The sequence below is a fragment of the Cognatishimia activa genome, from assembly GCF_017798205.1.
Classification (GTDB): domain Bacteria; phylum Pseudomonadota; class Alphaproteobacteria; order Rhodobacterales; family Rhodobacteraceae; genus Cognatishimia; species Cognatishimia activa_A.
The window spans coordinates 1,976,616-2,203,388 of sequence record NZ_CP060010.1; the positions used below are offsets into that span (position 1 = coordinate 1,976,616).

Sequence of the window (226,773 nt, forward strand, 5' to 3'; positions counted from 1 at the left end):
GGTACCATCGCATTCTCGGATGTGGACAATGGCGACACCCATACGGTCGCTGCCACGGATGCGACGATCACGGGGGATGCTTCAGCGCTGGCGGGAATCGATGTCTTTGACTTCATCGCATTTGATGCTGTCGATCAGGCCGGAGACACAGTGGACTGGACCATCAATGTTCCAAGCGCTGCGCAGTCTGCCGTTGCGGCCGCATTGGCTGACGGAGAAACCCTGACCATTGACTATACGGTTGGGGTCTCTGACGAAGAGGAAGACCTTGCTCAGACAACTGTATCCATAACTTTGGATGGGGACGGGTTCCTAATTTAAACCTGCTCGGTTTGGGTAGGAGCGTATTAAGAACGGCGGCTTCGAAGCCTATTCGCCGCCGCCGTTTGCTAAATCAAAATCAGCTGAATGATAGATCAGATTGTCGCCAAGGATGTGGACCAAATCCGCGACGGGTCACGTTAAACCAGAGCTTTTCTCGAAGGGTTCAAACCTTGCACCATCCATGCCCTGCAAACCTGCGTCAGTCGTCAGGGATTGGGAATAGATGGCTGAGCGGGGAACAAGAGTGGCCAACTCTAGCGTAAACATGCGGCTCGATAAGCTTCAAAACCTATCAGAAAAATCTATTAAATTTTCCGCGAGATCCGTCGTTGGCTCTGCACAGATGCTGTGCACTGGCACTCGTGCTTCGAGCTTGCGTTAAAGCGGGATGCATTTCACTTTGTAAAGGACAGTTGCTGAATTCGACCAAGAGGCATCGCGTGGGAAACCGAACCGAAGACAAATCCACTCAAGAGGATCAAACCGATGCCAAGGCGCGGCGTGCGAGTGGAGAGTTTGTGCGTGGGGTGAGTGGATTTCGCCACGCCATCGGTGATCCCGAGTTTCCGCCTGAACCCGGGCGATATCACCTCTTTGTGGCGCTCAATTGTCCGTGGTGTCATCGGGTTACGTTGGCACGAGGTGTGTTGGGTCTTGCTGAAGCGATCACAATGGACGTCGCCTTCCCAAACCGAACCACCGAAGACGATCCGGTGGGGCCAAACCTTTGGGAGTTTTCACCCGGCCGGAAAGCGACTTTGACAGGCAGTGAGTTGGCTGAGTGCACGTTTGATACAGGAACAGGTCAAACCTATCGACTGGCGAAGCAAATTTATCAGGCGGAGGGGTCTGACGAGCAATCTGTGCCCATTCTCTATGACAAAGTCACGCATAGGATCGTGAACAATGAGAGTGCAGAGATTATTCGAATGCTGGATGAACACGCGCTGGCGCTGGGCAGTACGCACTCGTTTGACCAGCTCCCAAACTTGCGTCCAGAGGGATTGATCGACGAAATCGATACGTTGAACGAGCAGATCTATGTCACGATCAACAACGGCGCCTATAAGGCAGGTTTTTCCTCGGATCAGTCGGTATATACGCAGGCGTATGTTTCGTATTTTGAAACGCTCTCAAAGCTTGATGAGATATTGTCAGATGGTCGAAGTTTTCTCACCGGCGAGGCCTTCACCGAAGCGGACTTGCGTTTGTTCCCAACGCTCTATCGGCATGACCCGGTTTACTACCTGCGCATGAAACTGAACGGAGCGCGGATACTGGATTACCCAAATTTGTGGCGTTGGCTATGCCGTGTTTTTGCTCTTCCAGGTGTCGCCGACAGCGGGTCCTTGTTGCACTGCCGTCAGGGCTATTTCGGACGCTCTTGGAACGGGGTCGTGCCTTTGGGACCGTTTCACCCAATGCCCTATCCCGAAGCCTATGAACATCCAGAATTGGCGGCCATATAGCGGGATTTACACCTCAATTGCGCAATTTTGCGGTTAACGTTCTTTAACTAAATAGTAGTTAAATGCGGTATATCACCACCGGTTGAGTGTTGTATGATGTAGCGTAGAGTTAACCAGTGTCATGTTTGGACAATCAGAGGTGACAAGCGCAAAACGCTGAAGCGGGCGCGCAAAAGGGATCGGGCAGGATCTCGCCAGTGACGGCGGCCTCTTAACGGGTAAGCAGGGCAAAAGCCCCATGCGCATGAGGGTCCGATGGCGAACTATATCGTAACCGAGGCAAACTGGAACGATCCGAATTTTTGGCAGACAATAACCTCGTCGGGATCAGGAGACACGCTTGATTTCAGCGCGCTGGCTGACAGCTATTCTGTCAATATTTATGCGAGCCATGGCTACATCTCGATATCCGATGGCACCTCATCCTATTTCGTCGGCGAGGATAGCACAGGCGCAGGAGTGAATGTGCGCCTCGACCCCGCAGTGGAATTGTCGGGTTTTGGCAGCATCACGGCCCATGGCGGATCGAGCTCTGCCTTCGGAGACTCCGCCAACGAAAATTTCATTCTCGGGGATGGCAACGATACATCAGCTGGTGGTGACGGCGCGGACACTATTGACGGTGGCGGCGGCGACGACCGGATCGAGGGGCAAGGCGGCGATGACAGTATCATAGGCGGCCTCGGCAATGACTCTCTATTTGGTCAAGCCGGAGCCGATACGATCGATGCGGGCGAGGGCAACGACTATGTCGAATCTGGCTCGGACAATGACTCTGTCATCGCAGGTGCGGGGGCAGACACCATTTGGGCGTCATCGGGCGACGACACGATCCAGGGTGGCGAGGGCGCTGACAGTATCTATGGCGAAGGCGGCTCTGACTCTGTGGATGGCGGCGGCGGCGACGATAGGATCGCGACCCATGAAGGCATGGACACGATCGACGGCGGCCTCGGGGATGATTGGATCGATGCGGGCAGCGACGCGGATCGCGTTTACGGCGGCCTAGGCAACGATACGATTTCCGCGGGTGGAGGGGACGATTTTGTCGAAGGTAACGAAGGGGCTGACAGCATTTCCGCAGGCAGCGGTCACGACACGGTTTATGGCGGCGCGGACAACGATACCATCGATGGATCCAGCGGCAATGATCTGATCTTTGGCGAGGGTGGCCATGACTCGCTCTTGGGCGGCGACGGAAACGACGAGCTTTACGGAAACGACGGCAACGACGTGCTGGACGGCGGCATCGGCAGCGATACGCTGCGTGGTGGCGCGGGTGACGACACGGTGTTGGGTGGTGAAGGCGACGACTTCCTCGCGGGCAACAGCGGTTCGGATTATCTGGACGGTGGGGCCGGAGCGGATACGATCTGGGGCGGCGGCACGGCTGACACGATCCTTGGCGGCGACGGCGCAGATCAGATCTATGCGCAAGACGGCGCGGACAGCATCGTTTCGGGTGCTGACAATGATCGCGTCGAGGCTGGTGCAGGCAACGATACAGTCGCGGCAGGCACGGGTGATGACACAGTTTTTGGCGGCTCGGGCGAGGACTCGATCACCGGGGGTGACGGTGCGGACCGCATATTCGCCGGGGATGACAACGACACCGTTGATGCCGGCGATGGAGACGACGCTGTTTATGCCGAAGCCGGAGACGACGTTGTCTTCGGCGATGCCGGTGCAGACACAATCTTTGGTCAGGACGGGGCAGACACGGTTTACGGAGGCCTCGGGGATGATCGCATCCTTGGTGGCACCGGAGCGGATTCCCTAAGTGGCGGCGATGGCGCGGACACCGTCTTTGGCGAAGATGGTGACGATATTGTGTCTGGCGGTCTTGGTAACGATCTTGTGGATGGCAACGGCGGCAATGACACCGTTTTGGGTGGCGAGGGTGACGACACTCTGTATGGGGCCTTCGGCGATGACCTGCTTGAGGGCGGCACAGGTGCCGATTGGATGGAGGGCAGCGAGGGCTTTGACACCCTGATTGGCGGCGATGGCAATGATACGCTGGAGGGGCGTCAGGACGACGACTTGCTTCAGGGTGGCGCAGGCGATGACAGTTTTGTTCTGACCGACACCAACTATGATGGCATTGGGACCATCGATATAGGGGATGACACAATCGTCGGGGGAACCGGCATTGATGTGATCGATGCCTCTGCCGTCCAAAACAATGGTGTCGATGTGACGTTTAACAGCGACGGTGCGGGCACTCTGACAGATGGCATCGATACAGTCGAGTTCTCTGAAATCGAAGGGCTGAACCTAACTGACAATGCGGACACCATCGATGCCTCCGCTGCCTCGAGCGGGCTGGCACTCGACGCCGGGGATGGGGACGACAGCATCACGGGCGGAACTGGCAGCGACACCATCACGACGGGTGCAGGATCGGATGTGATCGATATGAACCCCGCCGCCGGGGCCGATGTCATTACCGACTTTACGCTAGACGACGGCACCGGCGCGCCATTCGACGTTTTTGATGTTCAGGATCTCGAAGACGCGGACGGCAACCCGATCAGCACCAAGGGCGTATCCGTCTCGGACGACGGAAACGGCAACGCGCTTTTGACTTTCCCAGATGGTTCCTCGGTTGTCTTGCAGGGTGTCACGCCAGAGCAAATGGACAAAAGCGGCCTGATGGCCGCAGGCATTCCCTGCTTTGTGGCGGGGACTATGATCGAGACGAGTGAAGGACCGAAGGCCGTCGAATTGCTGCGCATCGGCGATCTGGTGCGCACAATGGACAACGGTTTTCAGCCTGTGCGCTGGGTGGGCTTAAGGCATATTCTGACCGAGGAACTAGAATACGCGCCAGAGCTAAAGCCGATCTTGATCCCCGCAGGCGCTTTGGGCAACGAGGCCGATCTTCGCGTGTCGCCACAGCATGGGGTGAAAGTCTCGGATCACCTGGTCAGAGCCAAGCATCTTGTCGAAGAGGCTGGGCCAGAGTTTGCTTTTGTCGAGGATGATGTAGATTCTGTGACCTACGCGCATTTCCTCTGTGAGCGGCACGAAATCGTCTTTGCCGAAGGTATTGCGACGGAAACCATGTATCCGGGCGCAGGCGCGATTGCGGCGATCGGGGCAGAGGCGGTCTCGGAAATCGTGGCGGTTTTCCCAGAACTGGAGCCATATTTTTCGGGCGCATCCAATCTCGGCGAAGTTTTTGGCGAGCGTGTTCGACCTTTGGCAAAGCGCAGCACTCTGCGTGGCAAAACCGCCGATGAATCTCTGCGTCAGTGTCTGGGTTTGACGGCCTGATAGAAAGAGCGTTTAGCCGCTTATCGCACGTGCGGCCTGTTTCAGCGATGTGACGGAGCGGGACACGAGCGAGTCATTGAAACGGCTCAACATGCCAAAGACGCTGACGGTCATTGCCAGCTTGCCATCGTGACCAAAGACAGGAACGGCAACTGCCCCTAGGTCGGGTTCATTGTCACCTTGGTTTTGCGCGAACCCTTGGGATTTGATCTTGGCCAGCTCGTCGTCGAGGTCGTTTGATGTGCCTTTCAGCCAATGGGCGCGATCCGCTTTGGACATATGCGTCAGCCACAAGCGCCCGTGCGCGGTCACATCTATTGGCAGGACTGTCCCGATATCTGTTTTGACCGAAATAGGTTGATCAGAGACTGCAACGGCGATGCAGGTTGGCCCTCGGCGGCCCAATCGGCAGACCATGACGGATTCGCGAATCTCGCGCGCGACCTCGTTGATAATGGGCTGCACTTTGGTCGAGATCGGGTTGACCGATTCTGCCAGCCGACCCAGTTCTTCGATGGTTCCACCAAGTGCGAAATAGCCGCGACGATAGCTGACCAGGACGCCAATCGACTCCAGCGTCAGCAAAAACCGATGCGCCGTCGCGACATTTGTTCCAAGTTCAGAGGCCACTGAATTTGCAGTGATTTCGGGCCGGTCTTTGGAAAACAGTCCCAGGATGGAAAAGGCCTTCAGGACCGATCCGTTTAATGGCGTGCTCATCTCTGTGACCCTCTCTCTTTGGCTTCATACAACGGGCTTCAAAGTTTGTCCCGACAATCATCGCTTGACGAAAACATAAAAACTCAATTAATGATATATCAATCTCACAAAATGAGATTAGTAGGAAAAATGACCAAAGTTCTTAATGTGGATCACCTGATTGACGGTGAGTCGGTTGCGTCTGAGTCGGGATCGACTTTCGAGCGCAAGTCTCCGGTGACCGGAGAGGTCGTGACCATCGCGGCTGCGGGGAAAGCCGGGGATGTCGATCGCGCGGTCATGGCCGCGGATGCCGCGTTTGAGACTTGGTCGGTGACTGGCCCCAATACGCGCCGGTCGATTTTGAACGCTTGCGCGGATGCTCTGGAAGCGCGCTCCGCTGATATTGCGGCCCTTGGCGCTGCAGAGACAGGCGGCACCGCGGGCTGGATCGGGTTTAACGTCATGCTGGCCTCCCGCATTATGCGCGAAGCCGCAGCGATGACGACCCAGATCAAGGGCGAGATTATTCCTTCCGATAAACCGGGCTGCCTCTCAATGGCGATCCGTGAACCGATTGGTGTGCTTGTGGGCATGGCCCCTTGGAATGCGCCGGTTATTCTGGGTGTGCGTTGTTTCGCTATGGCGATTGCCTGCGGCAATACAGTCGTGATGAAAGCGTCAGAGAAATGCCCGGGCCTGCATCGTTTGATCGGTGATGCAATGGTGGAAGGTGGGCTGCCGAAGGGCGTGCTCAATATCATCTCTCACGCAGCAGAGGACGGCCCAGAGATCGTGAACGCTCTGATCGATCATCCGCTGACACGTCGCATCAACTTTACCGGTTCGACCCGCGTTGGTCAGATCATTGCAGAACGGGCGGCGAAACATCTGAAGCCTTGCCTGCTGGAACTGGGTGGCAAAGCGCCGCTGATTGTTCTGGACGATGCCGACATTGGCGGCGCTGTGAACGCGGCCAACTTCGGGGCGTTCATGAACCAGGGGCAGATCTGCATGTCGACCGAGAAAGTCGTTCTGGTACCTGAAATCGCCGAGGAATTTGTTGCCGCTTTCAAGGCGAAAGCGGAGAGCATGGTTGTTGGCGCGCCGACTGAACAAGTTCACATTGCCTCGGTCGTTGATATCGATACCATTCATCATGTGAAGTCATTGATTGAAGATGCAGTTTCCAAAGGCGCAACCGTTGTCACCGGTGGCGTGCCAGAGAGCGGCTCGATCATGGCGCCAACCATCGTAGACGGAGTGACACCCGAGATGGATATCTACGCGGCAGAGAGCTTTGGTCCTGTGACCACTGTGATCCGGGCGAAAAACACCGAGGACGCTGTGCGGATTGCCAATGACACAGAATACGGTCTGACCGCCGCTGTGCATGGCCGCAACACCCGTCGTGCCTTTGATATTGCGCGTCAGCTGAAAACCGGGATTGCGCATGTGAACGGCCCGACGGTCGCGGATGAAGCGCAGATACCATTCGGTGGCGTGAAGGCGTCTGGCTATGGCCGTTTCGGGGGCACCGCCGGAATCGATGCCTTCACCGAGTTGCGCTGGATCACCATCGAAGACGCTGACCAACACTACCCAATTTGAGGTCCATTATGGCGAAGGACATGACAAAAGAGACAGTCACCGCGGGTGGCGCGATCTTCGGCAAGATGAAGGCCTTGGGGATTGAGTATGTCTTTACCAACTCCGGCACCGACTTCCCGCCGATCATCGAGGGTCTGATCGAAGCCAACCAGAAAGGCATCGATCTGCCGACCCCGATCACTGTCCCGCATGAGATGGTGGCCGTCGGTATGGCGCATGGCTACTACCAGATCTCTGGCAAGATCCAGGCCGTGATGCTGCACACCAATGTGGGTCTGTCCAATGGTGCAACCGGCGTGATCAACGCCAATTGCGATCACATCCCGATGCTGTTGATGTCTGGCCGGACGCCCGTGATGGAGAAAGACCGCTTTGGCGCGCGCACCGTGCCAATCGGCTGGGGTCAGGAAATGTATGACCAGACCGCCCTCGTGCGGGAAGTCGCGAAGTGGGAATATGAACTGAAGTTCCCAGAGCAGATCTCTGACCTCTTTGACCGCGGCTGGGCGATCTCGAATTCGACGCCCAAAGGCCCAATCTACATGAGCCTCCCGCGTGAGGTGCTGTGTGAGCAGACGCCGCCGGAAGGGCTGGATCAGCCATCCATCATGGCCCCTGTGATCGCAGCACCGGATCGCGCGTCCTTGGCGCGAGCGGCTGAGTTGCTGGCAGGCGCAAAAAATCCGCTGATCATCAGTCAGCGCGGCGCTGGCACCCAAGAAGGGTTTGACGCCCTCAGCGACTTTGTCACCGACTGGGCGCTGCCGTTGAACCACTATTGGGCGAACCAGATCTCTATTCCACTGGATCACCCGATGCAGACCGGCTGGGCGCCTGAAGCGCTTTTGGCTGAGGCAGATGTGGTGCTGGTGATCAACAGCCTCGCACCTTGGTTCCCTGACAAAGTCACCCTGCGCGATGATGTCAAAGTGATCCAAATGGGACCGGATCCTTTGTTCACACGTACGCCTGTGCGCAACTTCAAGGCGGACGTTACCGTCGTAGGTGAAACCGCCGATACGATCTTTGCATTGGCCGAGGCTATGAAAGACCTGCCGCGCGACGAAGCTGCCTTGGATGCGCGCCGCGAAAAGATCACCGCGATCAGCAAAGCGCGTCAGGACAGAGTCTTAGAAGAGGCACGCAACGGCGAGCGGGGCCCGATGACCAAAGAATGGGTCAGTCTGTGTCTGGGTCAGGCCATCCGCGCCTCTGGCAAAAAGGCGAGTGTGTATCACGAGCTCGGCTGCCCGCTGGAGCCTCTGAACCTGAACCAACACCAAGGCTATTTCCAGGAGCCGCATTCCGGGGGGCTGGGCTGGGGTGTACCGGCCGCAATTGGTGCGCAGCTGGCGGATCGGGACCGTCTGGTTTTTGCCACCGTAGGTGACGGCAGCTACATGTTCGCCAATCCGACAGTGTGCCACCAAGTGCTCGAAGCGCTTGAGCTGCCCTTGATTATTCTGGTGCTGAACAATGAAGAATGGGGTGCCGTGCGTCACTCTGTTCAGGGGCTCTATAAAGGCGGGCTCGCTGCGAAATCCAACGAGGTTCCGCTGACGTCGCTGAAGCCAAGCCCAGACTTTACCCAAACCGCAAGCGCCAGCCGCGCTTACACCGAAACAGTCACCACCGGCTCTGAGTTGCCGGCGGCTCTGGACAGGGCCATCAAAGTCGCCACCGAGGAAAAGCGACAGGTCCTGTTCAACATCGCAATCGAACCCACTGCGGTTCACTAGCTTAGACTTTGAGTGGAGGAGTTAATCCAATGTCTATTTTCACGAAAACCCTCGCAGGTGCAGCAGCCCTTGCGACCTTTGCAGTCACTGCTCAAGCCGATGAGCTGAAGCTGGCGCATTTCTCGTCGCCAAAATACCATCTGCACAATGAAATGTTCCTGCCTCTTGCGGACAAAATTGCTGCGGCAACAAACGGCGAGACCACTATCCGCGTCTATCCTGGCGGTGAATTGGGTGCAGGCCCGGTCAAGCAATACGACCGCGTGATCGACGGCGTTGCGGACATTGTATATGGCCTCCCAGGCTACACGGCGTCTCAGTTCAAACAGTCTCTGATGGTTGAACTTCCAGGTATGGTCGTGGGCTACGACACGCCGCCCCAAGCGATCTGGGACAATATCGACATGCTCGACAAAGAATTCCGTCGCACAAAGTTGCTGGGTCTTTGGAACGCGCAAGAAGCCGTTCTTTTGACTGCAGAAAAGCCAATCCGGGCCCTGTCTGATCTGGAAGGCCTGAAAATTCGGGTTCCGTCTAAAAATACGGGTCGTGTGATCGAGGCTTGGGGCGCGACACCAGTGTCTATGCCGATCACTCAGGTTTATACCTCTATGGAAACCGGTGTTATCGACGGCGTTCTTGTAGACCCTTCCGTTCTGCACAGCTTCAAGCTGGGTGAAGTGACCAAATATGTCACCAAGGGCATGAATGCGACCAACTCTCTGTTCATGCTGGTTATGAACCGTGACAGCTGGAACGATCTGGATGCGGAAACGCAGGCGAAACTGGATGGTATGACAGGCGCTGAAATGTCCGAAGGTGGCCGCGTGACCATGGACAACGCGGCAACCAAAGCCTTGACCGATTGGGCTGCCGAAGGTGGTGAAGTGATCGAACTGTCCGCCGAAGCCGCTGCCGAATTCAACGCAGCCTCTGACGTTCTGGCAGGTGAAGTTACTGCTGAACTCGAAGGTGACGGCGTGAATGCGGTCGCTTGGTCCGCAGCTCTGAAGAAGTAAGAGATATGTCGGCTTCCGAACAACTCGGCGCTCAAGGGGGAACCCTTGAGCGTGTTTTCCGCTTCGCGGCCCTGCTTGGCGGTATCGTGCTCTTTGCGATCATGATCCTTGTCTCGGTGGCCGTCTTCTTTCGCTATGTTCTCAACCAGCCGATCCTGGGTAACCAAGAGCTGGTCGAGATCGGAATGGCCGTCGTTGTGATGCTGGCGATGCCCTACACCTCGCTCAAGGGCCAACACATTCGCGTGGACATCTTTGACGATATGCTCGGCGATGTGGGCCGTTTCTTTTGTGATCTCGTGTCGCGCAGTATTGGCGTTTTTGTTCTGTATCTGTTGGTGCAAAAAGCCTGGGACAAAGCTTTGGACGCCTATGAGTACGAAGACGTCACCAATATGATCGAGATCCCGGTCTGGATTGCCTATGGCGCGATCACGGCAGGCATGGGCCTTTTTGCCTGTGTCTTGGTCCTTAAGATCATTTCCCAAATTCGCCATGGAGTGCGTGGATATGAGTGAGACTTTAATCGGCGTCCTCGGCATCGCAGCGCTATTTGTCGGGCTGCTGATCCGCCTTCCGGTCGGCATGGCACTTTTGGCCATCGGAATGGGAGGGATTTGGGTCATGGACGGCTCGCGTGCCGCGATCGCGACCATGTCGTCAGAGACCTATTCTTCGGTCACTTCTTATGGCCTGTCGGTCATTCCATTGTTTGTTTTGATGGGCAATGTGGCTGGGGCTGCGGGCTATTCGCAGCGCCTTTATGAGGCCGCACACGCTTGGGTCGGACGCTTCCGCGGCGGGCTCGCGTCCTCGACCGTCATGGGCTGTGCAGCCTTTGCGGCGGTCAGCGGGTCGTCCGTTGCGACGGCTGTGACCATCGGCAAGGTGGCTCTGCCAGAAATGAAGCGGTTCAATTATTCTGACGGTCTGGCAACTGGCTCTGTGGCCGCGGGTGGTACGTTGGGGATCCTGATCCCGCCGTCTACGGGCTTTGTGCTTTATGCAATCCTGACGGAAGAAAGCATCGGCAAGCTGTTCATTGCGGGCATTGTCCCGGGTCTACTGTTGTCGGCGCTTTTTGTTCTGGTGATCATCGGCATCACGCTCTTTAAGCCAGAGGAAGGCCCCGCTGGTCCGATCACCTCCATGGCGGAAAAACTTGGTGCCTCGGTGAGCGCGCTGCCTTTGATCTCGGTGATCCTGGTGTCCATTGGCGGTATCTATCTTGGTGTCTTTACACCAGTAGAAGCTGCAGGCGTGGGGGCCTTCATGGTGACTGTGCTGGCCTTGGTCACGGGCAAGCTGAAATTCGGGCACTTCCCCGACATTCTGATCGAGACCGTGACGATGACGGCGATGCTCTATCTGATCATCATCGGGGCGCATGTCTTTGGCCCGTTCTTGGCGCTGACCCATATTCCTGAAACGCTGGCCAATGGGCTTGAGTCTTTGGGTCTGGGCAAATACGGCACGCTGCTGCTGATCCTGATCGCCTATATCATTCTGGGCATGTTCTTTGATGGCCTGGCGATGCTGGTTGTGACGCTTCCGGTGGTCTTCCCGATCATCACTGGTCTGGGTTTTGACCCGATCTGGTTTGGCGTTATCGCGGTGATCGTGATCGAGATGGGTCTCATCACACCGCCTGTTGGCATCAACGTCTTTGTGGTGAAAGGCGTCGCCGCAGACGTTCCGATGTCGACAATCTTCCGCGGGGTTTTCCCGTTCTGGTTGGCAATGGCTGCTTGCTTGCTGCTGTTGGTGCTCTTCCCTCAGATTGCTCTCTTCCTTCCCGAGCAAATGAAATAGACCCAACGGCATTGTGTCGTCGCCAACGTTAAAGGGCCGCTCTGCAAAGAGCGGCCCTTTTTGCGTCTGGATTTATGAACTCGAGACTGGCCTAAGAGGTTCGTCGTTCAGGAAGTTCAGAAGGTTCGCCATTCCTGGCGACAGGGTGATGACATCCGCGACGGTTGTTGGATCCAACGTCTGAAAAAACGCTTCTTGCGCGTTTTGGAGCGCCACGGACAGCCCACAAGACGGAGACAAGCGGCACGTGCCCCCATCCGCACCAAGACATTCCACCATGGGCTTGTCTTCTTCGAGCTTGCGCAACAGGGCCCCAAGGCTGATCTGGGAGGGCTCTTTGGACAGGCGCAAACCGCCGCCACGCCCGCGCAAGGATTCGGCATAGCCCTCGGACACCAACCAGCCGGTGACCTTAGCCATGTGATTGTATTTGGCGTCATGGATCTCGGCGATCTGACGTGTGGACATCAATCGATCCGGGGACGCGGCGAGGTGAACGATCACCCGAAGCGCGTAATCTGAGAACTTTGAAAGCTGCATGTGCCAAACCTAGGTCAAATTAACCCGCATTCCAAGTGCAAATTTAAATTGACATTAAAAATACCAATTATATGAAGTAGTCCTGCTCACACTTATGAAAGAGGGGGCCATGCAAGCCACTATTTTACTAATCACGCTGCTGGTGATGATGGGGACTTTAGCCATTATTTTGCGTGCTGTTCTCGCCGTCGATGGGCCAGCGCCATCGCCAAATGTTAACTCAACTCGCGTCAAATTCCTTTGGGGTATGGTCATTGTGGGGGTGGTTATTTCCATCTCTTCCTTACGTGAATGGCCACATACTGCGCCGGGCACAGACGCGATGGTCGTCAATATCACTTCGGGCCAATGGTGGTGGGACACCGACACCACTGAAATCCCACTGGGCCAACAGGTCGAGTTCCGCGTCACATCCGAGGACGTGAACCACGGCCTTGGCATCTACAACGACGAAATGCGCCTATTGGTGCAGGTTCAAGCGATGCCGAACTACACCAACTCGATTGTCTATACGTTCGATGAGCCGGGCACCTATCAGATCCTTTGCATGGAGTTCTGCGGTATCGCGCACCACGACATGACCTATGAATTCGAAGTACTGGAGGCCAGCTCATGAGCGATGCAGTGATGGAATCTGTAGCACATCCGGAAAGCGAAGGGATCATCAAGCTGACCATGCTTTTGGGCGGTGTTGTGTTCCTTTTGATGATGATTTTTGGCCTGATCATGCGCGCGGCGCAGGGCGATCTGATCTATCTGGATCCGACGATCTTTTACCAACTCCTGACGGCCCATGGGGCTGGTATGGTCGGATCGGCGGCCCTCTCGGGCGCTGCGATCCTGTGGTATTTCACATCCCGCCACGTGCCCCTGCGCACTGGCATCTATATCGCCTTTCTGGGCCTGTTCCTTTTGGGCGTTGTACTGATCCTCGGGTCGATCTTTATCGGCGGATATGGCGGCGCCTGGACCTTCCTTTACCCGCTGCCCGCCCTATCTGGCGGCGCATGGGAAGCAGGTGCGGCCGTGGCCTTTATCCTAGGCTATCTCTTTATCGGCGTGGGATTCCTGCTTTACTACCTTGAGCTCGGCATCCAGATCATCACCCGCTACGGCGGCCTTTTGCGCGGCCTTGGCTGGACCTACCTCTTTGGCGGCTCGGATGAGGACGTGCCTCCTCCGACCGTCATCGCGGCATCGTCTGTTCTGGTGTTCAACACTATCGGGATCGTCTTTGGCGCGGCGGTGATTGCGGCGAGCATCATCAACCTCTTGTTCCCGGGCTTTGAGGTCGATCCGCTGATTGCAAAGAACGCAATCTATTTCTTTGGTCACGTCTTTATTAACGCCACCATCTATATGGCTGTCACAGCGGTTTACGAGCTGCTGCCCGACTACACAGGCCGCAAATGGAAGACCACACGCCTGTTCGTTGGCGCATGGTTCGCGGTCGTTGTCTTTGTGCAGGCGGTTTATTTCCACCACACGCTGCAAGACGTGAATATGCCGGCCTGGACGATGGCTGTGGGTCAGATCATCTCTTATTCCTCCGGTGTGCCATTGATGGGCGTCACGGTCTTCTCGCTGGCGGTCTATATCAAAGGATCCGGCCTGAAATGGGACCTGCCGATCGCGCTCTTGGTGCTGGGCACCGTGGGCTGGGGCATCGGTGTTATTCCAGCGATCATCGACGGCATGGTGGCGGTCAATAAGATCCTCCACAACACCATGTGGGTGCCGGGCCACTTCCACACCTATCTGTTGCTGGGTGAGGTCGCGATGGCTTTTGGCTTTGCCGCTTGGCTGGTCAAAGACAAGACCAAAGAGGCGATGTCTGGTCTCGATAAGCTGTTGCTGCGCGCCTACATCGGCGGCGGCGCGGGCTTTGTGCTGATGTTCCTGTGGTCTGGTGCCGCCTCGATCCCACGTCGCTGGGCCGTCCACTATGAGGACTGGCAGTTGCAAAGCCAGCTCGCGAGCCTCTTTGCGCTGGTCGTGGTTCTGGCAACCCTCGGGCTGGTGATCAGCTATGCCCGCGGCCTGTTGCGGCGCAACTGATGCGGAGCGTCCTATATATTCTCGGTGCAGCCCTTCTGGGCTGCGCCTCGCTCTGGCAAGCGACCGATGGGTTGCGCGCTTTCACGGCCGAAGGCGCGCGGCGTGTGTCTGTTGCGCGAGACCCTCGCCCTGTGCCTGCGGTGCCCGTGCAAACCATGCAAGGCGACTGGGTCACCATCGCTGAAAACAGTCCGGCCCTTGTCGAATTTATCTACACCACCTGTCCGACACTCTGTCAGATCTCGGGCGGAGACTTTGCCGAACTGCGCGACCAACTGGTCGGCGCGGGTTTGGATATCCCGATGTATTCCCTGAGCTTCGATCCTGAAAATGACGATCTTGAGGCTCTGTTAAACTACGCAGATCTGCATTCCGCGACCGGAGACCCCTGGACCGCAGCGCGTCCGCGCGAAGAGGACCTGAAGGGGTTGCTGCGGACCTTTGATGTCACCGTTATCCCTGACAATTGGGGTGGCTATGAGCACAATGTTGCGGTTCTTTATATCAACGCCGACGGCAAGTTTGCGGGCGCCTTTGACACCCGCGCCTTTGACCAAATCCAAGCCGCAGTCGAAAGCGGCGCGTCATGATGCGCTGGGGGCTATCTGGGGCCGCCTTTGCCTTAGCCTGCGGCGCGCAGCTTTGGGTCGCGGCGGATCCAGTCATTCACATGCTGGTACAAATCCCTTTGCTTGCAATCTGCGGCTGGCTCTTGCCACTGGCACGATGGGAGCTGCCAAAAGAGACCGTCGGAGCCGTGCTGATCCTTGCGTTGGTTGTTGGCGCGATTTGGATGTTGCCCCGCTCGCTCGATGCAGCCCTGATCACATGGCAAGGCCACATCGCGAAATTCGCGACCATCCCGCTTTTGTTTGGGCTGCCCCTCGCACTGGTCTGGCGGCATCTTGGGCCGATCCTTAAGGGCTTCCTAAAGTGCCAATCGGTGTCGATGCTTCTGTTTTTGGGGTTCCTCTATACCCACGCGCCGGTGCGCCTCTGTAATTCCTATCTTGTCGACGATCAGGTTCGCCTCGGACATGGCTTCGCGCTTGCTGCGCTCGCCCTTGTGATCCTTTGGCTCATCCCAGTCTTCGCAAGCCCGTCACACCGCGAAACGAAAGGTAAGTTTCATGAGTTTTCTCACATCCGTCACTAATTTCGCCAATACGGCCGTCGCAAAGCGAGACCATCTGGCGAGCGACCCCTTGGGCTTTTTTGTCCTCGCCATGATGGCCGGAGCCTATGTGGGCCTGGGCATCCTGTTGATCTTTTCAGTCGGGCAGGGCGTTGATCCTGGAATCCGGCCTGTCGTCATGGGCGCAAGTTTTGGCATCGCGCTGATCCTCGTGATCTTTGCAGGATCCGAGCTTTATACCGGCCACACGATGTATATGACGATGGGGCTGATGACGGGCCGCACCGGCGTGTCTGACCTCTTGCGCTGCTGGCTGACATCTTGGGGCGGTAACCTCGTTGGGGCTGCGTTCCTTGCGATCCTCTTTGTTTATGGCGGCGGAGGCATCGTGCTGGGCGCTGAAGACAGCCTGTTGCACAAGGTGGCGGCCAAAAAGATGAATGGCGACGGGATGCATCTGTTCCTGAACGGCATCCTCTGCAACTGGCTGGTGTGCCTTGCCATCTGGACGGGATCTCGCGTGCAAAACGAGATGGCGCGGATCGCGATCATCTGGTTCTGCCTCTATGCCTTCATCGCGGCGGGCTTTGAGCATTCGGTGGCGAATATGACCGTCTTTTCTGTCTCGCTCTTGTCAGAGCATTCCGACAAAATCTCGCTCATGGGGGCTTTGCGCAATCTGGCCTATGTGTCGGCAGGCAATGCCGTGGCAGGTGCTGGGATCATGGGGCTAGGCTATTGGGTCGCCGCAGGACGACCCAAAGGCGAAGCCGCTTAAGTCAAATTGCTTGCGCCCGTTCATCGCGAGGCGCAAGCAACCGAGACCCTGCCGCGAGAAGCAGGAAGAACTTCGCAATCTCTGCGACAACAAAGATCAGGTGCAGGTGGCTTTCATCTGGGGTGCCGCCGGAAACCATCAGATCTGACCTCGCCTGCAGGGCAGGCTGCCAGATCCCTTGCTGAACCGCCAAAAGCACAAGCGCCACGAACAGGGTCCAGCACGGCCGCTGTCGCGCAAAAATAAGGGTCAAAACCAAGCCCGCTGCAATTGCGATCTCGGCAATCCCCAACCAGGCGAACTGCGCGCGTCCGACCTGCAACAGCTCGACAGTTGTGAGGCTTTGCACCTGAAACTTGGCAGGGGCCGCGATGATATTGCCACCCAGAGAAACCCCAGCCCACAAAAGCGTCAGGGTGGGTGCGAGGGTCGAGGAACGGAGCATTCTAAAGCCTTTCTTTTGTGTGAAATCCTCCTATGCGATAAAATAAGTATTGTAAATACTAATTATGAAGCGTAAAGCGGAAGGGTAACAGCAAAGGAGTGATTCATGCTTCGTTTTCCACTTATCGCCGCCGCTGCTCTGGCGGTTGGAACCATGGCGCAGGCAGAGGGCGACGCGGCCCTTGGTGAGAAGGTGTTTAAGAAATGCGCGGCCTGCCACAGCGCTGATCCAGAAAAGCGCAAGCCCGGTCCGCATTTGCAAGCGATCTCTGGTCGTGCGGCGGGGGTGGTTGAAGGATTCCGCTATTCGTCAGCCATGGCCGACTCGGGTCTCGTTTGGGACGACGAGACGCTTCGCGCGTTTCTTGCAAACCCAAAGGGCGTGGTCAAACGCACCAAAATGTCCTTCCCGGGTCTGAAGAAAGATGAGGACTTGGACAACATCGTCGCCTATCTGAAGGGGCTCTAAATTGGGCATTCAAAAATTCCCCATCACCGAAGAACAAATCGACACTTTGGTCGCGGAATTTTATGCGCGCGTGCGCAGGGATCCGGACATTGGGCCGGTCTTCCTGCGCGCCATCGGCACAGACGGTGAAATCTGGCGCCATCACGAGGCGAAAATTGCGTCTTTTTGGCGCAATGCAATGGGGATAGATCGCAGCTTCTCGGGTAATCCCATGCTTAAGCATCTGGCCAACAACGATATTTTGCCAGAGCAGTTTCCGATCTGGCTTGGCATCTTTGAACAGACCGCGCACGACGTTTTACCTGAGTCAACAGCTCTAAGCATTGTCGCCCTTGCAAACCGCATTGGCGCAAGCCTGCAATTCGGCCTGATGCAATTCAGAAAACCTCAGGACGGCCCGCCTTCTTTAACTCCGGCGGTGTAACCCAGGGTCTTATTCAAAAATACAATGGTGGTGTCATGGAACTGACCGAACATCTTAGAAAACCGGCACGTCACATAGACGAGCCGTCTGGCATCGTCGTGTTGCGCTGGCTTGAGGCTGGCTGGGCCGATTTTCGAGCGCATTTTGCGCGCTCGATACTGACTGGGTTGATGCTTGCCGCGATCGGCTGGGGCGTCGCTTTGGGGCTTGGTGCGATCGGGCAGGGGTGGATGATCCTGCCGGTGATTGCGGGGGCGATGATGCTTGGGCCGATGGCAACCGTGGGCCTTTTCCGTGTCAGTCGCCGCCGCGCGGGGCTTGGGGGCGGAGGCATCGCGGCGCCAGGTCAGATCTTTCTAGTCAGCGTCGTGATGATGGTGCTGGCCTTGGCCTGGATCCGGTCAGCCACTTTGCTCTTTGCCGTCTTCTTCGGCCTGCGTCCCTTTGCTGGCTTTGCTGAGACCCTCATGACCATGTTCACAACGCCCGCAGGCATCGGCCTGTTCCTCGTCGGATCTGCCGTCGGGGGCCTATTCGCAGCGCTGGGCTTCGCCGTCGCCGCCTTTTCCTTTCCGATGCTGGTACACCGCGACATCGACGGTTTCTCGGCAATGGCGCTCAGCTTTAACGCCTCGACCCAAAATTTCCGCCTCTCCGTGATGTGGGGCGCGACGGTGACCGTCTTGATCGGCATCAGCCTCGCCACCGGCCTCATCGCTTTGATCCCGATCTTCCCGCTCTTGGGCTATGCCACCTGGCACGCCTATGCAGACCTCTTTGAAAGCTGATCTCATGACTGACTTCCCTCAGACCCTGACCAAATATTCTGAATCCCCTGAGTTCACTCAAGACACGATCCCCGAGGCCCTGCGCCGTGATCACAACACCAAAACAGGCGTTTGGGGCAAGATCGTCGTGGCCGAAGGAGAGCTTCTGTACATGCGTGAGGACCTGCCTGCGCTGGTCGTCACCGCGACCAAGCCTGCCACGATTTACCCGGCAGAGCCGCATTCCGTGGCACCACGCGGCAACGTGCGATTCAAAGTTGAATTCTATCGCGACGACGCGGACGGGAGCCTGCTATGACACGGATCGTCGAACAATATTTCCTGCTGGCTGCAACCTTCATCATCCTGGCGCTGGGCGTCTCGATCTTGGGGTTTGGCCGTGAGGGTGCCTATATTTTCCACGGCTGGCTGATTGCTCTGGCCGCGGGCTGGGCGCTGATGTGGCAGTTGAACAAAGTCACGGATCCCGAGCCAGAGATCCCCTTGGAATACAAAGATGACGTCATCAAATGGGGCGTTCTGGCCTGTTTCGCATGGGGCGTGATTGGCTTCACGGTCGGCGATATCCTTGCTTGGCAACTGGCCATTCCAAGCCTGAATGGCGATATGTCCTGGTCCAACTTTGGCCGCATCCGCCCGATCCACACCACCGCGGTGATCTTTGGCTTTGGCGGCAACGCGCTGATTGCGACGTCCTTCTATGTGGTGCAACGTACCTCACGCGCGCGGCTCGCCAGTGAGACCCTGCCGTGGCTGGTCTTTGGTGGCTATAACCTCTTTGTTCTACTGGCGGTGACCGGTTATCCCTTTGGCATCAACCAATCCAAAGAATACGCCGAACCCGAATGGTATGCGGACCTCGTGCTGCTCTTTGCCTGGGTGGCTTACCTCTACCTCTACATGAAGACTCTGGCCCGCCGTGCAGAGCCGCATATCTATGTGGCGAACTGGTATTACCTCGGCTTCATCGTGGTGATTGCGATGCTGCATGTGGTCAATAACCTCGCCGTGCCAGTGTCTATCGATGTGCCGAAATCCTATCCGCTTTTTGCGGGCGTTCAGGACGCCATGACCCAATGGTGGTATGGTCACAACGCGGTTGGTTTCCTTCTGACTGCAGGCTTCTTGGGCATGATGTATTACTTCTTGCCCAAGGCCGCGGGGCGTCCGATCTATAGTTATCGCATGTCCATTCTGGGCTTCTGGGGGATCACCTTCCTTTACCTTTGGGCGGGCTCTCACCACCTGCATTACACGGCCCTGCCTGATTGGGTGCAGTATCTGGGCATGACCATGTCGATCATCCTTCTGGTGCCAAGCTGGGGGTCTGTGTTCAACGGTCTGCTGACGCTGAATGGGGCCTGGGACAAGGTGCGCACCGACCCGGCGATCCGCTTCATGATGGTGGCCATGCTGTTTTACGGGCTTGCGACCTTTGAGGGCTCTTTCCTCGCGATCCGCCCTGTGAACACACTCAGCCACTATACAGACTGGACCGTCGGCCACGTGCATGCGGGCGCGCTGGGCTGGGTGGCTTTCATCACCTTCGGCGCCATGTACAAGATGGTGCCCTGGATCTGGAAACGCGACGGCGTCTACTCCCTGCGCCTAGAGGCCTGGCACTTCTGGCTCGCTCTGGGCGGCACGCTGATCTACGTCGCGGCGATGTGGAACAGCGGCATCACGCAATCGCTGATGTGGCAAACCTATGAGCCATTCGGCGCCTTCACCTATGCCTTTATCGACACTGTCGAGGCGATGATCCCTTACTATTGGATGCGCGCAATTGGCGGCTTCCTCTATCTCTTTGGTGCGCTCATCGGCTCTTACAATATCTACATGACCGTGCGCGGTGCCCATCTGCCTGACGAAGGCGCGGACGCCAAACCACTGGCCGTTGCAGCGGAGTAACTTTGATGGAACACGCAAAACTGGAACGCAACGGGATCGCCTTTGCCCTCGCCATTCTTGGGGTGGCTTCGCTGGGTGGTCTCTTTGAAATCGCGCCTTTGTTCACAATCGAGAACACGGTCGAAGAGGTCGAGGGCATGCGTCCCTATACGCCGCTGGAATTGGCGGGACGCGACATCTATGTGCGCGAGGGTTGCTATGCCTGCCACAGCCAGATGATCCGGACCCTGCGCTCGGATGTGGACCGCTATGGGCATTTCAGTCTGGCGGCGGAATCCATGTATGACCACCCGCATCAATGGGGATCTAAACGCACAGGGCCGGATCTTGCGCGGGTCGGGGATAAATACTCCGACACCTGGCATGTGGCCCATTTGGAAGCGCCGCGCGAGGTGGTCGAAGGCTCTGTGATGCCGGGCTATCCGTTCCTGTCCGAGACCCGTCTTAACACTAAATATCTCTCTGGCAGCCTAGCCGCCTTGGCCGCAGCAGGCGTGCCTTACACCGACGAGCAAATCGAATGGGCCGCGCGGGATGCGGAACGTCAGGCCGATCCAGAGGCGGAATATGAGTTCGAGCTTTACGACCTCTATGGCGAAAACCTCGCCGTCCGCGATTTTGACGGCAACCCTGATGAAGTCACAGAGATGGACGCCATCGTCGCCTACCTCCAGATGCTCGGCACCTTGGTGGATTTTGACAGCATTGACCAAGAGGAGATCGCGCGATGAGCCCTGAAATCCACGACACGGTGCTTGTCTTTTCCAAGACCTGGGGCGCTGTTTACCTCTTTGTTGTGTTCATTCTGGCGGCCCTTTGGACCTATTGGCCGTCCCGACGCAAAATGTACGACCACGCGGCGCAAAGGCCCCTTGGCGACGAGGATATCCGCCAATGAAACCTGAATTTGATGAAGTCAGCGGTCAGGAAACAACTGGCCATGAATGGAACGGTATCAAAGAGCTGAACACGCCGATGCCTTGGGCCTTTCGGATCTGGCTCTGGGCCTCGATCGCGGTGGCGGCCCTATTGTGGGTGCTCTACCCGTCGTTCCCGTCGACCAGCGACTACCTGAAAGGCACAATCGGCTACTCCTCGCGCGAGGCCGTTAACGCGGCCGTTGCCGAAGGCGAGGCCAAGCGTGCCGAGGCCTATGCCGTGTTTACCGAAACAGATCTCGACACTTTGGCCGAAGACGAGACGCTTCAGGCCAAGTTCGAGGATGATATCGCCGTGCTTTACCGCGACAACTGCGCGGTCTGCCATGGGCGCGACCTTGAAGGTCAGGCGAACTTCCCGAGCCTGGTGGATGACCACTGGCTCTGGTCCGGCTGGCCGGAAGAGATCGAATATACGCTGCAGGTGGGTATCAACTCGAGCCACGAAGACACGCGTTTCGCTGAGATGCCGGCCTTTGGTCGGGACGAGATGTTGCCAGACGAAGAGATCAGCGACATCGTCGAATATGTGCTTAGCATCTCGGGCCAAGAGCATGACGCCGAGGCTGCGCTGCGTGGGGACGAGCTGTTTCTGGACAACTGCTCGGGCTGTCACGCCGAAGGTGGGGTTGGCGGCTTTGAAACCGGCGCGCCGAGCCTTGTGGATGATCAATGGATCTATGGCGGCAGCCGCGAACAGATCGCCGAGACACTGGAAAACGGCCGTGCGGGCGTCATGCCGGCCTGGTCCGGTCGCCTCAGCGAAACCGAGATCCGTCAGCTGACGCTGTACCTTATCTGGCAAGGGCGAGAGCATGGCGACAGCTGAGCGAGAACGCAAAAGCTCACGGTTCTACTGGATCCTGATCGCGGGGCTGCTTGTTGGCTACATCGCGATCAAATCCCATCATATTGCGCTGGCGATTGAGGTCTATCGGGGCCAACCCCTGACCGAAGACACATCGGGGGCTGCCAAATGAGCACCGCAAACGAAACCTTTGCCTTGCCCGACGTGCGCTGCGCGGGCTGTGTGTTGAAAATCGAACGCAGTCTCGCCGATCTGCCCGGTGTCGAACTGGCGCGGGGCAACGCGACCCAGAAACGCATGCGGGTGGTTTGGGACGAGGCAGCGCAGTCGCTGGACTCGGTGCGAGCGGCCATTCTGGGTCTGGGCTATCAGGCCGAACAGATCGCAGTTGAGGCCTCGGTTGATAGGGGGCCAGCCCTCTTGCCGCGTCTTGGCGTGGCGGCGGTGGGCATGATGAATATCATGGCTTTCTCTATGTCCGTCTGGTTTGGTGCCGCGACAGACATGGGGCCAAGCACGATGCAATATATGCATTGGCTTTCCGCTGCGATTGCTGTGCCTGTGGCGCTTTATTCCGGCTCGATATTCCACGGACCCGCGCTGCGTGCGTTGCGCCATGGGCATATGACCATGGACACGCCGATCTCGCTTGCGATCCTGGTGACTTTGGCGGCTTCTTTGGTCGAAACCCTCCGCGACGCGGAACATGTCTATTTCGACGCTGTCATCGCGCTGATCTTTTTCCTGCTGATCGGCCGTGTTCTTGAGCGGCTGATGCACGAAAAATCCGGCGACGCCGCCGCGAACCTGCGTGGCTTGATGGACGTGCGTGCGACACGGTTAGAACATGAGGGGACACAGACCACGCTGGCCGCCTCTCAGCTCATCGTCGGCGACACCGTGCTCGTGAAAACCGGAGAGCGCTTGCCCGCCGACGGCACGCTTTTGTCGGACCTCGTGCATGTGGATGAAAGCGTTCTGACTGGGGAGACCAAGCCTAAAGCGGCCGCGAAGGGCGCGGGGCTGGCCGCCGGAGCGATTGTTCTGGACGGCCCCGTTGAGGTGCGCGTGACCCATGTGGGCGAGGCTTCCGAGATCGGCCAACTGGCGCAAATGGCCGAGGAGGTCACCGCCCATAAAGGCCGGTCGCAACGCATGTCTGATCAATTCGCGCGCGGCTATATCCCACTGGTTTTGGGCGGCGGATCCTTGGGCTTTCTCATGTGGTTCTTTGTCTTTGGCGCGAGCTTTGGGGATTCTCTCATGATCGCTGTGGCGGTCTTGATCGTGACTTGCCCCTGTGCGGCAGGACTTGCAACGCCCGCAGTCACATCGCGCGCCATGAACCTTGCGCTGAAGGCGGGGATCGTTGTGAAATCTGGGGCCGCTTTAGAGCAGCTCGGCGACATCGATCAGGTCTTTATCGACAAGACCGGCACCGCTTCCTTACCGCAACTGGCCCCTGCGGCCTCGCTCAGCGCTGAGGTGCTCGGAGCGGCCCGCGCGCTTGCTGCTGCCAGCGCCCATCCGCTGGCGCGCGCGCTTGATGATGGCTCTGTGGCTGCGGTGACTGAGGCCAAGGAAGTCGCAGGTCAGGGCATCGAAGGGCCTGACGGTGCGCGGCTGGGGAGTGCAGCTTTCGTGGGGACGCCAAATGACACCAGCGCTTCGCTTTTCTATCGCGCACACGATGGCGCGGTTACGCCAATTACCTTCGAAGAACATGCGCGCCTGGGTCTTTCCGAGTTTCTGAGCAGTGAGAACGATGTTGCCCGCCCGGTAACTCTCTTATCCGGTGACAGCGCAACGGCAGTTGAACGTTTTGCCAAAAGTGCGGGCATCGCAGTTTGGCTCGGGCGTCAAACCCCGGCCGACAAACTTAACATCCTCAAGGCGGCGCAGGCCGAGGGCAACTGCGTCATGATGATCGGCGATGGGATCAATGACACGGTCGCGCTCAGCGCCGCCGATGTCTCGGTTAGCTTCGGCGAAGCGACCCAGATCGCGCAGACCTCTGCGGATGTCGTCCTAACCCAACCCGACCTGCGCCGCGTCTCTCAGGCGATGACCCTGTCACGCCGCGCGCGCCGTCTGATCCACCAGAATCTGACGTTTTCGACCGTCTATAATGTTTTGACCGTGCCACTTGCTCTAGCTGGTCTTTTGTCCCCGGCCTTGGCAGCCCTGCTGATGTCGGCCTCATCCATCGTCGTCATGGCGAATGGATATCGATTGCGAGGTGTAAAATGAATGCAATTATTTTCCTGATCCCGATCTCTCTGATGCTTGCGGGTGTTGCGCTGATCGCCTTTCTCTGGACCCTCCGTACGCGTCAGTACGGAGACCCCGAGGGCGACAGCCACCGCATCCTCTTGGCCGAGGACGCGCCTCTGACCATCAAACCCGCGCCGCGGTAGGGAACGCCGTAATCTTGTGATGGAGCCGCCGCTTTCCGATTGGGGTAGCAGCGGTTTTCTATTTTGGGTTGTGGACAGCGAGTCCAGCCTTGGATAGATATGAGGAAAGACCTTTAAATAACGATTTGTTTGTTAAGGAATATTACCGCGTGTTTGATCAGACGCAGACCGCCCGTGATCGGGCTCCGAAGATCACTGTTGTCACAACGATGAAGGACGAAGGTCCTTATATTCTAGACTGGATCGCGCGTTACCGCAGTCTTGGCGTCACGGATTTTGTGGTCTTCACCAATGATTGCTCTGACCCGACCGATCATATTCTGCGCTGTTTGAACCGGCTTGGCTGCGTGCACCATCGCTTTAACCGCGTGATGCGGCGGGGGCCGCACAAGAGTGCTCTGATGTGGGCGCAGTATGAACCCGCCGTGCGTGAGGCCGATTGGGTGATGGTCATCGATGTGGATGAATATCTACAGATCAACGTCGGGGATGGAACACTGCCGAGCTTGATCAATATGTACCCAGAGGTCGACGCGATTTCCTTTGTCTGGCGCGTCTTTGGCAATGGGGGCGTTAAAGAGATCTCGGACACCCCTGTACCGCTGCAGTTCACGAAGGCCATCGCGCGGGAAGGCGCGGCGACTGAGAACCGATTTTTCAAAACCCTTCACCGTAACTCGCCAAAATTCGCGCGTTTGGGCGTGCATCGCCCGTTTCTGGCCGATGGTCCAAAGGGGATCAATTGGATTCTGCCCGATGGCACGTCGTTGACAGAAGAAGAGATCGAAAAGGCGCTCTTTGCAGTTGGGCACTATGGCTACACGGGCGCGCAACTGAATCACTATGCGCTGCGGTCATTGGATGGTTTCTTGGTTAAGAAGCTGCGGGGAAGGGCCAACCATCACACGAAGACCATCGAAGACGGCTATTGGCGGCGCTTTGACCATAGCGTCGAGGACGACTCTTCTTTGGCCGAAAATTTTGATGCTGCCATGCAGATTCGTGAGCGGTTCCTACGGATCGAGGATCTCCGCAAGTGGCACGAAGAGGCGCTTGACTGGCATCGGAAGCGAGCGCGGCAGGCGCGCAAGGATCCGGATATCCTCGCGATGCTTGAAAAGCTGCAACAAGAACAGACCGCATAGAAAAACCCCGCCGGAACTGGCGGGGTTTTGCAGTGTTGTAAGGAGTTATTAGACGGTGCCGCCGAGGCTGCCTTCGAGCGCGACCATTTCTTGACCGCCGGCCATCATGTCCTGCAGCTCTTCCGGCGTGACCTCTCCGCGCTTCGCAGTCCCCAGCGTCTTGCCGCGGTTCAGCACCGTAAAGCGATCCCCAACGGCTAGCGCGTGGCGCACGTTGTGGGTGATAAAGACCACGCCGATGCCCTGCTTGCGCACCTTGTCGATGGTCGCCAGAACATTGGCCGTTTGACGCACGCCAAGGGCCGAGGTCGGCTCGTCCAGGATCAGGATCTTCGCGCCGAAATGCACCGCGCGGGCAATCGCGACGGTCTGGCGTTCACCGCCCGACAGAGTGCCGACCGCCTGATCCGGACCGCGCAGGTTGATGCCCATCTTGCGCATCTCTTCCATGGTCACGCGGTTGGCGTACTCATGATCAAAGAACTTCATAGGTCCGACCTTTTTGATCGGCTCATTGCCCATGAAAAAGTTCCGGCTGACTGACATCAGAGGGATCATCGCCAGATGCTGGTGCACCGTCGCGATACCTGCTGAAATCGCATCCCGTGGATCGTTGAAATGCATCGGCGCACCCTCAAAGGTGATCTCGCCTTTGGTGGGCTGATGCACGCCGGACATGGTCTTGATGAAGGTCGATTTGCCTGCGCCGTTGTCGCCCAAAAGACAGTGGCACTCGCCAGGGAAAACATTCACAGAGACGCCCGCAAGCGCGATGACCGAGCCGAAGTGCTTCTCGATATTGGTCATCTCGATGATAGGTTTCACGTCAGACATATCAGCGCTCCCCCGTGATAATGCGGCGGATGTAGGTGTTCAGGATCACCGCGCCCAAAAGGATCACGCCGAGGAACACTCGGAACAGAGAGCTTTCGACGCCTGCAAAGAACAGACCCTGCTGCACGACGCCAAAAATCAAAGCTCCAAGGGCCGCGCCGATCACCGAGCCATAGCCGCCGGTCAAAAGCGCGCCGCCGATGACCACGGCGATGATGGCTTCAAATTCCTTGAGCAAACCACGGTCCGCACCAGCCGAACCGAACTCCATCACCTGGCAGGTCGCAAAGACTGTCGCGCAGAAGGCAGAGAACATGAACATCGAGATCTTTACACGGTTCACAGGAACCCCCGAGTTCCGTGCCGCCTCAGCGTCGCCACCAGATGCAAAGATCCAGTTGCCGAATTGGGTGCGGGTCAGCAGGATATGGCCGACGATGACGAGGCCGATGGCCCAAACGATCAACATTGGGATGCCGTCTACAACCGGCTGCCCCGCACGTGTGCCACGCTCAAAGGTGGCAATGATGCCCATATCGCCAAACCACTGGAACAGCCCCGTCAGGATCTTGCCCCCAAAGACCGCGCCCAGCCAGTCGCCTTCGGCTGCGTCTTTGATACCGCCGATGATGGTTTTGCGCTCGATGACTTGCGGCAAAAAGATGGTGAAGCCACGCAGGATAAAGAGGAAGGCCAATGTCACGATAAAGCTCGGCAGACCTGTGCGCACAACGATAAAGCCGTTCAGCCAGCCGATCGCCATCGCCATAATGAAAGTCACGATGATGGCCATCCAGATTGGCCAAGCGAGGGTCACGCCAAAGATCGCGATCATCATGCCGGAGAAACCGATCATGGACCCTACCGAAAGGTCGAACTCTCCGGCGATCATCAAGAGGCAAGCGCCCACGGCGATGATCATGAATTGAGCGGAAACGACGCTCCAGTTCATGACCCCTTGGGCGTTGAACATGCCGCTGTCGCCGGCGAAGATAAAGAAGAGGACAAAGACGATGATGGTGCCACAGATGCCGCCCAATTCGGGTCGGATCAGGGCCTGGCGCATGCGAGATTGCTGTTTGATGCGCTCATCAACGCCCGAGGTATTTGCGTCGGACATGGAAGGCTCCACGAGTTACTGATGTAGGGGATTGTACAAAAAATAAGGGCGGCAGAAACCGCCGCCCTTTGAGTCGCAAGTTTTAGCGGAATTCACCGGCATACTTTTCAACCAGGGTCAGGCCGTCCGCTGTGACGAAGCCAGGACCAGAGTTGATGTTGTTGCCTGGCAGAACGCCGTAGCGGTGGTAGTTTGTCAGAACAACAACCGGCAGATACGCCTGCAGGAATGGCTGTTGGTCGATACCCCAGTTGATGACGCCCGCTTTCAGGCCTTTGACGATCTCTTCGCCAAGGTCAAAGGTGCCGAAATAGATGTCACCCGCCATGCCGTTTTCGTCCAGAGCCAGCAGAGTTGGGTCTGCAGAGGTTGGGCCGAGGGTCAGAACAGCGTCAGTGTCTGGGTTTGCGTTCAGGTAGGCCAGAACGCGGTTTTTGATTTCTGCAGGGTCTTGACCGGAGTCAATCATCTGGCTGCCCAGTTCTACGCCCAGACCATCTGCAAAACCTTGGCAACGCTCGGTCGAGGACGGCGAGCTGATGTAGTGGTTCACACAGAGGAAGCTGCCCACACCGTCGCCTTTGGCGCGGATCCCGGCTGCGAGGCCTGCGTCATATTCTGGCTGACCGACATACATCAGGGCACCAACTTCGCGGGCCTGCTCTGGTGTGCCAGAGTTCATGATGATCACGTCGATGCCGCTGTCCACTGCCGCTTTGATCGGGCCGGACAGAACGTCATAGTCAGACAGAGTTGTGATAATGCCGTTCGGGCCACTTGCTGCTGCCTGCTCGATGATGCGCGCCATATCCGCAAGGTCACCGGTAGGTGGGTTGCGATATTCGACTTCGACGCCCATTTGGTCGCCTGCCAGCGCGATGCCGTTCTTGATTGTGTTCCACCAGCTGTCGCTGTCAGGGGCGTGGCTGACCAGAATATATTTCTCGCCATCTGCCGCCGCAGAAGTTGCGGCCATCAGCGGTGCAGCAACAACTGCCGCAGCCAAGACCAGTTTCTTGGTGAATGATGTCATGTGATCCTCCCAGATTTCACACTCGTAAACTTTACGAACAATTTTCACATTGCTCCGACTCAACTTAACCACATTCGCTTCGTTTTTGCAACCGGTTGCAAAAAGCTAATTTTGGTATTTACTGCTGCAGCCAATGTAAAAAAGGTTTAGAAGGTCCTGAAAGAAGTCCAAGGAAGTCGAAAATGCCCGTCACATTGAAAGAGGTTGCAGAGCGCGCGGGGGTGTCGCGGTCTGCGGTGTCTCGGACCTTTACCGATGGGGCTTCGGTGTCGGAAAAAATGCGGAGCAAGGTCGAAAAGGCTGCGCGCGAGCTTGGCTACAGCCCGAATGCTTTGGCCTCTTCATTGACCACCGGACGGACGAAACTGATTGGTCTTGTGTCCAACAACTTCCACAACCCTATCTTTCTGGAGGTCTTTGATCTCTTTACCCGCGGCTTGCAGGACCGTGGCTTACGGCCTTTGCTTGTGAACCTGACCGAAGAACGCGATCCCGAGAACTCGGTGCGCATGTTGCGGCAATATTCTGTGGACGGCGTGGTTGTTGCCTCGTCGACTTTGCCACCAGAGTTTGCCCTGGCGTTCCGCGATGCGGGCGTGCCGGTGGTGCATTCCTTTGGGCGCGCATCCTCGTCGCCCAAAGTGCATGTGGTTGGCATCGATAACGTTGAAACCGGTCGCATGGCGGCGCGGGCTTTGATGGCACGAGGGTATAAACATGTTGCCTTCTTGGGTGGTCCACGGGATGCGACCTCGACCCAAGACCGTCACAAAGGATTTGTCGAAGAAATGGCTCTGCACCCTGATGTGCGGCTGACGGAAAGCTTCGCCAAGGCCTATTCCCACGAGGCCGGGCGCAGAGAAATGCTGCGTTTATTGGACGACCAGCCTGCAGAAGGGTATTTTTGCGGCGATGACGTTCTGTCGATTGGCGTTCTTTCTGCGATTAAAGACAAAGGTCTGTCCTGTCCTGACGACATCGGCATCATTGGCCTCAACGATATGGAAATGTCGCGCTGGGAGAACATTGATCTGACCACGATCCACCAGCCGATCAAACAGATCGTGAATTCCTCGATTGAGCTGATGGTCGCCATGCTGGATGAACCGGACCGCTATCCCGAGGCCCGGATCTTTCCGTGTTCGGTGGTGGAACGGGGAACCCTTCCTGAGCTCCCCGCTTAAGATTTACCGGAAAATAGACGGCCGCGCGTCAAGCCACGCGCCACCTGCTTTGGCGGACTCGACTGCGGTGTGAACCGCGGCCATGGACCGGACACCATCGGCTGCGCCGGGCAACCCGTCGCGTGTCTCGCCTTTGATCGCGTCGGCCAGATCGCAATAGATATTGGCAACCGCCAGAGGGAAGCCCTCGGGATGCGCAATCGCCACGCGGCTCAGGCGCTGGGCGTCTTCATAAAGGCCGCCTTCGCCTTTCTCGATGATCTGCGTGCGACCGCCAACGGGGGTATAGATCAGTTGGTTTGGCTGTTCCGACGCCCATCTCAGACCTCCAGTTTCCCCAAAGACCTGAATGTCGAACCCATGCTGACGTCCAATCGCCACGGAAGACGTCCATAGCCGCCCCACCGTGCCGCCCTGCATGCGGAAGTTCACCATCGCGTCGTCTTCCAGCTCTCGACTTGGGATGGTCGAGGCGAAATCAGCGGAAAGCGTTTCCACCTCGTCATCGCTGATAAAGCTCGCCATATGCAGAGCGTGGATGCCGCAATCTGCGAACTGGCCGGATACACCCGCCATTGCCGGATCATAACGCCAGCGGACGCGGGGGTTGTCTGCGTCGGTGGCGTCGCCGTGGTGGCCGTGGCTAAAGTTTGTAACCACAAGGCGCACCTTGCCGATCTCGCCGGCACGCACCATCGCGCGGGCCTGGCGCACCATGGGGTAGGCCGAGTAGCAGTAATTGACTGCGCAGATTTTCCCCGATTTTTCAGCGACTTTGACGATTTCCTCGCCTTCTTCGACGGTCATGGTCATCGGCTTTTCGCAGAGCACGTTAAAGCCTGCTTCAAGGAAAGACTTGGTGATTTCAAAATGCGTCGCGTTCGGCGTCGCCACTGTCACCAGATCAATCCTGTCGTCGCGGGTTTTCTCGCCCGCGAGCATTTCCGTCCAATCGCCATAGGCGCGATCCGCAGAGATCCCAAGACGCTGAGCATACTCACGCCCCACGTCAGGACGATGATCCAATGCGCCTGCTGTGAATTCAAAATGCCCGTCCGCAAGCGCGCCGAGGCGGTGTGCTGGCCCGATCTGGCTGCCTTCGCCGCCGCCGATCATACCCCATTTCAGCTTTGTCATTTCTCGGGCCTTTCTCAGTTAAACCCAATGGATTCAAGATACACGCGGTTCGCGCGCGCGTCATCAATCGGCGAGACATCCAGCGTTGGGTCGCAATCCTGCTCGACGGTGCACCAGCCTTCAAAGCCTGCGTCCAATAGGATCCGGCGGACGGCTGGGAAATCCACATCTCCGTCACCGAGGTTGCAGAAAATGCCCTGACCGCAGGCGTCATAAAAGCCCGTGCGATTGGCGATCACATCGGCTTTGACCTTGGGATCAATATCCTTGAAATGCATATACGAGATGCGGTCCACATAGCGCTTCATAAACGCAACCGGATCAAAGCCCGCGTAAGAATGGTGGCCCGTGTCAAAGCAGATCTTCAGGATCTTTTCGTCGACCTCATTCAGCAGACGTTCCAGTTCCGGTTCAAAATCCATGAACCCCGCCGCATGGGCGTGGATGCCGACGGACAGGCCGTATTCCTCGGCTCCAATCCGCGCGGTTTCGGCAATGCGGTCGCGATAAGCAGCCCATTCGGCCTTGTCCATCTGCTCGGCTTCACTGGCGCGGCCCGCGGTGGGCGCGCGACGCTCGGAAATCGAGTCAATCAGCACCAAATGCTGTGCGCCATGGGCTTTCAAAGCCTTCGCCGTGCGGTGGGTCGCGTCCAGTACATCGTCCCACATGGCCGGGTCATGATAGGCGCGGAACACAACGCCGCCGATCAATTCCAGATCGTGCTCGGCCAAGGCGTCGGCCAGGATCGCAGGGTCCTCGGGCATATAGCCGACAGGGCCAAGCTCGATGCCTTTATACCCCGCATCGGCGCAGTCTTTCAGCACCGACCGCCATGCAGGATTGCGCGGATCATCTGCAAACTCGACGCCCCAGGAGCAGGGGGCATTGCCAATTCTGATTGTCATTGGTCGTGGTCTCCGAAACTTAGAAGTCGTTGATATTTTGCCATGTTTCCGTGTCTGCCGAGGCCAAAGTCGCGGCAATTACACGGTTCACGTCATGTCCGTCTTTAAAGGTGGGCCAGATGGCCTCGCCTGTCTCGATGGCACGCAGGAAATCGCGCGCTTCGATGATGATCTGGTCCTGATAGCCGGTGCCATGGCCCGGGCCTTGGCAGAAGGGCAGGTAGTCCGGATGCGTGGGCCCCGTTAGGATCTTGCGGAATCCGCGCTGGGGTTCGTGGTCCGTCATTTTGTAAAGCCACAGCGCGTTTTGATCTTCCTGATCAAAGCGGATCGCGCCGGCGGTGCCTGTGATTTCATAGGCGTAGCCCATCTTGCGCCCCGTCGCGATGCGGCTGAAATACATGGCCCCCATCGCGCCGTTCTCAAAGCGGCACATCAGTTGGGCGTGATCGTCGTTGTCGACCTCTCCGCCAGGCCGTTCCTTGTGAACGGTTTCATAAGTTCCCATCACACGGGCTATCGGACCCATCAAGGCCAGTGCCGCATTCACCATATGGGGCGCGAGATCCCCTAGTGTGCCATTCGCCATGCCAGAGGTGCGCCAGCTCGCGGGCGTGCGCGGGTCGGCATAGAAGTCTTCGGTATGTTCACCACGGAACCAGGTGATGTCTCCGATTTCGCCATCCGCGATCAGCTGGCGCGCATATTGGCTGGCAGGTGTGCGGATATAGTTAAAGCCAACCATATTTGGCACGCCCGAGGCCTCTGCGGCAGCAACCATGGCTGCGCTGTCTTCCATCGAAGCACCCAAAGGTTTTTCACACAGAACAGGTTTTCCCAAAGCAAAAGCTGCCTCAGCAATGCGCCGGTGCGTTTCCTGAGGAGAGGCGATCACAATGGCCTCGACACGTGGATCCTCGACCAGCGTGCGCCAGTCGTCTGTGGCGCGGGCAAAGCCATAGGCCACGCGATAGCGCTCTGCAGAATCAGGCGAGGACGCGCAAACCATCTCGAGGCGCGGACGAAGCTTGGTGTTGAACACAGCCCCGACCGAGGCCATCGCCACCGCATGCGCCTTGCCCATATAGCCACCACCAATGATGCCAATGCCGATTTCCAAGTCTGTTCTCCTCCCCGTTTGAAATTCAATTTGCAACCGGTTGCAAAATTAGTATCCTGAGAATCAACGACTCGCAAGCTGCATTCGACATCGCGTCGAATTTTCCCAGGGAGGGGACAGGCAGACATGACTAAGACGAACGATACTGTTCGGTTGACGACCGCTCAGGCGATCATCCGGTGGTTATCCAATCAATACATCGAGATAGATGGTGAAGAGCTGCGCCTGTGTGGAGGTGGCTTTGGGATCTTTGGCCACGGCAATGTGACCTGTCTGGGCGAGGCCCTGAACGGCGTGAAGGAAGAGCTGCCGCTCTATCGCGGGCAAAACGAACAGAGTATGGGATTCGCGGCAGCAGGCTATGCAAAGACATGGCTGCGGCAGCGTTTCATGTTCTGTACAGCCTCTGCGGGCCCGGGCACTGCGAACCTTTTGACGTCGGCTGCTTTGGCACATGCAAACCGTCTGCCAATGCTTTTGCTCTGTGGCGATACCTTCCTGACGCGTCTGCCGGATCCGGTATTGCAGCAGCTTGAAAACTATTATGACCCGACCTTTGGCGTAAACGATGCGTTCAAACCGGTGACGCGCTTCTGGGACCGCATCACCCATCCGGCGCAGGTCATTCAGTCCCTCCCAGCAGCCATCGCGACCATGCTGGATCCGGCCGATTGCGGTCCTGCATTCCTTGGTTTGCCGCAGGACGTGCAGGGGTGGACCTATGACTACCCGACTGTGTTCTTTGAAAAGAAAGTGCACCGCATTCGCCGCCAGGCGCCTGATGCACTCGAGGTCGCCGACGCCGTTGCGTGTTTGTCGAAAGCCAAGCGCCCGATGATCATCGCAGGCGGTGGGGTGCAATATTCGCGCGCCGTTTCAGAGCTGACAGCTTTTGCCGAGAAACATCAGATCCCCGTCGTAGAAACCATTGCCGGTCGCGCCAACCTATTGGCGACACATCCCCTGAATATTGGCCCGATTGGTGTGACAGGCTCTGACTCCGCTAATGCGATTGCGGAAAAAGCGGATGTGGTCTTGGCCGTCGGAACGCGGTTGCAAGATTTTACCACGGGGTCTTGGACCGCCTTTGCCAAAGATGCGCAATTCGTGTCTTTGAACGCGGCCCGTCATGATGCCGCGAAACATATGTCTTTAACCGTCGTCGGGGATGCGAAACTGGGTTTGACCGCACTCAGCGAGGCTTTGGACTATACAGCGCCTTCTGATTGGGTCGCCTTGGCGCAGGATGAACGCAAATCTTGGGACGCCTATGTGGCCGACAACGTGTCTTTCGGCAATCGACCCAACTCCTACGCCCAAGCCATTGGCGTCGTGAACGACCTCGTTGATCCACGCGACCGCGTCGTCGCTGCTGCCGGAGGCCTGCCCGCCGAAGTCACCGCCAACTGGCGCACGCTTGATGTCTGCACAGTGGATGTTGAATTCGGCTTTTCCTGCATGGGGTATGAGATCGCCGGCGCCTGGGGTGCTCGGATTGCTCAGGCACAGCGTGAACCCGAAAGGGACACTATCACCTTCTGTGGCGACGGATCCTATATGTTGATGAACTCGGACATTTATTCGTCTGTCCTGTCGAACAAAAAGATGATCGTTCTTGTGCTAGACAACGGCGGTTTCGCCGTCATCAACAAATTGCAAAACAACACCGGCAACGAGAGCTTTAACAACCTCTTGGCCGACTGCCCGACGATCTCTGAGCCCTTCGCGGTGGACTTCACCGCCCACGCCGCGTCCATGGGTGCGACGTCCGAACGGGTCGCAAACCCCGCAGAATTGGCCGAAGCGTTCAAGCGCGCGCAAGCGAGCGATAAGACCTATGTGATTGTCATGGATGTGGACCCTTACGAGGGTTGGACCACCGAAGGCCACACATGGTGGGAAGTCGGCACGCCTCATATCACCGAGGACGAGAACGTGCGCGCAGCCCATCTGGATTGGGAATCCAGTCGCGAAAAACAACGGCGGGGCGTGTGATGGTTCTGGACGGGATCGCAAAACGCAACTTTCTGGTGGTTGGCCGGGTCGGTATGGACCTCTGGCCCGATCCTCCAGGCACGCGCACCAAAGACGCCACCGATCTGAAGGTCGGCATGGGCGGAAGCTCTGCCAATATCGCGGCGGGGTTGGTCAAATTCGGCTGCAAGGCCGCTTTGGTCACCTGCGTGTCCGATGACGCGGTGGGCTGGTACTGCGAAGGGCAGTTGGATCACTATGGGATCGACCGCAGCCATGTGAAACGGATCAAAGGCGAGGAGCGGACCTCGCTCGCGGTCTATGAAACGCGGATCGAAGAGCATCAGAGCGTGATCTACCGCAACAACGCCGCTGATTTTCGCATGTCCATCGAGGATGTCGAAGCCGTCGACTATTCCCAATATGGCGCGCTGATCACAGCCGGTACGGTTTTTGCGGCTGAACCCTCGCGGTCCGCCGCGTTCCGCGCTTTTGAACTGGCGAAAGAGGCCGGTCTGCCGATCATTTTCGACGTGGATTACCGCCCTTATTCATGGCCGTCCCCAGAGGTCGCCGAAGAGGTTCTGTCTCGCGCAGGAAATCTATCTGATGTCATCGTCGCCAACGACGAAGAGTTCGGTTTCATGGCCGGTGGCATTGAAAAAGGCCTCGCTAAGGCTCGGTCTCTGGCTGAAAGCTCGGCAACCATCGTGGTCTATAAAAAGGGCCCCGACGGCGCAGTGACATTTGCCGAGGGCCAAGAGCTCGCGACTGGCATATTCCCCGTCGACGCCGTCAAACCGACCGGTGCGGGCGACAGTTTTATGGCGGGCTTCCTCGCCTCTCTTTCCGAAGGCCGTCCCATGAAAGACGCCGTGCTGCGCGGCTCTGCCTGTGCGTCCATCGTTGTATCGCAGCCAGGCTGCGCGCCTGCGATGCCCAATGGCGACCAGCTCGACGCCTTCCTCAAATCCCATCCCGGCCCCACGACGTGCTGAAAGGACGAACCCATGCATATCGCCCCATATGATAATGAAAACAAACCGATCGTGGATGTCGAAGACGGCTTTGTCCCGCTGAATTATTTCAACATCGTCAAACTCAAGAAGGGCGAGACGTTCGAATACGCCACGCCCGGCTACGAGACCTGTGTTGTGCCCGGCACCGGCACGGTCGACGTGGATGTCGATGGCGCAAAATACCCCGCGCTGGGCAACCGTACGGTCGATGTCTGGGACGGCGAACCCGAGGGCGTTTATGTCCCTGTCGGCGCAAAGGTGCGGATCACCTGCGTGACGGATGAGACCGAGACCTTCATTGCAGGTGCGAAATACGACAAGGTTCTAGAACCGTTTGATGTCCGCGCCGCGGATCTCGATGTGGTGCAATATGGTTCTGACGACACCAAAACACACCGCAAGATCAAACATATTCTTGGGGCCAACCATCACGATAAGGTCGGCCGCCTCTTGGTGAGCGAACTTTACACCGTGGGTGAGGGCGGCTGGTCTGGGTTTCCTCCTCATAAACACGATACAGACCGGCTGCCTGACGAAACCCGTCATGACGAAACTTACAACTATCGGTTCAAGCCAAACTACGGCACGGGTGTTCAGATCATCCAGCAAGAGGGCGACGCCATGGGTGACGCGCATCACATCGTGGATGGCTCCACGATCTGCCTGCGTTCGGGCTATCATCCCTGCGTGGCAATGCCGGGCTATCAGATGTATTATTTCACCATTCTGGGTGGCCTCAGCCAGCGCAGTCTGAAGCAATACTTCCAGCCTCAGCACGCGGAACAGCTGCACACGATCCCAGGCATCATGGATATGGTGGCCAAGTTCAAATGACGCTCGCAACATTATCGGAAGTGCTTCAGCCCGCGCTGAAGCAGGGATACGCTGTGGCCGGTCTTGTGACGCTCGGCTGGGAAGAAATGCGCGCCTATGTGGCGGCGGCAGAGGCCGAAGAGGTCTCTGTGATCTTGCAGGCAGGGCCCAGTTGTCGGGCGCATACGCCTTTGCCGGTGCTGGGCAAAATGTTCCGGCATCTGGCCGAGAATGCCTCGGTGCCGGTGGTGGCCCATTTGGATCACGGCTACACGTTTGAGGAATGCTCAGAGGCCTTGGACAGCGGGTTTACCTCGCTGATGTTTGACGGCTCTCGCAAGCCTTTGGCGCAGAATATCGACGAGACCGCGCGGATTGCCGAAATGGCCCATGCGGCGGGGATCTCCTGTGAGGGTGAGATAGGGTTTGTAGGCTATTCCGGCGGCGAAAATTCCGCCGGGACGGATCCAGAGGAGGCCGCAAAGTTTGCGCGGGAGTCGGGCGTTGACGCGATGGCGATCTCTGTTGGCAATGTGCATCTGCAACAGGACAAAGAGGGCGGCTTGGACGAGCCTCGTATCCGCGCGATTGAAGCCGTGACCGAGGTGCCATTGGTTATCCATGGCGGCTCTGGCGTGCCGGTTGCGCAACGCACCGCTTTGGCGCGCGGCTCGAAAATCTGTAAGTTCAATATCGGAACAGAGCTGCGGATGGCGTTTGGCCACGCGCTTCGGGACTCGGTCAACAAGGATGAAAACAGGTTTGACCGCGTCCAGATCCTGCAGGAAACCCATGATCCTGTGTATGACGCCACACGTCGCGTTCTGCGCGCATTCAAAGGGGCATAATGATGCTGAATATTGGTCTTTTGGGATGTGGTCGCATCGGTCAGGTCCATACGAAATCCGTGGCCCATATTGAGGGCGTGCGGGTCTCGGCTGTTGCGGATACTTTCGCCGCGCCCGCCGAGGCTTTGGCCGCGCAAACGGGGGCTCAGGTGCTTGAGTCTATGGCCCTGATCGAAAGCGTGGATGTTGATGCGGTTGTGATCGGCACCCCCACAGATACGCACTACGATCTGATCCACGCTGCCGCGGCAAACGGCAAAGCGATCTTTTGCGAAAAGCCGGTCGATATGTCCGCGGATCGCATTCGCGAATGTATGACCGCAGTCGATAAGGCGGGCGTGCCTTTCCTAACAGCGTTCAACCGCCGCTTTGACCCGAATTTCGCCAACGTCCAATCTCGCATCGCGAACGGTGAAATCGGAGATGTTGAGATCGTCACGATCCTGTCCCGCGACCCGTCTCCGCCCCCTGTGAGCTATATCAAAAGCTCGGGCGGCTTGTTTCGCGACATGATGATCCACGATCTGGATATGGCGCGCTTCCTGTTGGGCGAAGAGCCCGTGTCGGTCTATGCGGTTGGCGCGTCTCTGGTGGATCCAGAAATCGGCGAAGCAGGGGACGTGGACACTGCAGCCGTGACCCTTACCACGGCCAGCGGCAAGATCTGCCAAATCAGCAATTCCCGTCGTGCAAGCTATGGCTATGACCAACGCATCGAGGTGCATGGATCGGCAGGCATGTTGCGCGCCGAGAATATGCTGGAAAACACCGTCCAGGTCGCCACCTCTGACGGGTTCCGTGCGGCCCCTGCGCAGCATTTCTTTTTGGAACGCTACGCCGAGGCCTATCGCCGCGAAATGGCGCATTTTGTGGATGCGGTCACGCAAGGAACGCCGATTAGCCCGACCATCGAGGATGGCTTGCGCGCGCAGGTCTTGGCGGATGCGGCTGCAGAGTCTCTGCACACCAGACAGCCGGTCGCACTGTCCTAAGTTCGGCACAGGAAAACACCTACAAGGGCGTAGTTCCCCCTACGCCCTTTTGCATGTGAAAATTCCTCTTGGCACGAATCCTTTTCACGCCTAAACGGCGCCATCCGGTGGACAGCCGGGGCTCTTATGTTAGCCTATGCCTTTTGGGGGATCAGTGATTGAACACGCCGAAGACCGCGCCACATAGCGTTTATGGGATCGATAAATGGGGCAAAGACCTCATCGTCGTGATTGACAAAGGTGAAGTCGGCCTCAAGAACCCCCTCAATCCCACAGCGCCTGCCGTCAGCCTGCCTGACATCCTTTCCGACCTCGAAGATCGCGGCATCCAGTCGCCCATGGTTCTGCGGGTGTCGTCCTATTTGGAAAGCGAAATCAAACACATAAACGAGTGTTTCGCGGAGGCGATCACACGGGTCGGTTACAATGGTGTCTATCGCGGCGTCTTTCCGATCAAAGTGAACCAACAAGCGCAGGTCGTCGACCGGATCGTTCAATTTGGTAAACCTTATAACTATGGCCTTGAGGCAGGCTCCAAGCCAGAGCTCGTGATCGCCTTGGCCCATCGCCTCGCTTTGGACGCGCTGATTGTTTGCAACGGTGTCAAAGACCCGCAGTTCATCAGCCTCGCCATCCTGTCGCGCAAGATCGGCTTTAACACCGTGATCGTGCTAGAAAGCCCCAAAGAGGTCGATACCGTTATCGAAGTCTACAAAGAGCTGGGCGTCGAGCCGCTCTTGGGTGTTCGGGTCAAGCTGACCAACCAGATCACCGGCAAATGGGAAGAAAGCTCGGGCGACCGCTCGACCTTTGGCATGAACACGGACCAATTGGTTTCGGTCATCGACAAGCTGCGTGATGCGGGGCTTTTGCACTGCCTCAAGCTGCAGCACAGCCATCTGGGCAGCCAGGTGCCAGACGTGAACGACGTGCGCCGCGCGGTCAGTGAGGCGTGCCGCTACTATACCGAACTTACCCGCGAAGGCGTGCCTCTGACCCACCTCGATCTGGGCGGTGGTCTGGGTGTGGACTACACGGGCGAGAAATCTGCCACCGAGAACTCGATCAACTACACGATGCGCGAATATTGCACCAATGTGGTTGAGACGGTGAAATACGCGATGGACGCAGCCGAGATCGACCATCCGACGCTGGTGACCGAAAGCGGGCGTGCCGTCGTCGCGACCTCGTCGATGCTGTTGTTTAATGTGCTTGAGGCGACGCTCTATGACGCGCCAACCGCACCAAAACCCGAGCCGGATGATCACCACCTGATCAATGACCTGCTTGCGATCAGCGAATATGTGACGGCAGATCGCCTGCAGGAATGCTGGAACGACGCGAGCTTTTATCGCAACGAAATGCGCGCGCTTTTCCATCGCGGCTATGTGTCTTTGCGCGAAATGGCGCGGGCTGAGCGGATCTATCTTCACATCATGGCGCGTATCAAACACCACGCGGCCTTTGACGATATCTCGGTGCCCGAAGACCAGATGATCCGCCTGAGCGACATCTATCACTGCAACTTCTCGCTGTTCCAATCGCTGCCGGATGTCTGGGCGATTGACCAGTTGCACCCGATGCTGCCGCTGCAGATGCTCGATCAAAAACCAGATCGTTATGCAGTGCTCTCTGACATCACTTGCGACAGCGACGGCAAGATCGACAAGTTCATCCTAGAAGACGGCGTCGCCCGCGCACTGCCGGTTCATACGCTGCCCGAAGACAAACCCTACTATATGGGCGTCTTCTTCGTCGGCGCGTATCAGGAAACTTTGGGCGATCTACACAACCTCTTTGGCGACACCAATGTGGTCACGATTGAGCTGCGCGAGGACGGCGGCTTTGACCTCTTGCATGAACAAGAAGGCGACACGATTTCCGAAGTCATGTCCTATGTGGAGTTTGACCCTCAGGACTGCGTCGCCGAGTTCCGCAAAATGGTGGACGAAGCGATCTCTTCGGGCGCGCTGAAATCCAAAGAACGCAAAATCCTGATGAGCGCTTACCGCGACAGCATCAACGGCTATACTTATTACGAATGACCTCAAACGCAGGAGTAGGGATCATGGGCAAAACACTGGTTGTCGGGGCAGGGGGCGTTTCCCACGCTGCCGTGCATAAAATGGCGATGAACAGCGATATCTTTACCGAGATCACGCTGGCGAGCCGGACGAAATCCAAATGCGATGCGATTGCGGCCTCGGTCAAGGAACGCACAGGCGTCACGATCAAAACCGCAGCGCTGGACGCGATGGATGTCGCGGCAACAGTTGCCTTGATCAAAGAAACCGGTGCTGAGATCCTCGTAAACCTCGCGCTGCCCTACCAAGACCTCGTCCTGATGGATGCCTGTCTAGAAGCAGGTTGCCACTATCTGGACACGGCGAACTACGAACCCGAAGACGTCGCCAAGTTCGAATACCACTGGCAATGGGCCTATCAGGATAAATTCAAAGAGGCGGGTCTGACCGCGATCCTCGGCTCTGGCTTTGATCCGGGCGTGACGTCTGTATTTGCCACTTGGCTCAAGAAACACAAGCTCGACACCATCCGCCAGATCGACATTCTGGACGCCAATGGCGGCGACAACGGCCAGGCTTTTGCCACCAACTTCAACCCGGAAATCAACCTGCGCGAAGTGCTCGCCGAAGTGCGCCATTGGGAAGGTGGCGATTGGCAAACCAGCGAGGCTATGTCCACAAAGGTCGAGTTCGACTTCCCGGGCATTGGTAACAAAAACATGTACTTGATGTATCATGAGGAACTGGAGTCTCTTTCCACCCACTTCCCCGAAATCGAACGCGCGCGGTTCTGGATGACCTTCGGCGATGCCTACATCATGCACGCCAAAGTGCTGCAAAACGTCGGCATGACCCGCATCGACCCGGTGGTACACGACGGTCATGAAATCATCCCAATCCAGTTCCTGAAAACGCTCTTGCCCGATCCCGGCGATCTGGGCGCGCTGACCAAAGGCAAAGCCTGCATTGGCGATATCGCGACAGGTCAAGCCAAAGACGGTTCGGGCGAGAAGACCTTCTACATCTACAACATTTGTGATCACGAAGAATGCTACGCCGAAGTCGGCTCGCAAGCAGTCAGCTACACCACCGGCGTGCCCGCCATGATTGGCGCGGCGCAGCTCCTGAAAGGCAACTGGAAAGAACCGGGCGTCTGGAACATGGAGCAGCTCGATCCCGATGACTTCATGGACATGCTTAACAACCACGGCCTGCCATGGCAGGTCCACGAACTCGACGGCCCGGTCGACTTCTAAAAACCTCCAAGCCTCCAGCCTCCATTTTCTCTTGCTAGAAATATCCCGGGGGTCTGGGGGCTGGCCCCCAGCGAAGCCAGAAACGAGGCCCAGATGCCCGAGATGATGACCACCCAAGCCGGAGATCCCGGCGCGTTTCGCGACTTTGACCTAAACCGCGTGCCGAGCCCCTGTTTCGTGGTGGACGATGCGGCGATTGAGACCAATCTCAAGGTCCTGCGCCACGTAGCAGACGCCTCTGGCGCAAAGGTGCTCGCTGCGCTCAAAGCCTTTTCAATGTTCGCGACCGCGCCCTTGGTCAGCAAATATCTCGACGGCACCTGTGCCTCAGGCATCTACGAGGCTCGGCTGGGTCGCGAAGAATACGGCGGCGAGGTCGCGACATTCTGTGCAGGCTACAAAGACAGCGATATCGACGAGATCATAGCGCTGTCGGACCATGTGATCTTCAACTCTCCTGCCCAAAAAGACCGCTTTCTCGCGAAGTGCCAAGCTGCTGGCGTTCAGGTTGGCCTGCGCATCAATCCTGAATACTCGGTCGGAGAGGTCGCCAAATACGACCCAGCCGCCCCTTGCTCACGCCTAGGCACGCCCATCAGCCAATTGACGCCGGAGGTCCTCGAGGGCGTCGACGGGCTGCATATGCATGTGCTCTGCGAACAGGGCGTCGATCCTCTGCTACATGTCTGGTCGGCTGTGGAATTCAAGCTGGTCCCGTATTTCAAACAATTGAAATGGATCAATTTCGGCGGCGGCCATCACATCACCCGCGCGGACTACAATCGTGACGTCTTGATCCACTTGCTTAAGGACATCCGCCAGAAATACGACGTCGACGTGATGATCGAACCCGGAGAGGCCGTGGCCTTGGATGCAGGCATCTTGGTGGGCGAGATTCTTGATACATTCGCCAACGGCATGGACATCGCGATCACAGATATTTCGGCCACCTGCCACATGCCCGACGTGATCGAAGCCCCTTATCGCCCTGCCATGTTAGGAGAGGTCGACGACGGAAATACCTATCGGCTAGGCGGGCCCTCTTGCCTCGCAGGGGATGTGATCGGAGACTACACATGGCCGGCTCCGGTAAAGATTGGCCAACGGTTCGCGTTTCTGGATCAGGCCCATTATTCCATGGTGAAAACCAATACATTCAACGGCGTGCCTCTGCCTGCGATTGCACTGTGGAACAGCACCACCGATGATCTTCACATGATACGCGAGTTTTCCTATTCTGACTTCAAGGACCGTCTCTCATGAGCGTATTTCTCGACAGCGAACTGACACCTGATGAGCGCAACGAAGACGCACGGTTCCATGTCATTCCAGTCCCGCTTGAACGGACGGTTTCCTACGGATCTGGCACCGCCAAAGGCCCCGCAGCCATCATCGAGGCGTCAAACGAGCTCGAGCGCACAACCAACGGCCACGAACCCTGCGCCGCGGGCATTTTCACGCAGGCACCGCTGGACTGTACCGGCGATTTGCCAGAGGTGATGGAACGTCTTGCCGCGCGCATCGAGCACGTTGTAGCCGAGGGCCGCATTCCTGTGACGTTGGGCGGCGAACATTCGCTCAGTTATGGCGCGGTGATGGGTGTCGCCCGCGCGCTGGGCCAGCCGGTTGGGGTGGTGCAGATCGACGCCCATGCTGATTTGCGGGTGGCCTATCAGGGCAACAAACATTCCCATGCCTCTGTGATGCACCTCTTGAGCGAGAAGGGCATTCGTCTCGCGCAATTCGGCGTCCGCGCGCTGTGTCAGCAGGAAATGGACGGCCGTGACGCCAATGGTGTCTTTTACAAAGATGCCGAGGATCTGGTCGTTGGAAACCTCTTTGAGGTTGATCTTCCCGATGATTTTCCCGAGCTTGTCTATGTCAGCTTTGACGTTGATGGATTGGATCCCAGCCTGATGCCTGCGACTGGGACACCGGTGCCCGGAGGGCTCGGGTATTATCAAGCGCTTAGGTTGGTAGAGCATGCCCTCAAGGGGCGTAAATGTGTTGGGCTGGATGTCGTGGAACTGGCCCCGGATGGCAATGCCGCTTGGGATTTCACCGCCGCGCAAATTGTCTATCGGTTGATGGCAGCCTGTATCGCGGCTTAGGAGCTCTGCCCCTCGGCCACAGGCCTTCACCCCGGAGTATTTCGCGCAAGATGAATGACGTCGCCGTTTTGTGTTTTGTCGTGCGAGAGGATGGTGCCGCAGGGGAGGATTGAACTCCCGACCTCACCCTTACCAAGGGTGCGCTCTACCACTGAGCTACTGCGGCCTAAGCCATGGTGCATCTGCTGTCAGAGTGTCACCGTGGCGCGGTGATTAGACTCAAATTCTAACCCGCGCAAGGGCATCTAGCATGTTTTTTTCACCTCATGTATTGAAAGCGCATGGACAATAAGAAAACCTCATCTGGCAAGGCTACTAAGGCACAAACGCGCGAGGACCGCCTAAAGGCCGCGCTTAAGGCAAATATGGGTCGTCGCAAGGCGCAGGCCAAAGCGCGTTCCGCCAGTATGGATGAAGCAAAAACAGCGGAAAATAACGAGGGGTAGGGTAGATGGATTCAATACTAGTGACCGGTGGTGGCCCATTGTCGGGAGAAATTCCGATCGCAGGGGCCAAGAACACCTGCCTTAAACTTATGTGCGCGTCGATTCTGTCCGAAGAGCCGCTGACCCTGACCAATGTCCCGCGACTTTCCGATGTGGCGACGCTTTCGGCCTTGCTGGAAAGCCTTGGTGTTGAGATTGGGCGTTTGGATTCCGGTGGGACTTTGGCTTTGTCCGCCTCTCAACTTACCTCGCATATGGCGCATTACGATATGGTACGTAAGCTGCGCGCGTCGTTCAACGTGCTCGGGCCTCTGATTGGTCGGACCGGAGAGGCGGTTGTCTCATTGCCTGGCGGCTGCGCGATTGGGGCGCGGGCGGTTGATTTCCACCTGACCGGCCTGGAAAAGCTTGGTGCAAAGGTGGAGCTGAAAGACGGCTATGTGCATGCGGTTGGGGACTTGAAAGGCGCTGAGGTCGAATTTCCTTTCCCGTCCGTTGGAGCAACTGAAAACATTATGTGCGCCGCCGTTCTGGCCAAGGGCACGACCGTTATCAAGAATGCAGCCCGCGAGCCGGATACAAAGGCCTTGGCGGATTGTCTGATTGCCATGGGCGCGGACATCGAAGGGGCTGGCACGGACACCATGGTGGTGCGGGGCGTCGACGGTTTGCATGGCACCACCCATCGCGTGATCACCGACCGGATCGAGCTGGGCACATATATGACTGCTCCGGGTATTGCGGGCGGCGAAGTGGAATGCATTGGCGGGCGTCGTGAGTTGCTGTCCGCCTTCTGTGACAAGATGGAAGAAGCTGGACTTGAGATCACCGAAACAGACCGGGGTCTGAAAGTCCGCCACCCCGGTGGCCGACTGAAAGCCGTGAACGTGGCCACCGCGCCGTTCCCTGGGTTCCCAACGGATCTGCAGGCGCAATTCATGGCGATGATGTGCTTTGCCGAGGGCACGTCGGTGCTGGAAGAAACCATCTTTGAAAACCGCTTTATGCACGCACCGGAATTGATCCGGATGGGCGCGAATATCGAGGTCTCTGGGGGTATGGCCACGGTACATGGAGTTGAGAAAATGAAAGGCGCACCGGTGATGGCAACAGATCTGCGCGCTTCGGTCTCTTTGATCCTTGCGGGGCTTGTGGCCGAAGGTCAGACGACTGTGAACCGTGTTTATCATCTGGACCGCGGGTACGAAAACCTCGTGCAAAAGCTCTCGGCAGTTGGTGCGAAAGTGGAGCGGGTAGAGGGCGTATGAGCGAAGACGCACGGTTTGAAGACGGGCGCGAGGTGCCGCTGAATCTTGGGGCCTTGGATGGCGAAGACCTCAAGGTGCTGTCCGCCTTGACGCAGGATGCGGTTTTCCCAGTGACCGAGATGACATGGCGTGCCAAAGAGCGCCGCTTTGCGGTTTTGCTCAATCGCTTTCGGTGGGAAGACGCTGAAAACGCACGCACGCGTGGGAGAGATGTCGAGCGGGTGCAAAGCCTGCTGGTGGTTGAGAATGTCACGAAAGTGGCCAGTCAGGGTGTGGATCGCTCAGACACCGATGTGATTCTGGCGCTTTTGTCGATTGAAACCGATGACGGAGCTGAAGAGCTCACTCTGACCTTGGCGGGTGACGGTGCCATTCGACTCTCGGTAGACGCGCTGGAAGTGTCCCTGAAAGATGTGACTCGCCCTTATCTAGCCCCTTCAAAAAAGACGCCGGATCACGGGACGTGAAGTGCCGCGGGTTGGCTGATCCTGCCCCAAATTCACGCCTATAGCCGTGCGCGACTTGAGCCTTCCGCCCCCTGCCGCTAAGAGCAGCGCAAAGGAGAGCCCGATGCCTCAGTTTCTGAACGCGCAAGATGCAGATTTCGAAAGCCGTTTTACCGCCCTTTTGGGCGCAAAGCGCGAGGATAGCCCTGACGTTGACGCGGTTGTCGCGGGGATTGTCGCCGATGTTCAGGCACGCGGAGACGCCGCCGTCATTGAACTGACCTCGAAGTTTGATCGTTTGGATCTGACGCCGGAAACGCTTCGGTTTTCTGAGGAAGAGATCGACGCACTTTGCGCCCAAGTGACGCCCGACGAACGCGCGGCTTTGGAATTGGCGGCTGAACGTATTCGGGCCTATCACGCGCGACAAATGCCTCAGGATGAAAGCTGGACGGACGACAGCGGCGCCACCTTGGGCTGGCGCTGGACTGCTGTCTCTGCGGCGGGCCTTTATGTGCCGGGGGGATTGGCGAGCTATCCGTCCTCGGTTCTGATGAATGCGATCCCGGCGAAAGTGGCCGGCGTGGGGCGTCTTGCGATTGTTGTGCCGACCCCGGACGGAGAGGCGAACCCTCTGGTTCTATTGGCTGCGCGTCTCGCAGGCGTGGACGAGGTCTACCGGATCGGCGGTGCGCAGGCTGTGGCGGCTTTGGCCTATGGCACGGATATGATCGCGCCGGTTGATAAGATCACGGGGCCGGGCAATGCCTTTGTGGCCGCAGCCAAGCGCCGTGTGTTTGGCAAGGTCGGGATCGATATGATTGCAGGGCCGTCAGAGATTTTGGTGATTGCGGATAAGGACAACAACCCAGATTGGATCGCGCTGGATTTGCTTAGTCAGGCAGAGCATGACGAAAGCGCGCAATCTATCCTGATCACGGATGATGCATCCTTTGGGCAGGCGGTGTCGGATGCAGTTGATGCGCGTCTTGAAACGCTTGAACGGCGTGCGATTGCAGGCGCAAGTTGGCGTGACTATGGGGCCGTGATCACGGTGCCTGATCTGGACACAGCCGCCGCATTATCGGATCGGATCGCGCCCGAGCACCTAGAGCTTTGTGTCGCCGACCCGGATTGCTTGTCCGAAAAGATAACCCATGCGGGCGCGATTTTCCTTGGGCAGTTCACGCCAGAAGCCATCGGCGACTATGTCGGTGGACCAAATCACGTGCTGCCGACTGCGAGGTCGGCGCGGTTTAGTTCCGGCTTGTCGGTGATGGATTTCCTCAAGCGCACCACCCTGTCCAAGATGACACCAGAGGCCCTGCGCGCCATTGGGCCCGCCGCGGAAACCCTTGCGCAGAGCGAAAGTCTGGAGGCACATGGCCTGTCTGTAACAGCCCGCTTGGATGCGTTGAACAAGTAAACGGATATTGTTTGCCAAGAGGACGTCGGGCCCTTTGCTTTGCCTCGCTCCCTCAAGCTCAACGACGTGCGTTCCAGAGCATCCCCTGTTTACCCTTTAGATCCGGTTGAAACCGATCTTGGCAAAGGTCCTCTTGGCACGGCCATCGGCGTCCCCGCCTGTACCGCTCTATGGTTATGCCCGCGCGCCCCTAACAAAGGGTTAATGAAACGCATAAAATTGTACGGCCTAGTAGTGGGCGGTATAGCCGCCGTCGACCGCAATGATCTGGCCGGTCAGATAGGATGCCGCGGGCGAGGCCAGCATCAAAACGACAGGTGCGAGTTCCTCGGGCTCTCCCCAGCGCCCTAGTGCACTTGCTGCCTTTAATTTTTCCGCGAGTGCCGGATCGGTGCTTGCCGCGGCATTTGGCGCGGTCTTAAAAAACCCCGGCGCGACCGCATTGACGTTGATGCCATGGGGGCCGAGCTCTGCAGCCAGTGCCTTGGTCATGCCGTTGATGCCGCCTTTGGCCGTCGTATAAAGCGCGTCACCAGATTGGGCAATCAGGCCGGCGATTGACGATATGTTAACGATACGGCCATACCCTTTGGCTCGCATCTGTTTGGCCGCAGCTTGTGCCAGCTGAAACGGCGTCACCAGGTCCACGTCAAGCAGCCTTTGGATATCGCCCTTCGTAAATTGGTCCAGCGTGCGGCGATCACGAAGTCCGACGTTGTTGACCAGAATGTCCAGCCCGCCTTCAGCGACCATCCGTGCCATGAACGCATCGCGCGCTGTTGCATCGGCAACGTCGAATACAGCGGGACGCGCGTTCTCGCCAATCTCGGCAACAGCTTCGGCAACGGAACCTGCATTTCGGCCATTGACCCAAACCTCGGCGCCCGATTTCGCCAAAAGGGATGCGATCGAAAAGCCAAGCCCCGAGCTGCTGCCTGTCACCAATGCCCGTTGCCCATTCAGAGAAAATACGTCCAAATTCGCCATGTCGTTGCCGTTCCCTACGTAACACGGGTGATCTTGCCCGAAAAACTACCTGCGCCGCAATGCAGCATTGCTTGCGAACCTTCGTCAAGCTATGCCTGTTGCGAGAAAAAGAGTAGATATCCGCTATGAGCCGTATCAGCCGCATTGAAATCGACGATCGCAACCTGCCTCCGCCAACACCGGAAATCGAACAAGAGCGCCGTGTCGCAATGTTTGATCTGATCGAAGACAACACCTTTGCCTTGCCAAGCCGCGATGACCGCACCGTGCCCGACGGCCCCTATGCGGTCGAGCTGGCCATTCGCGACAAACGTCTGGTTTTTGACATCGAAACCGAAAGTGGCGACAAAGCCGCCGAGTTCCATCTGTCGCTGTCGCCGTTCCGTCAGGTGGTCAAAGACTATTGGCAGATTTGCGAAAGCTATTTTGATGCTGTGAAAAACATGCCGCCCAGCCAGATCGAAACCATCGATATGGCGCGTCGCGGGATCCACAACGAAGGGGCCCGGATCTTGGCCGAGCGTCTGGAGAACAAGGCGGATGTTGACAATGACACGGCCCGCCGCCTCTTCACTTTGATCTGTGTTTTGCATTTCGGCGGCTAGGGCATGACGCAAGAGCTCCCTCAATCGGTTCTGTTTTGCTGCGACCACAATGCGGTCCGCTCACCGATGGCTGAGGGAATTATGAAGCAGCTGTTTGGCATGGAAACCTATGTGCAATCGGCGGGCTTGAAGAATGATCTTGAGATCGACGGTTTTGCGATCACGGTCTGCCATGAGATCGATGTGGAGCTAGCCCGTCATCAATCCCGGTCTTTTGAAGAGATGGAGCAATTTGGCGACCAGCTCTCAAGCTTTGACATGATCATCGCTCTAAGCCCCGCAAGCTATGCGCGTGCTAAAGAGCTAACCAAGCTGTTTCATTTGGACGTACTGTTCTGGGACACCAGCGACCCGACCTCGACCGGGGAAACGCGGGAAAGCAAACTGGACGCGTATCGCAAGACCCGCGACGAAATCATTGCGCAGCTTAAGGCGCAATGGGGAAGTGCCTGAGGCACTGCCTGATCGGAGGTTCGATGCTGACCACTCGTGTGCTTGATCGTGCAGAATTTGACGCCGCTTTGGACGATATCGCGCAGCTGCGGATCTCGGTGTTTCGAGACTGGCCTTATCTGTATGACGGCTCTCTAGCCTATGAGCGAGACTACCTCAGTGTGTACCGCGACAGCGCGCACTCTGTTGTGGTTGGTGCTTTTGATGGGTCGCGTTTGGTAGGCGTGTCGACCGGCACGCCCATGCAAGATCATTCAGATGATTTCGGTGCGGCGTTCGAAGGTCAGGATATTGCCCTGGAACAAATGTTTTACTGCGCTGAGTCCGTCCTTTTGCCACAGTATCGCGGACATGGGCTGGGGCATAAGTTCTTTGACCATCGCGAGGCACACGCGCGGTCTTTAGGGTTCAAAAAGATCTGCTTTTGCGCAGTGCTACGCCCCGAGAATCATCCACTTCGCCCAAAAGACTATCGCCCGCTTGATGCGTTTTGGCGTGGTCGGGGGTATCGATCTATGGATGGTGTGCAGGCATCATTCAATTGGAAGGACGTTGATCAGTCGCAAGAGACTGAGAAGCGCCTGCAATTTTGGGCGCGCTCCCTTTTGGGTTGTGTCTAGTTACCCTTGGCTTGAATATTTCAACAATTGAATTAACGTCACGTGTTGGAAGGTCATGTTTTCTGGTCTTTCGAATTGCTGAAGTTCACATTCAAATAGTAGTATGTAAAGAGTACGCCTAAGGCCTCTTTCCGGGATTGATCCTGAGATACACGGCTAAAAGGCTTTAATCGGGGATGAACTATGACTGTGACTGTTGTCGCACTTGTGAGTGTTAATGAAGACGAACCCTTCGCTTTGGGAGAGTATTTCCGGATCACCGGCCCATTGCTGGAACGTGCGGGTGCTGAAATCGTCAAACGCTTTACGGTGAATGAGGTTGTGGTGGGCCATCGGCCTGCCAAGACTGTGATGATTGTGAAATACCCTGACCGTGCCGCGGTCGAAAGCGTGTTTGGCAGCCCGGAATACCAGAGCGTCAAAAAGATCAGAGATCAGGCGTTTTCTGAGTATCACGTTTCGATTGCTTCGGATGAGGATAGCGAAGCCGAAGAAGTCGCGGCCATCGACACAGCTTAAAGCATTTTGCGAGGCCTTGAGTTTACGGATGACCCCATCGCTTGCGCCAACTAGTCTTGGTGCAACGGATTAAGGAATAAGACGTGACAAAAATCGCAACGGCGGCCTATCCGATCGATTGGCTCGAGAGTTGGTCTCAGTTTGAAGATAAGCTGAGCAGTTGGGTCTATGAGGCCACTGGGGCTGGCAGTCGGTTGCTGGTCTTTCCGGAATATGGTGCCATGGAGCTGTCGTCTTTGGCGGGTAAAGAGGTCGCCGCTGACTTGCAAGGATCCTTGCGGGCGGTAGCAGAGCGCATCGACGATGTGGATCAATTGCACGCAAGCTTGGCGCAAGAAACTGGCAGCTATATTCTGGCAGCGTCTGCCCCTGTCTTGGGACAGGGCGCTCGCCCTGTAAACCAAAGCAGGTTCTTTGCTCCAAGTGGCGCGATGGTTGCGCAAGACAAGCAGATCATGACGCGTTTTGAACGCGAAGACTGGGGCATTCAATCAGGCGATCCGTTACAGGTGATCGAAACGGATTTCGGCAGGATCGGGATCCTCATCTGCTATGACAGCGAGTTTCCTTTGCTTGGGCGCGCCTTGTCTGACTGTGATGTGATCTTGGTGCCGTCTTGCACGGATGCCCTCTCGGGATATTGGCGTGTGCGTATAGGCGCGATGTCCCGCGCGCTTGAGCAGCAATGCGTGACGGTGATGGCCTCAACTGTGGGTGATGCTGCCTGGACACCCTCTGTAGATGCCAACGTTGGGGCAGGGGGCGTTTTTTGCCCGCCCGACAAGGGTTTGCCAGACACAGGCGTGATCGCCGAAGGCCAATTGAACCAGCCCGGTTGGACCTATGCCGAGGTCGACCTTGCCCAGATCGCCGAGGTGCGTCGGGATGGGCGCGTTCTGAACCGCAAGCACTGGCAAGAGCAGATTCCACGTGACAGCATGGCGATTACTCGGCAATTGCGCTAGATTCCCCTTGTAAACACACGAATTTGCGCCCATTTAGGGGCCGCCCACGCATGGTGGGTGTTTATCAATGGAGAGACCATGGCCAAGGAAGAATTGCTCGAATTTCCCGGTGTCGTAAAGGAACTCCTGCCAAATGCGACGTTTCGGGTCGAGCTGGAAAACGGCCATGAGATCATCGCACATACGGCAGGCAAAATGCGCAAGAACCGCATTCGCGTTCTCGCAGGCGACAAAGTTCAGGTGGAAATGACCCCCTATGATCTGACCAAGGGCCGGATCAACTATCGCTTTAAATAAGCCAAACTTGCTGGAGTCCGTGGTATGCGTTTGATCCTCGGATCCGGCAGCCCGCGCCGCCGTGAATTGCTGGCGCAGATCGGGGTGACGCCGGATGACATTCGGCCGCCCGATATCGATGAAACGCCTTTAAAGGGCGAGCTTCCCAAACCCTATTGCAGCCGCATTGCCCGCGAGAAAGCGCTTGCCACAGAGGCAGGCGACGCAGACGTCGTGCTTTGTGCGGATACAACAGTCGCGTTGGGACGTCGCATTCTGGGTAAGCCCGCCGATGCAGGCCAAGCTGCGGAATTCCTGATCTCGCTCGGTGGACGTCGCCACAAGATCATCACCAATGTTGTGGTGCGCAAAGGCGCGGACGTCTGGCAGCGCGATGTTGTCAGTGAGGCCAAGATGAAACGGCTCTCCGACGATGAACTCAACGCCTATCTCGCCTCAGGCGACTGGCAGGGCAAAGCCGGAGGCTATGCGATTCAGGGCCCAGCGGGGGCTTTCATTCCATGGATTTCCGGATCCTTTACTGGCATCGTCGGCCTGCCTTTGGCCGAAACCGCAGCGCTTTTGCAGGCCGCGGGTTACCCACTTTATAAGGACACGCCATGAAGGGCCGTCAGATCATCCTCGACCACCTAGACGGGCGCGAAGCCGCAGCCCTCATGGTCAATGGCAAACTGCATGATTTCCTGATCGACGGAGACGCCCCGCGCCCAGGTACGATTTATCGCGCTGTGGCCGATCGCCCGGTCAAAGGGCAGGGCGGCATGTTCCTGAAAACGCCCGATGGCAACGTGTTCCTGCGTCAGGTCAAAGGCCTCTCGCAAGGCCAGAGCCTGCTTGTGCAGGTCACAGGCTATGCCGAAGATGGCAAAGCGATTCCCGTGACGCAAAAGCTCCTGTTCAAAAGCCGATATGCGATTGTCACGCCTGGGGCTCCGGGCGTGAATGTCAGCCGTTCGATCCGCGATGACGACCTCCGTGACACGCTCAAGGGGATTGCCCATAGCGTGCTAGAAGACGACGCCCAGGGCCTGATCCTACGCTCAAGCTGCACCGAGGAAGAGAGCGACGCGATCGCTGAGGACATCGCCGAAATGCAGGTCATGGCGCGTGATGTTCTGGCCGACGCCGAAGGCCCAGCCGAAAAGCTCACCGACGGCGACGGCCCCCATGTCACCGCATGGCGCGAATGGACAGAGCCCGCAGATGTCGTGACCGAAAAGGGGTCCTTTGACGCCCTTGGTGTGCTCGACGCGCTCGAGGATCTGCAATCCCCCCGCGTTCCCCTTGGCAATGGCGCTTTCATGTTTGTGGAACCGACCCGCGCCCTTGTGGCCGTCGACGTCAATACTGGGTCCGACACATCTCCTGCGGCGACCCTCAGGGCCAATATCGCCGCCGCCAAAGACCTGCCACGCCAACTCCGCCTGCGCGGGCTCGGAGGCCAAATCACACTCGATCTCGCCCCAATGCCGAAAAAGGACCGCCGCGCCTTTGAAACGTCCTTGCGCGCCGCCTTCAAAGCCGATCAGATCGAAACCATCCTGGCGGGCTGGACGCCCTTGGGTCATTTCGAGCTGCAACGCAAACGCGAACGTCTCCCGCTTGCGGGGCTACTCTCATGAGTTGCCCAATCTGCCAAAAGCCCACGGAAAAACCCTATCGCCCCTTTTGCTCCAAGCGCTGTGCGGACATCGACTTGGCCAAATGGCTGAATGAAGACTATGCCGTGCCAGCCCGCGAAGAGGACCCGTTTTCCGAAGATGCCGAGGCGCAATCTAACCCCTCAGATCGCTTGCACTAATTTTTTTAAATTAGCCTCTGGACAGCCCCCGCCCCCTGTCATAGAACGCCGAAACCCGAACAGAGATGTTCACCCGTGCCCGGGTAGCTCAGGGGTAGAGCAGTGGATTGAAAATCCTCGTGTCGGTGGTTCGATTCCGCCCCCGGGCACCATTTAAATTAAGAAATATGTTGATAAACAGTGTGTTAAATGAATTTTTTGCACGTTTACCCACCTATGTGACCACCTTTTTCTGTTTGATGTGTTCCGAAAGTTAATAGTACCATCGCCGACTGGCGGAAAGCGAATGTTCGCTGCCGTTGCGAGCCGCTCATGTTAAGCGAAAATAGCCGACCTTCAGTTATTCCCCAAAAGAAGATCTTCTTGCTAAATGTGCAAGTGGCAAAGAGCGCAACTTTGCCGATGCTGCGACACGAAAAGATATATTGTCTTATCCTTGCCTAGCATCTTGCGCTCCAGCAGCCCCTTCCAGTGATTCCTGAAAACCCAGTCTGAAGGCGCAAAATCGCCATCTAAGCGTAAGCTCTCCAGATTTTGCTATCGAATGCGGGCTTGAATTTTGGACCGCTCTTTTCGAGTCAAAGAAGGCTCACGGGTTTTTGAGGGCTTCAACACCTTGGCTTTCGCGCCGCGTGCCCCGAGAATATCGCGACGGACTCACTAGCACAGCAATATCGAGGATGAACTGGCATCCCGTATGCTGGGTTTCTAACCTTCGGTGGGTTACCTTCCGACTAGCCGCTCTCCTCGCCCCCTTAGAAGGGTGGCACTCGCTTTTCATAACGAGTGCGCCTTACCCCGTGACTGAACGTTTCGATCTGAACGGCATTTATTTCGTGGACACGAACGGAATCCGTATCCACCTTGAGCGCGTCTATGCGCGGATCGGCGTCGAAGTTGTCTCTCCAGTCTACGGGAGGGCGCATCGATCTTCGCTTGGAAGACCCTTCGTCATTCATTTCCTCTTCGGGTGGCACTTCTTCCGATACAAAGTAGTCGGCCTCAGGGCCGCCTTCATACATGGAGTACAAATTAGCACGGATACTTGTGCCTTCTGGAAGGTCCAGTTTTTCGCAGCGTGAAGCCTTATGAAACAGGACAGCGTTGACACCCTCTCCGCCCACCTGGACGGAGGGAAATAAAATTCCGTCCAAAGGTACTTTGCTCTCCGTCGAGAGGTAGTCAGCAATGGCTTGGGTCGGTAGATATTCGAGCTCTTGATCGTCAGGCATCACGGGTCGCGCCATCTTTGAGCTCAGCGTTCTCAAGAACATCATGCGCCCAAGACGATATGCGTAGGATTGATCAAAGATGCTCCCACTTTCTTGAATCTCAGCTAGAGCTGAAAGATCGAGCAGACGGAGGGGACGGATCATATCGAACCGCGCAATCGCTGCTCGGCTTCCGACAGGAGGGCGCACTTCGGCCAATGCGATCTCCGGCGTTGTAGCACCATAGAAAACCGAAATGCCTCTCGCATTCATGCGCCCTGAAGCGGCAGCTGTGGCTGGCGGTGCCGCGAGCCCTAGGTCGGGACGCCTCATGGCTTCCAGTAGTGGTTCTTCGGATTGGAATACACGACCGCGGAAGAGGCTTGTGATCTCAGTATCAGGTCCTGCGCTTGCAATTAGCGAGCGACCATCATGCGTACGCATCTGGTCAATTTCATCAAAGAGGTCAGCAAGATAAGATGCTGCAGTTCTGCTAAAGAAACGAGCCTCGGTCTTGATCAGGCGTTCGAATTCGTCCCACTGGCTGTGCCATTGAAGGTTTTCCGGCATGATTTCTTCGTAGTGCGCGTCCGAAGAGAATTCGCACTCGATTCCAGCGAGGGCACTGTCCCAATCCTCGTGTCGATACTCCAAGACTGACTGCACGTCTCGGGCTATGTCTTCGCTCACGCGAGCTGCGTCAGCTATCGCCCAAACTGTTTCTTGACCCTCTCTGTACCAATCGTAGTCGCTTTCCTTGTCCTTAAGCATCATGCTCTGGAATGCATTCGGCTCAGTAGAAGTAAGCGAGAAGTGATCGTTAAATGCAGCTTCAATCTTGTTCGCCAGTTCATCAACTGTGACGCAGTTGCTTTCGTCCTCGCAGTAGTAGCACGCCTCTACTTCGCCCTCTTCTCGGATCAGTTCGGCCAAGTACTCTTCACTTGTGCAATTCGAGCACACCTTTCTCAATATGACTTCTTCATGCTCACTAAAACTTATCGTCATGGACGTTCCTAGCTTTTTTGCCGCAAAATCGAGTGGGACGGTGGAGTTCAAATGCTTGATGCATGGTGATCATCAGCTCTAAAGGCCCCACGCTTCGTCTTCATAGATTTCCTCGTAGGATTTGACCGTTACAAACTCGACGCCTAGTCGTTCGAAGAAAACCCTACGACTTTGGCTGTTCTCATTCTCCTTCTCGACAAACCAAGTTTTGGCACTGGGTTCGGATAAGATTTTGTGAAGCTTGGCGCGCTCAAGGAATAGCCACCTCAAGAGGTTTTCGTCCTTGCCGAAGGTGAACCCAAAGATCAAAATTGGACAGAAGAACAGAACGTCAAGCCACGTGTCTGATCCGCGCCATTGCGTGCTACCCTTTCGAATCTGGGCACGGAGGCTGTCTTCGATGTTATAGACCCATGAACGTGCCCGCTGGACTGAGCCCATATAGTGTGTGAGGCCTAGCCGTATGCTACGCCTGTACTTCATCATGCCATGGGCATGCCAGATGGCAAATTCATGCCTGGGCTGGTTAATCTCATGATCCGCGAAGTACGAATTCCAAGGATAAAAGTCGGTAAATCGTCGCTTTGGTCGAAATAGCTCGGCGTCTAAGGAGCGTGAAAGGTTCTCGTCAAAATTTACAGTAACGATGGGGCGGCGATATCTTCTCGCCCATCCGGCAATACGGGCATGATGCTCAGTCGGACGCCAGGTTTCCATCAAGTCGCAGAATTGGGTCTGCAACGTGCGGCGATCCTCAAGTGGCTTGGCGAGGTCGAGCACGTCAAAAAACTCCGTATTTGACATCTCCGCTCGCTCTTGTTCCGAGAGGCTAAGCCCTTGATGTTTCGCCAATGTGTCTAGGAGGTCATCCCAACTTGAGGTATCTCCACCACCATGCATGTTGATCCCATTGCCGATCAAAAGCGCAGGCTTATCTTTGTGTCTTAGAATATTGCTCATTGTCGTCATGCGATCATCTCTCCCTTCTGCGAACAACCTACAGCTAAATTCGGGACTTGCGATCCGATATTTTAGCATTTTGCCTTTTGTTCATAGACGTAGCGATAGTGTGAATATCGACTAAAGGGGCTGCGAAGCCCCTGCGAGTTAACGAGTTAAAAAGCTTCATCTGCATCTTAGAGGCCTGATGGTTTCAAGTTGATGCTCAAGGTATCGAAGCTGGATGGCCGATAAGGCAGGTTTTGCTCAAGATTGCTCGCCCGTTTCGGTGGCACACCGGTCGGGCGAGCCGAACGAAGCGTTAATTTGACATTGTCAGTAATTTTAAATACAAAAGCTGACATGGAGATGCGTCATGAGTGATGGACCACACAGAAGCTTGCCAATGCGAAACCACTGGAAATGCTTGGCTGAGCGCGCTGACAAGGCTGCCTATTCGGTCGCAGAAGTCTCCCAAGCTCTTCCTGCGGCCCTTTTGCAGGAGTTTCGTGAAGCGCCACTTGAGCAGTTGATGGGAGCGTTGGGCGTAGGTGAGCAACCAGTCTTGTTTGCGGAGCAAAGCCCGCAGGAACTCGATGCATTGAGAGCAGTGAGTCCGGGATCAGCTATCGGGAATGCACTGATAGACTGCGCGAAAGAAGCCATAGCCAACGGCATGTCGGGTGAAAACGCGTGCCTTCAAGCAATCGAAAGTGCGCTTGATCACTGCACGAGATCCGCCTTCCGCGGAATTGAAGAACACTACTATCGCCAAGCGCCAGACTATCGCGCCCGGTTTGTTCGCTCTCGGATGGACGATGCAAGAAATCGCAGCGATTTCAGGTCTCTAGCAAAATCGATCCTTAACTCGAAAGGAAAGAGCATGCAGGGCGGCACAATTTCCAAGCAAGATGGCTTGGATGAAGGGCCGGTGCTGTGATGAACCAGGTCCTACTATCATCGAATCCTCGCTCACTAGACGTTACAGTTCTGGAAGCGGCAAACGGAAAAGAACATGGTCCGGAAGTCTTGGTGCTCGGTAGCGACATCCAGTTTTCGACACATGCTCTTGAGTCCTATGCGACGTCGAATTGGGACCCCGTCGTTTTCGATGCGATGGTTGTCGCCGCTGCTGTCGAATACTGTGATCGAAGCTTGGTGCGTTCCAAACGATCATGGGCGCGGAGATTCACGATCAGGGTTCCAGTTCATGACCAGGATCGCTGGAACGCTCCTCAAGTTTCTTCGGCGTTACACGATGCACTCTGCTTTTTAACGGGGGACAGCTGGCATTTCCAATTCGTTTCGCGTGAAGAGAGCGAGGCTCCGCCTAGGCAAGGCTTTCTCGAAATGCCTCCAAAAACAGAAGCAACACTTGCGTTCAGCGATGGCATGGATTCACGGGCCGTCGCTGGACTTGTGCGCGCAGAGTTGGGGCAGGCGCTAGTAAGGGTCAGGCTTGGCTCCAAACGCTCGGATAGGCCTTCCAACGGAGAGCCATTTACAGTTATCCCGTACAAGCTAAAGAAGAAGCCGCACAACGCTGAGCCAAGCGCTAGGAACCGTGGGTTTCGCTTCGCGATTATTAGTGGACTCGCATCCTATATCTGCGGCGGGTCCCAGATTGTCATTCCAGAAAGTGGTCAAGGGGCGTTGGGTCCCGTGCTTGCGCCGGTCGCGCACGCTTACCCCGACTATAGAAATCATCCAGCGTTCCTAAGACGCATGCAAAGCTTTCTCAGCGCATTACTTTGTGTCGAAATTACCCATTCGTTTCCTCGCATCTGGTACACCAAAGGACAAACGCTTGCCGCGTACATCGCCCTTGGGACGGATCCTATGGAATGGAAAACGACACGCTCCTGCTGGAAGAGTGCCCAATGGAGCTCTGTCGATGGGCAGTTTCGCCAATGCGGCGTTTGTGCGGCATGTATGTTGCGGCGCATGAGCGTGCATGCTGCGGGACAGTCGGAGGTTTCCGATACTTACGTAGCGTACGATCTTTCGGCAAGCGACTTGGCGCGTAGCGTACCTGGCTCGTTCAAAAAAATGAACAAATCCTTTCGTGAATATGCCATTGCAGGAGTGCTCCACATGGATCACCTGGCTGATCTTACAAGGGAAGATGGGCACGCGATTCTAAGGCGTCAAGCGATCGAGATTGCTGACGCACAAGGCATGTCGGTTGAGCAGACAGAGCATAAAATCAGAGAAATGATCCAGCGACATGCCGACGAATGGAGTGCTTTTGTCGCTTCACTGGGAAGTGGGTCATTTGTAAAAAACTGGGTTCGAGGTGAGCGATGAGCAGTAGGCAAAAGTCGGTTTTGGATGACACTTCCGTTGGCGAAAGACTTCGGATTGCGCGTGAGAGTGCGCGCACTACGCAAGCAGAAGCAGCGGATACTATTGGCGTGGCGCGAACAACGCTTATCGCCATTGAGAAAGGGCAGCGAAGGATTCGAACACATGAGTTGCAGAAGCTTGCATCCTTGTATGGAATGTCTGCGAACGCACTGCTCAGGAGCGAAGCGGTCCATCTTGACCTAATCCCTCGTTTTCGAAAGTTGATGCAAAGCGCCGAAGACGATGTACTGGATGCAGTGAAGCTTCTTAACGATTTGGTGTGTTCAGAAGTGGAGCTTGAAGATGCTTTGGGTGTACGAAGACAACTAAGCTATCCACCGGAACGACCACTGCTTCCCGGCAACGTAAGGGCACAAGCCGAACAAGATGCCCAAGAACTCCGAGATTGGCTTGGACTGGGATCTGGACCGTGCTTCGACATCATCTCGATCCTTGAGCTTCAAATCGGAATTCGCGTTTTTCTGAGACCGCTTCCGCCGAAGATATCTGGTCTCTTTGCGTATGATGAAAGAGCAGGAGCTTGCATGCTTCTGAATTCGAACCATCCCCCAGAACGGACTGTTCAAACGGCACTACACGAATTGGCACATTTTATCTCGGCTCGGCGTCAGCCTGAGGCACTGCTTTCGGAGAAAGAGCACAATTCTCGAGATGAAGTTTATGCCAACGCCTTTGCGAGATGCTTTTTGACACCGGCTAGAGCGGTGAGGCAACGCTTTGCGGAGTTAACGGCAGGCCAATCACGACTTACACGTCGCCACATAATTCTTCTAGCTCATGCCTTTGGTGTTTCGCGAGAGGCAGTGACGCGTCGCCTTGAAGAGCTTGGTCTTGCAAAACGGGGGACATGGGACTGGTTTATAGCCAATGGAGGCATTTCAGATGAACAGGTTCGGCAAGTGGTGGGTGATGGCTCGGAGAGGTCGGTAGACGCTTTCAAGCCACGCGGTCCAATCCCTCCACGCATCGCGCTGTTGGCTACGGAGGCATGGAAACAGGGACTATACAGTGAAGGACAACTGTCAAGTTTGCTTGGCATAAGTCGTTTCGACATACGTGCGCTTGTCGATGAAAATGGCAATGAGGAAGGCGAGGCTGATGAGTTGTTCAAGCTTTCCTGATCCGTATCGAACGGCGTTTGTTGCAGACACGAGTGTGTTAATTAACCTGGAGGCCTCCGGCCATGCAGGAACCATTATTCAGGCAACTACCGGCGTTTTGCTGACAACTAAGAATGCCTTTGATGAGGTCTTGGCGGGCGAGTTGCAAGGTTATTCAACGGCTGTCGAACTTCGAGATCTTTGCAATTCCGGTGCGCTTGAAATCGTCGAGTTGGGAGGAGCCGAAGAAGCTGTCTACAGATCGCTGGTCGAAGGTCCAGCCGCACAGACACTCGGTGATGGAGAAGCCGCCACCCTTGCATATGCTGTGGAGAACGATGCTGTTGCTCTGATAGATGAAAGAAAGGCGCAACGGATTTGCAGAGAGCGTTTTGGCGGAACGCAGGTGACAACAACCACGGACCTGATCCTGCACTCAAATGTCGTCGCAGAGCTTGGCGATGAGCAGCATGTAGCTGCTGTTCATGCCGCTCTCACAAAAGCCAGAATGCACGTGCCTCGGCACCGGGTTGCAGAGGTTGTAAAGCTTCTTGGTGTCGAGCGTTCAGTAGATTGCCCAAGCCTGCCACAAAACGCGATTGGACAATCCGCTCTTTGAAGGCCGGTCGCGCTGGCCTCAATGGAATGGTCTGGGTTTCTCCGGGTTTGACCCAGATTCGGTCGAGGGAATCGCTTAGAGGTAAGGGCAGCTTTCAAGAGCTCTCTTTCTTGTCCGACTGTAGGTGTCGCCATGCCATGGCGTGCTTCTGCGCTTGGGTTTCTCGCCGTCGAGGTCAAACTGTCGGGTTATGTGATGCCACAGAACACGGCGATTCTGAGAAGGGTCGACAGGTGCGGATTCAACGTCCGCAACTCACAAAAGCAATCGCCCTGTGACAAAAACCGAATTTCGCCGGAAAGCAAGGGCTATGACTACCTCGTTTTATTCAGAACAGCTGACTGCTATGACGAAGTTGCGTCGCAGCATTTGTTTTTTGATCTGAGCGGCGGTTTATGGTCATTCGAACCATTATTTGTTCTTTACCCTGAGGCATATCAACCATGTTTTAGCATAGTCTAAAGAATAAACAGTTCGGAGAGGCTCATGCCAAGCGCCTGCGAGATTTTCTCAATGTTAACTAACGCGATGTTGCGCTGACCTCGCTCAACACCACCCATGTAACTGCGATCCAAGCCACACTCGTCCGCGAACGCTTCTTGGGAAAAGCCTTTTTCGGTCCGAAGTGTCCTGATGCGATTACCGAATTTCTTCCTTATGTCAGCCTGTTGATCCACACCATTTGGTGTGCCCGGTTGATGTTTATATGGCCACGGACTATAAGTACCATGGAAAACGTCGTAGTTAATTCTCAGCCAAGGCCATCAAGCCGAGGGGCGGGACGCTATCGACGTCGCCACGAGGTTTTGAGCATATGTATGTTTTATGGCGCGTTTTCCGAACACTTTCGATAACAGCGCTCTTTTGGGGAGCGATTATGTTCTTGGCAGTTGCTTGGGATTTTGGCAGCTATCCAACGACCACGGTAATTTGCAGTTTCTTGGTAGCGCTCGCTTTTGACGTGCATTGGGCAAATCAGCGATCCAGTTTTCTTGGCACCATTGAAACATTGCCTTTGTTGGTGGCCCAAAATGAAGGCGTTCTTCTGCGCAAGCTAGACCAAGCAATCGTCACGAACGACTATGGTGCCATCATCGCGGATAGCACGCAGTCCGTCCTTACTGAATTTCGGAATAGCTGCGGTATTGCTGTCAATGACAACAAGATAACCAAGATAAACAAAATCATCTTGTTTGAAGCCCAACGGCTAAAGAACGAACGCAAAAACACAGGGTTTGATCCTGAGATTTTGCCAACCGATGGCTTTGAATTCGAGCATTGGGTTGCAGAGGCTTTTGAAAAGTTCGGATGGCAAGCCAGTGTGTCCAGCGCGTCTGGAGATCAAGGGATCGACGTTCATCTTAAAAAATCGGGCTTGAAAGTGGGTGTGCAAGCAAAACTTTATTCAAAGCCTGTCGGCAACAGTGCTGTTCAAGAGGCGTTGGCTGGCAAGGTCTACTTTGGTTTGGATCGCGTTGGCGTATTGTCGAACGCTGGGTTTACACCAAGCGCCAAGAAATTGGCGCAGGCAAGCGATGTGGTTTTGATGAGCCCGCACGAAATCCCAAACGCGGACGCTTTACTGTTAGCTCAAGCGTAACAATGGGTTTTGGGTCCTCCTAGGCGAAGAACGCGACGCGGGGTACGCGCGAGCGCGGAAGTTTTCTAGCGACATAATTTTTCAGCGAATGGTAGTGACACATGTTTTGGGACGGTTGGGACAGTTCCTAGGCTATAGCGCACATATTCGCCGTTTCGTTGCCAATGGCTATGTGCCCCATAGAAGAAAAACTGTCCCTACTGTCCCAAGTCGTTTTCACTGATCATGGAAATGAGGCGCTGGGCAGGCCTCTATTGGGTCTTAACCCCTTAAATCCACGTTCGCTACCGGACCTATAGCTCTGATAACCACGTTTCTTCATTTCTTTGCTAAGGGATGCCTTCGACCATGTGCCCAAGCCCTGTGACATAAGAAATGTTTGGAACATGCTGTGCAGTTCAAGGTTGCACACACGTCCGTTGGGATCGTCAGAAAATCGTTCCTTCAAGAAGGTGCCCAAGGTGTCTTCGGCTTCGAGATAATCGGTTGTTGACGCTTGAACGACCTTGGGAATTTTCAGGCCGTCTCTATGCCAGTTAACGGCCCCTGTGATAATCCACCTCAAGATAGCAGGGCCCTCTTCGAGCAGTTTGTCACTCAAGTTGGGATCGACTTCTTCAACCGGTATCGTAACCTTGAATGGGATGACACACATGCGACGTCGCATTGCTTCATCAATGCCGCGAATTGATGGGGCGTTGTTTGCATCGACGATCAAAGTGCATTGCGGCTTGAACGTAAAGTTATCTTGTCGCATGTATCGCGCTGTGATGGGGTCACCCCCGGTGATTTGCTTGACCAAGACTTCGTCCCAACTTTTACCAACTGGTATTTCCGAAGCGCGGGCAAGACGTGCGTTGGATAAATAAGCCAAATCTGTAGCGTGTTGTTCTGTCTTCTTGTCCAGTAGTAGCTTGGGCGAAATGACCCGCGCATATTCATTGGAGAAAATTTCCACTAGCGTGTTAAGCCATGTGCTTTTCCCATTCCGCCCAGCGCCATAGGCAAAGAACAGCTTGTGTTCTTTCGTTGAACCTGTCGCAGCGTACCCGCTCAACCTTTGCAGAAACTCAATAACCTCAGTGTTGCCCTCGCTGATCGAATTGAGGAATTCCAACCAAACCACAGGTTCGGACGCTACGGGGGAAGGGTCGAATTTTGTTGAGCAAAGGAGGTAATCGTCATGTCGACGTGGTCTGATTTGGCCAGTCTTCAAATCAACTATGCATCTCGGTGTGCCGAGCAGAAAAGGGTCTTCGTCCCATTTTAAGAGGCGTCGTGTTGCACCTTCATTTGTTTTCATAAACGCATTGACCGCCATCACCGTCTTTTGGTCGCCAAGGCGCTTGCGCTTGGATGTGTCACCGGAATCGGGAATACGGCGAAGGTCACGGCGCAACCTTGTGATTTGGTCATTTTTGGTTGTTGCCCGCGCCCAACGCTGCCCGTTCCATTCAACCCAGCGGTCTTCCTCAGGGATATATAGCATTTCGCCTGCCCAAAACTGTTTGAAAATATGTATCGCCAATTCATCATGACTCATGTCTGGATGCAGTACGGGGTTCTCGTCAGCCGTTGTTTTCGGCTTTGAGTAAACGCTCTTACACAATTTGATTGCGTTTCGTATCGTTCTTGCCCTGTAGTCCGGGCGGCTTTCCCACTTGTCACGCATCAAACCTGAACGCCGAAATAGGCGTTCCATGCGCTGGGCGTCTCGGCCTGTCCAAAATGCAAGATGCTGTGCTAGCGCTGCGTCTGCCGCACTATGATCGAACGCGCGTTTATCATCGGGGTACTTTGCACCTAGTTTGCAACCATTGGCGCGCCAAAGATCACTGAATCTAACGCCGCCAAACGCCGCACTTGCCGAGCAAGACTTGAGCATCAATTCAAGCAGTTCGTTATCATCTTCGGGGCCGTCGTAGCCACCGTCACGTCCTTCTCGAAGCGAACCCGTGTCCTTCTCCCTATGTGGCACCACATGAAGTAAATGATCGGTCCAGTCGCGGTCGTTTGCTTCGTATTTGATAGGCACAAGCCCGTCTTTGGACAACGCAACAAATCGTTTGTCGGTGTAAAACTCACGGTCTCCATTCCACTTGTTGCGAAGGACTTGTAGGCGGGACGGGTCACAACGACCAATGATGTGCAGACCGTTACCGCTTGTTGAGAGTTCCCCTAGCGCGCCCGCGAAACCGAGGAATAGCTTTTCTACGTCGGGTTTCCATGCGCCTGTAGTGTCCTTTCCATCGTCAATGTCGATGAAAAAGTATCCTTCCCCATTTAACACCCAGCCAATTCCATAAGGTTTGTCTGGCCGTGTTTCGTCCCATTTGGCAAATGGGACAACGTCTGCATGGCCACGCCAATTCTTAGGATCATGCGCATTTATGTTTCGGCCATACTCATCACACGGGATCTTCTGCCATTTGCCGTTTTGAGCGTCCCAAGTTCGTCGATATAGGATAAAACGCGGTGGTAAGTTCATTGGGTTCTCCCTGTCAGAGAAGCTATTGCCTGAACGTGATCAGCCATCGAACGTGCTAACCGTTCTGCATCTGAAACTGGCAATGCAACGCCAAAACGCATACCTGTTGCACCGTTTTCAAAACCAAGAAAAATAGCATCGTCAAATGGGATTAGAACGGTTTTCGTTGGGCTTTCATGCCATGCATTGGTGAACCACTCGTGGAGGTCATTGGCCATCACCAGTTTGACTATGGAACGGTCTCGTGGCGTATTGCGATTGTTGTTTGAAGTCATGGTGCTTCCTTTTAGAAAATTACGCACGAAGCCCGAACCTAGCCCGAACCATACTTTTCCGGGCTAGGTTCGGGCTTTTGTTATTCAGCGGGTTCACCTTGTGAGTTTGTAAGGGAAGCGCCCGCCAAGCGGGCATCGAAGGCATCTAGATCAGAGTCGCGCCAAAGGATACGATGACCAACTTTAACAGGGCGAGGAAAGCCAATGCTCGGCTCGTCCTGCCACCTATAAAGAGACGAGCGGCTAATCTGGTAGCGCTCTTGGACTTGGTTGCTTGAAAGGTAGACCATGTAAATGTTCCCAGTTGTTTCAACTGGTTTCATGGTCATTTAAAAAGCAACATCCAGCACGGACGGGATATTAACATTTATAATCAGAATCTTGCTGAATTCGAAAGTGCGCGTTCAGCTTCTTGCAAACGCCTGAGCAATACCTTCTTGGCTGCGTCATCTGAGCCAATATCAGGCAAAATGTAAGCAAAGGCAAATTTCTCAAACGCGCTTTGAGCCTCATTTCCTTCGCCTTCGGACGTTGGACGCGTGTGCAATACTTTCGCCTTCATCCCGCATTCGCGAAACACTTCTCGCACCAAGTAAACAGCAATTGCTTCTGGCCTAGGTTGTTTGATCGTAATGCACTGGCCCCCGTTGCGAAGTAGACGTCGATAGACTTCAACCCGTTGTTTTACTGATTTTCCGTTCTGCGCTTCGTCGAGTGTATTGACCATAATTTGCTCAAAAACACTTTCGTCAAAGCCGGGAAGGTTTCTCATGAATTGGCTAGGTGTCCACTTGTCGTGACCCGCCAAAATGATGTGGTCGGGCAAGCCACCTGTCACGATCTCAAATATACGTGTCGCCTTTAGTTTTGTTGCCTCAAGTGTGGCGGCCTGCTCTTGAGATGAGACAAGTCTTAAGGCTTCGATAATCCTTTTTTTACCCTTTTCGCCAAAGCTCAACGATCTGTCACCTTTGGCCTCGGCAGTCGCCATCGCCTCAAACATTGACCACTCTATACTGGCTTCCTCCGGGTGAGGGCAGGTTGTAGAAATAATGACAGGTAATCTTCTTGGATTGGCGCTCATCGGCTCAAGCCGAACCCGTTACGTGGTCTGCCCAGCGTTGCATAATGCGGCGCCGTTGGTCGAGATAGTCAGTTCGGCGGTAGGCACGTTCAACCGCCGTGCCCGTAACGTGCGCCAAGCAGGCTTCTGCAACCTCTCTTGGCGTATCGGTTTGTTCTGCGCACCATGTCCTAAAGCTGGATCGAAAACCATGAGGTCTGGCCTCCAAGCCTCGGCGATCCATTAGTCGGGACATCGTGGCATCTGATATCACGCCTTTCCGCTGGCTCGGAAACAAATAGCCATCTCGCGCCATTGGTTCGGCTCTGCAAATAAGGTCTAGTGCTTGCGTTGATAGCGGAACTCGAAAATCGTTTGTTGTACCGATGCGTCCCTTCATGTCGTCCGCTGCAACTGTCCATACGTCGCTATCAATTTGGTCTAAACGCAAAAATCGTAGCGGTCGCGTGCGAGTGCCTACAGTTAGGATTAGCAGTTTGAGCGCCAAATGGGTCACTGTGTCGCCGTCCAAGCTGGCATAGAACTCCGGGACGTCTTGCCATCGCATGAACGGGGTATGTTTCACCTTTTTTCGCTGGGCACCCAGCAGTGCTTTGGCTTTGTCCGCAGCTTGTAGATCGACATCCAAACCTAAGGCAGCGCCGTGGTGCATACAAATGGACAAGCGATTAAGTGCTTTCTTGGCGGTTTCCACCTTTTCATGCCAGATTGGTGCTAAGGCATCGCGGATGTCTCGCTGGTCAATTTCGGCAATCGGTATCCGGCCAAGTTTCGGTAGAACATGCAATTCGAGAGGCGAGAACCAACGCCCTGCCTTGCCATCTCCCTTTAATTCCGCCTTGCGCGCTTCAAAGCAATCACTGGCCACATCTGACAGGATGTGGAGATTGCGCTCCGCTTCCCGACGCTCCTTTTCTCGCTGTTTGATGGGATCAACACCAGACTTCGCAAAACTGCGCCACCGCTGAGCCTCTTGCCGCGCATGCTTTAGCGAAATAGTCGGCGGCGAACCCAAGCCCATCTCGCGCCTCCTGCCGTGAACGCTGACCCTTAAGAACCATTGTGATCCGCCGTCTGGTCTTTTGTGTAGCCAAAGCCCACCTCCGTCGGAGTGTTTCCCGACGGGTGCTGATTTAATAAATGTTGCCGACAGTTTGTTCAGGGAGTGCCCCATCTGTATCCACCAATTTGTCCACCCTTTTATTTGGGATGCAGTGAGTCATTATGCAACAGGATGGAACATAGATTTGTATTTAAGCCATTGATTTAAAATTACAATAATGCAACTTGAAATGCCGTGGGACACGAGTTCATCGTCGCCCCCGGGCACCACAAATTCAAAGACTTAGACAATTTGTGTGTTTGCTGAGCGCGGCTTAGGCTCTGAGTATTGGTCGGTCTTTGAAGAGCAACTTAGTTGTTTGGGACGTTTTGTTAAATCAGCATAGAAAAGCTGTAAAAAGAAAAACCCAAAAAATTTGTCATACCGATCATTCCGTGCCATTTCCTTTTTCAAGCAATCTAGCAACCACTTTGAGGGGCTGGGAATGACAGAGCAAATACAAGCATTCGAACTTGCAGCCTACATTCCATATAAACTGACTTTGGCGGCTGAAAAGCTGAGCACCGAATTTTCCGCGAGGTATCGTGATAAGTTTGGGATCACCATTGCCGAATGGAGGGTGCTGGTTCACGTTTCCGATGCCGGGTCGGTTTCCATTCGGGACATTCATCAACGTGTGCATTTAGACAAGGTCACTGCGAGCAGGGCGGCTTCAAAATTGGTGAAGGCAGGTATCTTAATAAAAGACAAAAATGAAATGGACCGTCGCCTGGTTGCACTAACGCTTTCGAAGCAAGGCGAAGAAGTAATGCAGGAAATTCTGGCTATTGCGGTCCAATTTCAAAACCAAATTTCCGAGTTGCTGAGCACCGATGCGGACAGTTTCATTGGCGCATTGGATCGTATTTTAGATGTGGATCTGGATACGGAATATTCCGAGCCTTAGTTTGTGCCAAGTAGTCTACAAAATAGCGCTATGTTTGCGTGTCTGCTGACGACACAAGTGCATCTAGGTTACTTGACGTGCGTCCTTCTATTTTGACTTTCTAATTGACTTTCATTTCACCTGAAACAAAAATCGTTTCAAATGAAATGAAAAGTGCGGGGTGATGAAACATGGCAAAAGCATTCGCTAGCCAGGGCGATATGTCCGAAAAGAAGACCTCTTTCACTCAGATTGGAGAAGGTCTTTATGCGTTCACTGCGGAAGGTGATCCAAATTCCGGCGTGATCATAGGTGATGACAGCGTCATGATTGTTGAGGCGCAAGCAACTCCGCGCCTTGCTCAAAAGGTCATAGATTGTGTGCGCACAGTTACGGACAAGCCTATTAGTCACGTTGTGTTGACGCACTATCATGCTGTGCGGGTTCTTGGCGCAAGCGCATTTGGCGCAGCTCAAATCATCATGTCAGACAAAGCGCGGGCCATGGTTGTCGAACGAGGGCAGCAAGATTGGGACAGCGAGTTTCAACGTTTTCCACGCCTCTTCGAAGGGCATGAGAGCATTCCGGGACTGACGTGGCCTACGACAACGTTCAGTGATGAAATGACGGTATATCTCGGTAATCGAAAAGTGGTGATCAATCAGATCGGCCGAGCTCATACAGCCGGAGATAGCGTGATTTGGGTTCCCGATGGCCAGACGATGTTCACGGGAGATATCGTTGAAAAGCACTCCGCGTGTTATTGTGGCGATGGCCATTTCGCAGATTGGGGCAAAACTCTTGATCGGGTGAAAGCTTACGACCCGCAATTCATTGCACCAGGTCGTGGTGATGCGCTGGTTGGTCGTACGGCCGTAGAAGAGGCGATCGAGCTCACCCGAGATTTTGTAGACTCAACATTCCAGCCAGCGGCAAAGGTTGCAGCTCGGGGGGGATCTTTGAAAGATGCATGGGATGCGGTTCGGGCTGAATGTGATCCTAAGTTCAAAGACTATGCCATTTACGAGCACTGCCTGCCTTTCAACGTTGCTCGCGCATACGACGAAGCGCGGGGCATCGACACACCGCGGGTGTGGACGGCTGAGCGCGATCTTGAAATGTGGGAAGCCCTTCAAGGGGGCGCATAGATGGTCAAAGAGCGCTACCAAACCGCGTTTCAGCTTTACCCATACAAACAAGTTGGTGATCAGTCTGCGGCGACAGTGCGCCGCAATTCCGTTGTTATCGTTGGCGGGGGTCCCGTTGGCCTGAGCCTTGCTTTGGATCTTGGGAAAAAAGGTACAGAGTGTTTGCTCTTAGATGATCACGACGGCGTGGGTATGGGAAGCCGTGCGATCTGTTTTGCAAAACGCACCTTGGAAATTTGTGACCGCCTGGGATGCGGAGAGCAAATGGTAAACAAAGGCGTGGTTTGGAACATCGGTCGGGTGTATCGCAACGAGCGCGAGATATACAATTTTGACCTGCTGCCTGAAGAGGGGCACAAAAATCCCGCCTTTATCAACTTGCAGCAGCCTTACTTTGAAAAGTTCATTGTCGAAGAAATTCGGGCACAGCAATCCAAAGGAGCACCGATCGAGATTCGTGGGAAAAACTGCTTAATAGGTCTCACGCAAAAAGGCGATCACGTCTTGCTGGACGTTGATACACCAGATGGCCCCTATCAAATAGAAGCAGAGTACGTCGTTGCTTGCGACGGCGCTTCGTCTCCGACGCGTGAACTGCTGGGCTTGGGTTTTGAAGGGCGTGTGTTTGAAGACAATTTCCTAATTGCCGACATTAAGATGAAGGCCGACTTCCCGGTCGAACGTCGTTTTTGGTTTGACCCACCCTTCAATCGCGGTGAAACGGCATTGCTTCACAAACAGCCCGATGATGTCTGGAGATTAGATTTCCAATTGGGGTGGGGCATCGACCGCCGCGCGGAAATGGACCCAGAGAAAATCAAGTCCCGAGTTTCGGCTATGATTGGGCGGGATATCGAGTTTGAACTCGTATGGACATCGATCTACACATTTCGCTGCGCAACCATGGAAAAATATCGACACGGACGTGTATTCTTTGCCGGTGACAGTGCGCACCAAGTTAGTCCATTTGGAGCGCGCGGGTGTAACGGTGGCATCCAAGATAGTGACAATTTGGCTTGGAAACTTGCGATGGTCCTAAAGGGTCAAGCAGATGACGCCTTGTTGGATAGCTATCACGAAGAGCGCAAGTATGGCGCAGAAGAAAACATTTCCAACTCGAGTAGGACCGCAGACTTTTTGACGCCACGCAACACCGCGCACGCGCTGTTTCGGGACGCGGTGTTAGATCTTGTCGAGGACTTCGAATTTGCGCGTCCGCTGGTGAATTCTGGTCGGCTTTCGAACCCGTGTACCTACGACGGTTCTTCACTGAATAGCCCGGATGCTCTGCCGAATGGACCTGCGCGCACGCGACCAGGAAGCCCTTTGCCCGACGCGCCCTTGGAAGAGGGCTTTCTGTTGGACAGGATGTCCTCAGGCTGCTTCTCGGTATTGGGGATAAACTGTGATCTACCAGAAAGCATCGCAATTGGGGCGGATACGATATCTTGCCTGTCGCTGAAGGCCGATGACGGCCTTCTGGCCGAGCGTTTTCTGGGTCAGGGCGAAAGCGCAGTTTTGCTAATCCGACCTGACCAGCATGTTGCAGCGCGGTGGCCGGCACTGGATGTCACTGCTCTAGAGCTTGCAATGAAAACGGCAACCGCGAGGAATTAACTTATGGCAAAGCTTATTCTGTCGCCCAATTTAGAAGACGCAGACGGGTTCTACGAAGCACTATTGAACGTGCACGAGGGGCTTGAGGACGAAGAAACACATGCTCTCAATGCTCGACTGGTTCTGGTTCTTGCAAATCACATCGGCAACAACGAAATATTGGCAGACGCGATAGCTGCGTCTGCCGAAGCCCTAAAATCGAGATGATTTTCTTTTCTCTGTTTCGAGGAATTGCGTAGCCGCGCTGAGGCAGATTACGATTTGTCCATCGGGAAATAGGCTTGCATGTGCCCAGCTTGTTTTTCACAGGGCAATCCGGAGCCAATGGTACAAAACTGATCAGCCCAACTTGTGAGGTCCAGTTTGACCGATAGTGGATTATTGGCCTGGGTTCCATCGGGACGATGGTTTCCGGGGCCGATGGGCGGTAGCCCAATGCACTGTGTGGTCGTTTCGGTCTCGTAGTTCGTCTCCTTTGCTGCAAAATGCTTTCAAAAGAGCGACATCAAACCGCAACACGTCCAAATCTAGCGAGTGATCCAGATGAGATGCTGAACTTGATCAATGACCCTGTGCACAAAGATGAACAAGACTATCTGATAGATCTTTTGAACAAGCGTCCAGACGAAATGCGCCCCATCCAAACGCAAGTCGGGATGGCAAAGGGTTTAGTCACCCAGGCATTTCAAGTGTCATCGTCGGTCCGTGCCAAAGCAATTGCAACATAGTGCGCGCACCAATACCAACGCAAAAGTAGGGGAAGCCAATCCTACCGGGTGCGATGCACGTGAACGGCGCAGGCCGCGTGGCGAACAACTTTGGCAGCCGTAGAGCCCATCAAAAAATCGCTGACGCCCGGTTTGTGGGACCCGATCACGATACAATCAAACTGCCCGTTGTCGGCATACTCGATGATCGAGCGATAGGCATGGCCGTTTATGACTTCTGCCTTCACGCCCTCCAGATCCTGTGTTTTTTGCTTCAACAACTTCTCAGCAGCATCGAGGCCATATTCGATTGCATCCTCGCGCAAATAGGTGCTGACGGTGCCGCGCGGGATTTCATAGACATGAAGGGCCGTGATTTCACCGCCCTCCGACAACAACGCTTGAGCGGCTCCCAAAGTTTGTGGGGAAATGCCGTGGTCCAGTGCCAAAGGTACGAGTATCTTTTTATACATCCGTTGCCCTTTCTATTTGATGAACGAAAACTCCGCTGGCTTAGCCCTCAGCGCTAAGATCAAAGTTCTCGGTTGGGAAATATTTCGCCAAACGGACGTCCGCCGCCAAGGCATGGCCCTCCATGCCTTCCAGCCGCGAAATTCGCGCTGTGGCTTGGGCGACTTGCTTGGCACCTTCGCGGGTAGCGCGTTGCCAAGTGACGATCTTCATGAATTTGTGCACGCTTAAGCCGCCCGTGTAGCTGGCCGCACCGGAGGTTGGCAGCACGTGGTTCGTGCCAGCCGCCTTGTCGCCATAGGACACGGTGGTTTCTTCACCCAAGAACAAAGAGCCATAGCAGCTCAGTCGCTCTAGCCACCAATCCAGGTCCGCGGCCTGCACGGTAAGGTGCTCTGGCGCATAGTCGTCAGAGGTGGCAGCCATTTCTTCGCGGTCGTCGCAAACAATGACTTCCGCATAATCGCGCCACGCGGCTTCGGCGTTTTCGCGGTTCAGGTCTGGCAGCTTGGCGATCAGGTCGGGCACCCGGGCCAACACGTCTTCAGCCAGAGGCTGATCATCGGTGACCAGCCAAACCGGAGAGTTATAGCCATGCTCTGCCTGACTGACCAAATCGGTCGCGACGATATGCGGATCTGCATCTTTGTCAGCAAGGATGAGGCTGTCCGTCGGGCCTGCGATCATGTCGATGCCAACGCGACCATAAAGCGTACGTTTGGCCTCTGCCACGAACTGGTTGCCCGGGCCGACGATGATATTGGCTTTGGGCTGACCAAAGAGGCCGAAGGCCATGGACGCCACGCCCTGAACGCCTCCGATGGCCATGATTTTATCTGCGCCACAGACATGGGCGGCATAGACAATCGCGGGATAGAGCCCGACACCGGGCTGCGGGGCAGAGCAGACGGTAATGTGCTCGCAGCCCGCCACTTTGGCTGTGGTCACAGTCATGATGGCACTGGCGATGTGTCGATAGCGACCTGCGGGCACGTAACAGCCCGCCGCTGCCACTGGGATCGCTTTTTGACCAGCTATGAAGCCCGGGTTCACCTCGTACTCTACGTCAGACACCGTGCCCTTTTGCACTTCGGCAAAACGGCGGATGTTGTCGCGGGCAAAGAGGATATCTTCTTTCAGCTTCTCGGGCACAAGCGCGCTTGCGGCCTCGATTTCCTCGGGTGTCAGCTGCACATTGCCGTCGTATTTGTCGAACTTTTTCGCGTATTCCAGCGCAGCTTCTTCACCGCGTTCTTCAATGTCCGCAAGGATGCCAGCAACGATGGCCGTCGTCTCGCCTGCGTCAGAACGCGAGGTTAGAGCAGCCTTTTTCAGATAGTTTCGTGCCATAGGCCCGTCCTTTTCTTGGCGAAAGCTTAGGCTTCCCGTTTGTTGTGAATAATAGAGGCGTAAAAGGCCAAGCCGATCAGGCCGATGCCGACGCCTCCGGTGATGAGTTCATGCACATGGGTCAGCGATTGCAGGAACATGACAATCGACAGTGCAAAGATGGAATAAAAGGCGCCGTGTTCGAGATAGCGGAACTCGGCCAGCGTGCCGCGTTCCACCAGCATGATGGTCATAGAGCGCACATACATCGCGCCAATGCCCAGACCGATGGCGATCAAGAGGATATTGGCGGTCAAAGCAAAGGCCCCGATGACCCCGTCAAACGAGAAACTTGCATCCAAGACCTCGAGGTACAGGAACGCACCCAGCCCGCCTTTGGCCCCGATTTCAGCAGTCTTACCCGCAATATTGTCGAGGTATGTGCCAAGACCGTCCACCAAGGTGAAAACCAACAGGCCCATGACCGCAGAGGTTAGGAAGGGCGCAAGCTTATAGTCAGGCAGATACTGGGCGATGATCAGGACAATCACGAGGACCAACGCGATCTCAAAGCCTCTGATAGAGCCCCATTTGCGCAGCTGACGCTCAACGCTTTTGACCCAATCCACCGACTTGTCTTCGTCAATAAAGAACTTGAGCGCCACCATCATCAGGAAGGTGCCGCCAAAGGCCGAGATCGGCCCATGCGCATGGCCGATGATCCGCGAGTATTCATCCGGATCCGCGAGCGCGAGATGCATGGCCGCAAAAGGATTGATCCAGGCAAAAATTGCAACAATCGCCAGCGGAAAGACGATCCGCATGCCAAAGACCGCAATCAAAATTCCCCAGGTCAGAAAACGTCTTTGCCAGACCGGCGTCATCTCTTCGAGCTTGTTGGCATTGACGATCGCATTGTCAAAAGACAACGCGATCTCTAGTGCCGCCAGAACCGCCCCCACAAAGAGGAAGGACATGATGCCCCGCATGTCTCCCTCGGTGGCAAAGCCGAGCCACCCAGAGAGCCCCAGACCGATCACCGTCACGATGAGCGGCCATTTGAGGTAGGACACAGTGCTGCGTTGTGCGCTCATGTCTTAGTTCCCCGACATGACTTCTGGGAGCCAGAGCACGAGTTGCGGGAAGAGGAACAGCAAGATCAGACCAAAGAGCTGCACCAACATGAACTGCATCATGCCTAGATAGATGTCCTTAAGATCCCAGTTCGGCACAACGCCCTTCAGGAAGTAGGCCGAGAGCGCCACAGGCGGCGAGAGCCAGGCGGTTTGCAAGTTCACCGCAACCAGGATCCCGAACCAGACCATCATGTCATAGCGATCCAGCCCATAGACATCGAGCGCCTCAACAGTTGGCAGAAGGATCGGAACAACGATCAGAACGATCGGCACCCACTCCAGCGGCCAACCCAAAAGGAAGATCAGCGCCATCACGAGGATCAGGATCAGATAGGGTGACATATCCAGACCCAGCAGGAGTTCTGTCATCATCTTAGGTGTTCCAAGAGCCGAGAACTGCGCACCAAAGAAGTTGGACGCGGCCACAAGGAACATGATCAGAACCGTGATCTCGAGCGCTTTGATCAGGCTGTCAAAGAAGCTTGGGATCGTGAACTTGCGATAGCCAATCGACAGAAGGATCGCACCAAAGGCCCCCATCGCCGCGGCTTCTGCAGGGGTTGCGAGACCCAAGAGGATCGAACCCAAAGCAAAGGAGATCAGGATGGTGGGTGGCATGAGGCCGGCAAAGAACTCATCCCACAGATCCGAGAAGTAGAAGGAGTCATCGGCTTCGCGGCTGTAGATCGGACGCCCCAAGATCGCCAAGAGCACGGTGAAGGCTCCGAAGATCGTGGACCAGATCGGCAGCTCGCCGCCCGCCATATTCGCGGTGATCATATAGAGGTGGAAGATGACCGCGATTGGCACGACGATGCGCAGCACGTTCAGGCGACGGTAAGCCGCGTAAGCGACTGCCAGAACAATCGCCAGAACGATCAGCCCCGCGAAGGGCACGGTGCCAGCGAAGGCGCCACCAAGGCTCAGACCAAAGACACGGCAAACCGTCAGAACAACTAGACAGATCAGGGCAACCTCTGCGCCATAGAACTTTGACGTCTCTGGTTGGTCTTCGTCGGCCAAAATCGGGCCGAGTTCAGGGTTCAACCAGCAGCGCCCCAATGTGTAGAGCAGATAGAGCGACGCCAACAACGCGCCCGGAATGAACGCCCCCCGGAACAGGTCGAGCGTCGAGACCTCAAGCACAGGCCCCATAACGATCAACATGATCGACGGCGGGATCAGAATGCCGAGCGTACCACCCGCTGTGATCGTACCGGCGGCAAGCTGCACGTTATAGCCAGACCGGCTCATCGTTGCGCCCGCCATGATGCCCAAGAGCGTCACTGACGCGCCCACGATACCGGTGGCCGCTGCAAAGATCGTCGACACGATCAGAACCGCAATGAACAAGGCGCCGCGCACCCGCGCCATGATCATCTGGATCGAGGCAAAGAGCCGCTCCATCAGACCGGCGGCTTCCATCACGATCCCCATGAGGACAAACAGTGGCACCGCCATCAGCTGGTCATTCAGCATGGTGGAGTTGGTGTTCAGCGTCATCAGCAGGGTGGTGAGCTTAAAGTTCGCACCCCAGATGCCGAAAACAAAGGCCAAGAAGATCAGCGTGAAGGAAATCGGGAAGCCGATGAAGATCACGAAGAGCATCGCAAAGAGCATGATCAGACCGATGGTCGGTTTGTCCAGCTCCGGACGCGCGCTCATAACACCAGTGAACCATTCGCCACCCGGCACCAGTTGAGGTGCAAAGATCGCAAGGATCAGCCATGCCAGTGCAATCACATAGACGGGCAGGGCGCGGACAAACAGCTTCTCGCGCTCTTTGCCCATCTTATGGAAGGCTCGGAAAATCTCGGGAATACCCTGCAGCATCAAGAGGAAGCCACCGACCGGCATCGCAGTCCGTGCTGGCCACAGCAGCGGGCCCCATGCACTGTCAATCGCCATCGTCTCGCCCGTAGAATAGGCAAGCCACCAGAATTGGCTGGCAACGATGGTGAAGAAAATCATCGAAGGCATGAAGAACAAGAGGTACAGCAAGGCATCCACTGTCGCCTGCGTCTTGCTCGACCAGTTCCTGTAAAGGAAATCGGCGCGAATATGCACACCGCGCATCAGGCCATAGCCCGCGGCGGCCATAAAGAGCACGCCCGCAATCATCCGGCTGGTGTCATAGACCCACAGCGTTGGCCCTAAACCCAAAGAACGGGCAAGGTCTTCGAACCCGGCATCCTGCAGGATCGCAAAGGAGTTCCGGGAAATAACCTCATAAACCACCACAACAATCAGCGGCACCATCAACAGCGCGATGATCTGACCGGCGCGATAGTTGATGACGTCAATGGCCGCCGTAATCGGGCGTTGCCAGGCCGACATGTCCTCGGGCGTTTCTCCCGGAGCTTCAGCGCGTCGTTCGGCAATCAGCTCGTCAGCTATTTCCAGATCTTCTGGATTTGGTTCGTCAGCCATGTGGTTCCCTCCCCAAGCCGTGGATTTGCCCACGGCATTCTTTTGGCCAAAACGCCCCCAAGAGGCGCTTTGAGCAAAAGAACGGCCGGGCCCCGAAAGGCCCGGCCAATGTGATTATTTCAGAGTGTCCGCGAAGGCACGGCCAAGACCTGCGTTCGAGGTCTGAGCACCGGCCCAGAATGGAACTGCCACTTCAGCAAAGGCACGCTGGGATGCCCATACTTCTGCGAAGAAGTCGTTCTCATCTGCTGCAGCCTGCAGAGCTTTCGCTGCCGCTGCAGAATACTCGGTGAAGTAATCCGCTGGAGTATCCTCAAGGATAACACCGTGGTTGTCTGTCAGGTCTTTCAGAGCCTTACCGTTTTCAAGAATACGGTAGGACATGGACTTGGACAGAGACGCGTTTGCCGCAACTTCCAGAGCTTTCTTCTCAACGTCAGACAGGGAGTCATAGAAGTCGCCGTTTACATACATGTCGGCGTTCACAACAACCTGGTGCAGACCTTGCAGATAGTAGTGCTTCAGCACTTTCTGGAAACCAAACACGGAGTCAGGCTTCGGGCAGCACCATTCTGCCGCGTCGATTGTGCCTTTTTCCAGCGCTGGCAGGATGTCACCGCCGCCCATTGCGACCGCAGGAACACCGATGTCAGCATAAGCAGCACCAACCATGCCTGGAGGGGCACGGAAACGCATCTGACGGAAGTCATCCATGGATTTGATTGGCTCTGGGAACCAACCCAGTGCTTCTGGGCCAACAGGCTGCAGCATGAAGCCTTTGACGTTTACGCCCATTTCGTCCCACAGACGGTCATACAGCTCTTTACCGCCGCCATACTGGAACCAGCTCAGGAATGCGATGTTGTCCATGCCGACGCCGGCACCCGCAACAGGCGCACCAAAGAGGTTCGCTGCAACGTGCTTACCACCCCAGTAGTGGGTCCATGCAAAGCCACCTTCGACCAGGCCCGCGTCAACCGCGTCCATGATGTCACGTGGGCCAACGACCGCGCCAGCTGGCAGTACTTCGATGGTCAGGGAACCACCTGTCAGAGCAGCAACGTCTTTGCCGAATTCGTTCAGCATAAAGACTTCGTCTGCAGTGTTAGGCAAAACCGACTGGATGCGCAGAACTTTTTCCGCCATCGCCGAGGTCGCCATAAGCGCCAATGTTGCGGCACCTGCCGCTACATGTCTTAGTTTGAACATTTATTGTCCTCCCATTTAAAAACCTTCGTCGTTCTTTTTGGTCCCGAGGCTGAAGGCATTGCCTCAGAGTTTGTTGGGGTCTGAAGTGACCCGAAATCCGTGCCGGAAACCGACAAGAATAGCGCGGCGCACATCATGTTCTCGCATCCTCCAATACGAGATCGGCGGCTTTTTCGCCGATCATGATGCACGGTGCATTGGTGTTCCCACTGACGATGGTCGGCATGATCGACGCGTCTGCAACGCGCAGCCCGTCGATGCCTTTGACCTTGAGACGAGGGTCGACGACGGCTTTGTCGTCGATGCCCATCTTGCAGGTGCCAGTGGGGTGATAGATCGTCACGGCAGTACGCCGCGCCCAATCCAATGTTCCTTCGAAATCGTCAAACGCCACATCTTTGCCCGGTGCGTGCTCTTCCGAGATATGCGCCTTGAGAGGGGCTGTGTTCGAGATCTTGCGGGCAATCTGGATGCCTTTCACGATGGTTTTGCAGTCAAGGTCCGTCGCCAGATAGTTCGGGTGAATTTCCGGATGATCATCCATATTCGCCGAGCGGATTTTCAGATGCCCGGCACTTTCCGGGCGCAATTGCAGAACCGAGGCCGTAAAGGCCGAGAATTTATGCGGGCCATCCGCCGGTTTGTCCGCGCTCCATGGTTGGATGTGGAACTGAATATCTGGAGTCTCTAAATGCTCTTCGGTCTTGAGGAACCCAGTGCCAAGGCTTGCCGCCATGGTCATTGGGCCGCGCTGTGTCAGCGCATATTGCATCGCGATCAAACCCTGTTTGAAGACGTTGCTGGCCTCTGTGTTGATCGTGCTGAGATCGGTCTTATAAACGGGCCGCGCTTGCAGATGGTCTTGCAGGTTCTTGCCCACGCCGCTCAGCGCTGCATTGACTTCGATGCCATGTGGCTTGAGCTCTTCAGGGTCTCCGACGCCCGATAGCATCAGGATCTGAGGTGAACCAATTGCGCCAGCGCTTAGGATCACCTCGCAGCGCGCAGAGATGGTTTGCATCTCGCCGCCGAGCCGTACACGGATACCAGTGGCGCGGCCGTCTTCGATCAGAACTTTCTCTGTCTGCGCGCCAGTGATGATGGTCAGGTTTGGACGGTCTTTTGCGGGCCGCAGATAAGCGACCGCAGAAGAACACCGACGTCCGCCCTTCATGGTCAGTTGGAAATACCCGACACCCTCTTGGTCTTCGCCATTGTAATCTGGCGTGCGCTTGTACCCCGCAGCCACAGCAGCATCGAGCCACTTGTCGACGACCTCGCGAGTTAGCCGCGAGTCCTGAACTGACAGCGGCCCGTCAGAGCCGCGCACATCGTTGGAATGTTCGCCATGCCAGGTCTCGGCACGCATAAACAGGGGCTTCACACTGTCCCAGGACCAGCCTGTGCACCCAAGCTGCGCCCAGTGATCATAGTCCTGAGGCTGTCCGCGTACATAAAGCAATCCGTTGATAGAGCTCGACCCGCCCAGAACCCGACCTCGCGGCCATGCAATCGCGCGACCCGCGATCCCTGCGTCGCTTTCGGTGACATAGCGCCAATCCGTATTCGGGTTACCCATCGTGCGGAAATATCCGACCGGAATATGGATCCACGGATTGCGATCAGGTGGTCCTGCCTCGACAAGCGCAACGCTGTAGCGTCCGTCCTCTGACAGACGGTTCGCGAGCGCACATCCGGCAGAGCCGGCACCAACAACTACGAAGTCAAACTTCATTTACCACCTAAATATCAAAAATTGAGACTTTTAATCTCGATTTTGGTAAAAAAGCACGGTATCGTGATTCGCGGAAATTGCACTAACTTTTTTTCGGAGACATTCGATTTGTCGGAGAGCGACCGTATCCCAACCAACCTCAGAACCCTGTTGATCCTTGAGATATTGGGCAAAAGCGATCGGGCGATGTCGGCCACTGAGATCAATGATCAACTTGGGCTGCCCAAGCAAACGGTCCACCGGCTATGCGCAACACTGGAAGAAAACGGTTTCCTCACCCGTCCGGGCAATGCCAAGAAGTACCAGGTGGCACGGCGGTTGCGAGACCTTGGGTCAGGGCTCTTGCACAACTCCAGAGATCACATTGCGCGTCACCAGATCCTCAAGGAAGTGGCCGCTCAGGTGGGCGAAACTGTGAACTACGCCGCGCCGGGTAATTCCGGAATGCATTATCTGGATCGTGTCGAAACAGATTGGCCATTTCGCATCCAGCTTCCCATTGGCACAAGCGTTCCGTTTCATTGCACCGCAAGTGGCAAGACGTTTCTGGCCAGTCTGACACCGAAAAACCGCGAAGCGATAATATCGTCTCTGGATCTCAAACAGATGACGCACAAGACCCACAGCGATCCCGATGTTTTGCTGGCCGAATTGCGCAAGATCCGCAAGCAGGGGTATGCGCTGGACGAAGAGGAGTTTATGGACGGCATGATAGCTATTGCCGTTCCAGTCGTTGATCCGCAGGGACGCTTCGTGGCCGCGGTCGCGTACCATGGCCCAACGCAGCGCATGACTTTGAACGAAGCCGTGGAGCGCAAAGATCTCTTACTTGTCGCCGCAGAGAAACTCAGCACTGTCCTGTTTCAAGTTGACTGAGCTTTCTTACGATGGTTCCTGAACGACCAAATGATGGCGTCTGGTTGTCTTGAGGTTTTCTTAAGAACGACTTTATGTGCCGCCAGCTATCTCGGAGGCGATGAATGGAATTGTTGCAAAACACGTTGCGTGGCGGCGGCAAGATCGCGGAAAACGCACCTTTTCCTTCTGTGGACGAAACGCGTGTCGAGGTTCTTCTGCGCCATTTCGACGGCGATGTCACAACGCCATTGGTGGATGCGAATAGATTGGCCTCGGTTGGCGCGTTCTGGGTCAAGGACGAACGAAGCCGCATGGGGTTGGGCTCTTTCAAAGCGCTCGGCGCGGCCTATGTGATCGCGCGTCAGGCGTCAGACCTCAACAAGGCTCCCGATGCCGACACGTTGAAGGGGCGCACCTATGTGACCGCGAGTGCTGGCAATCATGGAATTAGCGTTGCGAGTGGCGCGCGCATGTTCGGTGCAGAGGCTGTCGTCTATATTGCCGAAACAGTTCCCGTCGCGTTTGAAGACCGACTAAAAGGCTTTGGCGCCAGCGTGATACGCGAAGGTGCTGATTATGCCACATCCATGCAGGCTGCGGCTCAGGCGGCAGAGGCGCAGGGCTGGATCCTGTTGTCGGACAGCTCTTGGGAAGGCTATGTCGAGCTGCCGTACATCTTGATGGAAGGCTATCTACAGATGGCCCATGAGGTGGTGTCTCAATGCGCTGAAGTGCCTACGCATGTTTTCCTTCAGGCTGGCGTGGGCGGCATGGCCGGAGCGGTCGCGGCCTATATCCGCAAGGTCTGGGGCGACGAGCCGCGGATCATAGTCGTTGAACCAGAGGCCGCGCCTGCTTTGCTGGCCAGTGTGCGTGCGGGCACTTGTGTCTTTGCGGATGGGCCAGACAGCATCATGGGGCGTTTGGATTGCAAAGAGCCTTCGTTGATTGCCCTAAATGGTCTTGCCCGCGACGCAGATGATTTCCTAACGATCAGTGACGACGACGTAAGACAGCGCCTACCGCAAATGGCGGCCTCGGACCTTGCCACGACTGCATCTGGAGGGGCGGGCATAGCCGCTGCGATGATGCCAGAGGTGCAGGAGGCTTTGGGCATTGGACCAAGATCTCGCATTCTGTGTTTTCTGTCTGAGATTCCTGAATAGAGGTCAAATGCTGTGCGCCGTTTTCGGGCGATAGGCGCTGGGTTCGCCCGAAGTTGCACTGCAGCAGTTTGGACATCGTACTAATACTGTGGGGCTATGCGTCGTTCTGCGCAGCAATTAAACGACCCCCGAACTGTTGACCTTTTGGTCGAGTCGGGCTTAAGGCGAGCGCACACAGCTCTTCACGTCCCCAAAAAGTAGAGGTAAGCCTTATGCGGCCAAGCCTATCTAGCCTATTTCCAGCGCGTCTTTGGATTAACAAAGTCTCGCCGGATAGCCTGAGAGCTGATCTTTTCGCTGGATTTTCCAATGCGGCCATCGTCGTGCCGCAAGGCGTGGCATTCGCAACGATTGCAGGGCTGCCTCCGGAGTACGGGCTGTACACAGCGATGATTACCGCTGTTGTCGCTGCTCTTTGGGGCTCGTCCATGGTGATGATTTCCGGGCCGACGACGGCGATCTCAGCGCTATTGTTTGCAACCTTGCAGGACCTGGCTGTACCGGGATCCGCGGAATTCATCCAATTGGCACTGTTGCTCACAGTGATGGTAGGCGTCTTTCAGATGCTAGCGGGGATCGCACGACTCGGAGGGCTTGTATCCTTCGTTTCGCATTCTGTCATGACCGCATTCACCGCAGCAGCAGCTGTTTTGATCGGCGTCAGCCAGTTGGCGGGTGCACTTGGCTTACACGTGGAAGGTGGCGGCAATGTTCTGGAACGTCTGATCCGCGTCGGAGAAGCCATTTCAGAAACCAATATGTCTTCGACCATTGTGGCGGCAGTGTCTCTGATTTCCGTTGTGATCTTGCAGACCTATGCCAAACGTTTGCCAGGCTTCCTGATCGCGCTGATCCTGGGGGCGGCTGTGGCCTATGCCATGGGAGGCGCTGAGGCCGGTATTGCCATGGTCGGTGAATTGCCCTCGGCCTTCCCAATCTTCGCTCCACCGACAGAAAACCTGAACAAACTGGCGGACCTGGCGCCGGCGGCTTCTGCTATCGCACTTGTTGGCCTGCTCGAAGCGATCTCGATCGGCCGCGCTTTTGCGGTGCGGCGTCACGAGAAATTTGACGCGAACCAAGAAATGATCGGGCAGGGCCTGTCCAACACCGTCGGCGGTTTCTTTCAGTGCTATGCGGGGTCTGGCTCGTTCACACGCTCTGGCGTCAACGCTGAGGGCGGCGCGCAAACGCCACTGGCGGGTGTTTTTGCCAGCATGTTTCTTGCCCTGATCCTTCTGCTCTTTGCCCCGTTGATCAAGTTCATCCCGGTTCCGGCCATGGCAGGTCTGATCCTGTTTGTGGCCTGGCGTTTGATTGACCGCAAAGAGCTGCATCACGTGATCACAACCAGCCGCCCCGAGACAGTCATTCTGGTTTTGACACTTGGCGCTGGGCTGTTCATCGAGCTGGATTTCGCGATCTATGTCGGCGTGATCGCGTCCTTTGCTGTGTTCATCTACGAAAGCTCTCACCCGTCTATTGTCGTCAGCGCACCTGCAGTAACCAAATCAGGACGCCGCAAATTCCGCAACGCAGACACTCATAAAATCCCGGAATGCCCTCAGATCGTATCGATCCGGATTGATGGTCCTTTGTATTTCGGATCCGTCGACCACGTCGAAGAAGAGTGGGACAAATTCCGTGCGGCGCGTCCTAACCAGACGCATGTGATTTTCTATCTCAAAGGTTTTGGTAAAATCGACTTGGCCGGCGCTGATTTCTTGATCCGTCATATCCGCGAAATTCGCGCTGCTGGTGGCAGTTTCCGTATCGTGGCGCTCTTCCCGCCCTTGCTGCAGAGTTTGCGGCGCTTCCATGTGATCGAAGAGATCGGCGAAGACCACCTGCATATTTCAAAGGGTGAAGCCTTGGATGCAGCGACCAAAGAGTTGAACAACGACATCTGCGCGAACTGCAAGAAACGCGTGTTCACGGAATGCGCGGATTTGCCCGGCGGCAACAAAGCCTAAAATTGCGACTACTCAGCGCGCAGGAATATCTGCAAGTCCGCGACATTGGTGCCCGTCGCTCCGGTGATCAATAGATCGCCGGATGCCTCGAGCGCTTTATAGCTGTCGTTTTGGTCCAGAAAGTCTGACAAAGACAGATCCTGTTTTGCCAAACGTGCGAGCGTTTGATCGTCCACGACTCCTCCTGCGGCATCGGTCGGGCCATCCCGTCCGTCTGTGCCACCGCTCAGAAAGACCCATGCGCCGGGCATGCCCCGGCGTTCGGCCTCTTGTGCGACGCGCAACGCAAGCTCTTGATTCCGGCCGCCTCGGCCTGACCCTTTCAAAACCACGGTGGTCTCTCCGCCAAAGGCCAAGGCTTTGCCCGCGGGCAGTCTCAGTGCCTCGCCGACAACGCGCTCTGCAGCCTCCTGGACGTCTCCTTCAAGCGGATTTGGGCTGATGTCAGCGTTGAGTGCAGCGGCCATAGCCGACAGGGAGAGGCCGTTAGACCCGATCAAATGCGCTTCGGGTTCCGGTTGGCCTTCTAGCGGTTTTGGCGTCAAAAGTGCATCCCGCACAGAGGATGGACATTGCTCCCACACCCCAGCTGACTGCAAAATCTCGCGGGCGTCATCAGAGGTGCCTGCTCGGCTCAACGTAGGGCCGCTGCCAACGAGTCGCATGTCATCGCCCAAAACATCGGACAGAACAAAACTGATCACGCGCGCCGGAGCCGCTGTCGCCAAAAGCCCGCCGCCTTTGGTGCGGGACAAAGACTGGCGGACGATGTTCATGCTGCCGATGTCCAGGCCTGATCCGAGCAGAAGTTCGTTGACTTTGATCTTGTCAGCGAGGCTCACGCCATCAATCGGTGCTGGCAGCAATGCTGACGCACCACCTGACACCAGTGCAAGGATGACATCGCCGTCTTTGGCGTCGCGAAGCATATCCTCTGCGCACAGAGCAGCCTCAGCCCCTTTCGCGTCTGGAACAGGATGGGCCGCGGCCAAGATCTCGATCCCGTCGCATTGCGTATCGTTTTCATAGTTCGTGATCGCCAATACGCGGCGCGGCTCAAAGGGTCCCAATGCCTCAAGGGCGGCTTGCGCCATACCTACTGCTGCTTTGCCAAACGCGAGGATATAGAGATCGCCAGCGACCCGATTTGGGTCGAAATGCGCGTGTATGGCCGCCGATGTCGCCCTCTTTGGGTCTGCTGCCTGAACGCCCCGCTGAAACGCGAATTCAGCCTGTTCGCGCAGCGCAGCTCGTGGATTGTCATTCATGGCGGCCTCCCTTTTTCGTAGGCGTAAGCGCTTTGTCGAACATACGCAACACAGAGCCTTGCACCATATGCAAATCGAACTTGCACCAAGCAAAACAGGTTGTGTCTTGGCCATTTGCCGGCGTCAGCCTAATACTGCATCACTTGTCAACGAACCGAGTCCCCCATGGCCCCTTTGCCTATTGACGAAAGCAGCAGCATCGCGCCCGTTTTGTTCCTTGCAGAGACAAGCGAACCGGCTGTTCTTGCCGTTATCACGGACATTGAAGGTCCGTCCTATCGTCCCTTGGGTGCGATGATGGCCTTGACGGCCTCTGGCACGCGCGTCGGGTCGCTGTCGTCCGGCTGTGTCGAGGCAGATATCGCTTTGCATGCTGAGCGTGCTCTTGAAGCAAACATGCCCAAAGTGGTTCGATACGGGCGTGGGTCGCCTTTCGTAGATATCCAGCTGCCCTGTGGCGGGGGGTTGGAAATCACGCTGATCCCAAACCCTGACCGCAGCGTCTTGCAAACCGTCGCTGAGCGTTTAACGGATCGTCAGCCCTGCGCCTTGTCGTTTGATATGGGAAGCCGAGACATTACTGTAGGTCCGGCCCAAGACACGGGAATTGACGGTGCACGGTTTCACATTCGCCTTGATCCGGAAATCTACTTTTACGTCTTCGGGAAAGGCCCAGAAGCCGTCACTTTTGCCGCGCTTGTTCAATCTGCCGGGTTCCCCAATATCCTGTGTTCACCGGATCATGAAACCCTCGAAGCAGCTGCAATCGGCGGAAGTGAAACACATCATTTAACCTCTGCCCGTTTCCCAGCTGATTTTGCCCCTGACGCACGATCTGCTGTGGTGTTGTTTTTCCACGATCACGACTGGGAGCCAGAAATTTTAAAAGGCGCGCTTGCATCCAAAGCCTTTTATATCGGGGCGCAAGGCAGCAAACGTTCAGCCGCAGCACGTCGTGCTCAGTTGATGGCTTTAGGTACAGCAGAGAGCGACCTAAAGCGACTGAGAGGGCCAATCGGGCTTATCCCATCCGCGCGTGATGCCCGCAAATTGGCGGTTAGCGTTTTGGCCGAGGTGATGAACGAAGGCTGATCTGTCGCTTTTGAACCTAAATTTGAGACGCAAACGGATTGCCGCGCGTGTCAAAGAGTGGTTGCCTTGTCCTAACTAGGGAAGGGTGCGGCAATGGATTTACCAAAAACGATGCGGGCGATGGTCACAATGGGCCATGGGGATTTGGATAAAATGGTCTGGCACGAGGACTGGCCCCGCCCGGATCCGGGCCCTGGCGAAGTCTTGCTGCGCGTGCGCGCTTGCGGGTTGAACAACACTGACGTGAATACGCGGTCTGGATGGTATTCCAAAACAGTTGAATCCGGGACAACCGGAGGCGCATTGGATGCGGCCTCCGAGGATGCAACTTGGGGCGGGGCTGCCGTGACATTCCCGCGGATCCAGGGGGCCGATGTATGCGGCGAAATCGTCATGGTCGGCGAAGGTGTCGCCGCCTCGCGCGTCGGAGAACGCGTTATTACGGACAATTGGCTGCGCGACAAAAACGATCCATTGAACAAGTCCAAAACGGGGTACTACGGGTCCGAGCGCGACGGCGGGTTTGCCGAATACACGGTTCTTCCGGCTGAAAACGTGATTGCTGTAAACTCTGATTACACAGACGCGGAACTCGCCACGTTTTCCTGCTCATACTCTACTGCCGAGGGCATGCTAACCCGGGCCAAGGTGGGGGGTGACGACACTGTTTTGGTGCCAGGCGCGTCTGGCGGGGTCGGCGGTGCGGTGGTTCAGTTGGCCAAACGACGAGGCGCGCGCGTTGTTGCGCTGGCTTCAGAGGCCAAACACGCGGAAGTATCCGAACTTGGGGCGGATGTCGTGCTCCCTCGTGCGCCTTCGAATTTGAAGCAGCTTCTGCAATCCGAGTCTATCACGGTTCTGGCTGATGTGGTCGGTGGGGACAATTGGCCAGTTTGGATAGACCTACTTGAACGCGGCGGGCGCTATACCTGTTCAGGTGCCATTGCCGGTCCGATGGTGTCTTTTGACCTGCGTACGTTCTATCTGCGCGATTTGACGTTTACCGGCTCGACCGTGATTGATCCTGAAGTCATGCCCAATCTGGTCCGCTACATCGAAAGCAAGCAGATTAAGCCCGTTTTGGCGGCAACTTATGACCTTAAAGACCTGCACGAAGCGCAACGAGTGTTTATCGCCAAACAGCATACTGGAAATATCGTGGTTACCCCATGATGCTATTGTCTTGGCTCAAAGGCGCTTGCCTTCATTAACGCTGGAAACACGCCTTCGGAACGCATCGCGCGGGCCTGAGCCATCAAAATGGTCACTATGGGCGTATTATCAAGTACGAGGACATTGGCGAGGGTTTTCCAGAAAAATTCCCTTGCTGTCACAGATACCTTATGGACTCGCACATTCACTGCGCTCGAATTGGCAACGATCTGTCGGCTGTAGGGTGACGCCGCCAAGGTCTGGGTCGCGGCGATTGTCAGGTTTGCCCTGACTAAAAACCTCCCTTGATTATCGCGCGAAATGCCTTGGATTTCGGCCTGCAGGTCGTTCACCAGTGCAGGGAGGCCAATCGTTTCTACAGAGATGCGATCACCGACTTGAAAAAGTGCGATATCGGAGTCCTTTACTGGAATCGCCACCGCATATCCGGCCTCTTGCTGAGGCAGAAGCGAAAACACTTCTACCTTTGTGGGCAGGGCATTGCCTTTCGGAGGGCGCCTCACCCGAACGATTTTACCAGAGTAGGGCGCTAGGACGCGCGGTGTGTCAATGAGGGCCTCTAGGTTTGCAATACGCTTGTGCCTCTCGCGAAGGGCCTTTTGTACAGAAGCGGTGAGTTCTGATCGCCTTGCGGCAAGGTCGTTCAATGCACGCCTGTGGTTTACCTCTGCTAAGTCCCGTGCATTTTCCAAAGACGCTTTTGTCAGAGACAATGCTAGTATCCGGTCCAACATCGCGTGGGTTTGTGCAACATCTCTATTGCGCCGATGAGCGGCTGTTGCTTCGGTAAGATATGTCGCGACTAGGTCAATTTCTTTCTGAGACTTGGAGTTCTCCGCGGCGAAAAGGGCGATAAGATTCTGATGTTCTTGACGAATATCCTGGCAATCACGCGGTTCGTTCGCAGCCGGTGTTGGCAAGGCAGGTTTCTCACCTTCAACGGGGGCATCAATGCTGCATCTTAAAGTCTGCTGATCTGCAAGACTAAGTTCTTTCAGTTCAGCCAGCTCGGAAGTCATCGCCGCTACATCAAACGTCAACAATGTTTGACCGTGTCGCACAGTTTCTCCATTCGTGACGAGCAAGTCTTCGACAACGACATCCGCGGGAACGTGAATCTGCACAGGCTGTATTTGGCTCGCCATTTTACCACCGAACAACCGGCTAGACGAAACCGACGACTGGCTCATGGCACTTGCGGCCAAAGCCCCAATACCCGCTAGGCATGTTCCCATAGCAAGCAGCCAGAAAACCGCTCGAATAGGAATTCGTCCTCGGGGGACCTGCTGGTATGGCCTACGGATTGGGCTTCGCGCCATCTTTGGCTCCGGCTTTTACGCGACGCGGATCAAAGGTCTTAATTTTGACCTCCAAAACACGATGGTCGAAATGGCTGCTCTTTTCCACTTCGATGCTGCTTTGAAAAATTGATGCCAGCGGCAGGATGTCCTTAGATATTGTGCTCTCTTTGGCCGCCTGACGCGCGCGCTCGAACTGCGCGCTTGTGATAGGAGCGTCTTGATCCTCCATGCGCAGCACGCAATGTCCTTCGAAGTGTTTGAACGAAAAGGTGATGAGACCCGGCCAACCTGGATCCGCTGTTTTGCAAGAATAGGTTAACATGTCGGTGGCCACAGTTGTCACGCGCCGTTTGTTGGCCTCTTCAGGGCCACGCCGGAAATGGGAATGGATCCAGCGCGTTAGATTTTCCTCTGTATCAAGTTGCCGCGCGCCGATAAAACGTGACCAGCCGGTCGAGATCCGGTCGCGCACCAACTCTGCTGGCCCTTGATCAATAATGCGCCCGTATTGCATCACTACCAATCGGTCGCAGGTCTCAAGCAGGGCTCTATTGTCTGTGGCCATGACCACTGACCTGCCGAGTTTGACTTCTTGTTTAACGCGCTCGACCACACCGGCAATTTGCTTTTCCGTCAGACCGTCTTCGGGGCGATCAAACAAGTATAGTTCGGGGCTTATGAGAAATGCGCGGGCAAAAGCCAAAGCCTGTGCCTGCGAACGAGGCAGATGCGTCGCATCAGAGCTGTCACAAATTGAATCTACAATTTCGCTAGAGAAAACCAAACGCTCCAATAGCGCCTTACCGCGACGCAGGGAATCTTCGCTGTCATAGCAAGACAAGTTCGCCGCGCCGGAAATAGGCAGTAAAATTGGGTGGTCGGGCAGATAAACAAGAGCAGCATCCCGCGCTTCGGCGCTTCGTAACCAAATATCGGAAGAGTTAAACCGTACCTGGCCTGAAGCCCAACAGTGCAGCCTACAAGAATTGCGCCGCCGGCAAGGGGATGAACGACGCAGAGCGCGAGAAAGATGACACCGCTCAAGCCGGCCGAAATTCTGTCCGCGTGCTCTTCTCGCAGGTTTCGATAGCCCGATAGCGCGCGGGTGTGCGCGAAGTTTACGACCAAGAGGCAGAGCATGAAAACGGCGCCAATACCTGTCAGAATTGGCGCCATACCAACTTCGCCTTGTTGCACGACAGTGGTGACAAAAAACACCGCCAACAAAGCTAGTGCGTAGCAACAAACCTGATGCGCGATCGTGAAAAGAGCCCCCAATGTAAATGCCCATGGGGGAAATGATCTGTCGCTGACTTTCAAAGGGACGAGGTCATCTTTTGAAATGACCTCGCCCTTTTCTTCTACCCCTACCTCATCGGTAAGAGCGCGCGAATGCTGCATAGCCACGCTCCTCACTCAACTTTGTGACACAGGCTAAGTCAGTAAGATTAACAATTACTTTTCAGCGACCTAGTCGGTGCGGAGTCAAATGCGTTCGGAGTTTGGAAGCTATTTGTTAACGATGTTGTGTTTGTCTGCAGCCTGACGAGCAGTAATCAGCATTGGGATGCCAGATGCCGACAGTAATCAAAAAAGAGGCAGGTAAATCTCCCGCAACACGGGGCTTATTTCTGTTTGCAGTCAGCGTAATTTCAGCTGTTGCTGTTTCGTGGTTTGTGGGTACGTCTGCGCGCGCATATTTTTTGTCGAGCCTGGACGATGTCGACCCCATAATTGCCGGTGGCGAATTGGATGATTTGCCAGCTTTGATGCGTGGCAACGTGCCCTCCGTGACTACGAGCGTTTACTATAAAGAGCCGCGCAGGGAAAAACCACCTCGCATGTGCGAAATGCCAAAAACCTATTTCGACAAATTGGATCAAGGATACGAGAAAGCCTCAGGATACACACGACGCAATGAATACATCCGAAAATACCGTCCCCGTCGCGGTTTCCTGAACGAGCGAGAGTTGCGCGCAGCGAAGGTAGCGTGGACTTATTTTGAACAATTCACCCAGGAAAATACGGGACTGGCAAATTCGGTTGGTAACTACCCGTCAACGACGCTTTGGGATACAGCGTCTTATGTTGCCGGAGCCGTTGCAGCCTATGAGCTTTGTCTGATCGAAAAACCGGAATTTGATCGGCGCATGACGCGGCTTTTCACGACGATCAAAGGGCTTGAGCTGTTTCGCGGCGAAATGCCTAACAAAGTATATCACACTAAATCAGGCATGAAGGTCGACTATACCAACAAAGCCGGCGAAATCGGATTTTCCGCGCTTGATATTGGTCGCATGCTGGTCTGGATGCGCATCGTTAAAAACCGCTAAGCGAACTGCCTCTTCCTCAGAATATTTTGCAACCTTTGGATCCACGGCTAGAGTTGCTGCTCTCTTCGGGTGGCGAACTTGTTGTGAAGCGTCGCGAAGCAGAAGCTGAGCAAGTTTCTCTCGTTGGATTTGCCGCCGTTGCAGCCTACCTACGTTGGATTTCAGCGCGTCAGGATTACGTCGTTTTGCCACGAGGTTGGCCCGTTCCAAATTCGGACACCGCAGTGGCAGCAATAGGTCTAACGCAAGCTGCCAGTTGGCAGTCACCAATGCCGCAGCCCTTAATTCCTCAGGCTGTTCAGCAGGGGTTAGACCAAAGCGATCAGTCGCAAATATCAGAGATCGCAGAAACGTCGAAAGAGGCCTTCGAGCTTTTGAAGGAAATCGCAGACCCAAGACCAGTTCGCTTGGCGCCAAACTCTTCGGCCCCTCAAGCCGAGACGCTTTTGCTTCTAACAGAGCTAAAGATGTCTATCGACACGCTTGCATCGCAGTTGCATTCATTTGCGGTTTGCTCAGCACCCAAATCGGCTGAAGTTGCCACATCAATGCTCATGCCGGATCACCAAAATACGGTCTCGAATGAGATCACTATGGAAGCTGTCGGTATGCGAGCACGACACAGAAAAGCGTCGGAAGAAAATGCATGTGGTATTTAGACGTACCCATAAATGCAAAGCTCAGCCAGGTGTGAACCTCTCCCAATGCGGCTAGCTTGCTGTCAAAATACCCAAAGTGTTGAGCTTTGAGTAAGGTGAAAAAAGCATAGAAAACAGTCCAGAACGCAAATGGTATCAAAAGCCTTTCGGCCTGTTCTGCGATCGTGTCCGAATAGTTCCGCCGGCGTTTTTCGAGCGACATCATGAGTAAAAACAGAGAAATAATGATGAACAATTCTGTTCGGGCCGTGTAGGCAAACGTGCGCAGAACAAGGGGCGCAATGCGGTCCCGAACTTCGTAGTCTCCCCAAGCGCCACCGTTTTGATCGGCAGTGCAATGCAGGACCAGCATCGATAAACCGGCCAACAGGCGCAGACAGTCAAGCCAAGCCAATCTAGGGGCGCCTGTCACAGTTGGCGCCCTGCATAACGTCGGAGGATCTGTAGGGGTGTAAGCTGGGTCATCTGAGTCAGGCGTTCAGTTTCATTCCAACTCTGCCTAACCCCATAAGGCTTTCTGGAATGCTAAAAATCCGCAAACAAACGGTAAATTCAGAGATTTTTTCGCAAAGTAGTGATCTGTAAATTTCTAATTATTTTCAATGTGTTGTTTACGCTCTCATTAATGTGGTCGCGCTATTCATGGGTGGAAAGGACTTGATTGCCATGCGTTTTATTCTGTTTTTGACTGCTTTTTTCGCAAGCCTGTCTTCGGCAACCTCGGCGATGGGGTTATCGGTGCAGGAATGTCGGGATATTAAAGATGTTTACGGATGGGCGCCTGACGGGTGTCAAAGTCTGACGCTTGTAGCCACTAAGCCGCAGTCCCAATCGATGACCAAACCGGCTGAGGTACAAGCTACTGAACCTTCCGCGCAGCAAGTTGAGGATCACATATTCTTTCCTGCGGGTGGCACAAACCTTGATCGCAAAGCACTGCGTCAGATCGAGCTTTTGACTCAATTGCTAAATGGCGAGGTCTTGGGCAAGGCTTGCATCGCGTTGATTGGGCACTCCGACACGAGCGGTGGTGAAATTGCCAACATGCAAGTGGCTCAGGCACGCGCGGATGCCGTGGGCATTGCTATGCGCCAGCGGCTTGCCAATCCCTTAAAGGTCGAAAAGGTCCTTGCCGCCGGTGAGAGCCTGCCGTTGGAAAATCTATCACCTCGTAGCCGTTGGCAGCGTCGGGTTGAAATTCGGGCAAGGACCTGCGCGGTGTCCATGTAATTCCGGCCCTTTCGGGCATGGGTGGTGGTTTTCGCCAAGCCAAAGTGAAGCCGCAACAAAGTTTCACTTGAAATCGCAACAGTGCTGTGCATGTTAGCGCTATCACAATCGAGTCGGGCGGTATATGCTGCCTGAAACCCGTTTGGTAGGGCGCATTCCCGGAGGGGCAGCATGGTTGCAAGAGTAATTCCCGTCAGCAAGTTTGACCTCGTCCTATTCGGAGCGACAGGTGATCTGGCACGGCGCAAAATTTGGCCTGGGTTGTTTCATCGGTTTGTTGCTGGCCAGTTTGACAGTGACAGCCGCATACTGGGTGTGTCCCGCTCTGAACTGACAAACGACGAGTTTCGCGATCGCTTGCGAGAGGCCATTTCGGTAAATGGCGACGATCGAGCGAAGCTCTTGGATCAGTTTTTGTCGCTGGTGTCCTACACGTCGATTGACGCAAAGGGTGAGCGGGGTTGGGATGTTTTGGCCGAGGCTGTACGCACAGACTCGGTGCGTGCCTTCTACCTTTCCGTAGCACCAAACTTCTTTGGCCCGATTGCGCGCCGTTTGCGCAACTATGGTATTGCGACCGACGAAAGTCGCATCGTCGTTGAAAAACCATTTGGGCATGACCTGGCCTCTGCCAAGGCGCTAAACGCTGAACTCAGAGAGTGTTTCGACGAGCATCAGATCTATCGCATTGACCACTATCTGGGAAAAGAAACCGTCCAGAACCTAATGGCCTTGCGCTTTGCGAACTCGCTATTCGAGCCGCTTTGGAATGCGTCTCATATTGAGCATGTCCAGATTACGGTGTCCGAAAGCCTTTCTGTCGAAGGGCGCGGCGAATATTACGACCAGTCCGGTGCCATGCGGGATATGGTGCAAAACCACCTGATGCAGCTTTTATGTCTGACCGCGATGGAGCCTCCGTCCAAGTTCCAACCGAATGCGGTGCGCGACGAGAAAGTCAAAGTCATCGAAGCCTTGGAGCCTGTGGATGCGCGCGACATTGCGCGGGGTCAGTATCGAGCGTCTAAAGAACACGCGAGCTATCTCGATCACGCGGGCGATCCCAAAAGTCGCACCGAAAGTTTCATCGCGATGAAGGTCAATGTTGCGAACTGGCGTTGGGCTAAGACGCCGTTTTACCTGCGCACGGGCAAATGCCTGCGCGCGCGTACGTCTGAGATTGCCGTTTATTTCCGCAATCCTCCGCATATGATTTTCCCGGGCATCGACACGCCGATGGGCAATATTCTGGTGATCCGACTGCAGCCAGACGAAGGCATGACTTTGCACACGACCATCAAGGATCCGGGCCCTGGCGGCATGCGTCTGACAGAGGCATCACTGGATATGACCTTCGCTGACAGCCTGGCCCAAGACGAGGTCGTTCAGGATGCCTATGAGCGTCTGATCATGGACGTCATTCGCGGCGATCAGACCCTGTTCATGCGCGGAGACGAAGTCGAGGCCGCCTGGGCCTGGGTCGATCCCATCATCAACGGCTGGAAAGACCGCAACGAAAAACCACAACCCTATGACAGCGGCAGCTCGGGCCCCGAGGATGCGCTGTTGTTGATGCATCGCGACGGGCGCCGCTGGCGTCCGATTGGCGCGTGATTTTGCAACGAGGAACATGAGATGTCCCTGAATAGCACTCTGAAATCGGTCACCGACCGCATTATCGCCCGCAGCGAAGAGACGCGCGGCACCTATTTGGAACGCATGTCGGCGGCGGCCAGCAAAGGGCCAAGCCGCGCGCATCTGTCTTGCAGCGGGCAGGCCCACGCCTATGCGGGCGCGGGGCAAGACCAAGAGGCCTTGGCGACGAAATCTGCAGGCAATCTGGGGATCGTGACGTCTTACAATGACATGCTGTCAGCCCACCAACCGTTTGAGCGCTATCCCGGTCTGATCCGTGACGCTGCGCGCGAAACCGGCGGCACTGCGCAGGTCGCAGGCGGCGTTCCGGCGATGTGTGACGGCGTCACTCAGGGCGAAGCGGGGATGGAGCTTAGCCTGTTTTCACGCGACGTGATCGCTATGGCGACAGGGGTGGCCTTGTCTCACAACACCTATGATGCCGCCGTTTATCTGGGCGTTTGCGACAAGATCGTCCCGGGCTTGGTGATCGGCGCGCAGGCCTTCGGGCATTTGCCGGGGGTGTTCATCCCAGCAGGCCCCATGACCTCTGGCATTGCCAATGACGACAAAGCCAAGGTGCGTCAGGAGTTCGCCAAAGGTGAATGTGGGCGGGATAAATTGATGGCGTCCGAAATGGCGGCCTATCATGGGCCGGGCACCTGCACCTTCTATGGCACTGCCAACACCAACCAAATGTTGATGGAGTTCATGGGGCTGCATCTTCCGGGCACCAGCTTTGTGACGCCAAACACAGAACTGCGTGATGCACTGACCACAGAAAGCGCGCGTCGGGCATTGTCGCTGAGTGCGCTGGGCAACAGCTATACGCCGGTTTGCGAAGTCCTTGACGAGAAGGCCTTTGCCAACGGCATCGTTGGCCTCATGGCAACCGGAGGCTCCACGAACCTCTTGATCCACTTGCTTGCTATGGCGCGGGCAGGGGGCATCATTCTGGATTGGCAGGATTTTGCGGATCTGTCTGAGGTCGTTCCCCTCTTGGCGCGGGTTTACCCGAATGGTCTGGCAGACGTGAACCATTTCCACGCGGCAGGCGGTCTGGGCTTTTTGATCGGAGAGCTGCTTGCAGGCGGCCTTTTGCATCCGGACACCAAAACGGTCGCGGGCGAGGGGCTGGAGCACTACACCTCCGAGCCGTTCCTCTCAGACGACGGCCTCACGTGGCGCAAAGGCACGGCGACGTCACTCAACGAAGGGATTGTGCGCCCGCTGGACAAGCCTTTCCAAGAGAACGGCGGGCTGTCGCATTTGACCGGCAACCTTGGCACTGCGGTAATGAAGATCTCTGCCGTATCGCCCGAGCATCGCGTGACAGAAGCACCTGTGCGTGTGTTCCATGATCAGGACGATGTCAAAGCTGCCTTCAAGGCGGGCGAACTGACCGAAGACGTGATCATCGTGGTGCGTTTCCAAGGGCCGAAAGCCAACGGCATGCCCGAACTTCACAGTCTGACGCCATTGATGGCGATCATGCAGGGCCGTGGCCAAAAAGTTGCTTTGGTCACAGACGGCCGCATGTCTGGCGCGTCGGGCAAAGTACCAGCCGCGATCCACGTTAGCCCCGAGGCCTTGGATCAAGGTCCGATCGCCTATTTGCAGGATGGCGATATCCTGCGGGTTGACGCCGTGGCCGGAGACCTTGAAATCCTCACCGAAGGCGTGCTGGATCGCGCGCCTGCGACGGCTGACCTCTCTGCCAATCAGGCGGGTGTGGGCCGCGAATTGTTCACAGCGTTCCGCGCCTCGGTTGGCTCTGCCGACACCGGCGCATCAGTATTCGGAGTTTAACCCATGTCGATCACCCCCCAAGAGGCCAGCCTGAAAGCTCGCGAAATCTGTGAGCTCGCGCCGATTGTCCCAGTTTTGGTCGTGCACGAGGTGGCCCATGCGCGCCCACTGGCTGAGGTTCTGGTTGCAGGCGGATTGCCTGCATTGGAAGTGACATTGCGTACGCCCGCAGCTTTGGACGTGATCTCAGAAATGGCGCAAGTAGAAGGCGGCGTTGTAGGTGCAGGCACCTTGCTGACGCCTGACGATGTCAAAGCCGCCAAGGATGCAGGCGCGCAGTTTGGCGTGTCACCGGGGGCAACGGACAAATTGCTCGATGCCGCAGAAGCCGAAGGTCTGCCCATTCTCGCCGGTGCGGCGACTGCCAGCGAAGCGATGGCACTGCTGGAACGCGGCTATTCCATGCTGAAGTTCTTCCCAGCCGAAGCCAGCGGCGGCGCACCCGCGCTGAAGTCTCTGGCCAGCCCGCTACCTCAGATTTCTTTCTGCCCAACCGGCGGCGTGAGCCCGTCAAATGCGGAAAGCTATCTGTCGCTGCCAAATGTGGTCTGCGCAGGCGGCAGCTGGGTTGCGCCGAACGACCTGGTCAAAGAGGGGGATTGGGCCGGGATCGAAGCCCTTGCTCGCGAGGCCAGCCAGTTGCCTCGCTAAAGCAAGGCTTCGCTGGTTAGAATCCTTTTTTGTCGCACAATTCTTGCGTTGATCTCGCAAGAAATTGTCCCATATTGCTTGCAAATCCTGCCTGATAGTGGCACGCGATTGGACCAACCTGAAACGAGACCCAAAGAGTAGCGATATGCCTGATCTACGTTCCAAGACCACAACCTTTGGCCGCCGCATGGCCGCTGCCCGCGCGCTGTGGCGTGCAACCGGTATGCAAGATGGTGACTTTGGAAAGCCGATTGTGGCGATTGTGAACTCATTCACGGAATTCGTCCCCGGCCACGTCCACCTCAAAGACCTCGGCCAGTTGGTTGCGCGCGAAGTCGAGAAGGCAGGCGGTGTTGCCAAGGAAATGAACACCATCGCGGTCGATGACGGTATCGCCATGGGGCATGACGGCATGCTCTATTCCCTGCCATCCCGTGAAGTCATCGCGGACTCGGTGGAATATATGGCAAACGCTCATTGCGCCGACGCGCTGGTCTGCATCTCGAACTGTGACAAGATCACGCCGGGCATGCTGATGGCGACCATGCGCCTGAACATCCCGACGATCTTTGTGTCTGGCGGCCCGATGGAAGCGGGTAAGACCATCCTGTCCGATGGTGAGCTGAAAACTGACCTCGTGACTGCCATCGTTGGTGCTGCTGACGACAATCGCTCTGATGATGACGTTGCCAAGCTGGAACGCTCGTCTTGCCCAACCTGTGGCTCTTGCTCGGGCATGTTCACCGCGAACTCGATGAACTGTCTGGCCGAAGCGCTGGGCATGGCGCTGCCGGGCAACGGCTCTTTGCTGGCGACCCACTCCAAGCGGGAAGCCTTGTTCAAAGAAGCGGGCCACAAGATCGTCGAGCTCTGCGAACGTTGGTACAAACATGACGACGCATCGGCGCTGCCACGCGGCATCGCGACCTTTGATGCCTTTGAAAACGCCATGGCGCTGGATGTGGCGATGGGTGGCTCTACCAATACGGTTCTGCACCTCTTGGCGATTGCGCATGAGGCTGAAGTCGACTTCACCATGGCCGACATGGACCGCATCAGTCGCGAAATTCCGCATCTTTGTAAAGTCGCACCATCGCATCCGGATTACTACATGGAGGACGTGCACCGCGCAGGCGGCATCGCGCGGATCCTTGGTGCGCTGGACCGCGAAGGTAAAATCCACCGTCATTGCTCCACCGTACACTCCAAAGACATCGGTGAGTTCATCGATAAATGGGACATCCTGCGCGACACCGCAGGCAACGAGGCGCATGACCTATACATCGCAGCCCCCGGTGGTGTGCGTACCACGCAGGCATTCAGCCAGTCGCGCATGTATACAGAACTGGACACCGACACGGTCGATGGCTGCGTACGTGACTTCGAGCATGCTTACAGCGAGCAGGGCGGCCTTTGCGTGTTGTTCGGCAACCTGGCTGAGCAGGGCTGTATCGTAAAAACCGCGGGCGTCATCGAGTCCATGTATGAATACGAAGGCACAGCTAAGGTTTTTGAGTCCCAAGACGATGCGATGCACGGCATTCTGCGCGGCGAAGTTCAACCGCATTCGGTTGTTGTGATCCGTTATGAGGGCCCAAAGGGCGGGCCGGGCATGCAGGAAATGCTCTATCCAACCGCCTATCTGAAATCCAAAGGACTGGACAAAACCTGTGCGCTGTTCACCGATGGCCGTTTCTCTGGCGGCTCAGCGGGTCTGTCTATCGGTCACGCCTCGCCAGAAGCTGCCGAAAAGGGCCTGATCGCGCTGGTTGAAGATGGAGACAAAATCGAGATCTCGATCTCCAAGCGCAGCATCAACCTGATGGTCAGCGAAGAGGAACTTGAACGTCGCCGTGCTGCACACCCGCAAGCGGACAAGGCAGTTTGGAAAGCCGAGGGGCGCCCTCGCGCCGTGTCCAAGGCGCTGAAGGCCTATGCGGCGCATGTTGCGAACGCATCTCTGGGTGCAATCCGTGTGGTGGACGAGGATTGATCCTCGTCAAGCATCGTTAAGACACAAAAAAGGGCGCTGAGGCGCCCTTATTTGTTGGCCAATGTTGGTTGGCTTAGAAAGACATATAAGGCGCGAAAGCTTTGCGCACTTGGTCTTTGCGGTTCAATCCGCGTTGTGCCAGTTCTTCGTCAGTCAGGTTCAGGTGAAAACGCTCAGCGCGATAGTCTGCAACTGCTTCGCCATGCGCGATGATCGCGTTGCCAAGTGCTACAAACGGCGCGGCCAGAGTGCCGAGAAATGTGGTCTGAGGACGAGCTGCTACGTCGATATTTGCCATGGGACAAACTCCTTAAAGTTCAATGTCCCTCCCTGCCGCTCAATCTAGTCGCGCGGCTGTGGCACGACCACATACATTCCGGCATAGCGCGCATTCTGATTTTGCATAGGTCGCTGCCTGCTTTTTGGGCATTGGCCTATCACCGTGGCAATTTGCGAACGCAGAGCTTTTTCAACGCAATGATTGCCATTTCGCACCGTGGCGCGCATTTTCCGCGCAACCTCGAATCAACTGTGCCCAAGGAGCCCTCATGAGCTTTGATCGTTCCATCAAGATCGCCCCAAGTATCCTATCCGCTGATTTCGCCAATTTTGGCGCGGAAATCGAAGCCGTTGAGGCGCAGGGCGCGGATTGGATCCACGTCGACGTGATGGACGGGCATTTCGTGCCGAACCTGACCTTTGGTCCGCCGCTTTGCGCAGCGATCCGCAAGCACATCAACACGGTCATGGATGTGCATCTGATGATCTCTCCGGTTGATCCTTATATTCAGGCTTTCGCGGATGCCGGTGCGGATGTCTTGACCGCGCATCTTGAGGCAGGCCCGCATATTCACCGCACGCTTCAGGCGATCCGTGGGGCAGGGTGCAAGGCAGGGCTTGCGCTGAACCCCGGTACTGGGGTTGAGGACATCGATTATCTTTTGGATATGGTCGACCTGATCTGTGTGATGACCGTAAACCCCGGATTTGGGGGGCAAAAATTCATCCACAGCCAGATCGATAAGGTCAAGAAACTGCGCGCCATGATCGGGGATCGTCCGATCCATATCGAAATCGATGGCGGCATCACGCCTGAAACTGCACCTTTGATGGCCGCTGCGGGGGCTGATGTGCTTGTGGCCGGGTCTGCGGTCTTCAAAGGTGGATCTGTTCAAAATCCAGCGCCCTATGGCGAGAATATTCGCGCGATTAAGGCGTCTGTGGCGTCGTAACTGAGCTGTCGGAAAAGACATTCTGACAAAAAATACAAAAAATGTCTAAAAAGTCTTGATTCTGACTTTGCGCCGTGTATGTAGGATGTACGCGCGGCGCAGAGCTGAGTGATCGCAAGCGTCCGCGCAGCCTGATCAAAACAAAGGAATTCGAGATGTATGAGGTAGATACCTCCAAGCCGGTCATGGTGACCGGCGCTACAGGATTTGTGGCTGGATGGTTGGTGAAAGGGTTGCTGGAAAGCGGCGCTACGATCCACGCGCCCGTACGCAATCCGGACAATATCGACAAACTGGCAAGCCTGAACAAAATTGCCGAGCGGACATCCGGCCAAATCAAGTTTTTCAAAGCAGACCTGATGACACCCGGATCCTATGCCGAGGCGATGGCCGGTTGTGGTGTCGTTTTTCACACAGCATCTCCCTTCACGAGCGCAGTCAAAGACCCTCAGAAAGAGTTGATCGCGCCCGCTGTCGAAGGCACGCGCAACGTTCTGAACACAGCGAATGCGACCGAAAGCGTGACGCGCGTGGTGGTCACGAGCTCTTGCGCCGCGATCTACACCGACGCCGCAGATTGTGCCGCCGCCCCGGGTGGTGTGTTGACAGAAGCCGTTTGGAACGAGACCGCTTCGCTGGAATATCAGCCGTATTCCTATTCCAAGACACTGGCCGAGAAAGCCGCCTGGGAGATCGCGGACGCGCAATCGCGCTGGAAGCTGGTTACCGTCAATCCATGCTTGGTGATGGGGCCCGCGATCGGCGGCGTGCCGACCTCTGAGAGCTTTAACATCATGAAACAAGTGGGCGAGGGTGCCTTTAAGCGCGGTGCGCCGCGTTTGGGAACCGGCATCGTCGACGTGCGTGATCTAGCAGAGGCACATATGGCTGCGGGATTTGTGCCGTCGGCAGAGGGGCGTCACATTATTGCAGGTCACAACACCGACCTCTTTGAAGTTTTGTCTCAACTCAAAGATCGTTTTGGTGCACGCTACGCGATCCCTAAGTCGACGCTGCCGAAATGGCTGGTGTGGCTGGTGGGTCCGTCGGTTGGGATGGACCGCAAGTTCGTCTCGCGGAACGTCAACGTGCGTTGGGAGGCGGACAATTCCAAAAGCAAGGCCGCTTTGGGCATGACCTATCGCTCTTTGAAAGAGACGATGGAGGATATGTTCCAGCAGATGATTGACGCAGGCGCAATCAAAGCTGCCTAAAACAGGAACGCCGCGCTCATTGTTGGGGTGCGGCGTTTTTCTATGCAAAATAGAGGGTTAGTCTCGGATTTCGTCTGCGCCAACACCCCAGATGTTGTCTTTGCGCACCCAGCCTTTGTAGCCGCCTGCCGCAATCCGGCACCAATCTTCTCCGCATTTCTGCAACTGCGCCACAACGCCCAATTCCAATTGTGCCACCATCGCGGTGTCAGGTTCGGCGCGCATATTCAGCGGCAGCATATCTGCTGTTACAATCACTGTACGGCTGCCAGAAAGCAGTGAATAATGCACCCAGCCGCTAGCCCCGTCGATGTCCTGCACGCGACGCCAGTGACCGTGCTCTGCGGTGACAACCAACGGCATATTCCGGCGCTTGAAGATCCAATCGATGCGGTGGGTCAAAGAAGGGCCCCGGCGCACGTTGGCCTTCGTTGCTTTCAGCGAAACATAGCGCGGCAAAGGCAGATTAGTGACCGGGCCACGGCGATATTCATGGTCGTCGTCATCAGCAAAGGCAGGCGCAATCGCCAAGCCCATAGCCAAAGCCACTGCGCAAAGTCCCGATACCAGGTGCCGCCCGTAGGATCTCATCGCGGAATACATCCGTCTGCTCATAAAATTGCGCGAGGGTTCTTGTGCCTCGTCTCTCTGTCAGGCACTGTGCCATCAACGCTCTGATATTGAAAGAATTGAGAAGCCCCGCATGTCAAAGCCGCCCCTGAGTGTTGTCGTTACGCGACGGTTGCCCCAAGAGGTTCAGTCGCGCATGTCGGAACTTTTCAACGTCACTTTGCGCGAAGACGACAGCCCGATGTCGCGCGAGGAATTGCAAGCCGCGATGCAAACAGCCGACGTGCTGGTGACCACTCTGACAGACCGGATCGATGCGCCTTTGATTGCCTCGGCAGGCAGTCAGTTGAAGTTAATTGCGAATTACGGCGCGGGCTTTGATCACATTGAGGTCGAAGAGGCGCATGAGCGTGGAATTATGGTCTCAAACACCCCCGGTGTTGTGACTGAGGACACGGCCGACATGACGATGGCGCTGATTTTGGCCGTGCGTCGGCGTATCCCCGAAGGTCTGGCCGTCATGCAGTCCAGCCCTGAAAATTGGGCCGGTTGGTCTCCGAACGCTTTGTTGGGTGGCCGGATCGCAGGGCGCAAGCTGGGTATCCTGGGAATGGGTCGGATCGGTCAGGCGGTGGCTCGGAGGGCAAAGGCCTTTGGCATGGAGGTTCACTACCACAACCGTCGCCGCCTGCATCCCGCCATCGAAGAAGAACATAGCGCGACCTATTGGGAAAGCCTTGATCAGATGGTGGCCCGCATGGACGTGCTCTCGATCAACTGTCCCCATACGCCCGCGACATTTCATCTGATGAACGCGCGGCGTTTGAAGCTGATGAAAGAAGACGCGGTGATCGTGAACACCTCACGTGGCGAAGTGATCGATCAGGCGGCGCTTGCGCGGGCTTTAAAATCGGGCGCCATCGCGGGGGCGGGGCTGGATGTCTATGAAGGCGGCGCGTCCGAATTCGAAGAGCTGCGCACGCTTGAGAATGTAGTCTTGCTGCCGCATATGGGCTCCGCGACGCATGAGGCGCGCGTCGAGATGGGGCAGAAAGTCATGTTGAATATCATGACGTTAGACCATGGCAATCGCCCGCCGGATCTTGTGATCCCCTCGATGCTGTAAGGCTTATTTGTAGACCTGATCCTCGCCGGGGAAGGCACGGGATTTGACCTCTTCGGCATAGGTCTTCACGGATTTCTCAATCGCTGGACCAAGGTCGCCATAGACTTTCACGAACTTCGGCGTCCATTCGTTCAAGCCCAGCATGTCCTCAAGCACAAGGATCTGCCCGTCGCATTCGGCCGAAGCTCCGATCCCAATCGTGGGGATCGCGATCTGTTTGGTGATCTTGGCGGCCAGAGGCTCGACCATTCCTTCCAGAACAACGGCAAAAGCACCCGCTTCAGCAACTGCACGCGCGTCTTCTTCGATGGCGGCCCAGCCGTCCTCGTCGCGGCCTTGCGTTTTGAAACCGCCCATGACGTTGCTGGACTGAGGCGTCAGGCCGATATGCGCCATCACCGGAATGCCACGTTCCACAAGGAAATGGATCGTCTCGGCCATGCGTTTGCCACCCTCAAGCTTTACGGCTCCGCATTGGGTTTCTTTCATGATCTTGGCCGCGTTGCGGAAGGCCACACCGGGGCTTTCCTCATAGGTGCCGAAGGGCATGTCCACGACAATCAAAGCCTGCTGGGTGCCACGCACAACCGCTTTGCCATGCATGATCATTAGATCCAGAGGCACACCCACCGTGCTTTCCATCCCATGCATCACCATGCCAAGGCTGTCGCCCACCAGAATGAAATCCGCGTATTTGTCGACGATGGCCGCCGTATGCGCGTGATAAGAGGTCAGTGAGACAATCGGCTCTCCGCCCTTCCGGCCCGCGATCTGAGGCACGGTTGTGCGACGAATTTTGGCTTGTTTGCTCATAGCGTGATCACCCTTTGATCTAGCAAGAGGACGCCGCCGAATTCGACCGACAGCATGATGGCAATGGGGCCAGCATAGCCCGATTGAATGTCATTAAGCGTTTCCGCCTCTACAATGTCCAGTCCACGCAGAGTGGCGCGGGGCTCTGTGGCGATGGTCTGGGAAATTGTCTCGCGCAATGTTTCAGGATCGGAGCTTTTAACCCGCTCAGCCGCATCCAACGACTGGGACAGGATCAACGCAGCCACGCGATCCTCAGACGAAAGGCGCACATTGCGCGATGACATCGCCAGACCATCGGCCTCTCGCACGATAGGTACGCCGACGATCTCAATTGGAAAGGCCAGATCGCGCGTCATGCGTTTGATGACCTGCAGCTGTTGGTAATCTTTCTCACCAAAGCAGGCGATGTCGGGCTGTGTGAAATTGAACAGCCGCGCGACAACTGTCGTCACGCCGCGGAAATGGCCTGGGCGCACTTTGCCATGCAGCATGTTCGCCATGCGCGTGGTCTCGACAATGGTCTCGTCGCCCTCGGGATACACATCCGCCACCTCTGGGATCAGAACCACATCCACACCGGCGGCCTCTAGCATCGCCAGATCGCGCGCCTCATCGCGAGGGTAGGCGTCAAGATCTGCGGCTTCCCCGAATTGTGTGGGATTCACAAAGATCGTCGTGACCACGCGATCCGCGCGTGATTTCGCCTCGGACACCAGTGCCATATGCCCCTCGTGCAGAAACCCCATCGTTGGAACAAGTCCAATGGTTTCAGAGGCTTGGCGATACACCGCCAGCACGTCGCGACATTCTGCGACCGTTCTGCAAACCTGCATGGCACTCCTCCTGACCTGCGGTTCCTCGCGGTGTACCAAATCGCGCTGCGCTGCGGCAAGGGGCTTGTCGTCGGCACATTGCGTCATCTGCCCCATTCTCGCCTCATTTCTGTGACATCCTAGAGTCGTGTGGGGGCCGAGCAGGCCTATTTATTTCGGAGACGTAATATGAAGCGCTTGCTTCCATTTATAATAATATGCGTTTCGGTTGTCGTGTTCGCGGCTGTTGGCCCAATGGTCGGAGAGCCTCATGAGCAAGTTGGCATGCTCTACGGTGCCAGCCCTGTGGCCGTAGAACGACTGAACTGATTCCGCGGAATTTGGCCCAAAACAGCCTATAAACCGCCCTTAGGACATCGCATTTCCGCCCTTTTTCGCTGTTACCCATTCCGGTGAGCAGAAGAACAGGAGGGTCGCTCATGTTGCGCCTCGTACTTGCAGGTTTGGGTTCCATCGTCGCCGCGGGCGCCGGTGCTTTTGTGGTTTTCGGGTTCATGTCGTCAAAAGAGCCAGTTGAGGTTGCCTCGCTGGATCCAAGCGCGGGACTGGAAACCGCGCAGGAGCGCTCGGCCCTGTCGCAAGTTGTCGGAATTTTACCGTTTGTTGACAACGAGCCTCCAATAACACGCGGTCGTGCACTGGCGGACCGTGATGCATTGCGTCGTCGTGACCTGACTAGTTTTATGCCCGAAGCGCCAGAGGGTTGGGAGCGTCTTGAATGGCATGCGTTTTTTGCAGGCAAATTCGGGGATCCCGACAGTCTCGAAGATGTGGAAAGTGAGGCCACCGTTTATCTGAATAGTGGAAAAGCGATCTACCTGAGGATTGAAAATGCAACGCCAACAGGCCCAATGGTCGCCGATCTCTTGCAGATGCAACGCTATGTTGAAAAAGGCGGCGATCTGAGTGACTTAGAAGCTTATCGCCCAACGGTAGAACATACCGTTGAAGCGGTGCGTGCCACGGCGGATGGCTGGTCTGTGGGCCCGAAAAAGAAATTCGGTCAGTTCAATATCGTTAAGGGCGTGTCTTTCATCATCGGCAAGGACACGAGCAAGCCCACGGATTTTCCAAACATGCGCTACTATCACGGTGCACTGGGTGGTGGGGTTGTGATCAAACTGCGTTCTGAGGCTCCGACCGCCGACGTGATGGCTGTTTTGGCGGGCATCGATTTCGACAGCCTGAACCAATTGCAAGAGGTGCCCAACCCGCTGGTCGGCGAAGGCCTGCCTGAGTTCGTCATCGAAACGCCCGAACAATGGCTGCACAACCGTGGCTTCAAGTTGCGCAAGGTTGAGCGTGTCATCCCGGTCAAGGAAGAGCCAGTTGAAGAAGAGCTGGCCGAGGCTGATCTGGAAGCGGGCGACAAGGACGCAGACAAAGGCGAAAAAGACGCCAAGAAAAAAGACAAGAAGGGGCATTAATCCCCCTTTCTATACACCCCAGAACGGGTTTTCGGCGCGGCTCTTTTGCAAGGGTCGCGCCTTTTTCTTAGGGCTTCGACAGCGAAAGTCGCATTTGGCTCACAAGGCGTCGGATGGATTTGACGTTTTGGGGTCTTTTCGGCTGATATGCTGCCCAAGTCTTTCAGAGGAGTCGCCCGAGATGAAAACCCAAGTAAAAGCGCTTGTTGTTGGCGGTGGTGCGGTCGGTACATCGATTGCCTATCACTTGGCTAAAGCCGGCTGGGATGATGTGATGCTGATCGAGCGTGACGAGCTGACGTCCGGCTCTACCTGGCACGCGGCGGGTCTCCTGCCTCTGTTCAACATGTCCTATGCGACGACCCACATCCACAAGTACTCGGTGGATTTCTACAAAACCCTTGAGGAAGAAACCGGCCTGAACGCGGGTTTCGCTGTCGTGGGCAACCTGCGTATGGCGCAGACCCAGGAGCGGATGGATGAGTATATGCTCTATGCCTCCACCGCCGAGACCTGTGATGTGGCCTATGAATGGCTGACCCCAGAACAGATCAAAGAGCGTTGGCCGCTGATCGAAACCGGCGACCTGAAGGGCGCGATCTATCACACTGAGGACGGGTATATTAACCCAGCCGACGTGACCCAAGCGATGGCCAAAGGCGCGCGTCAACGCGGTGTCGAGATCGTGCGCAAGCTGCAGGCCGATGCGTTCCACTGGACCGGCACCCATTGGGAAGTCACCTGCACCAAGATGATCGAGAAGGGCGGTAACCTGGTCGAGAGCGACGAGCAGGTCGTGATCACTGCCGAACACGTCGTGACCGCGTCCGGCAACCACGCACAGCGTACCGCCAAGATGCTGGGCATCAAGATGCCAGCGATCCCTGTTGAGCACACTTTCATCGTCATGGACAAAGATCCAGAGCTGGTGAAATGGCGCGAAGCGGGCAATCCAGAGCACCCTGTTGTGCGCGATGCGGACAATGAATCCTATGCCCGCGAAGAACGCGGCGGCTGGATCCTTGGCATCTATGAACACGGCGCACCTGCGCGGTTTGAACATGGGGTACCGGATAGCTTCCGCGCGGATCTCTTCCCGCTGGATATCGACCGGATCGCGGATCAGTACATGGCGATGGCCGAGCGCGTTCCGTCCTGTGCTGAATCTGGTCTGAAAGACGATTTCAACGGCCCGATCTGCTATACGCCAGACGGCAACCCTCTGGTTGGCCCGGCACCTGGTCTGCGCAATATGTGGCTGGCCGAAGGCTTTAGCTTTGGCATCACCGCGGCAGGCGGTACCGGCTATTATCTGGCGCAGATGATGGTAGATGGCGAGGCCGAGATCGACATGGCGTCCTTGGATCCCAAACGCTATTCCAGCAACTGGATGACCACTGAATTCGCGGCACGTAAGAACGAAGAATGCTATGAGCACGTCTACATCCTGCACCACCCGGATGAAGAACGCGAAGCCTGCCGCCCACTGCGCACAGCGCCTGCCTATGACCGTCAAAAGGCGCGTGGAGCGCAATTTGGCTGGGTCAATGGCTGGGAGCGTCCGAACTATTTTGGTCCGCTGGATGCGCCAGAGACTTTCGACAAAGAAAGCCGCTCCTTCCGTCGCGGCGGTTGGTGGCAACACGCTGTCGATGAGGCAAAAGCCATCCGCGAAGGTGTTGGCCTGATTGACGCGACCGCCTTTACCAAACATGTCGTAAAGGGTCCCGGTGCGACCCAATTCCTGGACTGGTTCACCTGCAACAAACTGCCAAAGGTTGGCCGCATCAACCTGACCTATGCGCTGACCTCTGCGGGCACGACGCGCACCGAATACACCATCGTGCGCAACGGTGAGAACAACTACTACCTCGTTTCCGCCGGTGCCTGGACCGAATATGACGCCGACTTCCTGCGCAAGGCGGCCGAAGATAAGATGGAAGAGTTCGGCTACATCGAAATTCAGGACGTGACCACTCAATGGGGCGTCTTCGCGATTGCAGGGCCAAAATCCCGCGATGTTCTGAAAGAGGTCATCGTTGACGCAGATCCGGCGACGGCGCTGTCCAACAAACGCTTCCCATGGCTGTCAGCGCGTCAGATCGAACTGGGCATGTGTCCTGTGAATGCGATCCGCGTGGCCTATACCGGTGAACTGGGCTGGGAACTGCATCACCCGATCGAAATGCAGAACTACCTCTTTGATCTGCTCGAGAAAGCGGGCGAGAAACACGGTATGAAGCTGGTCGGTGCACGTGCGCAGAACTGGCTGCGTCAGGAGAAGTCCTATCGCGCCTTTGGCACCGAGCTGGGCCGCGATGCGACCCCTGCTGAGGCGGATCTGCCACGCTTTATCGACCTGTCCAAGGACTTCCACGGCAAGGATAAGATGATCGAAACCGGCGTGCGTGTGAAATGCTGCACGCTCTTGATTGATGGTCCAGAGGATGCGGATCCTTGGGGTCGCGAGGCGCTTTATACGCTGGAAGGTCAGCGTTTGGGTCGTTTGACCTCGGGCGGTTATTCGGTGGCCTTTGAGAAGTCCATCGGCATGGGCTATCTGCCGCCAGAGCTGGCTGTTGAGGGCACCAAGCTGCAGGTCAAAATCCAGGACAAGCTGTGGGATGCGGTTGTCACTTGCGACAGCCCTTATGATCCAAAGAACGAAACCATCCGCAAGGACGGCTAAGTGAAACGGGGCTTCGGCCCCGTTTTTCTTTGGGGCGTTGCCCCGCGCCCTGGCGGGCTCTCCCCAGGATATTTGGGGCAAGAGAAATTAGGGTTTCGCGAAGGTGAAGGCGAGATTGTTCGCGGGCATTTCGGTTTTGCGATAGAGCGTGAGGCCAGCGTCTTGGGCCGTGGCTTCTAGCCAGCCATCGTCCTTGTAGCCGATCTCTGGATCTTGAGTTCTGAGCGAGGCGTGGAAGTTGGCATCACCTTCAGAGGTAAGCACTCCGCCGCGCATGAAGGGACCATAGATCATGAACCGCCCATTGGGGCTGAGCGCTTGGGCGGCCTCTGTCAAAATTGTCTGAGCTTCCTGCGCGGAAATCAGATGCAAAAGGTTTGACAGCAGCATCAGATCATAGCGCGCTGTTGCGCCCCAACCTGAGGCGGTGGCATCAAGTTCTATTGCTGGGGCCAGATTGCTCAGAGCGGCTTGTGTGACATAGGCATCTATGCTGGCGATGCGGTCTTTGTCGATCTCGCTGGGTTGCCAGAGGATGTCGGGGTGGGCTTTGGCGTGGGCGATGACTTGTTGGCCCGTCCCGCTTGCGATTTCGAGCGCCTTACCGCGATGTGGTGCGATCTGAGCAAGCTCTGATGCGATGGCGGCGAGATTCCGCGCGGCTGAGGGGGCGAACAGTTGTGCGCCTTCAGTCGCTTCGGCAAAGCTCGCACCTTCGGGCGTCTTGCGTTTCATCAGCCAAACCGCGCGGGGGTGACGGCGGCGGTGATTTCGGCGACATCGGACGCGCGGCCCGCGATCAGATCGGCAGCATATTGCGAATAGGCAGGCGCGCTTTGGATGCCTGAACCGCCTTGGCCCGCCATCCAGAAAAAGCTGCGGTCCTCGGGCGATGGCCCGATTACCAAATTCTTGTCCGGCGCAAAGCTACGCAGTCCCGCCCAGGTGTTTTCAACACGCGTGACTTCTTCGGTCACAAAGGGCTGGTAACGCGCGATGCCTTCGGCCAGAACCATATCGTCTGCCCATGCATCATGCGGCACCTGCGGGTCTTCGTCTGCCGGAGACACCAACAGCTTACCCGCGTCAGGTTTCGCGTACCATTTCTCGTGGACATCCATCAGCATGGGCCACCCCGAGACATCATGGCCTCCGGGTGCTGGAATACGCGCCATGGAGCGGCGTTTGGGCGTTATTCCGATGGGGCTAAGACCGGCAAGTTTGGCAATGTCATCCGCCCACGCCCCAGCCGCATTGATCAGAGTTTTCGCCTCAAAATCCCCGTGTTGCGTGACGACCCGCCAGCCCGACGAAAGGCGCTCTATGGATTGCACGCGATGGTCTGTCAGGATTTGACCGCCGTGTGCTCGCGCCATTTTGGCAAAGATCTGCAACATACGGTCCGTGTCGATATCCATGGCTTCGGTGGAAAGGCCGGCAAAACCGATGTGATCGGCGTTAAGGATGGGAACAATGGCCTGAGCCTCATCCAACGTTAGACTGCTGCACCCAAATGTTGCGCAGGCTGTTGTGAACCCGTCTTGATCGTCTTTCGGCGCAAGCACCATAAATCCGCGCGGCGACAGCAAGTCGTGTTCGTCAAAGAAGGCGCGGCCCGCAAGGTTCAGAACAACGGTGGCTGGTTCTCCGTATTGCGCCTCGTAGAGGGCCGCCGAGCGTCCGGAGGCGTGATACCCGAGCGCAGGTTCGATTTCGAGCAAGACGGTGCGGCCCAAAGGGGCGATCCGCGCCGCGGTAGAGGCGCCGGCCATGCCGCCGCCGATGATCAGAAAGTCGATCATCCTGCTTCCTCAAGCCGGTCGGTTGCTGGCGCAGGGCGTTGGGAGAGCGCTTCGATTTCAGCATAGAGCTCGGGCGACATGTTTACCTCTGCGGCCGCGAGGCTGGGGCGCAACTGCGCAAGGCTTCGCGCTGACAGGATCGGATGAGGGTTCGCGGGATGCGCAGCGGCCCAGGCCACGGCCAAAGACGCGGGGCTTACATTTTTTGCATCCGCGAGCTCTGCAAGCCGCGCTGCGCAATCACGCATCCAGTCCTGCCCATAGCGCGCATTGTAGCGATCATCCTCTGAAAGTCGGCCAGTGCCGCCTCTTGCATATTTCCCGGTCAACAAGCCTCCGCCCAACGGAGAATAAGGGGCCAAAGTTATGTCCTGATCCTGCGCCATCGGAAAGATTTCGACCTCGGCCTGACGTTTTACGAGGTTGTACATAGGTTGCAGGATGTCGATGGACAGATCGACGTCTTTGGCGATCTGAACGGCTTTCATCACCTGCCAGGCTGCAAAGTTTGATAGCCCGACATAGCGGATTTTGCCCTCAGCCTTCAGCGTGGCAAAGGTGTCGAGGGTTTCCTTTAGCTCGGTGGCCGGATCGAAGCGGTGCAGATACAGGATATCGACCATATCCATGCCAAGCCGTTGGCGGCTGATGTCGAACTGGGCCAGCATGTTGTCGCGGCCGGCTCCGCCTGTGTACCCCACCTTCGTTGCGATGATCAGACTGTCGCGGTTTTTGGCAGCGAACTCTCCCAACAGCGTCTCGGACGCCCCTTCGGTATAGACATAGGCGGTGTCAAAATGGGTGATGCCTGCTTCAGTTGAGGCCTCAAACATAGCTTGGCTTTCGGACCTGTCGGCCCGATCCCCAAATTGCATTGTGCCGTAGGTGAATTTTGAAATGGCTGTGCCATCAGGCGCGGTGATGCTCATGAGTTTTCGCTTTGCGTTCTGTTAAGAGGATGCTGCTAAATTGCACTCTGCGCCGCAAGCCAATTCGCGACCTGAATGGTTTTTTCCGAGGCGCGTTCGGGCGCGTAAAGGACAAAGAACCCATGGTTTGTCTGACGCGTATCCTGCCAAATCACCTGTAGGTTTCCTGCTGCAATGGCATCCTTTGCCAATAGCTTTGGAGCTAGTGCGATGCCTTGCCCATTGACCGCTGCATCAATGGCAAGCGCGGTTTGATTAACGTTAAGTGTGGCCTTTGGTGACGGCAGGTTTAGGTCAGCACAGAGTCTCTCCCAGTGACCGTGGCTGTCTTGAATGAGGTGGTGCTGAAGCAGATCCGAGAGTGTCAGCTCGCCATCGACAAAACGCGGGCTTGCAACAGCAACATAGGAAATGTCACTCAGTTTCATCACTGAGATACCTTTGATCTGAGGCTGTGGGCCCTGTCGGATGGCAATATCCACATCCCCGCGCGTGAGGTCTGCTTTTTGTTCTGAAGCATGAATCTTGATGTCAACTTCAGGCATAATTTCAATGAGTTGAGGTAGCCGAGGCATCAGCCATTTTGAGGCGAATGAGGGTGTAACCGACATGGTGATCGCGGTTGCCTCGGTAAGTCTCTCGGTCGCTTCCATAACGATCTGCAAGGCGCGGCTGACCTCGGTGTGATACTGGCGGCCTGCGTCGGTTAGAGCGAGGCCGCGCGGCAACCGCCGAAACAGAGCTCTGCCAAGGCGTGCTTCAAGCGCACGTATCTGTTGGGCCACAGCGCCTTGGGTCAGGTGAAGCTCGTCTGCGGCGCGCCTGAAATTCAAGTGGCGGGCAGAGGCATCAAACATGCGCAGGGCATTTAGGTTCAGGTTCTTCATCATAGCCAATAGTTTTTTTACAGGATGAGGCGAGAAAGGATCATTCGTCAACATGTCCTTCTAAGGCTAGAATCTGGCCAAACCATAGGAGATTGAGATGACCAAAGTGGCAATGATCACCGCTGGTGGCAGCGGCATGGGGGCCGATGCGGCGCGGCGACTTAAGGCGGATGGGTTTGAGGTGGCGATCCTCAGTTCGTCGGGCAAGGGCGAGGCTCTGGCACAAGAGATGGGCGGTGTGGGCGTCACAGGCTCTAATCTAGAGCAAGCCGACCTACAGCTGCTGGTAGACGCGGCGATGGACAAATGGGGCCGGATCGATGTGCTGGTGAACTCTGCGGGTCATGGGCCGAAGGGCGATATCCTAGAGATCTCGGATGAGGATTGGCACAAGGGAATGGAGTACTACCTCATGAATGTGATCCGCACCGCGCGTCTGGTGGCGCCGATTATGGCCAAGCAAGGCGGCGGATCGATCATCAATATCTCGACCTTTGCGGTCTTTGAGCCGGATCCATTGTTCCCAACGTCTGGCGTATTTCGAGCTGGGCTTGCGAGCTTTACCAAGCTCTTTGCGGATAAAATGGCAGTCGACAATGTGCGTATGAACAACGTGTTGCCGGGCTTTATCGATAGCTTACCCGAGACTGAAGACCGCAAGGCGCGCATTCCGATGGGACGCTATGGACGGGCCGAGGAAGTGTCTTCGATGATCAGCTATCTGGCGGGAGAGGGCACCTATGTGACGGGGCAGAACTTCCGCATTGATGGTGGGCTGACCGCGTCGGTCTAAGTGGGGGCCAGCCCCCCATGCCCCCGGGATATTTGAGGCAAGAGAAAAAGCAAAAGGCCCGCCGGATGTGGCGGGCCTTTCTATGTTCAGCGATGCGTCCGATTAGTTCGGGATGTCGCCTACGATGCCTTCAACATAGAAGGACATGCCTGCCAGCGTGCCGTCATCTGCGGTCTCGCCTTCGGCCAGCCAAGCAGAGCCGTCCTGTTTGTTGATTGGGCCTGTGAAGGCGTGGTAGCTGCCGTCACCCAGCGCTTTGACCATCGCGAGTGCTTCGGCCTTTACGTCTGCTGGAACCACGTCAGAGATCTCACCGATTTCAACCATGCCGGTGTCGATGCCGTCCCAGGTGTTCACAGTGGACCATGTGCCGTCCATGACCGCTTGGGTACGCGCAACATAGTAAGGCGCCCAGTTATCGATGATGGAAGACACGCGAGGCATTGGGCCGTATTCGCTCATGTCGGATGCCTGACCAAAGGTGATCACGTTACCCGCTTCCTGAGCGGCCGCCTGAGGCGCGGTGGAGTCGGTGTGCTGCAGAACAACGTCCGCGCCTTGCTCGATCAGAGCTTTGGCGGCGTCGGCTTCTTTGGCTGGGTCAAACCAAGTGTAAACCCAGATGATTTTGAACTCTACGTCTGGGTTCACGCGTTTTGCGTGAATATAGGCAGAGTTGATACCACGGATAACTTCTGGGATTGGGAATGACGCGATGTAGCCAACGGTGTTGGTTTTGGTCATCTTGCCTGCGATGTGACCCTGAACCGCGCGGCCTTCGTAGAAGCGCGCGGAATAGACGGACACGTTGTCAGCAGTTTTGTAGCCGGTTGCGTGCTCGAATTTCACGTTCGGGAATTTCTTTGCAACGTTGATGGTTGGGTCCATGTAGCCGAAAGAAGTGGTGAAGATCAGGTCCGCTCCTTGCAGCGCCATTTGTGTAATCGCGCGCTCAGCGTCCGCACCTTCAGGCACGTTTTCCTGATAGAAGGTTTCGACCTTGTCGCCAAAGGCTTCTTCGACTGCAAGACGACCTTGGTCGTGCTCGTAGGTCCAGCCACCGTCGCCCACTGGGCCAACGTAGATGAAGCCGACTTTGGTGGTGTCAGCGGCAGCTGCCGACGCCAGCCCAAGGGCCACGGCCGCAGAGGCCAGAAGTTTTGTGAATTTCATGAGGTATACCCCCCTCTGTTGGTTGTGTATTGGCCTCGAGCCTTAGTTCGAGGCATGGAAGGATCGACCGAGCGAGGCAGGCGCGCTGCTCTTGTCGGCCGAGAGAATGACAAGCACCAGAATGGTGATCAGGTACGGTGACATTGCCAGATATTCTACAGGGATCGCAATGCCTGCGGCCTGTAGGTTGAGTTGTAAAACGTTAATACCGCCAAAAAGATAAGCACCCAGCAGGACGCGCCAGGGTTTCCAGCTGGCAAAGACCACGAGGGCCAGTGCGATCCAGCCGATTCCCGCCGTCATGCCTTCGGTCCATTGAGGCACGCGGATGAGGCTGATGTAAGCGCCGCCAAGCCCCGCGCAGGCTCCGCCGAACATGATCGCGAGAATGCGTACTCGGATGACGTGATAGCCAAGCGCATGGGCCGCGTCATGGTTCTCACCGACAGCGCGCAGGATCAGGCCGACGCGGGTGTATTTCAGAAGGGCCCAGACGGCGGCGGTGAGCAGGATGCCAAGGTACAGGAGCGGGTCATGGGCGAAAAAGATCGGTCCAAAGAAGGGCATGTCCGACAGCCCCGGGATGTCGAGTTTGGGCATCGATGGGGGTTTGATACCGATGTAATTCTGACCCATGAGGGCCGAGAGACCGAGACCAAAGAGTGTCAGGGCAAGGCCTGAGGCGACTTGGTTAGCTAGCGCAAATTGGGTGAGGAAGGCAAAGAGCGTGGACAACAGCGCGCCGCCCACCATCGCGGCGAGCACGCCCATAAAGGGCGAACCGGTTTCAACCGTCACGGCAAAACCGCAGATCGCGCCGACGATCATCATGCCTTCGACGCCGAGGTTCAGAACGCCGGCTTTCTCGACGACGAGTTCTCCGATCGCGGCCAGCAAGAGCGGTGTGGCGGCGACCATCAAGGACGCGATAAGAAGCGCGGGGCTGATTGCAGAAAGATCCATCAGGCGGCTCCTTTGACGGCGAATTTGATGCGGAAGTTGGTGAGCAGGTCGAGCGCAAGCAGGAAGAACAAAAGCATGCCCTGAAAGACCTGAATGGCTGCTGAGGGCAGGCCTAGGGTCAGTTGAGCAAGTTCTCCGCCAATGTAGGTCAGCGCCATCAAGAGGCCTGCAAGCAGGATGCCGATGGGGTGCAAACGGCCTAGGAAGGCGACGATGATCGCGGTGAACCCGTAGCCCACGTTAAAGTCGATGCTGATTTGACCCGAGGGGCCAGAGACCTCAAATAGGCCAGCAAGCCCAGCAAGCGCGCCCGAGGCACACATGCAGAAGATCACCAGTCGGGTAGGATTGACGCCACCAAAGCGCGCAGCCTTGGGGGCCTCACCAGTGAGTTTGATGTTGAACCCCATGATGTGGCGGCTCAGCAGCACATAGGCAAAGATCACCGCGATAAAGGCCGCCGCGATGCCCCAGTGCAGGCCAAAGCCTTCGTTTATCCAACTGGAGGCACTTGGGTAGTCATTCAGGTTGCGCGAGCCCGGAAAACCGAAACCTTCGGGGTTTTTGAGCAATCCCAAAGCCATAGAGGCCAAGAGTTGCTCGGCAACATAGACCAGCATCAAGGAAACAAGGATCTCGTTGGTGCCGAATTTCACTTTCAGCAGAGCAGGGATCAGCGCCCAAAGCATGCCACCTATCGCGCCGCAGATCACCATGATTGGAAAGATAAAGATGCTTTCGATCGGGTAGAACGCAAGGCCAGCGCCCGCGCCACAGATCGCGCCGACGATATATTGGCCTTCGGCGCCAATATTCCAAATCCCCGCGCGGAAGCCCAGCGACAGGCCAATCGCAATCAGGATCAGCGGGCCGCCTTTAACCAGAAGTTGCGGGCGGGAATAGCTGGCGAAGTCCCCGAAGAGGGGATCATAAAAAATCGTGCGAATGGCTTCGAACGGGTTCTTGCCAAGTGCGCCGAACAAAAGGCCGCCAACGATCATGGTGATGATCACCGCGAGGACAGGCGTGAACAGCGACCAGAACTGGCTCGGCTGCGGGCGTTTTTCGAGCGTGATCATGCGGAGGCCTCCTCACCCAGATGCGCGACTTCCATGCCATGCGCGCCGCCCATCATCAGGCCGATTTCGTCAATGCTGAGGCCCACCGTGGGGCGCAACTCGCTGAGGCGGCCTTCGTTCAAGGCGCCGAAGCGGTCAGAGATTTCCATCAGCTCGTCCAAATCTTGGCTGATCACGACGATGGCCGCGCCTTTGGCGGCCAGGTCCATAAGGCTTTGCCGGATCGCTGCGGCTGCGGCCGCATCCACGCCCCATGTGGGTTGGTTCACGATCAGAACTTCCGGGTCTTGCAAGATCTCGCGGCCGATGACGAATTTCTGCAGGTTACCGCCGGACAATGCGCGTGCGGCGCGGTCAGATCCCGGCGTGCGCACGTCAAATTTCGCGATGATGTCTTCGGCAAAGGCTTTTGCGCCAGCCCAATTTACAAACCCATTGCTGGTCAGATCTTTGCGGATCGCGCCGGTTAGCAATGCGTTTTCAACAAGGCTCATGGCAGGTGCGGCCGCGTGGCCCAACCGTTCCTCGGGGGCGGCCAAAGTTCCGATCTCACGCCGCTGGTTCGGCCCCAGATGGCCGACGCCATTGCCTTTGATCTTGACGGTCTCCGTCGCGCTCAGGGCCTCGCCAGAGAGCGCGGCCAGCAGTTCGTCTTGACCATTGCCCGCAACGCCGCCAAGCCCAAGGATCTCACCAGATTTCACCGAAAAGCTGATATCTTTCAACGATGTGCCAAACTCGCTCGCCGAACTCATCGACAGCGCAGACACCTCCAAAACGACCGCGCCACCATCCTTGGTCTTGCGCGTCGGCGTTTGCAACGTATCGCCGACCATCATCTCGGCCATATCCCGCGCCGAGGTCTCGGCAGGGACACATTCGCCCACGTTCTTTCCCAACCGCAGGATCGTCGCATGGTCACAAAGCGCGCGGATCTCTTCGAGCTTGTGGCTGATATAGAGGATCGAGGTGCCTTCGGATTTCAGCTTCCGCAGGGTCTCAAACAAAATTTCGACCTCTTGTGGGGTCAGCACAGAGGTCGGTTCATCCATAATCAACAATTTCGGGTCTTGCAGCAGGCAGCGAATGATCTCGACCCGCTGCCGCTCGCCTGCCGACAGATCACCGACGGTGCGATAGGGATCAAGTGGCAACCCGTAGGTTTCAGAAACCTCTTTGATCCGTCCGGCCAGATCACGCATGGGCGGAGGGTTCTCCATGCCCAAAGCGACGTTTTCGGCAACATTCAGCGCTTCAAACAGCGAGAAATGCTGGAATACCATCGCGACGCCTGTGGCCCGTGCAACCCGAGGCTCGGCTGGAGCGAAATCCTCGCCGCGCCAGTTCATGGTGCCACTGTCTGGCTTCACCAAACCGTAGATCATCTTCACCAGCGTGGATTTCCCCGCGCCGTTTTCGCCGAGCAATGCGTGAACTTCGCCCTCTTTGATGTCAAAGGACACAGAGTCATTGGCGATCACGCCGGGATAGGCTTTGGTCAGCCCTTCTATGGACAGCAGAGTCCCTGTCATGCGGTCTGGTCCTTTCGGGCCTTATTGTTTTTCAGATCATGCAATAGCGCCCCAGCGACGCCGATGGCAATTGCTTGTGGTTGTTTTCCCAACGACGGATCGCCAATCGGGCAAGTGATGCGGGAAATTTGGTCAGGGGCGTGGCCCAGATCCTGCAGGCGGTTCTTGAAACGCACCCATTTGGTTTTGGATCCGATCAGTCCTGAGAAGGCAAAGCTGTGGGACAGCAGCTGGTGACACAGCTCCAGATCCAGAGCGTGCGAATAGGTCAGGATCAGATGCTGGGCGTCGCTTGGCGCATAGGGCACCAAGTTCGCTGGGTTTTCCGCTGTGAGTTTGGTGACCCCTTCTGGGATCACGTCGGGAAAGCGCGCCTCAGAGGTGTCGATCCATGTGATGTCAAATTCCGTCAGCCCCGCAAGCGTCTGAACCATCGCGCGCCCGACATGACCTGCGCCCCAAATCCAAAGAGGCACCGCGCGCGCGCGAAACGGTTCTATGAACCAGCCGTCTTGGAGGTTTGGTGTGACCGCAAGGCCCTGATTGCGCGCAAGGGTCTCCGCCCGCTTCAGGCTCAATGGCATGGCGCTGCCACCGGCGACCTGCCGTGCAAAGCTCTGTTTCTCGTCAAGGTGATCAATATCGCCAGCCGTGAAAACTTCGCTCAGAAGGCTCACCGACCCGCCGCAACATTGTCCCAGAGCAGGGCCTAGAGGGTGGCGCGATAATCTAGTTTTTTTCCCGCTGCCCAACATCGTGCGCGCGGATTTCGTGGCTTCGAACTCCAAGGTGCCGCCGCCAATTGTGCCGGACTGTCCCGTTTCCCAAACCAACATAGAGGCACCGACCTCGCGCGGCACCCGACCCGCGATCTCCGCCACGACAACCCGCGTGACAGGACCATGCGCCGCGATGGCCTCTTTCAGCTGCGCCAAATCAAACATCGCGCACCTTTTTGGCCGCCATATAGACACGTTCCGCCGTCGCCGGGGCGTCCAGATCCGGATAGTTTGAACCACAGGCACAAACTGCGTCTGACAAGGCCATCAATGCGGAAATTCCCAACATGAACGGAGGCTCACCCACCGCCTTGGACCGATAGATCGTGTCCTCAGCGTTCTCGTTTTCATAAAGCGCCACGTTGAACACATCAGGCCGGTCCGAGCAGGCCGGGATCTTATAGGTGCTCGGCGCATGGGTGCGCAGATTGCCGTTGTCGTCCCACACGAGCTCTTCGGTCGTCAGCCAGCCCGCGCCTTGCACATAAGCGCCTTCCACTTGGCCGATGTCCAAAGCGGGGTTCAACGAGCTGCCGGCGTCATGCAAGAGATCAGCGCGCAAAATGCGGTTTTCTCCGGTCAATGTGTCGAGGACAACTTCTGTGACGGCAGCTCCGTAGGCGAAGTAATAAAACGGTCGGCCCTGGCCTTTGATGCGGTCCCAAGCCAGATCCGGTGTCTTGTAGAAACCCGTCGCAGACAGACTCACGCGCGCCTCATAACAGGCCTTCGCAGCCTCAGCGAAACTCATACGATTGCCCGCGACGTCCACATGCCCACCGGCAAACCGCACATCCGCCAAAGCACATTGATGCTGCTCTGCCAGATGCTGCGCCATACGGCCCTGTATAGTGTCGCAGGCGATCTTAACGGCCATGCCATTGAGGTCACTTCCCGAGCTAGCCGCCGTCGCCGAGGTATTCGGCACCTTACCCGTATCCGTCGCCGTGATCTTCACAAAATCCAACGGAACACCAAACCGAGACGCCGCCACCTGCGCCACCTTCTGGTTCAGGCCTTGACCCATCTCAGTGCCGCCGTGGTTCATCTGGATGGAGCCATCCTGATAGACATGAACCAAAGCACCAGCCTGATTCAGATGCGTCAGAGTAAAAGAAATCCCGAATTTCACAGGCGTCAGCGCGAGCCCCTTTTTCAGGATCGGGCTGGCTTCATTCCACTTCCGCACAGCAGCGCGTCGCGCTTGGTAATCCGAGCTCTCTTCAAGTTGCGCGACCAAATCATGCAGCACGAAATCCGTCACCTCTTGCCCATAGGGCGTCGTATTTCTCTTGCCAGAAATGTCCTCGGGGGGAGGGGCGACAGCGTCGCTCCGGGGGGCAGACAGCCCCCCTTTGGCGTCGTCATAAAAATTCACGCGCCGGACCTCTAAAGGATCTTTGCCCAGCTCATGCGCCACATGATCCATCACGCGCTCAATCCCCAGCATACCCTGAGGCCCGCCGAACCCGCGATAGGCCGTAGCCGATTGCATATTGGTCTTTAGTCGATGGCTCTCTATGCGAATATTGTCGAGTTGATAGGCATTATCGGAATGCAGCATGGCGCGGTCGGCAACCGGCAGGGACAGATCCTGTGCCCAGCCGCAACGGGCATAGTGGCGGAAGTCGATGCCCAGAACGCGGCCCGACTCGTCAAAACCGACGTCATAGTCAATGCGGAAATCATGCCGCTTGCCGGTGATCACCATGTCATCGTCGCGATCATAGCGCATTTTGCAAGCACGGCCGGTCTTTTGCGCGGCAATCGCGCAGGCCACGGCCAGCGCATTGCCTTGGCTTTCCTTGCCACCAAAGCCACCACCCATCCGGCGTGTCTCGACGCGAACGGCATTCATGGGCACCCCAATCGCATGGGCCACCTTATGTTGGATCTCGGTCGGATGCTGGGTCGAGGAATTGACCACCATATCGCCATTGTCTTGCGGCTGGGCGAGGGCGGCTTGGCCTTCGAGATAGAAATGCTCTTGCCCGCCCATGGTGATGCTGCCCGACAGAGACTTTGGCGCATCCTTCAGAGCCTGCGCGGCGTCACCAGCTGACCAGATCCGCGGGCCGTCCTCAAACCGGCTATCAGCGGCTAAGGCATCCTCAATGGTCAGGATCGGTGTTTCTTGGGTGAAAGAGATCTCGCCCAGCCGAGCAGCCTTGCGCGCGTTTAGGTGACTATCGGCGACAACAAGGAAGATCGGTTGGCCAAGATAATGGATAGCGCCATCGCTCAGAAGGGGTTCATCGTGGATCGACGGGCTCACGTCATTTTCAAATGGCAGGTCTTCGGCTGTCAGAACGGCAACCACGCCCGAAGCCGCGCGGACCTTAGACAAGTCCATCGCGGCAATCTGGCCGCGGGCAATCGAAGATATTCCGAACGCCAGATGCAACGTGCCGCGCGGGGTTGGAATATCATCCACATAGCGCGCCTGTCCGGTCACATGCAGGGCAGCGCTGTCGTGGGGGCGAGAGGTGGCGACACTCATGGCGTAGCCTCCAGAACAGAAGCCGCGACACCTTGGTCTTCAAGCAAATAGCGGCGCAGCAAATTGCGCGCTGTTTCAAGGCGATAGCTGGCCGAGGCTCGCATGTCGCTCATCGGTGTATAATCCTCAGAGAATGCCGCAAGCGCTGGCGCGATACCCTCTTCGCTCCATTCGGCACCCATGAGGGCCGCCTCCACCGTTGTCGCGCGTTTTGGTGTGGCAGCCATGCCTCCAAAAGCGATCCGAGCAGAGGTCACGACGTCCTCAGACACGCTGATATTGAACGCGCCCAAGACCGCGGAAATATCCTGATCAAAGCGTTTGGAGAGCTTGTAGACCTTCAACCGATCCTCTTGCCGCGGGATCGTGATCTTTTCCACAAACTCACCCGGCGCACGATCCTGTTTGCCGTAGGCGATGAAGAAATCCTCAATCGGCATCGACCGACGAGCATCCCCTTTGCGCAGGTGCAGCGTCGCCCCCAATGCGATCAACGCGGGCGGGTTGTCCCCTATCGGAGATCCATTGGCCACATTGCCCCCAAGCGTTGCGGCATTGCGGATCTGCGTGCTCGCGTAACGGCGCAGCATTTCGCCATAAGACGGGTGATGCGGCTCAATCGCAGCCCGCATCGCGTTCATATCGACCATCGCGCCAAAAGAAAGTTCCGTGTCAGAGACGCTGATATCTTTCAAATCCGCACAGCGGCCAAGAAAGATCACCGGATCCAGCTCGCGAAGCTGTTTTGTCACCCAAAGCCCCACATCTGTTGCGCCTGCGACCAGAGTGGCGTCGGGATGGGTGGCATAGATCTTGGCCAGCTCATCGCTGCTTGTAGGTTGGAACTTGAAACTGGACTCCACCGCAGGCAAGTCATCCTTGACCCAGGTCGGCACGGGTTTGTCCTGCGCCGCCTCCGCCGCGCGAATGATCGGCGCATAGCCGGTGCAGCGACAGAGGTTGCCCGCCAGTTGATCATCATGGTCCGTCGCGCCATTGCTGTGGGCTGCGACCATCGACGCAATGAAGCCCGGCGTACAAAACCCGCATTGGCTGCCGTGATGCTCGATCATCGCTTCTTGAACCGGATGCAATTCGCCGCCGGGTCCTGAAACGCCTTCAACCGTGCGCACCGTTTTGCCCTGAAGCTGCGGCATAAACAGAATGCAGGCGTTCAGCGCCTTGGTGCCGCCCTCGTCCTGCACAACGACCGAACAGGCTCCGCAGTCGCCTTCATTGCAGCCCTCTTTGGTGCCGCTCAATCCACGTGTTTCCCGAAGCCAGTCCAGCAACGTCTGCGTTGACTGGACATTGCGCACATGCGTGGTCTCTCCGTTCAGAAGAAACGTGACGTCCATGTGATAGAACCCGTCGCCTTACCGATGTCATGCCTTGGTGCGGAACTTCGATGCGACGTAGAAGATCCGCGGCCCCCTGGGTGTAACTATATCAGGATAGAAACAGCGGGCCTGTCGTGGCAAGACAAAAGAGCCTGTTTTCCAAGCGTTTGCACAAATGGTACGCGGGGTGGGCCGTGGGCGACCACACCTTAATCCCTTGAGACTCAAGATAATCGACGAGATTGTGCGAAAATCCAAGAAAGTCCTTCGGCCTGGACCGCGCCGAAATTTTAGGCACATCACAAGGGATTCACCCGTTTCCCCGCGCGGCCCAGTGGGCTAGCTTTGCCCCCATGAGCAGCCAACCCCGATTCATCCACCTCCGCGTCCATACCGAATATTCCCTGCTTGAAGGCGCGATGCGCGTCAAAAAACTGCCGGGACTCTGCGCGGACATGGATATGCCCGCCGTCGCGATCACCGACACCAATAATATGTTCGCCGCTCTGGAGTTTTCCGTTGGTGCGCAAGGGGCAGGGGTGCAGCCGATTGTCGGCTGTCAGGTCGATCTGCAAATGCCCTATGACGATCCTTCAGGCCGCACGCAGAAACCCGCACCCGCGCCTTTGGTTCTGCTGAGCCAACGCGAAGAGGGCTATGAGAACCTCATGAAGCTCTCCTCTTGTCTTTACGTCGACAAAGGCGGGCAGCTACCGCAAGTCACGATGGAGGAACTCGAGGCACAATCAGGTGGTCTCATCTGTCTGACCGGAGGCCCCGACGGCCCTATCGGGCGTCTGCTCCAGCAGGGCCAACGCCCCGCCGCCGAAGCGATGATGGAGCGTCTGCATCAGATCTTTGGCGACCGCCTCTATGTGGAACTGCAACGCCACCCCGGAGAAGACGGCGCGCCGCAGGCCGAGCGACTTACAGAGCGTGGCTTTGTCGAAATGGCCTATGCGCGTAATATTCCTTTGGTCGCCACCAATGACGTCTATTTCCCAAAAACCGAGATGTATGAGGCTCATGACGCCCTGATCTGCATCGCCGAGGGGGCCTATGTGGATCAGGCCGATGGCCGCCGTCGCCTGACCAACCAGCATTACTTCAAGTCGCAGCAAGAGATGATCACGCTCTTTGCCGACCTGCCCGAAGCGATTGAGAACACGGTCGAAATCGCCAAACGCTGCGCCTTTGCCACCTATCGCCGCGATCCGATCCTACCGAAATTTGCCGATGACGAAGTCGCCGAACTGCGCCGTATCGCCAACGAAGGCCTGCAGAAACGCCTCGCCGTTATCCCCCACGCGGTGACGCCCGAAGAATACCAAGAACGGCTCGATTTCGAACTGGGGATCATCGAGGGCATGGGCTTTCCTGGCTACTTCCTGATCGTTGCGGACTTTATCCAATGGGGCAAAGATCAAGGCATTCCGGTGGGGCCGGGCCGGGGCTCTGGTGCGGGGTCTCTGGTGGCCTATGCGCTGACGATCACCGACCTTGACCCGCTGCGCTATAGCCTGTTGTTTGAACGGTTCCTCAACCCCGAGCGGGTCTCAATGCCTGACTTTGACATCGACTTCTGTATGGATCGCCGCGAAGAAGTCATCCGCTATGTGCAGGAGAAATATGGCCGCGATAAGGTCGGGCAGATTATCACATTCGGTGCGCTTTTGTCTAAAGCCGCTGTACGCGACATCGGCCGTGTTCTGCAAATGCCATACGGTCAGGTGGATCGCCTGTCCAAAATGATCCCTGTCGAGGGCGTCAAACCTGTCTCCATCGAAAAAGCCCTTAAAGACGAGCCGCGTCTACGCGACGAAGCCAAATCCGAAGAGGTCGTCGACCGCCTATTAAAATACGGCATGCAGGTCGAAGGCCTGTTGCGGAACGCCTCAACCCACGCCGCCGGCGTGGTCATCGGGGACCGCCCTCTGGACGCTCTGGTGCCGCTCTACCAAGACCCGCGTTCGGATATGCCTGCGACGCAATTCAATATGAAATGGGTCGAACAAGCGGGGCTGGTGAAATTCGACTTTTTGGGTCTGAAAACTCTGACCGTGGTCGAGAACGCCGTCAAACTGATCAAGAAATCCGGCCGCGACATCCATGTGACCGCCGAGGGCGTGCAGCTCTACGACCCGCCAGAAGGCGCGGTCAACGAGATCAACGCCATCCCGCTGGATGACGAGGCCACCTACAAACTCTACGCCGCCGCGAAAACCGTCGCCGTGTTCCAGGTGGAATCCACCGGCATGATGGACGCGCTCAAGCGCATGAAGCCCACCTGTATCGAGGATATCGTCGCGCTCGTGGCCTTGTACCGTCCCGGCCCGATGGAGAACATCCCGACCTATTGTGAAGTCAAAAACGGGCTGCGTGAAATCGAATCCGTACACCCCCTGATCGACCATATTCTTGAGGAAACTCAAGGTATTATCGTCTATCAGGAGCAGGTGATGCAGATCGCTCAGGTCATGGCGGGCTACAGCCTTGGCGGCGCAGACCTTCTGCGCCGCGCGATGGGTAAAAAAATCAAAGAAGCGATGGACGCGGAACGTCCGAAATTCGAAGCAGGGGCCGCTGAAAACGGCGTCGATAAAAAGAAAGCCTCCGAGGTCTTCGACCTCTTGGAAAAGTTCGCCAACTACGGCTTCAACAAATCCCACGCGGCAGCCTATGCGGTGGTGAGCTACTACACCGCCTGGCTCAAAGCTAACCATCCGGTCGAGTTCATGGGCGGCGTGATGAACTGCGATATCCACCTCACAGACAAGCTCGCGGTCTATTTCGAAGAGGTCAAAAAGGCGCTGGGCCTGCCATGGGTGCCACCTTGCGTGAACCGGTCCGAGGCGATGTTTACGGTGGTTGACGGCGCGCTGGTCTATGCGCTGGGCGCGCTGAAAAACGTGGGCGTGGAGGCAATGACCTTGGTGACAGAAGGGCGCAAAGTTGATGGCGTCGACAAACCCTTCGCCACGCTCTTTGACTTCGCCCGCCGCGTCGATCTGAAACGCGTCGGCAAACGCCCGCTGGAAATGCTCGCGCGCTCTGGCGCCTTTGACCAACTCGACCGCAACCGCCGCAAAGTCTTCGAAAGCCTTGAGCAACTCGTGAACTACTCCGCTGCGATCCACGAACAAAAGGCGTCCAACCAAGTCAGCCTTTTCGGAGAAGCAGGTGATGACCTGCCCGAACCGCGCCTGAGCAAAGTCGCCGATTGGCTGCCCGCCGAGAAACTGGATGAGGAAGCCAAAGCCATCGGCTTCTTCCTCTCAGGCCACCCGCTTGAGGACTACATGGGCGCGCTCAAGCGCAAACAGATCCTGACGCTGGACGAGCTGACCGAAAAGGCGCGCGGCGGGCCGTGTGTTGCGAAGATCGCAGGCCGCGTGTCTGGCCGCCAGGAACGCAAATCCGCCCGCGGCAACCGTTTTGCCTTTGCCCAGCTCTCCGACCCAACCGGCGCGTATGAAATCACCATCTTCAGCGAAACGCTGGAAAAGTCGCGCGAATATCTCGATGTCGGTTCCAAAGTCGTCGTCACGGCGGAAGCCACAATGGAGGCCGACCAGCTCAAGCTCCTCGCCAAATCCATCGGCCCGATCGACACGGTTGTCGCGGATGCAGGGTCGTCAGGGCTCAAGATCTATGTCGAAGGCGTCGAAGCGGTTGGCACCGTCGCAAGCATTCTGGAACGCGAACGTCAGGCGGCCAAATCCGGCCCCAAAGGCCCGGTCGTCTTCACAATGATGAGCGGAGACCTCCCTGGCGAAGTCGAGATCGACACGGGCAATGAATACCCCGTGAACCCGCAACTGCGCGGCGCGATCAAACATATTGATGGGGTGATGGCTGTAGAGGATTACTAAAGCAGCTCGCGCATCGCGCGCTGCCGCTCGGCTCTTCGCTCAATAATGCGGTGGCCGCTCATCCCCCAACACTACCCCACCCGAGCCCGCCGACTCCCGATCCGCCTCGCGCTCCAAGAGCATCTGAACCCGCCGCTTCAACAGCACCAGCTCCGTATCCTGCCGAGCAATCACGTCGGACAGTTCCTCAACCGTGCGGGTCAAATGGGCGATCTGTTCTTCTAGCTTTTCCATACTCTCCACATAAGCCGCGCTCCAACGCCCCGCAATCCCTCTCATTCTCTTGCCACAAATATCCGCGCCGCAGGCAAGCCGACAGGCTTTCGGTTGCCTGCCACCTAGGGGGCTGCTAAGGGGCAGGCATTATGTCAACCAAGGACCAGAGAGATGGCCAAAGTAAAGAAAGCCCCGCGCCCTAAGGCTCAGACGCCCAAGGGTTTCCGCGACTATTTCGGCAGCGAAGTGACAGAACGCGCCGAAATGCTGCATCAGATTGCAGGGGTTTATCATCGCTATGGTTTTGAGGCCTTGGAGAGCGCTGCTGTGGAAACCGTCGAAGCGCTTGGCAAATTCCTGCCTGATGTCGATCGCCCCAACGAAGGCGTCTTTGCTTGGCAAGAGGCGGATGAGGACGGGCAGGGCGATTGGATGGCTCTGCGCTATGACCTAACCGCGCCTCTGGCACGCGTTTATGCGCAACATCGCAACGATTTGCCGACGCCATATCGCCGCTACGCGATGGGCCCCGTCTGGCGCAACGAAAAGCCAGGACCGGGCCGATATCGCCAGTTCTATCAGTGTGACGCAGACACCGTCGGCACCGCCTCCATGGGGGCAGACGCCGAGATCTGCGCCATGCTCAGCGACACGCTGGAAACCGTTGGCATTCCACGCGGAGACTACCTCGTGCGCGTGAACAACCGTAAGGTCCTTAACGGGGTCCTTGAAGCCATGGGTCTTGGCGACGATCAAGCCGCCCGCGATAACGTGCTTCGCACCATCGACAAATTCGACAAAGTCGGCGAAGAGGGCGTGCGCGAGCTCTTAACCAAGGGTCGACTGGATGCATCCGGAGCCTTTATCGACGGCGTTGGTCTCAGCGAAGATCAGGCCGAACCGGTGATCGCATTCCTGACCTCTAAAGCAGATAATGTCGCCAAGACATTCGAGAAACTGCGTGGCGCTGTCGGCGCGTCAGCAATCGGAGCCGAAGGCATCGCCGAACTAGAACAGATCGGCGATCTATTGGCCGCAGGCGGCTATGGTGCGGACCGGATTGAAATTGATCCTTCGGTTGTTCGTGGCCTTGGCTACTACACCGGCCCTGTCTTTGAGGCCGAACTGACCTTCGAGATTTTCGACGAAAAGGGCCGCAAACGTCAGTTTGGCTCTGTCTCGGGTGGCGGCCGCTACGATGACCTCGTGAAACGCTTCACTGGCCAATCCGTGCCAGCAACGGGTGTTTCCATCGGTGTGGATCGCCTACTCGCCGCGTTGCGCGAAAAAGGCCGTATCGGTGGCGCGGTCACGGGTCCAGTCGTGGTGACCGTCATGGATCGGGACCGTATGGCGGATTATCAGGCGATGGTCACTGAACTGCGCAACGCGGGCATTCGCGCCGAAGTCTACCTCGGCAATCCAAAGAACTTCGGCAATCAGCTGAAATATGCGGACAAGCGGAATTCTCCGATTGCGGTCATCGAGGGTGGCGATGAAAAGGCCAATGGCGTCATCCAGATCAAAGACCTGATCCTGGGTGCCAAAATCGCCGAAAGCGCCACGCTTGAGGAATGGAAAGAACGCCCAAGCCAGTTCGAAGTGCCGCGCGGCGAGTTGGTCGCAAAGGTGCGCGAGATACTCGCGGCGCAAGCGGAAGACTAAGCCATGGCTGACAAGACAAAGATCCGCGCACGCGCCGCTGAACTGCGGGCGGGGTTTGAGGTGGCGGGGGCGACCGTTGCCGAGACCTCTGTTCTGCAGCCGGCCGAAGTGCTCTTGGACCTCTATGGCGAGGACATTCGGGGCCGTGCCTATGTGACCTCGGATGCGCTCTTGGGCGAGCAGATGCTGCGCCCGGATTTCACGGTGCCTGTTGTGCAGATGCATATGGCGCATGGGGCGGAACCTGCGCGCTATACCTATTCCGGCGAAGTTTTCCGTCGCCAGGAAGACGACAGCAGCCGCGCCAACGAATACACGCAGGTCGGCTATGAGGTCTTTGATCGTCAGAACCCAGCTGCTGCGGATGCCGAGGTCTTTACCCTCGTGCGCGATGCCGTGGCGCATTTGAACCTCCGGGCGGCAACCGGTGACATCGGCCTTTTGGCCGCAGCGGTCGCAGGTCTTGAGACCACTGGGCGTCGCAAGGCGGCTCTCGCGCGTCATCTCTGGCGGCCGCGCCGGTTCCGCGCTTTGCTGGATCGGTTTGCCAAGCCAACGCCTGCGGACAGCCATCGCGCCAAATTGGCTTCCTCCGCTGATCCGTTTGCCGAGGCAGGCCCAATGATCGGTCTGCGTGGCGCGGATGAGATCGAAGCCCGGATTGCGGCGATCAAAGAAGACACCACTGCGGAACCAATTTCGGCAGTTCAGGTTGACCTGATCGACGAGCTGCTAAACGTCCGCGAAACCCTGCCGTATGCGCTGGATCGCCTGCGTGATATTGCCGTGGATATGCCCGCGATCAGCGGAGCTGTCACGCGATTGGAACACCGCATCCGAGCCTTGTCTGAGCGCGGCGTCGACGTCGACGCGCTGGAATTTGAGGCCAGCTATGGGCGCACCAGCATGGAATACTACGACGGCTTCGTCTTTGGGTTCTATTCTGATCAACGTGGTGACTTGCCAGCGGTGGCTTCGGGTGGGCGTTATGACGCGCTGACTCGGGTTTTGGGCCAAGGCAACGAAATCCCCGCCGTCGGAGGCGTCATCCGCCCCGAAGTGGTCCTGCAACTGGAGGGCTCGGTATGACGATCAAGCTGGGTGTGCCCTCGAAGGGCCGTTTGATGGAAAAGACCTTTGACTGGTTTGGGGCGCGGGGTATTTCGCTCGCACGGACCGGATCTGATCGCGAATATGCGGGTAAGGTCGACGGGATTGAAGGTGTCGAGCTGGTCTTGCTCAGCGCCGGGGAAATCCCGCGCGAGCTTGCCGCAGGGCGTATTCATCTAGGCGTCACGGGCACCGATCTGGTGCGCGAAAAGCTGGGTATGTGGGAGCAGCAGGTCAAAGAACTCGCGCCACTAGGCTTTGGTGGAGCGGATTTGATCCTTGCGGTCCCTGCCTGCTGGGTCGATGTGGAAACGCTGGATGATCTGGACGCTGTGGCCTCGGCCTTTCGCAAAACCCACGGCTTCCGCCTGAGGATTGCGACGAAGTATCACCGACTGGTGCGCGAGTTTCTGCGTGACGCCGGAGTTGCGGACTATCAATTGGTGGATAGCCAAGGCGCGACCGAGGGGACGATCAAGAACCTGACGGCTGAGGCGGTTGCGGATATCACCTCGACGGGCGAGACATTGCGGGCCAATCACCTCAAGATCCTGTCCGATGGGTTGATGTTGAAGTCCCAAGCGACGCTCTTCAAGTCGCGCAGAGCCCCGGTTGATGACGGAGAGAAAGCAATCCTGACCCGCCTGATCGAGCAACTCGGGATTGAAAGCTAAATAAAAAAAAGCCCCGGTGCAGGTGCCCGGGGCTTTCTCGTTCGATTTGCTTAGCGCTTACCAGCAGCTGACCAAAACGGTCATTTCCCCTGCATATTCAGTAAGATCAACCGGATCGAGCGCACCCAGTTGGTCGCCAGTCGCCGCGCTTAGGCCCGAAGCCGCCAAGAGCGATTGGATCGCGTCAGAGTCAGCTTTAAGGCTCACGTCATTTGGCAATTGCCGCGTGCCAGTATCGCGCGCCATCAGCATGCCGACCACATTGCCACCTATGTCAAAGACCGGCCCACCCGCATCACCCGGTTGCGGCGCCAGAGCCAGACGGGTCAGCTCTGTTTCCCCGCCCAGACCGCGAAGATCCTGGACGGTGCCATAGGTAAGGGTCGGCGCGCCCAGAAGGCCTTCAAAGGAATAGCCCGCAACCGCAACCTCAGACGTGCGCGGCAGGGAAGAGGCGCGGAAGGTTGCAACGGAAATCGGCGCGATACGCTCTTTCGGGCGCAGAACCGCAACACCGAGGCTGTCTTCTTGACCAACGACTTCGGCCTCATAGTCTTCATTCACCGTGATGCGCTGACAGGTGCCAATGGCCTCAGTCGTCGTAACAACCGTTCCCGCGCCATCGGTGAAAAAGCCGGTGCGAGAGAATTTCGGACGGCGTACTTCCAGACCAGACAGCAGGTCGATGTCATCCAGCAATTCAAGCCCCGCATCCGGTGCCAAAGTCCCTCCGATGCGTGTGAACGACGTCCGCATTTCGCCAAGAATCCGGCGGCGGCGCTCTTCGTCTCCGGTTGGCCAGACAAGGGTGAAGCCTTTGATTTGACCATCCCGCAGGCCGACTTCGGTGAAGGAAACGATCTCGTCATCCGCGCCTTCCAGAGTGAAACCGTTCTTGGTCAGACGACGATCACCGTCCAGCGGCACAATCTTGAGCGTTTGCATGATCTCATAGAGGCCTGCCAGCGTAGTGCGGTTACCGTCCTGAGAAATCAGGATCACCTGCGCGTCAATGTCGCCGCGTGGTTTGAAGGTGACGAAGGGGTAGATCGGGTCGGTCTTCGTGACAACACCGGTCGGGATCTGGATCTCGATGCCAGAGTCAAACTCAGTCACCAAACGCATGTCCATACCGTCCAAGATCGCATTATAGGCCCGCAGGATCTCGGCACGCTGTAAGGTCGACATAACGCCAGTTGGCTCATATCCGTTGTCTTCCTGCCACGCAGCCATCGCGTTGCGGGTTCCGCGTCCATAGGCTCCGTCGATTGCGGAATTATAGAAGCCAGCCCATTGCAACAGACGCTGAAGGTCTTTCTTTTGCTCGCGATTGAGCTGATCTTCAGATGCCCGCGCTTCGCGCACCGTTTCGCCGGGATCTCTGAACTCTGGTTCTACTGGGACAACTGGAACTGGCGTTGCCACCACTTCCGTGGTCGCGGTTTCTTCAACCGCTGTCTCTTCTTCGGTCGCGGCGACCGCCGGTGCTGCCCCGAGCGTGGTATTCAGAGGCCAGAATTGTTCGTCAAACGCCGAAGAGAAGGTGATGTAGGAATCGCGCGGGATCAGATTGCGCCGGCGCAAGTCTCGCAGCCGACGATCCGCTGTCACGCGATCAAACGGGCCAATGGCAATGGCGTACCACCCGCCACCTAGGGCAAAACCATTCACGTCCTCAAGATCCTGCGCATAGCGTTGCGCTTCGACGGTGGCCTCGGTAAGGCTCGGGCGGGCTTTGATCTGAACCCAAACACCGCTTGATTGCGCAGATGCAAATTGCGCGCCAAGCAGCAGGGCAAAGACAAAAGAAAGAAACTTAAAACGCATCGATAACATGGCCCTTTGGCTACGGAAATTTCCTGTCCCGCGCAGTTTTACCAATTCTCAAGGGGCATGCACTCGAAAATTGAGCTTTCGTGCAATTGACCCGCCCGTGTGTTGCGCATAGGAACTAAACGCGTTTGATATGGGCAAGGCAGAGCAATGACAGACGGTAAACCCAAGTCTTTCCAAGAGATCATTTTGCGGCTTCAGAGCTACTGGGCGGCAAAGGGATGTGCGATTATGCAGCCTTACGACATGGAAGTGGGCGCGGGCACGTTTCACCCGGCGACCACCCTGCGTTCTTTGGGTAGCAAACCTTGGGCCGCGGCCTATGTTCAGCCGTCTCGCCGTCCGACCGATGGGCGCTATGGTGAGAACCCCAACCGCTTGCAGCACTACTATCAGTATCAGGTCTTGATCAAACCCAGCCCGCCGAACCTGCAAGAGCTGTATCTTGGGTCGCTCGAGGCGATCGGCATCGATATGGAGCTTCACGACATCCGCTTTGTTGAGGATGACTGGGAAAGCCCTACGCTCGGTGCTTGGGGTCTGGGCTGGGAAGTCTGGTGTGACGGGATGGAAGTCAGCCAGTTCACTTATTTCCAGCAAGTTGGCGGTCATGATTGCCATCCGGTTTCTGGCGAGCTGACCTACGGGCTCGAGCGTCTGGCGATGTATGTGCTGGGCGTGGACCACGTGATGGACATGCCGTTTAATGACCCGTCAGCGCCGATTGCTTTGACATACGGTGATGTCTTCAAGCAAACCGAAGAAGAATACGCACGTTGGAATTTCGACGTTGCGAATACAGAGGTTTTGCTGCGTCACTTTGAGGAAGCTGAAGCGGAATGCGAAGCGATCCTGAGCCAAGAGCACGACGATCCCAAAACCGGTAAACGCATCATCATGGCGCATCCGGCCTATGATCAATGCATCAAGGCGAGCCATATCTTCAACCTGCTCGATGCACGCGGTGTGATTTCTGTCACGGAACGTCAGGCTTACATTGGCCGTGTGCGGGCGCTGGCCAAGAAATGCGCCGATGCCTTTGTCTTGACCGAAGCAGGTGGCGGAGCGGCCGCGTGAACGGAAAAATCGTCGGAGCATTCATTCTAATGACGGCATTGGCAGCGGGCATCGCGCTTTATGTGTTTCAGGTCTATGCCTTTTATGAACCCGTAGAGGCCTCGGGCGACGCGGACGTTCAGATGACCCTGCTGGCCAGCAATCAGCCCGAAGCGATCCTCTATGAGAACTTTGAAGCGATTGATGCCGACAGCTCTCCGATCCGCTATCGCGCCTGTTTCACGACGACCATGAGCCAGCCTCTGCTGACCGAGACATATAAGCCCTACGACAAAGCCGTGCCAAATGTGGCGCCGGGCTGGTTTGACTGTTTCAACGCGGATGAAATCGGCGCGGCGCTGTCCAGCGGCGAGGCATTGGCCTTTCTGGGCACCGAAAACATTCACTATGGCATCGACCGCGTGATCGCTGTGATGCCCGACGGCCGGGGCTTTGCCTGGCACCAGATCAACCCTTGCGGAGAGACCGTTTTTGACGGCGATCCCGCTCCGGCGGGATGTCCGCCGCAACCCGAAGGCTGAGTGATATGCCCGATCTTTTGATTGAACTTTTCTCCGAGGAAATCCCCGCGCGTATGCAGGCGCGGGCGGCCGAGGATCTGAAAAAGCGCGTGACCGATGGGTTGGTGGCCGCGGGTCTGACCTATGCGCATGCCTCAAGCTTTTCGACCCCGCGGCGTCTGACCCTCGCGCTTGAGGGGATGTTGGCTGAAAGCCCAACGGTGCGCGAAGAGCGCAAAGGTCCCAAAGTGGGCGCGCCGGAGAAGGCCATCGAAGGTTTCCTGCGCGGCGCTGGCCTCACCATGGATCAGCTTGAAGAACGCGACACGCCGAAGGGCGCGGTTTACTTTGCGACCATCGAGAAAACCGGGCGACCGGCTGCCGAGATCGTGGCTGAGGTTCTGGAAGACACGATCCGCAATTTCCCATGGCCCAAGGCGATGCGTTGGGGGGCAGGGGCTTTGCGTTGGGTACGGCCTTTGCATTCGATCCTGTGCTTGATCACGGATGAAGCGGGTGCGACCGTCGTGCCGATGGATGTGGACGGGATTGCGGCCGGTGATACCACCGAAGGCCACCGCTTCATGGGCACTGGCCGTTTTGCGGTGACCTCCTTTGAGGATTATGAGGCGCGACTGAAGCGCAATCACGTGATCCTGAACGCCACCGAGCGCGCCGAAGCGATCTGGGCTGATGCGCAGAATTTGGCCTTCGCGCAGGGCCTAGAAGTGGTTGAGGACAAAGGCCTTTTAGCCGAGGTCGCTGGGCTTGTGGAATGGCCGGTGACCCTGATGGGCGACATCGCCGAGGATTTCTTGGGTCTGCCGCCTGAGGTGCTACAGACCTCAATGAAAGAACACCAGAAGTTCTTCTCCGTGAAGAACCCCAAAACGGGCCGGATCGAGAAATTCATCACCGTCGCCAACCGCGAGACCGCCGACCAGGGCGCGACCATTCTGGCGGGCAACCAGAAGGTTTTGTTCGCGCGCTTGTCTGACGCCAAGTTCTTCTGGGAGAACGACGTGCGCATCGCCAAGACTGGCGCGAGCGAGTGGCTGGAGAAGCTCACCCATGTGACCTTCCACAACAAACTCGGCAGCCAGGGTGAGCGGATCGACCGCATCGCAGCACTTGCCCGCGAAATCGCGCCGATTGTGGGGGCGGATGCGGATCTGGCCGAAAAGGCCGCGCGCTGGGCCAAGGCGGATCTCAGCTCTGAGATGGTCTATGAGTTCCCAGAGCTGCAGGGTCTGATGGGCCAGTATTATGCAGAATACGCCGGCCATGAGGCCGAAGTCGCGGCAGCAGCGACCGAGCATTACTCGCCGCTGGGGCCATCGGATGATGTGCCGACCGCGCCGGTGTCTGTGGCCGTGGCGCTGGCGGATAAACTGGACGTACTGACAGGCTTCTGGGCGATTGATGAAAAGCCGACGGGGTCGAAAGATCCGTTTGCGCTGCGCCGAGCGGCGTTGGGTGTCATTCGGTTGGTGCTTGAAAATGGTGTTCAAACCAAATTGGATCGCTTTTTTGATACCCAGCTTATTCGCCACAAAGTAAAGTTGAACGAAGATACTTTGGACAGTGGCGAAACGGCCATGCTCAAAGATCTGCTGACCGAAATCGCACGACATGGCGTGTTTGGTGCAGCTCTTGAGACGGTCAAACAGAAGTCGGCTGAAAGCCGAGCACCAGAGGTCGTTGCGCCTGTTCCCGATATTTCCGATGACCTTTTGGGCTTCTTCCACGACCGCCTCAAAGTTTTCCTGCGCGACCAAGGCATTCGCCATGACGTCATCGACGCCTGCATTGCGATGGAGGGCAATGACGACATCGCTCTGCTCGTGAACCGTGCACAGGCGTTGCAGGCCTTCCTTGGCACGGATGACGGTGAAAACCTGCTGCAGGGCTTCAAACGCGCCAACAACATCCTGACCCAAGCCGAGGAAAAGGATGGCGTCGAATATTCCTTCGGGGCCGAGGTGAAATTCGCCGAAGACGCCGCCGAGAAAGATCTGTTTGCTGCGCTCGATAAGTTCGAGGCTCCGATTGCCGAGGCCATCCGGGGCGAGGATTTCGCCGCCGCAATGGCAGGCCTCGCAGGTCTGCGCGCGCCGATTGATGCTTTCTTTGAGGCCGTTCAGGTCAACAGCGACAACGACGTGGTGCGCCGCAATCGCCTGAACCTGCTGAACCGGATCCGCGTGCTTTGCGGCTCGGTCGCCGATCTGACCCGCGTTGAGGGCTAAGAGCGCTCTTCGAGTGTGTGAAACAGGTGGGTAAACGTCGCAGCCCCGAGAATTGGGATCAAGAGGTTCACCAAAGGCACCGACAGCGGGATCGCCATCAGCGTTCCCGCGAGCCAGATGGTGGCGAAATGTTCGCGGCGTAGCTCTTTGGCACCGTCACGGCCAATGCGGCGCATGGCTGCGATAAAGAAATATTCGCGACCCAGAAGGAAGCCGTTCAGTCCCCAGAAGATCAGAGGCGCAAAAGGCGGCAGCGCCAAATAGATCAGCAAAGCCAATATATTGGCTCCGATGAGGACGCCTAGAAAGTTGACCGTATCCTTCATAGCCTCGCTGAACGGTACAGGATCAGCGGGCGGTAGATAGGCGAAATGCCTGTCCTCAACGGCACTCGCAATTCGATCAAGGAAGAGCGACGTAAAGGCCGAAGCCACGGGCACCATCAAAAAGACCGACAGCAGGATGATCGCAAAGAACGAGGTCGCGTTGATGATCCACGCGCCCCATCCACCTTCGCCCATTTGCGCTGCGGCCAGATCGTAGAGGCCGAGCGTATTCAGAACGGCCAAGAGGCCGAAATAAGCTGCGATCAACAGGCCGATTGTCAGCCCAAGCCCCAGAAACAGCACATTGCGAAACCGGGGATCGCCCAGCTGTCCAAGTGCCTTGAAAAAGCTGGAAAATATTACGCCGAGTGCCATGTGACCTTCGCCTCTAGATCGGGACGTGGACGCTCTGGAGGCGCGGATTTCTCGGTGCCGATGTGGATCAGACCCGCCACACGCTCATGCGGTGCAAGGCCGAGGCCTTGTTCGACAAACTCGCGGTCGTGGCTCGCCCAGCCCGACAACCAATTCGCGCCCCATCCGGCGGCCAAGGCTGCGTTCAACAGCGCCAGACAGACGGCACCCGCCGAATAGGTCTGCTCGATCGCGGGGATTTTCTCTGAAATCACAGGGCTTTCGACAACGACCACGGCGAGGCCGCTGGTTTCATATTGCATCGCCCCTTTGTCGATATCGGCTTGGTCTTTGCCCAACCGCGCGCCGCAATCCCGCGCCAATGGGGCGAGCTGCGCCAAAGCCGCGCGGTCCAGAACCATCAAGCGCCAAGGCTCGAGTTTGCCGTGATCCGGCGTGCGCAGTGCGGCCGTCAGGATCGGTTCCAACGCAGCGCGATCAGGCACCGGATCGATCAGCGTCTTTTGCGGTCGGGATCGGCGCGACAAGAGGAAACCGAGGGCGGCTTGGTTGCGGTCAGGCATAAATGACGGGGCCTTTCAAAAAAGTCTTAGGCCAGATGTCATTGTTCCTGACGCGATTTCAACCTTTCGGGGGCGGGTTTTTGAAGGTTTCCGCCATTTCGCGGATCAGCTCGGCATAAAACGCCTGCGTCCGTGCGTTGGGTTGGCGGGTGCGCAGGGTGGCTTCCATCGGGTCGGGGGCTGCGATGTCGCTTTGGGCCAGTTCGGTCATGACTGCATGGCCGCAGAACGGGACATAGGCCTCGGAATAGCCGCCCTCATGCACGCAGACTACGCGACCGTCGCAGATATCATCGGCGAGGCGCATCACCTGTTTGGTCATCGCCGCAAAGGTCTCGGCTGTAGCCATCATCCGCGAGAGGGGATCAAAGGCCGAGGCATCAAAGCCGCAGGCCACAATGATTATATCCGGCGCGAAATCATTCAAAGCAGGCAATACGATGTCCTGCATGGTCATCAGATAGCCGTCATGGCCGACCCCGGGTGGGAGGGGGATGTTGATATTAGCCCCAAGCCCCGCACCGCGCCCGCGATCCGTGATGTCTCCGGTATCCAGCGGGTAGTTCTTTTCCTGATGGATCGAGATCGTCAGAACGTCGCCTCGGTCATAGTACACCGCCTCGGTGCCGTTACCGTGGTGGACGTCCCAATCCAGAACGGCGACACGCGGGATCAGGCCCTCGGCCTGCGCGGCTTCAATCGCGATGCCGATATTATTGAGCAAACAGAAACCGTTAGGCCAATCAGGCAGGCAATGATGCCCCGGCGGACGGCACAGCGCATAGGCGTTGTTGAGCTCGCCTTTTGCCACGGCGGACACCGCAGCTTTGGCAAGACCCGAGGAACGCGACGCGATCTCAAACGCGCCTGGACCGAAGGGCGTACGCAGGCCCAGTTCTCCGCCCCCCGCATCCGAGGTGGCTTTGAATTCCTTGAGGTAGCTCTCTGGATGAACGCGGGCGAGGTCGTCCCATGTGGCGCTCTCGGCGCCCGACATGAACAGTTGTTCAGACAGTCCCGTGATGTCCAAAAGGTTTTTAAACCGTCGTTTGGTTTCAGGCCCCTCTGGCAAGCCTCCGGCGACCATGGGCTGCACCAAACCTCCGACGGGCAGGGTCAGCGCATAGTTGCCGCCTGCGTGCCAAAAGGTCTCTTCCGCCCAGAAAAACCCGGTCGCCATGTCGCTTTCTCCTCAGTCGCGCGCGATCTTGTAAACGCCCTCAGGCAGGTCCAACGCGGCGGCCAGATCCTCGGCCATATCAATCGACAGGGTGATCTTCTGCACCCGATCGCTGCGCTCGTCATATTGTTCGATGGTGATGCAGTCTTCAAAAAGGTTAATCACCACATCCTCTTGAAGATGCGCGCCCTTTTCATCGACAAGCGTCACAACGGTGCTGTCAAATTCGTGCTCGATACTAAACATATCGCCAGCCTAACGCGCCGATGCGCGCTTGCAAGACATCATTGGAAAGTGACTTGGAATTGCGCGCCCTCAGAGCCTATATTTGTGGCCAAGAACAGAGGCCCATCGATGCATTTTAAACTTTCAGCTTTATTATTGGCGTCATCCGTCTTGGCCGGATGCGTAGAGCCAACCAGCGCGCCGCCTGCGCAATCCACGCCCGTGGGGCCTAGCGCAAGCGACGAAGCCCGATACACGCGCGTGGTCAGCCGCATGGAACCCGTCATCGAACGCGAATGTGTGGCACGCGTGGCGTCCAACGTGAACTGCGATTTCGCTATTATTCTGGACGAGGATCCGGCCAAAGGCTCGAACGCCTATCAAACACTGGATCGCAACGGTCGGCCAATCCTCGCATTTACGGCCCAGATCCTGCCAGAGTTTCAGAACGACGATGAGTTGGCCTTTGTTCTGGGCCATGAGGCGGCGCACCATATCGCAGGCCACATTGCCGAAACACGCACCACCGCGACCACCGGCGCGATCCTGGGTGGGGCGATTGCGATTGTCTTGGGCGGTGGGCAATCTGCCGTCGACATCGGCATGGATCTCGGTACCACGGTCGGCGCGCGCGCCTATTCCAAGGACCACGAACTCGAAGCCGACCGCCTTGGCGCGATCTTGACGCAGCGCTCGGGATACAACGCTATCCGGGGCGCGCAGTTCTTTGAACGCATCCCTGATCCCGGAGACCGTTTCCTCGGCACCCACCCGCCCAATGCGCAGCGGATCGCTGTGGTGACCGAGACGGTTCAGGGGCTTTAGGTGAAGCAGATCCTCAATGTGGTCACGGATCGCGGCAGCAAATATGCGGTCAGCGGCTGCCCTGTTGAAAGTCGCGCTGATATTGACGCGGCGCTCAAGGACTTAAAACGCAACAAGAAGTTCGCCAAGGCCACGCACAACACTTGGGCTGCGGTTCTGTCAGATGGCACACCGCTTAAGGGCGACGACGGCGAAAGCGGTGCGGGGCTTGTGATTGTGCGGATGCTAGAGCGCGCGGAGTTGACGGATCACCTGATCGTCGTCACCCGCTGGTATGGCGGCGTGAAACTCGGCGGAGATCGGTTTCGGCGGGTGCAGGATTGTGTGGCGGCCTATTTGGACACGCTCGGATAAGCGACATTTGGGAATTCCCAAACCCCATGAAACCCGCTACATGCCACCCCATGTCGCAAAACCCACCAAATCTCCGCCCGGACCTTGCCAACGCGCAGGTCTCCTCTGACACCCGCGCCGGTCAGCCGACCATCGGCATGGTCAGCCTCGGCTGCCCCAAAGCGCTTGTGGACAGCGAGCGGATCCTCACGCGATTGCGCGCCGAGGGCTATGGCATCTCGCCCGACTATTCCGGCGCGGATGCGGTGATTGTGAACACTTGCGGCTTTCTGGATTCCGCCAAAGCCGAGAGCCTGGATGCCATCGGCGAGGCCCTCGCCGAGAACGGCAAAGTCATCGTAACCGGCTGCCTTGGAGCAGAGCCCGACTACATCCGCGAGCATCACCCCAAAATCCTCGCCGTCACCGGTCCGCATCAATATGAACAGGTGCTGGATGCAGTCCATGGCGCAGTCCCGCCGTCCCCAGATCCGTTTATCGACCTGCTGCCCAGCTCCAGTGTGCAGCTGACGCCGCGCCACTATAGCTATCTCAAGATTTCCGAGGGCTGTAACCACAAGTGCAAGTTCTGCATCATCCCCGACATGCGCGGCAAGTTGGCGTCACGTCCCGCCCATGCGGTGTTGCGCGAGGCGGAGAAGCTGGTGGAGGCCGGGGTTAAAGAACTCTTAGTGATTTCCCAGGATACCTCGGCCTACGGGCTGGATCGCAAATATTCAACGCACCCGTGGAAAGACCGCGAGGTGCGCAGTCACATCACCGATCTGGCGCGAGAATTGGGGCAGTTTGGGGCTTGGGTGCGGTTGCATTACGTCTACCCGTACCCACATGTGCGCGATCTGATCCCGTTGATGGCAGAGGGGTTGATCCTGCCCTATCTGGATATCCCGTTTCAGCATTCCCACCCGGACACGCTCAAACGCATGGCGCGGCCGGCGCATACGGCTAAGACGTTGGATGAGATCGCGAAATGGCGATCCGATTGCCCAGACATCACGCTGCGCTCGACTTTTATCGTGGGTTATCCGGGGGAAACCGAGGCCGAGTTCCAGCACCTTTTGGATTGGATGGATGAGGCTCAACTGGATCGCGTGGGCTGTTTTCAATACGAGAACGTGGATGGCGCGCGGTCCAATGATCTTCCGGATCACGTGGCGCCTGAGGTCAAGCAAGATCGCTGGGAGCGCTTTATGGAGAAAGCACAGGCAATCTCTCAGGCCAAGCTGGCGGCGAAAGTCGGCTCGGTTCAACAGGTCATTGTCGATGATATCGATGAGGACGGGATCGCGACCTGTCGGACCAAAGCGGATGCGCCTGAGATTGACGGGAACCTCTTTATTGATGAGGGAACCGATGGGCTGTCGGTCGGAGATCTGGTGACAGTGATTGTCGATGAGGCGGGGGAATATGATTTGTGGGGGACGCTGGGCACTGGATAGAACGGTGCTTTTGCTCAGCGGTTCAATACCATCAGTGCGGGTTCGATAGCCAATTTTTTATGGCTTTGACGGCTGTGTCCGGCGATCCAAGCGCCTTATCGCCCAAGGCACAGGCCTCCGGACTTGCCCAAGACCTTCTCAGCAGCTACCGATAACGCAGCTAATTCCAGAGGGCTCCCATGTTCCGCATTCTTCGCATCCTTCTTTCTATTGTTGCTGTCTTGGTCATCGCCATCGGCGCGCTGATTTTCTTCTTGCCCGGCGAGCAAATCGCGCGATTGGCCTCGGATCAGCTCAAAGAGCAATTCGGGCGTGATCTGACTATCGAAGGCGATGTGCAACTGAGCTTTTTCCCGACCTTGGGGATATCGACCGGACCGGTCACGCTGTCTAACGCCAGTTGGTCCTCGAATGGTCCGATGTTTCAGGCCCAAGGCGCGAAGATCGGCGTGGATGCGATGGCGCTGATTGGTGGCAATACGCATATCAAAAACATCACCCTGACCGCGCCGGATATCTTGCTGGAACAGAATGGAGCGGGGCAGGCCAACTGGGATGATTTCACCGGTCAGTCCGCGGCGGACGCAACTGCCGCGACCGATGAGGGGGCCGAAGAGGGCGCGGCCTTCACCTTGGATCAGATCCAGATCACCAACGCGCGTATTCGCTATCTGGATCCCAACGGCACCAACGTGGATATCCCGGATCTGACCGCAGATTTCGGTTGGGGCGAAGGAGCGGCGACTTTGGCGGCGACTGTGGTCATGGGCGGGGCTCCAATTGACGCAAGCATTGAAATCGGAGACCTGAACGACCTGATCGCAGGCGATGTAACTCAGGTGAAACTGGCCGCAGATGTGGGTCAAAACAAACTCAGTTTCGATGGTTTGGCCTCTACAACGCCTGAAGCCGATGGTCAGTTCAGTGCAGAACTGCCGAACCCGTCCGAGCTGTTTGCAGCCCTTGGCCAAGCCGATGCAGGTCTGCCGCCTACCGATTTCAAAGGACTGGTGACTCTGACCAAGGACAGCGTTTTCAGCCTGCGCGGAGGGCGTATCACGCTGGACGGCAATGACCTAAGTGCCGAAGCGGACGTAAACTTTTCTGGCAAGCCGAATGTTGTCGCGAGCATCTCGGCAGGCGCGCTTGACCTCAAACCTTACTTGGGTGGCGAGACGGCGGGCGCGAGCTCTTCCGAGGCAAGCGCGGGCTGGCCCACCGATCCAATCGACGCAAGCGCCTTAGGATTGTTTGACGGCAAGATCACTCTTTCTGCCTCCTCTATCGATCTTGGCAGCCTGAACTTTGGCTCCTCGCGCGTTGCCATCGATGTCGACAATTCCCGCGCGGTAGCGACGCTCCATCAGCTAACCGGCTATGAGGGCACTGTCACGGGCCAGTTCGTGGCCAACAATCGTAGCGGATTTTCCGTGGGCGGCGACATGACCATGAGCGACCTCGCGCTGCAGGGGCTCTTGTCTGACCTGATCGGAAGTGACCGTTTCACAGGTGCCGCGAATGCGCGGATGGCCTTTGTGGGGTCAGGCAGTTCTGTTGATGCGATCATGAACTCTTTGCGTGGTGATGGATCTTTGTCAGTCGGGAACGGGACCATTTCGGGACTAGATCTGGACCAATTGTTCCGGGGGCGTCCGAATTCCGGCACTACGATCTTTGACTCAATGAGCGCAAGCTGGACTATTGATGCGGGTGTTTTGACCAACAATGATCTGTTGATGGATCTGCCGAATGTGCAAGCCAAGGGCGCAGGCACCATCGGCCTTGGCGCGCAGAACCTGGATTATACATTTACGCCGCAACTGAAGAATGAGTCAGATACAGGCTTCTCCTTCCCTGTTCGCGTGACGGGCCCTTGGGCGTCCCCAAGCATTCGCCCAGACCTTGAAGCCGTGGCAAAACAGAACTTTCAGGAAGAGATCGACAAGCTCGAAGACAAGGCTGTGGAGGCCGTTGCTGATCGTCTGGGCACGACTGCGGATCAAGTTGAGAATCTGGGGCAAAACCTTGAGCAAGAGCTTCAGAACAAGCTTGAAGAAGAGGTTGGCAATCGACTCAAGAACCTCTTAGGCGGCAACTGATCCAGCCTAAATCCAAACAAAAAGCCCCGGCGAAGAACCGGGGCTTTTTTGAATTCTGAAACCGAACTTAGCGGCGACGGTCGCGGCGCGAAGACATCGGCTGGAAAGCCACGCCTACATGGGCCTCGCAATAAGGTTTGCCTGCTTGTACCGGCAGACCGCAGAACCAGAAGTGATCCGTGGCCGGGTCGCCAACAGGCCATTTGCAGGTGCGCTCAGTCAGTTCCATCAAAGTCAGCTTTTTGGCTTTCTTCTCGACCTCATTCACCTTGGCCAGCGCTTCTGGGCTGATCTCATTGGCCGACGGTTGAGGTGGCAGAGGCTGGCCTGCTGGAATGATCGCCTTGCGATTTGCCGGAGTTGCAGCCGGACGCTGAGGCACCGCAGGTTCGGTCTTCATCTCTGGCATCGGGTCGGCTTTGGGTTTGGCTGCGGCCTTCGGTTTTGGAGCTGCCTTAGGCTTGGCTTCGGCCTTTGTTGCGCTGTCAGATTTGGTCGAAGTGGTCGCGCGGTTGGACAAACCCAAACGGTGGACTTTGCCAATCACAGCGTTACGGGTCACGCCGCCAAGTTCCTTGGCGATCTGGCTGGCCGACTGGCCTTCGCCCCACATTTTTTTCAGAAGCTCGACGCGCTCATCAGTCCAGGACATCTTTGGTTCCTTGCCTTTATCGGTGGCATGCGGGCAGGCTGCGCCGCTTTTTCGGTCAGTCACCTATTTTAGTCACGCCACGCGCAGTTACAAGGCGCAGAATCAGGAATCAGCCCAGGATTTCAGAATCATTTGACCTGTTGCGCATTCACCGTCTCGCGCCAGACGAGGATTGCCGCGCCCGCGATGATCAAAAGCGCGCCCGATATGCTGATGATATCGGGAATGACGCCAAAGATGAGGCCATCATAGAGCGTGGCAAAGGCCAGTGTCGTGTAAAAGAACGGGGCGACAAAGCCGGTGTCCGCGCGCGCAATCGCGTTAATAAAGCAGCTCTGCGCCGCCGCCATCAGGAATCCGACGCCGGCCAGCGCGGCCCATTGCAGGGGCGTTGGGGAAATCCAGACGAAATAGGCTACGGCTGACGCAATCGTGCAACCAATGATATTGTTGACCAAAAGGATCTGTAGCGGCCCTTCGCGTCCGCTGAGCAGTTTGATGAAAATCAACTCTGCCCCCAAGAGAGCCGCCGACCCCAAAGCCAGAAGCGCTCCGAATTCGATCACGCCAGCACTCGGGCGGGTCAAAAGCATGGCACCGGCAAAGGCAATGATAGCGGACATCACGCGCCATTTGCCAATCCGCTCACCTAGCAATGGGATTGCGAGCAACATGCCAATCACGGGATTTAGGAAACTGATCGCGGTGGCGTCGGATAGGGGAATGAAGGCCGCCGCCGCAAACATCAGTGTGACGCCGCCCCAGCCAAAGGTGGATCTGCCAAGATGAAGCCCCAGATGCGTGCGTTTAAACCGCGGCCGCATAATCAAAACCGCCGTGGAAATCGCGATCAGGGCAAAGATAAAGCGCCCCTGGCTGATCTGAAACGCATGGAGCGGCGGGCCCAGCGCTTCGGTGCCGAGGGCTTTGGCCAAGAGGGTCGTACCCGCCACAAAACTAGAGGCAAGCACAGTCAGGGCTGCAGCAAGAGTGGGATTGGGCAACACAGTCATGATCCGAGTGGTGCGCCTTTCGTGTGGGCTCTGCAAGGGGAAAGCACGCATTGCCCGCGCGCCGCGATTTCAAAGAGGGTTCTCAAAGGCCCGATGTGCGTGTATCAGCGCCTCATGGCGATTCTTGCGACATATATCCGCGTCCGACGACTGCGATAAATTTCCCTCCTGCACATGACGTGCAGGCGCGCCTCTCGTGTTGGCGAAATGCCGACCAAACCTCACTAAACATCCGCAAAACACCGCAAGCCTGCGCACAGCCGTTGACAGTTCCTGTCCTGTGTTGCACGCACAAATTTCTAGAAAAAGGACCACGCTATGATCCCCGCTGTTCTACCGACCTATAATCGGGCCCCGCTGAACTTCGTCAAAGGCGAAGGCAGCTGGATGATCGAGGCGGATGGCCGACGTTTTCTGGATCTGGGCGCAGGGATTGCGGTGAATGTCTTGGGGCATGCCAACCCGAAACTGGTCGCCGCGTTGACCCAACAGGCGGAAAGTCTTTGGCATGTGTCCAACCTCTATCAGATCCCTCAGCAAGAAGCTCTGGCGGCCAAGCTGGTCGACGCGAGTTTCGCGGATACGGTCTTTTTTACCAATTCCGGCACAGAGTCCTGTGAGCTCGCCGTCAAAATGGCGCGGAAATATTGGTATGAGAAGGGCGAGACCGAGAAGACCCAGATCATCGCGTTCGAAGGCGCGTTTCATGGCCGGTCTTCCGCCGGTATCGCGGCAGCCGGTAGCGAGAAGATGACCAAGGGCTTTGGTCCATTGCTGCCCGGATTCACCCAGCTGCCTTGGGGCGATGTAGACGCCCTCGCGGCTGCAATTGATGAATCCACAGCCGCCGTCATCCTTGAGCCTGTGCAAGGCGAGGGCGGCATTCGTCCAATGGAAGACGCTGATCTGCGCGCGATCCGCACGCTTTGCGACGACGCTGGCATCTTGTTGATCCTCGACGAAGTCCAGTGTGGCGTGGGCCGGACGGGCAAGCTCTTTGCCCATGAATGGGCGGGCATTGCGCCCGATATCATGATGGTCGCTAAAGGCATTGGCGGGGGCTTCCCTCTGGGTGCCGTTTTGGCGACAGAAAACGCGGCCTCTGGCATGACAGCGGGCACCCATGGCTCGACCTATGGCGGCAACCCGCTGGCGTGTGCTGTGGGCAATGCGGTGATGGACGAAGTCGCAACGCCTGAGTTTCTCGAAGACGTGAACCGTCGCGCGGGGTTGCTGCGTCAAAAGCTCGAAGGTCTGGTTGCGGCCAATCCCGAGGTTTTCGAAGGCGTTCGAGGCGCGGGTCTGATGCTCGGCTTGAAATGCAAAGCGAACTGCATGGATGTGGTGAACGCGGGCTATGAGAGCCTTGTGGTCACCGTGCCAGCCGCCGACAATGTCGTGCGTTTATTGCCGCCTCTGAACATCTCTGACGACGAAATTAACGAAGCTGTGGCCCGCATCGACGCGGCCGCACAGTCTTTGACAGCCAAAGCTTGAGGGCCGAGATATGACCCATTTTCTAGATATCCACAAAACCGATCCTGCGGATCTGCGGTCGATGATCGACACAGCGCGCACGATGAAAGAGGCGCGCGCGGGCCTACCTAAGGGCACACCGGATGCGGATCAGCCTCTGGCCAACCACATGGTTGCGCTGATCTTTGAAAAGCCGTCGACCCGGACACGCGTGTCCTTTGACGTGGGCGTGCGCCAGATGGGCGGGCAGACCATGGTGCTGTCAGGAAAAGAGATGCAGCTTGGCCATGGCGAGACGATTGCCGACACCGCGCGGGTTCTAAGCCGCTATGTCGATCTAATAATGATCCGGACGTTTGAAGAGCAGACCCTGCTTGAACTCGCAGAATACGCGGATGTGCCGGTGATCAACGGTCTGACAGATCGCACCCATCCCTGCCAGATCATGGCCGATATCCTAACCTATGAGGAGCATCGCGGCTCGATCAAAGGCAAAAAGGTTGTGTGGTCGGGTGACGGCAACAACGTCTTTGCAAGCTTTGCCCATGCGGCCGGTCAGTTCGGGTTTGATCTGACATTTACGGGGCCGGAACAGCTTGATCCAGAAGAAGAGTTTCTGGAACTGGCGCGCTCGAAAGGCAGCAACGTGGTGATCGAACGCGATCCGCAGAAGGCCGTTGAAGGCGCGGATCTGGTGGTCACGGACACTTGGGTGTCCATGCACGACGCGCAATCCGCGCGGGAACGTCGCCACAATCTGCTGCGGCCGTATCAGGTGGATGATGCTCTGATGAGCCATGCGAAGTCGGATTCACTGTTCATGCACTGCTTGCCAGCGCACCGTGACGAAGAGGCGACGTCTTCGGTCATGGACGGTCCGCATTCCGTGATCTTTGATGAGGCTGAAAACCGTCTGCATGCGCAGAAGGCGATTATGCGCTGGTGTTTGGGGAAATAGGGTAGAGCGAAGGGGCTTTGCCCCCTTGGCCGATGGCCAATTCCCCCAGGATATTTTGAGCAAGAGAAAAGGGTCTACTTGCGCGGTTTGGCGCGCAGGGTGGGGTCGGCTTGTGTTGGGTCTTCGGGCCAGGGATGTTTGGGATAGCGGCCCCGCATGTCTTTGCGCACGTCGGCGTAAGAGCTCGCCCAGAAGCCGGGGATATCGAGTGTGGTTTGTACCGGCCTGCGGGCTGGCGAGAGCAGCGTGACACGTAGAGGCGTATTACCCACCATCGGGTGGGTGGTCTGGCCGAAGAGTTCTTGCAGCCTGAGGCTTATTTCGGGATGTTCACCGGCGTAGTCGATTGGGATTTTGTTTCCCAAAGGTGTTGTGAAATGCGCCGGTGCGAGGCGGTCTAGCGTCTGGGTTTGAGCGTAGTCCAGGCGCGCGCGCAGGGCATTTAGGCAGTCGAAACTGCGCCATTGGGCGGCGGTTTTGATCCCGTTGATATAGGGGAGCAACCAATCTTCGAGTGTGTCCAAAAGCGCGTCCTGCGACATATCAGGGAGGTCTTTGCCGGCGTCTCGGGCCAAAGTGACACGCGCTATGAACCTGTTGGCCGCGTCACTCAGCACCAGTCCGATCTCTCGTATTCCATCGAGCATCGCGGTGGCTATGGCTTCGTCAGGGGCGTCTTTCCAGATTTGGTCTGACAGCGCGATCGCCCCGAGCCGTTCTTGGCGACGCGCAACAACGCGGCCGTCGCGTTTGGACCAACTGCACGTCTCTTCCCATACAATCCGGTCGCCAAAGAGGCCCCTGATATCTGACTCGCTGATGGTCACCGCCTGCCGGATCTTGGCCTCACGTGGATTGCCGTCCAGATCCGTTGCCACGATCAATCGCGCCGAGGCCATTGGGTCGTCTTCGGCCATGATAGCCCCCTTGCCGCCGGACAACACAAAGCGCGGCGCATCGCCTTTGCGGTGCAAGCCGATGCGGTCGGGATAGGCGAGGGCGGCCATTTCTCCGAGGCTCATTGGGGATGATGTGCCAATCCCTTTGGCGAGGCGCTTGGCCTCGTCTTTGATCGTGTGAAGGGCGCCGCGGTTGACTTGATAGGGACGGCGGCTTTCGAAACCTTTCAGGTCTGCGAGTGCTTCGACCCGTAGGCCAAGGTCGCAGGGCGCGCCGCGAGATAGCGGATCTCGGGCTGCCAAGAGAGCCGCCAGCGGGGCGGCCTGTTGCCCTGCGGTCAAAAGCATATGCGCAAGGCGCGGGTGCAGTGGCAGCTTGGCAATCGCGCGGCCATGATCTGTGATCTGTCCGCGTGCATCCAATGCGCCGAGCATTGCCAAAAGCGCACGCGCCTCTGATAGCGTGGCCGCATTCGGGGGCGTGAGGAAAGCAAGATCAGCAGCCTCCGCCCCCCATTGCGCCAGCTCCAGCGCCAGCCCAGTCAGGTCCGCACTTTCGATTTCGGCCGGAGGGTAGGCCTGCAAAGCGCCTTCCTCGCCTTTGGTCCAAAGCCGATAGCAGACACCTTCGGCAACACGCCCGGCGCGCCCTTGGCGTTGCGTGGCTTCTGCGCGGGTGACTTTTTCGGTGACCAGCCGCGACATGCCGGAACCCGGATCAAATCGCGCCCGCCGCGCGCGGCCTGCGTCCACGACAACGCGGACATCCTGAATGGTCAGAGAGGTCTCGGCGATTGAAGTGGCTAGTACGACCTTTCGCCCGGAAGACGCGGGTTGGATGGCGGCCCGTTGGGCTTTGAAATCCATCGCACCAAAGAGCATGTGGATCTGGCAATCAGGTGGCAAAGACAGCTGGTTGGCGACACGGCGGATCTCGCCTTCTCCGGGCAGAAAGACCAGCACGCCGCCGTGGGTTTCCTCAACGGCCCTCTCGATGAGCGCGGCGCAAGCCTGTTCCAAGCGCATGTCTTTGCGCACAGGCGCGTCGAGCCAGCGCGTTTCAACCGGAAAGCTGCGCCCGTCAGACGAGATCATCGGCGCGTCGCCCATGAGTTTCGCGACAGGTGCTGCGTCCAAAGTTGCGGACATGGCCAGCAGGATCAAATCGTCCCTCAGGGCCTCGCGAACCTCAAGACACAGGGCAAGCCCAAGGTCGGCATTCAAAGACCGCTCGTGAAATTCATCGAAGATAACCGCGCCAACGCCTGTCAACTCGGGGTCGCTTTGCAGCATGCGGGTTAGGATGCCCTCGGTGACGACCTCGATGCGGGTGGTCTTCGAGGTTTTGGTCTCTCCGCGGACGCGGTATCCGACGGTTTGGCCGACGGCTTCGCCCAAAGTCTGAGCCATGCGTTCGGCCGCTGCCCGCGCCGCGAGGCGACGGGGTTCCAGCATCAGGATCTTGCCCTCGCTCAGCCCCGCTCGTAGCATTTCCAGCGGCACGACTGTTGTTTTCCCGGCCCCCGGCGGCGCCTGCAAAACGGCATGTCCCGTATCGCGCAAAGCGCGCAGCAGATCTGGGATAGCAGAGTGGATCGGCAGCTCGGTCATGCTGCTTTATCGGGCAAGCCCAAGGGGGCGTAAAGCGCCAATCCGATGCGACAGAGACGCCAGGCTGCGAGGTTGGGCTGGACAGAGCCACCCGGCGCGGGCATGAAAGCAGCCCAAAGACCATAGGATCGCGACCGCAATGGATATCACTGAACTTCGGGACAGGATTTTGAACCAAGACCGCCGGGCTTTGGCGCGGGCGATTACTCTGGTGGAAAGCGGCCGCAGTGACCATCGCGAACAGGCGGCTGCGCTTTTGGACGCGCTTCGCCCTGCAGGGAGGCAGGCGATCCGGATCGGTCTGTCTGGCACGCCGGGCGTCGGAAAATCCACGTTTATCGAGAGCTTTGGCATGTTTCTGACCGCGCAAGGGATGCGCGTGGCGGTTCTGGCCGTGGATCCGTCCTCGGCGCGCTCTGGCGGCTCGATCCTGGGCGATAAGACGCGGATGGAACGCTTGAGTCGCGATAAGAACGCCTTTATTCGCCCATCCCCTAGCCAGACCCATTTGGGCGGCGTGGCGCGCCGGACTCGCGAGGCGGTTGCGCTCTGTGAGGCTGCGAATTTTGACGTTGTTCTGATCGAAACCGTTGGCGTCGGGCAATCCGAAACGGTTGTCTCAGAGATGTCGGACCTTTTCCTCTTGCTCTTGGCCCCCGCGGGTGGCGACGAATTGCAAGGCGTGAAGCGCGGCATCATGGAAATGGCGGATCTGATCCTCGTGAACAAGGCCGACGGAGACCTGAAGGCCACCGCGACGCGAACCTGTGCGGACTATTCCGGAGCGCTGCGTCTGTTGCGCAAGCGCCCGCAGGATCCTGAAGGATTCCCTAAGGCCATGACTGTTTCAGCGATTGAGGAAAACGGTCTAGATGAAGCTTGGGCGCAAATGAGCGAACTGACCTCATGGCGGCGCGCACAGGGACAGTGGGACAGTCGACGCGCCGCTCAGGCCCGCCATTGGTTCATCGAAGAGCTGCGGCAAACGGTTCTGGCGCAGTTGGAAACCCCGAAAGCCCTTCAGGAAATCAACGGGTTGGCTGCGGATGTGGCCGAAAACAAGCTGAGCCCAAGTGCGGCTGCTGACCGCGTGCTTAAGGCGCTGCACATCCCGCAAGCCTAGGATTTCAACCGCGCCTTTGGTAAATACGCAAAAGCCTCTGCGCGATTGTCATTTACCTGTCGTGAATCACTTGACCTCGCCCGGATTCAGGCCTAAAGACGCCCAACGAAATTCCGGGCGCTGTCTAAAGCGGCGCCCATTTGTATTCAAAGGCCTCGATTGGCCTTTTGACCGAAACACGAGGATGAACCCATGTCGCGCCGTTGCGAACTGACCGGAAAAGGCCCAATGACTGGCAACAATGTCAGCCACGCCAACAACAAAACCAAGCGTCGCTTCCTGCCGAACCTGAACGACGTGACCCTGCAATCCGAAGTGCTGGGCCGTGGCGTTAAGCTGCGCATCTCTGCTGCGGCTCTGCGCACCGTCGACCACCGCGGTGGTCTGGACGCGTTCATGGCGAAAGCAAAAGACAGCGAGCTGTCTGACAACGCTCTGAAAATCAAAAAAGAGATCGCAAAAGCGCAGGCTGCTCAAGCCTAAGCTGATCTCGTCCATCACTGGACAGTGATTTGAGCCCCGTCTGATCTCAGGCGGGGCTGTTTCCTTTTGTCGCTTTTCAAATGCGGCTTTCAGCGGATATATCGCGCGTGATGACTCGACTTCGTACCCATATCGCCTTTGTGCTGATCTTTGTGCTGACCCTGACGGGGCACAGCATGGCGATCGCGCGTGGGGCATCTGGGCCTGCGGGCTTTATGGAGCTTTGTACCGGCGCTGGCCCTGTCATGGTGGTCATCGACGAGAACGGAGAACCAACTGGCGAGAGCCATATCTGTCCCGAGTTCTCTTTGATGCTGCAGCATGCTCTGGGCGGAGACGCCCTTGTGCTCGTGGCCGCAGAATTTTCTGCCACGCGCCTCGGCTGTTTCACCAAGCGCCAAGCTGCGTCTATTGCGCGACTTTCGCCTTCTGCGCGTGGGCCTCCGACGCTGGTTTGAATCCCTCTTTTCCTTTCAAACCAATATCCTACGCCGGAGACTCCTATGTCCGTTAAATCCCTGACACTTGCGGCTGTCGCTGCTGCTTCTTTCGCTGCGCCTGCTTTTGCCGACACGCATATTATGATCCGCGACCCTTACGCGCGCTCTGCTGGCAAAGCTGCCAAAGCGGGCGCGGCCTTTATGACCATCATGAACCACGGCGATGAGGCGGATCGCCTGATCTCTGTTGTGTCCGATGCAGCGGCCCGCGTTGAATTGCACACCCACAAGGAAATCGGCGACGGCGTGATGAAGATGATGCACGTCGAAGACGGCTTCGAAGTGCCCGCCGAAGGCGCACGTATGCTGGATCGTGGTGGAGACCACGTCATGTTCATGGGGCTGACCCAGCCATGGGAGCAAGGCGATGTGTTGACCGTCACATTCACCTTTGAGAAATCCGGAGAGATGGTGGTTGAAATTCCCGTCGATCTGGAACGCAAAGCCGGCATGGGACATGAGCATATGAACCACGGCGAAGATCACAGCGGCCACGGGGGCCACGATCACTAAGCCAAGCAAAAACTGCACAGACAGGCCAGTGGTTTCTCTGGCCTTTTCTTTATCGTGCCAGTTCTTCTTGCACCCAGGCGGGCACAATTTCTGAGGCCGGTCCAAAGCGACATTCCGCAAACCGCGAGGCACCTGCTGAGGGTTCCAGGTTCAACTCAATAGTGTGGGCTCCGAAGTGATCGGCTTCGGCGACAAAATTCGCCGCCGGATAGACTTCGCCCGATGTGCCGATCGAGACGAAGACGTCGGCTTTGCTCAGTGCCTCGGCGATCCGCTCCATGTGGTAAGGGATCTCTCCGAACCAGACCACATCGGGGCGCGTGCTGGGAGCGCCGCAGGCAGGGCAGGCGTCTGAAGGGGTCATCTTGAGCGGAGCCTCCCAGCGATGGTCGCAAGACGCACAGAGCGCGCCATTCAGGCGACCATGCATGTGCAGGATTGATGTGCTGCTGGCTTTTTCATGCAGGGAATCAACGTTTTGCGTGACGATCAACAGCTCGCCGTCCAGTTTCGCCCCTAACTCTGCCAAGGCGAGATGCGCGGCGTTTGGCACAGCCTCTGCAGCCTGTGCACGGCGCGCGTTATAGAAATCATGCACCAGCTTCGGATTGCGCGCAAAGCCTTCGGGTGTGGCGACATCCTCGATCCGGTGCTGCGCCCAAAGCCCGCCTTCGTCGCGAAAGGTGCCAAGGCCACTTTCCGCGGAAATACCTGCGCCGGTGAGGGTCACGATATTGGTCATAGAGGACGGCCTGTGCTGGTGGTAGGGTCGCCTCAGCATTGCACGAAGGAAGAAGTCTATGAAGGTGCTCTTTGTCTGCCTTGGCAATATTTGCCGCAGCCCCTCGGCCGAAGGTGTGTTTCGCGAGGTATCTCAGGCCGAGACAGACAGCGCAGGCACCGGAGGCTGGCATGTCGGATCGCCGCCCTACGGTCCGATGTTAGAGGCAGCAGCGCGGCGGGGCTATGATTTCTCGGACCTGCGGGCGCGGCAGTTCAGGGTGCGGGACTTTGAGGATTTTGACCTGATCATCGGCATGGATGCCAACAACATACGCGACATCGAGGCCCTACGGCCTGAGGGGAATGACACTCCGGTGCGGCTGTTCACGGAGTATGGGAACACGGACATGATCGAAGTCCCCGATCCCTATTACACGCGTGATTTCGATGGCGCGCTTGACCTGATCGAAATCTGCGCCGATGGGCTGAAACGCGACATCGGCTGATTTAAGAAAATCAAAATCAGATTAGCTGTTCAGTAAACGCAATTCGCCTTTCAGGAAGGGCTGTTTTTGAACCAACGGAGTGATCATGCGGTCGCCCACAAGCTGGCGCAGACTCTGTCGCACATTCAGCGGCACGGCATCGGCCCAATCGCTGCTGGCAAAGACAGAAATCTGACGGTGGAACTGTCCAAAGGGTAGGGGATGCGCCACCACGTCGTCGTGAAACCGCGCCGCCCGCATGAACCCCAAGGGCGTCGTGATCGACCACCCAATGCCGCGCGCGACACAGGCCATCAAAGCCATATGGCTGCCGATCTCAAACCGGTCTCCGAGGTCTTGTTTATACCGCGACAGATGCGCGTCGATCTGGCGAGAGATTAGTTGACGGCGTTCATAGCGCAAGAAGGGGAGGCCTTGGATAATATCTTCGACCGACTTGCCGCGTGGCGTTTGGGACGTTGGCGTCACAAGGATGAAAGGATCGCGAACGAGTGGATATTCTATAATGCCCTCAAGGACTTCGCCGGAACTCGCGGCAACGCCGAGGTGTAGGCTTTGATCCTTAAGGTCTGCGAGAATGTCGTGGCTGGCCGCCGTCACCATGCGGAAGCTGCAGTTGGTGAGGCTTTCTGCCAAAGCGGTCACCAGACGCGGTGTGATGTCATTGTCAAAATCATCAATGATCCCAATCGACAAGGATGTCAGATGGGTTAAGTCCATCACCGAAAGTTCGGATTGCGCAAGCCTGAGTTCTGACAAAACCGACCGCGTATGGCGCAGGAAATTCCGCCCCGCTGGCGTCAAGACCATGGGCCGCGTGCCGTGATCTACCAACGCGACGTCCAGGGCGGTTTCCAGATTGCGCAGCTGCTGGCTGACGGCAGGTTGGCTCAGGCCCGTCGCTTCTGAGGCCTGAGCGACAGAGCCATGGGTGGCCAGCGCCTCAAACACCTCAAGCCCCCGCAATGTGACGCCTTTTTTGAGCATAGCTCCGCCCTCACAGATTTGGATTTCTCAAATCTATGCGTAAATGAGACTAAACGCAAAAGGGATGCGGATCAGACGCCTTTGCACATGACTTCGGCGGTGTCGCCAAAGGCCTTGTAGCGTTCCCAAAAGATCTCATGCGAGCGCGCGCGTGACGTGCGAATTTCCTGCGCCATATGCGGGTCGCGGAAAAACTTGGCCGCAAGGCGCTGGTCGGCCCGAGACAGCGACTGATTGGCGACGTGCTGCAGACACGTGCACATGCGCCAGGATGCGGCCTCTCGGTCGGACCTTACGCATGCGCTGGCAATGACGCCCGCGCTTGCAGAGGTGGAGGTGACCACGGAAATTAACAAAGCGCCCGCGGCGCCTTTCAGGAAGAGTTTCATGCTTTGCCTCATAGTGCCGACTTTTGCGGCTTTTGTTTGCGGGCAGTATGCCTGAATTTTTCACTCTTTTAAAGGTTGAACATTCGGGCTGATTTCAGACCTAACGGGTACTCTTGAAAAATCAGTGGCCTCGGGCCTCTTTGTCGCGTTAGGCTTGCCTTAGAAATAGGAGACCTCATGCCAGCAATTGCCAAACGCAACGATTACCAGACTGTTATCACGACCTTTGAAATGACGCCGGGGACGTGTCAGGACCTCATAGATGCCCTGAACGAAGCCTATGCGGATTTCATTTCCAAACAGCCGGGTTTTATTGCTGCGGGGCTACATGTGAATGACGCGCAGACGCGCATTGCCAACTATTCTCAATGGGAGAAGCGCGAAGATTTTCAGGCGATGTTACGCACTCCCGAGATGCGCGAGCGCAATAGACATATCTCGGCGCTGTGTAAGAATTTCGAGCCGGTCATGTATGATGTGATCGACACCTATCGAACCTAGGCCCCCCCAATGTACGCGCATATTCTCATGCCGGTGAGTTTGGATGAAGGGGCGGATCTTGCCCCCAAACTTGCTGTGGCCCGCCAACTGGCGGGCGAAGATGCGCGCGTGACGCTGCTGCATGTGATGGGAAATATTCCAGAGTATGCCAGCAGCTATCTGCCCCATGGGTATCAGGACGAGACGCGGGCTCAGATTGAGTCTGCCCTCACTGAAATCGGTGGCAGCCTGAGCAATGTTGAGGGGGTCGTGTTGAACGGAAAGCCTGTTCAGGTGATCCCGGACTTTGCGAGATCCAAAGATGTGGATTGCGTGATCCTATCCGTCAGCCCCGAAAGTCGGCGAGAGCTAAAATCGGTCGAAACCATTGCGCAATTGCTGCGTCAGCTGAACTGCGCGGTCCATATTCTGCGATAAATCCTGAAAATTTGATGCGCTTTGTCGTGCAGCTCGTGCTGCTGAGGTCGACATTTCGTCCATTTGGACGACCTGAGCGCGCATTTTCTCTAAATCACTGATATTTATCGTCTTTTCGGGTTGCGCAATAGCGCTTGCGCTCGTAGATTAACTTTCTGTGGATAAGTCATTTTCGCGGTTTCACGCTATTTTTGCCTGGTGAACCGATGACTGTTTCTCGATTTGAATAAATCACCGAGTTTTCCACATTTTTGTTCGAATATGAAAATTATAGTTCATCCAATGTGGATAAATATCGCATTTGAGTCCAAAAATTGGAATGTGGATAAGTCGATTTGGCAGCGTGTTTGCCGCTCAAAGCGGTCATTTTAGACCGAAATTCGGGGTGTCTTATAGGATAATTTGGCTTCGGTTTTGGTGCTCTTTTTGCAAGATCCCGAGTGTCGTTGTTCTCAATTGGACAAATGTTCGAAATTTCATGAACTTAAGACGCGTTCTTTATAGATTAGTGGGCCGTAATCTCTGAAAACCAAGCAAAGTGGGCACAAAGGACGTGCTAACGCCCGCGTCGCCTCACATTGCCGCCACGCTGACCAGGGCGGCCCGCGGTTGATCGGCCTTTGGTCGCCGTATCCGCCGCAGCATCAATCGCGGATTGCCGTGCAAGAGGGTCGTCCGCGACTGCCAGATCCACCGCCTCAAGCCGCTTTACTTCGTCGCGAAGACGTGCGGCTTCCTCGAACTCAAGGTTCTCGGCAGCTTTGCGCATCTCTTCCCTCAGGCCCTGCAGATGGGCTTCAAGGTTTGCGCCATGCATTGGTTTGTCGATGGTGGCTGTCACGCGGTTCATGTCGGTGTCGCCCTGATAGAGCCCCGCCAGAACATCTTCGACGTTCTTTTTAACGGTTGCAGGCGTGATGCCGTGCTCTTCGTTATAGGCGATCTGCTTTTCGCGACGGCGCTCGGTTTCCTTCAGCGCACGCTCCATCGAGCCGGTAATGCGGTCGGCATACATGATGACACGCCCGTCAGCATTCCTCGCGGCGCGGCCGATGGTCTGGATCAGAGACGTTTCAGAGCGCAGGAAACCCTCTTTGTCTGCGTCCAGAATGGCGACCAGCCCACATTCGGGAATGTCCAAGCCCTCGCGCAGAAGGTTGATCCCGATTAAGACGTCAAAGGCCCCAAGACGCAGGTCGCGCAGGATCTCGATCCGCTCGAGCGTATCGATGTCGCTGTGCATGTAGCGCACTTTGATGCCCTGTTCATGCAGGTATTCGGTGAGGTCCTCGGCCATGCGCTTGGTGAGCGTCGTCACTAATGTGCGGAACCCGTTGGCGGTGACTTTGCGCACTTCGTCTAGCAAATCATCGACCTGCATCTCGACAGGGCGGATTTCGACCTCTGGATCCAACAGACCCGTCGGGCGGATCACCTGTTCAGTAAAGACGCCGCCGGATTGCTCCAGCTCCCAATTGGCGGGGGTGGCCGAGACAAACACCGACTGCGGGCGCATCGCGTCCCATTCCTCGAACTTCAGAGGGCGGTTGTCCATACACGAGGGCAGGCGGAACCCATGCTCGGCCAGCGTGAACTTGCGCCGATGGTCCCCGCGATACATGCCGCCGATCTGAGGCACAGAGACGTGGCTTTCATCAGCAAAGACAATCGCGTTGTCGGGGATGAACTCAAACAGGGTGGGGGGCGGCTCACCCGGCGCACGGCCCGTCAGATAGCGTGAATAGTTCTCGATCCCGTTGCAAAAGCCCTGCGCCTCAAGCATCTCGAGGTCAAAGTTGGTGCGCTGCTCCAGACGCTGCGCTTCCAGAAGTTTGCCGTCATCCACCAATTGGTCGAGCCGGATCTTGAGCTCTTTTTTGATGTTCAGAATAGCCTGGTTCAGCGTCGGCTTTGGCGTCACATAGTGAGAATTTGCATAGACCCGGATTTTTTCAAAAGTGTCCGTCTTTTCACCCGTCAGCGGGTCAAATTCCGTGATCCCCTCCAGTTCCTCACCAAAGAAAGACAAGCGCCAGGCGCGGTCTTCGAGGTGGGCAGGGAAGATTTCCAGACTGTCACCACGCACGCGGAAAGATCCGCGCTGGAACGCCTGATCATTACGCCGGTACTGTTGCGCCACCAGATCCGCCATGACCTGTCGCTGATCATAGTCTTGACCCACGACCAGATCCTGCGTCATCGCGGAATAGGTCTCCACTGAACCAATACCGTAGATACAGCTGACCGAGGCCACGATGATCACATCATCCCGCTCCAGCAAAGCGCGGGTCGCAGAGTGACGCATCCGGTCGATCTGTTCGTTAATCTGGCTTTCTTTTTCGATATAAGTGTCAGACCGGGGAACATAGGCTTCTGGCTGATAGTAGTCGTAGAACGACACGAAATATTCGACCGAGTTCTCGGGAAAGAAGCCTTTGAATTCGCCATAAAGCTGGGCCGCAAGCGTTTTGTTCGGCGCCAGAATAATCGCGGGGCGCTGCGTTTCCTCGATGACCTTGGCCATTGTGAACGTCTTGCCGGTGCCGGTTGCGCCCAACAGGACTTGATCGCGCTCTCCGTCGAAAACACCTTGGCTCAGCTCTGCAATCGCCGTGGGTTGGTCGCCAGCAGGGTCAAATTCCGTCGCCATGACAAAGCGTTTGCCGCCCTCGAGCTTTTCGCGCGGAGCGTTTTGGACGGGCGTGCTGTCGGAATTGGCGTAAGGCAAATTGCGCTCCTATTCTTGGGCCCTAATGTGCGATCTTTAAGGTCAGGTGCAAGCCTGCTGTCAAACTTACAACAGGTTAGCGCTAAATTCCTGTCGGTTTTTGACAGTAGGGGGGCGGTTTTCTGGTGGTGACAGAATGTCGCAGTTTGGGTGAGGGGCGACTGCTAGACAAGGTGTGTTTACCCTACGTAAGGCGCGGAACCTACTGGTCTTACTTAGAAAATGTCAATCGTTGTACATTTGTACAAATGCGACGGTGGCGTTGGTAAGGAAATACCTCGCAAAAACAAAGTGATATTCCGTAAGTTTTTTTCGCATCCGTCTGTTGCACATAATTTGCAATGACACGTATATTTCTTGTGCAAGCAGCGCTTGGTTGCTGCTCGGTTCACATTTACCCCTCGCTCCCCGTGGACTGGACGGCAACCAAGTCTAACCTTTCCCTCCAAAATTCACCGACATCGACAGGGTGCAATCTTGCGCTTTTCTCCCTTGCTCGAAAGCCAATATTTCGGGATAAAGCGCTCAGGACGAAGGAGCCCGAAATGATCGCACGTATCTATCAGCCTGCCCGCAATGCCATGACTTCTGGCACTGCAAATACCAAAACATGGGTGCTGGAATTTGCGCAGGCCTCAAGCCGCGACATTGATCCATTGATGGGCTGGACCGGATCTGACGACACGCAGTCTCAGGTCAAAATGACCTTCGCGTCCAAAGAGGCCGCGCTTGACTATGCCAAAGACCACGGCATCGAGGTTCAGGTGACAGATCCCCACAAGCGCAAGCCCAACATCCGCGCGCGCGGATATGGGGAAAATTTCGCACCTGATCGCCGTGCACCTTGGACGCACTAAGCCTTATTTGACGTCGTCCTTAAGGATCCGCGTCAGCGCGCGGTCCAAACCGTCGAGATCATCTCCCAAACGGGCTTCAAAGTCCTTCTGTAAGGCGATCACCATTGGGATGAGCTCAGCCATTAGCGCTTCGCCATCCTCAGTGAGTTCGATATGAACAAGGCGACGGTCCATTGTGTCCGCGCGTTTCGTTAACAAGCCGCGGTCTTTAAGCCGGTCGGCTGCGCGGCTGACCTTGGACTTCTCCATGGTTACACGGGCTTCAATATCCCGAACCGAGGCTTTGCCTTCTTTCATTAAATGCGCAAGCACGCGCCATTCCGGAATCGAAAGACCGAATTTCTCGCGATAGATCGCCGCGACCTCTTCGCTGTAGGCGCGCGCAGCAACAGCAAGGCGGTACGGAATGAAATCCGCGATGTCAAAATTCGTGGCGCTGATGCCCTGATTTTCCTGATCTGTCATGGTTTTTCGCGGTGCCCGTGGGCATCCTCCCTCCGCAATTGGCACGGTCTTCGCACGAAACGCACAATTTTTCAAATCTAGGGCGACGTTCCAATTCGTGCCTGCGAATGACGGTTCCTCAGGGCGTTGAAACTTCGGTTAAAACTTTGGACGCCTTGGACAAGAGGTGGTTTGACAAATCGCGATCAAGCGGCGAAACACATCTCAGCGGTCCCTTAGCTCAACTGGATAGAGCAGCTGACTTCTAATCAGCAGGTTCAGGGTTCGAGTCCTTGAGGGATCGCCAGCATATCTAAAACTCTTGAACGTTTTGTCGTCGAACCCTGAAAGAATGGGTTCGGAAGCCGATCTTAGGTGCATTTCGCTGGGGCATATTTTTGGAAACCCTGAGCCGCTTATTCTATCAGGTTTGGCGCAAGTGCATGGCTCGCGGCTCAAGGTCATTCCAATGTTGGTAGTGCTACAGCTACGCAGCCACAGGCAGTTCCTTCACCAAGCTGCGCGCGATCAAGCCTTCCCAGTTGCGCTCAAAGACACCCGCGACACGTTCTGACAGGCGGGCCTGCGAGTCTGGGATCTTGCTCAGATCTGCGGTCAGGCTGGCATCAATAGCCCGCGTCCAATCCGCAACGGTGTTGCGCGCGACGCGATGCGCGCCGTCTTCGAGTTGATCGCAAAGCCCATCCACAGGGGCCACCAAGGTCCGGCGACGTGCGGCGAGTGCTTCTTGCGCGACCAGCCCATAGGCCTCCCACCGAGAGGGTAGCAAGACGGCCTGCACCTCTGACATGGCGCGGACGGGGTCCGGGGCGTGGCCTTCCAATGTGATGCGCGGGTCGATCTGAGCCATGCGCTCCAATTCTTCGTGCTGACCACCGCGCCCAAAAATACGCAGACGCGCGTCAGGTTCCTGGCACTGGCTGAACGCCATGATCAGCGTATCAAACCCCTTCTGAGGTTCCAGCCGCCCGATGGCCCCAAACACGCGACAAGGGCCTGTGGGAGCCTCGAGCGCTGCGAAAGCCGAAAGGTCTACGGCCGAGCGAATGACACAAGACCGTTCCGGGGCCACAAGATCGCGAGTCACCAGCCAGCTGTATTGCGCGCGGCTGACGCCAACCACTGTGTCAAACAGAGAATAGGCCGTACGCAGCAGGGAAAAGAACCTTTCGCGTTTGGCCACATTCAGGGCTGTGAAGCTTTGAGTATAGCTGTGCTCGACATGAATCAGCGAAATGTTTGGATGTTTGGCGCGCAGGGCAATCAATCCCGCCAAGCCACGCCAGCTGACAGTCAGGTGTGAGACGATCAAATCCGCCTCAATCACCGGCACGTCGGCGGCGTTCTTGGGGATGACACGAATTTCATGATCCGCTTGATTTGCCAACCGCTGCGAGTTGCAGATATGGGTCACGACGCGAGTTACGCCGCCTGTGGTAGTGTCGTCCAGCAGATGTACAATACGTGGTTTACTCATAATGATCTCCCTTAAGGATGGGGTGAAAATGGGACTGCGAACTCTGTCGCAGTGTAGGCACATTGGCCTTAACAAGCGCTTTCTGCGCGGGGGCGGAAACTTTGAAGAGCGAGGCCACCGGAGCCGCCAAAATCGTGACGCCCGACTTGATGGGTTCGGCCCAAAGCGGCTCGTAAGACTGTGACCAAGCCCGTTTCAGATAGGCGCGGGCGGTTTTGCCATCGCCATTGCTGATGGCACGGCGCGCCAGATACCGCAGTTGGTAGGCGCGTGCCGCAGGTTCGTGGCGGGCGAAAAAAGCCGGGTGAAGGCTGCGATGCTTTGCAATCACATTTTCCCAGGAGTCCAATTGGCGCTCGGTCTTGGCAGAGAGCCCGTCGCCCGCGACCCGATAATAGGTCAGCAGACCTCGGATGCCTTCAAAATCCCAATCGGTCAGAAGCGCGATGCGCAGCCAGCATTCGATGTCCTCGGACTGGCGGAAGGTCTCGTCGAAATAGGAAAAGGCGGAATAGGCCTCGTGATGCACATAGGCGATGTCATCAAACACCGCGCGACGAATGACGGCGGAGGAGCCGTTCCCAATCGGGTTGCGCTTCAGAATATGAGCCGCTGTCACGCCGCGCAGCCTTGGTGACTGTTTGACCGACAAAAGACGACCCTCTGCGTCGATCATCTGAGAGCCCGCATAGCTCACGCCGACATTCGGTTTGCGATCAAGGTGGCGAATATGGCGACGCAGCTTGTCAGGGTGCCAGAGGTCGTCGGCATCGCAAAACCCGATGAACTCACCGCTGGACTCGGCAATCCCTCGATTGCGCGCGCCGGAAAGGCCTCGGTTGGCCTGTTGGATATACCAAAACCGGCGATCGTCTAGGAATTGCTCGGCGACCTGTTTGGTATTGTCGGTAGAGCCGTCATCCACAATGATGACCTCAAAGTCCTGATAGGTTTGGTCCTGCAGCGAGGTCAGCGTGGCACCAAGGGTTGCGGCGACGTTGAAAGCAGGGACGACGATGGTTGCGCGATACATTTTGGCCTCGATTACTTAGAGAAGATTTTGCGTTGGACGGGTGCCGGCAGCAGCGGCGCGGCAAAGGCCGCAATCGCAGTGGCTGCACCGCGACGAAGTGGAAAGAGAAAACCGCGTGGACTCTTCAGCAGGCCTTGCAGAGCCAGCCCGCGTGCCACGCCACGCCCCTGATCCAGACGCAGCGCGCGGCGGGCCAGATAGCGTAGGTAGACGGCTTCTTGCGCGGCATTGGGGGTAAATCCAAACCGTGCCGCCGTGGTAAGTGCCAAATCCCGGGAATGCGCCATCCTGCGCAGATCGGCCGACAAACCGCCTGTCGAGGTGCGATACCAGACGAGGAGGCGATCAATCGGTTGAATAGTCGCGCCCATTCCAACAATGCGGATCAGCCATTCCAGGTCTTCGTTGTGAACGAGGCCTTCGGCAAAACCACCGCAACGTTCAAAGACTGTGCGCCGTACTGCGATATTGCTCATGGTGCAGACGGGATTTTCGCCCATCAACTCTGGGATCGAAAGTTCCGAAGTGCCGACTGTGGACGTCGTATCGATATCCCCAAATCTTTGGAAAAAGGCGATCTGGCCATAGGCTCCGTCGATGCGGCTGTCAGAGAATGCTTTGTCCAAAATGCTCAGTTTGGTTTCGACCCACAGATCGTCCGCGTCGCAAAAACACAAGATTGTCCCCCGCGCAGCCTCGACACCGCGATTGCGCGCGACGCTTGGCCCTGCATTGTCTTGGCGTATCACTTGGATCCGTGCCTCCGCCATCGCCCAACTTTGAAGGCGCTGCACGGTGCCATCGCTGGACCCGTCATCGACACAGATCAGCTCCCAATCCCAACGGGTCTGTGCGACTACGGCGGCGATTGTCGCATCCACCGTGTCCACAGCATTGAAACAAGGCATGATGATCGAAAACTTTGGCATGTTTAAATCTCCTGAACTGGCTTGCTGAGGGACGGCAAAAATAGGGGGGCGCTGGCCAGCAACAGGACGGCCGATGTGGTGACCAGGTAACCGGTTGCCATCGCGGTCAGCCCCATGGGTGCGGTTATGACGGCGGACAGGGTAAGCATCAGAACAAGCAGCGCATCGACACCCAATTCGATCTCTGGCTGCCCTCTCAGGCGCAGGCGCGCGGCCGCAACGGTCCAGAGCGTTAGGGGCAGAGCACAGAGACACAGGATCGAAACCGCGGGTACCACGTCGGCCCAGCTGTCTCCCAGCAAGAGCGGCACGTAAGTTGGAGCCAACAGCGCTTGTGCGATGATGAAAGGGGAAATGACGATCAGGCTTAGGATCCCCGATTGGCGAGCATCCACGTCCAGGCGCAGGCTTTGGCTTAGGTGGGAAAAAGCAATTTTAGCAAGTGCCGAGGCATAGGACGTGGCGATGTTCAGACCAGCATTGAAGGCCATGAAATAGAGCCCTAGCCCCTCGGCACCGAGCAAAGCTCCAACGATCAGCTTGTCAGAATGCATGCGCATCGCTTTGACCGCTTCAACACCCAGAACTGGTAGGCCATAGCGGACAAACGGGGCGATAGGCTCTGGCGTAACAGCAGCGCATTTGCGCCAGGGACGCAGGCGGCGCACCGCGATCAGCCAGATAGGCGCGGTCAACACGCGAGGCAGGATCAATACAATGGGCGAGGGCAGAACAATGGCCAATAGAATGGTCAGGACGTTCGCGCTGACAATCTGAACGCCTGCAATGGTGGCCACTTGGGGATGTCTGCCCTCGCGCACGGCCAAGGCGACCTGCACCTGTCCCCCTGGCATGAAAAGATATTCCAAAGCGGCAACGGCCACGAGGCCCGCGATCACCGGAAATCCGCATGCAAAAAGCACGGCAGCCAGTCCGATTTGGAACGCAATCAGTGCCAGTGCCCAGCGCCAGAAAATCCAATGGGCGCGGGCGGCTGTCGCTTCCAGCTCGTCATCGCTCGCCGCGATAATTCGTTGCCCGACGCCATTTTCTGTCAGCGCCTTGATGGTTTCGCAAATCGCGAAGGCAGCAGCCGCGAGGCCAACCTGCTCGGGCGCAAGCATGCGAGCGATCACGACAACGACGAAAAGGCGAGAGATCTTGGCAACCATTTCTGAGGCGCCATAGGACATAAGTCCTTTCAAATACGCTTTATGAACCGCGGATACTTGCACTTGACACCTCTTGTGATTGCCTCTTCACTTTAGAGGGAGTGCGTGCGCTAAAAGGCTCCGCAAACGGTCAATGTTTGTCACACAAGCAGCAACGCCAACCCATTGGGATAGGTGTGTTCGCCAGAGTAGTTGAAGGGTGTGTGGAGGTTTCTTCGTTAATGTTAAGAGTATGTTCACTATTGGGATTTGATCAGTGATTAACGGATTTAAACAGGCAGTCTCAGCGCTGACACTCATCGCAGTAGCGGGCTGCGCCACCGTGCGCACCCCTTACAATGTAGAACCTGTCAGTAGAGGCCACGCCTATCAGGCGCAGTATCGAGAGATCACGACGCCGCAGGACAATCGGTTCCTACGATCTGTTGAAATGAACCAAGTGCCGTGTTTGCCTTTACGGGGCGGTATCGCGGGCAAGAGCATCGCGATCGAAACGTTGCTTGGAGAGAAACTGACGCGGAACGACTTGCTGGATGTGCGCATTGGCACCGACGAAGAATTGTCCGGTAAATATGTGATTTCGCGTGACGGCACACTGAAGGTGCCGTTTATGCCTTCAATACAAGCGCAGGGTCGCTCGGGTCCGGAAATAGAACGCGCTCTGGCCAAGGCGCTGGAGCAAACGGGTCTCTATGACACAGCACCGCCGATCTCTGTGCGCGTGGCTGATTTTGCGTCTGTCAGCGTTGGCGTGTCGGGCGCGGTCTTTGAGCCCCATCAGGTCGAAATTGGCGGGGTAGGGGACACAATCGACACCAACCGAGCCCAAGCGCTGGGAGCCTCGACCGAGGCACGTAATCTCTCTGCTGCGCTGCGCAACGCAGGTGGCATTCGGCCCGACGCAGATATCTCTGCAGTCGAACTGCGACGTGGGGGTAAACTCTATAAAATCGACATGCGCGGCGTCTTTGAAGGGCGCAATATGGTGGATGTCATGCTTTTGACCGGAGATCAGGTCTTTGTGCCGTCGCGCCAGTGTTTTCAGGACGATCTGATGCGTCCCAGCCCGATTAGCCCACCTGGTGTGTCTTTGTTCCTCTCAAACCTGACGCAACCCGCGACGGGCAACGCGCCTTCGGCCATCGGACGCACGGTGCGAGAGATTCCCTATGGTACGCGACACATGCAAGCGGTGATCGACACGAACTGTGTGGGGGGTGCGAGAACGACCAGCGCACATCGCTCGGCGATCCTTATGTCGCGCAATCCTGTGACAGGTGTCTCTGTGGTGATCGAGAGAGATATCGAGGACATGCTGCGGCGCGCGGATCGGGATGACTATGATCCCTACATGCTGCCCGGCGACGGGATCGCCTGTTATGACAGCACCGTCACAAACGTTGCAGAAGCTGCGCGTGTTCTTGGGATGTTGGCAGTGGGTGCGGCGCTGAACTAAAGCGTCGCGCGCGTTTCTGTCCAAACTTCAACCAGCTCCGAGAGATACATTTCCACGTCGCCTCGTTTGGCGGCGTTCTCAGATTTGCGGAGCGCGTCCTGAAACGCCTTGGCGCCAAACATCGCTGCCGTGCTGATAAGTTTGTGACAATGATGCTCGACATCCCCTGGCGGTGTGTCCCCAGCCTTGATCCATTCGATCAATTTGTCCGCCTCATCGCGGAACCGGGCCAGGAAAGCGTCATAGTTGTCGCCCAACAGGTCGCGGGCTTCGTTCGTTGGGAGCTGCGCAGATGAGCCTTTCATCATCGGACGCACATGACCAACCATAACCGCTTGCAGGGCTGAGCGCAGCTCGTCCATCTGGATCGGCTTGCCGATGAACCCATCCATGCCGTTCTGCAAGAAACGGTCCTTGTCTTCTGGCAGAACATTGGCGGAAAAGGCGAGGATCGGTGTGGTTTTGGTAGCCTCGATCTCTGAACGCATCTTTTGCGTGGCCGTCAGCCCGTCCATGCGGGGCATATTGATGTCCATCAAGATCACATCGAACACCTGATGCTGAACGGCCTCAAGAGCTTGCAGGCCATCCTCGGCCAGCGTCACCGTATGCCCTTCTTTCTCAAGCATTTTTTGCGCGACAAAGGCGTTCATGTCGTTGTCTTCTGCCAAAAGTATCCGCAGCCCTGGCATCGGTGCGTTCTTTTGGTCCTCCAGCTCTGTTTCGGCCGGAGCCTCGACGATCTGCAAAGGAACAGAGAACCAGAACACGCTGCCTTCACCCGGTGTACTTTCCAATCCAATCTCGCCCTTCAATAGGTTTACCAAGCGCGTCGCAATACCCAGGCCCAAACCCGTGCCGCCGGTCGCTGGCCCTGCGCTCTCAAAATCCTCAAAGATCCGCTGCTGATCGGCTTCGGCGATACCAACCCCCGTATCGATGACGCGAAACTCGATTGATGTGTCATGAGTTTCGATCTCGATCTCTACACGACCGCCTTTTGTGAATTTGATCGCATTTCCAACAAGGTTCAAAAGGATCTGCTCAATGTGATTTCGGTCAGATCGCATCCAGTCCACTGGGGCCCCAAGAAAGCGCCAACTCAGTGTGGTTTGGTGCCGTTCTGCAGGCCCACTTTGCCCATCAAGGATCTCTTGGACAAGCTGACCCACGTGGAAGCTGCTCATCCTGACGGGCATCTTGCCGCTTTCAAACCGCGCCACATCAAGAACCGAGTTCACGTGTTTCATCAACTGGCGACCAGAGATTTCCATGTTGTCCTGATACTGTGACTGCTCACGCGACAGTCGCGTGTCGCCAAGCAATGTCAGATTGCCCAACAACCCGTTAAGCGGCGTCCGGATTTCGTGGCTCATGACGGCAAGGAAGTCGGATTTCGCCTTCTCGCCGGCCAGTGCCAGGTCACGTGCCTCGCGGAGCTCTTCTTCGGTCCGTACGCGCTCCGAAATATCGCGCAGAAAGGCGATGATGATTTCTCCGTCCAGAGTCTGTGCGCTTTCCAAGGCCAATTCCACGGGAAACTCTGTCCCATCCGCACGGCAAGCCGAGATTTGAATGTGCCCATGTCCCACGAGCCGTTTTTCCCCGGTCGCCTGCATGCGCTCCATACCTTGTTGGTGGGCTGCACGCATGCCGTGCGGCACAATCAAATCCCGGATCAGCTTGCCTTTGATGTCTTCGAGCTTATAGCCAAACGTGCGTTCCGCTGCGGCGTTGAAGTCGATCACATGCCCTAAGGAATCTGACACGATCACGCTGTCCAGAGACGTTTCCAAAATAGTCTCCATCCGTGCGTTCGCGCTGACCAAAGCATGGCTTTGTCTGCGCAATTGTCGGTTGGTGGTACGTGAATAAAGCGTCAAGATCGCAAGCAATACCAGCAACATGCCCGACGCTGCGGACAGCTCTAACATCGTGTTGGCGAGCCGATTGCGTAGCAAATCGGACTGTTCGGCAAAATACCCGAGCCCAGAGATATATAGCGCGCGAACCGATGGCCTTAGTGCAAGCGTTTTGTCCAAGATGCTCGGTAGGCTAGACACCAAATGAGCATCCGAGCTGTCCATGATATTCGCGGTGCTATCTAGGAAAGCCTGGATCAGGTCCGTCGCCTCTCCGAACTTTTTCTCAACCCGAGCATCATTGAAAAGTCGCCCCTCGGATACGATAGAAAGGCGGCTATAGAAAACGTCGAAATCCTTGCGCAGATCGGAAAGATTTGGGGTTGTTGCGCCGACTTGGTTTTCAAGCGTCAACGCAAAATCCAGAAACTCGATTTCGACTTGCGAAAGCGTCCATTGCACTGTGTCGCGCTTTGCCGACCTGAGTTCGCTAAGATCGCGCGCAACCGACCCCGCAAGGAAAATAATCACAGCCAGACACGCGACGGCTGCACCAAAGAAAATCAGCTGCGCGGCACGAAAATTGCCATCAAGTTTGGTCACGATATAACTTTCTGCCCAAGCTTTCGCTTGATGCAATTACTCTTGGATCTGGATCTTATTAAGCTGCCAAATGCTGCGAGATTAAATCGTTTCTGTGCGGAATTTTGCATCGCTGTCGAAAGGATAAACAACCCACAAGGGGCCTTTGTCCCGGCGGGACATTGTTTCACCATTCATCAAATATGCAACAATAGGGCCGCCATCAACGGCGTCGCTCGCCGGAATGGTGATCGAGTAATCGTTGATCGCGGTTGCCTGGATCGTGTTCCCCTCAGCATCAAGATGCTGCAACAGATCGCTCAACAAAACACCAGTGAACTGGTGGACCCCATCGGTCCAGAGGGTAGACGTCTCAATCTCTGTCGCTCCCAAAACTTTGAGATCTTGCAGCGTGAAACATGTCACTTTGGTGGTAGTGGCTTGCAGGATATGATCATCGGATGAACATTCCATGGCATGTGCCGACACCGGCACATTTAGCGTGAGTGTGGTTAAAAGTGCCCAAAGTGAATGTTTAAAACGCATCTATGCCTCCATCTGGTGGGCACATAGTGGCAGAAAATTTCATCCTTTCTCTGCCTCGAGAGAATAGAGACCTATCCGACTGGGTAGGTCTCTCTTTTCTTAGTAGGCACCTCGACCGGTCAGGACAGCACGCAGGGTGAGTCCGATGATCATAATATCCAGCATAGCTGAGCGAGATCGCGCATAGGCCAGATCCATTTCGATCATCTGATCAAAGCCAATGTCGGCGCGGCCCGAAACTTGCCACAGGCCGGTTAGACCAGGTTTTGTACCAAGGCGTTTTTTGGCATGGTCCGAGTAGGCGGCAACTTCGCTCGGAAGGCCAGGGCGTGGCCCCACAATGGACATGTTGCCTAGCAAGACGTTGAAAATCTGAGGCAATTCATCAATCGAATAGCGGCGCAAAAACCGTCCGATCCGTGTGATGCGCGGGTCATCTTTGGCTTTGAAGCAGACGCCGGCGCGGTCGGACTGTGCTTCAAGCGACTTCCGTCTCTGCTCTGCGTCCGCATACATTGACCGGAACTTGTATATCGTGAAATGACGCCCGTTTTGCCCAACACGCGTCTGGCTGAAGACCGGATTGCCCCGGCTCTCTATCCGAATGGCAAGAGTGATCGCGAGAAATATCGGTGCCAACAAGAGGAGCGCGGTCAAACTCAGGCAAAAATCCATTGCACGCTTGGCACTGTCACGCAGGGTGATTTGTTTCATTTGCGCGATAGCGACACGCGCTAAGAAAGTTACATTGCCAATCAAATACCGTCCCGCAAGGCGCCGAGGCTCCATAGCCAGCCGCCAGACCCACTCCATACGCGCTTCACGTATAAACGCGGGTGCCCGAGAAACATTGCCAGCCCAGAAGTCCAAAAGAGCACCAACACCCATCGCCAGCCGAACATTCAAGTCTTCAAAGTGGCGGTCAATCCACAGCTCTTGCAGGGGCACGCCCAAGGCCACCAGCAAAATATCGGCGCCGGAGGCGTTGATGTCTTCGACAGCTCCAACAAGCCCGCCGAAACCATCGCGTGTTCCTGCAATCTGAAGGTCTGGGAATTGCGTAGAGAGTCTTTGAGCCGCACGCTCTGCGGTTCCGGTCTCTCCGCCAAGCAAGTAGACCCGCAAGCCTTTTTCCGCAGCCATCCGCATCAGGTGCGGACCAAGGTCGGTTCCATTTAGATTTTCTTTCAGTGGAGCGGACGCAACCTTTGAAGCGATTTCAATTCCGATGCCATCGGGTAAGATTAGGTCCGAGCGGTGTAGGGCGTGTGCATAGTCTTCGGACCGCGATGCCACGTTCATGCAGTGCGCGTTCATGAATGCTACGCGACGACGACCTGGGGCGACGAGGGCTTGCACCACGTCCGGCGTGGTCGCGTTAACCATGTCAAAGCCAAGGACATGCGATGTCTCTAGTTCCGGCCTCACCGATACCTGAGAAAAAATTTCGTCCGCTCTGTAGTGTTTCATTCCGCTTCTCCGAGTTGGTCACTGGGATCAGCATGGTAAATTCGATGGGAGAACACCTCAGCAAAGATGGACAACAAAACGGATTTTTGTGAACTTTGTCGCCCAGTGGGGAACAATGATCTATTCGTTAATCTTGGGCCCTATCCCATCGGATGAGGCCGTTAACCACATTTTACACCTTCTTGCTCCAAAAATGAGCCACATTTATACACGATAGGACAGAAGGCCTACTTCCTAGTTTGGTTAACAAGGACTTTAAGTATGAGAATTCTAATTGCTGACGACCACGATCTGCTGCGCGACTCTCTAGTGGCATTCATGCAGGCCGAGGGAAACATCGACACGGATACAGCTGCAAACCTCGATGAGGCTTGCGCGTTGATTGACGGGCACTACACCTACGATCTGGTGCTGCTCGATTATAACATGCCTGGCATGAACGGGCTTGAGGGCCTGAAGACAGCCGCAGATCGCAATGGCGTGCACCGCGTTGCTTTGATGTCGGGCGAAGCAAGCCGCGAGATTGCTGAGCAGGCGCTTGAGATGGGTGCTATCGGCTTCATCCCCAAGACGCTGCCCGCAAAATCCTTGGTGAACGCGATCAAATTCATGGCCATGGGTGAAAAATACGCACCTTTGGACTTTATGACTGCAGAGCCAGAACCAAACAATCACCCGCTTCTCAAGTCGCTGACGGATCGAGAAACGCAGGTGCTTAAGGGCCTGACCGAAGGCAAATCCAACAAGGAAATCGCCCGCGACCTAGAGCTGTCAGAGCCAACAGTGAAGCTGCATGTGAAAACGCTCTATCGTAAAATTGACGTGTCCAACCGCACGCAGGCCGCGATGGTCGCACGCGATCAGGGCGTCTTTTAAGCCAAACGGATAGGGGCGACCCAAACGCCCCTCTTTCCCTCCTTTTTCTCCCCAGAAAACAAACGCTTGGTGGTGCAATCTGCTCTCAAAGAAAAGAGAGATCCACCCAATGGCATTTTACTCCGACATAGAGCCAGCTGCACCGCTGACCTTCCGGACCCTGATCCGCAAGTTGAGATCAAAAAGCGCACGCGCGTTGTTGTTCAAGCGCGTTTTTCGCTACATCACGGTCTTTAGCATCTGGTGTGGCGTGATTTGGTCGCCGATCGTGACTTATCTTTCCTCAGCTGCACCGGTCTATACATCTTCGATGTCGTTGATCCTGCCGGGGGCGGGGGTCTCGGCCTCCGTCAATATGGAAGGTATCGGTCAGGCCAGCTCTTTTGCATCTTCGGCCTTTGCCTCCAACTCGATCAGCCCCACTCAAACCTACAAACGACTGATCCGTGCCGACCGGATCATGCAATCCGCGGCAGATCAGCTGTCGATCCAACGTCGGGATTTGCCTCTGCCCAAAGTGACGCTGGTAGACCAGACCGGCTTGATCCACATCGAGCTGACGGGCCCTTCACCGATCGAAGCCCAAGCCCGCGCTGAGGCCGTGTTAAGCTCGTTTTTTCACGAGGTGGAACTGCTTCGCAACGATGACCAAATGGTCCGCGAAGAAGGCGCGATCCGAGCGATTGAGGAATATCGCAACTCGGTCCTGTCCACGCGAGAAGCGGTGAGTGATCTGCGCAATCAAACTGGGTTTCTGTCGCGCGATCAGTTCAATGCACAGGTCGAAGAAAACGATAACCGTTACGCCAAACTGATCGAACTGCGTGCACAGCTCGAAGAAAAAACAGCTTATGTTCAAGCGCTGGAGGCCAGTGTGGGCTTCTCTGCAACCTATGCCGCCCGCGCTTTGGATCTCTATTCCGATCATCAATACCTCGCCCTGGTCGAGGACGCCGCGACCAAGCGGACAGAGCTCCGAGAAGCGCGGTCCAGCTACGGATCCCGCCACCCAGAACTGCGTCGCGCCGAAGCCGCCTACACGGATGCACAACGCGCCACACTGCGCATGGCAAGCACACTCACGGGATTGCCTGCGTTCGAAGCAGAACGCCTGAATGTTTCTCAATTCGGAGACAGAACGGCCCTGCTGGCAAAACTGGTGGAATGCGAGGCAGAGCGGGCGGGTGTTCAGGCGCAATATAGTGCTTTGAACACCCGTCACCTTGCTGAAAAGGCGCGCTTGGAAAAAGCGGCCATTGCGGCTGCCCAGCTCGAGGACCTGCAGAGGGATTTTCAGGTGGCTGAGGCTGTCTTTGCCTCCGCAATTGCGCGGGCGCAATCCTCGAAGGCCGATGTTTTTGCATCCTATCCTCTGGTGCAGGTCCTGGAAAACCCGTCCTTGCCAGACCGTCCAAGCTCCCCGCGCAAAAAGCTTGCGGTTATCGCGGGCGTTGGGGCGACGTTTTTGATGGTGATCGCTCTGACACTGGGGTGGGTGCGCCGCAGCCTCATTGCCTGGCTGATCGGTGTGAAACGCCGCGATGGATGATCTGACCCCCCAAAATCCGGCAGAGGCCATCGTTTACAAAAGCCTTGCATGGACCTGGCCCTTCTACGCCATCGGAGGCCTCTATGTTGTTGGCCCAGTCCTTGGCTGGACATTGGGTGGCTTGGCCTTGGCGGCCTTGTATTTGGGCCCCGCGACGCGCGCGGATTTGCGGCCACACCCCATTCCACCAGTCATTTGGTTCTGGGTCATCGGGATGCTGGCCATGTTGCCCATCCTTTGGATTGGACATGTGAACTGGGGGTTTGGCACCAAAACGGTGATCCGCTCGACCATCGGTTGGGCCAAGGGTTGGGCCTTGATGGCACTGTTTCCGCTGGCGGGGGCGATTCTGCCGATCCGGCGAGAAATCCTGATCCGCGGGCAATGCGTCGTCGGGCTCTGGATCCTGATCCTCGCGCCACTGATGATTGTTGCGCCTTATGCGGGGTTGCCGGGCAAGATCTTTGTCTCACCCCTAAAGGCTGTCGGCGGGCCGGGGCCTGAGTATTTCACCGTCTTTCTGTATTCCATCGACCCGTCGAGTGGCGCGGCGCGCTGGCAGTTCTATGCACCTTGGTCTCCTTTCGCGGCCCTATTGGGCGTGTTGATGGTGCTCTTTGCGATGGAAGAAAAGGTGGTGAAATGGAAAGCCATAGGCATCGCGGCGGGCACCTTGATGGTCTTGGCGTCAAAGTCGCGCATGGGGTTGGTTGGGCTTGTCTTCTGCACCATCCCGCCAAGCCTTTTGCCACAGCTTGGCAAGCGCTGGGCGTGGTTTGCGCTGTCGGGCATTCTGGTCAGCATTGGTTTGACGGTTGACCGGCTGATACAGGGCGTCGGCTCTGCCATAGACACTTTCAAAAACGCACGCGCTGACAGCACACGGGTGCGCGCAACCCTTCAGCGGATTGCCGAGGAACATTGGCGCGAAGAGGCGGTTTGGTTCGGTCACGGGCGAGTCGCGCCTGGACCGCATCTGGTGGAATACATGCCAATCGGCAGCCATCACACCTGGTATGGGCTGTTGTTTGTAAAAGGGCTGACAGGTCTCCTGGCCTTGTTGATCCCCTTGGTCTTTCAGATCTTTCTCGCCTTTGCCGATGCGCTCACCTCGACCCGAGGTCGCTTGCCCTTGGGCTTTGCTTTGGTCGTCATCTTGCTGTCATTTGGCGAGAACATTGAGATCCAAGCCTATCTCTTGTGGCCTGGCCTCATGATCTGGGGAATCCACGCCAGAGAGGTCGCAGAAAAGCCATTCCTGCCGGGGCTTGTCCCGGGCAATGCCCCAGCTTGAGGGGCGCGACACAGCCGACACCAGGCCTTGCCGCATTGCATCTTACTGTTCCGATTTGGAAAAATGGTGGGCGACCTTGGAATCGAACCAAGCGTGAGTCGCCTCGAGGGAGTTACAGTCCCCTGCCACACCTTGCGGCCTGTCGCCCACCGGTCGGCAGTAGCTGCCGAATGTGAGGGGCTGATTACAGGCCATGTCAGGGGGCGTCAACAAGAAAATCGCTTGCAGATCAGCGCGACATTGCCCATTGCTGAGCGCCATATCACAGCGCAGGTGAAGATCATGAAAAAACCCAAGTGGGTCGTTGAAAAAGAGCAGGCGAAAAAGGCGCAAAACGCCGAGACGGTCTGGCTGTTTGGGTTGCATGCGGTCCGCGATGCGTTGCTCAATCCTGCGCGCGAAAAGCTGCGGTTGATGGTCACGAAGAACGCGCATGACAAACTGGCGGATGCAATTGAAACGGCTGGGATTGCGCCGGAAATGGTGGATCCGCGCAAGTTCAAAGCGCCGATTGATCCGCAATCCGTGCATCAGGGCGCGGCTTTGGAAGTGAAACCATTGAATTGGGGACGTCTCGCGGATCGGGCGATTCCTGACGATGACACGACGCCGCGTCTGGTGCTTTTGGATCGGGTCACAGACCCTCACAATGTGGGGGCTATCTTGCGCTCGGCAGAAGTGTTCGGAGCGCAGGCCGTCATTGGTACGCGGCATCATTCGGCACCAGAGACCGGAGCCTTGGCCAAAACCGCGTCGGGTGCCTTGGAACGTCAGCCGTACCTGCGGATGCGCAACCTTGCAGATACAATCGTTGAACTGCAGGGCATGGGGTATTTGGTTCTGGGACTGGATGGTGAAGCAGAGCTGACCATCGAGGACGCACTCGACGGCAAACGCGATCGCGCTGTTGCGCTGGTCTTGGGCGCCGAAGGGCCGGGCCTGCGGCAAAAGACCAAAGAGACCGTGGATCAACTCGTGAAAATCGACTTCGCGCGGGGGTTCGGGTCACTGAATGTGTCCAACGCAGCGGCCGTCGCACTCTATGCCGCCAAGCCGTAACTCGATTTCTTTAAAAGAAATCGACATCGGAAACTTTCAAAGTTTCCGCCCCCGCCTTGCCTTGAAACGCGTCAAATAAACGCGATATCTGAAACAGAGTGAGGAGAGGAGCACCCATGGGCCAGAAAATCGCCACCTGCTGTTACTGCGGGACCCGCGCGGCTTTATCGCTTCATGGCAAGGTGCAACATGAACTTGCCTGCTCGTCTTGCGGCGCACCTTTGCACGATCTGAAAATGATGCCCGTGAAGCCCAAAAGCCACGAGGTACACTATTCTAAGCCCTTGAAACAAAAGAAATCCAAAGGGCACAAGAAATACGATCGTGATGACTACTATCGCAACAAAGATCGCAAAAAGAAGAAGTCCAAAAAGCTGAAAAGCTGGGGTGAAAAGCTCTTTGACGGGGTTGATGATCTCTTCGATATTTTCGACTAGGTGCGTTTGAAACATTCTTCGCAAGCGCTCACAAAGCCGTGGGCGGGGATGTCACAGCCAATTTGCACACATATTGTCATGCCATCGCAACGATGGAGACCCCTATGCTGACCCGCCGCACCTTTGTTTTGACCGCCATGGCCGCCCCTGCCGCAGGCATCCTTGCAACGCCTGCACTCGCCATGACCCCCGAAGTTTTCGCCGTCGATGGCCTAGCCATTCGTGGCTATGACCCTGTCGCCTATTTCAAAGAACAAACCGATGTCGAAGGTTCCGCCGAGTACGCTATCACGTGGAAAGGGGCCGAGTGGCGCTTTGCCAGTGCCGAGAACCTCGCAGACTTCGAAGCCAACCCAGAGCGTTGGGCACCCCAATATGGCGGCTACTGTGCCTTTGCCGTCGCCAAAGGGTACACCGCCAAGACCGAGGCAAACGCCTGGTCGATTCACAACGACAAGCTTTATCTGAACTTCAGCCGTGCTGTCCGTGCCCGTTGGGCGTTGAACAAGGAAGGCTTCATCAAAGACGCTGACGCAAACTGGCCGAAAGTGCTGAACGCGTAACGATATGTTCACAAGCATATTACATGCTCTTCATTCCTCTCGTGGACGCACTATCTCATGAGAGAGGGGCAAGATCGGAACTCTTGCCTCTGACTTCACTGTCCCTCGTTCCGTGACTGCGCCTGGACTTCGGTCTGGGCGCATTTTTTGTTTTGCTTTCATGGATTTGCTTTCTAGGGTGCAAGGCATGGAAACTTATGATGATGCCTTTCTGAAATCCGTTCTGCAGCGCACCAAGACCGTGGCGGTCGTTGGCGTGTCCATGAATTCCGTGCGGCCCAGCTACTATGTCGCACGATACTTGGGGTTGAAGGGGTTCAAAGTCATTCCGGTCAATCCGGGCCATGCGGGCAAAATGCTGTTCGGCCAGACCGTAAGGGCGTCGCTCTCCGAGATCGACGAGCCTGTGGATATGGTCGACATCTTTCGCAGGTCCGAGGCGGTGCCACCTATTGTCGACGAGGCGATGGAGCATCTTAAGGGCCTTAAGACCATCTGGATGCAGATCGGGGTCGAGCATGCTGAAGCCGCCGCCAAGGCGCGGGCTGCGGGACTTGATGTGATCATGAACCGCTGTCCCAAGATAGAATATCAGCGCCTTTTTGGCGAGCTGCGCATGGGCGGGTTCGCGACGGGGATTATTTCGTCAAAACTCTAGGTCGCGTGGGCCATCGCAAAGGCGCGAAACTCTTCCAGCGCCTCTGGATCGGCGTCGTGGCCCGTAAACCCATTGAGATACCCCGCAACGCGACCGAAACGTACGTCCATAGACTCGCGCACATCCAAAGCGTGATAGCCGATTTGCATGTAGTAGAGGATCCGCGCGCGGCATTCGGCGTCATAGGCTTCGTAGTCATGCCGCAGAAACATCTCGGTCACCGCATGCAGCCGCGTCTGATCGGCCAGATCAATGCGCGCGCGCACCGCCACATCCCGACGCGCCCATTCCCGAACCGCGAAATCCAAACCGTGGTCAAACAGGCTCGTGTCCACGAAACAGCGGAAAAAGTTGCAGGCTCCTTCGCTGATCGTCCGCGAGGGCTGGCCGCATTTGCTGACCAAAGTCTTGGTGTTGCGCGCCTCCCATTCCTGCAGAAGTGCTTCTAAAAGGTCGCGGCGGTTCTCAAAATACCAATAGAAACTGGACCGCGAGACACCAAGCTTCTCGGCCAAGATCGCGATCTTGATTTCGCCCACGCCCTCATCCACCAGCACATTGCGCGCCAAGTTCAGCCAGTCCTCGCGGGTGACTTTGACATTGCCAACCAGAGGCGCACGCGCGGGATCATCGCGCACAAGGGTAGGGGGTTTGCGTTTGCTCATCTGTTAACTTTCGGGAACTAGCTTTCAGGAGGAGCGCCACCCTCTGATTTCCGCTTGTCGATGAAATTGCGCAGAGCCTCGACCCGCGTCTCATCCACCTCAGGCCGTTTATCCGCCGCGAGAATGGATTTCCAGACCGCTGTGGCGCGGGTGTTGGTGTCCTGCGCTCCGCGTTCCGTCCAAGTGCCGAAATTGGCGTAGTCATGCACAACCGGCTCATAGAACTCGGAATTATAGCGTTCCATCGTTTGGCTAGAGGCGAAGAAATGGCCTGACGGGTCGACTTCGGACAAAGCATTGTGGAAGCCGATCTCGTCTGCCGTCGCGGTCTTGCCCGCGCAGAGTTCAGCCACCATGTTCAACACTTCGGCGTCGGTCACCAATTTCTCGTAAGACACTGTTAAACCGCCCTCAAGCCAGCCCGCCGCGTGAATCACCACCGTCGCGCCCGCCATCAAACATCCCCAAAGCCCCATCTGGTTCTCATTGGCCGCCTGCACGTCATTCATATTGCTCGCAGAGCCCGCGGCCGACCGCCAGGGAAGGCCAAGGTGCCGAGCGAGCTGCCCCGCGGCGAGCGAGGCCTGGAAATGGCTTGGTGTGCCAAAAGCAGGTGCGCCGGACTTCATGTCCACATTGCTGGTAAAGGTCCCGTAACAAATCGGCGCGCCGGGTCTGGTGAGTTGCACCAGAGTGATAGCCGCCAAGGCTTCAGCGTGACTCAGCGTAATCGACCCCGCCACTGTGATCGGCGCCATCGCCCCCATCAGCGTAAAGGGCGTGACAATCGACATCTGTCCGAATTTGGCGAAGTCAATCAGCCCCTGCGCCATCGGGATGTCCAAAGTGCGCGGGCTGTTGGTATTGATGATCGTGTAATTCCAAGGGTTTGCCTGGAATGCATCATCAGAGATCCCACGGAAGTCGCGGATCATCTCAAAACAATCCATCACCTGTGGCGTGCCGCGCGAGAAGGTAAAGGGGAACTTGTCGCTCAGCGTCAGCTGCATGTCCGACGTGAAATAATGCCGTTCGTGGATCGGCACATCCTGCGGCTCGACCTGCGGCGAAATCATCTGAAACACATCAAAATGATGGGTCAGCTGGATGTATTCCTTATAGTCTCGCGCCGATCCCGGTCTGCGGCCCCGTTCCAGATCCGTCGCATTCGGAGCCCCCGCGCCGGGTTGAAACACCAGCGACCCCAGCTCCAGTGTGATATCGCGATGCCGCGCGCCCGCCATGCCCTTGATCGACTTGGGTGCCGAGGCCACCGCCGCCTCGACCATGTCGCGGCCGATATAGACCATCTCGGTGCTTTCATCGACCCGCGCGCCGCCCTTGGCATAGATCTTGCGCGCCTCTGGCAAGAGCACCTTGATGCCGAGCTCTTCGAGCGTCCTAAGGGCCGTCTCGTGCATGTTGGCTATCTCGTCGGCCGAGAACACATCCATCGTGGGAAACGGGTTCTTGAGCTGACGATAGTTCACCTCCCTCAGAGGGGCGGCGGCCTCGGGTTTCGCCCCTCGGCCGCGCCGACCGCTGCGCGATCGGCCTTGTGTGGCCTCTGTCATATCAGCCTCTCATTGCCGCGCCGGTTGGGTCGTATGGCGACGGCGCAATGACCTTTGCCGCTTTTTCGACCCCAACGATATGGACTTGCAAATCGGTGCCTTCGTCTGCGACCTCTTGGTTGACCATGGCAATCGCCAGTGACTTGCCGACCGTGTGCCCATAGCCGCCCGAGGTGACAAAGCCGACTTTCTTGCCGTCTTGCCAGACCGGTTCATAGCCTGAGGCATCCGCATCCGAGGCGTCAATTTCCAGCGTCACCTCTACCTGTGCAGGTCCATTGCCGTCGCGCTCTGCAATCGCAGCATCCCGTCCGATGAAGTCGCCCTTGTCCCAAGCAATCCAGCGATCCATTCCGGTCTGTGCGGCCGTGTAGAGCTGCGTGAATTCCGCAGACCAGATGCCAAAACTCTTCTCCAACCGCAGCGACAGCAAAGCATTGAACCCATACTCGCGGATACCCAGATCCGCACCCGCTTCAAGCAGCATCCGGCGCAGGGTGATGTGGTCGCCATAGCGGCAGTTGATCTCATAGCCGAGCTCGCCCGCCACCGACATCCGCGCCACTTTCGCGCGGATCATGCCGATGTCGAACTGTCCACATCCCATGAATTTCAGATCGCCAATCGGACCATCCGTCAGTTTCTCGATCACCTTGCGGGAATTTGGCCCCGCCAGCGAGAAACCGCAGGTCTCTTCGCCCAGATCGCGGACGGTGACGCCCTCCATCATGTGGTCCTCAAACCAACGCATGTGCCATTCGCGCAGGTAATAGGACCCCATGATCCACCAAGATCCATCGCCCCAGTGGAACACGGTCAGATCGCCCTTGAGACGCCCTGTCTCTGCCAGCATCGGCGCGAGTTTCGCGCGGCCCGGTTTGGGCAGGGTGCAGGCCATAACTTTGTCGAGCCACGCCTCTGCATTTGGTCCTGTGACCTCAAACCGCGAAAACGCCGAGATATCCAAAAGGCCCACGGACTCGCGCACCGCCTTACATTCCGCCGCCACATGTTCAAACGCGTTAGACCGCTTGAGCGTTGGAGTTTCCTCAAACCCCTTGGGCGCAAAATAAAGCGGCACTTCCATGTCCCAGCTCTGGCCCCAAACCGCGCCTGCCTCGTTCATTTCCGAATGCGCCGGCGCCATTTTCAAAGGCCGACCCGCAGGAAGTTGCTCGTTCGGATAGGTCATCACGAAGCGGCGGGAATAGAATTGGCCCGTGGTTTCTTTGATGTACTGTTTGTTCTCGGCAAACTTGCCATAACGCGCCACGTCCATGCCATAGACGTCGGCCTCGGGTTCTCCGTGGATCATCCATTCCGCCAGAGATTTGCCGACGCCGCCGCCTTGCAGGAAGCCCGCCATGACTGCGCAAGCACACCAATAGCCGGGCTTGCCGCGTACAGGGCCAACCAGAGGGTTGCCGTCGGGCGAGAAGGTAAAGGCCCCGTTGACCCAGGTCTTGACGCCCACGTTCTGCAGGTCCGGATAGCGTTCAAACCCGAGGATCAGCTCTTTTTCGATCCGATCAGGGTCTTCTTGCTGCAGCTCAAAGCCATATTCCCAAGGCGCGCCGTCCATGTTCCAGTGCTGGTGGTCGATCTCGTAGATGCCCAGCAGGATGCCCTTTTGGTCCTGCCGCATATAGGTAAAGCCTTCGAGGTCGACGGTCATCGGGACTTCGAAGTCGAGCTTTTCCAGCGCGGGAATTGTGTCGGACACGAGGTAGTGGTGGTTGAGCGGGGAGACAGGCAGCTCGATCCCCGCCATACGGCCCACTTGCTTGGCCCAGAGGCCCGCTGCGTTGACGACATGTTCGGTGTGGATCGTGCCTTTCTCGGTTACAACCTGCCAGCCGCCCTCGACCTGATGGAGTTCGAGCACGCGGTTATGTTCAATCACCTCAGCGCCGCGTTTCTTGGCGGCGGTGGCGTAGGCGTGGACAGTGCCGGTGGTGTCTACATAGCCCTCGCGGTCGGCCCACATACCACCGAGCATGCCGTCTGTGGACATGATCGGGCAGAGCTCGCCTGCTTCTTTCGGGGTCACAAGGCGGACGTCTTCGATGCCGATGGACTGGAAGGTGCGATAGGCCGATTGCAGCCATTCCCAACGGTCGGGCGTGCCCGCCATGGTGAGGCCTCCGGTCATATGAAGGCCGATGTCCTGACCTGATTCTTCCTGAATTTCGCTGAGAAGGTCGATGGTATAGGCCTGAAGGGCCGCGATATTGGGGTCTGCGTTCAAGGCGTGAATACCGCCCGCTGCGTGCCAGCTAGAGCCTGCAGTTAGGATCGAGCGTTCGATCAAACACACGTCTTTCCAGCCAAATTTCGCCAGATGGTATAGAACGGATGCGCCGACGACGCCTCCACCGATGACGACTGCGCGGTAGTGAGATTTCATGACATTCCTCCCCGGACGGCCCGCGATTTTTGGCGGGCGGCATGTTACTAAACAGATCTGTCTAGTACTCTGCGTGGGAATGGGCAGGTCTGTCTAGTTCTATATGCGACAGAATATGGGCTGGGTTTTGCCGTTTTCAGGATTTTGCGCGAGAGGCTTTTTCCGCGATGCCGCTGGTGCCTTGGCGTTTTTCGAGCTCTGCAAGCACTTCATCCAGTGACACGCCGCGCGATTGCAGCATGACGAGCAGGTGGAAAAGCACGTCAGCAGATTCCGCAATCAAACCTTGGCGGTTATCTTTGACCGCCTCGATGATGGCCTCCACCGCCTCTTCGCCAAACTTCTCGGCGCATTTCTCGGGGCCTTTGGCCAAAAGCTTGGCCGTCCAGCTGCTGTCCGGGTCGGCTTTGGCGCGTTGGGCGATGGTTTCTGCGAGGTCGTTCAGGGTGCTCATGTCAGCCTCATTGGAATACCATTGGCGATCATATGCGCCTTGGCTTCGCCCACAGTATAGTCCCCAAAGTGGAAAATCGAGGCCGCGAGCACGGCACTTGCCCCGCCTTTGGTAACGCCTTCGACGAGGTGATCCAGATTGCCAACGCCGCCTGAGGCGATCACCGGCACATTGACCGCATCCGAGATCGCGCGGGTGAGGGGCAGGTTGAATCCAGATTTCGTCCCGTCGCGGTCCATTGAGGTCAGAAGGATTTCTCCTGCGCCTTTTGCTGCCACGAGTTTGGCGAATTCGACCGCATCGATGAGGTTGCCGTCTGAATCCAGAGCCTCTTTGCGGCCGCCGTGGGTGAAGATGCCCCATTTGTTTGGGGTGCCGTTTTCGTCATGGCCCACGGTTTTCGCGTCAATGGCGCAGACGATGCACTGGCTGCCGAATTGGTCGGCGGACTCTGCGATCACATCGGGATTTGCCACGGCTGCAGAGTTGAAAGAGACCTTGTCAGCCCCTGCCAAAAGCAGCGCCCGCACGTCATCTTTGCTGCGCACACCGCCCCCGACCGTCAGAGGGACAAAACACTGTTCCGCAGTACGCTGGACCATATCAAACATGGTGCCGCGGTTTTCATGGGTTGCGTGGATGTCGAGAAAACAGATCTCATCCGCCCCCGCCGCGTCATAGGCACGGGCGGCTTCGACCGGGTCTCCGGCGTCGCGCAGGCCGACGAAGTTCACGCCTTTGACGACACGGCCGTCGGCGACATCAAGGCAGGGGATCAAGCGGGTTTTCAGCATTCAGGGCACCTCTTGGCGTCCTCTTAGCCAGAATTCACGCCGTCGCCAATGGGGGATATGTCCGTGCGACCCGCGCAACGCAGTTTCGCACGATTAATTTGTGAAACGGCATGATCGCATTGAGGTAAATCTTACCACCCAGATTGTTGGTTTTGACCCATGTTCCCATGGAAACGTTCTGACCGTCAGAGATAAGCGAAATCCGGAAATTCAGGTGTTTGTCGTCAAAACCTAAGATCAGCTCGTCAGACGTTTCCTCAACCAAAGGAAAGATCCCGAACATCTCGTTTGAATGTTCGCCAGAGGTCGCCAAACCAAAGGGCGACACGATGATGTGGCGTAGAGTCAGAAGGCTATGAACCCATGCTGGAAAGCTCGTGGCCGTTTCTGCAGCATCCCTGAGGGACACTGTTGCTTTGGCTGCATAGCAGTCGCAGAAGTCTCCTTCGGACATATATGCGTGCAACAGGCTGTGGTCGGGCAGGGGGATCGCGGACACTTTGGGCATACTTGGCTCCAATCGCTAAAATACACGACCTAGATGGGGATTTGCCTTTGCGTTTTCATGGGGCGCGATGTCGCAAGCCGGTTGTTTGTTGGCAACCAGGGGAATTGAGTATTTTTGGCAAGATGAAGGCTTAGGACTTCAACAGCGCAAGCGCCTCGGCGAGGTCAATCGCACCATCGTAGAGAGCGCGGCCCGAGATAGCGCCGTTTAGAGGCGCACCGCAGGATTTCAGCGCGCGCAGGTCGTCCAGCGAGGAGACCCCGCCAGATGCGATCACCGGGATGTCGACCGCATTGGCGAGATCGGCCGTGGATTGCACATTCGGGCCTTTCATCGCGCCATCGCGCAGGATGTCGGTGTAGATGATCGCTGCGACGCCTGCATCCTCAAAGGATTTCGCGAGGTCGGTGACCTGGACGTCGGTTTCCTCGGCCCAGCCTTTGGTGGCGACAAAGCCGTTGCGGGCGTCGATGCCGACGGCAACCTGACCGGGGAAGGCTTTGGCAGCTTCGCGCACGAGGTCTGGGTTTTCCACGGCGACAGTGCCAAGGATCACGCGGGCAAGGCCTTGGGTCAGCCACATCTCGATGGTGGCCATGTCGCGGATACCGCCGCCGAGTTGGGCAGGTACTTTGGTTTGCGACAGGATCTCTTTCACGGGCGCTGCGTTCACTGGTTCGCCCGCGAAAGCGCCGTTGAGGTCCACAAGGTGCAGCCACTCGCACCCTGCCTCGACGAACTCGAGTGCTTGGGCGGCGGGGTTCTCGTTGAACACGGTCGTCTTGTCCATATCCCCATGCAAAAGGCGCACAGCATTGCCGTCTTTGAGGTCGATTGCAGGGTAGAGGATCATGGCGCGCATCCTGTTTTGTCAGGGCAGAGAACTGCTGTATTTTGGTCACGGGGGCTTTCGCACGCGAGGATGTGAAATGCAACCTGACCCAAAGTCAGGGTTGATCGAAAATCGTCTCTGTCTCATGATTTTCGCAAAATTGGGAGGAAATACTATGAAACATGTTCTGATCGCAGCCGCTGCGACTGTTTTTGGAGCAACAATGGCTCTGGCGGATCCGGTGCATGGCACCTGGCAAACCGCGAAAGATGACAATGGCAACTATGGCCACATCGAAGTCACCAACTGCGGGTCCACCATCTGTGGCACTTTGGTGAAGTCCTTTAATCCGGATGGCAGCAACCTTGTGACCGACAATATCGGTAAGAAGATCATCTGGGACATGGAGAACCTGGGTGGCGGCAACTATGGCAAGGGCAAAATCTGGTCGCCTGACCGTGACAAGACTTACAAGTCCAAGATGGTTCTCAGCGGCAACAGCTTGTCCGTGTCTGGCTGTGTTCTGGGCATTTGCCGTGACGGCGGCACCTGGAAACGTGTGAACTAAATCAACGTGATTTCAAAGAAGAAAGAGCGCTCTTTAGGCGCTCTTTTTTGTTGCTGCTATGGCGTCCAGGTCAGGAAATTGCCGATCATTTTTAGCCCGACATGCTGGCTTTTTTCCGGGTGGAACTGCATGCCCACCATCGTCTCGCGCCCGATGATGGCTGTGATGTCCTGACCGTAGTCCACATAGGCGATGCGGTCCTCAGGACGATGGGTTTTGAAGTGGTAAGAGTGCACAAAATAGGTGTGATCGCCGCTTTCGACACCGTCGAGCAGAGGGTGCGCCTGTTCTATCACAAGGTTGTTCCAGCCCATGTGGGGCACCTTTAGGCTGGCATCGCTTGGTTCGATCTTTTCAACATCTCCAGCGACCCAATTCAGACCCGGTGTCATTTCGTATTCATGTCCTGTGGTTGCCATCAGCTGCATGCCGACACAGATGCCCAAGAAAGGACGGCCTTTAGTTTCAACCGCTTCAACCATCGCGTCATAAATGCCTTTATGGCCGCGCAACTCAGCGGCACAGGCGGGAAAAGCTCCGTCACCAGGCAGAACAATCCGGTCCGCACGCGCGACGGTGTCCGCATCAGAGGTTACCACGACTTCGCCCGCGTCCAATTCTTGCGCCATGCGTTGAAAGGCCTTTTCTGCGGAATGCAGATTGCCGCTTTCATAGTCGATGATGGCTGTCAGCATGGCATGCGGGTCCTTTGATCACTTGCGCTCTCAGTTGCCGCCAAAAGCGGGCAGGGTCAAGAGGGAGGGCTGCCGACGCGCTCCAAGAGCGCCATGACCTCGTCAAAGGGACCGATGTCGATGTCCGGCGGAGGGGATCCGAATTCCCCAGCGATGTAAAGCAGGGTGAAGCCGTGAATCAGTGACCAGACCTGTGCCTCGATCACGCGTTCGTCGGTGCCTTCCGGCACAAATGGGGCGCAGACGCCGCGTAGGATCAGATAGGCATGGGCTTCGTTTTTACCTTCAGGGTTTGCGATGGCCGCGAGTCCGTCAAAGCCAAAGATCACGTTCAACAGCCCTCGGTGGGTAAGGCCGAATTGCAGATACCCGCGACAGATCGATTTGAGGCGACCCCGCGCGGATTGTTCGCCTCTATCGATGGCCTCCTGCAAGTGATTGGAAAATCTATTAAAAGCCTCGGTCGCGATGGCCTGTTTTAATCCGGGTAGCCCATCAAAATGATGCGCCGGAGCCGCGTGCGAAACCCCTGCGCGCGCAGCGCATTTTCGCAAAGTAAGCGCGTCGATCCCGCCTTCTTCCAAGAGCTCAAGCCCCGCTTTGATCAAGGCGGGACGCAGGTTTCCGTGGTGGTGTTTCTTAGCTGGAGTGATGGCGCGCATGAACCCTAATTGCGTGACTGGGTTGACAGCGTCAAGTTAAAATGATTTTTACAGCGTCAAGTTAAAGTTGACAGTGTCAGGTTTGGGGGTTGCTACGATGATGCAAAACACAGCAATGAGATGGGGTTTAGGGGTTCTATGGGCGCTGACTTTTGTGGTCGTTCTGGCGTCGCTTCGGTTTGCCTTTGTAGCGTTAGAGTTCGTGCAACCGGCAATGATCTATCACGCGTTGGAGCGCCCGTTGGTGTTTTACGGACATGTCGTCGGAGCCACCATCGCTTTGGCTCTGGTCCCATTTCAGTTCTGCGCACGGCTGAGGATGCGCCGCCTGACGTTGCACCGTTGGCTTGGGCGTTTCTATGCCGTCGCCATTTTGTTCGGCGGCTTATCGGGTGTCTGGTTGGCGATGACAACGCAGGCTGGTGCCGTCGCAGGCGCTGGCTTTGCTGTTCTGGGGGTGGCTTGGCTCTATGTCACTGGCAACGCGGTGCGGCTGGCAATGGTCGGGGACATCACCGCGCATCGCCGTTGGATGATCCGCTCAGCAGCGTTGACTTTGGCGGCCGTCACATTGCGCATTTACCTGCCGATCCTGGCAGCCACTCTAGGGTTTGAAACCGGATACACGCTGGTGGCCTGGCTCTGCTGGGTGCCTAACGCGCTCTTTGCAGAATGGATCCTGCGCCGCGACGGGCAACGCAGGGCAGTACCTGCCTAAAGCGTGCCCTTGGTAGACGGGATGTCGCCAGCTTTGCGCGGATCGGTTTCGACCGCGATGCGCAACGCCCGCGCCACAGCTTTGAACGCAGCCTCCACGATGTGGTGGCTGTTCAACCCATGGATCTGGTCCACATGCAGGGTGATCCCGCCGTGGGTCGCAAAAGCCGTAAAGAACTCACGCACCAGTTCGGTGTCAAACTGACCAATTTTCTGGGTCGGAATGTCCATATTCCAAACAAGGAACGGACGCGCTGACAGATCCAACGCACAACGCACCTGCGCGTCATCCATCGGCAAATGACACTCGCCATAACGCCGGATACCGCGTTTGTCGCCAAGCGCCAGCACCAAGGCCTGACCCAACGCGATCCCCGTGTCCTCGACCGTGTGGTGATCATCGATGTGATAATCGCCCTCAGCGCGGATGGTCATATCAATCAGAGAATGGCGCGACAGTTGATCCAGCATGTGATCAAAGAAACCGACACCCGTCTGATTGTCATAGCTTCCGGTGCCGTCGAGATTGATCTCGACGTCGATCTTGGTTTCCGCAGTGGTGCGAGAGACGCTGGCTGTCCGCATTAGGCCTGTCCTTACATTATCGTCACGGCCTTATAGGCACGCCTGCGCGAATGTCCAAGCTATTGCGTGATCTATTAGAAGTTTGACCGATGGAGCGGGCGAGGCGATTCGAACGCCCGACCCTAACCTTGGCAAGGTTATGCTCTACCCCTGAGCTACGCCCGCAAACCATCGTCATATCTGATGCATGGGTGGTGCATCTGTCCCTAATTGGAGCGGGCGAGGCGATTCGAACGCCCGACCCTAACCTTGGCAAGGTTATGCTCTACCCCTGAGCTACGCCCGCTTCCTTAGGTGAGGCGTGGGATATAAACTCTGCTCGGAAGCCGCAAGGGAAAAAATGCAGCGATGTCAAAAAAATGTAAAATGGCGCGACGGAAGTCATTGGCTCGGGCGTTCTATTTGCCATGAAGACGGTTGATCCAACATATCCCCGCCTGACACGCCGCAGCTTTTGCGCGATGGCCTTGGCCTTGCCGAGCTTGGCGTTCGCCCATGACGATCATGGGACCGCAGACATCATTGCGGATGCTGCGGTCGTAAGCTTTGATGGCACTGACCTGACACTGAAACTGTCGATCTATAACAGGTCTGCCCATGCCGTGACCCTTTTCGCGGTGTCTGCGCCCGGGGCCATGGGCGCTGAGGCGCTGTTTGTGACCATAGACAGCAGCACCCAGGCTGAGGCGCGTGCGACCTTGCGTTTTGAGGGCGCGGTTCCGGGCATTTTCACAGCTGTTCTGGACTTTGGCGAAGACGGGCAGGGGCCTGTGTTGGTGATGCCTTAGGAGAGCATCGAGGAGTAGAGCAATGTCCAAAACCACAAAGATCACAGCGGCGCTCGTCGCCAGCACCCTGACCCTTGGGTTGGTGGTGCAGGCCGACGCGCAAGGCAGGCCACCTGCACGCGCCCATACCGCCACCGAGGCGCAGGATTTATCTCTGGCACGCGCCACGCAGACCAAATCCGGTGGGACGGTGTCTATAACTGTGCGCGGCAACAAGCGCATCATTGCGTCAAACGGCATTCCCGAACACCAAGTTGGCCGGTTCCCCAGTCGCGGCAACCCAAATCGGATCTCATCGCAAAACTATCGCTTTTCGATGCCAACCAATCCGCGTCTGCGCAATTCACCGACCCAACAGCGCGGGGTGCTCTTTGGCGTCGCCGTGAATGGAGTGCCTTTTGATCCGGGTACGGCCGAAGTCTGGAAGGGCAACCGGCGTTCGGGCTGGAACTATGAAGCTTTGGGAGGCGCGATCCCGCTGGGGTTGGACGCCAACTACGGTCATGTTCAACCTACCGGCGCCTATCACTACCACGGGCTTCCGGTTGGCTTGATGCAAGAACTGGGCTGGTCGAAATCCAAAGCCTCGCCGTTGATCGGCTATGCGGCGGATGGCTTTCCGATCTACGCGATTACGGCTGAGGTGAATGGCAAAGTGGTTGAGATGACCAGCTCCTATCGCTTGAAATCGGGCAACCGCCCGGGCGGATCTCAGCCGTCCGGAGACTATGACGGCACCTTCGTGCAGGACTACGTCTATGTCGAAGGCGCAGGCACTCTGGATGAGTGCAATGGCGCAATGGTGACGACGGCCGAGTATCCGAACGGCACCTACGCCTATTTCCTGACCAACGACTTTCCCGTGATCCCACGCTGTCACATGGGATCGCCTGACAGCAGCTTTAGCAAGCGGCGTCGTTGAGGATCAGAGCAAAGCGGCCAGCAGCAAAGCAATGCTGGTCGCGATGAGCTGGATGAAGGTCAGCACCATACCCAGCTGACGCATCGGCAGGTTCATCGGCTTTGACGCAAACCCATAGGCATGGGCCGCGCGGCCCAAAAGCAGGCAGAGCCCCATCGCGTGGACAAAGACCACATTGCCGCCCTGCATTTCCAGAATCAGTAAAAGCAGCAACCCAAGGGGCGCATACTCCGCGCAATTGGCTTGCGCTCGCATACGACGCAAAAGGCTGCGATCGCCTTCATCGCCCAGAGATAGTTTATTGGCGCGTCTATAGGCGATTACACGCCAGCAGAGGGCGAAAAAGATCAGGGCAATTAGAGAAGCGTAAATCGGGGTGATCGTAACGGACATGGCTCTTCGCTTATTTTATGCGCTCATCGCGTGAAATGAACCTTAGAGCCCACTAAGCAAAGGTCAAACCAAGTCGATCCTAACTTTGCGTCAATTGTTAGTGGCGTTCAGAGCGAAGTAATTATCCAGATCAGCCAGCGAGACATCCGTTGAGAAACAAATAGGGCGTTCCCCAGACCATTTGGTCCAGGCACTGGTATAGCCGCATTGTCGACCACTTTTGGATATTTGATATGGACAAGAACACTCTTGTCCGCGCGCCTCTAGATCGCGTTGAACAATCGCCTCCTTTGCCGCGCGCACTTGGGACGGGGGGAATGCACGCCCTTGCAGGTCAATGGGGCCGCTTTTGTTGGCGAGAATAGGTGGGTTCGTGAAGTCGCCCTTGAGATACTTGGCCCACATCCAGCCCCGAATGTAGTGGCCGCTGTTGATACCGCTGACAAAGTGCCATTTCTCGCCAAAATTGTGCAAGTGAAGTTCTGAGTCTTTCTGGAAACTGCCAAGCTTAACTCCGTCAAAAGAGTTAACGGACCTGATGGCGACGCTAGGTTCGTCTACAAATAGGATTATCGGAATAGCTTTGACCGAGTCTGATGCGACTACTAAGCTTGCGTTAAAGCACAGTAGAGCAACGAAAAAAGAAAACTTCATAAAAAAACCTCCCGCAATCGCGGGAGGTTAACAGATTATTAACTTTTGAGAAGAGCAGCTTACTCCAGCTCGACCAACAGGTCTTTGGCGTCGATCTGACCGCCCGCCTGAACATGCACCGCCTTCACAACCGCGTCTCGCTCTGCGTGAATGCCGGTTTCCATCTTCATTGCTTCGATGGTGAGAAGAAGATCGCCTTCCTTCACCTCTTGGCCGACAACGGCCCCAACAGAGGCCACGACGCCGGGCATCGGCGCACCAACATGGTTGGCATTGCCGACTTCGGCTTTTGGCCGCGCGGCGGTTGCCGATTTCACCAGACGGTTTGGTACGCGGATCACACGCGGCTGACCGTTCAGTTCAAAGAAGACCTTCACTTCGCCGTTCTCATCGGTCTCGCCCACGGCTTGCAGACGAATTTCCAGCGTCTTGCCTGGATCGATCTCTGCTGTGATCTCTTCGCCCGGCTCCATGCCATAGAAGAATGTCCGGGTCGGTAGAGTCCGCACAGGACCATACTGACGGTGACGCCCCATGTAGTCCTTAAAGACCTTCGGATACATCAGATAGCCATTAAGATCCTCGTCGTCGACGCTGAAACCCTCAAGCTCTTTGGAGAGCTCGGCGCGGGTGGCCTCGATGTCCACGGGCGCCAGATGCGCGCCGGGGCGTTCCACATTCGGCTGCTCGCCTTTCAGAACCTTGTCGACGATGCTTTCCGGGAAACCGCCCGGAGGCTGACCCAGGTTGCCGCGCATCATGTCGACGACCGAGTCAGGGAAGGCCACGTCGCGGCTTGGATCCTCGACCTCTTCGCGGCTTAGGCCTTGGCTCACCATCATCAGGGCCATGTCGCCAACCACTTTGGAGGACGGCGTGACTTTGACGATATCGCCAAACATCTGGTTCACATCCGCATAGGTCTGCGCAACCTCGTGCCAACGTTCTTCAAGGCCAAGGCTGCGGGCCTGTGCTTTGAGGTTGGTGAACTGGCCGCCGGGCATTTCGTGCAGGTAAACCTCAGAGGCCGGGGCCGCGATGCCGCTTTCAAAGGCGGTGTATTGCGCGCGCACCGCTTCCCAGTAGTCGCTGATTTCGCGGACAGCCGTGATGTCGATGCCGGTGTCGCGATCTGTATTGCGCAGGGCTTCGATGATCGAGCCCATGCAGGGCTGAGATGTCCCGCCCGAGAAGGCGTCCATCGCGGCATCCACCGCATCCACGCCCGCGTCAGCCGCGGCCAAAATGGTCGCGCCCGCGATGCCCGAGGTGTCATGAGTGTGGAAATGGATTGGCAGGTTGGTTTCCTCTTTCAACGCGCGGATCAACACGCGGGCCGAGGCTGGTTTCAAAAGGCCAGACATATCCTTCAGGCCCAGCACATGTGCGCCCGCCGCTTCCAGTTCCTTTGCCATACCGACGTAATACTTCAGGTCATATTTCGCACGGTTCGGGTCCAGAATGTCACCGGTGTAGCAGATCGTGCCTTCACAGATCTTGCCGCTTTCCACGACCGCATCCATGGCAACACGCATGTTTTCAACCCAGTTAAGGCTGTCAAACACGCGGAAGACGTCGATGCCTTTCGCGGCCTCCGCCACAAAGCTCTGCACGACGTTGTCAGGGTAGTTGGTGTAGCCAACGCCATTAGACGCGCGCAGCAGCATCTGGGTCATCAAGTTCGGCATCGCTTCGCGCAGATCGCGCAGACGTTGCCATGGGCATTCCTGTAAGAAACGGTAAGCCACATCAAAGGTCGCGCCGCCCCAGCACTCCATCGAGAAAAGCTGCGGCAGGTTCGCGGCATAGCTTGGCGCGACTTTCAGCATATCGATAGACCGCATGCGGGTCGCGAGCAGAGACTGATGACCATCCCGCATGGTGGTGTCGGTCAGCAGAAGCTGTTTCTGCTTTTTCATCCAATCGGCAACCGCCTGTGCGCCCTTTTGCTCAAGCAAGTTGCGCGTGCCCATCGCAGGCTCTGCGCGTTTGGCGGGGGCAACGGCGGGTTTGAGATCGGCCGCGGGGGCCGCGCGGCCTTCGGTTTCGGGATGCCCGTTGACCGAAATATCGGCGATATAGGTCAGAACCTTGGTGCCGCGATCCCGACGTTTCTTGAAGCGGAACAGATCCTCGGTCTCGTCAATGAATTTGGTGGTGTATTCATTGGACAGGAAGGTCGGGTGCTTGAGCAGGTTTTCGACAAAAGCGATGTTCGTGGAGACACCGCGCACACGGAATTCGCGCAAGGCACGGTCCATCCGCGCAATCGCTTTTTCTGGCGTTGGGGCCCAAGCGGTCACTTTGGTCAAAAGCGAGTCATAATAGCGCGTGATGACGCCGCCCGCATAAGCCGTGCCGCCGTCCAGACGAATACCCATGCCGGTTGCCGAGCGATAGGCGGTGATCCGGCCATAGTCGGGAATGAAGTTGTTCAGCGGATCCTCGGTCGTCACACGTGTCTGCAGCGCATGCCCGTTCAGGCGCACCTCGTCCTGCGCCGATTTGCCAGTTGCCTCGGCAATCGTCTTGCCCTCGGCAATCAGGATCTGAGACTGCACGATGTCGATACCAGTCACCTCTTCGGTCACCGTATGTTCGACCTGCACGCGCGGGTTTACTTCGATGAAGTAGAACTTGCCGCTTTCCATATCCATCAGGAATTCGACCGTGCCCGCGCATTCATAATTCACGTGCTTACAGATCTTGTAGCCGAGCTCGCAGATCTCTTGACGCTGTTCATCGGTCAGATAGGGGGCAGGGGCGCGTTCCACGACCTTCTGGTTGCGGCGCTGAACGGAACAATCGCGTTCAAACAGATGGTACATGCCGCCGTGTTTGTCACCGAGGATCTGCACCTCGACGTGACGCGCGCGGGTGATCATCTTTTCCAGATAGCCCTCGCCATTGCCAAAGGCAGCTTCGGCTTCGCGACGGCCCTCAAGGACTTTTTCTTCAAGCTCATCTTCGCCGAAAATCGGACGCATGCCGCGACCGCCGCCACCCCAGGATGCCTTGAGCATCAGAGGATAGCCTACCTCTTTCGCTTCTGCTTTGATCGCGTCCATGTCATCGCCAAGCACTTCGGTTGCCGGGATGACCGGCACGCCCGCCTCAATCGCCACACGACGGGCGCTGGCTTTGTCGCCAAGTGCCCGCATGGTCTCAGCTTTGGGGCCGATGAAGGTGATGCCGTTGGCAGCACAGGCATCCACGAAATCCGGGTTCTCAGACAAGAGGCCATAACCCGGGTGGATCGCATCCGCCCCGCATTCCCGCGCCACGCGAATGATTTCGTCAATCGAGAGATAGGCGGCCACAGGCCCCATGCCTTCGCCGATGCGATAGGCCTCGTCGGCTTTAAATCGATGCAGGCCCAGCTTGTCCTCTTCGGCGAAAACCGCGACCGTCTGCTTGCCCATTTCATTGGCCGCACGCATGACGCGGATTGCGATTTCACCTCGGTTGGCGACGAGAATTTTCTTAAATTCTGTCATATCGGACCCTCTCCCTTGGTACCAGTTTCTGCACTTGCGAAAGGGTTAGGGAGTGAAAACCTCTGAGGCAATACCCAATACGACGGATTTATGACGATCTCGTCGAATAAATCGGCGTTTTATCCGCCATCTCAGAAAAAAATTCAGGATCTTGTTAGGTCGTTGCTTTCGCAAGGAAAAAATCTCCCAAAAGCCATTGCGAACGCAATGATTTCTTCGATTCGAAACATTGCAGCTGCAGCATTTTCGCGATGTTTGAGGTCACTCCGCGGCCATTGACGATGAGGGCGACACGGGCTTTGGTTTTGTTGCTGGTAGCTTGGCTTGCGTCTCTCCGTAGATGCGGACCTGATTGCGGCCACCGTCTTTCGCTGCATAGAGCGCTTCGTCTGCCTGGCGCAGTAGGGCCTGGATATCGCGTTCATTGTCGGGAAAACAGGCGACCCCTGCCGAGATCGTCACGGTCGGCAGGTGCTTTTCCTGATAGAGCACGCGCATCGCTTCGACTTTTTCGCGCAGTTTATTCGCGCGGGCCTCGACGGTTTTTAGATCGCTGCCGGGCCAGATCAACATGAACTCTTCGCCACCCATACGGCAGGCGACATCCTCGCCATCGCAGGCGTCCTGCAGACAGCTTGCCACTTCGCTCAGGACGTTATCACCCGCGTCATGGCCGTGATTGTCGTTGAACTTCTTAAAGTGATCCACATCCAGATAGATCATATAGACCTTTTCGCCTTTTGCCTTGGCAGCGTTTAGGAGGCGGCGCAGACGGTCCAGCATATAGCGGCGATTGAACAGACCTGTCAGAGGATCGCGCGTTGACTGTTCTTGAAGCTGATCGCGCATGCGCACATTGGCAATTGCCATCGAAATCTGTTCGGCACACATCTGCGCCAGTTTCTTACATTTGTAGAAATCCTTGTTGCTGGATGTCTTGCGGCGCCGCAAATTCATCAGCCCAACAGTTTCCCCATGCGCTAGGATCGGAAAACAGTAGTAGGGGCGATCATCATGAGGCTCCGCATGATCGCAACAAAAGTTCACTTCGTGACGACCAAATTCATAGGTGCGCCCACGACGCAGCCCCCAGCAGTCTTCGGGATGGATATGAGGCTTGTATTCACCTCCGTTCCAAGCAGCACACCCGTCCAGCACGTCGCGTGAATTAGAATAGACATAGATCGAGCCTTCCGCGTCGGGCAACAAATGGCTCATGAAGCGCGCAACCATGTCAAAGAGTTCGCCCAATGACTGGCTGGACTGAAGCCATTCGTTGAGGTCGCCCAAAAGCTGTACCTCACGCGCGAGCTGCATCTGCTTTTCAACGAACTCACGCTCTTCCGCCGTTTGGCGTTTGGCCATTTTGACTTGGTATTGGGACGCCCGCGAAGAAATCCAAGCAGTGATTGTCAGCAACAGCGTTATTATCCCGGCAACAGCTGCAAAGGCAATTTGCATCCGTCGCAATGTAAGCTGATGCAGAGTCGTTGCATTCGTATAGAATTCAATAGCCCCAACAACTGTGCCACGTTCCAAAACAGGGACATAGACTTCGTAAACGATGTGTTTTTCGTCCATGTTCGTAAAGAGCGAATGAATTGCGAGACCATCAATCTCTTTAGCGTCTTTTTCCTCACGTTGAACGTAGGTATGCCCCTTTGCGACAACTTCCTTAAAATAGGCTTTGTCATTCACACTGCCAATTTCACGATTGCGCGACGACCAGATTATTGTGCCGTCGAGGTCAAAAAGCTTGATACGGTAGATGTCCGACGCGTCGGGAACGCGCTTTAAATAGTTGATTTCATCAAGCGAAAGCTGGGCTTCGGTGAAGGGGCGCGCGACATCGTCAAAATGTGCAAGAACGCGGCGCTTCCACAGTTCCGCCTGTGTGACGTAGTCATGCGACAAAAGATAGTTCACGGCCCTTGGCGGGAGCTGAAGATACCCCCAATAGGACAACCCAACGGACGCCACAAAAAGAACCGCGACTGGTGCAGCCCTGAGACCAGATCTCAATTTTTCCAGAACCCACATCAAATTTCTCCAACACGACCTCTATTGGTTTGCCACGTCATGCTGCCGGAACCGTTAACACTGCCCAATTATCTGTGTGCAATTTAGTTTAATTCGTTGGCCTCTTCCCAAAATCCTTATGTGAACATTACGCGAACTTGGCTTTTCAACTCTGCTTTGAAACGTTAAGGTTTGCCCCATGAGCAGCTTTGACGAATTTGACGCCTTTGAGGGCGCTTCCCTGTCCGCCCGCGCGATGGCGGCGCGGCCAATGCCGTATCTGGACGAGCTTAATCCGGCGCAACGTGAGGCAGTGGAAACCTTGGACGGTCCGGTTTTGATGCTGGCGGGGGCGGGGACCGGAAAGACCAAAGCTCTGACCGCGCGGATCGTGCATTTGCTGAACACAGGGCGCGCGCAGCCGAATGAAATATTGGCGGTCACTTTTACCAATAAAGCAGCGCGCGAGATGAAGAACCGCGTGGGGCGCATGTTGGGGCAAACCGTAGAGGGCATGCCTTGGCTGGGTACCTTCCATGCGATCTGCGTGAAACTTCTGCGCCGCCACGCGGAACTGGTGGGGCTTAAGTCCAACTTTACCATTCTGGACACCGACGATCAGATCCGCCTGCTGAAGCAATTGATCCAAGCGGCGAATATCGACGACAAACGCTGGCCTGCGCGGATGCTGTCGTCGATCATTGATGGCTGGAAAAACAAGGCCTGGACGCCAGAGAACCTGCCTGCCTCAGAAAGCCAGGCCTATAACGACCGCGGCCCCGAGCTTTATGCGCAATATCAGACTCGCCTGCGCGAATTGAACGCGGTCGATTTTGGTGACCTTCTTTTGCACATGGTCACGATCTTTCAGAACCACGGCGACATCCTCGCACAATACCAACGTTGGTTCCGCTATGTGCTGGTGGACGAATACCAAGATACCAACGTCGCCCAATACCTCTGGCTGCGCCTCATCGCGGCCGAGCATAAAAACATCTGCTGCGTCGGCGATGACGACCAGTCGATCTATGGTTGGCGCGGCGCCGAGGTGGGCAATATTCTCAAGTTCGAAAAGGATTTCCCCGGTGCCCATGTAGTGCGGCTGGAGCAGAACTATCGCTCAACCCCGCATATTTTGGCCGGAGCCTCTGCGGTCATTGCGGGCAATGAGAACCGTCTGGGCAAGACGCTTTGGACGGAAGCTGAGGACGGCGACAAAATCCGTCTGATCGGCCATTGGGATGGCGAAGAAGAAGCGCGTTGGATTGGCGAAGACGTTGAGGCGCTGCAATCCGGCACCCGTGGCAAAGACCCCAAGAGCCTTGAGGACATGGCGATCCTCGTGCGCGCCTCCCACCAAATGCGCGCCTTTGAGGATCGGTTTCTGACCATCGGACTGCCTTACCGCGTGATCGGCGGGCCTCGGTTCTATGAGCGGATGGAGATCCGCGACGCCATGGCGTATTTCCGCGTTGTCACCAGCCCCGATGACGATCTGGCCTTTGAGCGGATCGTGAATACGCCCAAGCGTGGCCTCGGCAATGTCGCCCAGCAAAAGATCCAGACCTGCGCGCGCGATCACGGGCTGTCGCTGGTCGAAGGCGCTCGAAAACTGCTGGAGCTGAAGGGCTTCGGCGGCAAAGGCGCGAAGGAACTGCAGCTCTTGATCGACGGCATCGACCGCTGGCGCGCGCTGGGCGTGCAACGCGAAGTCCAAGTGCCTCTGAACGACGAAGAGGTCATCGACGACGGCCTGACGCGGACCACGACCACCTTCATTTCCGCCCAAGAGGCTCTGACCCATATCGAGCTGGCCGAAGTCATTCTTGACGAGTCCGGCTACACTGCCATGTGGCAGAACGACAAGACGCCCGAGGCTCCGGGCCGTCTGGAAAACCTCAAGGAATTGGTCAAAGCCTTGGAATCCTTTGAGAACCTGCAAGGCTTCCTCGAACACGTCAGCCTGATCATGGACAATGAGAGCGAGGACACCGAGGAAAAGATCTCGATCATGACGCTGCACGCGGCAAAGGGTCTGGAGTTTCCAGTGGTGTTTCTGCCGGGATGGGAAGACGGGCTGTTCCCGTCGCAACGCTCGATGGATGAAAGCGGTCTGAAGGGCCTCGAGGAAGAACGCCGCTTGGCCTATGTCGGCATCACGCGCGCCGAAGAAGTCTGTACGATTTCCTTTGCGGGCAACCGGCGGGTGTTCGGGCAATGGCAAAGCCAGCTGCCGAGCCGTTTTATTGATGAACTGCCTGAGGATCACGTCGAGGTCCTAACCGCGCCGGGGATTTACGGTGGCGGCTATGGCGCTGCGGCGGGTGATTTCGGGGGTGGCATGCAATCACGCATGCAAAGCGCCAATACCTATAATTCGCCGGGCTGGAAGCGGATGCAGGATCGGGCAGGGGAGCGCGGGATTTCCCAGCCGCGTGAAAGCCGTGGGTCTGTGATTGATCTTGAGGCGGTGTCTAGCCATTCCGTGGGCGAACGCGTCTTCCACCAAAAGTTCGGCTATGGCGAGATCATGGAAATCGAAGGCGACAAGCTGGTGATCGAGTTTGACAAGGCGGGTGAAAAGAAGCTGGTCGCGAAATTTGTGACGGCGGCTGACGACGTGCCGTTTTAGAGAGCTTCGTTTTACGAAGAAAACTGAGCTAGGCCTGACCAGAAGCTTTAACGCCAGTCGCTGCTGTCTGAGGGGCCATGAGCAACTCAAATTGGATTTCAGCATCTGACTCAAATGCATCAAGTAGTCCTAGCGTACCAGGCTCTGCGCAATTCTTGATCCAAACCACATTGCGCCCGGGCTTAGCGGCGCGCTTGATAAAGGCCACGCAGATCTTTGCAGGCCAAGGCACATCGTGACCAGCGCCGCCCATCAGATGACGCTCTGCATCCCGTCGTGCGAGTTCCAGAACGGCTTCATCAGCCGGTGTTTCATAGAAGATCTCATCAGCTTCCTGCAGGCGTTCAACAGCGCGCAGGGAAATCAGATCAGCCGCGCCTGCCGCTGTATCCACGACAGTGACTTGCGCCGCGCGATTTTCGTCAAAATCACCGGTGATACGCTGCTTGAGGCTCTGCAATGCTTCGCGTTCCGATCCGCGTTTGAATGTCTGCCAGATCGGCCCAGCAAAGACCTCGCGCCAGAATGCACGACGCTGGGATTGCGGCACGTAGCGCGCAACCATCCCACGCAGACGCCCCGCAGCGGCGGCGAAGCGGCCGAGGTTCGGGTCCAGCATCTGTTCAATCTGGGTTTTGATAAGGCGGCCCAGAACCGGTGCGTTGCCTTCGGTGCCAATCGCCACGACAACCGGATCGCGGTCCACAATGGACGGTGTGGTCAGGTCGCAGAGTTCCGGACGGTCCACAACATTCACCAAAAGCCCAGCGTCCTTGGCAATCGCATGGATCGCCACGTCTGCCGCGGGCGAACCGGTCGCGATGAAACCAATCGTTGCCTCAGCAAAGGAGGCACGTGTCACAGGCCCAGCCAGATGCCGAATACGACCCTGTTTGATCATCGCACTCAGTTCGTCATCCGGCTGATCCCCGAGCAACAAAATATCCGCGTCCGACTTCAACAACAGACGGCATTTCTGCGCAGCCTGCTCTCCGGCGCCGACGACGACAATCGTCCGGCCGGTGGTTTTGATGAACATCGGAAAGCTTTGCATGACCTATTCCGCCGCGGTTTTCAGATGGGCTCCAGCCAATATAGCAGAGATTTCCGGACGGCAAGAACCACAGTTGGTGCCGGCCTCAAGCGCTGCGCCAATTTCCTCGACAGATGCGAGGTTCTGCGTCTCGATCGCGCGCAGGATTGTGTTGGCTCCGACGTTAAAGCAGGCACAAAGCGTCGGGCCGGGATCGGGTTGATTTGCGCCAGGGCGACCTGCGAGGATTGGAACCTCTGATCCGATGGCGTTGCCAACAAATTGGCGAGACACTTCGACCGGGGTGGGCGCCGCAAAGAGGGCTGCTAAAACCTGTCCGTCCCTTTGGAAAGCAATCCGAGCTGATCCGGGTTTCGCGCCGTTGACCGACATGATGTCCACGTGGCTCAGGCCAAAAACATCCTGCGCAAAGCTTTCCCAGTCCTCAGGGACTTCATTGTGTCCCAGCTCGACTTGCCAGCCAACAGTGGTCCGCGCGCGCGCCCAATAGTCGGTTTTGGCCGACGGTTTCTCTGCCGAAACCGCAAACCCATACCAAGCGGCCTTATATGGTGAAATCTCGACCGGAGTTGCCTTGCTTTCAGGTTGCCCCGAGAGCTTGTCGACCTTGGGGGCGACCAAAGCATTCACGCGACCCGTGGGACAGGTGTCTTCTGTCCAATGGAGCGGGGCAAAGACTTCGCCTTGGGTGACTTTGTCGCTGATCATGACCCGCAGAATGGCGGACCCATGCGGGCTGTCGACCTTGGCCAAAGTCGCCGCCGCCAGACCAAGCTTGAGCGCGTCCTCGGGGTGGATCTCCAGAAAGGGTTCGCCCATGTGTTGGGTCAGACGGCCGGTCTGGCCGGTTCGGGTCATCGTGTGCCACTGGTCTCGGATCCGGCCGGTGTTTAACCGATAGGGCCGATCCTCATCCGTCGCTTGCGCTAGGGGCTTATGAGACACCGCCACCATGCGCGCGCGACCGTCTTCGGTGAAAAACTTGCGGTCGCCAAAGAACCGGCCCCCAGTTTTCACGGCGCTGACGGGCCAGTGTTGGGGCGTAAACGTCTCGTAGTCGTCGTCCGAAATCTCGGCGAGGCCAGAGATGTCGAAGTCTTTGTTAAACGCCGCCGCGATGCCCGAGAGCGCTGCATGTTCGCGGAAAATCTCGGCAGGGCCGTGGTAGTTGAATGCTTCGCCAAACCCCATACGCCGCGCGACGCCGCAGATGATTTCCCAGTCGTGCCGCGTTTTGCCCGGAGCCGCACGCAGTGCACGCTGGCGGCTGATCAGGCGGTCTGAATTGGTGACGGTACCGAATTTCTCACCCCAGCCGCTGGCGGGCAGGACCACATCGGCAACCTGCGCCGTGTCGGTGGTGTCATACATGTCGCTGACCACGACAAAGTCACAGCCCTTGATGGCCGCGCGCACGCGGTCGGCGTCGGGCAGGGACTGTGCCGGATTGGTGCAAATCACCCAGAGCGCTTTGATGTCGCCGCGCTCTACCGCGTCAAACATGTCGATAGCCTTCAGGCCCTGAGCCGCTGGCATCACAGGGGCGTTCCAGAAGTCCTGCACAGCTTTGGAATGATCGGTGTTCTCAATGTCCAAATGACAGGCCAAAGTATTCGCGAGTCCGCCGACCTCACGGCCTCCCATCGCGTTGGGCTGCCCAGTGACCGACAAAGGCCCCATGCCAGCTTTGCCGATACGACCCGTCGCCAAATGGCAATTGATGATTGAATTGACCTTATCCACGCCGCTGGTGGATTGGTTCACGCCCTGAGAAAACACGGTCACGGTTTTCTCATTGGCAAGCCACATGTCCACAAAGGTGGCCAGATCTGCATCAGACAGGCCGGTCTCAGAGACATCATCTGCGCGGGCCGCATCTAAAGCCGCCTCAAACCCCGACACGGCTTCGGCCAAATAGGCCTCATCCACCAAACCGCGCTCAGAAATCTCGGTAAGCAGATGGTTAAACAGGGCCACATCCCCGCCTGGTGCAATCCTGAGGTGCAAATCTGCCAGATCACATGTCGCCGTCCTCCTCGGGTCCACGTTGATCACGCGCATCTCAGGCCGTGCCGCTTTCGCAGCCGCAAGCCTTTGATAAAGCACCGGATGACACCAGGCGAGATTGGACCCGACCAACACAACAGTGTCGGCCTCCTCCAGGTCCGTGTAAAGCCCCGGCACCGTGTCCGTGCCAAAGGCTCGCTTGTGGCCGACAACGGTCGAAGCCATACACAGCCTTGAATTCGTGTCGATATTGGCCGTGCCAACAAAGCCCTTCGCGAGCTTGTTGATCACATAGTAGTCCTCGGTCAGCAGCTGACCCGAGACATAAAAGGCCACGGAATCCGGCCCATGTTCGGCAATGGCCGCGGAAAACTTGTCCGCAACCAGATCAAGAGCCTCGTCCCAGCCTGCGCTACGGTCGCCGATCTGCGGTGCGAGAAGACGACCCTCGGTCCCGAGGGTCTCGCCGAGTGCCGAGCCTTTGGAACAGAGCCGCCCAAAATTCGCCGGATGATCGGGATCGCCTTTGATCGCCACACCGTTGGGGCCGACATCCGCCAGAACCCCACAGCCGACACCGCAATAGGCGCAGGTGGTTTTGACACTCATGCCGCCGAGCGCTCCATGACCGCTGCGTCCAGCATCAGACGCCCGTTTTCAACGCGGATTGCGTAGGTGTCGATCTTACCTTCGTCCGCACCCTGCGCCTCGCCGGTATTCAAATCAAACACCCAATTGTGCAGAGGGCAGGTCACTGAGGTGCCATGCACGATACCCTCGCTCAAAGGGCCGCCTTTGTGCGGGCAGCGGTCCGAGGTCGCAAAAACCTCGTCCTCTGCCGTGCGAAAGACCGCAATACAGCCAAGTTTCGTCTTCACAACCCGCGCGCCGCGCACAGGGATCTGCTCAATCGATCCGATATCAATCCAGCTCATTCTGCGGCCTCCAATGTCAGATTTGCCAGAGGCGCGAATTTCGGGGCCTCTTCCTCTTGGGCCAGTTCGGCCCAAGGGTCTTTCTGATAGATCGATTGAGACAGCTCGAAGCGTTCAACCAAAGCCTTGCGGTTCTCGATATCCTCAACGATCTGCTCTTTGACCCAATCCAGACCCACTTTCGCGACCCACTTATAGGGGCGGTCCAGGTATTTCGCGTTCTCGCGATAGAGCTGCATAAAGGCGGTTGCGACCTCGATGGTTTCTTCCTCGGTTGTGCAATCCATCAGACGTTCGGTTTCCTTCACGTCCATGCCAGCCGCCCCTGCGACGCCAACTTGATAGCCGCTGTCCACACAGACGACACCGATGTCTTTGCAGGTCGCCTCGGCGCAGTTGCGCGGGCAACCCGACACCGCCAGTTTCACCTTATGCGGAGACCAAGAGCCCCAGAGCTTTTCCTCAAGCTTGATGCCCAAACCTGTGGAATCCTGCGTGCCAAAGCGACAGTGTTCTTTGCCGACGCAGGTTTTCACTGTCCGCAGACCCTTGGCATAGGCATGGCCCGAGACCATGCCCGCCGCGTTCAGATCCGCCCAGATCGCGGGTAGGTCTTCGCCTTTGACACCCAAAAGGTCGATGCGCTGACCGCCCGTGACGTGAACCGTCGGCACATTGTATTTCTCGGCCGCATCGGCAATTGCGCGCAGTTCCTTCGGCGTCGTCATGCCGCCCCACATCCGAGGCACGACGGAATAGGTGCCGTCCTTCTGAATGTTGGCGTGTTTGCGTTCGTTGACAAAACGCGACTGCGGGTCGTCCTGATATTCCACCGGCCAATCGGCCAGCAAGTAGTAATTGATCGCAGGGCGGCAGACGTGACAGCCATTGCGGCTCTTCCAACCGAGTTCCTGCCAGACAGCCTCTTGGCTTTTCAGTTCTTTGGATTTGATCAGGCGGCGCACATCCTCATGGGTGAGGTCGGTACAGCCACAGATCGAGGCCGGCGCGGGGATGACGAAATCATCGCCCAACGTGGTCGCCAGAACCTGTTCGACCAATCCGGTACAGGTGCCGCAGGATGCGCTGGCTTTCGTGGTTGCCTTGATGGCCGCCAGATCCGTGGATCCGGCTTGGATGGCCTCAACGATCTGCCCCTTGCTCACGCCGTTACAACCGCAGATCTCCGCGTCAAGCGGTAAGGCTGCAACGGCCGCCATAGGGTCCAGGCTATCTCCCCCCTGATAGGCTGGGCCGAAAATCAAAGTTTCGCGCATTTCAGAGACGTCGGTCTTGTCTTTGATCAGACCGAAGAACCAATTGCCGTCGGCTGTGTCGCCATACATGACGGCCCCGACCAGAACGTCGCCTTCCAGAACCAGACGTTTGTACACGCCACGCGCTGGATCGCGGAAAACGATGTCCTCGCGGCCCGGGCCTTCTGCGAAATCACCGGCGCTAAAGAGGTCACAGCCAGTAACCTTGAGCTTGGTGGCAACCTCTTTGGGTTCGAATTCCGCTGCCTCATCAAGCAGCGTCTTGGCAACGACTTTTGCTTGGTCATAGAGCGGAGCCACCAGACCAAAGAGCTGTCCACGGTGTTCAACACATTCGCCAACCGCAAGGATGTCTGGGTCAGAGGTCACCATCGCATCGCTTACGGTGATGCCGCGCTCAACATCCAAGGCAGTATCTGTCGCCAGACGTGTCTCTGGGCGGATACCGACGGCCATCACCACCAAATCGGCAGGGATGACGGTTTTGTCTTGCAGCATCACCGCTTCGACTTTGTCTTCACCCAGGATCGCAGCGGTCGAGGCCTGACATTTGATCTCGATGCCTTTGTCCTCAAGGCTGCGGCGCAACAGGTAACCTGCGGCCTCATCCAGCTGACGTTCCATCAAATGGCCCATCAGGTGCAGCACAGTCACATCCATGCCGCGCGCTTTCAGACCCGCTGCGGCTTCAAGTCCCAAAAGGCCACCGCCGATGACAACGGCTTTGCCGCCTTCGATGCCAGAGGCCTTAATCATCGCATTGGTGTCTTCCAGATCGCGATAGGCGATGACGCCGGGCAGATCCTTGCCGGGCACTGGAATGATGAAAGGCGCAGAGCCCGTCGCGATCAGCAGCTTGTCATAAGCGACTTCGCCGTTCTGACCCACCACCACTTTGCGCTCGCGGTCGATCTGGGTGACATGCTCGCCAAAGCGGCACGTCACGCCATTTTCTTCGTACCAATCGGCATCATGGGTCACGATCTCCTCATAGGTTTTCTCACCCGAGAGGACCGGAGACAGCATGATCCGGTTATAGTTGCCGCGCGGCTCTGCATTGAACAGCGTGACGTCATAGGCCTCTTTGTCGGCCTCAAGTAGGTGCTCCAGCACCCGGCCCGAGGCCATACCGGCCCCGATGACAACAAGTTTCTTAGACACGATTTACTCCTTGCCCTTTTGTGCGGGCAGGGAGGGCCCGTGTTAGGCGGCGTCCGTATACGCCGCGTCTTTCATCATTGAGGCAATGCCGCGATAGGCCTTCTCCCAGGCCGCGATTTCCGCATCGGTTAACGTGCGGGGCGCCATATCCTCGACCGCTTGGATCAAAGCTTCGCCGACCAGATCGTAATGTTCCGCCTCGGCGTTGTAATTCACATGCCGCCGCCCAAGCCGCTTGATCTTGCCGGTGAACAGCCAGGGTGTGCTGAGATTGTTCACAATGAACTCCAGCATGTCGCTGAACTTCTCGAGCTGGCCCGACATTTCCTCGGGAAACAGATCGCGCGCAGCAGGCGTGTTGCGAAATAGGATGCGATAGAAGGCCTCGGCCAGATAGCCCTGCTGCAACTTGATGCCGCGATAGCTGTCTTGGATAAGTTTCACTTCGTCTTTGGTCAGATCTGCCATGGACACTCTCCTCAAAAAGAGAGTGCACATTAGGCAGGCTGGCTTTCGAAAGTCTGAACATCGCTGGTCCCAAACCCTTATTCCGCGGCGATCGCTTTTGCGGGAGTTTTGGCCTTGGGCTTGGCGCCATGCTCATACTCTTCAAGGAAATCAAGCACTTCCTGACGGAATTTGTAGTAATCCGGATGCTCAAGCAGGGCCTTGCGGCTGCGTGGGCGTGGCAGATTAACGTCTACAATTTTACCGACTGTCGCTTGGGGGCCATTGGTCATCATGACCACGCGGTCCGCCAGCAGGATGGCTTCGTCCACATCATGGGTCACACAGATCGCGGTGACTTTGGTGCGGTCCCAGACCTCCATCAGCACTTCTTGCAGCTCCCAGCGGGTGAGGCTGTCGAGCATACCGAAAGGTTCATCCAGCAAGAGCAGTTTCGGCGACAGAGCAAAGGCGCGGGCGATGCCGACACGTTGCTTCATGCCGTTGGACATGGAATGGGCCGGGCGGTCCATAGCATCAGCCAGGCCGACGCGTTCGAGGTAATATTCGACCACATCCTGTTTCTCGGCCTGGCTGGCCTTTGGATAGACCTTATCTACGCCAATCGCACAGTTCTCCCGAGCGCTCAGCCAAGGGAAGAGGTTTGGTGACTGAAACACCACTGCGCGCTCGGGATCTGCGCCTTCGACGTGACGACCGTCCAGACGGATCGCACCTTTGGAAATGTCATTCAGGCCCGCCGCCATAGTCAGAACCGTGGATTTACCACAGCCAGAGTGACCGATCAGAGAGATAAACTCGCCGCGGTTCAGTTTAAGGTTAAAGTCCTCAACGACAGTGAGTGGGCCTTTGGGCGTCGGGTAGATTTTGTGCAACTGCGAGAAGTCGAGGAAGTTCTTGTCGATCATCCCTTTTTGCGCATCCGCCACCGCCTTAGGCGCACCATGGATCGGGGTCACGTCAGGCAGGATCTTGGAGCCTTCGACTTTCGCCTCAATCCCTACATCCATCAGGTATTTGGTCACATCCGCGCGCAGCTTTTTGAAGCCGTCGTGGTTGTTCATCTCCATCCGGTCACGTGGACGCGGGATCGAGACTTTGAACTCTTCGCCAAGGGTGCCGTCAGGACGCAGCGCAATGATGCGGTCGGCCAGAATGATGGCCTCATCTACGTCATTGGTAATCAGCACGCAGGTTTTCTTGTCGCCTTGCCAGATCGCCTCGATCTCATCCGCCAGATTGGCGCGGGTGAGGGCGTCAAGCGCAGACAGTGGCTCGTCCAAAAGCAGCATCTCTGGGTTCATCGCCAGCGCACGCGCTACGTTCACTCGTTGACGCATCCCGCCCGAGAGTTCCGCAGGACGGCGGGTGGCTGCATGAGACAGGCCCACCATCTTGACGTAATGCGCGACTTTCTCGTCCTTTTCCGCCTTCGGCATGTTCGGGAAAACAGAATCCAGCGCCAGTTTGACGTTTCCGTTGACCGTCAGCCAAGGCATCAGGGAGTAGCTTTGAAAGATCACACCACGCTCGGGGCTAGGGCCTTTGACCGGCTCGCCCTTGAAGGTGACGGACCCTTTGGTCGGCTCTTCAAGACCCGCCATCAGGTTGATCAGAGTTGTCTTGCCGGTGCCCGAGAACCCCAGCAGGACGAGGAACTCGCCCTCCTGAACCTCAAGGTTAATGTTTTTCAGAACATCGGTTTTGGCAGTGCCTTCCCCGAAACTCTTGTCGACGTTTTCGAATTTGAAAAAGCTCATGTCGATCACCGGTTAGAGGTAAAGGTGAAGAGGGATTGGATGGCGTACATGACCCGGTCCAAGAGGAAGCCGATGATGCCGATGGTCAGAACAGCGACCATGATTTTCGCGAGCGAGCTGGAAGAGCCGTTCTGGAATTCATCCCAGACGAATTTGCCGAGACCCGGGTTTTGTGCCAGCATTTCCGCGGCAATCAGAACCATCCAGCCCACACCCAGGGACAGACGAAGACCGGTGAAGATCAGCGGCAATGCGGATGGCAGAACCAATTTGGTGATCTTGGTATAGGTGTTCATTTTCAGAACTTTGGACACGGCGACGAGATCTTTGTCGATCGATGCCACACCCAGAGCGGTGTTGATTAGCGTCGGCCAAAGCGAGCAGAGCGTCACGGTAATTGCCGACACAAGGAAGGATTTCGCGAACAGCCCGCCTTCGGATGCTGCGACAGCCGAGACGACCATGGTGACAATCGGCAACCATGCGAGCGGCGAGACCGGCTTAAAGATCTGAATAAGCGGGTTGATCGCAGAGTTTGCGGTCGGGCTGAGACCCGCCATGATGCCCAGCGGCACAGCGATCACGGTGGCGATCAGGAAGCCGAAGAAGACAGTTTGGATCGAGGTCCAGATCTGCTGGTAATAGCTTGGCGCGCCGGTGAAGGGGATGTCTTTGACTTTCTCAGGCTGGCCATTCGCGATGAAGCGCTCGTTGCGTTTTGCAACACGTTCTTCATGCTTTGCGCGCTTTTCGGCTTTCGCCTGTGCGTCCTCATGCAGGTTGACGGCTTCGGTCCAGACTTGCTGCGGACCGGGGACGGCGCCCAGAGAGGTCTGAACAGTTGGTGCCAGAGTGCCCCACATCACAAGGAAGGCGGCAATCGCCAGCAAAGGCACGCACAAAAGGCGCCAGATTTCTTTCATTTGCGCGCGCGGGTTGTCGCCCGCTGCGGCTTTCAGGATCGGTGTGATCCAAGCAAGGCCCAGAACCTGAAACCAGGCGTCGGCTTTGTTGATACGCGTAAACAGACGCGCGCGTCGTGCCTCGCGATCTGCGTCGGTGATGGTTTGTGGGTCGATGGCTGTCATAGCTCTGGTCCTGAGAATTCGAATAGCTGCGGTGTAAATCGCGGGGGGAGCCCTCTCCCCAAGAAGGGGAGAGGGAAGTTGTTTGGGTTAGCCTTGGACTTCTGCACCAACCACGGTTTGGCCAGACTTCAGACCAATTGGCAGGCTTTCCAGGTAAGCGTTCGGGGTGCGACCGTCGTATGCGATACCGTCAATGATGTCGGCTGCTGGGGTCGGCGCTTTGTAGCCGTCGCTGTCCCAAGGGAAGTCCGCTTCGTTCGCCAGACCTTCTTCGACCAGCAGCTTCGCGGCTTCGAGATAGATCTCAGGCTTGTAAACGGATTTCGCAACTTCGTCATACCAGCTGTCAGGCTTGGTCTCGGCGATCTGACCCCAGCGGCGCATCTGGGTCAGATACCAGATTGCGTCAGAGTAATAAGGGTAGGTCGCGTTATAGCGGAAGAACACGTTGAAATCTGGGACTTCGCGCTTGTCGCCTTTTTCATACTCGAAAGTACCGGTCATAGAGTTCGCGATAACCTCATAGTCCGCGCCCACATATTCAGGGCGAGACAGGATTTCCACGGCTTCTTCACGGTTTGCGTTGTCGTTTTCATCCAGCCACATCGCTGCGCGGATCAGAGCCTTCACCACAGCTTTGGTGGTGTTCGGATACATCTCCGCAAATTCGTTGGTGATGCCGAAGACTTTCTCTGGGTTGTTCTTCCAGAGCTCATAGTCGGTGATCACAGGCACGCCGATGCCTTTGAACACGGCCTGCTGGTTCCAAGGCTCACCCACGCAGTAGCCGTGGATCGTGCCCGCTTCCAGCGTTGCTGGCATTTGTGGAGGGGGGGTTACAGACAGGAAAACATCCGCGCCGATCTGACCGGAGATGTTTTCAGGAGAGTAGTAGCCTGGCTCCAGACCACCTGCCGCGAGCCAATAGCGCAGCTCGTAGTTGTGGGTGGACACCGGGAAAACCATACCCATGTTGAATGGCTTACCTTCGCTGTTGAACTTCTCAACAACGGGGGCCAGAGCCTGAGCAGAAATCGGGTGCTGAGGGCGGCCGTCATCCATGGTTGGGATGTTTGGCTTCATCATTTCCCAAACTTCGTTGGAGACGGTGATGCCGTTGCCGTTGAGGTCCATAGAGAATGGGGTGATGATGTGGGCCTCGGTGCCGTAGCCGATGGTCGCAGCCAGAGGCTGACCCGCCAGCATATGCGCGCCGTCGAGCTGGCCGTCGATCACACCATCCAGCAGAACTTTCCAGTTCGCTTGTGCTTCCAGCGTCACGAACAGGCCTTCGTCGTCAAAGAAACCTTGTTCATACGCAACGGCCAAAGGTGCCATGTCCGTCAGCTTGATAAAGCCAAAGGTCAGCTCGTCTTTTTCCAGTTCCAATTCAGCCCAAGCAGGCGCTGCCAGTAATGTGGTCGCTGCCAGGATCGAAGCAATGTTTTTCATGTCTTCTGTCCTCGTGGTTAAGCCCTGTTGGGCAAAATAAAAAAAGCCGCCGACGCATTTGGCCCCAGGGATAGGGGGTCAAAGGTCGAGCGACTTTGCTCAGAGAGTTCCCAGAACTTTGGGAGGGAGGGACACGACGCCGTTGTCGTGTTGTTAATCATCTTATGCGACGCACCCCTAAGGCTGGCGAGTCCATTTCTTTAATTTTTCTGCATTGCAGCGTTCATTCGCTGCAACTGCACAAAAAATGTGCAAACCTACCGCTGAGGGTCAAAGGTTTGCCCGTCAAAGAAGCGGTTTTGCCCAAGACTCAGGCTGCCAGTTACCGCGCGCACCTCAGTCGACTCGGTGAGTCCGCCCTCGATTTTTGAATTGCTCAACGGCATCGGCGCCCCCAATTGCCCCAAAGCACGGCGATAGAGGTCACTGCGAAAGATCTTGTGAACCTCGGAGGCCGCCACGTCGTCGACTGTCCCATGACGCGCCTTAAGGCGTTCGGCGATCCAATCGGCTTGTGATTGCCACGGAAAGGTAGCCCCCTCCGTGTGGAAACGCAGAAAATTGTCGTGATGCTTATTGGCCCCGGCACTGTTAAGCACCAAACGACCTGTCAAAGCCCGGTCAATCAGATCAGAGTTCACCCCCACATAGTCCTTTCGGGCCAAAACCTCTGCCAGAGCGACATGCTTGCTGGGCTGGTCCAACCATTGCCCCGCACGCCACAAGGCGCGGATCAACTTGAGCGCTGTGTCTTCGTTTTGCTCGGCCCAATCTGCGCGTGTCGCCAAAACTTTTTCCGGCGCTGCCGTCCAAATCGCGGCCCCCGGCAGGATCAGCGTTCCGTTGGCTGTATCTACGGTGACAGACCCCCAAGGCTCTCCCACGCAAAAGATGTCGAGGTCTCCGTTCTTGATTGCTTGCGCCATCAAGGGCGGGGGTACGGCCTGGATCTGAAAGTCGTCTCCCGCCTTTAAACCCACAGCATTCAGCCAAATCGACACCAGTTCTGAATGCATGGACAGATAGAACGGCACGCCAATGCGCAAAGGTTTTGGCAGTGATGCAACCGCAAGCGCGGCCGCTTTGGCGTCTTTGAAATCAAACCCATAGCCGCGCACTTCCAGCAGGGCCGCCATATTGGGGCTGACGCCAATGACATTGCCATTCATGCTGAGAACCGACAGAACCTGCAATTTCGGCAGCCCGTTCATGAGTCCCAAATAAGAGGCCACGGGCACTGGCGACAACATATGCGCCGCCTGAATTTGCCCAAAGGCAAGTTGATCTCGAAGGGTGCTCCAACTGGGAGCACGTTCAAGCGACAGGTCGAGACCTTCTTCTTCTGCAAACCCGAGTTCTTTGGCGACGATCAAAGGGGCAGCGTCGACCAGGGGAATAAAACCGGCTGCGATCGGAGTAAGGCTCATGACAAAAGCTCCGAGGCCGTGACCAGCGCCTGGGCAACATCCGCCACGCGCTTGCTCTGATCCATCGCGGTTTTACGCAGCAGGGCATAGGCCTCCTCTTCGCCAACGCCGCGAGCTTTCATTATTATGCCTTTGGCCCGATCCACGATCTTGCGCTCCTCAAGCGCGCGTTTGGTGGTTTCCAATTCCGTGCGCATGCGCTGGAACATCTGAAACCGCGCAATGGCGGCGTCGAGGATGGGTTTGATCCGGTCATTTTGCAGCCCATCGACGATATAGGCCGAGACACCGGCCTCAATCGCTGCCTTGGTCAGTTGCGCATCGGAGCGATCTACGAACAGCGCAACCGGGCGCTCTAAAGGATCGGAGGCCAAAGCCAGTTGTTCGATCGCGTCGCGCGATGGATCGGTGACGTCGACCAGGACAACATCCGGGGCAAAACGCGCGACAGAGCGCGCCAAGCCGCTGACCTCGGAAAGCACGTGGATCTTGTGTGATCCGGTCTCAGCTAAGGAATCGACAATCGCGCAGGCGCGATCCCGATCTTTCTCGACGACAACGATGGTGAGGTTCTCTGACAAAATTTACTCGTATGGCTATGCAGACTAGGCTGGCTTGCGCCCTACATAGTAAAACTGGCGGCCGTCTTGAATTTCTGCGTTGCAGCAATGGGTGAAAAATAGATGTGTTTGATTAATTTTTGAGCAAAATTGGCCAACTGTGCCGTGCCCGTACACCACATAGGACCCATTGGGGTATCTTTGGAATGGGACACCACCGCTTTCATCTTGCCCCAAATACTCCTGCCGGAGGCATCCAGGGCCGCCAGTTACGCCTTCGGGTGCGTGCGGTTGTAAACCTCCATGAGGCGCGTGGTGTCCACAGCCGTATAGGCCTGAGTCGTCGACAGCGACGCATGCCCCAAGAGTTCCTGTATCGCCCGCAGGTCTCCGCCGGCTTCAAGAAGATGGGTGGCAAAGCTGTGGCGCATGGCATGTGGTGTCGCGCTTGCGGGCAGTCCCAATTGCATACGTACATTCTGCATGACGCCCTGAATATGCCGCGCGTTCAGCCGTCCGCCACGTGCGCCGATAAACAAGGGCCGCTCGGGGTCCATCGGAAAGGGTGCTTGGCGCACGTAATCGGCAACCGCATCTCGCGCAGCTGGGATGACAGGCACCAACCGCTCTTTGTTGCCCTTGCCCACAATCCGCAGGACATCGGGCAGGGGGTGAGCGTCTGCATTCAGCCCCAAAGCCTCAGATATCCGCAAACCGCAGCCATATAACAGAGTGACAACAGCGATATCGCGCGCGCCTTGCCAGCCTTCGCGTGTTTGAAACTCCACCGTTTCAATGACAGCCTTGGCCGCGTCCGGGGCCAAGGGGCGTGGGAGTTTCTTTTGAAACTTGGGCGCACGCGTGGACAGAACGGCGGTTGGGTCAAATCCCTCACGCTCCGCCAACCACCTGAAAAAGCCCTTTACCGCCGATAGCTTGCGCGCCAGCGTGCGCGGGCCGACGTCGCCAGTCCGCATCCGCGCCATCCATGCGCGCATATCTGAAACCGTGAGTTTTGAAAGCGGAGCCAACCCTTGCTGCGCGCCCTTATGTTCGCTCATGAAGGCGAGGAACTCTGTGACATCGGCGAAATAGGCCTTAAGCGTGTTGTCTGAATTGCCTTTCAGAGCCTTCTCGGCCTCAAGCCAACTGTCCCGCGCGGCAGTCGCCGCCGGCGAAATCACGACAGCCAGCGCCGCATGGCGCGTTCAAAGACGCCTGCAAAGAAACTTAGCAAATCTGTGCCTTGCTGCGGCGTGAAATGGTGTGGATCTTCGGCTCCCATGACGAGCATACCAGGCAGGCGGCCTTCGCCGAAATCCAGTTTCAGGCAGGCTTCAGAGCGAATGAAGTCAGCACGTTCCCCAAAGACGGGTTTTGAGCCGCTCTCCATCTGGCGCAGCGTAACCTGCCGCGCCGGGACATTGCGGCCTCCGGTCAGGTAGCGTTCGACAAAGCCGGGCTCTGCGACGCTGAGCACCTCACCGAGGCGCTTGATCTGAACCTCTTTTTCGTCTTGGGCTGTTTCCAGCACCAGACGGACCGCATCAACGCGCAGGATATTGGCGACTTCGCCGTCAAGATCCTTAAGGAACATCTCAAATTCCAGAGGATCCAGCATGCGCAAGATTGCGCGATGCACCTGATTGGTGCCCGCCAGATTTTCATAGGCTGCTGCGATTACACTGCGATGGGTGTCCTCTAGCCGGTCCAGCCGCGCTTCAAGACGCTCCATCGCGATGCCGCGCAGATCGACAATATTGCCGCCCATGGAGCGTTCGTTGGCCGCAATAAGCGCCTTCATAACATCTTGATCTTCAAGGATAATCTCTGGTTTCGAGAGAATCTTGTCGCGCAGAGTATCTTCGATTTTTGCCGTGCTGCTCATGAGATGCCTGTTCGTCTTTTGCTGTACTCTAGCAGAAGCCACCCGCAATATCTTGTGTTTTTTCTACCTGCGGGTGTTTTTTGAGGTGGGGTGGAGGGGCGTTGCCCCTCTGAGGCGATCTGCTGTGCAGATCCCCCCATTCACCCCAAGATATTTAGGGCAAGAGAAAGATCAGAGGATCTTGATATCTGCCGCCGCGATGTCCGCGAGGAAGGCAGCCAGGCCTTTGTCGGTCAGCGGGTGGTTGACCATGCCTTTGATGACCGCAGGAGGTGCGGTGATCACGTCTGCACCAATACGTGCGCATTCTGCGATGTGGTTGGCGGTGCGGATCGAGGCCGCGAGGATCTGGGTTTCGTAGCCGTAGTTGTCATAGGCAGTGCGGATGTCTTCAATCAGGTCCATGCCGTCGAGGTTGATGTCATCCAGACGCCCGATGAACGGAGAAATGAACGTTGCGCCAGCTTTGGCGGCGAGGATCGCTTGGTTCACAGAGAAACAGAGCGTGACGTTGACCATTTTGCCTTCGTCGGTGAGGGTCTTACAGGCCTGCAGACCGTCCCAAGTCAGCGGGACTTTGACTGCGATATTGTCGGCGATCTCGGCCAGTTTGCGGCCTTCGGCGATCATGGTGTCTGCGTCGGTCGCGGTGACCTCGGCGGAAACGGGGCCAGAGACCAGCTCACAGATTTCTTTGGTGACTTCGATGATGTCACGGCCGGATTTTTTGATCAGCGATGGATTGGTGGTGACACCATCGACCATGCCAAAGTCATTGAGTTCTGCGATTGCATCTATTTCTGCAGTGTCTACAAAGAATTTCATAACGCGCGTCCTGATTGGGTTGGCTTTTAAGGGTTGGTCTAGGGTCGCGCCTCGTTTACCTCATCGAGGTGTTAGCGCAAACCCTTTTTGCGAGGCGGATTTGAAAGACCCGGACTTCTTTGACGCAGGTGATCTGGTTGCTGTCCTGACCACCCAGCCCTTGGACCGGACCTTGGATTACAAGGCTCCTGAAGGAGGGTGCTGGTTGGGCGCGTTTGTAGAGGTTCCTTTGGGGCCGCGCAAGGTGCTGGGCGTGGTCTGGGGGCGCGGGCGCGGCGATTGGGATATCGCCAAGGTGCGTAGCGTTAATCGGGTGCTGGATGTGGCGCCGATGCGGTCTGAAATGCGCTCGTTTCTGGAGAAGGCGGCGAGTTATACGTTGACGCCTATGCCTGCGATGCTGCGGCTCGCGACGCGGGCGCCGGGGCTGTCTGATCCGCTGTCTATGCGTAAGGTTTATCGGCTGGGAGAGGGCGTGCCGGATCGAGTCACAGACGCGCGCACGCGGGTGATTGAGGCTTTGCGGGAATATGGCGGGCTTGGGTTCACGCTAAAGGAAGTGTCCGAGTTGGCGGGGGTGACGTCTTCGGTTGTGAAAGGTCTCGTGAAGCAAGGGGTTGTCCTGGAAGAGGACACACCGCGCGATCAGCCTTATCGGCGGATGGATGCGGATTTTGGTCCCAAAGAGCTGACCGAAGATCAGGCGGCGGCGGCCGAAAAGGTCTCGACGGGTATCAAGGATGAGGTCTATGGCACGTCTTTGCTGCGTGGCGTCACCGGATCTGGAAAGACCGAGGTGTATCTAGAGGCGGTGGCCGCCTGCATTGAAGCGGGGCGTCAGGCTTTGGTGCTGTTGCCCGAGATCGCTTTGACGGCTGAATTCCTCACGCGGGTTGAAGCACGCTTTGGCGCAAAGCCTGCGGAATGGCATTCGGGCGTCACCATGACCGAACGTCGCCGGATCTGGCGGATGGTCGGGCAGGGTGGGGCTCAGGTGGTGATCGGGGCGCGGTCGGCCTTGTTCCTGCCGTTTCAGAACCTGGGTCTGATCGTGGTCGATGAGGAACATGACACCTCTTACAAGCAGGACGACGGGGTGCTTTATAACGCCCGCGATATGGCTGTTCTGCGTGCGAGCCTTTGTGGCGCGCGGGTTGTGCTGGCTTCGGCCACGCCGAGCCTTGAGAGCTGGGCCAATGCGGATGCCGGAAAATATGAGCGTATCGAGCTGACCTCGCGCTTTGGGCCTGCCGTTCTGCCGGATATGCGCGCGATTGATATGCGGGTTGAAGACCTGCCGAGTGCGCAATGGATTTCTCCGACCTTGCAGTCCGCTGTGCGCAGCCGATTGGAAAAAGGCGAGCAATCTCTGCTGTTTATCAACCGCCGTGGCTATGCGCCGGTGACGATCTGCCGGGCCTGTGGGCATCAGGTGGGCTGCGATCATTGCGATGCGCGGATGGTGGAGCATCGGTTCCTGAAACGGCTGCTCTGTCATCAATGTGGCGAGAGCAAACCGATGCCAGAGGCCTGCCCGAGCTGTGGCGTCGAGGGCAAACTCGCGCCTGTGGGGCCGGGTGTGGAACGGCTTGCCGAAGAGGCGCAGGCGCATTTTCCGGAGGCTCGGTTGGCGGTTTTGTCGTCAGATCTCTTTGGTTCGGCGCGTGCGTTGAAAGAGGGGATCACCCAGATTGCCGAGGGTGGCGCGGATATCATCATCGGCACGCAATTGGTGGCCAAGGGACATAACTTTCCTTTGTTGACCTTGGTGGGGGTGATTGATGCGGACCTTGGCCTGCAGGGCTCTGACATGCGCGCGGCAGAACGCACGTTTCAATTGATGCGCCAGGTGGCGGGTCGGGCGGGGCGTTCGGAACGCAAAGGCACGGCATTGATGCAGACGTTTCAGCCGGATCATCCGGTTATTCGTGCGATTTTATCTGGCGACGAGGAAGGCTTTTGGCAGGCCGAGGCGGATCAACGCCGGCATGCAGGCGTGCCCCCTTATGGGCGCATGGCTGGGATCATTCTGTCCTCTCCTGATGTGCAGCAAGTCTTTGATATCGGGAACCAATTGGCGCGCAATGACGGACCATTGCGTGAGATTGGCGCGCAGGTGTTTGGACCAGCGCCCGCGCCGATTGCACGGGTTCGCGGGCGTCATCGCGTGCGCCTTTTGGTGAAGGCCGAGAAGTCTGCACCGATCCAACAGGCTTTGGCAAAGTGGGTAAGTCAGGTGAAACCAAAAGGCGATCTACGCCTGTCCGTCGATATCGATCCTCAGAGTTTCTACTGACCAGAACTGACAACTGTTCAGTTCCGCACACCTTAGGCGCGCGGATTTCGCTCGCCATAGGGTGAAAACAGGCGTAAGCGCGAAGTATGTTTGAAAAAGTCTCTTTAAGCGCGGCCTCTGACCGCCCCGTCTGGCAACGTCCCTTCGGCCTTTTGGTTCTGATGGCGATTGCCATGCCATTGGCGTTTTCCACATGGTCGGCGCTGCTGAATAACTTCGTGATCGAAGTCGCCAATTTCGATGGCTCGGACATTGGTCTTTTGCACACGGTCCGCGAGATCCCAGGCTTTTTGTCCTTCCTCGTGATCTTTGTGATCATCTTTATTCGCGAGCAGGTGTTGGGGCTTTTGTCTCTCGTGCTGCTTGGTGCTGCAAGTGCCGTTACGGCTTGGTTCCCGACGCTTGGCGGCATTTTGATGATCACACTGCTGAGCTCGATCGGTTTTCATTATTACGAGACAGTCAACCAATCCGTTCAACTTCAATGGCTTAAGAAAGATCGTGCCCCGCAGGCGCTGGGTTGGTTGGCGGCTGTGGGCTCTGCCAGTACGCTGGTGATTTACGTGCTCATCGTCATGACTTGGGAAGGGCTTGGTCTGAGCTATAACTTTGTGTTTCTCGTCTCAGGGCTGCTGACGGTGGGGCTCGCGATCTTCGCGCTCTTTGCCTATCCGCAGTATGAATCCGAGACCCCTCAGATCAAAAAGATGATCCTGCGCAAGCGCTACTGGCTCTATTATGCGCTGACCTTTATGGCCGGCGCACGGCGTCAGATCTTTGTGGTCTTTGCTGGCTTTATGATGGTCGAACGCTTTGGCTTTGACGTGCATCACCTGACCGGTCTTTTTCTGATCAATCTGATCGCCAACATGATCTTTGCGCCCTTTATCGGCCAAATCGTTGCGCGGTTCGGAGAGCAACGGACGCTGTTGGTGGAATACATCGGCCTGGTTTTGGTCTTCCTGGCCTATGGCGGGATCTATTTCTTTGGCTGGGGTGTGGTTCTTGCGATGGTGCTTTATGTGGTGGATCACCTGTTGTTCTCGATGGCCTTGGCGATGAAGACCTATTTCCAAAAGATCGCAGACCCGGCTGATATCGCACCGACAGCCGCTGTAGCCTTTACGATCAACCACATCGCAGCGGTGTTCCTGCCGGTTCTTTTGGGGCTCTTGTGGCTCTATTCCCCAGCGATTGTGTTCATCATGGCGGCCGGGGGCGCTGCGATCTCTTTCTGCCTGGCGCTGCTTATTCCGCGCCATCCGGTCAAAGGTTATGAAACCCGCTTGCAACGCCCGTTGGCAGCTCCGGCAGAATAGCAATGGCAGAGCGCGGCAGATTCCTGGACGGATCCACAATGGGGCATGTGACACGCATGACCCTGTTGGGCGGCTTGGGGATTACCTTTGTGTTCCTCGTCGATCTCGTGAACCTCTTCTGGATCGCCTATTTCGGTAACGAGCAACTGGTGGCCGCCATCGGCTTTGCCTTTGCGGTGCAGTTCTTTTCCGTGTCCACCGGTGTGGGCATGATGATTGCCACAACGGCGATTGTTTCGCGCCAGATCGGGCGCGGCGATATGGATCGAGCGCGCGAAGAGGCGACCTCGGCGATGATCCTGACCGTCGGATTTCAGGCCTGCGTGGCACTCTTGATCGTGTTGTTCCGCTATCCATTGCTAGAACTCGTGGGCGCGCAAGGCGAGACACTTGAGATGGCCGCCCGTTATCTTTTGATCACGATCCCATCTTTGGCGATTATGGCAATCGGCCTATCGGGCTCGGCGATTTTGCGCGCTGAAGGCGATGGGCGGCGCGCGATGTATGTGACGGTCAGTGGCGGTGTGTTGTTGCTCTTTATCGACCCTCCGCTGATCTACTTGCTTGGGCTGGACGGGGCGGCAATCGGCATTGTTCTGTTTCGCATCACGCTGGCCATTCAGGCCATGCGGTTTTTGATCGGGAAACACGACCTGCTTGCGCCGCCAGCGTTTGCCGCGCTGAAACGCTGTGTATTGCCGTTTTTCGCCGTCGCAGGACCTGCCCTGCTGACACAAATGGCGACGCCCTTTGGCTACTATATCCTGACCTCGGTCATCGCCCCATTCGGAGACAGCGCCGTCGCAGGTTGGGCTGTTGTGAACCGCGTGAGCGTGGTGGCCTTCGGATCGATCTTTTCGCTGTCCGGCGCGGTCGGAGGGATCTTTGGCCAGAACTACGGCGCTGAACTTTGGGCGCGGGTGCGTACGACATATCGCGACGCTCTGCTGTTCTGCTTGGGCTATACCATTTTCGCCTGGGCCGTTTTGTCCTTGAGTGCCAGCAGCATTATCGCGGCCTTCAACCTGTCCGCTGAAGGGGCAGAGGTCTATCGCGCTTTCGGCTATGTCGGCTCGGCCAGCTTCATTTTGTTGGGTGGTTTGTTTGTATCTGTGTCGGCCTTCAACTCGCTAGGCAAACCCATCCGTGCGACGCTGATGACCTGGCTCCGGGACGGCGTTTTGATGCTGCCCGTGGCCTGGTGGATGGCGAGCCTGACCGGCGCAACCGGCGCGGTTTATGCGCAGGCTATGGTCGGGTCGGCCGTCGGTATTCTGTCAGCCTTCTGGGGATGGCGTTTTGTTGCGTCTCTTGGGCAGTCAGACCCAGCGGCTTCCCAAGAGCCCGCTTGATCCCGGATCATATTTCCGCCAAAGGGATGCATCCCTACGCAAGAGGCCCCAAATGCCCACTTTCACAGCTCTGACGACCCTGACCGGCAAAGACAATGCCGACAAACTTGGCGACGCGATGGAGAACCTTGATCCCATGCCAACCGGCGTGGGGGTGTTTGAAATCGAGGACGGGTCTGGGCTTTGGGAAGTCGGGGGCTATTTCACCGAAGCGCCGGACGAAGCGGGCTTGGCGCTTTTGGCGGCCGCCTTCGGGGCCAAGGATTTCGCGGTGAGCGAATTGCCGGATACCGATTGGGTCGCCAAAGTTAAACGAGAGCTCTCCCCGGTGCAGGCGGGGCGGTTCTTTGTTTACGGCAGCCATGACGCGGATCAGGTGCCTGAAGGTTGCGAGCCTTTGTTGATCGAGGCCGCCATGGCCTTTGGAACCGGACATCATGGTACGACGCTGGGGTGTTTGCGGGCTTTGGATCGGCTGGTGGACGGTGACTTTCATGGCCACAACGTTGCGGATATCGGATGTGGTACAGCCGTTCTGGGTATGGCCGCCGCGCGGATCTGGCCGGAAACGGTTTTGGCCAGCGATATTGATCAGGTGGCTGTCGATGTGGCCGAAGCCAACGTCAAAGCCAATGATCTGGTCGGTCGTGTTGTCTGTCTAGAGGCCGCGGGCTTTGGTCATGAAGATCTGCTGGCGAAAGCGCCCTTCGATCTGGTCTTTGCCAATATTCTTAAGGCTCCTTTGGTGATGCTGGCACCCGATATGGGGCAGAACATCGCGCCAAAAGGCCACGCGATCCTGTCGGGCATTCTGAACGAGCAAGCCGACGAGGTCGTCGCGGCCTATGATGCAACCGGCTTTGACGTCACGCATCGCGAAGAGATCGGGGAATGGACCACGCTGACCCTCACACGCCGGGCGGAGTAATCTCGGCGAATGCCTAAATCTCGCCACATTTGTCAGGCATTCACCGTCTCAGGCAGGGGCGCTGTCTGAGTATTATTAACGTGGATATCCAACAGCAAGAATTCGAGTATCGTGTCAAGCGCTTGCGTCGCAAGCGCTCTAAAGCCATGCGTTCACATGGGCCGGCTTTCATCGATCAAGACGGTTACGTCATCGTGCAAGCCAAATCGCGCGCGCGGCCTGTGCCGTTTTTGGGAGTTTTCCTATTGGCGCTGGGCTTCTTTGCACTGAAAGGCCTGATGATTGCGGGTATTGGTGCAGATATTTATGCGATCCGTATTCAGGAACTTTTCACCAGTTCATCCATTGTCACTCAGATCGGTGCATGGACCATGCAGGGCGATGCTGTGTCGCTAATGATGGCCGAAAACATCCAGAAAATTCTGTAATCCCAGCTCTGTAATCCCGATGGGCAAAGAAAAAGCCGCGGTTGATACCTCAACCACGGCTTAACAACGACAGTGAAGGTCGATTGTTTGCTTTAGAAGTCCGCGATGTTGCCGCGAGACAGGCCGATATCGGACAGCTCACGATCGGTCAGTTTGGACAGCTGCGCGCGGGTGCTGCGTGCTGCGTTCCACTGTGCGACAGTCGCGACGAGGGAGGAGAATGCAAACCCGATACGGCCGGAGAAACCAGCGTTGAGGGACTGCGCGGGGGTGTAGTCAAATGCGGCCATATCATACTTCCTTTTTTGGTCGGTGTTTCATTTGAGGTCGTCAGTAAGCCGCAGATAGGGTTAACAATTACCCCATGCAAATACCTTTTTTTCATAGCAGATATGCAGTTTTTGCATGCGTCGGATTGGGTGATTTATTTGCGGCATAGGTTTGTAAATTTGCGACCGATTTGGGTGTTGATGATTTGGAAGCGACCCGTGGATGTCGTAAATCGCTTGGCGCGTGTTCTTGTTTTGTGCTAGTGTTTTTGTAACGATCCGTGAGCGATCAGAGCAGGCACAGGAAAACATCATGCGAATTTTGGGAATCGACCCCGGTTTGCGCAACATGGGATGGGGGATTATCGACTCAGTCGGCAGCCGTCTCAGCCATGTGGCCAACGGTATTTGCCATTCAAAAGGCAGCGATGATCTGGCGCTGCGTCTGCATGATCTGCACCAACAATTGACAGATGTGATCCATCGCTATCAGCCGGATCATGCGGCTATTGAACAGACCTTTGTGAACAAAGATGCGGTTGCGACGTTGAAACTGGGTCAGGCGCGCGGGATCGCGTTGTTGGTGCCCGCACAAGCCGGTATAGAGATCGGCGAATATGCCCCCAACAAGGTGAAGAAAACCGTGGTTGGCGTGGGGCATGCGGAAAAGCATCAGGTGGAACATATGGTCAAACTGCAATTGCCCGGAGTTCAGATCGCTGGGGCGGATGCATCGGATGCCTTGGCCATCGCGATTTGCCACGCTCACTATGCGGGTGCATCGCGCGGGTTGGATCAGGCACTGCGGCGGGCCTCGGCATGATTGGCAAGATTGCGGGGCGCGTCGACTATAAGGCGCTGGATCACGCGCTGATCGATGTGCGGGGCGTGGGCTATATCGTCTATTGCTCCGAGCGCACGATGGCGGAATTGCCGCCTGCCGGAGAGGCGGTGGCGCTTTATACAGAACTCTTGGTGCGCGAGGACGTGTTGCAGCTCTTTGGGTTCACGTCGCTACTGGAAAAGGAATGGCATCGGTTGCTGATTTCCGTGCAAGGGATCGGTGCCAAGGCTTCTTTGGCGATCCTTGGAACCTTGGGGCCTGAAGGGGTCGGTCGTGCGATTGCTTTGGGCGACGTGACAGCGATCAAATCCGCCAAAGGGATCGGACCGAAAACAGCGCAACGCGTGGTGCATGAGCTCAAAGACAAAGCACCAGCGGTTATGGCCCTGGGCGGCAGCCTGTCTGGGACTGCAGGGGCGCCGGTTTCGGATGACGTGATTGAGGCACCCACTGCTTCACCGGCGGTCGCGAAACCTGCACCAAAGGCGGCTGAGGGCAATGCGGCCGCGCAGGCCGAGGCTCTGTCTGCTTTGGGCAATCTTGGCTACACGCCGGGCGATGCGGCGGGTGCCGTGGCGCAGGTGTCTGGAGAAATGCCAGAGGCGGATACGCCAGCTTTGATTAAGGCAGCTTTGAAGCTGCTGGCTCCGAAAGGCTAGGGGATGAGTGAACCAGACCCAACCCTGCGCCCCGAAGCGCGCCCTGAGGATGCAGACCGTGCCTTGCGCCCGCAAGGTTTGGATGAATTCATCGGACAAGCCGAAGCCCGTGCAAACCTGCGGATCTTTATCGAATCCGCGCGTCGTCGTGGCGAGGCGATGGACCATACGCTTTTTCACGGACCTCCCGGTCTAGGTAAAACCACGCTCGCGCAAATCATGGCGCGCGAATTGGGCGTGAATTTTCGCATGACCTCGGGGCCTGTCTTGGCCAAGGCAGGCGATTTGGCCGCGATCCTAACCAACCTTGAAGCCCGCGACGTGCTCTTCATTGACGAGATCCATCGTCTGAACCCCGCAGTCGAAGAAGTGCTCTATCCCGCGATGGAGGACTTTGAGCTAGACCTCGTGATCGGCGAAGGCCCAGCGGCGCGCACCGTGCGCATTGAACTCCAACCCTTCACGCTAGTCGGTGCGACAACGCGGCTTGGCTTGCTGACCACGCCACTCAGGGATCGTTTCGGCATTCCAACGCGGCTGCAGTTCTATACCGAGGACGAACTCAACGAGATCGTGTCCCGCAACGCCCGCAAACTGGCAGCCCCTGCCGACGACAAAGGCTCTCGCGAGATCGCGCGGCGCGCGCGGGGCACGCCAAGGATCGCAGGACGGCTCTTGCGCCGCGTGGTGGACTTTGCGCTGGTGGAGGGCGATGGGCGGATCACGCAGGATCTGGCTGATGGCGCGCTCAATCGGTTAGGGGTAGATAATTTGGGTCTTGATGGAGCCGACCGCCGCTATCTGACCTTCATCGCGGAAAATTACGCGGGTGGGCCTGTCGGCGTGGAAACCATCTCGGCGGCGCTCAGCGAAAGTCGGGATGCGATTGAAGAAGTCATCGAACCCTTCCTCTTGCAACAGGGTCTTATTCAACGTACCCCCCGCGGGCGCATGTTGGCGCAGAAGGCCTGGACGCATCTTGGCCTGTCGGCACCAGAACCTCGTGCGCAGGATGATCTGTTCGAATAAACGCCCGGAGGCCTCTGATGAGCCTTTTTGCTGATCCTGCTGAGATCGAAACGCTGTTCACACGCCAAGATGGCACTTATGCCTTCGCGCGCTGGGGCCGTCCGATTGCGCCGATTGTTTTCGGCGTGGATGATGCGACGTTGCAGACGGTAAAAGGCGCGGTCGAGGCCGTGGTGACTTTGGCAGGCCACCAGATGGCCGAAACGGATCCCGAGCTTGGCTCAAACCTCATGTTCTTTTTCTTCCGTGATTGGGTAGAGCTGCTGGATGTGCCCGATCTCGACCGCATGATCCCAGACCTCGCACCCCTGGTGGTGCGTCTGAACAAAGCTGACGCCGCGCATTACCGTACCTTCCGCTTTGACGACCAAAATGCGATCCAAGCGGCTTTTGTGTTTATCCGCATCGCCGGTGCCGCCGCCAAACAGCCCGCCGAAGATCTTGCCCTCAGCCAAGCCGTCCAAATCATGCTGATGTGGGGTGATAAGGCTTTTGCGACGAAATCGCCGCTCGCCCTGTTGCCGGGTCAGAAAAGCGCCGTGCTGCGGCCTGAGATCGCGGGTGTCATCGCCGCCGCGTATGACCGCATGATGCCCAGCTTTGCCGACGACAGCAGCCACGCTTTGCGGCTGTTCGCGCGCCTGCAAGCGCCCATCGTTAACCAGGGTTAACCAGAAATTCCTTGCAAAGCCGCCATGGCTTTTTTACCGCCTATCCAAGGGAGAGCGGTTTCATGCATGAGTTTCCAATTCGCGTTTACTACGAAGACACCGATATGGCGGGGATTGTCTATTACGCGAACTATCTGAAATTCATCGAACGGGCCCGCAGCGATTGGGTCCGCCAGAAGGGCGTCGATCAGAACGCCATGAAAGACGAGGACGGCGTGGTCTTTGCCGTGCGCAAGGTTGAAGCCGACTATCTGATGCCTGCGAAGTTTGACGACGAACTCTTGGTCGAGACGCGCGCGATCCAGGTCACCGGCGCTCGATTGGTCATGGAACAGATCGTCAAACGCGGCAATGAGCTGCTGTTTCAGGCCATCGTGACCATCGTTTGCGTGGGCGAAAACGGCCAGGCAGCCCGTTTGCCAGCAAATCTCCGCCTAATGCTGCATTGATATCGGCAATTTTACCGATTTGAGGCGGAAGTCGTGGCTTTCCCCGTTCATCTTCTGTAGATTCTGCGCAAAATGGGTCCAAAGAGCCCACCGTAAAAGAACAGACGATAAAGAGCAGACTTATGGAAGCAGCCGTAGATTTCTCGATGTGGGGCCTATTCGCGCGCGCCACGCTGACTGTGAAACTGGTGATGGTGGTGTTGATCATCGCATCGTTCTGGTCGTGGTCTGTGATCATTCAAAAACTCATGTCCTACCGTGTTGCACGCCGCGAGGCTGCGCAGTTTGATCGGGCGTTTTGGTCTGGTGAGCCGCTTGATGCTCTGTACGAAGAGATGGGTCCCGATCCTGACGGCCGCTCGGCGCGGATCTTTGCCGCGGGGATGCTGGAATGGCATCGCAGTCATCGTCAGGACGGCGGATTGATTGCCAATGCCACCAGTCGGATTGATCGGTCGATGGATGTGGCCGTCGCGAAAGAAGCGGAAGAATTGCAAAAGGGTCTGCCGATCCTTGCGACGATTGGCTCGACGGCGCCCTTCGTGGGCCTCTTTGGCACCGTCTGGGGCATCATGAACGCCTTTATCGAGATCGCGGAACAACAGAACACCAACCTCGCCGTCGTGGCTCCGGGGATTGCCGAAGCGCTTTTGGCAACAGGGCTTGGCCTTTTGGCCGCGATCCCGGCGGTGATTTTCTACAACAAACTCTCGGCAGACAGTGATCGCATCATCGCGGGCTATGAGGCCTTTATGGATGAATTCGCCACGATCCTGAGCCGTCAATTGGACAGCTGATCCATGGGTGCAGGTGTCATCAAAAAAGAGGGCAGGGGGCGGCGGTCTCGGCGTACCCGCAACCAGCCGATGGCAGAGATCAACGTCACGCCTTTTGTGGATGTGATGCTGGTCCTGTTGATCATCTTTATGGTAGCGGCGCCCTTGTTGACGGTCGGCGTGCCGATTGAACTGCCAAAGACAGCAGCAAATCCATTGCCGGGGGAGCAAGAAGAGCCTTTGACCATTTCCGTCACGGCAGAAGGCACCGTTCTGATCCAGACGACCGAAACCCCAATGGCGGATTTGATCCCTAAATTGCGCGCCATCGCTGCCGAAAGGGATTCAGATCGCGTCTATCTGCGTGCAGATGGCGCAATTCCCTATGAGGTCGTCGTGCAAGTCATGGGCGCGCTCAATGCCGGAGGCTTTAGCGACATTGGCCTGGTAACCGACATCGGAGGCCCGGGTCTGGATGGTGCGGGAACAGATGGCGAGAACGGCTGAGGCGCTCCCGCTCCATCTGGGGCATTATGTGTCGGGCAGTGCGCATGTTCTGCTGATCGGCTGGGTGCTATTTGGGGGCGTGTTTCGCTCGGCGCCCGAGCCCTTTGAAATCACCGGCGTTGAGATGATTTCCTTTGAGGAGTTCGATGCGCTCTTTGCGCCCGAAAACGTACCGTCGCCTGAAACCGCCGTGCAAACGCCCGTTGCGCCCGACGTCACTGAAGCAGCCCCCACTCTGACCCCAACACAAGATCCCCAGATCGAAACCGTGCCTGTGCCAGAGCCCACGCCGACCGAACCAGACCCTGTACCAGAGGTCGCGACACCTGCGCC

Annotated in this window: 215 protein-coding genes and 6 tRNA genes (2 of these 221 running past the window's edge); 123 read left to right on the forward strand and 98 right to left on the reverse strand. The window is 56.8% G+C overall.

Annotation, left to right across the window (positions count from 1 at the left end; genetic code table 11):
* The 3 genes from HZ995_RS09685 to HZ995_RS09695 form a co-directional block, all read left to right on the forward strand.
* Window positions 1-321, forward strand: the final stretch of a protein-coding gene (locus tag HZ995_RS09685; RefSeq protein WP_209355463.1) for an Ig-like domain-containing protein. It extends 10,464 nt beyond the left edge of the window; the window shows 321 of its 10,785 coding nt (coding positions 10,465-10,785); the start codon falls outside the window, past its left edge; it ends in the stop codon at window positions 319-321.
* Window positions 322-764: 443 nt separating this feature from the next.
* On the forward strand, window positions 765-1,793 hold the full coding sequence (locus HZ995_RS09690; RefSeq protein ID WP_245168636.1) for a glutathione S-transferase C-terminal domain-containing protein: 1,029 nt from the start codon (window positions 765-767) through the stop codon (window positions 1,791-1,793).
* A gap of 255 nt (window positions 1,794-2,048) precedes the next feature.
* Window positions 2,049-5,072 (forward strand): Hint domain-containing protein, encoded by a 3,024-nt coding sequence (locus HZ995_RS09695; protein WP_209355465.1) that lies wholly within the window; start codon window positions 2,049-2,051, stop codon window positions 5,070-5,072.
* A 12-nt stretch (window positions 5,073-5,084) separates the two neighbouring features.
* Here HZ995_RS09695 and HZ995_RS09700 read toward each other — a convergent pair whose 3' ends face one another.
* Window positions 5,085-5,792: an IclR family transcriptional regulator gene (locus HZ995_RS09700; RefSeq protein ID WP_209355466.1), complete on the reverse strand. Its 708-nt coding sequence runs from the start codon at window positions 5,790-5,792 to the stop codon at window positions 5,085-5,087.
* A gap of 129 nt (window positions 5,793-5,921) precedes the next feature.
* On the opposite strand from HZ995_RS09700, the gene HZ995_RS09705 reads away from it, so the two are divergent.
* From HZ995_RS09705 to HZ995_RS09725, 5 genes are read left to right on the forward strand one after another with little or no spacing between them, the layout of a single operon-like run.
* Entirely contained in the window at window positions 5,922-7,382 is a 1,461-nt protein-coding gene (locus tag HZ995_RS09705; protein WP_209355467.1) for an aldehyde dehydrogenase, read from the forward strand.
* A gap of 20 nt (window positions 7,383-7,402) precedes the next feature.
* Window positions 7,403-9,121, forward strand: coding sequence for a thiamine pyrophosphate-requiring protein (locus HZ995_RS09710; RefSeq protein ID WP_245168637.1), 1,719 nt, complete (start codon window positions 7,403-7,405; stop codon window positions 9,119-9,121).
* 29 nt (window positions 9,122-9,150) lie between these two features.
* On the forward strand, window positions 9,151-10,140 hold the full coding sequence (locus HZ995_RS09715) for a TRAP transporter substrate-binding protein (RefSeq protein WP_209355469.1): 990 nt from the start codon (window positions 9,151-9,153) through the stop codon (window positions 10,138-10,140).
* 5 nt (window positions 10,141-10,145) lie between these two features.
* A complete protein-coding gene (locus HZ995_RS09720) occupies window positions 10,146-10,658 on the forward strand; it encodes a TRAP transporter small permease (RefSeq protein ID WP_209355470.1) in 513 nt (170 codons plus the stop codon).
* On the forward strand, window positions 10,651-11,952 hold the full coding sequence (locus HZ995_RS09725) for a TRAP transporter large permease (protein WP_209355471.1): 1,302 nt from the start codon (window positions 10,651-10,653) through the stop codon (window positions 11,950-11,952). The genes HZ995_RS09720 and HZ995_RS09725 overlap by 8 nt, the downstream gene beginning before the upstream one ends.
* Before the next feature lie 72 nt (window positions 11,953-12,024).
* Here HZ995_RS09725 and HZ995_RS09730 read toward each other — a convergent pair whose 3' ends face one another.
* Window positions 12,025-12,492, reverse strand: a complete 468-nt coding sequence (locus HZ995_RS09730) for an RrF2 family transcriptional regulator (RefSeq protein ID WP_209355472.1) — start codon at window positions 12,490-12,492, stop codon at window positions 12,025-12,027.
* 109 nt (window positions 12,493-12,601) lie between these two features.
* Here HZ995_RS09730 and HZ995_RS09735 point away from each other — a divergent pair, with 109 nt between their 5' ends.
* From HZ995_RS09735 to HZ995_RS09755, 5 genes are read left to right on the forward strand one after another with little or no spacing between them, the layout of a single operon-like run.
* Window positions 12,602-13,108, forward strand: coding sequence for a cytochrome C oxidase subunit I (locus HZ995_RS09735; protein ID WP_209355473.1), 507 nt, complete (start codon window positions 12,602-12,604; stop codon window positions 13,106-13,108).
* Entirely contained in the window at window positions 13,105-14,550 is a 1,446-nt protein-coding gene (locus tag HZ995_RS09740) for a cbb3-type cytochrome c oxidase subunit I (RefSeq protein WP_245168638.1), read from the forward strand. Before HZ995_RS09735 ends, HZ995_RS09740 begins: the two co-directional genes overlap by 4 nt.
* Complete coding sequence (locus HZ995_RS09745; protein ID WP_209355474.1) at window positions 14,550-15,140, forward strand: SCO family protein; 591 nt, start codon at window positions 14,550-14,552, stop codon at window positions 15,138-15,140. Before HZ995_RS09740 ends, HZ995_RS09745 begins: the two co-directional genes overlap by 1 nt.
* Window positions 15,137-15,706, forward strand: coding sequence for a hypothetical protein (locus HZ995_RS09750; RefSeq protein WP_209355475.1), 570 nt, complete (start codon window positions 15,137-15,139; stop codon window positions 15,704-15,706). Before HZ995_RS09745 ends, HZ995_RS09750 begins: the two co-directional genes overlap by 4 nt.
* Window positions 15,681-16,463, forward strand: coding sequence for a formate/nitrite transporter family protein (locus HZ995_RS09755; RefSeq protein ID WP_209355476.1), 783 nt, complete (start codon window positions 15,681-15,683; stop codon window positions 16,461-16,463). The genes HZ995_RS09750 and HZ995_RS09755 overlap by 26 nt, the downstream gene beginning before the upstream one ends.
* Before the next feature lies 1 nt (window position 16,464).
* Here the strand turns inward: HZ995_RS09755 and HZ995_RS09760 are convergent, their stop codons facing one another.
* On the reverse strand, window positions 16,465-16,908 hold the full coding sequence (locus tag HZ995_RS09760; protein WP_209355477.1) for a hypothetical protein: 444 nt from the start codon (window positions 16,906-16,908) through the stop codon (window positions 16,465-16,467).
* Between the two features lie 105 nt (window positions 16,909-17,013).
* Between HZ995_RS09760 and HZ995_RS09765 the strand changes: the two genes are divergently transcribed.
* From HZ995_RS09765 to HZ995_RS09820, 12 genes are all read left to right on the forward strand, one after another.
* Entirely contained in the window at window positions 17,014-17,376 is a 363-nt protein-coding gene (locus HZ995_RS09765; protein WP_209355478.1) for a c-type cytochrome, read from the forward strand.
* A gap of 1 nt (window position 17,377) precedes the next feature.
* Window positions 17,378-17,800, forward strand: coding sequence for a group III truncated hemoglobin (locus HZ995_RS09770; RefSeq protein ID WP_209355479.1), 423 nt, complete (start codon window positions 17,378-17,380; stop codon window positions 17,798-17,800).
* A 35-nt stretch (window positions 17,801-17,835) separates the two neighbouring features.
* Window positions 17,836-18,588, forward strand: coding sequence for a DUF2189 domain-containing protein (locus HZ995_RS09775; protein WP_209355480.1), 753 nt, complete (start codon window positions 17,836-17,838; stop codon window positions 18,586-18,588).
* Window positions 18,589-18,592: 4 nt separating this feature from the next.
* Entirely contained in the window at window positions 18,593-18,886 is a 294-nt protein-coding gene (locus HZ995_RS09780; protein ID WP_209355481.1) for a DUF1971 domain-containing protein, read from the forward strand.
* Window positions 18,883-20,499 (forward strand): cytochrome-c oxidase, cbb3-type subunit I, encoded by a 1,617-nt coding sequence (gene ccoN / locus HZ995_RS09785; protein ID WP_209355482.1) that lies wholly within the window; start codon window positions 18,883-18,885, stop codon window positions 20,497-20,499. Before HZ995_RS09780 ends, ccoN begins: the two co-directional genes overlap by 4 nt.
* A 5-nt stretch (window positions 20,500-20,504) precedes the next feature.
* The gene (gene ccoO / locus HZ995_RS09790) at window positions 20,505-21,230 is read left to right on the forward strand and encodes a cytochrome-c oxidase, cbb3-type subunit II (protein ID WP_209355483.1); all 726 of its coding nucleotides are present in this window, start codon (window positions 20,505-20,507) and stop codon (window positions 21,228-21,230) included.
* Entirely contained in the window at window positions 21,227-21,397 is a 171-nt protein-coding gene (locus HZ995_RS09795) for a cbb3-type cytochrome oxidase subunit 3 (protein WP_209355484.1), read from the forward strand. The genes ccoO and HZ995_RS09795 overlap by 4 nt, the downstream gene beginning before the upstream one ends.
* Window positions 21,394-22,266 carry a cytochrome-c oxidase, cbb3-type subunit III gene (gene ccoP / locus HZ995_RS09800; protein ID WP_209355485.1) on the forward strand — a complete coding sequence of 291 codons (873 nt, stop codon included), beginning with the start codon at window positions 21,394-21,396 and terminating at the stop codon, window positions 22,264-22,266. The genes HZ995_RS09795 and ccoP overlap by 4 nt, the downstream gene beginning before the upstream one ends.
* Window positions 22,253-22,417 carry a hypothetical protein gene (locus HZ995_RS09805; protein ID WP_209355486.1) on the forward strand — a complete coding sequence of 55 codons (165 nt, stop codon included), beginning with the start codon at window positions 22,253-22,255 and terminating at the stop codon, window positions 22,415-22,417. Before ccoP ends, HZ995_RS09805 begins: the two co-directional genes overlap by 14 nt.
* Entirely contained in the window at window positions 22,414-24,495 is a 2,082-nt protein-coding gene (locus HZ995_RS09810) for a heavy metal translocating P-type ATPase (RefSeq protein ID WP_209355487.1), read from the forward strand. Before HZ995_RS09805 ends, HZ995_RS09810 begins: the two co-directional genes overlap by 4 nt.
* Entirely contained in the window at window positions 24,492-24,662 is a 171-nt protein-coding gene (gene ccoS, locus HZ995_RS09815) for a cbb3-type cytochrome oxidase assembly protein CcoS (protein ID WP_209355488.1), read from the forward strand. Before HZ995_RS09810 ends, ccoS begins: the two co-directional genes overlap by 4 nt.
* Before the next feature lie 149 nt (window positions 24,663-24,811).
* Window positions 24,812-25,807 carry a glycosyltransferase family 2 protein gene (locus HZ995_RS09820; protein WP_209355489.1) on the forward strand — a complete coding sequence of 332 codons (996 nt, stop codon included), beginning with the start codon at window positions 24,812-24,814 and terminating at the stop codon, window positions 25,805-25,807.
* Between the two features lie 48 nt (window positions 25,808-25,855).
* On the opposite strand, the gene HZ995_RS09825 is transcribed toward HZ995_RS09820, so the two are convergent.
* The 3 genes from HZ995_RS09825 to HZ995_RS09835 all read right to left on the reverse strand — a co-directional run bounded on the left by HZ995_RS09825 (window position 25,856) and on the right by HZ995_RS09835 (window position 28,794).
* Window positions 25,856-26,641: an ATP-binding cassette domain-containing protein gene (locus tag HZ995_RS09825; protein WP_209355490.1), complete on the reverse strand. Its 786-nt coding sequence runs from the start codon at window positions 26,639-26,641 to the stop codon at window positions 25,856-25,858.
* Window position 26,642: 1 nt separating this feature from the next.
* Window positions 26,643-27,761, reverse strand: a complete 1,119-nt coding sequence (locus tag HZ995_RS09830; RefSeq protein ID WP_209355491.1) for an ABC transporter permease — start codon at window positions 27,759-27,761, stop codon at window positions 26,643-26,645.
* An 82-nt stretch (window positions 27,762-27,843) separates the two neighbouring features.
* Window positions 27,844-28,794 (reverse strand): sugar ABC transporter substrate-binding protein, encoded by a 951-nt coding sequence (locus tag HZ995_RS09835; RefSeq protein ID WP_209355492.1) that lies wholly within the window; start codon window positions 28,792-28,794, stop codon window positions 27,844-27,846.
* A 182-nt stretch (window positions 28,795-28,976) separates the two neighbouring features.
* On the opposite strand from HZ995_RS09835, the gene HZ995_RS09840 reads away from it, so the two are divergent.
* On the forward strand, window positions 28,977-29,978 hold the full coding sequence (locus HZ995_RS09840) for a LacI family DNA-binding transcriptional regulator (RefSeq protein ID WP_209355493.1): 1,002 nt from the start codon (window positions 28,977-28,979) through the stop codon (window positions 29,976-29,978).
* 3 nt (window positions 29,979-29,981) lie between these two features.
* Here HZ995_RS09840 and HZ995_RS09845 read toward each other — a convergent pair whose 3' ends face one another.
* Genes HZ995_RS09845 through HZ995_RS09855 form a run of 3 tightly spaced genes read right to left on the reverse strand, consistent with a single transcriptional unit; the run spans window position 29,982 to window position 33,107 of the window.
* On the reverse strand, window positions 29,982-31,115 hold the full coding sequence (locus HZ995_RS09845; RefSeq protein WP_209355494.1) for a Gfo/Idh/MocA family protein: 1,134 nt from the start codon (window positions 31,113-31,115) through the stop codon (window positions 29,982-29,984).
* A 14-nt stretch (window positions 31,116-31,129) separates the two neighbouring features.
* Window positions 31,130-32,023, reverse strand: a complete 894-nt coding sequence (locus tag HZ995_RS09850) for a TIM barrel protein (RefSeq protein WP_209355495.1) — start codon at window positions 32,021-32,023, stop codon at window positions 31,130-31,132.
* 19 nt (window positions 32,024-32,042) lie between these two features.
* Window positions 32,043-33,107 (reverse strand): Gfo/Idh/MocA family protein, encoded by a 1,065-nt coding sequence (locus HZ995_RS09855; protein WP_209358231.1) that lies wholly within the window; start codon window positions 33,105-33,107, stop codon window positions 32,043-32,045.
* A 162-nt stretch (window positions 33,108-33,269) separates the two neighbouring features.
* On the opposite strand from HZ995_RS09855, the gene iolD reads away from it, so the two are divergent.
* From iolD to speB, 9 genes are all read left to right on the forward strand, one after another.
* The gene (gene iolD, locus HZ995_RS09860; protein ID WP_209355496.1) at window positions 33,270-35,138 is read left to right on the forward strand and encodes a 3D-(3,5/4)-trihydroxycyclohexane-1,2-dione acylhydrolase (decyclizing); all 1,869 of its coding nucleotides are present in this window, start codon (window positions 33,270-33,272) and stop codon (window positions 35,136-35,138) included.
* A complete protein-coding gene (gene iolC, locus HZ995_RS09865) occupies window positions 35,138-36,115 on the forward strand; it encodes a 5-dehydro-2-deoxygluconokinase (RefSeq protein ID WP_209355497.1) in 978 nt (325 codons plus the stop codon). The genes iolD and iolC overlap by 1 nt, the downstream gene beginning before the upstream one ends.
* Before the next feature lie 12 nt (window positions 36,116-36,127).
* Entirely contained in the window at window positions 36,128-36,970 is an 843-nt protein-coding gene (locus HZ995_RS09870; RefSeq protein ID WP_209355498.1) for a 5-deoxy-glucuronate isomerase, read from the forward strand.
* Window positions 36,967-37,797: a class II fructose-bisphosphate aldolase gene (locus HZ995_RS09875; RefSeq protein ID WP_209355499.1), complete on the forward strand. Its 831-nt coding sequence runs from the start codon at window positions 36,967-36,969 to the stop codon at window positions 37,795-37,797. The genes HZ995_RS09870 and HZ995_RS09875 overlap by 4 nt, the downstream gene beginning before the upstream one ends.
* A 2-nt stretch (window positions 37,798-37,799) precedes the next feature.
* Window positions 37,800-38,789, forward strand: a complete 990-nt coding sequence (gene iolG, locus HZ995_RS09880) for an inositol 2-dehydrogenase (RefSeq protein ID WP_209358232.1) — start codon at window positions 37,800-37,802, stop codon at window positions 38,787-38,789.
* A gap of 158 nt (window positions 38,790-38,947) precedes the next feature.
* On the forward strand, window positions 38,948-40,834 hold the full coding sequence (gene speA, locus HZ995_RS09885; RefSeq protein ID WP_209355500.1) for a biosynthetic arginine decarboxylase: 1,887 nt from the start codon (window positions 38,948-38,950) through the stop codon (window positions 40,832-40,834).
* A gap of 23 nt (window positions 40,835-40,857) precedes the next feature.
* A complete protein-coding gene (locus HZ995_RS09890; RefSeq protein ID WP_209355501.1) occupies window positions 40,858-42,069 on the forward strand; it encodes a saccharopine dehydrogenase family protein in 1,212 nt (403 codons plus the stop codon).
* A 93-nt stretch (window positions 42,070-42,162) separates the two neighbouring features.
* Complete coding sequence (gene nspC, locus HZ995_RS09895) at window positions 42,163-43,332, forward strand: carboxynorspermidine decarboxylase (protein ID WP_209355502.1); 1,170 nt, start codon at window positions 42,163-42,165, stop codon at window positions 43,330-43,332.
* Entirely contained in the window at window positions 43,329-44,180 is an 852-nt protein-coding gene (speB, locus tag HZ995_RS09900; RefSeq protein ID WP_209355503.1) for an agmatinase, read from the forward strand. The genes nspC and speB overlap by 4 nt, the downstream gene beginning before the upstream one ends.
* Window positions 44,181-44,271: 91 nt before the next feature.
* On the opposite strand, the gene HZ995_RS09905 is transcribed toward speB, so the two are convergent.
* Window positions 44,272-44,346: transfer RNA gene (locus tag HZ995_RS09905), tRNA-Thr, on the reverse strand.
* A gap of 115 nt (window positions 44,347-44,461) precedes the next feature.
* On the opposite strand from HZ995_RS09905, the gene HZ995_RS09910 reads away from it, so the two are divergent.
* The 4 genes from HZ995_RS09910 (at window position 44,462) to hisD (HZ995_RS09925) (ending at window position 47,766) form a co-directional block, all read left to right on the forward strand.
* Window positions 44,462-44,626 (forward strand): hypothetical protein, encoded by a 165-nt coding sequence (locus HZ995_RS09910; RefSeq protein WP_209355504.1) that lies wholly within the window; start codon window positions 44,462-44,464, stop codon window positions 44,624-44,626.
* 5 nt (window positions 44,627-44,631) lie between these two features.
* Window positions 44,632-45,894: a UDP-N-acetylglucosamine 1-carboxyvinyltransferase gene (gene murA / locus HZ995_RS09915; RefSeq protein WP_209355505.1), complete on the forward strand. Its 1,263-nt coding sequence runs from the start codon at window positions 44,632-44,634 to the stop codon at window positions 45,892-45,894.
* Entirely contained in the window at window positions 45,891-46,361 is a 471-nt protein-coding gene (locus tag HZ995_RS09920; RefSeq protein ID WP_209355506.1) for a DUF2948 family protein, read from the forward strand. Before murA ends, HZ995_RS09920 begins: the two co-directional genes overlap by 4 nt.
* A gap of 103 nt (window positions 46,362-46,464) precedes the next feature.
* The gene (hisD, locus tag HZ995_RS09925) at window positions 46,465-47,766 is read left to right on the forward strand and encodes a histidinol dehydrogenase (RefSeq protein ID WP_209355507.1); all 1,302 of its coding nucleotides are present in this window, start codon (window positions 46,465-46,467) and stop codon (window positions 47,764-47,766) included.
* A gap of 228 nt (window positions 47,767-47,994) precedes the next feature.
* On the opposite strand, the gene HZ995_RS09930 is transcribed toward hisD (HZ995_RS09925), so the two are convergent.
* Window positions 47,995-48,753 (reverse strand): SDR family oxidoreductase, encoded by a 759-nt coding sequence (locus HZ995_RS09930; protein ID WP_209355508.1) that lies wholly within the window; start codon window positions 48,751-48,753, stop codon window positions 47,995-47,997.
* Between the two features lie 125 nt (window positions 48,754-48,878).
* Here HZ995_RS09930 and HZ995_RS09935 point away from each other — a divergent pair, with 125 nt between their 5' ends.
* The 10 genes from HZ995_RS09935 (at window position 48,879) to HZ995_RS09980 (ending at window position 54,165) form a co-directional block, all read left to right on the forward strand.
* Window positions 48,879-49,358, forward strand: a complete 480-nt coding sequence (locus tag HZ995_RS09935) for a UPF0262 family protein (RefSeq protein WP_209355509.1) — start codon at window positions 48,879-48,881, stop codon at window positions 49,356-49,358.
* Between the two features lie 3 nt (window positions 49,359-49,361).
* Window positions 49,362-49,811, forward strand: coding sequence for a low molecular weight phosphatase family protein (locus HZ995_RS09940; RefSeq protein WP_209355510.1), 450 nt, complete (start codon window positions 49,362-49,364; stop codon window positions 49,809-49,811).
* 23 nt (window positions 49,812-49,834) lie between these two features.
* Window positions 49,835-50,431 carry a GNAT family N-acetyltransferase gene (locus HZ995_RS09945; RefSeq protein WP_209355511.1) on the forward strand — a complete coding sequence of 199 codons (597 nt, stop codon included), beginning with the start codon at window positions 49,835-49,837 and terminating at the stop codon, window positions 50,429-50,431.
* A 183-nt stretch (window positions 50,432-50,614) separates the two neighbouring features.
* Window positions 50,615-50,950, forward strand: a complete 336-nt coding sequence (locus HZ995_RS09950) for a DUF1330 domain-containing protein (RefSeq protein WP_209355512.1) — start codon at window positions 50,615-50,617, stop codon at window positions 50,948-50,950.
* Between the two features lie 83 nt (window positions 50,951-51,033).
* Complete coding sequence (locus HZ995_RS09955) at window positions 51,034-51,915, forward strand: carbon-nitrogen hydrolase family protein (RefSeq protein WP_209355513.1); 882 nt, start codon at window positions 51,034-51,036, stop codon at window positions 51,913-51,915.
* A gap of 78 nt (window positions 51,916-51,993) precedes the next feature.
* Entirely contained in the window at window positions 51,994-52,212 is a 219-nt protein-coding gene (infA, locus tag HZ995_RS09960) for a translation initiation factor IF-1 (protein ID WP_007205486.1), read from the forward strand.
* Between the two features lie 24 nt (window positions 52,213-52,236).
* Window positions 52,237-52,815, forward strand: a complete 579-nt coding sequence (locus HZ995_RS09965; protein WP_209355514.1) for a Maf family protein — start codon at window positions 52,237-52,239, stop codon at window positions 52,813-52,815.
* Entirely contained in the window at window positions 52,812-53,834 is a 1,023-nt protein-coding gene (locus HZ995_RS09970) for a ribonuclease E/G (RefSeq protein ID WP_209355515.1), read from the forward strand. Before HZ995_RS09965 ends, HZ995_RS09970 begins: the two co-directional genes overlap by 4 nt.
* On the forward strand, window positions 53,831-54,013 hold the full coding sequence (locus HZ995_RS09975) for a DNA gyrase inhibitor YacG (protein ID WP_209355516.1): 183 nt from the start codon (window positions 53,831-53,833) through the stop codon (window positions 54,011-54,013). Before HZ995_RS09970 ends, HZ995_RS09975 begins: the two co-directional genes overlap by 4 nt.
* A gap of 77 nt (window positions 54,014-54,090) precedes the next feature.
* Window positions 54,091-54,165: transfer RNA gene (locus HZ995_RS09980), tRNA-Phe, on the forward strand.
* Window positions 54,166-54,768: 603 nt separating this feature from the next.
* On the opposite strand, the gene HZ995_RS09985 is transcribed toward HZ995_RS09980, so the two are convergent.
* Window positions 54,769-56,232: an RES family NAD+ phosphorylase gene (locus HZ995_RS09985; RefSeq protein WP_209355517.1), complete on the reverse strand. Its 1,464-nt coding sequence runs from the start codon at window positions 56,230-56,232 to the stop codon at window positions 54,769-54,771.
* A 78-nt stretch (window positions 56,233-56,310) separates the two neighbouring features.
* The gene (locus HZ995_RS09990) at window positions 56,311-57,201 is read right to left on the reverse strand and encodes a hypothetical protein (protein ID WP_209355518.1); all 891 of its coding nucleotides are present in this window, start codon (window positions 57,199-57,201) and stop codon (window positions 56,311-56,313) included.
* Window positions 57,202-57,547: 346 nt separating this feature from the next.
* Here HZ995_RS09990 and HZ995_RS09995 point away from each other — a divergent pair, with 346 nt between their 5' ends.
* From HZ995_RS09995 to HZ995_RS10010, 4 genes are read left to right on the forward strand one after another with little or no spacing between them, the layout of a single operon-like run.
* Entirely contained in the window at window positions 57,548-58,111 is a 564-nt protein-coding gene (locus HZ995_RS09995) for a hypothetical protein (protein WP_209355519.1), read from the forward strand.
* Window positions 58,111-59,478, forward strand: a complete 1,368-nt coding sequence (locus tag HZ995_RS10000; RefSeq protein ID WP_209355520.1) for a 7-cyano-7-deazaguanine synthase — start codon at window positions 58,111-58,113, stop codon at window positions 59,476-59,478. The genes HZ995_RS09995 and HZ995_RS10000 overlap by 1 nt, the downstream gene beginning before the upstream one ends.
* A 20-nt stretch (window positions 59,479-59,498) precedes the next feature.
* Window positions 59,499-60,659, forward strand: a complete 1,161-nt coding sequence (locus HZ995_RS10005; protein WP_209355521.1) for an XRE family transcriptional regulator — start codon at window positions 59,499-59,501, stop codon at window positions 60,657-60,659.
* A complete protein-coding gene (locus HZ995_RS10010; RefSeq protein ID WP_209355522.1) occupies window positions 60,637-61,257 on the forward strand; it encodes a hypothetical protein in 621 nt (206 codons plus the stop codon). Before HZ995_RS10005 ends, HZ995_RS10010 begins: the two co-directional genes overlap by 23 nt.
* Window positions 61,258-61,715: 458 nt before the next feature.
* On the opposite strand, the gene HZ995_RS10015 is transcribed toward HZ995_RS10010, so the two are convergent.
* Complete coding sequence (locus HZ995_RS10015; protein WP_209355523.1) at window positions 61,716-61,934, reverse strand: helix-turn-helix domain-containing protein; 219 nt, start codon at window positions 61,932-61,934, stop codon at window positions 61,716-61,718.
* Between the two features lie 200 nt (window positions 61,935-62,134).
* Here HZ995_RS10015 and HZ995_RS10020 point away from each other — a divergent pair, with 200 nt between their 5' ends.
* Window positions 62,135-62,857, forward strand: a complete 723-nt coding sequence (locus HZ995_RS10020; RefSeq protein ID WP_209355524.1) for a restriction endonuclease — start codon at window positions 62,135-62,137, stop codon at window positions 62,855-62,857.
* 223 nt (window positions 62,858-63,080) lie between these two features.
* Here the strand turns inward: HZ995_RS10020 and HZ995_RS10025 are convergent, their stop codons facing one another.
* From HZ995_RS10025 to HZ995_RS10045, 5 genes are all read right to left on the reverse strand, one after another.
* Window positions 63,081-65,345, reverse strand: a complete 2,265-nt coding sequence (locus tag HZ995_RS10025) for a phage/plasmid primase, P4 family (RefSeq protein WP_209355525.1) — start codon at window positions 65,343-65,345, stop codon at window positions 63,081-63,083.
* Window positions 65,342-65,620, reverse strand: coding sequence for a hypothetical protein (locus HZ995_RS10030; RefSeq protein WP_209355526.1), 279 nt, complete (start codon window positions 65,618-65,620; stop codon window positions 65,342-65,344). Before HZ995_RS10030 ends, HZ995_RS10025 begins: the two co-directional genes overlap by 4 nt.
* Window positions 65,621-65,700: 80 nt before the next feature.
* Window positions 65,701-65,949, reverse strand: a complete 249-nt coding sequence (locus HZ995_RS16215) for a helix-turn-helix transcriptional regulator (RefSeq protein ID WP_209355527.1) — start codon at window positions 65,947-65,949, stop codon at window positions 65,701-65,703.
* 44 nt (window positions 65,950-65,993) lie between these two features.
* Window positions 65,994-66,623 carry a hypothetical protein gene (locus HZ995_RS10040; RefSeq protein ID WP_209355528.1) on the reverse strand — a complete coding sequence of 210 codons (630 nt, stop codon included), beginning with the start codon at window positions 66,621-66,623 and terminating at the stop codon, window positions 65,994-65,996.
* Between the two features lie 85 nt (window positions 66,624-66,708).
* Entirely contained in the window at window positions 66,709-67,878 is a 1,170-nt protein-coding gene (locus HZ995_RS10045; protein ID WP_209355529.1) for a tyrosine-type recombinase/integrase, read from the reverse strand.
* A gap of 373 nt (window positions 67,879-68,251) precedes the next feature.
* Here HZ995_RS10045 and HZ995_RS10050 point away from each other — a divergent pair, with 373 nt between their 5' ends.
* From HZ995_RS10050 to HZ995_RS10065, 4 genes are all read left to right on the forward strand, one after another.
* A complete protein-coding gene (locus tag HZ995_RS10050) occupies window positions 68,252-68,713 on the forward strand; it encodes a MarR family winged helix-turn-helix transcriptional regulator (protein ID WP_209355530.1) in 462 nt (153 codons plus the stop codon).
* A 170-nt stretch (window positions 68,714-68,883) separates the two neighbouring features.
* A complete protein-coding gene (locus HZ995_RS10055) occupies window positions 68,884-69,840 on the forward strand; it encodes an MBL fold metallo-hydrolase (RefSeq protein WP_209355531.1) in 957 nt (318 codons plus the stop codon).
* Window positions 69,841-71,457, forward strand: coding sequence for an FAD-dependent oxidoreductase (locus tag HZ995_RS10060; RefSeq protein WP_209355532.1), 1,617 nt, complete (start codon window positions 69,841-69,843; stop codon window positions 71,455-71,457).
* A 3-nt stretch (window positions 71,458-71,460) separates the two neighbouring features.
* A complete protein-coding gene (locus tag HZ995_RS10065) occupies window positions 71,461-71,664 on the forward strand; it encodes a DUF2783 domain-containing protein (RefSeq protein WP_209355533.1) in 204 nt (67 codons plus the stop codon).
* A gap of 562 nt (window positions 71,665-72,226) precedes the next feature.
* Here HZ995_RS10065 and HZ995_RS10070 read toward each other — a convergent pair.
* From HZ995_RS10070 to HZ995_RS10095, 6 genes are all read right to left on the reverse strand, one after another.
* Complete coding sequence (locus HZ995_RS10070) at window positions 72,227-72,637, reverse strand: universal stress protein (protein WP_209355534.1); 411 nt, start codon at window positions 72,635-72,637, stop codon at window positions 72,227-72,229.
* Between the two features lie 40 nt (window positions 72,638-72,677).
* Entirely contained in the window at window positions 72,678-73,985 is a 1,308-nt protein-coding gene (gene hisD, locus HZ995_RS10075; protein ID WP_209355535.1) for a histidinol dehydrogenase, read from the reverse strand.
* Window positions 73,986-74,011: 26 nt separating this feature from the next.
* Window positions 74,012-75,058, reverse strand: a complete 1,047-nt coding sequence (locus tag HZ995_RS10080; protein ID WP_209355536.1) for a DUF475 domain-containing protein — start codon at window positions 75,056-75,058, stop codon at window positions 74,012-74,014.
* Between the two features lie 3 nt (window positions 75,059-75,061).
* Window positions 75,062-77,530: a TRAP transporter large permease subunit gene (locus tag HZ995_RS10085; protein WP_209355537.1), complete on the reverse strand. Its 2,469-nt coding sequence runs from the start codon at window positions 77,528-77,530 to the stop codon at window positions 75,062-75,064.
* Window positions 77,531-77,644: 114 nt separating this feature from the next.
* On the reverse strand, window positions 77,645-78,739 hold the full coding sequence (locus HZ995_RS10090) for a TRAP transporter substrate-binding protein (protein WP_209355538.1): 1,095 nt from the start codon (window positions 78,737-78,739) through the stop codon (window positions 77,645-77,647).
* Window positions 78,740-78,872: 133 nt separating this feature from the next.
* A complete protein-coding gene (locus tag HZ995_RS10095) occupies window positions 78,873-80,474 on the reverse strand; it encodes a GMC family oxidoreductase (protein ID WP_209355539.1) in 1,602 nt (533 codons plus the stop codon).
* Window positions 80,475-80,582: 108 nt separating this feature from the next.
* On the opposite strand from HZ995_RS10095, the gene HZ995_RS10100 reads away from it, so the two are divergent.
* The 3 genes from HZ995_RS10100 (at window position 80,583) to HZ995_RS10110 (ending at window position 84,471) form a co-directional block, all read left to right on the forward strand.
* The gene (locus HZ995_RS10100) at window positions 80,583-81,350 is read left to right on the forward strand and encodes an IclR family transcriptional regulator (RefSeq protein ID WP_209355540.1); all 768 of its coding nucleotides are present in this window, start codon (window positions 80,583-80,585) and stop codon (window positions 81,348-81,350) included.
* A gap of 104 nt (window positions 81,351-81,454) precedes the next feature.
* Entirely contained in the window at window positions 81,455-82,498 is a 1,044-nt protein-coding gene (locus HZ995_RS10105) for a pyridoxal-phosphate dependent enzyme (RefSeq protein ID WP_209355541.1), read from the forward strand.
* Window positions 82,499-82,710: 212 nt separating this feature from the next.
* Window positions 82,711-84,471 (forward strand): SulP family inorganic anion transporter, encoded by a 1,761-nt coding sequence (locus HZ995_RS10110; RefSeq protein WP_209355542.1) that lies wholly within the window; start codon window positions 82,711-82,713, stop codon window positions 84,469-84,471.
* A gap of 8 nt (window positions 84,472-84,479) precedes the next feature.
* Here the strand turns inward: HZ995_RS10110 and HZ995_RS10115 are convergent, their stop codons facing one another.
* A complete protein-coding gene (locus HZ995_RS10115; RefSeq protein WP_209355543.1) occupies window positions 84,480-85,739 on the reverse strand; it encodes a glycerate kinase type-2 family protein in 1,260 nt (419 codons plus the stop codon).
* Between the two features lie 165 nt (window positions 85,740-85,904).
* Between HZ995_RS10115 and HZ995_RS10120 the strand changes: the two genes are divergently transcribed.
* A complete protein-coding gene (locus HZ995_RS10120; protein WP_209355544.1) occupies window positions 85,905-86,831 on the forward strand; it encodes an XdhC family protein in 927 nt (308 codons plus the stop codon).
* A gap of 93 nt (window positions 86,832-86,924) precedes the next feature.
* On the forward strand, window positions 86,925-88,004 hold the full coding sequence (locus HZ995_RS10125) for an alcohol dehydrogenase family protein (protein WP_245168639.1): 1,080 nt from the start codon (window positions 86,925-86,927) through the stop codon (window positions 88,002-88,004).
* A gap of 2 nt (window positions 88,005-88,006) precedes the next feature.
* On the opposite strand, the gene HZ995_RS10130 is transcribed toward HZ995_RS10125, so the two are convergent.
* The 3 genes from HZ995_RS10130 to HZ995_RS10140 all read right to left on the reverse strand — a co-directional run bounded on the left by HZ995_RS10130 (window position 88,007) and on the right by HZ995_RS10140 (window position 90,706).
* Window positions 88,007-89,194 carry a hypothetical protein gene (locus tag HZ995_RS10130; protein WP_209355545.1) on the reverse strand — a complete coding sequence of 396 codons (1,188 nt, stop codon included), beginning with the start codon at window positions 89,192-89,194 and terminating at the stop codon, window positions 88,007-88,009.
* A 106-nt stretch (window positions 89,195-89,300) separates the two neighbouring features.
* Complete coding sequence (locus tag HZ995_RS10135) at window positions 89,301-89,966, reverse strand: hypothetical protein (RefSeq protein ID WP_209355546.1); 666 nt, start codon at window positions 89,964-89,966, stop codon at window positions 89,301-89,303.
* A 98-nt stretch (window positions 89,967-90,064) separates the two neighbouring features.
* Window positions 90,065-90,706 carry a hypothetical protein gene (locus HZ995_RS10140; RefSeq protein ID WP_209355547.1) on the reverse strand — a complete coding sequence of 214 codons (642 nt, stop codon included), beginning with the start codon at window positions 90,704-90,706 and terminating at the stop codon, window positions 90,065-90,067.
* Window positions 90,707-90,879: 173 nt separating this feature from the next.
* On the opposite strand from HZ995_RS10140, the gene HZ995_RS10145 reads away from it, so the two are divergent.
* On the forward strand, window positions 90,880-91,638 hold the full coding sequence (locus tag HZ995_RS10145; RefSeq protein WP_245168640.1) for a DUF3131 domain-containing protein: 759 nt from the start codon (window positions 90,880-90,882) through the stop codon (window positions 91,636-91,638).
* A 591-nt stretch (window positions 91,639-92,229) separates the two neighbouring features.
* Here HZ995_RS10145 and HZ995_RS10150 read toward each other — a convergent pair.
* A complete protein-coding gene (locus HZ995_RS10150; RefSeq protein ID WP_209355548.1) occupies window positions 92,230-92,691 on the reverse strand; it encodes an acyltransferase family protein in 462 nt (153 codons plus the stop codon).
* Window positions 92,692-92,963: 272 nt separating this feature from the next.
* Here HZ995_RS10150 and HZ995_RS10155 point away from each other — a divergent pair, with 272 nt between their 5' ends.
* From HZ995_RS10155 to ilvD, 5 genes are all read left to right on the forward strand, one after another.
* Window positions 92,964-93,527 (forward strand): OmpA family protein, encoded by a 564-nt coding sequence (locus HZ995_RS10155; RefSeq protein WP_209355549.1) that lies wholly within the window; start codon window positions 92,964-92,966, stop codon window positions 93,525-93,527.
* Window positions 93,528-93,698: 171 nt separating this feature from the next.
* A complete protein-coding gene (gene zwf, locus HZ995_RS10160; RefSeq protein ID WP_209355550.1) occupies window positions 93,699-95,141 on the forward strand; it encodes a glucose-6-phosphate dehydrogenase in 1,443 nt (480 codons plus the stop codon).
* Between the two features lie 21 nt (window positions 95,142-95,162).
* Window positions 95,163-96,971 carry a phosphogluconate dehydratase gene (gene edd / locus HZ995_RS10165; RefSeq protein WP_209355551.1) on the forward strand — a complete coding sequence of 603 codons (1,809 nt, stop codon included), beginning with the start codon at window positions 95,163-95,165 and terminating at the stop codon, window positions 96,969-96,971.
* A gap of 3 nt (window positions 96,972-96,974) precedes the next feature.
* Window positions 96,975-97,622, forward strand: coding sequence for a bifunctional 4-hydroxy-2-oxoglutarate aldolase/2-dehydro-3-deoxy-phosphogluconate aldolase (eda, locus tag HZ995_RS10170; protein WP_209355552.1), 648 nt, complete (start codon window positions 96,975-96,977; stop codon window positions 97,620-97,622).
* Between the two features lie 145 nt (window positions 97,623-97,767).
* Window positions 97,768-99,615: a dihydroxy-acid dehydratase gene (gene ilvD, locus HZ995_RS10175; RefSeq protein ID WP_209355553.1), complete on the forward strand. Its 1,848-nt coding sequence runs from the start codon at window positions 97,768-97,770 to the stop codon at window positions 99,613-99,615.
* Between the two features lie 73 nt (window positions 99,616-99,688).
* Here the strand turns inward: ilvD and HZ995_RS10180 are convergent, their stop codons facing one another.
* Window positions 99,689-99,913 (reverse strand): hypothetical protein, encoded by a 225-nt coding sequence (locus HZ995_RS10180; RefSeq protein WP_209355554.1) that lies wholly within the window; start codon window positions 99,911-99,913, stop codon window positions 99,689-99,691.
* Window positions 99,914-100,163: 250 nt separating this feature from the next.
* On the opposite strand from HZ995_RS10180, the gene rpe reads away from it, so the two are divergent.
* Together rpe and HZ995_RS10190 are read left to right on the forward strand one after the other, a co-directional pair.
* Entirely contained in the window at window positions 100,164-100,847 is a 684-nt protein-coding gene (rpe, locus tag HZ995_RS10185; RefSeq protein WP_209355555.1) for a ribulose-phosphate 3-epimerase, read from the forward strand.
* A gap of 155 nt (window positions 100,848-101,002) precedes the next feature.
* Window positions 101,003-102,061, forward strand: coding sequence for an NAD-dependent epimerase/dehydratase family protein (locus tag HZ995_RS10190; RefSeq protein WP_209355556.1), 1,059 nt, complete (start codon window positions 101,003-101,005; stop codon window positions 102,059-102,061).
* A 57-nt stretch (window positions 102,062-102,118) separates the two neighbouring features.
* Here HZ995_RS10190 and HZ995_RS10195 read toward each other — a convergent pair whose 3' ends face one another.
* Complete coding sequence (locus HZ995_RS10195) at window positions 102,119-102,676, reverse strand: SH3 domain-containing protein (protein WP_432417966.1); 558 nt, start codon at window positions 102,674-102,676, stop codon at window positions 102,119-102,121.
* An 88-nt stretch (window positions 102,677-102,764) separates the two neighbouring features.
* On the opposite strand from HZ995_RS10195, the gene HZ995_RS10200 reads away from it, so the two are divergent.
* Window positions 102,765-103,757, forward strand: coding sequence for a 2-hydroxyacid dehydrogenase (locus HZ995_RS10200; protein WP_209355557.1), 993 nt, complete (start codon window positions 102,765-102,767; stop codon window positions 103,755-103,757).
* 3 nt (window positions 103,758-103,760) lie between these two features.
* On the opposite strand, the gene panB is transcribed toward HZ995_RS10200, so the two are convergent.
* Entirely contained in the window at window positions 103,761-104,570 is an 810-nt protein-coding gene (gene panB, locus HZ995_RS10205; RefSeq protein WP_209355558.1) for a 3-methyl-2-oxobutanoate hydroxymethyltransferase, read from the reverse strand.
* Window positions 104,567-105,406, reverse strand: coding sequence for a pantoate--beta-alanine ligase (panC, locus tag HZ995_RS10210; protein WP_209355559.1), 840 nt, complete (start codon window positions 105,404-105,406; stop codon window positions 104,567-104,569). The genes panB and panC overlap by 4 nt, the downstream gene beginning before the upstream one ends.
* Before the next feature lie 419 nt (window positions 105,407-105,825).
* Here panC and HZ995_RS10215 point away from each other — a divergent pair, with 419 nt between their 5' ends.
* Window positions 105,826-106,833, forward strand: a complete 1,008-nt coding sequence (locus HZ995_RS10215) for a hypothetical protein (protein ID WP_209355560.1) — start codon at window positions 105,826-105,828, stop codon at window positions 106,831-106,833.
* A gap of 181 nt (window positions 106,834-107,014) precedes the next feature.
* Entirely contained in the window at window positions 107,015-109,522 is a 2,508-nt protein-coding gene (locus HZ995_RS10220) for a GcvT family protein (RefSeq protein ID WP_209355561.1), read from the forward strand.
* Between the two features lie 87 nt (window positions 109,523-109,609).
* Here the strand turns inward: HZ995_RS10220 and HZ995_RS10225 are convergent, their stop codons facing one another.
* The 4 genes from HZ995_RS10225 to HZ995_RS10240 are packed head-to-tail and all read right to left on the reverse strand — an operon-like array spanning window position 109,610 to window position 113,143.
* Complete coding sequence (locus HZ995_RS10225; RefSeq protein WP_209355562.1) at window positions 109,610-110,257, reverse strand: DUF938 domain-containing protein; 648 nt, start codon at window positions 110,255-110,257, stop codon at window positions 109,610-109,612.
* Window positions 110,257-111,324, reverse strand: coding sequence for an NAD(P)/FAD-dependent oxidoreductase (locus tag HZ995_RS10230; RefSeq protein ID WP_209355563.1), 1,068 nt, complete (start codon window positions 111,322-111,324; stop codon window positions 110,257-110,259). The genes HZ995_RS10225 and HZ995_RS10230 overlap by 1 nt, the downstream gene beginning before the upstream one ends.
* Window positions 111,321-112,253: an aldo/keto reductase gene (locus HZ995_RS10235; protein ID WP_209355564.1), complete on the reverse strand. Its 933-nt coding sequence runs from the start codon at window positions 112,251-112,253 to the stop codon at window positions 111,321-111,323. Before HZ995_RS10235 ends, HZ995_RS10230 begins: the two co-directional genes overlap by 4 nt.
* A 35-nt stretch (window positions 112,254-112,288) precedes the next feature.
* Window positions 112,289-113,143, reverse strand: a complete 855-nt coding sequence (locus HZ995_RS10240; RefSeq protein WP_209355565.1) for a LysR substrate-binding domain-containing protein — start codon at window positions 113,141-113,143, stop codon at window positions 112,289-112,291.
* 88 nt (window positions 113,144-113,231) lie between these two features.
* On the opposite strand from HZ995_RS10240, the gene HZ995_RS10245 reads away from it, so the two are divergent.
* Window positions 113,232-113,933, forward strand: coding sequence for an SDR family oxidoreductase (locus tag HZ995_RS10245; protein WP_209358236.1), 702 nt, complete (start codon window positions 113,232-113,234; stop codon window positions 113,931-113,933).
* Window positions 113,934-114,035: 102 nt separating this feature from the next.
* Here the strand turns inward: HZ995_RS10245 and HZ995_RS10250 are convergent, their stop codons facing one another.
* The 7 genes from HZ995_RS10250 to xdhA are packed head-to-tail and all read right to left on the reverse strand — an operon-like array spanning window position 114,036 to window position 123,317.
* Window positions 114,036-115,106, reverse strand: a complete 1,071-nt coding sequence (locus HZ995_RS10250) for a BMP family ABC transporter substrate-binding protein (RefSeq protein WP_209355566.1) — start codon at window positions 115,104-115,106, stop codon at window positions 114,036-114,038.
* Window positions 115,107-115,148: 42 nt separating this feature from the next.
* Window positions 115,149-116,069: an ABC transporter permease gene (locus HZ995_RS10255; RefSeq protein WP_209355567.1), complete on the reverse strand. Its 921-nt coding sequence runs from the start codon at window positions 116,067-116,069 to the stop codon at window positions 115,149-115,151.
* Window positions 116,069-117,148 (reverse strand): ABC transporter permease, encoded by a 1,080-nt coding sequence (locus HZ995_RS10260; protein ID WP_209355568.1) that lies wholly within the window; start codon window positions 117,146-117,148, stop codon window positions 116,069-116,071. Before HZ995_RS10260 ends, HZ995_RS10255 begins: the two co-directional genes overlap by 1 nt.
* A complete protein-coding gene (locus tag HZ995_RS10265; protein ID WP_209355569.1) occupies window positions 117,145-118,680 on the reverse strand; it encodes an ABC transporter ATP-binding protein in 1,536 nt (511 codons plus the stop codon). The genes HZ995_RS10260 and HZ995_RS10265 overlap by 4 nt, the downstream gene beginning before the upstream one ends.
* Complete coding sequence (gene xdhC / locus HZ995_RS10270) at window positions 118,677-119,624, reverse strand: xanthine dehydrogenase accessory protein XdhC (RefSeq protein ID WP_209355570.1); 948 nt, start codon at window positions 119,622-119,624, stop codon at window positions 118,677-118,679. Before xdhC ends, HZ995_RS10265 begins: the two co-directional genes overlap by 4 nt.
* A complete protein-coding gene (xdhB, locus tag HZ995_RS10275) occupies window positions 119,617-121,959 on the reverse strand; it encodes a xanthine dehydrogenase molybdopterin binding subunit (protein ID WP_209355571.1) in 2,343 nt (780 codons plus the stop codon). Before xdhB ends, xdhC begins: the two co-directional genes overlap by 8 nt.
* Window positions 121,956-123,317, reverse strand: a complete 1,362-nt coding sequence (gene xdhA / locus HZ995_RS10280) for a xanthine dehydrogenase small subunit (protein WP_209355572.1) — start codon at window positions 123,315-123,317, stop codon at window positions 121,956-121,958. The genes xdhB and xdhA overlap by 4 nt, the downstream gene beginning before the upstream one ends.
* A 335-nt stretch (window positions 123,318-123,652) precedes the next feature.
* Here xdhA and dnaE point away from each other — a divergent pair, with 335 nt between their 5' ends.
* Window positions 123,653-127,171 carry a DNA polymerase III subunit alpha gene (dnaE, locus tag HZ995_RS10285; RefSeq protein ID WP_209355573.1) on the forward strand — a complete coding sequence of 1,173 codons (3,519 nt, stop codon included), beginning with the start codon at window positions 123,653-123,655 and terminating at the stop codon, window positions 127,169-127,171.
* Between the two features lie 39 nt (window positions 127,172-127,210).
* Here dnaE and HZ995_RS10290 read toward each other — a convergent pair whose 3' ends face one another.
* Window positions 127,211-127,405: a SlyX family protein gene (locus HZ995_RS10290; RefSeq protein ID WP_209355574.1), complete on the reverse strand. Its 195-nt coding sequence runs from the start codon at window positions 127,403-127,405 to the stop codon at window positions 127,211-127,213.
* A gap of 153 nt (window positions 127,406-127,558) precedes the next feature.
* On the opposite strand from HZ995_RS10290, the gene hisS reads away from it, so the two are divergent.
* Genes hisS through hisG form a run of 3 tightly spaced genes read left to right on the forward strand, consistent with a single transcriptional unit; the run spans window position 127,559 to window position 130,836 of the window.
* Entirely contained in the window at window positions 127,559-129,052 is a 1,494-nt protein-coding gene (hisS, locus tag HZ995_RS10295) for a histidine--tRNA ligase (RefSeq protein WP_209355575.1), read from the forward strand.
* Between the two features lie 3 nt (window positions 129,053-129,055).
* Window positions 129,056-130,141 carry an ATP phosphoribosyltransferase regulatory subunit gene (locus HZ995_RS10300; protein ID WP_209355576.1) on the forward strand — a complete coding sequence of 362 codons (1,086 nt, stop codon included), beginning with the start codon at window positions 129,056-129,058 and terminating at the stop codon, window positions 130,139-130,141.
* Window positions 130,138-130,836, forward strand: a complete 699-nt coding sequence (hisG, locus tag HZ995_RS10305) for an ATP phosphoribosyltransferase (RefSeq protein ID WP_209355577.1) — start codon at window positions 130,138-130,140, stop codon at window positions 130,834-130,836. Before HZ995_RS10300 ends, hisG begins: the two co-directional genes overlap by 4 nt.
* A 57-nt stretch (window positions 130,837-130,893) precedes the next feature.
* Here hisG and HZ995_RS10310 read toward each other — a convergent pair whose 3' ends face one another.
* The gene (locus HZ995_RS10310) at window positions 130,894-132,663 is read right to left on the reverse strand and encodes a serine protease (RefSeq protein WP_209355578.1); all 1,770 of its coding nucleotides are present in this window, start codon (window positions 132,661-132,663) and stop codon (window positions 130,894-130,896) included.
* 156 nt (window positions 132,664-132,819) lie between these two features.
* On the opposite strand from HZ995_RS10310, the gene HZ995_RS10315 reads away from it, so the two are divergent.
* The 3 genes from HZ995_RS10315 to glyS are packed head-to-tail and all read left to right on the forward strand — an operon-like array spanning window position 132,820 to window position 136,495.
* The gene (locus HZ995_RS10315) at window positions 132,820-133,746 is read left to right on the forward strand and encodes a glycine--tRNA ligase subunit alpha (protein ID WP_209355579.1); all 927 of its coding nucleotides are present in this window, start codon (window positions 132,820-132,822) and stop codon (window positions 133,744-133,746) included.
* On the forward strand, window positions 133,743-134,267 hold the full coding sequence (locus tag HZ995_RS10320) for a DUF6446 family protein (RefSeq protein WP_245168641.1): 525 nt from the start codon (window positions 133,743-133,745) through the stop codon (window positions 134,265-134,267). Before HZ995_RS10315 ends, HZ995_RS10320 begins: the two co-directional genes overlap by 4 nt.
* Before the next feature lie 5 nt (window positions 134,268-134,272).
* Complete coding sequence (glyS, locus tag HZ995_RS10325) at window positions 134,273-136,495, forward strand: glycine--tRNA ligase subunit beta (RefSeq protein WP_209355580.1); 2,223 nt, start codon at window positions 134,273-134,275, stop codon at window positions 136,493-136,495.
* Here the strand turns inward: glyS and HZ995_RS10330 are convergent.
* Genes HZ995_RS10330 through HZ995_RS16105 form a run of 5 tightly spaced genes read right to left on the reverse strand, consistent with a single transcriptional unit; the run spans window position 136,492 to window position 139,439 of the window.
* Window positions 136,492-137,196: an EI24 domain-containing protein gene (locus HZ995_RS10330; protein WP_209355581.1), complete on the reverse strand. Its 705-nt coding sequence runs from the start codon at window positions 137,194-137,196 to the stop codon at window positions 136,492-136,494. The two genes, glyS and HZ995_RS10330, sit on opposite strands and share 4 nt — an antisense overlap.
* Entirely contained in the window at window positions 137,181-137,759 is a 579-nt protein-coding gene (locus tag HZ995_RS10335) for a nitroreductase family protein (RefSeq protein ID WP_209355582.1), read from the reverse strand. Before HZ995_RS10335 ends, HZ995_RS10330 begins: the two co-directional genes overlap by 16 nt.
* A 58-nt stretch (window positions 137,760-137,817) precedes the next feature.
* The gene (locus HZ995_RS10340) at window positions 137,818-138,939 is read right to left on the reverse strand and encodes a class II histone deacetylase (protein WP_209355583.1); all 1,122 of its coding nucleotides are present in this window, start codon (window positions 138,937-138,939) and stop codon (window positions 137,818-137,820) included.
* Between the two features lie 12 nt (window positions 138,940-138,951).
* Window positions 138,952-139,185 (reverse strand): hypothetical protein, encoded by a 234-nt coding sequence (locus HZ995_RS10345; protein ID WP_209355584.1) that lies wholly within the window; start codon window positions 139,183-139,185, stop codon window positions 138,952-138,954.
* Window positions 139,186-139,223: 38 nt separating this feature from the next.
* Window positions 139,224-139,439, reverse strand: a complete 216-nt coding sequence (locus tag HZ995_RS16105; RefSeq protein WP_245168642.1) for a hypothetical protein — start codon at window positions 139,437-139,439, stop codon at window positions 139,224-139,226.
* Between HZ995_RS16105 and HZ995_RS10350 the strand changes: the two genes are divergently transcribed.
* The 4 genes from HZ995_RS10350 to HZ995_RS10365 all read left to right on the forward strand — a co-directional run bounded on the left by HZ995_RS10350 (window position 139,438) and on the right by HZ995_RS10365 (window position 143,881).
* Entirely contained in the window at window positions 139,438-139,989 is a 552-nt protein-coding gene (locus tag HZ995_RS10350) for a M48 family metalloprotease (RefSeq protein WP_245168643.1), read from the forward strand. The genes HZ995_RS16105 and HZ995_RS10350 overlap by 2 nt on opposite strands.
* Window positions 139,990-140,343 carry a YigZ family protein gene (locus HZ995_RS10355; protein ID WP_209355586.1) on the forward strand — a complete coding sequence of 118 codons (354 nt, stop codon included), beginning with the start codon at window positions 139,990-139,992 and terminating at the stop codon, window positions 140,341-140,343.
* A 50-nt stretch (window positions 140,344-140,393) separates the two neighbouring features.
* On the forward strand, window positions 140,394-141,782 hold the full coding sequence (rimO, locus tag HZ995_RS10360) for a 30S ribosomal protein S12 methylthiotransferase RimO (RefSeq protein WP_209358238.1): 1,389 nt from the start codon (window positions 140,394-140,396) through the stop codon (window positions 141,780-141,782).
* A gap of 179 nt (window positions 141,783-141,961) precedes the next feature.
* The gene (locus HZ995_RS10365; RefSeq protein WP_209355587.1) at window positions 141,962-143,881 is read left to right on the forward strand and encodes an AsmA family protein; all 1,920 of its coding nucleotides are present in this window, start codon (window positions 141,962-141,964) and stop codon (window positions 143,879-143,881) included.
* Window positions 143,882-143,948: 67 nt separating this feature from the next.
* On the opposite strand, the gene HZ995_RS10370 is transcribed toward HZ995_RS10365, so the two are convergent.
* Both HZ995_RS10370 and HZ995_RS10375 read right to left on the reverse strand, forming a co-directional pair.
* Window positions 143,949-144,533: a GcrA family cell cycle regulator gene (locus HZ995_RS10370; RefSeq protein WP_209355588.1), complete on the reverse strand. Its 585-nt coding sequence runs from the start codon at window positions 144,531-144,533 to the stop codon at window positions 143,949-143,951.
* A 128-nt stretch (window positions 144,534-144,661) separates the two neighbouring features.
* Window positions 144,662-145,546, reverse strand: a complete 885-nt coding sequence (locus HZ995_RS10375) for a DMT family transporter (protein ID WP_209355589.1) — start codon at window positions 145,544-145,546, stop codon at window positions 144,662-144,664.
* 318 nt (window positions 145,547-145,864) lie between these two features.
* Between HZ995_RS10375 and HZ995_RS10380 the strand changes: the two genes are divergently transcribed.
* Both HZ995_RS10380 and argF read left to right on the forward strand, forming a co-directional pair.
* Entirely contained in the window at window positions 145,865-147,043 is a 1,179-nt protein-coding gene (locus tag HZ995_RS10380; protein WP_209355590.1) for an aspartate aminotransferase family protein, read from the forward strand.
* Between the two features lie 10 nt (window positions 147,044-147,053).
* A complete protein-coding gene (gene argF, locus HZ995_RS10385) occupies window positions 147,054-147,980 on the forward strand; it encodes an ornithine carbamoyltransferase (RefSeq protein ID WP_209355591.1) in 927 nt (308 codons plus the stop codon).
* A gap of 74 nt (window positions 147,981-148,054) precedes the next feature.
* On the opposite strand, the gene hrpB is transcribed toward argF, so the two are convergent.
* A complete protein-coding gene (gene hrpB, locus HZ995_RS10390) occupies window positions 148,055-150,490 on the reverse strand; it encodes an ATP-dependent helicase HrpB (RefSeq protein ID WP_209355592.1) in 2,436 nt (811 codons plus the stop codon).
* Between the two features lie 139 nt (window positions 150,491-150,629).
* On the opposite strand from hrpB, the gene meaB reads away from it, so the two are divergent.
* The 4 genes from meaB (at window position 150,630) to HZ995_RS10410 (ending at window position 153,109) form a co-directional block, all read left to right on the forward strand.
* The gene (gene meaB, locus HZ995_RS10395) at window positions 150,630-151,613 is read left to right on the forward strand and encodes a methylmalonyl Co-A mutase-associated GTPase MeaB (RefSeq protein ID WP_209355593.1); all 984 of its coding nucleotides are present in this window, start codon (window positions 150,630-150,632) and stop codon (window positions 151,611-151,613) included.
* 192 nt (window positions 151,614-151,805) lie between these two features.
* A complete protein-coding gene (gene rpmB / locus HZ995_RS10400) occupies window positions 151,806-152,096 on the forward strand; it encodes a 50S ribosomal protein L28 (protein WP_209355594.1) in 291 nt (96 codons plus the stop codon).
* Between the two features lie 110 nt (window positions 152,097-152,206).
* A complete protein-coding gene (locus tag HZ995_RS10405) occupies window positions 152,207-152,554 on the forward strand; it encodes a hypothetical protein (protein WP_209355595.1) in 348 nt (115 codons plus the stop codon).
* A 45-nt stretch (window positions 152,555-152,599) separates the two neighbouring features.
* Window positions 152,600-153,109 carry a copper chaperone PCu(A)C gene (locus HZ995_RS10410; RefSeq protein ID WP_209355596.1) on the forward strand — a complete coding sequence of 170 codons (510 nt, stop codon included), beginning with the start codon at window positions 152,600-152,602 and terminating at the stop codon, window positions 153,107-153,109.
* A gap of 49 nt (window positions 153,110-153,158) precedes the next feature.
* On the opposite strand, the gene HZ995_RS10415 is transcribed toward HZ995_RS10410, so the two are convergent.
* On the reverse strand, window positions 153,159-153,851 hold the full coding sequence (locus tag HZ995_RS10415) for an NAD-dependent deacylase (protein WP_209355597.1): 693 nt from the start codon (window positions 153,849-153,851) through the stop codon (window positions 153,159-153,161).
* Window positions 153,852-153,909: 58 nt separating this feature from the next.
* Here HZ995_RS10415 and HZ995_RS10420 point away from each other — a divergent pair, with 58 nt between their 5' ends.
* Window positions 153,910-154,338 carry a low molecular weight protein-tyrosine-phosphatase gene (locus HZ995_RS10420; RefSeq protein WP_209355598.1) on the forward strand — a complete coding sequence of 143 codons (429 nt, stop codon included), beginning with the start codon at window positions 153,910-153,912 and terminating at the stop codon, window positions 154,336-154,338.
* Between the two features lie 21 nt (window positions 154,339-154,359).
* Here the strand turns inward: HZ995_RS10420 and HZ995_RS10425 are convergent, their stop codons facing one another.
* Window positions 154,360-155,325 carry a LysR family transcriptional regulator gene (locus HZ995_RS10425; protein ID WP_209355599.1) on the reverse strand — a complete coding sequence of 322 codons (966 nt, stop codon included), beginning with the start codon at window positions 155,323-155,325 and terminating at the stop codon, window positions 154,360-154,362.
* Window positions 155,326-155,396: 71 nt separating this feature from the next.
* Window positions 155,397-155,714 carry a hypothetical protein gene (locus HZ995_RS10430; protein ID WP_209355600.1) on the reverse strand — a complete coding sequence of 106 codons (318 nt, stop codon included), beginning with the start codon at window positions 155,712-155,714 and terminating at the stop codon, window positions 155,397-155,399.
* Window positions 155,715-155,891: 177 nt separating this feature from the next.
* Here HZ995_RS10430 and HZ995_RS10435 point away from each other — a divergent pair, with 177 nt between their 5' ends.
* Window positions 155,892-156,215: an antibiotic biosynthesis monooxygenase family protein gene (locus tag HZ995_RS10435; protein ID WP_209355601.1), complete on the forward strand. Its 324-nt coding sequence runs from the start codon at window positions 155,892-155,894 to the stop codon at window positions 156,213-156,215.
* 9 nt (window positions 156,216-156,224) lie between these two features.
* The gene (locus HZ995_RS10440; protein WP_209355602.1) at window positions 156,225-156,632 is read left to right on the forward strand and encodes a universal stress protein; all 408 of its coding nucleotides are present in this window, start codon (window positions 156,225-156,227) and stop codon (window positions 156,630-156,632) included.
* A gap of 556 nt (window positions 156,633-157,188) precedes the next feature.
* Here the strand turns inward: HZ995_RS10440 and uvrB are convergent.
* Window positions 157,189-159,360 (reverse strand): excinuclease ABC subunit UvrB, encoded by a 2,172-nt coding sequence (gene uvrB / locus HZ995_RS10445; RefSeq protein ID WP_209355603.1) that lies wholly within the window; start codon window positions 159,358-159,360, stop codon window positions 157,189-157,191.
* Between the two features lie 545 nt (window positions 159,361-159,905).
* On the opposite strand from uvrB, the gene HZ995_RS10450 reads away from it, so the two are divergent.
* Window positions 159,906-160,217 carry an ETC complex I subunit gene (locus HZ995_RS10450; protein WP_209355604.1) on the forward strand — a complete coding sequence of 104 codons (312 nt, stop codon included), beginning with the start codon at window positions 159,906-159,908 and terminating at the stop codon, window positions 160,215-160,217.
* A gap of 3 nt (window positions 160,218-160,220) precedes the next feature.
* On the opposite strand, the gene HZ995_RS10455 is transcribed toward HZ995_RS10450, so the two are convergent.
* On the reverse strand, window positions 160,221-160,682 hold the full coding sequence (locus HZ995_RS10455) for a MarR family winged helix-turn-helix transcriptional regulator (protein ID WP_209355605.1): 462 nt from the start codon (window positions 160,680-160,682) through the stop codon (window positions 160,221-160,223).
* Between the two features lie 209 nt (window positions 160,683-160,891).
* On the opposite strand from HZ995_RS10455, the gene HZ995_RS10460 reads away from it, so the two are divergent.
* Window positions 160,892-160,968: transfer RNA gene (locus HZ995_RS10460), tRNA-Arg, on the forward strand.
* Between the two features lie 180 nt (window positions 160,969-161,148).
* Here HZ995_RS10460 and HZ995_RS10465 read toward each other — a convergent pair.
* The 4 genes from HZ995_RS10465 to HZ995_RS10480 are packed head-to-tail and all read right to left on the reverse strand — an operon-like array spanning window position 161,149 to window position 165,314.
* On the reverse strand, window positions 161,149-162,159 hold the full coding sequence (locus HZ995_RS10465) for a glycosyltransferase family 4 protein (RefSeq protein WP_209355606.1): 1,011 nt from the start codon (window positions 162,157-162,159) through the stop codon (window positions 161,149-161,151).
* On the reverse strand, window positions 162,152-163,192 hold the full coding sequence (locus HZ995_RS10470) for a glycosyltransferase family 2 protein (RefSeq protein ID WP_209355607.1): 1,041 nt from the start codon (window positions 163,190-163,192) through the stop codon (window positions 162,152-162,154). Before HZ995_RS10470 ends, HZ995_RS10465 begins: the two co-directional genes overlap by 8 nt.
* 11 nt (window positions 163,193-163,203) lie before the next feature.
* Complete coding sequence (locus HZ995_RS10475; protein ID WP_209355608.1) at window positions 163,204-164,121, reverse strand: glycosyltransferase family 2 protein; 918 nt, start codon at window positions 164,119-164,121, stop codon at window positions 163,204-163,206.
* A gap of 2 nt (window positions 164,122-164,123) precedes the next feature.
* Window positions 164,124-165,314, reverse strand: coding sequence for an oligosaccharide flippase family protein (locus HZ995_RS10480; RefSeq protein WP_209355609.1), 1,191 nt, complete (start codon window positions 165,312-165,314; stop codon window positions 164,124-164,126).
* A 235-nt stretch (window positions 165,315-165,549) separates the two neighbouring features.
* Between HZ995_RS10480 and HZ995_RS10485 the strand changes: the two genes are divergently transcribed.
* Entirely contained in the window at window positions 165,550-166,749 is a 1,200-nt protein-coding gene (locus tag HZ995_RS10485; protein WP_209355610.1) for a polysaccharide biosynthesis/export family protein, read from the forward strand.
* Here HZ995_RS10485 and HZ995_RS10490 read toward each other — a convergent pair.
* The 3 genes from HZ995_RS10490 to HZ995_RS10500 form a co-directional block, all read right to left on the reverse strand.
* Window positions 166,746-169,214 (reverse strand): PAS domain-containing hybrid sensor histidine kinase/response regulator, encoded by a 2,469-nt coding sequence (locus HZ995_RS10490; protein ID WP_209355611.1) that lies wholly within the window; start codon window positions 169,212-169,214, stop codon window positions 166,746-166,748. The two genes, HZ995_RS10485 and HZ995_RS10490, sit on opposite strands and share 4 nt — an antisense overlap.
* An 81-nt stretch (window positions 169,215-169,295) precedes the next feature.
* Entirely contained in the window at window positions 169,296-169,739 is a 444-nt protein-coding gene (locus HZ995_RS10495; RefSeq protein ID WP_209355612.1) for a molybdopterin-dependent oxidoreductase, read from the reverse strand.
* A 99-nt stretch (window positions 169,740-169,838) separates the two neighbouring features.
* Window positions 169,839-171,209, reverse strand: a complete 1,371-nt coding sequence (locus HZ995_RS10500; protein WP_209355613.1) for a WecB/TagA/CpsF family glycosyltransferase — start codon at window positions 171,207-171,209, stop codon at window positions 169,839-169,841.
* Between the two features lie 261 nt (window positions 171,210-171,470).
* Here HZ995_RS10500 and HZ995_RS10505 point away from each other — a divergent pair, with 261 nt between their 5' ends.
* From HZ995_RS10505 to HZ995_RS10515, 3 genes are all read left to right on the forward strand, one after another.
* Window positions 171,471-172,085 (forward strand): response regulator transcription factor, encoded by a 615-nt coding sequence (locus HZ995_RS10505; protein WP_209355614.1) that lies wholly within the window; start codon window positions 171,471-171,473, stop codon window positions 172,083-172,085.
* A 109-nt stretch (window positions 172,086-172,194) separates the two neighbouring features.
* The gene (locus tag HZ995_RS10510) at window positions 172,195-173,634 is read left to right on the forward strand and encodes a GumC family protein (protein ID WP_209355615.1); all 1,440 of its coding nucleotides are present in this window, start codon (window positions 172,195-172,197) and stop codon (window positions 173,632-173,634) included.
* Window positions 173,627-174,928, forward strand: coding sequence for an O-antigen ligase domain-containing protein (locus HZ995_RS10515; RefSeq protein ID WP_209355616.1), 1,302 nt, complete (start codon window positions 173,627-173,629; stop codon window positions 174,926-174,928). Before HZ995_RS10510 ends, HZ995_RS10515 begins: the two co-directional genes overlap by 8 nt.
* 64 nt (window positions 174,929-174,992) lie before the next feature.
* On the opposite strand, the gene HZ995_RS10520 is transcribed toward HZ995_RS10515, so the two are convergent.
* A tRNA-Tyr gene (locus HZ995_RS10520) sits at window positions 174,993-175,076 on the reverse strand.
* A gap of 134 nt (window positions 175,077-175,210) precedes the next feature.
* Between HZ995_RS10520 and rlmB the strand changes: the two genes are divergently transcribed.
* The 4 genes from rlmB to HZ995_RS10540 all read left to right on the forward strand — a co-directional run bounded on the left by rlmB (window position 175,211) and on the right by HZ995_RS10540 (window position 177,645).
* Entirely contained in the window at window positions 175,211-175,987 is a 777-nt protein-coding gene (gene rlmB / locus HZ995_RS10525) for a 23S rRNA (guanosine(2251)-2'-O)-methyltransferase RlmB (protein ID WP_209355617.1), read from the forward strand.
* A 116-nt stretch (window positions 175,988-176,103) separates the two neighbouring features.
* Window positions 176,104-176,424, forward strand: coding sequence for a hypothetical protein (locus HZ995_RS10530; RefSeq protein WP_209355618.1), 321 nt, complete (start codon window positions 176,104-176,106; stop codon window positions 176,422-176,424).
* Between the two features lie 104 nt (window positions 176,425-176,528).
* A complete protein-coding gene (locus HZ995_RS10535) occupies window positions 176,529-176,987 on the forward strand; it encodes a YHS domain-containing (seleno)protein (protein ID WP_209355619.1) in 459 nt (152 codons plus the stop codon).
* Between the two features lie 187 nt (window positions 176,988-177,174).
* Window positions 177,175-177,645 carry a CoA-binding protein gene (locus HZ995_RS10540; protein WP_209355620.1) on the forward strand — a complete coding sequence of 157 codons (471 nt, stop codon included), beginning with the start codon at window positions 177,175-177,177 and terminating at the stop codon, window positions 177,643-177,645.
* Here the strand turns inward: HZ995_RS10540 and HZ995_RS10545 are convergent.
* From HZ995_RS10545 to hisA, 7 genes are all read right to left on the reverse strand, one after another.
* Complete coding sequence (locus HZ995_RS10545; RefSeq protein ID WP_209355621.1) at window positions 177,642-178,310, reverse strand: TetR/AcrR family transcriptional regulator; 669 nt, start codon at window positions 178,308-178,310, stop codon at window positions 177,642-177,644. The genes HZ995_RS10540 and HZ995_RS10545 overlap by 4 nt on opposite strands.
* A 17-nt stretch (window positions 178,311-178,327) precedes the next feature.
* Window positions 178,328-179,884, reverse strand: a complete 1,557-nt coding sequence (locus tag HZ995_RS10550) for a trimethylamine methyltransferase family protein (protein WP_209355622.1) — start codon at window positions 179,882-179,884, stop codon at window positions 178,328-178,330.
* Between the two features lies 1 nt (window position 179,885).
* Window positions 179,886-182,291 carry a GcvT family protein gene (locus tag HZ995_RS10555; protein ID WP_209355623.1) on the reverse strand — a complete coding sequence of 802 codons (2,406 nt, stop codon included), beginning with the start codon at window positions 182,289-182,291 and terminating at the stop codon, window positions 179,886-179,888.
* 136 nt (window positions 182,292-182,427) lie between these two features.
* On the reverse strand, window positions 182,428-182,745 hold the full coding sequence (locus HZ995_RS10560) for a phosphoribosyl-ATP diphosphatase (RefSeq protein ID WP_209355624.1): 318 nt from the start codon (window positions 182,743-182,745) through the stop codon (window positions 182,428-182,430).
* Window positions 182,742-183,539: an imidazole glycerol phosphate synthase subunit HisF gene (gene hisF / locus HZ995_RS10565; RefSeq protein WP_209355625.1), complete on the reverse strand. Its 798-nt coding sequence runs from the start codon at window positions 183,537-183,539 to the stop codon at window positions 182,742-182,744. The genes HZ995_RS10560 and hisF overlap by 4 nt, the downstream gene beginning before the upstream one ends.
* 34 nt (window positions 183,540-183,573) lie before the next feature.
* On the reverse strand, window positions 183,574-184,047 hold the full coding sequence (locus HZ995_RS10570; protein WP_245168644.1) for a DUF2867 domain-containing protein: 474 nt from the start codon (window positions 184,045-184,047) through the stop codon (window positions 183,574-183,576).
* A gap of 130 nt (window positions 184,048-184,177) precedes the next feature.
* Window positions 184,178-184,900 (reverse strand): 1-(5-phosphoribosyl)-5-[(5-phosphoribosylamino)methylideneamino]imidazole-4-carboxamide isomerase, encoded by a 723-nt coding sequence (gene hisA / locus HZ995_RS10575; protein WP_209355626.1) that lies wholly within the window; start codon window positions 184,898-184,900, stop codon window positions 184,178-184,180.
* Between the two features lie 154 nt (window positions 184,901-185,054).
* Between hisA and HZ995_RS10580 the strand changes: the two genes are divergently transcribed.
* A complete protein-coding gene (locus HZ995_RS10580; protein ID WP_209355627.1) occupies window positions 185,055-185,447 on the forward strand; it encodes a DUF2147 domain-containing protein in 393 nt (130 codons plus the stop codon).
* Between the two features lie 56 nt (window positions 185,448-185,503).
* Here the strand turns inward: HZ995_RS10580 and hisH are convergent, their stop codons facing one another.
* Window positions 185,504-186,142 carry an imidazole glycerol phosphate synthase subunit HisH gene (gene hisH / locus HZ995_RS10585; protein ID WP_209355628.1) on the reverse strand — a complete coding sequence of 213 codons (639 nt, stop codon included), beginning with the start codon at window positions 186,140-186,142 and terminating at the stop codon, window positions 185,504-185,506.
* Window positions 186,143-186,198: 56 nt separating this feature from the next.
* The gene (locus tag HZ995_RS10590; RefSeq protein ID WP_209355629.1) at window positions 186,199-186,804 is read right to left on the reverse strand and encodes a TetR/AcrR family transcriptional regulator; all 606 of its coding nucleotides are present in this window, start codon (window positions 186,802-186,804) and stop codon (window positions 186,199-186,201) included.
* A 115-nt stretch (window positions 186,805-186,919) separates the two neighbouring features.
* Between HZ995_RS10590 and HZ995_RS10595 the strand changes: the two genes are divergently transcribed.
* Complete coding sequence (locus tag HZ995_RS10595) at window positions 186,920-187,522, forward strand: DUF2306 domain-containing protein (RefSeq protein ID WP_245168645.1); 603 nt, start codon at window positions 186,920-186,922, stop codon at window positions 187,520-187,522.
* Here HZ995_RS10595 and hisB read toward each other — a convergent pair.
* From hisB to HZ995_RS10610, 3 genes are all read right to left on the reverse strand, one after another.
* Window positions 187,519-188,106 carry an imidazoleglycerol-phosphate dehydratase HisB gene (hisB, locus tag HZ995_RS10600; RefSeq protein ID WP_209355630.1) on the reverse strand — a complete coding sequence of 196 codons (588 nt, stop codon included), beginning with the start codon at window positions 188,104-188,106 and terminating at the stop codon, window positions 187,519-187,521. The two genes, HZ995_RS10595 and hisB, sit on opposite strands and share 4 nt — an antisense overlap.
* Before the next feature lie 90 nt (window positions 188,107-188,196).
* A tRNA-Gly gene (locus tag HZ995_RS10605) sits at window positions 188,197-188,271 on the reverse strand.
* Between the two features lie 46 nt (window positions 188,272-188,317).
* Window positions 188,318-188,392 (reverse strand) — tRNA-Gly (locus HZ995_RS10610).
* Window positions 188,393-188,513: 121 nt separating this feature from the next.
* On the opposite strand from HZ995_RS10610, the gene HZ995_RS10615 reads away from it, so the two are divergent.
* Complete coding sequence (locus HZ995_RS10615; protein ID WP_209355631.1) at window positions 188,514-188,894, forward strand: hypothetical protein; 381 nt, start codon at window positions 188,514-188,516, stop codon at window positions 188,892-188,894.
* A 22-nt stretch (window positions 188,895-188,916) separates the two neighbouring features.
* Complete coding sequence (locus HZ995_RS10620; protein WP_209355632.1) at window positions 188,917-189,816, forward strand: YHYH protein; 900 nt, start codon at window positions 188,917-188,919, stop codon at window positions 189,814-189,816.
* Window positions 189,817-189,819: 3 nt separating this feature from the next.
* On the opposite strand, the gene HZ995_RS10625 is transcribed toward HZ995_RS10620, so the two are convergent.
* From HZ995_RS10625 to HZ995_RS10640, 4 genes are all read right to left on the reverse strand, one after another.
* Window positions 189,820-190,209 carry an MAPEG family protein gene (locus HZ995_RS10625; protein WP_209355633.1) on the reverse strand — a complete coding sequence of 130 codons (390 nt, stop codon included), beginning with the start codon at window positions 190,207-190,209 and terminating at the stop codon, window positions 189,820-189,822.
* A gap of 90 nt (window positions 190,210-190,299) precedes the next feature.
* Complete coding sequence (locus tag HZ995_RS10630) at window positions 190,300-190,863, reverse strand: hypothetical protein (protein ID WP_209355634.1); 564 nt, start codon at window positions 190,861-190,863, stop codon at window positions 190,300-190,302.
* Between the two features lie 59 nt (window positions 190,864-190,922).
* Entirely contained in the window at window positions 190,923-194,360 is a 3,438-nt protein-coding gene (locus HZ995_RS10635; protein ID WP_209355635.1) for a pyruvate carboxylase, read from the reverse strand.
* A gap of 261 nt (window positions 194,361-194,621) precedes the next feature.
* Entirely contained in the window at window positions 194,622-196,286 is a 1,665-nt protein-coding gene (locus HZ995_RS10640) for a sensor domain-containing diguanylate cyclase (protein WP_209355636.1), read from the reverse strand.
* A gap of 292 nt (window positions 196,287-196,578) precedes the next feature.
* Here HZ995_RS10640 and HZ995_RS10645 point away from each other — a divergent pair, with 292 nt between their 5' ends.
* Entirely contained in the window at window positions 196,579-199,011 is a 2,433-nt protein-coding gene (locus HZ995_RS10645; RefSeq protein ID WP_209355637.1) for an ATP-dependent helicase, read from the forward strand.
* Window positions 199,012-199,039: 28 nt separating this feature from the next.
* Here HZ995_RS10645 and HZ995_RS10650 read toward each other — a convergent pair whose 3' ends face one another.
* From HZ995_RS10650 to fsa, 13 genes are all read right to left on the reverse strand, one after another.
* Entirely contained in the window at window positions 199,040-200,065 is a 1,026-nt protein-coding gene (locus tag HZ995_RS10650) for a siroheme synthase (protein WP_209355638.1), read from the reverse strand.
* A 3-nt stretch (window positions 200,066-200,068) separates the two neighbouring features.
* Window positions 200,069-202,681 (reverse strand): nitrate reductase, encoded by a 2,613-nt coding sequence (locus HZ995_RS10655; protein ID WP_209355639.1) that lies wholly within the window; start codon window positions 202,679-202,681, stop codon window positions 200,069-200,071.
* A complete protein-coding gene (gene nirD / locus HZ995_RS10660; protein ID WP_209355640.1) occupies window positions 202,678-203,007 on the reverse strand; it encodes a nitrite reductase small subunit NirD in 330 nt (109 codons plus the stop codon). Before nirD ends, HZ995_RS10655 begins: the two co-directional genes overlap by 4 nt.
* The gene (gene nirB, locus HZ995_RS10665) at window positions 203,004-205,445 is read right to left on the reverse strand and encodes a nitrite reductase large subunit NirB (RefSeq protein WP_280719337.1); all 2,442 of its coding nucleotides are present in this window, start codon (window positions 205,443-205,445) and stop codon (window positions 203,004-203,006) included. The genes nirD and nirB overlap by 4 nt, the downstream gene beginning before the upstream one ends.
* A gap of 42 nt (window positions 205,446-205,487) precedes the next feature.
* On the reverse strand, window positions 205,488-205,913 hold the full coding sequence (locus HZ995_RS10670; RefSeq protein WP_209355641.1) for a globin domain-containing protein: 426 nt from the start codon (window positions 205,911-205,913) through the stop codon (window positions 205,488-205,490).
* 77 nt (window positions 205,914-205,990) lie between these two features.
* Window positions 205,991-207,673 (reverse strand): ABC transporter ATP-binding protein, encoded by a 1,683-nt coding sequence (locus HZ995_RS10675; protein WP_209355642.1) that lies wholly within the window; start codon window positions 207,671-207,673, stop codon window positions 205,991-205,993.
* Between the two features lie 5 nt (window positions 207,674-207,678).
* Window positions 207,679-208,761 (reverse strand): ABC transporter permease, encoded by a 1,083-nt coding sequence (locus HZ995_RS10680; protein WP_209355643.1) that lies wholly within the window; start codon window positions 208,759-208,761, stop codon window positions 207,679-207,681.
* Between the two features lie 87 nt (window positions 208,762-208,848).
* Window positions 208,849-210,213, reverse strand: a complete 1,365-nt coding sequence (locus tag HZ995_RS10685) for a CmpA/NrtA family ABC transporter substrate-binding protein (protein ID WP_209355644.1) — start codon at window positions 210,211-210,213, stop codon at window positions 208,849-208,851.
* Window positions 210,214-210,470: 257 nt separating this feature from the next.
* Window positions 210,471-211,640: an ABC transporter substrate-binding protein gene (locus HZ995_RS10690; protein WP_209355645.1), complete on the reverse strand. Its 1,170-nt coding sequence runs from the start codon at window positions 211,638-211,640 to the stop codon at window positions 210,471-210,473.
* Window positions 211,637-212,221 carry an ANTAR domain-containing response regulator gene (locus HZ995_RS10695; protein ID WP_209355646.1) on the reverse strand — a complete coding sequence of 195 codons (585 nt, stop codon included), beginning with the start codon at window positions 212,219-212,221 and terminating at the stop codon, window positions 211,637-211,639. The genes HZ995_RS10690 and HZ995_RS10695 overlap by 4 nt, the downstream gene beginning before the upstream one ends.
* 248 nt (window positions 212,222-212,469) lie before the next feature.
* Entirely contained in the window at window positions 212,470-213,384 is a 915-nt protein-coding gene (locus tag HZ995_RS10700; protein ID WP_209355647.1) for a tyrosine recombinase XerC, read from the reverse strand.
* Window positions 213,381-214,088, reverse strand: coding sequence for a DUF484 family protein (locus HZ995_RS10705; RefSeq protein ID WP_209355648.1), 708 nt, complete (start codon window positions 214,086-214,088; stop codon window positions 213,381-213,383). Before HZ995_RS10705 ends, HZ995_RS10700 begins: the two co-directional genes overlap by 4 nt.
* Window positions 214,089-214,259: 171 nt before the next feature.
* Window positions 214,260-214,913 (reverse strand): fructose-6-phosphate aldolase, encoded by a 654-nt coding sequence (fsa, locus tag HZ995_RS10710; RefSeq protein WP_209355649.1) that lies wholly within the window; start codon window positions 214,911-214,913, stop codon window positions 214,260-214,262.
* Window positions 214,914-215,013: 100 nt separating this feature from the next.
* Here fsa and HZ995_RS10715 point away from each other — a divergent pair, with 100 nt between their 5' ends.
* From HZ995_RS10715 to HZ995_RS10735, 5 genes are all read left to right on the forward strand, one after another.
* Window positions 215,014-217,209 (forward strand): primosomal protein N', encoded by a 2,196-nt coding sequence (locus tag HZ995_RS10715; protein ID WP_245168646.1) that lies wholly within the window; start codon window positions 215,014-215,016, stop codon window positions 217,207-217,209.
* 86 nt (window positions 217,210-217,295) lie between these two features.
* Window positions 217,296-218,528 (forward strand): MFS transporter, encoded by a 1,233-nt coding sequence (locus HZ995_RS10720; RefSeq protein WP_209355651.1) that lies wholly within the window; start codon window positions 217,296-217,298, stop codon window positions 218,526-218,528.
* 2 nt (window positions 218,529-218,530) lie between these two features.
* Window positions 218,531-219,880 carry an MATE family efflux transporter gene (locus tag HZ995_RS10725; RefSeq protein WP_245168647.1) on the forward strand — a complete coding sequence of 450 codons (1,350 nt, stop codon included), beginning with the start codon at window positions 218,531-218,533 and terminating at the stop codon, window positions 219,878-219,880.
* Between the two features lie 52 nt (window positions 219,881-219,932).
* Window positions 219,933-220,808, forward strand: a complete 876-nt coding sequence (locus HZ995_RS10730; protein WP_209358242.1) for a 50S ribosomal protein L11 methyltransferase — start codon at window positions 219,933-219,935, stop codon at window positions 220,806-220,808.
* A 146-nt stretch (window positions 220,809-220,954) separates the two neighbouring features.
* Window positions 220,955-221,236: a hypothetical protein gene (locus HZ995_RS10735; RefSeq protein ID WP_209355652.1), complete on the forward strand. Its 282-nt coding sequence runs from the start codon at window positions 220,955-220,957 to the stop codon at window positions 221,234-221,236.
* A 92-nt stretch (window positions 221,237-221,328) separates the two neighbouring features.
* On the opposite strand, the gene HZ995_RS10740 is transcribed toward HZ995_RS10735, so the two are convergent.
* On the reverse strand, window positions 221,329-221,526 hold the full coding sequence (locus HZ995_RS10740; RefSeq protein ID WP_209355653.1) for a DUF1127 domain-containing protein: 198 nt from the start codon (window positions 221,524-221,526) through the stop codon (window positions 221,329-221,331).
* Between the two features lie 292 nt (window positions 221,527-221,818).
* Between HZ995_RS10740 and ruvC the strand changes: the two genes are divergently transcribed.
* From ruvC to HZ995_RS10780, 8 genes are all read left to right on the forward strand, one after another.
* On the forward strand, window positions 221,819-222,328 hold the full coding sequence (ruvC, locus tag HZ995_RS10745; protein ID WP_209355654.1) for a crossover junction endodeoxyribonuclease RuvC: 510 nt from the start codon (window positions 221,819-221,821) through the stop codon (window positions 222,326-222,328).
* Window positions 222,325-223,008 carry a Holliday junction branch migration protein RuvA gene (gene ruvA / locus HZ995_RS10750; protein ID WP_209355655.1) on the forward strand — a complete coding sequence of 228 codons (684 nt, stop codon included), beginning with the start codon at window positions 222,325-222,327 and terminating at the stop codon, window positions 223,006-223,008. The genes ruvC and ruvA overlap by 4 nt, the downstream gene beginning before the upstream one ends.
* Window positions 223,009-223,011: 3 nt before the next feature.
* Window positions 223,012-224,037: a Holliday junction branch migration DNA helicase RuvB gene (ruvB, locus tag HZ995_RS10755; RefSeq protein ID WP_209355656.1), complete on the forward strand. Its 1,026-nt coding sequence runs from the start codon at window positions 223,012-223,014 to the stop codon at window positions 224,035-224,037.
* 17 nt (window positions 224,038-224,054) lie between these two features.
* Entirely contained in the window at window positions 224,055-224,708 is a 654-nt protein-coding gene (locus HZ995_RS10760; RefSeq protein WP_209355657.1) for a hypothetical protein, read from the forward strand.
* A 62-nt stretch (window positions 224,709-224,770) separates the two neighbouring features.
* Window positions 224,771-225,157 (forward strand): tol-pal system-associated acyl-CoA thioesterase, encoded by a 387-nt coding sequence (gene ybgC / locus HZ995_RS10765; RefSeq protein ID WP_209355658.1) that lies wholly within the window; start codon window positions 224,771-224,773, stop codon window positions 225,155-225,157.
* Window positions 225,158-225,279: 122 nt separating this feature from the next.
* On the forward strand, window positions 225,280-225,954 hold the full coding sequence (tolQ, locus tag HZ995_RS10770) for a protein TolQ (protein ID WP_209355659.1): 675 nt from the start codon (window positions 225,280-225,282) through the stop codon (window positions 225,952-225,954).
* Between the two features lie 3 nt (window positions 225,955-225,957).
* Entirely contained in the window at window positions 225,958-226,440 is a 483-nt protein-coding gene (gene tolR / locus HZ995_RS10775) for a protein TolR (protein ID WP_209355660.1), read from the forward strand.
* Window positions 226,424-226,773, forward strand: partial view of an energy transducer TonB gene (locus tag HZ995_RS10780; RefSeq protein ID WP_209355661.1) — the beginning only. The gene runs 754 nt beyond the window's last position; the window shows 350 of its 1,104 coding nt (coding positions 1-350); its start codon is at window positions 226,424-226,426; its stop codon lies off the right edge, out of view. The genes tolR and HZ995_RS10780 overlap by 17 nt, the downstream gene beginning before the upstream one ends.

What these genes read in the sequence shown, in the direction of transcription:
- HZ995_RS09695 (WP_209355465.1), top strand. Translation starts at nt 2,049, where the DNA reads ATGGCGAACTATATCGTAACCGAGGCAAACTGGAACGATCCGAATTTT.
- HZ995_RS09700 (WP_209355466.1), bottom strand. Translation starts at nt 5,792, where the DNA reads ATGAGCACGCCATTAAACGGATCGGTCCTGAAGGCCTTTTCCATCCTG.
- HZ995_RS09705 (WP_209355467.1), top strand. Translation starts at nt 5,922, where the DNA reads ATGACCAAAGTTCTTAATGTGGATCACCTGATTGACGGTGAGTCGGTT.
- HZ995_RS09710 (WP_245168637.1), top strand. Translation starts at nt 7,403, where the DNA reads ATGACAAAAGAGACAGTCACCGCGGGTGGCGCGATCTTCGGCAAGATG.
- HZ995_RS09715 (WP_209355469.1), top strand. Translation starts at nt 9,151, where the DNA reads ATGTCTATTTTCACGAAAACCCTCGCAGGTGCAGCAGCCCTTGCGACC.
- HZ995_RS09720 (WP_209355470.1), top strand. Translation starts at nt 10,146, where the DNA reads ATGTCGGCTTCCGAACAACTCGGCGCTCAAGGGGGAACCCTTGAGCGT.
- HZ995_RS09725 (WP_209355471.1), top strand. Translation starts at nt 10,651, where the DNA reads ATGAGTGAGACTTTAATCGGCGTCCTCGGCATCGCAGCGCTATTTGTC.
- HZ995_RS09730 (WP_209355472.1), bottom strand. Translation starts at nt 12,492, where the DNA reads ATGCAGCTTTCAAAGTTCTCAGATTACGCGCTTCGGGTGATCGTTCAC.
- HZ995_RS09735 (WP_209355473.1), top strand. Translation starts at nt 12,602, where the DNA reads ATGCAAGCCACTATTTTACTAATCACGCTGCTGGTGATGATGGGGACT.
- HZ995_RS09740 (WP_245168638.1), top strand. Translation starts at nt 13,105, where the DNA reads ATGAGCGATGCAGTGATGGAATCTGTAGCACATCCGGAAAGCGAAGGG.
- HZ995_RS09745 (WP_209355474.1), top strand. Translation starts at nt 14,550, where the DNA reads ATGCGGAGCGTCCTATATATTCTCGGTGCAGCCCTTCTGGGCTGCGCC.
- HZ995_RS09750 (WP_209355475.1), top strand. Translation starts at nt 15,137, where the DNA reads ATGATGCGCTGGGGGCTATCTGGGGCCGCCTTTGCCTTAGCCTGCGGC.
- HZ995_RS09755 (WP_209355476.1), top strand. Translation starts at nt 15,681, where the DNA reads ATGAGTTTTCTCACATCCGTCACTAATTTCGCCAATACGGCCGTCGCA.
- HZ995_RS09760 (WP_209355477.1), bottom strand. Translation starts at nt 16,908, where the DNA reads ATGCTCCGTTCCTCGACCCTCGCACCCACCCTGACGCTTTTGTGGGCT.
- HZ995_RS09765 (WP_209355478.1), top strand. Translation starts at nt 17,014, where the DNA reads ATGCTTCGTTTTCCACTTATCGCCGCCGCTGCTCTGGCGGTTGGAACC.
- HZ995_RS09775 (WP_209355480.1), top strand. Translation starts at nt 17,836, where the DNA reads ATGGAACTGACCGAACATCTTAGAAAACCGGCACGTCACATAGACGAG.
- HZ995_RS09780 (WP_209355481.1), top strand. Translation starts at nt 18,593, where the DNA reads ATGACTGACTTCCCTCAGACCCTGACCAAATATTCTGAATCCCCTGAG.
- ccoN (WP_209355482.1), top strand. Translation starts at nt 18,883, where the DNA reads ATGACACGGATCGTCGAACAATATTTCCTGCTGGCTGCAACCTTCATC.
- ccoO (WP_209355483.1), top strand. Translation starts at nt 20,505, where the DNA reads ATGGAACACGCAAAACTGGAACGCAACGGGATCGCCTTTGCCCTCGCC.
- HZ995_RS09795 (WP_209355484.1), top strand. Translation starts at nt 21,227, where the DNA reads ATGAGCCCTGAAATCCACGACACGGTGCTTGTCTTTTCCAAGACCTGG.
- ccoP (WP_209355485.1), top strand. Translation starts at nt 21,394, where the DNA reads ATGAAACCTGAATTTGATGAAGTCAGCGGTCAGGAAACAACTGGCCAT.
- HZ995_RS09805 (WP_209355486.1), top strand. Translation starts at nt 22,253, where the DNA reads ATGGCGACAGCTGAGCGAGAACGCAAAAGCTCACGGTTCTACTGGATC.
- HZ995_RS09810 (WP_209355487.1), top strand. Translation starts at nt 22,414, where the DNA reads ATGAGCACCGCAAACGAAACCTTTGCCTTGCCCGACGTGCGCTGCGCG.
- ccoS (WP_209355488.1), top strand. Translation starts at nt 24,492, where the DNA reads ATGAATGCAATTATTTTCCTGATCCCGATCTCTCTGATGCTTGCGGGT.
- HZ995_RS09825 (WP_209355490.1), bottom strand. Translation starts at nt 26,641, where the DNA reads ATGTCTGACGTGAAACCTATCATCGAGATGACCAATATCGAGAAGCAC.
- HZ995_RS09830 (WP_209355491.1), bottom strand. Translation starts at nt 27,761, where the DNA reads ATGTCCGACGCAAATACCTCGGGCGTTGATGAGCGCATCAAACAGCAA.
- HZ995_RS09835 (WP_209355492.1), bottom strand. Translation starts at nt 28,794, where the DNA reads ATGACATCATTCACCAAGAAACTGGTCTTGGCTGCGGCAGTTGTTGCT.
- HZ995_RS09840 (WP_209355493.1), top strand. Translation starts at nt 28,977, where the DNA reads ATGCCCGTCACATTGAAAGAGGTTGCAGAGCGCGCGGGGGTGTCGCGG.
- HZ995_RS09845 (WP_209355494.1), bottom strand. Translation starts at nt 31,115, where the DNA reads ATGACAAAGCTGAAATGGGGTATGATCGGCGGCGGCGAAGGCAGCCAG.
- HZ995_RS09850 (WP_209355495.1), bottom strand. Translation starts at nt 32,023, where the DNA reads ATGACAATCAGAATTGGCAATGCCCCCTGCTCCTGGGGCGTCGAGTTT.
- HZ995_RS09855 (WP_209358231.1), bottom strand. Translation starts at nt 33,107, where the DNA reads ATGGGCAAGGCGCATGCGGTGGCGATGGCCTCGGTCGGGGCTGTGTTC.
- iolD (WP_209355496.1), top strand. Translation starts at nt 33,270, where the DNA reads ATGACTAAGACGAACGATACTGTTCGGTTGACGACCGCTCAGGCGATC.
- iolC (WP_209355497.1), top strand. Translation starts at nt 35,138, where the DNA reads ATGGTTCTGGACGGGATCGCAAAACGCAACTTTCTGGTGGTTGGCCGG.
- HZ995_RS09870 (WP_209355498.1), top strand. Translation starts at nt 36,128, where the DNA reads ATGCATATCGCCCCATATGATAATGAAAACAAACCGATCGTGGATGTC.
- HZ995_RS09875 (WP_209355499.1), top strand. Translation starts at nt 36,967, where the DNA reads ATGACGCTCGCAACATTATCGGAAGTGCTTCAGCCCGCGCTGAAGCAG.
- iolG (WP_209358232.1), top strand. Translation starts at nt 37,800, where the DNA reads ATGCTGAATATTGGTCTTTTGGGATGTGGTCGCATCGGTCAGGTCCAT.
- HZ995_RS09890 (WP_209355501.1), top strand. Translation starts at nt 40,858, where the DNA reads ATGGGCAAAACACTGGTTGTCGGGGCAGGGGGCGTTTCCCACGCTGCC.
- nspC (WP_209355502.1), top strand. Translation starts at nt 42,163, where the DNA reads ATGCCCGAGATGATGACCACCCAAGCCGGAGATCCCGGCGCGTTTCGC.
- speB (WP_209355503.1), top strand. Translation starts at nt 43,329, where the DNA reads ATGAGCGTATTTCTCGACAGCGAACTGACACCTGATGAGCGCAACGAA.
- HZ995_RS09910 (WP_209355504.1), top strand. Translation starts at nt 44,462, where the DNA reads ATGGACAATAAGAAAACCTCATCTGGCAAGGCTACTAAGGCACAAACG.
- murA (WP_209355505.1), top strand. Translation starts at nt 44,632, where the DNA reads ATGGATTCAATACTAGTGACCGGTGGTGGCCCATTGTCGGGAGAAATT.
- HZ995_RS09920 (WP_209355506.1), top strand. Translation starts at nt 45,891, where the DNA reads ATGAGCGAAGACGCACGGTTTGAAGACGGGCGCGAGGTGCCGCTGAAT.
- hisD (WP_209355507.1), top strand. Translation starts at nt 46,465, where the DNA reads ATGCCTCAGTTTCTGAACGCGCAAGATGCAGATTTCGAAAGCCGTTTT.
- HZ995_RS09930 (WP_209355508.1), bottom strand. Translation starts at nt 48,753, where the DNA reads ATGGCGAATTTGGACGTATTTTCTCTGAATGGGCAACGGGCATTGGTG.
- HZ995_RS09935 (WP_209355509.1), top strand. Translation starts at nt 48,879, where the DNA reads ATGAGCCGTATCAGCCGCATTGAAATCGACGATCGCAACCTGCCTCCG.
- HZ995_RS09940 (WP_209355510.1), top strand. Translation starts at nt 49,362, where the DNA reads ATGACGCAAGAGCTCCCTCAATCGGTTCTGTTTTGCTGCGACCACAAT.
- HZ995_RS09945 (WP_209355511.1), top strand. Translation starts at nt 49,835, where the DNA reads ATGCTGACCACTCGTGTGCTTGATCGTGCAGAATTTGACGCCGCTTTG.
- HZ995_RS09950 (WP_209355512.1), top strand. Translation starts at nt 50,615, where the DNA reads ATGACTGTGACTGTTGTCGCACTTGTGAGTGTTAATGAAGACGAACCC.
- infA (WP_007205486.1), top strand. Translation starts at nt 51,994, where the DNA reads ATGGCCAAGGAAGAATTGCTCGAATTTCCCGGTGTCGTAAAGGAACTC.
- HZ995_RS09965 (WP_209355514.1), top strand. Translation starts at nt 52,237, where the DNA reads ATGCGTTTGATCCTCGGATCCGGCAGCCCGCGCCGCCGTGAATTGCTG.
- HZ995_RS09970 (WP_209355515.1), top strand. Translation starts at nt 52,812, where the DNA reads ATGAAGGGCCGTCAGATCATCCTCGACCACCTAGACGGGCGCGAAGCC.
- HZ995_RS09975 (WP_209355516.1), top strand. Translation starts at nt 53,831, where the DNA reads ATGAGTTGCCCAATCTGCCAAAAGCCCACGGAAAAACCCTATCGCCCC.
- HZ995_RS09985 (WP_209355517.1), bottom strand. Translation starts at nt 56,232, where the DNA reads ATGACGATAAGTTTTAGTGAGCATGAAGAAGTCATATTGAGAAAGGTG.
- HZ995_RS09990 (WP_209355518.1), bottom strand. Translation starts at nt 57,201, where the DNA reads ATGACGACAATGAGCAATATTCTAAGACACAAAGATAAGCCTGCGCTT.
- HZ995_RS09995 (WP_209355519.1), top strand. Translation starts at nt 57,548, where the DNA reads ATGAGTGATGGACCACACAGAAGCTTGCCAATGCGAAACCACTGGAAA.
- HZ995_RS10000 (WP_209355520.1), top strand. Translation starts at nt 58,111, where the DNA reads ATGAACCAGGTCCTACTATCATCGAATCCTCGCTCACTAGACGTTACA.
- HZ995_RS10010 (WP_209355522.1), top strand. Translation starts at nt 60,637, where the DNA reads ATGAGTTGTTCAAGCTTTCCTGATCCGTATCGAACGGCGTTTGTTGCA.
- HZ995_RS10020 (WP_209355524.1), top strand. Translation starts at nt 62,135, where the DNA reads ATGTTCTTGGCAGTTGCTTGGGATTTTGGCAGCTATCCAACGACCACG.
- HZ995_RS10025 (WP_209355525.1), bottom strand. Translation starts at nt 65,345, where the DNA reads ATGAACTTACCACCGCGTTTTATCCTATATCGACGAACTTGGGACGCT.
- HZ995_RS10030 (WP_209355526.1), bottom strand. Translation starts at nt 65,620, where the DNA reads ATGACTTCAAACAACAATCGCAATACGCCACGAGACCGTTCCATAGTC.
- HZ995_RS16215 (WP_209355527.1), bottom strand. Translation starts at nt 65,949, where the DNA reads ATGACCATGAAACCAGTTGAAACAACTGGGAACATTTACATGGTCTAC.
- HZ995_RS10040 (WP_209355528.1), bottom strand. Translation starts at nt 66,623, where the DNA reads ATGTTTGAGGCGATGGCGACTGCCGAGGCCAAAGGTGACAGATCGTTG.
- HZ995_RS10045 (WP_209355529.1), bottom strand. Translation starts at nt 67,878, where the DNA reads ATGGGGCACTCCCTGAACAAACTGTCGGCAACATTTATTAAATCAGCA.
- HZ995_RS10050 (WP_209355530.1), top strand. Translation starts at nt 68,252, where the DNA reads ATGACAGAGCAAATACAAGCATTCGAACTTGCAGCCTACATTCCATAT.
- HZ995_RS10055 (WP_209355531.1), top strand. Translation starts at nt 68,884, where the DNA reads ATGGCAAAAGCATTCGCTAGCCAGGGCGATATGTCCGAAAAGAAGACC.
- HZ995_RS10060 (WP_209355532.1), top strand. Translation starts at nt 69,841, where the DNA reads ATGGTCAAAGAGCGCTACCAAACCGCGTTTCAGCTTTACCCATACAAA.
- HZ995_RS10065 (WP_209355533.1), top strand. Translation starts at nt 71,461, where the DNA reads ATGGCAAAGCTTATTCTGTCGCCCAATTTAGAAGACGCAGACGGGTTC.
- HZ995_RS10070 (WP_209355534.1), bottom strand. Translation starts at nt 72,637, where the DNA reads ATGTATAAAAAGATACTCGTACCTTTGGCACTGGACCACGGCATTTCC.
- hisD (WP_209355535.1), bottom strand. Translation starts at nt 73,985, where the DNA reads ATGGCACGAAACTATCTGAAAAAGGCTGCTCTAACCTCGCGTTCTGAC.
- HZ995_RS10080 (WP_209355536.1), bottom strand. Translation starts at nt 75,058, where the DNA reads ATGAGCGCACAACGCAGCACTGTGTCCTACCTCAAATGGCCGCTCATC.
- HZ995_RS10085 (WP_209355537.1), bottom strand. Translation starts at nt 77,530, where the DNA reads ATGGCTGACGAACCAAATCCAGAAGATCTGGAAATAGCTGACGAGCTG.
- HZ995_RS10090 (WP_209355538.1), bottom strand. Translation starts at nt 78,739, where the DNA reads ATGTTCAAACTAAGACATGTAGCGGCAGGTGCCGCAACATTGGCGCTT.
- HZ995_RS10095 (WP_209355539.1), bottom strand. Translation starts at nt 80,474, where the DNA reads ATGAAGTTTGACTTCGTAGTTGTTGGTGCCGGCTCTGCCGGATGTGCG.
- HZ995_RS10105 (WP_209355541.1), top strand. Translation starts at nt 81,455, where the DNA reads ATGGAATTGTTGCAAAACACGTTGCGTGGCGGCGGCAAGATCGCGGAA.
- HZ995_RS10110 (WP_209355542.1), top strand. Translation starts at nt 82,711, where the DNA reads ATGCGGCCAAGCCTATCTAGCCTATTTCCAGCGCGTCTTTGGATTAAC.
- HZ995_RS10115 (WP_209355543.1), bottom strand. Translation starts at nt 85,739, where the DNA reads ATGAATGACAATCCACGAGCTGCGCTGCGCGAACAGGCTGAATTCGCG.
- HZ995_RS10120 (WP_209355544.1), top strand. Translation starts at nt 85,905, where the DNA reads ATGGCCCCTTTGCCTATTGACGAAAGCAGCAGCATCGCGCCCGTTTTG.
- HZ995_RS10125 (WP_245168639.1), top strand. Translation starts at nt 86,925, where the DNA reads ATGGATTTACCAAAAACGATGCGGGCGATGGTCACAATGGGCCATGGG.
- HZ995_RS10130 (WP_209355545.1), bottom strand. Translation starts at nt 89,194, where the DNA reads ATGAGCCAGTCGTCGGTTTCGTCTAGCCGGTTGTTCGGTGGTAAAATG.
- HZ995_RS10140 (WP_209355547.1), bottom strand. Translation starts at nt 90,706, where the DNA reads ATGCAGCATTCGCGCGCTCTTACCGATGAGGTAGGGGTAGAAGAAAAG.
- HZ995_RS10145 (WP_245168640.1), top strand. Translation starts at nt 90,880, where the DNA reads ATGCCGACAGTAATCAAAAAAGAGGCAGGTAAATCTCCCGCAACACGG.
- HZ995_RS10155 (WP_209355549.1), top strand. Translation starts at nt 92,964, where the DNA reads ATGCGTTTTATTCTGTTTTTGACTGCTTTTTTCGCAAGCCTGTCTTCG.
- zwf (WP_209355550.1), top strand. Translation starts at nt 93,699, where the DNA reads ATGGTTGCAAGAGTAATTCCCGTCAGCAAGTTTGACCTCGTCCTATTC.
- edd (WP_209355551.1), top strand. Translation starts at nt 95,163, where the DNA reads ATGTCCCTGAATAGCACTCTGAAATCGGTCACCGACCGCATTATCGCC.
- eda (WP_209355552.1), top strand. Translation starts at nt 96,975, where the DNA reads ATGTCGATCACCCCCCAAGAGGCCAGCCTGAAAGCTCGCGAAATCTGT.
- ilvD (WP_209355553.1), top strand. Translation starts at nt 97,768, where the DNA reads ATGCCTGATCTACGTTCCAAGACCACAACCTTTGGCCGCCGCATGGCC.
- HZ995_RS10180 (WP_209355554.1), bottom strand. Translation starts at nt 99,913, where the DNA reads ATGGCAAATATCGACGTAGCAGCTCGTCCTCAGACCACATTTCTCGGC.
- rpe (WP_209355555.1), top strand. Translation starts at nt 100,164, where the DNA reads ATGAGCTTTGATCGTTCCATCAAGATCGCCCCAAGTATCCTATCCGCT.
- HZ995_RS10190 (WP_209355556.1), top strand. Translation starts at nt 101,003, where the DNA reads ATGTATGAGGTAGATACCTCCAAGCCGGTCATGGTGACCGGCGCTACA.
- HZ995_RS10195 (WP_432417966.1), bottom strand. Translation starts at nt 102,676, where the DNA reads ATGAGCAGACGGATGTATTCCGCGATGAGATCCTACGGGCGGCACCTG.
- HZ995_RS10200 (WP_209355557.1), top strand. Translation starts at nt 102,765, where the DNA reads ATGTCAAAGCCGCCCCTGAGTGTTGTCGTTACGCGACGGTTGCCCCAA.
- panB (WP_209355558.1), bottom strand. Translation starts at nt 104,570, where the DNA reads ATGAGCAAACAAGCCAAAATTCGTCGCACAACCGTGCCTCAGATCGCG.
- panC (WP_209355559.1), bottom strand. Translation starts at nt 105,406, where the DNA reads ATGCAGGTTTGCAGAACGGTCGCAGAATGTCGCGACGTGCTGGCGGTG.
- HZ995_RS10215 (WP_209355560.1), top strand. Translation starts at nt 105,826, where the DNA reads ATGTTGCGCCTCGTACTTGCAGGTTTGGGTTCCATCGTCGCCGCGGGC.
- HZ995_RS10220 (WP_209355561.1), top strand. Translation starts at nt 107,015, where the DNA reads ATGAAAACCCAAGTAAAAGCGCTTGTTGTTGGCGGTGGTGCGGTCGGT.
- HZ995_RS10225 (WP_209355562.1), bottom strand. Translation starts at nt 110,257, where the DNA reads ATGAAACGCAAGACGCCCGAAGGTGCGAGCTTTGCCGAAGCGACTGAA.
- HZ995_RS10230 (WP_209355563.1), bottom strand. Translation starts at nt 111,324, where the DNA reads ATGATCGACTTTCTGATCATCGGCGGCGGCATGGCCGGCGCCTCTACC.
- HZ995_RS10235 (WP_209355564.1), bottom strand. Translation starts at nt 112,253, where the DNA reads ATGAGCATCACCGCGCCTGATGGCACAGCCATTTCAAAATTCACCTAC.
- HZ995_RS10240 (WP_209355565.1), bottom strand. Translation starts at nt 113,143, where the DNA reads ATGATGAAGAACCTGAACCTAAATGCCCTGCGCATGTTTGATGCCTCT.
- HZ995_RS10250 (WP_209355566.1), bottom strand. Translation starts at nt 115,106, where the DNA reads ATGAAATTCACAAAACTTCTGGCCTCTGCGGCCGTGGCCCTTGGGCTG.
- HZ995_RS10255 (WP_209355567.1), bottom strand. Translation starts at nt 116,069, where the DNA reads ATGGATCTTTCTGCAATCAGCCCCGCGCTTCTTATCGCGTCCTTGATG.
- HZ995_RS10260 (WP_209355568.1), bottom strand. Translation starts at nt 117,148, where the DNA reads ATGATCACGCTCGAAAAACGCCCGCAGCCGAGCCAGTTCTGGTCGCTG.
- HZ995_RS10265 (WP_209355569.1), bottom strand. Translation starts at nt 118,680, where the DNA reads ATGACAGGGACTCTGCTGTCCATAGAAGGGCTGACCAAAGCCTATCCC.
- xdhC (WP_209355570.1), bottom strand. Translation starts at nt 119,624, where the DNA reads ATGTTTGATTTGGCGCAGCTGAAAGAGGCCATCGCGGCGCATGGTCCT.
- xdhB (WP_209355571.1), bottom strand. Translation starts at nt 121,959, where the DNA reads ATGAGTGTCGCCACCTCTCGCCCCCACGACAGCGCTGCCCTGCATGTG.
- xdhA (WP_209355572.1), bottom strand. Translation starts at nt 123,317, where the DNA reads ATGGACGTCACGTTTCTTCTGAACGGAGAGACCACGCATGTGCGCAAT.
- dnaE (WP_209355573.1), top strand. Translation starts at nt 123,653, where the DNA reads ATGAGCAGCCAACCCCGATTCATCCACCTCCGCGTCCATACCGAATAT.
- HZ995_RS10290 (WP_209355574.1), bottom strand. Translation starts at nt 127,405, where the DNA reads ATGGAAAAGCTAGAAGAACAGATCGCCCATTTGACCCGCACGGTTGAG.
- hisS (WP_209355575.1), top strand. Translation starts at nt 127,559, where the DNA reads ATGGCCAAAGTAAAGAAAGCCCCGCGCCCTAAGGCTCAGACGCCCAAG.
- HZ995_RS10300 (WP_209355576.1), top strand. Translation starts at nt 129,056, where the DNA reads ATGGCTGACAAGACAAAGATCCGCGCACGCGCCGCTGAACTGCGGGCG.
- hisG (WP_209355577.1), top strand. Translation starts at nt 130,138, where the DNA reads ATGACGATCAAGCTGGGTGTGCCCTCGAAGGGCCGTTTGATGGAAAAG.
- HZ995_RS10310 (WP_209355578.1), bottom strand. Translation starts at nt 132,663, where the DNA reads ATGCGTTTTAAGTTTCTTTCTTTTGTCTTTGCCCTGCTGCTTGGCGCG.
- HZ995_RS10315 (WP_209355579.1), top strand. Translation starts at nt 132,820, where the DNA reads ATGACAGACGGTAAACCCAAGTCTTTCCAAGAGATCATTTTGCGGCTT.
- glyS (WP_209355580.1), top strand. Translation starts at nt 134,273, where the DNA reads ATGCCCGATCTTTTGATTGAACTTTTCTCCGAGGAAATCCCCGCGCGT.
- HZ995_RS10330 (WP_209355581.1), bottom strand. Translation starts at nt 137,196, where the DNA reads ATGGCACTCGGCGTAATATTTTCCAGCTTTTTCAAGGCACTTGGACAG.
- HZ995_RS10335 (WP_209355582.1), bottom strand. Translation starts at nt 137,759, where the DNA reads ATGCCTGACCGCAACCAAGCCGCCCTCGGTTTCCTCTTGTCGCGCCGA.
- HZ995_RS10340 (WP_209355583.1), bottom strand. Translation starts at nt 138,939, where the DNA reads ATGGCGACCGGGTTTTTCTGGGCGGAAGAGACCTTTTGGCACGCAGGC.
- HZ995_RS10345 (WP_209355584.1), bottom strand. Translation starts at nt 139,185, where the DNA reads ATGTTTAGTATCGAGCACGAATTTGACAGCACCGTTGTGACGCTTGTC.
- HZ995_RS10350 (WP_245168643.1), top strand. Translation starts at nt 139,438, where the DNA reads ATGGAACCCGTCATCGAACGCGAATGTGTGGCACGCGTGGCGTCCAAC.
- HZ995_RS16105 (WP_245168642.1), bottom strand. Translation starts at nt 139,439, where the DNA reads ATGCGGCTGACCACGCGCGTGTATCGGGCTTCGTCGCTTGCGCTAGGC.
- rimO (WP_209358238.1), top strand. Translation starts at nt 140,394, where the DNA reads ATGTCGCAAAACCCACCAAATCTCCGCCCGGACCTTGCCAACGCGCAG.
- HZ995_RS10365 (WP_209355587.1), top strand. Translation starts at nt 141,962, where the DNA reads ATGTTCCGCATTCTTCGCATCCTTCTTTCTATTGTTGCTGTCTTGGTC.
- HZ995_RS10370 (WP_209355588.1), bottom strand. Translation starts at nt 144,533, where the DNA reads ATGTCCTGGACTGATGAGCGCGTCGAGCTTCTGAAAAAAATGTGGGGC.
- HZ995_RS10375 (WP_209355589.1), bottom strand. Translation starts at nt 145,546, where the DNA reads ATGACTGTGTTGCCCAATCCCACTCTTGCTGCAGCCCTGACTGTGCTT.
- HZ995_RS10380 (WP_209355590.1), top strand. Translation starts at nt 145,865, where the DNA reads ATGATCCCCGCTGTTCTACCGACCTATAATCGGGCCCCGCTGAACTTC.
- argF (WP_209355591.1), top strand. Translation starts at nt 147,054, where the DNA reads ATGACCCATTTTCTAGATATCCACAAAACCGATCCTGCGGATCTGCGG.
- hrpB (WP_209355592.1), bottom strand. Translation starts at nt 150,490, where the DNA reads ATGACCGAGCTGCCGATCCACTCTGCTATCCCAGATCTGCTGCGCGCT.
- meaB (WP_209355593.1), top strand. Translation starts at nt 150,630, where the DNA reads ATGGATATCACTGAACTTCGGGACAGGATTTTGAACCAAGACCGCCGG.
- rpmB (WP_209355594.1), top strand. Translation starts at nt 151,806, where the DNA reads ATGTCGCGCCGTTGCGAACTGACCGGAAAAGGCCCAATGACTGGCAAC.
- HZ995_RS10405 (WP_209355595.1), top strand. Translation starts at nt 152,207, where the DNA reads ATGACTCGACTTCGTACCCATATCGCCTTTGTGCTGATCTTTGTGCTG.
- HZ995_RS10410 (WP_209355596.1), top strand. Translation starts at nt 152,600, where the DNA reads ATGTCCGTTAAATCCCTGACACTTGCGGCTGTCGCTGCTGCTTCTTTC.
- HZ995_RS10415 (WP_209355597.1), bottom strand. Translation starts at nt 153,851, where the DNA reads ATGACCAATATCGTGACCCTCACCGGCGCAGGTATTTCCGCGGAAAGT.
- HZ995_RS10420 (WP_209355598.1), top strand. Translation starts at nt 153,910, where the DNA reads ATGAAGGTGCTCTTTGTCTGCCTTGGCAATATTTGCCGCAGCCCCTCG.
- HZ995_RS10425 (WP_209355599.1), bottom strand. Translation starts at nt 155,325, where the DNA reads ATGCTCAAAAAAGGCGTCACATTGCGGGGGCTTGAGGTGTTTGAGGCG.
- HZ995_RS10430 (WP_209355600.1), bottom strand. Translation starts at nt 155,714, where the DNA reads ATGAAACTCTTCCTGAAAGGCGCCGCGGGCGCTTTGTTAATTTCCGTG.
- HZ995_RS10435 (WP_209355601.1), top strand. Translation starts at nt 155,892, where the DNA reads ATGCCAGCAATTGCCAAACGCAACGATTACCAGACTGTTATCACGACC.
- HZ995_RS10440 (WP_209355602.1), top strand. Translation starts at nt 156,225, where the DNA reads ATGTACGCGCATATTCTCATGCCGGTGAGTTTGGATGAAGGGGCGGAT.
- HZ995_RS10450 (WP_209355604.1), top strand. Translation starts at nt 159,906, where the DNA reads ATGATCGCACGTATCTATCAGCCTGCCCGCAATGCCATGACTTCTGGC.
- HZ995_RS10455 (WP_209355605.1), bottom strand. Translation starts at nt 160,682, where the DNA reads ATGACAGATCAGGAAAATCAGGGCATCAGCGCCACGAATTTTGACATC.
- HZ995_RS10465 (WP_209355606.1), bottom strand. Translation starts at nt 162,159, where the DNA reads ATGAGTAAACCACGTATTGTACATCTGCTGGACGACACTACCACAGGC.
- HZ995_RS10470 (WP_209355607.1), bottom strand. Translation starts at nt 163,192, where the DNA reads ATGTATCGCGCAACCATCGTCGTCCCTGCTTTCAACGTCGCCGCAACC.
- HZ995_RS10475 (WP_209355608.1), bottom strand. Translation starts at nt 164,121, where the DNA reads ATGCCAAAGTTTTCGATCATCATGCCTTGTTTCAATGCTGTGGACACG.
- HZ995_RS10480 (WP_209355609.1), bottom strand. Translation starts at nt 165,314, where the DNA reads ATGTCCTATGGCGCCTCAGAAATGGTTGCCAAGATCTCTCGCCTTTTC.
- HZ995_RS10495 (WP_209355612.1), bottom strand. Translation starts at nt 169,739, where the DNA reads ATGCGTTTTAAACATTCACTTTGGGCACTTTTAACCACACTCACGCTA.
- HZ995_RS10500 (WP_209355613.1), bottom strand. Translation starts at nt 171,209, where the DNA reads ATGAAACACTACAGAGCGGACGAAATTTTTTCTCAGGTATCGGTGAGG.
- HZ995_RS10505 (WP_209355614.1), top strand. Translation starts at nt 171,471, where the DNA reads ATGAGAATTCTAATTGCTGACGACCACGATCTGCTGCGCGACTCTCTA.
- HZ995_RS10510 (WP_209355615.1), top strand. Translation starts at nt 172,195, where the DNA reads ATGGCATTTTACTCCGACATAGAGCCAGCTGCACCGCTGACCTTCCGG.
- HZ995_RS10515 (WP_209355616.1), top strand. Translation starts at nt 173,627, where the DNA reads ATGGATGATCTGACCCCCCAAAATCCGGCAGAGGCCATCGTTTACAAA.
- rlmB (WP_209355617.1), top strand. Translation starts at nt 175,211, where the DNA reads ATGAAAAAACCCAAGTGGGTCGTTGAAAAAGAGCAGGCGAAAAAGGCG.
- HZ995_RS10530 (WP_209355618.1), top strand. Translation starts at nt 176,104, where the DNA reads ATGGGCCAGAAAATCGCCACCTGCTGTTACTGCGGGACCCGCGCGGCT.
- HZ995_RS10535 (WP_209355619.1), top strand. Translation starts at nt 176,529, where the DNA reads ATGCTGACCCGCCGCACCTTTGTTTTGACCGCCATGGCCGCCCCTGCC.
- HZ995_RS10540 (WP_209355620.1), top strand. Translation starts at nt 177,175, where the DNA reads ATGGAAACTTATGATGATGCCTTTCTGAAATCCGTTCTGCAGCGCACC.
- HZ995_RS10545 (WP_209355621.1), bottom strand. Translation starts at nt 178,310, where the DNA reads ATGAGCAAACGCAAACCCCCTACCCTTGTGCGCGATGATCCCGCGCGT.
- HZ995_RS10550 (WP_209355622.1), bottom strand. Translation starts at nt 179,884, where the DNA reads ATGACAGAGGCCACACAAGGCCGATCGCGCAGCGGTCGGCGCGGCCGA.
- HZ995_RS10555 (WP_209355623.1), bottom strand. Translation starts at nt 182,291, where the DNA reads ATGAAATCTCACTACCGCGCAGTCGTCATCGGTGGAGGCGTCGTCGGC.
- HZ995_RS10560 (WP_209355624.1), bottom strand. Translation starts at nt 182,745, where the DNA reads ATGAGCACCCTGAACGACCTCGCAGAAACCATCGCCCAACGCGCCAAA.
- hisF (WP_209355625.1), bottom strand. Translation starts at nt 183,539, where the DNA reads ATGCTGAAAACCCGCTTGATCCCCTGCCTTGATGTCGCCGACGGCCGT.
- HZ995_RS10570 (WP_245168644.1), bottom strand. Translation starts at nt 184,047, where the DNA reads ATGCCCAAAGTGTCCGCGATCCCCCTGCCCGACCACAGCCTGTTGCAC.
- hisA (WP_209355626.1), bottom strand. Translation starts at nt 184,900, where the DNA reads ATGATCCTCTACCCTGCAATCGACCTCAAAGACGGCAATGCTGTGCGC.
- HZ995_RS10580 (WP_209355627.1), top strand. Translation starts at nt 185,055, where the DNA reads ATGAAACATGTTCTGATCGCAGCCGCTGCGACTGTTTTTGGAGCAACA.
- hisH (WP_209355628.1), bottom strand. Translation starts at nt 186,142, where the DNA reads ATGCTGACAGCCATCATCGACTATGAAAGCGGCAATCTGCATTCCGCA.
- HZ995_RS10590 (WP_209355629.1), bottom strand. Translation starts at nt 186,804, where the DNA reads ATGCGCGCCATCACTCCAGCTAAGAAACACCACCACGGAAACCTGCGT.
- HZ995_RS10595 (WP_245168645.1), top strand. Translation starts at nt 186,920, where the DNA reads ATGAGATGGGGTTTAGGGGTTCTATGGGCGCTGACTTTTGTGGTCGTT.
- hisB (WP_209355630.1), bottom strand. Translation starts at nt 188,106, where the DNA reads ATGCGGACAGCCAGCGTCTCTCGCACCACTGCGGAAACCAAGATCGAC.
- HZ995_RS10615 (WP_209355631.1), top strand. Translation starts at nt 188,514, where the DNA reads ATGAAGACGGTTGATCCAACATATCCCCGCCTGACACGCCGCAGCTTT.
- HZ995_RS10620 (WP_209355632.1), top strand. Translation starts at nt 188,917, where the DNA reads ATGTCCAAAACCACAAAGATCACAGCGGCGCTCGTCGCCAGCACCCTG.
- HZ995_RS10625 (WP_209355633.1), bottom strand. Translation starts at nt 190,209, where the DNA reads ATGTCCGTTACGATCACCCCGATTTACGCTTCTCTAATTGCCCTGATC.
- HZ995_RS10630 (WP_209355634.1), bottom strand. Translation starts at nt 190,863, where the DNA reads ATGAAGTTTTCTTTTTTCGTTGCTCTACTGTGCTTTAACGCAAGCTTA.
- HZ995_RS10635 (WP_209355635.1), bottom strand. Translation starts at nt 194,360, where the DNA reads ATGACAGAATTTAAGAAAATTCTCGTCGCCAACCGAGGTGAAATCGCA.
- HZ995_RS10645 (WP_209355637.1), top strand. Translation starts at nt 196,579, where the DNA reads ATGAGCAGCTTTGACGAATTTGACGCCTTTGAGGGCGCTTCCCTGTCC.
- HZ995_RS10650 (WP_209355638.1), bottom strand. Translation starts at nt 200,065, where the DNA reads ATGCAAAGCTTTCCGATGTTCATCAAAACCACCGGCCGGACGATTGTC.
- HZ995_RS10655 (WP_209355639.1), bottom strand. Translation starts at nt 202,681, where the DNA reads ATGAGTGTCAAAACCACCTGCGCCTATTGCGGTGTCGGCTGTGGGGTT.
- nirD (WP_209355640.1), bottom strand. Translation starts at nt 203,007, where the DNA reads ATGAGCTGGATTGATATCGGATCGATTGAGCAGATCCCTGTGCGCGGC.
- HZ995_RS10670 (WP_209355641.1), bottom strand. Translation starts at nt 205,913, where the DNA reads ATGGCAGATCTGACCAAAGACGAAGTGAAACTTATCCAAGACAGCTAT.
- HZ995_RS10675 (WP_209355642.1), bottom strand. Translation starts at nt 207,673, where the DNA reads ATGAGCTTTTTCAAATTCGAAAACGTCGACAAGAGTTTCGGGGAAGGC.
- HZ995_RS10680 (WP_209355643.1), bottom strand. Translation starts at nt 208,761, where the DNA reads ATGACAGCCATCGACCCACAAACCATCACCGACGCAGATCGCGAGGCA.
- HZ995_RS10685 (WP_209355644.1), bottom strand. Translation starts at nt 210,213, where the DNA reads ATGAAAAACATTGCTTCGATCCTGGCAGCGACCACATTACTGGCAGCG.
- HZ995_RS10690 (WP_209355645.1), bottom strand. Translation starts at nt 211,640, where the DNA reads ATGAGCCTTACTCCGATCGCAGCCGGTTTTATTCCCCTGGTCGACGCT.
- HZ995_RS10705 (WP_209355648.1), bottom strand. Translation starts at nt 214,088, where the DNA reads ATGAGCAGCACGGCAAAAATCGAAGATACTCTGCGCGACAAGATTCTC.
- fsa (WP_209355649.1), bottom strand. Translation starts at nt 214,913, where the DNA reads ATGAAATTCTTTGTAGACACTGCAGAAATAGATGCAATCGCAGAACTC.
- HZ995_RS10720 (WP_209355651.1), top strand. Translation starts at nt 217,296, where the DNA reads ATGTTTGAAAAAGTCTCTTTAAGCGCGGCCTCTGACCGCCCCGTCTGG.
- HZ995_RS10725 (WP_245168647.1), top strand. Translation starts at nt 218,531, where the DNA reads ATGGCAGAGCGCGGCAGATTCCTGGACGGATCCACAATGGGGCATGTG.
- HZ995_RS10730 (WP_209358242.1), top strand. Translation starts at nt 219,933, where the DNA reads ATGCCCACTTTCACAGCTCTGACGACCCTGACCGGCAAAGACAATGCC.
- HZ995_RS10735 (WP_209355652.1), top strand. Translation starts at nt 220,955, where the DNA reads ATGCGTTCACATGGGCCGGCTTTCATCGATCAAGACGGTTACGTCATC.
- HZ995_RS10740 (WP_209355653.1), bottom strand. Translation starts at nt 221,526, where the DNA reads ATGGCCGCATTTGACTACACCCCCGCGCAGTCCCTCAACGCTGGTTTC.
- ruvC (WP_209355654.1), top strand. Translation starts at nt 221,819, where the DNA reads ATGCGAATTTTGGGAATCGACCCCGGTTTGCGCAACATGGGATGGGGG.
- ruvA (WP_209355655.1), top strand. Translation starts at nt 222,325, where the DNA reads ATGATTGGCAAGATTGCGGGGCGCGTCGACTATAAGGCGCTGGATCAC.
- ruvB (WP_209355656.1), top strand. Translation starts at nt 223,012, where the DNA reads ATGAGTGAACCAGACCCAACCCTGCGCCCCGAAGCGCGCCCTGAGGAT.
- HZ995_RS10760 (WP_209355657.1), top strand. Translation starts at nt 224,055, where the DNA reads ATGAGCCTTTTTGCTGATCCTGCTGAGATCGAAACGCTGTTCACACGC.
- ybgC (WP_209355658.1), top strand. Translation starts at nt 224,771, where the DNA reads ATGCATGAGTTTCCAATTCGCGTTTACTACGAAGACACCGATATGGCG.
- tolQ (WP_209355659.1), top strand. Translation starts at nt 225,280, where the DNA reads ATGGAAGCAGCCGTAGATTTCTCGATGTGGGGCCTATTCGCGCGCGCC.
- tolR (WP_209355660.1), top strand. Translation starts at nt 225,958, where the DNA reads ATGGGTGCAGGTGTCATCAAAAAAGAGGGCAGGGGGCGGCGGTCTCGG.